Below are 230686 nucleotides of genomic sequence, written 5' to 3'. Positions count from 1 at the left end.
GTCCGCGTGGCGCTCCAGCGGCGGCTCGGCACGCAGTACCAGTTCTGGCGCTCGGTGCGCTCGCTCTCGGCCCTCGACGCGGAGGCGATGGCGCTGCTCTCCGATGTCGGCCTCGCCGACTATGCGGAAACGAACGCGGCGGACCTGTCCTACGGCCGCAAGCGCACCCTGGAGATCGCGACGACGCTCGCCCTCAACCCGCCGATGCTGCTCCTCGACGAGCCGACGCAAGGCATGGCGATCGACGACGTGGACCGGATCAAGCGGCTGATCCGCCGGATCGCCAAGGGGCGGACGATCCTGATGGTCGAGCACAACATGTCGGTGGTGGCCGACCTCTGCGATGCGATCACGGTGCTTCAGCGGGGCGAAATCCTGGCCCAGGGCACCTACGCGCAGGTCTCGGCCGATCCTGCGGTGAAGGCCGCCTATCTCGGAGGCGGTCATGCCTGAGGCGGCCACCGTTCTGGACATCCGCGGCCTGGAAGCATGGTACGGCGAGAGCCACGTGCTGCACGGGATCGACCTCACCGTCCGCGAGGGCGAGTGCGTCACCCTGCTGGGGCGTAACGGCGCCGGGCGTAGCACGACGCTGAAGGCGATCCTCGGCCTCACCGACCGGCGCGCCGGATCGGTGAAGGTCCAGGGTCAGGAGACGATCCGGCTCAGCACGCACAAGGTCGCCCGGCTCGGCCTCGGCTACTGCCCGGAGGAGCGCGGCATCTACCGCACCCTCACCACGCAGGAGAACCTGACCCTGCTGCCCCGGCTCGGGCCGGGCGGGATGAGCGTGGACGAGGTGCTGGCGATGTTCCCGAACCTCGCCGAGCGGGCCGACAGCTACGGCGGGCGCCTCTCCGGCGGCGAGCAGCAGATGCTGGCGCTCGGCCGCATCCTGACGACGGGGGCCCGCATCCTGCTCCTCGACGAGATCACGGAAGGGCTCGCCCCGGTGATCGTCGAGGCCCTGGGCCGGGCGGTGGCGCTCCTCAAGAGCCGGGGCTTCACCATCGTGCTCGTCGAACAGAACTTCCACTTCGCCCGGCATCTCGCCGACCGCCATTACGTGATCGAGCACGGCCATGTCGCCGCCGAGATCGCGGCGGCCGAGGTCGATGCCCGCGAGGCGGAGGTCGGGCGCCTGCTGGGCGTCTGACGCAACCAACCGCCGCGCTCCCCTGCGGGGGGCCGGCATAGGATCCACGCGGGGCCCGCGCAGCGGGGCGAAGGGGAGAAGGACCATGCGGTCGCGGTTCATCGGTTCACTGCTCGGCGCGTCGCTCGCGTCCCTGACCCTCCCGGCGCTCGCTGCCGACAAGGTCAGCGACGGCGTCGTCAAGATCGGCATCCTCAACGACCTGTCGGGCATCTATTCCGATTTCACCGGGCGCGGCTCGGCGGTGGCGGCCCAGATCGCCATCGACGAGATGGGCGGCAAGGTGCTGGGCGCGCCGGTCGAACTCGTCGCGGCCGACCACCAGAACAAGCCGGACATCGCGGCCAACCTGGCCCGGGAATGGTTCGACCAGGGCAAGGTCGACATGATCGCCGACTTCCCGACCTCCTCGACGGCGCTCGCCGTGATGGAGATCGCCAAGCAGAAGAACCGGGTGACGATGCTCTCGGCGGGCGTCGCCATGGCGGCGATCAACGAAAAATGCTCGCCCCTCAACGCGCAGTGGATGGTCAATACCTACGCGCTCGCCGCGGGCACCGCGAAGGCGCTCCTGAAGACCGGGCGCAAGAGCTGGTACTTCGTCACCGCCGACTACACCTTCGGGCATTCGCTGGAGAAGGACGCCTCCGCGGTCGTCGAGGCCGAGGGCGGCAAGGTGCTCGGCGTTTCCCGCCACCCCTTCCCCGGCGGCGACTTCTCGTCCTTCATGCTCAAGGCCCAGGCGAGCGGCGCCCAGGTGATCGCGCTCGCCAATGCGGGCAGCGACACGATCAACGCCGTGAAGCAGGCCGCCGAATACGGCATCGGCCGCAGCGACAAGCAGGTCATCGCCCCGCTCCTCACCTACATCACCGACGTGAAGAGCCTCGGCCTCGCCAAGGCCCAGGACATGTACCTGACGGAAGCCTTCTATTGGGATTACGATGACCGCTCCCGCGCCTTCGCGGAGAAGTACTTCGCCAAGATGAAGCGGATGCCGAGCGCGTCGCAGGCGGCGGTGTACTCGGCGGCGCTGAACTACCTCAATGCGATCGAAGCGGCGGGCACCGACGAGGCGGGCGCCGTGATGGCCAAGCTGCGCACGATGACGATCGACGATGCGGTGATCCGCAACGGCCACCTGCGCGCCGACGGCGCCCTGGTGCACGACATGCTGCTCCTGCAGGTGAAGAAGCCCGCCGAGTCCAAGCGCGACTGGGACTTCTACAACGTCCGCGCCGTGCTGAAGGGCGAGGACGTGTTCCCCAAGCCGTCCGACGCCTGTCCGCTCAACGCGAAGGGCTGAGCCCGCCCGTCCCTCCCCCCTCCGTGGGGGAGGGACGGCGCTTCAGCCGCGCAGCCCGCCCCGCTCTCCCGCCGGTGACCCCACAATGGACATCACCCTTCAGGCCTTCATGGCCCAGCTCACCATCGGCCTCATCGGCGGCTGCTTCTACGCCATGCTGAGCATGGGCCTCGCCATCATCTTCGGCCTGCTGAACATCATCAACTTCACCCACGGGGCGCAGTTCATGATGGCGGCGTTCCTGGCCTGGATCGGGATGACGCAGATCGGCCCCTGGCTCGGCTACCCGGATTTTCAGGTGAACTTCTGGTTCGCGCTGGTGCTGGCACCGGTCCTCGTCGCGATCTTCGGGATGGCGATCGAGCGGACGCTCCTGCGGCGGCTCTACCATCTCGACCACCTCTACGGCCTGCTCCTCACCTTCGGCGTCGCCCTCGTGATGGAAGGCGGCTTCCGCTACGCCTTCGGCGTGTCCGGCCAGGGCTACGAGCCGCCGGAGATCCTTCAGGGACCGGTCGATGTCGGCTTCATGCTGCTCCCGAAATACCGCGTCTTCGTGGTCGTCGCCTCGCTGCTGATCTGCTTCGGCACGTGGTACCTGTTCGAGCGCACCAAACTCGGCGCCTATCTCCGTGCGGGCACCGAGAATCCCCGCCTGCTCCAATCCTTCGGCATCAACGTGCCGGTGATGATCACCCTGACCTACGGGTTCGGCGTGGCACTCGCCGGGATCGCCGGGGTGCTCGCCGCGCCGATCATGCAGGTGACGCCGCTGATGGGCGGCAACCTCCTCAACATCGTCTTCGCCGTGGTGGTGATCGGCGGCCTCGGCTCGATCCTCGGCTCGATGATGACCGGGCTCGCCCTCGGCCTGATCGAGGGCCTGACCAAGGTGATCTACCCGGAGGCCTCGACGGTGGTGGTCTTCGTCATCATGGCGCTCGCCCTGCTGGTGCGCCCCGCCGGCCTGTTCGGCCGCGAAGTCTGAGGGGGACAGCGCCATGTCGACGACCTTCAAGATTGTCCTGGTGCTGCTGGCAGCGGCGCTCGTGGTCCCCTTCGTACCCGGGCTCATCTATCCGGTCTTCGTGATGAAGGTGATGTGCTACGGCCTGTTCGCCTGCGCCTTCAATCTGCTGCTCGGCTTTACCGGCCTCGTCTCCTTCGCCCATGCCGCCTTCCTGGGTAGCGCGGGCTACGTGACCGGCGCCCTGATGATCCGCTTCGGCGCCCACCCGCTCGGGATGCCCGTGGCCTTCGTGGCCGGGGTCGCGGCGGCGGCTCTGGTCGGCCTCGCCATCGGCGGCCTCGCGATCCGGCGGAAGGGCATCTATTTCGCGATGATCACCCTCGCCCTGTCGCAGATCGTCTACTTCCTCGCGGTGCAGTTCCGCTGGACCGGCGGCGAGGACGGGCTCCAGGGCATCCCGCGCGGCAGCCTGTTCGGGCTCGACCTGACCTCCGACACGACGATGTACTACGTGACGCTGGCGCTGTTCGCGGCGGGCTTCCTGTTCATCGACCGGGTGGTGCACTCGCCCTTCGGTCAGTTGCTTCAGGCGGTGCGCGACAACGAGCCGAGGGCGATCTCGCTCGGCTACGATTCCGGGCGCTTCAAGCTCCTGGCCTTCGTGCTCTCGGCGGCGGTGGCGGGCTATGCGGGCTCCATGAAGGCCCTGGTGTTCCAGTTGGTCTCCCTCAACGACGTCTCGCTTCACACCTCGACCGAGGTGGTGCTGATGACGCTGCTCGGCGGCGTCGGCACGATCTTCGGCCCCCTGGTCGGGGCGGCTCTGGTCGTCGGCCTCCAGAACTACCTCGCCACCATCGGTGATCTCGTCACCGTGGTGATCGGGCTGATCTTCATCGTCTGCGTCTCCTTCTTCCGGCGGGGCGTGGTGGGCGAGTTCCTCCACCTGCGCCGCCGCCGGTCCGAGCGGGAGCGCCGCCGCCCGGCCTCCCGCCCGGAGCCGGAGGGAGCCCCGGCCGCCGAGGCGGCCTGACGCCATCACGAATTCCCGCGCCCGATCACCGGGCCCGGGGAAATTCGCCGCCACGCCGCCGACCGGCCGCGTGCGCGAAGCGGAGTCGCGCGTCCCAGACGGACGCAAGGTTCAAGCAACCGGAAGGACGATTAGCCATGTGGACCGGAGTCATCCCCGCCGTCACGACCAAGTTCAAGGAAGACGGCAGCCTCGATCACGCCGAGATGGAGCGCTGCTTCGGCCTGCAGATGGATGCGGGCTGTGACGGCATCATCGTGTGCGGTTCACTGGGCGAGGGGCCGATGCTCTCTCAGGACGAGCGCATCGAGGTGCTGAAGCGCGCGCAGTCGGTCACGAAGGGCAAGCCGACCCTCATGACCGTCTCCGAAGCCGGCACCCGCGAGGCCTGCGAGTTGGCCGCCAAGGCCGCGAAGGCCGGCGCCACCGGCCTGATGGTCGTGCCCAGCCCGATCTACCACACCAACCCGGCCGAGACGGTCGAGACGCTGCGCGCCGTCGCCGCCGCCGGCGATCTGCCGGTGATGATCTACTCCAACCGCATCGCCTACCGCGTCGACGTCACTCCCGAGATCATGGAGGAGCTCGCCCCGGACAGCCGCTTCGTGGCGATCAAGGAATCGTCCGACGACATCCGCCGCACCACTGAGATCATCAACCGTCTCGGCGACCGCTACGCGGTGCTGACCGGCGTCGACAACCTTGCCTTCGAGGCGCTGACCGTCGGCGCCTGCGGCTGGGTCGCGGGCCTTGTCGTCGCCTTCCCCGAGGAGACGGTGGCGATCTACCGGCTGGTGAAGGCAGGTCGCTACGACGAGGCGCTGAAGATCTACCGCTGGTTCCGCCCGCTCCTCGACCTCGATGTCTCGACCTACCTCGTGCAGAACATCAAGCTCGCCGAGGCCCTTGCCATCGGTTCGACCGAGCATGTGCGCGCCCCACGCAAGCCGCTCTCCGGCGCTCGCCGGGCGGAGGTCGAGGCCATCGTGCGCAAGGCGATCGAAGCCCGCGCGGCCCTTCCGCTCGCAGCCTAAGCCCCCAGCATCCGGCTCGCCCGCGAGAGATCGCGGGCGAGCCGCCTTCAGACACGTGACTAAATTTAGTGCATTCGCCGGATAAGCAACCAATAGTCTTTTGTTGAAAGCAACTTGCTGTCTTTCGCAAGCACGCCGTGCGCCGCAACATGTGGATACATGGTTTCCACGGAACTATCCGGCACTATGTAAACTGCGTAGGCTCCTCGCTCTGGAAGCGGGCGCAGGCCGGGGACGCGGATGTGATTTTCATTGTTGTTGCCGTGATGGGACTGATCGCAGCACGCTGGCTCGGCTGGTTCAGCCTCGTCATCGTCTCAACCGCGCTCGCGGTCGCAGTCGGAATCGAAGGGGCCGTCGAGTCCCGATCCTTCTTCAAGGTTCTCAAGCGCGGCTTCGAGATCAACGCGACGTTCCAAGGCGCCTTCCTCGCACAGTCCCTTTTGCCGCTCTGGCCCCTCGATTTTCTGGGACGATCCGACAGGTAGCAACGTCCCCATCGCGAGACGCTATGCAACTTAAGCGATCATTAATGTTGAAGATCGTCCAGAGGGTGAGTTTACCGCACTGCGAAACAGTCTGTTCATCAAGACGCCAGATATCTTGGCTGTAAAACACTCAATCCCTGAAACTGTTGCGACGCACAGAGCTTGGCGTTAACTAATCGTTAACGAATGTTTCATAGCGTTGCTTCGTGGATGATCGGGACGGCCTGATCCCATGGATCGGGCGGGGCTCCGATGATCGTCTTAGTGGCAACGGCACTCGGTAGCGGCATCGTCACAGCTGTCACCCTCGCCCCGATGAGCAAGCTCGCCGCCTTGATCGTCACGCCGCTGGTGGCCAGCCTTGCCACTGTGCTGGCAGGCGCCGCGCTCGCCTATCGCCGCACCGCGTACGACGACTCGCTCCTGGCGCTGGATGCCCAGACCGACGCGATGGTGGCGACCCTGAAGTCCGTCTCGGGCCAAGCCCCCTCCTCTGCCCCTGCACGCAGGACCGAGGCGGCCTGAAGCCGTCAGGCCAGATACGGCTCTAGGAATCCTGGACGAGCCGGTCCAGGCGCATCCGCGTGATGGCGGTGATCTCGTCGAGGGCCGTCGCTTCTTCCGCGTCGCGCTCGTTCTGGAGCCGTTGCTTGAACAGCACGAGGATCTCCCGGAGATCGCGACCGCGCACGGCGACGATGAAGGGAAAGCCGAAGCGGTCTCGGTAGGCGGCGTTCAACTGGTCGAAAGCCTCGGCGTCCGCGTCGGACAGGCGGTCGAGACCCGCGCTGCCCTGCTCCTGCGATGAATCCGCCGTCATCGCCTTGGCCCTGGCCTCGGGGCCTGCCAATTCCGGGTGCCCGTTGAGGAAGGCGATACGCGTCTCGGCCGGGGCTTCGCGGACGGCGGCCATCATGGCGGCGTGCAGGTCGTGCACCGTTCCGAAGGGCTTCTTGGCATAGGCCGCCTCCGCCACCCAGGCGGCGTGCTCGAACACGCCTCCGAGAAGGGTCACGAAGGCGTCCCGATCGAGGCCGTTGATCTGATGGAGATCGGGCATTCCGCGTCAGCTTCCGCGATAGGTGGTGAAGCTCGACGGGGCGCAGAGCATGGGCACATGGTAGTGCTGCTTGGCGTCGAAGACCGAGAAGCGGACCACCGGGTTGTCGATGAAGATGTCGGCCTCGTTGGTGCCAGGGCGTGCCTTGAAATACGGCTCGACGTGGAATTCCAGCTGATACTGGCCCGTGGCCGCCTTGTCGGCGGGCAGGATCGGCCCGTCAGTGCGCCCATCGGCATTGGTGACGACACTCTTCACGAGGCGCCACTGATCATTCTCCCACACCGAGAAATCGATGCGGACTCCCGCGGCGGGGCGCCCGCGGTCGGTGTCGAGGACGTGTGTCGTGATGCCGGCCATGTCGGATCTCCTGATTGTAGGGTGCGAAGACCGGCGCGTCAGCTGCCGCGATAGTAGGAATAGCCCCAGGGCGTGAACAGCACCGGCAGATGGTAGCGCTGGCTGGCATCGCGGATCTGGAAGCGGATCGGCACGAGGCTGAGGAAGTTCGGCTTCGGCAGAGTGACGCCGAGTTTCGCGAAGTAATCCTCGAAATGCATCACCAGCTCGTAGCGGCCGGGCTTGAAGGCCTCATCGACGAGGAGCGGTTCGGCGGTGCGCCCGGTGGGGGCCGTGGTGACGGTCTTGATCGGCTTGTAGCCCTGCCCGTCATGCACGGAGAGGTCACAGACCATGCCCGCGCCGGGCGTGCCGTGGAAGTTGTCGATGGCGTGGAGCGTCAGGCGCGGCGAGAGACCGGCCTGGGAGACCGGCGCCGTGGTCAGGGTTCCGGGCTTCGTCGGCGCCTCCGCCGGTTTGGGCGTGCCCTGCGCCCATGCGCGGCCAGTGGAACCGGCCGCAACGGCGCCGACGCCGGTCCCGACGAGGCACCGCCGCGTGAGGGCAAATCGATCGGAGGGGTCCAAGGCACGTATCTCCGCAAAGAGGGGGGATCGGTGAGAATGCCGGTGCAAATCGGATGCCCGGATCAGGCCGGCTCATGCGCCGCGCGGGCCCGCGCGCGATGCTCCATGGCGGCGTTGGCCCGCGGGACGAAGGCGAGGATCAGCACGAGCGCCAGAGCCTCGACCCCCGCCACGAGCCACAGGCCGGTGGCAGGCGATCCGGTGTGCTCGCGCAGGTAGCCCATCACCGTCGGGGCGCCGAACCCCGCGAGGTTGGCCACCGAGTTGATGAGCGCGATGCCCGCCGCCGCCGCCGAGCCCGCGAGGAAGCGGCCGGGGATCTGCCAGAAGACCGGGATCGCGCTCATGGTCCCCACGATCGCCACCGCGAGGGTGACCATGGCGAGCAGCGGTGCGCTCGCAATGAGGAAGCCGGTGAGCGCGATGGCGAGCGCTCCCACGAAGGCCGACGCACCGCAATGCAGCCGGGCCTCGCCCGTGCGGTCCGAGTGACGCCCGTTGAAGATCATTCCCGCGCCGCCGCACAGATAGGCCGCCGACATGATCCAGCCGACCGTGAGTGGATCGGTGAAGCCCGCATCGCGCACCACGCTCGGGCCGTAGAAGGTCAGGGCCGAGTTCGCCGTGATGATGCAGAAGAAGATCGCGATGCATTGCCAGACGCGGGCATCCTTCAGCGAAGCGAGGATGCGATGCTCGCGGTGGCCGAGAGCCGCCGCGTCGCGGGCGAGGTCGGCCGCCACCAGCGCCTTCTGCTCCGCCGTCAGCCAGCCCGCCTTGGACGGGCGGTCGGTGAGGTAGAAGAGCGTGACGAGGCCCGCGAGGATCGAGGGGATGCCCTCCAGCAGGAACACCCATTGCCAGCCGGACCAGCCGTTCACCCCGTGCATCCCGGACATGATCGCCCCGGCCAGCGGGCCGCCGATGACGCCCGCGAGCGCCGAGGCCGACATGAACAGGCCGAACACCTTGGCGCGCCGCTCGCTCGGGTACCAATAGGTCAAAAACAGGATGACGCCGGGATAGAAGCCGGCCTCGAACACGCCGAGCAGGAAGCGCAAGACGTAGAAGAACAAAGGCGTTGTGACGAACATCATCGCCACGCAGCAGATGCCCCAGAGGAACGTGATCCGCGCGATGGTCTTGCGGGCGCCGATATATTCCAGAAGCAGATTGCTCGGCACTTCGCACAAGAAATAGCCGATGAAGAAGATGCCCGCGCCGATTCCGTAGACGGTCTCACTGAACCGTAGCTCGGAGAGCATCTGAAGTTTGGCGAAACCGATATTCACCCTGTCGATCCAGGACAGGACCCAAAGGAACATCAGGAACGGCAGCAATCGCCACGTGATGCGCCGGTACGTCTCGTCGAGAGCCGTCGAGCCTATCGTACCCGATGACTGCGCAGCGCCTTGACCCTCGCTCGTCATGACTGGCCTCGATGCTCGCGACCGGCTCATCCGTGGCCGACATCGGCACGAACGGGACGGATGCATTGAATCACCCGTGTCCCGATGCAGATCGTATGCCTATCCCGAGCGCTCTGGCTATCGGCCGTCACGCTGTCCCCAGCGTCGGGACAGCGGGAATGTCATCAGGGGTTCCGGGCCGGATCGGCCGAGAGCGAGGCCAGGATGTCGGCGCGACCGCCGTCGAGAACCGGCGGCTTCGCGCGGACCGGCAGGCGCGCGCCATCGAAGCGATAGGGCGGGGCGAGGACGTGGATGCCCGGCCCCTCCTGCCCGGCCTCGTCCGGGGGGACGACCAGCCCTGCCGACCGGGACCTTTCCGAGGTCAGGGCCTCGTGGAGCCCCAACACCTCGCCGCAGGGAATTCCGGCCGCGGCGAGACGGACGAGGAGGTCGGCCCGGGTCCACTTGGCCAGTTCCGCTTCCAGCACCGGCACGAAGGCGGCGCGGTTGCGGGACCTGTCGAGATTGGTGGTGAAGCGCGGGTCGGTGCAGAGGTCGGGGCGCTCCAGCACCTGCTCGCAGAGGCGCCGGTACTGGCCGTTGTTTCCCACCGTGAGGACAATCGGCCCGTCCCCGGCCTGAAACACGCCGTAGGGGACGATGGACGGATGGGCATTGCCGTAACGGACGGGATCGCAGCCCTGCGCCATCGCCTCCAGCCCGTAATAGGAGGTCAGCGCCACGCCGCAATCGTAGAGGGCAAGTTCCACGAGACGCCCGCGCCCGGTCCGCTCGCGCTGGAACAGGGCGGCGAGCACGGCCTGCGCCGCGAACTGGCCGGTGAACAGATCGACGGCGGCGAGGCCGAACTTGAGTGGAGGCCGCCCGGCCTCGCCGTTCAGGGCCATCAGACCCGCTTCGCCCTGGATGACGAGATCGTAGCCCGGCCGGGTCGCCTCGGGCCCGTCCGAGGCATAGCCGGAGACCGAGCAATAGATCAGGCGGGGGTTCTCGGCCGAGAGCGCCGCGTAGCCGAGGCCGAGCTTGTCGGCGCCGCCCGTCTTGAAGTTCTGCACCACTACATCGCTCTGGCGGGCGAGCTCCCGGACCCGCGCCAGCCCCTCCGGATCGGTGAGGTCGATCCCGATGGACCGCTTGTTGCGGTTGACGCTGTCGAAATACGAGGTGTTGCTCGGCCCGGTCCGCAGCCCCCAATCGCGGGTGTCGTCGCCGCGCTCGGGATGCTCGACCTTGATCACGTCGGCGCCGAGATCGCCCAGCACCTGGGCGCACCATGGGCCTGCGAGCACGCGCGAGAGGTCCAGCACGCGGATGCCGGCGAGCGGCAGGTCGTCGGGATCGAACAGCATCGGGCTTGTCTCCTCAAGCGCTCGCCGACGATGTGGTCGGCGTTGTCTTTTCCCATCCGCCCCCCTCATCCTGAGGCGCCCGCCTCGGCGGGCCTCGAAGGAGGGCTCCGGGGATCGCGCGCGAACCGGAAGTCTCCTTCGAGGCGGCTTCGCCGCACCTCAGGATGAGGGCGTTGATGGGACGGATTGGCGTCTGCGCGACACTCTCAGGTGCCCATCACGCCCTCAAGGCCGCGCACGGCCTCGATGAGCTTGGGCCGGGCCACATCCATCAGGAAGCGACCGTCGGTGATGACGGTGGGGGCGCCGCAATTGATCGACATCGGCGGAAGCCCACCGCCCGGATGGAAGCCGACCGCGATGGCCGACACCGTGGTCTGCCACTCGCCGAAGGAGGTGCAGCAGCCGATCTCCCGGTGCTCCTCCACCGCCCGGTCCAGCCCGGTGCGCAGGGCGGGCCACGCGAGCGGATCGTAAGCCTTCAGTTCCTCGTAGAGCGCGGCGCGCTCCCGGTCCGAGCAGACGGCAATGTAGGCCCGGCCCATGGCCGAGCGGGCCAGCGAAATCCGCGAGCCGATATCGAGGTTGAGCGAAATCGCGGCCGGGCCGCGCTGGCAATCGACGTAGCGCATGCTCAGCCGGTCGCGGACACCGAGGCCGACCGAGGCGTTCGCAGCCTGGGCCACGGCCCGCAGCGCGGGCCGCGCGATGTGGCGGACGTCGAGCCCGCCGAGCGCCATCGAGCCCAGCGCGATGGTCTGGGCGCCGAGGGCGTATTTCCCGGATTCCTCGACGAATTGCAGGTATCCGAGCTTGGTCAGCGTGTAGGTCAGCCGCGACACGGTGGAGCGCGGCAGACCGCAGGCCTCGGCGATGTCGTGGTTGGCGAGCATCCGCCGTCCGCGGCCGAAACAGGCGAGCACGGCCAAGCCCCGGGCGAGCGCCGTGACGAAGTGCCGGTCCTCCTTCGGGCCGCCTTCCTCGGGCTCAACCTCGGTCGTCAGCTCGGCCATGTCGCTCATCGTCCCGCACTCCGTGCGAAGAAGGCCGCGAAGGCGGCCTGGGCCTCGGGGCCACGGCGGAGCGCGTGGAAAGTCTCGGCCTCGCTCGCGAGCGTCCGCGCCACGATCTCCGCGTGGCCAGCCCGCAACGCACGCTTGGTGGCGGCGATCGAGACCGGAGGCAGCGCCGCAAGCGCCGTGGCCCGCGCCAGGGCCGTGTCGAGGGCTTGGCCCGTCGCCACCACCGCGTTGACGAGACCCGCTTCCGCCGCGACCGCGGGTCCGAACACCTCGCCCAGCATCAGGAGTTCGGCAGCGCGCTTCGGGCCCGCGACGAGGGGGAGGAGATAGCTCGAGGCTCCCTCGGGGCTGAGCCCGAGATTGACGAAGGGCAGGCGGAAGCGCGCGCCCTCCCCGGCATAGGCGAGGTCGCAGTGCAGGAGCAGCGTCGTGCCGATGCCGACCGCGTGACCCTCTACCGCCGCCACCAGCGGCTTCGGACAGGCTGCGAGCACCTTCAGGAGGGCGAGTCCGGGGCTGTCCTCCCCGGTCTCGTCGGTCTCGCGGAAGTCCGCGAGGTCGTTGCCGGCGGTGAAGCAACCGTCCGCACCCGTAAGGACGATGGCGCGCACGGCCCCCTCGTCCCCGGCCCGGAGGATCGCCTCCCGCAGGGCCCCGTAGGTCGCCCGGTCGAGGGCGTTGCGGCGGGTCGGCCGGTCGAGGGTGAGGAGACGCACGCCCTCGGCGGGGTCGGAGATTCGCAGGGTCCCGGTCATGCGCTCTGCGCCTCCCGCGCGAAGTAGAGATCGTGCAGGCGGTCGAGGTCGATCTCGCCCGCGGGGGCGCTGAGCCGCACCTGCCCGCCGCGCAGGAGATGCACATCGTCGGCCACGGAGAGGGCGACGCGGGTGTTCTGCTCGACCAGCAGGATCGTCGTCCCGGCCTCCTTCAGGCGGGCGATGATGTCGAACACCTCGTTGACGATGACCGGGGCGAGGCCGAGGCTCGGCTCGTCGATCAGCAAAATCTTGGGCTGGGACATCAACCCCCGGCCCATCGCGACCATCTGCGCCTCACCGCCCGAGAGCGACCCCGCCGCCTGGTTGCGCCGCTCGCGCAGGCGGGGGAACAGCGCGTAGACGCGGTCGAGCCCGGCGGAGAGGTTGCCCCGGCACCGCTTCGGATAAGCCCCGAGGCAGAGGTTTTCCTCCACGCTCATGTCGCGGAAGACGAGGCGCCCTTCCGGCACCATCACGAGGCCCTGGGCCGCCAGATCCCAGGTCTTGCCAGCGAGCGGCTGGCCGCCGAGGCGGATCTCGCCCTCGTAGGGAATCAACCCGGTCAGGGCGCGCAGCAGCGTGGTCTTCCCCGCCCCGTTCGGGCCGACGATGGCGGTGAGCGCCCCTTCCCGGAAGGTCAGGGAAAGGTCCCACAGGACGGTGATATGGCCGTAGCCGGCCTTGAGGTTCCGGGTCTCAAGCATGAGCGGTCCCCGTGTAGCTCTCGATGACGCGGGGGTCGCGGAACACCTGCGCCGGGGTGCCGTCGGCGATGATCTCACCGAAGTTCAGCACCACCGCCCGCGAGCAGAGGCCCGAGATCGTCTCGATGTCGTGCTCGACGATGACGATGGTCAGCCCGAAGCGCTGGTGCAGTTCCTTCAGCTTGGCGGCGAACTGGCGCTTGGCCTGGCTCTCCAGCCCTGCCAGGACCTCATCGAGCAGGAGGAGGCGCGGCTCGGTGGCGAGCGCCTTGGCGATCTCCAGCCGCTTCAGTTCCTGCAGGGCCAGCGCGCTCTCGGCCGGGCGGTCGCCCTGGGCCTGCAACTCCATGACGGAGAGGATCTCCTCGATCCGCTCCGGATTGTGGCGACCCGCGCCGAAGACCTGCGCGACGGCGAGGTTCTCCCGCACGGTGAGGTGCTGCATCGGCTGCGGGATCTGGAAGGTCCGGCCGATCCCGAGCCGGGCCCGCCGGTAGAGCGGCAGCTTCGTGACGTCGCGGCCTTCGAAGCGGATGCGCCCGCGCACCCGGGTCAGCCCGGAAATGCCGTTGAACAGGGTGGTCTTGCCCGCCCCGTTGGGACCGACCAGCCCCAGAATCTCCCCCGGCTTCACCGAGAAGGTGACGTCGCGGAGCGCCACCAGCCCGCCGAAGCGGACGGTGACGGCATCGAGCTCAAGCATGGCGGGCCCTCTTCCTGACGAGACCGAGCAGCCCGTTCGGCGCGGCCAGCACCATGCCGACGAGGACGAAGCCGAGGATGATCTGGTGGCCGACCGCGATCAGCCCCTTCGCGACGATCTGGTCGAACAGGTAGATGATCACCGCGCCGCCGATCGGCCCGGCGATGGTGCGGTAGCCGCCGAAGATCGCGGCGATGATCGGCATCAGGCTCCAGATGCCGGAGAAGGCGTAATCCGGCTCGAGGAAGCCGATGATGTGGGCGTTCAGCGCGCCGAACACGCCGGTGATGAAGGCCGAGAGCATCAGCATCAGGCACTTCAGGAAGGTGCTGTTGACGCCCACCACCCGCGTCGCGTCCTCGCTGTCGGCGATGGCACGGAGCGCCAGCCCGACATGGCTGCGCCGTACGGCGTGGTAGGCCAGCGCGCAGAGCGCCACGCAGGCCACGAGCAGAAGGTAGCTGCCGGTGCGGCTCGCGAGGTCGAACCCGAACACGGTGGGCAGGCCGGGATAACGCTGGTAGCCCGCGCCGCCGCCGGTCAGCCAGGAGGCTTCCGTCGCGAGGATGCGGAAGATCTGCGCGTAGGCAAGGATGGCGAGCGCGAAATAGGCTCCCGACAGGCGCAAAGCCGGCAGCATGGCGAGCGAGGACACGACGGCCACGACCCCGCCGAGGGGCACGGTGAGCAGCACCGGCAGGCCGAGCTTGCCCGCGAGCAGGGCCGAGGCATAGGCGCCGACCCCGAAGAAGGCGGCGTGGCCGAAGGAGACCATGCCGCCGAGATTGCCGAGCAGCGCCCAGGCGAGGGCGACGCCCGACAGGATCAGGGCCGAGATCAGCAGGCCCAGCATGTAGTTGCTGGCACCGAGCAGCACCGGCAAAGCCGCCAGGACGAGAAGGCCGAGGCCGATCAGGGCGCCGACGGGCACGCGGGCTTTCGCGGGTGCCGCCTTCAACGGTACGGCGGAGGCGGAATCGAGGGAGGCCATGGGTTTCTCCTCAGCCGCGCCGGGCGCGCGCGCCGAACAGCCCGTTCGGCAGCAGGAAGAGGACGAGGAGGAACAGCACCATCCCGGCGAGTTCCTGAAGCGCGGAGCTCGCCAGCGTGACGGTGAGCGCCTCGGTGACGCCGAGGAGGATCGCGGCCAGGAACACGCCGGGGATCGAGCCGACGCCCGCGAGCACCGTGACGATGAACGCCTTCACGGTCAGCGCATGGCCCACCGCGGGCTGCACCACGCTCATCGTGTAGAGCGCCACGCCCGCGAAGCTCGCGAGCGCGCCCGCGACGAGGAACGAGACCAGCTCGGTCCGCACCGGGCTGATGCCCATGAGCTTGGCCGCCGCCCGGTTCGACGAGACGGCGCGCACGGCCCGCCCGTACCAGCTCTTCTTGAGCCACCACCACAGGGCGACCATCAGCGCGAGGCTGACGCCAAAGGCGACGATCTCGCCGTTCATGGCATAGACCGGGCCGACCGAGGTCGCGTCCTGCAACACCGGCGAGGAGGTGGTGCGCACGTCGCTGGCGAAGGCCAGGAGGATCGCGTTCGTCAGGATGATGCCGATCCCGAAGGTCAGGATCAGCGAGTTCAACTCCCGGTGCTCGCGGATGCGGTCGATCATCAGGAACAGCACGGCGCAGACCGCCGTGACCACGAGCAGCGCCAGAGGGATGGCGTAGTAGGGATCGAGCCCCGCACGGGCCTCGACCACGTAGGCGCAGTAGGCGGCGAGCAGGACGAGCTCGCCGTGGGCGAGGTTGATGATCCGCATCGCCCCGAAGGAGAGGGCGAGGCCGAGCGCCACGAGGGCGTAGACGCTGCCGACGAGGAGCCCGGAAAATAGGGCCTGGAGGATGAGATCGGTCATCCTCGCCTCACCAGGGTAGGCCGGGGAAGACGATCTCGCCCGTCGCGGCAGCCGCCGGGGAAACCAGCACGACCTTGCCCGCGCGGTGCTGGCCCATCGCCACAGAGAAGCGCGGGTTGTCGCCGGTGGCGTCGAACTGGACAGGGCCGAGCAGCGTCTCGCGGTCGGTCTTGCGCATGGCGTCGGGCAGGCCGCCGGACTTCAGCGTGCCCGCATCGGCCGCGCGGGCGATGGCTTCCGCGAGGATCGTGGTCTCCACGAAGCTCAGGGTCGAGAGGTACTCGATCTCCTTGTTGTAGGTCTTCTTGTAGACCTCCGCGAAGCGCTTGCCCTCCTCGTCCTTCATCTCGACCGGGAAGGGCAGGAAGGACGTGCCGACCACGTTGTTCATCAGGTCGGGGAACTCGGCATACATCTTCGGGGTGGCGAGCGACCACGCACCGACGACGAGCTTGACCGGCGGCTTCAGTACCTTGGCGGCGCGGATGATGCCGACATAGTCGTTCTCGTAGGCCGACATCATCAGGATGTCCGAGCGGTCCTGCAGCTTCACCTTGTTGATGATCGGCTTGAAGTCGGTGATCGCCGGGTCGAACTCGTGGACCGTGACCTTCACGCCCTTGGCGGTGAGGTCCTTCTGCAGGCCCTTGGCGAGCAGCGCCGGGGCCTCCTTGGTCGAGGCCAGGATCGACACGGAAGTCGGCTTCAGGGTCTCGAGCAGGGTGCCGATGCCGCGCTGGTAGCCCGCGTTGTTGTTGATGCGGAAGAACGTCTTCAGGCCCCGCGCCGTCAGTTCGTCGCTGACCGCACCCGCCGTGATGTAGGTGGTGTTGAGCCGGTTCGAGGCGTCCGAGGCCGGGCCGATGATGTTCGAGCCGTAGCCGCCGATCACCGCCACCGCGCCATCCGAGACGAGCTTCTCCACCGCCGACACCGCCTTGGCGGGCGTGCTCTCGTCGTCGATCACCTGGAGGCGGATCTTGTGCTTCTCGGAGCGGGCGTTGAACATCTGGATCGCCACGCGCATGCCTTCATCGAAGGCCTGACCCGAGCGGGCCAGCGAGCCGGTCAGCGGCATGTGGGCCCCGACGAGGATCTCGTCGGCACGGGCCCCCGCCCCCAGCATGGTGGCGATGGCGATCGACGCGGCCGCGGCGGCTCTGCGAAGCATGCGGATTCCTCCCTGGGCGCGGCCCGCGATGACGGCGGCGCGCGTGTTTCGTCCCGTGCGTGGGTTCTGACGACCCGCGTCCACAGCGAGACCGCATGGCAGCCCCGGCGGATGCGCCTTCGCATGCCCACTCCGAATTTGTCAATCAAGAGCGGTTCGATGTTCTGCATGACAGAACAGATCTGTCGCTCAACCCAGGAATTTGCCCTTCAGACTTGACAAACGGGGCATGCCGCTCCGACATGCGGCCACAAATGCAAACCGATATTCTGCATTGCAGAACGATGGGAGGGATCGTGGTTCGTCAGGAGATCCAGGGCGGCGTCGCCGTGCTCACGCTGTCGAACCCCCCGGTGAACGCGCTGGGCCATGGCCTGCGCTCGGCCATCGACGGCGCGCTTGAGACAGCCCTCGCGGATGACTCCGTGCGCGCCGTGGTGCTGGCGGCGGAGGGCAAGGTGTTCGTCGGCGGGGCCGACATTTCCGAATTCGGCACGCCTCCGCGTGCGCCGCTGCTGCCGGACGTGCTCGACCGTCTCGACGGCGCGGGCAAGCCGGTCGTCGCCGCGATCCACGGGGCGGCCCTCGGCGGCGGCCTCGAACTCGCCCTCGCCTGTCACGCCAGGGTGGTCGGTCCCAAGGCCAAGCTCGGCCTGCCGGAGGTGAAGCTCGGGCTGATCCCCGGCGCGGGCGGTACGCAGCGCCTGCCACGGCTCGTCGGCCCCGAGACCGCCTTCGCGATGATGCTGAGCGGCGAGCCGGTCGATGCCAAGAAGGCGGTGGCGATGGGTCTCGCCGAAGCCCTCGAGACGGGCGACCTCGTGGAAGCGGCCCGCACGCATGCGCTCAAGCTCGCCGAGGGTGGTGCACCGGTTCGGGTCCGCGACCGCGGCGCGCGGTTGGACCCGGAAACACGCGCAGGCTTCGAGGCCAAGGCGACGGAGGCGGTGAAGAAGGCCTCCGGCCAGCCGAACATCGCCGCACTGGCCGACGTGGTCCGGGCCGGGTTCGACCTGCCCTTCGAGGACGCCGTGAAGACGGAGCGCGCCCGCTTCCTCGCGCTGGTGGACGATCCGCGCTCGAAGGCTCTGCGCTACGCCTTCTTCGCCGAGCGCGAGACCGCGAGGGTGCCGGGCTTGTCCAAGGAGACCCCGCGGCGGGAGATCGCGTCGGCGGCGGTGATCGGCGCGGGCACGATGGGTGGCGGCATCGCCCTGTGCTTCGCCAACGCGGGCATTCCCGTCACCGTGATCGAGACCGAGCAGGAGGCCCTGGACCGCGGCTTGGCGCGGATGCGCGCCACCTATGCCTCGTCCGTCAAGCGCGGCTCGCTCAGCCAGGCGGCGATGGACGAGCGGCTGGGCCGCATCACGGGCGCGGTCGGCCTGGACAACGCGGCACAGGCCGACATCGTCGTCGAGGCGGCCTTCGAGGAGATGGGTATCAAGGAGACGATCTTCTCCGCCCTGTCGCGGATCGCCAAGCCCGGCGCGATTCTCGCCACCAACACCTCCTACCTCGACATCGACCGGATCGCCGACGCCACGGACCGGCCGGGCGACGTGCTCGGCCTGCACTTCTTCAGCCCCGCCAACGTCATGCGCCTCGTGGAGGTGGTGCGGGCGGCACGCACGGCGCCGGATGCCCTGGCCACGGGCAACGACCTCGCCCGGCGGCTCGGCAAGCTGCCGGTGACGGTCGGCGTCTGCTTCGGCTTCGTCGGCAACCGCATGCTGGCCCGGCGCAGCGCGGCGGGCGAGCGCCTGCTGCTCGCGGGCGCCCTGCCGCACGAGGTCGATGCGGCGGTGACGGAGTTCGGCTTCCGCATGGGACCCTTCGCCATGAGCGACCTCGCCGGGCTCGATATCGGCTGGCGCACCCGGAAGGCCACCGGCGGCAAGGCTCCGGTCGCCGATGCGCTCTGCGAGGCGGGGCGCCTCGGCCAGAAGACGGGCAAGGGCTTCTATCTCTACCCCGAGGGCGCCCGGACGGGCTCGCGCGATCCCGAGGTCGAGGCGCTGATCGAGCGAACCTCCGCCGCGCACGGCATCACCCGACGCAGCTTCACGCCGGATGAGATCGTCGCCCGGCTGATGCTGCCGATGGTCAACGAGGGTGCGCGCATCCTCGAAGAGGGCATCGCGGCCCGCCCCGGCGACATCGATACGATCTGGCTCAATGGCTACAACTGGCCCGCGTGGCGCGGTGGGCCGATGCATTGGGCCGACAGCCTCGGCCTCGCTGCCGTGGCGGCCGATCTCGAACGCTTCGCTGAGGAGAGCGGCGACGAGACCCTGCGCCCCGCGCCGCTGCTCACCCGCCTCGCCCAGGAGGGCAAGCGCTTTTCCGATTGGGGGAGCCGGTGAACCCTGCTTCCGCCCGCACCGCCACTTCGCCCACGAGATCCCGATGACAGACGCCGTGATCGTCGCTACCGCCCGCACGCCCATCGGCAAGGCACATCGCGGGGCGCTGAACCTGACCGGCGGGGCCGACCTCGCCGCCCACGCCATCCGCCACGCCCTCGGCAAGGCTGGTGTCGAGCCGGAGGCCGTCGAGGAGGTCGTGATGGGCTGCGGCTACCCGGAAGCCGCGACCGGCGGCAACGTCGCCCGGCATGCGAGCCTCGTCGCGGGCATCCCTGTCCAGTCGGCCGGGGTCACGGTCTCGCGTTTCTGCGCCTCGGGCCTCCAGGCCATCGCGGATGCCGCCAAGCGCATCCGCCTTGAGGGCGTGCCGGTGGCGGTGGCGGGCGGCGTCGAATCGATCAGCCTCGTCCAGCCGCAGGTGCGGCGTGAACTTACCCGCAACGCGTGGCTCGAGCAGAATCTGCCCGAGATCTACATGCCGATGATCGAGACCGCCGACATCGTGGCGGAGCGGTACGGCATCTCGCGCGAGGCGCAGGATGAATTCGCCCTGATGAGCCAGCAGCACACCGCCGCCGCTCAAGCAGCCGGGCTGTTCGATGACGAGATCGTGCCGATCACCGCCACCATGGCTGTGACCGACAAGGCGACCGGCGAGACGACGCATGTCGAAACCCGCCTCGCCAAGGACGAGGGCAACCGGCCCGAGACCACTTACGAAGGCCTCGCCAAGCTCAAGCCCGTGCGCGGCGAGGGCGCCTTCATCACGGCCGGCAATGCCAGCCAGCTCTCCGACGGCGCTTCGGCCTCGGTGCTGATGTCGTCCGAGGAGGCCGCGCGCCGCAACCTCAAGCCGCTGGGGATCGTCCGCGGCTTCGCAGCCGCCGGATGTGGGCCGGAGGAGATGGGCATCGGCCCGGTCTTCGCGGTGCCGCGTCTCCTCGAGCGCAACGGGCTCACCGTGGACGATATCGGCCTGTGGGAGTTGAACGAGGCCTTCGCCTCGCAGTCGATCTACTGCCGCGACAAGCTCGGGATCGACCCGGCCAAGGTCAACGTCAACGGCGGCGCGATCAGCGTCGGCCATCCGTTCGGCATGTCGGGCGCCCGGCTGGTGGGCCATGCCCTTCTGGAAGGCCGCCGCCGCCGCGTGCGCTACGCGGTCGTCACCATGTGCGTGGCCGGCGGCCAGGGCTGCGCCGGCCTGTTCGAGATCGAGGGGGAGTAAGACCCATGGATCTACGCTTCACACAGGAAGAGGCCGATTTCCGACAGGAGGTCCGCACCTTCTTCCGCACCGAGATTCCCGCCGAGATCCGCCGCAAGATCTCCGAGGGGCGCTCCCTCGCGCGGGAGGATTACGTCACCTCGCAGCGGATCCTGAACGCCAAGGGCTGGGCCGTACCCCATTGGCCGAAGGAGTGGGGCGGCCAGGATTGGGATCCGATCCGCCGTTACATCTTCATGGAGGAACTGATGCAGGCGGCGGTGCCCCTGCCTCTCCAATTCAACTGTTTCATGGTCGGGCCCGTCATCGCCGCCTTCGGCAACGAGGAGCAGAAGAAGCGCTTCCTGCCGCGCATCGCCAACCTCGACGATTGGTGGTGCCAGGGCTTTTCCGAGCCCGGCGCGGGCTCCGACCTCGCCTCGCTCAAGACCAAGGCGGTGCGCGACGGCGACCATTATATCGTCGATGGCCAGAAGACCTGGACCACGCTCGGCCAGTATGCCGACTGGATCTTCTGCCTCGTCCGCACCGATCCGGCGGCGAAGAAGCAGGCGGGCATCTCCTTCCTGCTCATCGACATGAAGACCCCCGGCATTTCCGTGCGCCCGATCATCACGATCGACGGGCGGCACGAGGTCAACGAGGTGTTCTTCGATTCCGTGCGCGTGCCGGTCGAGAACCTCGTCGGCGAGGAGAACAAGGGCTGGGACTATGCCAAGTTCCTGCTCGCCAACGAGCGCACCGGCATCGCCCGCATCGGCCTCACCAAGGAGCGCGTTGCCCGGGTGAAGCGGCTGGCCAAGGAAACGCCCGCCGGCGCCGGGACGATGTGGGACGAGCCCGATTTCCGCAGCCGGGTGGCGAGCCTGGAGGTGGAGCTGAAGGCGCTGGAAATCACCCAGATGCGGGTGGTTTCGGCGCAGGGACGCCGCGACGCCTCGAAGCCCGATCCGGCCTCCTCGATCCTGAAGATCAAGGGCTCGGAACTGCAGCAGATGGCGACCGAGCTGCTGGTCGAACTCGCGGGTCCGTTGAGCCTGCCCGCGCCCGTGGCGAACGACGTCGATGCGCTGGGCTGGGAGGCCTTCGCCGCGCCGACCTACCTCAACACCCGCAAGGTCTCGATCTACGGCGGCTCGAACGAGATCCAGCGCAACGTGATCGCCAAGGCGATCCTGGGGCTCTGAAGGAGTTTTCGCGATGGATTTCGACTTCACCGACGAACAGAGCCTGCTGAAGGACAGCGTGACCCGCTGGGCCGCGGACCGTTACGGCAGCCTCGAACAGGTCGAGGCCGCCCGCCGCAAGCCGCTGGGCTTCGATGACGGTGCGTGGGCGCAACTCGCCGAACTCGGCCTGCTCGGCCTGCCCTTCTCGGAGGAGGATGGCGGCTTCGGCGGCGGGCCGGTCGAGACCATGATCGCCGTCGAGGCGCTCGGCCGACACCTCGCCCCCGAGCCCTATCTCGCGAGCGTCGTGCTCGGCGGCGGCGCCCTGCGACTCGCAGGCACCGCCGCGCAGCGGGAAGCCCTGGTCCCCGGCCTCGTGGAGGGGAGCCATCGCCTCGCCTTCGCCCATGGCGAGCGTCAGGCTCGCTACGACCGCGCGGACGTGGCGACCACAGCCCGCCGCGAGGGCGACGGCTTCCGGCTCGATGGGGCCAAGGCCGTGGTGCTCAATGCCGACGCGGCGCAGACCCTCGTGGTCAGCGCGCGCACGGCGGGCGGGCAGCGGGACGAGGCGGGCATCAGCCTGTTCCTCGTGCCCGCCGATGCCCCCGGCCTCACGATCAAGCCCTACCCGACGCAGGATGGCGGCCGGGCGGCCGATCTGGTGCTGGACGGTGTGACCCTTGCCCCCGACGCGCTGCTCGGCGAGGCCGACGCGGGGTTGCCCGTGATCGAGCGGGTTCTGGACGAGGGGATCGCGGCTCTGTGCGCCGAGGCCGTCGGCGTGATGGAGGCGCTGCACGCGCTGACCGTCGATTACCTGAAGACCCGCAAGCAATTCGGCAGCGCGATCGGCGGCTTCCAAGTTCTGCAGCATCGCGCCGTCGATATGCTGATGTCGCTGGAACAGGCTCGCTCGATGGCCCTTTACGCCACCATGATGGCGGGGTCCGATGACGCGGCCGAGCGCGCTCCGGCGGTCTCCGCCGCGAAGGTGCAGATCAACCGCTCGGCCCGCTATGTCGGGCAGGAGGCGGTGCAGCTTCACGGAGGCATCGGCATGACGCTCGAATATCTCGGCGCCCACCTGTTCCGCCGTCTCGCCACGATCGAATACCTGCTCGGCGATACGCCGTACCATCTGCGCCGGGTGAGTGCCGCTGGCGGCCTCCTCGGCGCCGCCTGAACCGAACGAACCGGGAGATCCGCCCATGAACGCTCCGATCCGCCCGCCGGGCTCCGCAGCCCCCGACGCCCCGCCCTCCGCGCGCTTCGTCTGGGACGACCCGTTCCTCCTCGAAGAGCAGCTGACCGAGGACGAGCGCGCCATCCGCGACGCCGCGCAGGACTTCGCCCGCGAGCGCCTGCTGCCCGGCATCGTGGACGCCTATGCGAACGAGAAGACCGATCCCGGCCTGTTCCGGGAGATGGGCGAGCGGGGCCTCCTCGGCGTCACCCTGCCGGAGCAATATGGCTGCGCAGGCGCGTCCTACGTCGCCTACGGGCTGGTGGCGCGGGCGGTGGAATCCGTCGATTCCGGCTACCGCTCGATGATGAGCGTGCAATCCTCCCTGGTGATGTATCCGATCTACGCCTACGGCTCGGAGGACCAGCGCCGGAAGTACTTGCCGAAGCTCGCCTCGGGCGAATGGATCGGCTGTTTCGGTCTCACCGAGCCGGATGCGGGCTCGGACCCGGCGGGAATGAAGACCAAGGCAGTCAAGACGCCAGGAGGCTACCGCCTGACGGGCGCCAAGATGTGGATCTCGAACGCGCCCTTCGCCGACGTGTTCGTCGTCTGGGCCAAGTCGGAGGCGCATGACAATGCGATCCGCGGCTTCGTCCTGGAGAAGGGCATGAAGGGCCTTTCCGCGCCGACCATCAAGGGCAAGCTCAGCTTGCGCGCCTCGACCACGGGCGAGATCGTGATGGAGGATGTCGAGGTCGGGCAGGACGCGCTGCTGCCGAACGTCTCCGGGCTCAAGGGTCCGTTCGGCTGCCTCAACCGGGCGCGCTACGGCATTTCCTGGGGCGTCATGGGCGCGGCCGAGGATTGCTGGCGCCGGGCGCGGGACTACACGATGGATCGCAAGCAATTCGGCCGACCGCTGGCGCAGACCCAGCTCGTCCAGAAGAAGCTCGCCGACATGCAGACCGAAATCGCGCTGGGCCTTCAGGCCTCGCTGCGGGTCGGGCGCCTGATGGACGAGCACAAGATGGCGCCGGAGATGATCAGCCTGGTCAAGCGCAACAATTGCGGCAAGGCCCTCGACATCGCCCGCGTCGCCCGGGACATGCACGGCGGCAACGGCATCATGGGCGAGTACCACGTGATGCGCCACGCCCAGAACCTCGAGACGGTCAACACCTACGAGGGCACGCACGACGTCCACGCCCTGATCCTCGGCCGGGCGCAGACCGGTTTGCAGGCGTTCTTCTGAAGCGACATCCCCCGCCTGTCTCGGCACCGCGCCGGGCAGGCGGGGACGGCAAGGTCCGCAAGGTCGGCTACGATTTGCCCTGGATCTTCCACGTGGCCTTGTGCGGCACGAGCACCATCGGGCGTGCACCTTCGGGTACCTTCATGGCCTGGAAAGTATAATCGGCAGAACCGGTGATGCCCTGGTACTTGCCCGTGCCGCCGACGAACACGTGCTTCCCGCTCTTGGAATTGGCTTCGAAGGTCGAGAAGACCTGATCGCCGTCCTTGTCGATATCGATGCAGCTCCCGCGATTGACCACATCGCTGCCGGTGATCTCACGCATCCCGAGGCACCGTGTGCCCATGTCGTTGAACGGCGCATCGCCCGCATCGTTGCGCGTGATGCCGGCACTTTCATACACTGAGACGGTACGATCACCCATCTTCATCGGCGTCGCCGAGATATTGACATAACTGGTCGTATAAGCCGCACTTCCCTCTTTAGGGAACTCTTCGGCATAGGCGGCAGAGCAATAGAAAACCACAACGACAGACGCTAGAAATCTGCTCATCATCGCTTCCTCCACTGACGTATCATATTTCTTCGATACTACACCTCATGCAGAATCGACTGCATTTCAGCATCGAGAATGATGCACAGGGCGAAACATTCCATCAAGATTTGAAATCGTGCATTTTCGGTGCGCATTTACAATATGCGGCAAGTCTTATCGGGAACTGGACTCAGCCCTGGCCCATGTCCGGCGTGTCGCGGCGCACCAGCGCGACGCCGCAGCTGGCCAGCGCGGCGCGCAGATCCTCCACGCAATCCTCGGCCTCGGCGAGCGTGAGCATCCCGCCCCGCCAATATTGGGCGCCGGAAGCCGCCACCACGGCCACCGCGAACCGGCCGTCGATGCAATCGACGATGCTGTAAATGACCCGGCGCGCCATCCGCCCCTCTGTTGGCCTGCGGGCTCCATGAAACGCCACCGGCCGAGGGATCGATCCGCGGATCACGCGAGTTAGAGTTTCACTGTACACCGGATGGGCTGGCTGGGGCGACGCGCCCTCCCGGCCCGTGAGGAGAGGGGCGTCGGTTGGGCCAGATGCTGCTAGACAGTGGACTCGATGAGGTTCGCCCGAAACGAAGGATCGCGGCCAAGCGCGCGATGCTCCCCCTTTCCGTGCGGCAGCAGCTCGGGGTTCAGTTGCAGGCGGCCTATCAGGCGCTCGTCCCGCTGGATCCGCCGGACCACTTCCTCGGCCTCATCGCGAATCTCGACGTGGTCCTGACCGCAAAGGCCGATGCGTGCAGCGCGGCTTTTCGCGACGGATTGATGGCGGCCGTTCCGGCTCTTCAGACCTACGCCCAATCCCTCGTGGGGAATGCGTCGCGGGCTGACGACCTGGTGCAGGAGGCGCTGCTCAAGGCCTGGGCCAACCAGGACCGCTTCGTGCCAGGTACCAAGCTGAAGGCGTGGCTGTTCACGATCCTGCGCAACCAGTTCTACAGCGAATGCCGACGGGCCAGACGCGAAGTCGAGGATATCGACGGCGTGATCGCGGGCCAGATCGCCACGCCCGCGCCCCAGGAACACGGCTCGGACCTCCAGGTGGTCCTCTCGCGCATGGCGCAGCTTCCAGCGGCACAGCGCGAAGCCCTGCTGCTCGTCGGCGCGCAGGGGATGACTTACGAGGCCGCGGCGGAAGTCCTGGGCTGCCAGACGGGCACGGTGAAGAGCCGGGTTAGCCGAGCCCGCGCCTATCTCTGCCAGCATCTAGCGCCCTCTTCGATGCCGGCTTCGCCCTGAGCCTGGTAGGGAAGAAGGGATCGGGGCGATCGATCGGACACACGCCCGGACATTTTTCGCCTCAACCTATGATAAGGCATCCTACAAACTGGCAGGCGCCGAGAAAATCCGGCCCCGATATCCACCCCATCGCCGATGTAAAGACGCCTATACAGCGAAATCCATAGCTTGAACTCCAGCTTTAGACCTCGCATGACAGGAGCTGTCTTCGGTTCGACCGCTAATTCCCCTCCCTGCTGATGGCTCGCCGCGCATCCTATCGGATCACAGAATGCCCCGACGGACGTTTCACCATCACGGTGACACTGGCCGGAGGCGGCACGCATACGCGTGACGGGCTCACGAGCCCGGCGGCAGTCGAAGAGGCGCTGGCGCTCCTGCGCGACCTCATGACGGCCTGCGGAGCTTGCCTCGTCGAGGAACCGACGCTCGGCCTCGCGGCGGAATGACCCGAAGCGTGCTTATTCGCCGAACAGGATCTCGTAGGTCTGCGGATCGTAGAAGCGCATCAGACTCGTAACGAAATCTCGCACATCGACGCCCAGCGCATCGGCCCAGACGCGGTATCGGTCCGGGGGAACGCGGCCGCGCCCGGTCTCCAACTGCGAGATGAACGTGTAGTACTCGGCGCCGACTTGCACGGCGAGTTGCCGTTGCGACAAGCCCCGCTTCTCGCGCAGATCCTTCAGGAACCGCCCCCCTTCCCGGCGCAGCTCCTGCACCTCCTCCGAGCCGAGGCGTTGCTGGTGGACGTACAAGCGTTGGATCTCCCGCCACCGCGCGATCAAGACCGCCACCGGAGTGTACAGTAATGTCTATATGTGTCGGCGGAGGGGAACGTCCAGACGGATGGCGCCGATACAACCTTGGAATGGAAAATCTCTGCTCTAAGATGCATGAGCGCGCGGAGCGGATCGGGCGTGTAGCCGGACGCGGCTCAATCGGCCCTTTGGGTTCGAGCTCGCGCGCAGGGAGACGCCATGAGCGATGGTGCGACCGGGTCTGTCTTGAGGGATAGTCTGGGCGCGATCCGGCCCGTCCTGTCGACGGTGTTCGTCTTCGCCTTCTTCACGAACCTGCTCTTGTTCGCCGCGCCCCTGTACATGCTTCAGGTGTACGACCGCGTCCTGCTGAGCCGGAATGAGGCGACGCTCCTCGGTATCACCGCGATCGCGGCCCTGGCGCTCGCCATCTATGCCCTTCTCGAAATGCTGCGATCGCGTCTGCTGGTCCGGGGCGGGGTGATCTTCGATCGTGCGGTCGCCGGGCCCGTCTTCGCCCTCATCCACCGGGCGAGCCTGCTGCGTCAGCAGGCGGGACAGGAGACGATCCTGCGGGACGTCAACGTGCTGCGCGAATTCCTGACGGGCGGGGCGCTGCTGGCTCTCTGCGATCTGCCCTGGGCCTCGCTGTTCCTCGTTGCCTGCTTCATCCTGCATCCCTGGTTCGGCTGGATGGCGCTGATCGGCGGCGGGACGCTCCTTGGGCTCACGCTCCTCACCGACCTCACCACGCGGCGCCCCCTCGACGCAGCGGGCCATGCCGCCCGCGAGGCCGGGGACCGGGCGCGCGCGACCTTCCGCAGCGGCGAGGTGTTGCGGGCGATGGGGATGCTGGGCGCCCTGCAGGCCCGCTGGCACCGGCGGCACGAGGACGCGATCCTCCTGCAGGCCCAGGCGAGCGACCGGGCCGGGCTCCTCGCGGCGGCGACGAAGTTCGCCCGGATGTTCCTTCAGACGATGGTGCTGGGGCTGGGCGCCTATCTCGCGATCCATCGCGAGATCTCTGCCGGATCGATGATCGCGGCGTCGATCATCATGGGCCGGACCCTGGCTCCGATCGAGGCCGTGGTCGGCCATTGGAAGTCATTCACGTCCGCCCGCAGCAGCTACGCGCGGCTCACCGATCTGGTGTCACGCGTCGGTTCGGAGCCGGAGCGCGTGGCGCTGCCGCGTCCGCGCGGACTCATCGAAACGGACAACCTCGTCGTGACGGCGCCGGGCTCGGCAAAGACCATCCTGCACGATGTCAGCATACGTCTGCCGCCCGGCAGCCTCGTCGGCCTCATCGGCCCGAGCGCAGCGGGCAAATCGACCCTGGTCCGGGCGATCACCGGCATCTGGCCCGCCGCCTCCGGCACGGTGCGCATCGACGGCTCGGACCTGCGCCACTGGGATCCGCAGGCGCTCGGCCAGCATGTCGGCTACCTGCCACAGGATGTCGAGTTGTTCGACGGAACGGTCGCACAGAACATCGCGCGGTTCGGCCCCCAGGACGATGCCGCGATCGTATCGGTCGCGCGGCGGGCGGGATGCCACGATCTGATCCAGGCCCTGCCGGACGGGTACAACACCCATCTCGGGACCGGCGGGCACGGGCTGTCCGGCGGCCAGCGGCAGCGCATCGCACTGGCCCGCGCCATGTATGGCGAGCCGAGCCTGATCGTCCTCGACGAGCCGAATGCCAGCCTCGACCAGACCGGTGAGGCCGCCCTGATGGAGGCGATGGCCGACCTCCGGGAGCGCGGAACGACGGTCCTCGTCGTGACGCACAAGGTCGGCCTGCTGGCGGGAGCCGATCTCATCCTGATGCTGGAGGCCGGAATCCTGCGCGCTGCGGGTCCGCCGGAACAGGTCCTGGGACAGCTCGCCGGCCACCGTCCGGTTCCGGCGCTGGTCAAGGCCGGCCCTGCGGTGTCTCCCGAGGATCGGCGCATGGCCGAGCCCCAACGAAGCGCGGGCTGAGCCGTGAGGACGCAAGCCGCCTCAACTCTCGTGATCGCTCCGGTGCCGGGCGTGGGCGGTGCGATGGCCGATTGGCGGCGCTACGCCATCGCGGGTTACGCCCTCATCGCCGCGTTCTTCGGCATCGTGGGCCTCTGGGCGGCCTTCATCCGCCTGGACCGCGCCGTCATCAGCCCCGGCGTCGTCGTCACGGAAAGCAGCCGCAAGGTCGTCCAGCATTTCGAGGGCGGCATGGTTCAGGCGATTCTCGTGAAGGATGGGCAGCTCGTCCGGTCCGGGGACGTGCTCCTGCGGATCGATCCCCTCCAGTCCCAGGCGAGCGCGGACCTGTTCCGGAACCAGCTCGACGCGGCCCTGGTGCTGGAGGCGCGCCTCCAGGCCGAGCAGGACCAAGCCGACGCCCTACGCCTGCCCGCAGAGTTGACCGCGCGCCGCAACGAGCCCGCCCTCGCCCGCATGATCGCCGACCAGACCGGCGAGATGGCGGAGCGGCGCAAGACGCTCAAGGGGCAACTCGGCCTCATCGACGCCAAGGTGACCCAGCTCAGAACGGAGATCTCCGGCCTCGCCGTCGAGAAGGCCTCGGTCGAAGCGCAGGTGGGATTCATCCGCCAGGAACTCGAAGGCCTCCGCAGCCTGCACCAGAAGAACCTGATCCCCCTGTCGCGCCTCCTCGTCATGGAGCGGGAGCGGACCCGGCTCGAAGGCGTGATCGGGCGCTCGGTGGCGGAGCGGGCGAAGGCCGAGAACGCCATCAATGAAGCGGGGCTTCAGACCACCCAATTGAAGCAGAAGCTCCAGGAGGCCGTCACGGCACAGCTTCTGGAGACGCGGCAGAAGATCGGCGAATTGCGCGAGAAGCTCGTCGTCGCGCAGGACGTGTTCCGCCGCCACGAGATCCGCGCCACGCATGAGGGGGTGATCCAGGGGCTCAAGGTCTACGCGATCGGGCAGGTCATCCGGTCGGGCGAGCCCCTGATGGAGATCGTTCCGACCACGGATCGCCTCGTCATCACCGTGCAGTTCTCGCCCAACGATCTCGAAACCGTCCGGGCGGGGATGCGGGCGGAAATCAAGTTCCCGAGCTTCCAGGCCCGCCGGACGCCGACCTTGTTCGGAACGCTCGCGACGGTCTCGCGGGACCGGCTCGTCGATGACGGCACGAAGCAGCCCTACTTCGCCGGCACGGTCGAGATCGACGAAAACGCGCTTCCGGCCGAGGTCAGGCATCGCCTGCTCGCGGGCCTCCCCGCCGAGGTGGTGATCTCGGCCGGGGAGCGGACGGCGCTCGAATACCTCTTCGCCCCCTTCTTCGATGCGATGGGACGCGCCTTCCATGAACGCTAGAACGCCCTCCGACGCGATGGCCATCGGATGGGCGCCGGGCCCCGCTCGCGCGCGCGCGCGACGCATGACGAGAGCGAGCGGACGATGAGCGCGGTCATTCCCTTCGTTCGCCCGACGTCACGTTTGGCCGATTGGTCGCAACAGGAGCTGGCCGAATTCTACCGGGTCGAGGCCGCCCTCATTCGCGCCGGAATCGGCATCGCCAGCGACCACGGCATCAGCGACGAGGGAGAGCCCTGGTTCGTCTTCTGCCGTCCGGACGGCGATGCGATCATGCATTTCGCCCGGATCGACGGCAGCTATCTGATCGCCTCGGACGTGCTGGACCACCCCGTGCGCGGCGTCGATTTCCGCGCGCTGATCGACCAGATCGCCCGGCTTCATCCCCATCTGCTGCCCATCCCCGCGCCGGTCGCGGGAACGAAGCTGGTGGTGCACCCGGCGGCCCTGCTGGCCGCGCTGGTGGCCGCAGCCGCCCTGATCCTGTCCTCCGAGGACGCCCATGCGGGGGAGATCGAGCCGGGGCTCGCCCCCGTCCCGCCGGACACCGCGTCCGATGGCGGCGGAACCGCGCCCGACCAGCCGCAGCCCACCCGGGCGAAGGGCACGTCGGGGCTGGGTGAGCAAGGCAACTCCCGGACACAGTTCGAGGCGATCATCCTCTCCACGATGCTCTTCGCGGCGGAGGCCCTGGCGAGCGACCATGGCCACGCAAGCGCCGATCTCGGTCAAATTCTATCGGATCTAGCGAGCGGCACCGCGCAGGCCGTGGCCCAGGGCGATCTGGCGTCGGGAATGGGCAGCGGCGCTGCGGCCGGGACCGGCGCCACCGCCCCGCTCCAGCCGACGATCCTGACCGCACAGAGCAGCGGCGTCAGTCAGGACACGGCCTCACCGGCGGGCAGCACCGATCCGGTCCCGTCGCTCCGCATCGATCTTCCTGGCGACAGGCCAGCCTCCACGGTCCGCGAGGCGACACATACCCAGCCGGGCGCCGGTCGCGAGGCCGGGCTCACGCGGGTCGCCGCCGAGACCGGAACGGTGGGAACGAGCGGTCAACAGAGCACGGCGACCGGCCCTGCCGAGGCCACCGTGGCATCGTCGGCCGGATCCGTCGCGGATGGCAGCGACCCGCGCAGCAACGCTCCCCAACCGTCAGCGTCAGAGACGACCACGCTGTCGCGGCTCGCGGAGGCCGCCCCGCCCGATGCCGGATCGGGAGCGGCTTCTCAGGCATGGGTCCTAGCCCCGGGACAGGCCGAGACAGGCCGCGTCCCGGCCCTGTCGATGCTGCGTGAGGGGAATGATCGGGGCGGCGATCACGGTCGTGGCCCACAGGCCGAGGCCGCCTCGGCCGAGGGTCCGAAGGCCGAGCGAGCGGATGACGGCCCCAAACACGGGCCGGGCCGCTCCGGGCAGAGCGATCTCCAGGGGCCGGACTCTGCATCGTCCTCCGCGAAGAGCCCATTGATGGCGCCGGGCCAGGGCTCGGACAAGGCCGCAGGTGGTCCGGACAAGGGCCCTGGTAACGGGCCCGCCGAGCACGGGCCGGGGGCTTCCTCCGCGGAAGGGGCCGCGCATGCGGCGTCGACATCGTCCGGCCCATCGCGCGGACATTCGGACGAGGCGACTTCGCAGAATGCGGCGCCGGAAAACGCCCCAGCGCCCGCGCCCGTCACCTCCCATGCCTCGCTCAGGGCGAATGCGGCGGATTCCGAGGGCGGGCCGACCTCTCACGGGCCGAATTCCAACGCGGCCGATCAGGCGTCGTCGAGCCGTCAGGGGGGTGAGCCCGCACGGGCGCAGGATCACTCCGGCCCGGATCGTTCAACCGGTTCAGCGAACGAGACCGGGCCGGGCAAGCAAGAGGTGTCCCACGCGGACCAGAACAAGTCCGAACACGGCTTGTCCTCATCGGGCAGCCGCCACGACACGATGGACCACGACGCCGCGACGCAGAGCGGTTCGGCCCCGCAGGACGCTCCGCCGTCCCAGGCGAGGGGGGCCGCGACGGCGTCCGGTGCGGGCCCGGATAAAGTCGTAGGGGGGCCGGAACAGAGCCAGGGGCACGGTCCCTCGTCCGATCAAGGCCCGCCGGGCCAGAAGGGGGGCGAGCAGGACCATTCCGGGCCCAGGGCCTCAGTCAGCTCGGCGGACCAGCCCGGGACGGGCAAGCACGACGCTTCCCACCCGGGTCAGACCCAGCCCGAACAGGACAAGCCCTCCCCCGCCGCAAGCCACGACGCGACGGACCATGCAGCCGCAGGCGGCCCGTCCGCCGCGCATGGCAATTCGGCTCCGTCGGCCGAGACCGGCCCCGAGAACGCTGGCGCCACCAAGTCCGTCCCGCAACACGCCGATCACGGAGCGAAGGGGCCTCCCGGCCAAGCGTCCGGCGCGGAGGCTCAGCCTGCCCCCGATGACGGCACGGCTGTCCACACCACGGCCGCTCCCTCTCACGATCAGGCCAGCCCGGCGGGCACGGGCAAGCCCGCCCCATCCGATCCGGCCGAGGCGAGCCCGCCACAGCCCGCCCTCCATCGGGCGGCCATCGATGCGCACGGAAACCTCGTCTTCCACGGCGACACCCCGCCGGACGCACCGCCCGCGTCCCATGGACCCCAGGTCGGCTCAGCCGTTGGCCCCGAGCCCCCGCCGGAGCATCCGCATGTCAGCCTCGTGGGCCTGCCGGATCATGGGCCCGCCGTCCACGATCTGTATCATCACGGCTGAGAAGCGACGCGGCTAGAGCCGTCTTCGACCACGTTGGCTCACGTGCCTCCGTCTTTGCGAGCGTCAGCGGAGCAAAGACGGCCGGGTATCCATCGGCGGGAGCGCCTCAATTCGTCGGATACGGATTTCGCTCAAAGCCCCCAAGCCTTGCCGAGCCCGGTCAGGCTGCCTGTCTGGCTCGCCCAGCCGCACTCGCCCGGAATTGAGCGTTGACGGTCGCACCGGCACGATGGCGGGTTTCACACTCGAAGCGGCGCCCGTCCTCGAGGGCCAGAACGAACCGGTCCGGGATCTGGTCCGGGTGTGTGACGTGCAGGCGCGCGCCACCCTCGGTCAGATCGCGGACCGAGCAACTCACCCTCTGGTCGTCCCACAGGATCTCGGCGGACAGGAAAACGCGCGCGCGGCGCTCGGAACGGCGCTCCTCCATGCCGTCCGTCCAGTCGTCGAGGCTTGTGCCGATGCTGGACACGCCGCTGGCGGCCTGCCGCATCCTCGCGAGGATATCGCCGGTGGCGCGCTGCTGCTCGCCCGTCGCGGTGCTGACGCCCTCGACATGCGTGCTGATCGTGCCGATGGCCGAGGTGATCGAGGCCAGGGTGTTCGCGACCTCGGCGGACACCGCCTGCATGCCGACGACCTCTCCGCCGATCCGTGCCGTCGCGGCGGCGGCTTGCCCGGCGAGTTCCTTCACCTCCGTCGCGACGACGGCGAAGCCCCTTCCGGCCTCGCCCGCCCGCGCGGCTTCGATCGTCGCGTTCAACGCCAGCAAGTTGATCTGCTGCGCGATGCCCGCGATCATCGACGCGACCCCACCCATGGCCCCAGCTGCGGATTTCAGCCGTTCGGTCGCGGCGTCCGCCACGTCGGCGCGACGGTGGATGTCGTCCACCGCGTCCTTGGATTGGGCCATGGCGTGGGAGATCCCGGCCGCCGCGGCGTTCATCGCTTCGACCGAGGCCGTGATGGCCTGGACATGTTCGAGGGTCTGCTCCGCCGCGTTGATCGCCACGGACCGCGCCGCCATGTTGGCCGTGACGTCGGTGGCATACTTGACGATCTTCGTCAGGCGTCCGTTCGGATCGAAGATCGGGTTGTAGCTGGCCTGGATCCAGATGGGGCGCCCGCCCTTGGCGATGCGCTGGAACATGCCGGTTGCGAACTCTCCCCTGCGCAGCCGCTCCCAGAACGCCGCGTAATCCGGGGATTGCGCGTAGTGGGCGTCCACGAACATCGCGTGCGGCTGACCCCGCACCTCCTCGGTCCCGTAACCGATTGTCGCCAGGAAGTTCTCGTTCGCGCTCAGCACCGTGGCATCGGGGGCGAACTCGATCACGGCCTGGGACCGGTTCACGGCAGCGAGCTGGCCGGTCGCATCGGCGGAATGGAGCTTCTGCCGGGTGATGTCGCTCGCAAACTTCACCACCTTCACCGGCACGCCATCCCGGTCGCGGATCGGGTTGTAGGTCGCCTGGATCCAGATCTCGCGGCCGCCCTTCGCGATGCGCCGGAACTCGCCCGACGCGAACTCGCCCCGGCCGAGGCGCTCCCAGAAGCCGCGATACGCCGCCCCAGCCTGCTCGGCGGAGTCCACGAACAGGCTGTGGTGGCGCCCCCGGATCTCCTCGATCCGGTAGCCGACCGCATCGAGGAAGTTCGCGTTGGCGGTCAGGATCGTGCCGTCGAGGGCGAACTCGATGACCGCTTGGGAACGGTGAAGGGCGTCCAGCTGCCCGTCATGATCGAGGGTGCACAGGACCTGGGCGGTGACATCGGAGGCGAACTTGACCACGCGGGTGACGCGTCCCGCCCTGTCGAGGACCGGATCGTACGTCGCCTGGATCCAGACCGCCCGTCCATCCTTGGCGATGCGCTTGAACTCGCGCGTCTGCGCCTCGCCGCGCCGGAGCGACTCCCAGAAGAGCCGGTACGCGTCGCTGTCGCGTTCGGCCTCGGCCACGAACATCGTGTGACGCCGCCCCACGACCTCGGCCAGCGTGTAGCCCATGAGATCGAGGAAATTGGCATTGGCGACCTGGACGGTGCCGTCCGGGGAAAACTCGACCCGCGCACGCGATCGATCGAGTGCGGCCATGAGCGCACGAAGATCGGCATCGAAAAGCGGCACGTGGCGTTTCCCCGTTCGGGTCTTGGTCCCTTCTTTTTCAATTACAGGGTGATCCTTAAAATACGATCAAAGCAAGAGGTGGGCGATATTCGACGTGTGGTTGTATACCTAGGCTAAAAGATGCGAATCTGTCGCGTAGACAGGAACCGCTGCACACCGGCACGAAGCCGGTTCATCGCATCATGCCATGTTTTTAAGGGACGCTTGATTTCGGACCGCGGCACTCCGGCTTCCGGTCATTCCTAGGCGGATCGTACACAGCCCGTCTCGTTCGTCTCGCGGATCAAATTGAGGTGAAGTACGTCTGTAAGGGGGGATCCAACCCCGGCGAGGAGAGACTGCGTGAGCGTCGGATTGATTGCGCTGCTCGACGATGTCGCGTTCATGGTCAGGACGGCGGCGGCCTCCCTGGATGACGTGGCAGGGCAGGCCGCGCGAGCGGGGACGAAGGCAGCGGGCGTCGTCATCGACGATGCCGCCGTGACGCCGCGCTACGTCGTCGGGTTCGCGGCCGAGCGCGAATTGCCAATCGTGGGCAAGATCGCCCTGGGGTCGCTGCGCAACAAGCTGCTGTTCCTGCTGCCGGGCGCCCTGGCGCTCAGCGCCTTCGCACCCTGGGCAATCACGCCGCTTCTGATGCTGGGCGGCGCCTATCTCTGCTACGAAGGGGCCGAGAAGGTGTTCGAGGCGCTCGCGCCCCACCACGCCCCTCCCGACGAGGCCGAGGAACAGGGCGCCGCCGGGGGCGACCAGGCACGGGAGGACCGGCGGGTGGCGAGCGCCATCAAGACCGACTTCATCCTCTCGGCCGAGATTATGGCGATCACCCTGGCCGCCCTGCCGGAGGGCAGCTTCTGGATGCGCGCGACCGTGCTCGCCATCGTCGCCGTGGGGATCACCGTAGGCGTCTACGGTGTGGTCGCGCTGATCGTGAAGGCCGACGATGCGGGCCTTGCCCTCGCCCGAAGCCGGGCGACAGGCGCGCTCGGAAACCTGATCCGTGGGCTCGGACGGGGAATCGTCAGAAGCATGCCGGTGTTGCTCAACATCCTGTCGATCATCGGCACGGCCGCGATGATCTGGGTCGGCGGCGGCATCCTGATGCACGGGCTCGAAGGCTATGGCCTTCCGCAGCCCGCCCATGCCGCCCACGAGGCGGCCGTCGCGGTGTCCTCATCCGTGCCCTTCGCCAAGGCCTTCGTCGAATGGCTGATCACGGCGGCGGTGTCGGGCGTGATCGGGCTGGTCGTCGGCGGCCTGCTGATCCCGCTGACGAGCTTCGTTCTCGCGCCGACCTGGAAACGGCTCCAAGGCCTGCGCCCGCGTCCGGCATGACGCCGCGCCGCGTTCTCGTTCTGGGGGCGCCCGGCACGATCGGCCGGGCGACCGTGCGTGAGCTGGTCTCGCGTGGCCATGAGGTCGTTTGCCTCGTGAGGCACCGTTCCGATGCTGCCCAACCTCGCGTTCCCGCAGGCGCCTCCGAGCGGTTCGTGGACCTGGGCGATCCGGCCTCGCTGGCGCGGGAGGGCCTGCGCGGCGAACCGTTCGACGTCCTGGTGTCGTGCCTCGCCTCGCGCACCGGATTGCCCGGCGACGCCTGGGCGATCGATTACCGCGCGCATGTCCATGCCCTGCACGCGAGCCGGGCGGTGGGCGTCGGGCATGTCGTGCTCCTGTCGGCGATCTGCGTCCAGAAGCCGATCCTCGCCTTTCAACACGCCAAGCTTGCCTTCGAGCGCGACCTGATCGCCTCGGGGCTCGACTATTCGATCGTGCGGCCAACGGCCTTCTTCAAGTCGCTGTCGGGCCAGATCGAGCGCGTGAGGCGCGGCAAGCCGTTCCTCGTCTTCGGAGACGGAACCCTGACCGCTTGCAAGCCGATCAGCGACGACGATCTGGGCCGCTACCTCGCGGATTGCCTCGATGACGAGGGGCGGCGCAATCGCGTCCTGCCCATCGGAGGACCGGGCGAGGCGATCACCCCGAAGGACCAGGGCGAGCGGCTCTTCGCCCTGCTAGGGCGCGAGCCGCGCTTCAAGCACGTTCCCGTCGCGCTGCTGGATGGGATCGTCGCCACCCTGGCGACGGTCGGGCGATGGGTTCCGGCGCTGGCGGCCAAGGCCGAACTCGCGCGGATCGGCCGCTACTACGCGACCGAATCCATGCTCGTGCTGGACCCCGCGACCGGGCGATACGATGCGCAGGCCACCCCATCGACGGGGTCGGAGACGTTGTTCGACTATTATGCGCGCGTGATCCGTGGCGAAGCCTTCGCCGAGCGCGGCGACCACGCCGTGTTCTGACGGTCTTCGAGAAGAGCCGCGGATCGACGGTTTCGGGAGGGTATCGTGAAGGTTCAAGGGATCGCTGCGGTCGTCACCGGCGCCGCCTCGGGCTTGGGGGCGGCCACGGCGCGGGCGCTGGCGGCGGCGGGGGCCAGGGTCGCGCTGCTCGACCTGAACGCGGATGCCGCCGAAGCCACCGCGCGCGACATCGGCGGTCTCGCCCTTCCCTGCGATGTCGCCGATGGGGCGAGCGCGGAGGCGGCGATCGCCCGCGCCGCGTCGGAGCACGGCGTCGCCCGCATCCTCGTCAACTGCGCCGGCATCTGCCCCGCCGCGAAAGTCGTCGGGCGCCAGGGACCGGCCTCCCTCGATGCCTTCTCGAAGGTCATCCAGATCAACCTCGTCGGCACGTTCAACATGATGCGTCTGGTGGCGGCGGGCGCGGCCGGTCTCGACCCCCTGGAGGACGGGGAACGGGGCGTCCTCATCTCCACCGCCTCCATCGCGGCCTACGAGGGACAGATCGGGCAGGCGGGCTACGCCGCGTCCAAGGCCGGGGTCGTCGGCCTGACGCTGCCCGTCGCCCGGGAGCTGGCGCCGCTGGGTATCCGCGTCTGCGCGATCGCACCGGGCCTATTCGAGACGCCGATGGTCCAGGGTCTGCCGGAGGAGGTCCAGGCGAGCCTCGGTGCGGCCGTGCCTTTCCCCTCCCGCTTCGGCCGCCCCGACGAATACGCTCGACTCGTCATGGCGATCGTGGCGAACCCGATGCTCAACGGCGAGACCATCCGTCTCGACGGCGCGCTGCGCATGCAAGCGCGGTAGGACGTCCCTGAACGGCCATCGACCAGCAGGCCGGGGCGATCAGTGCGTGATCCGCACAGCGATGTCGTTGAGGGCGTTCACGATGTCGTCCGGGGAGTAGGGCTTGGGGAAGAACAGCCCGTTCTCGGGCAGGTCCTCCTTCGCCACCTTCCGCCGTCCGGACGTGACGAGGATGGCCACCGGCGGCCAGCGATCCCTGACCGCGTGGGACAGTGTCAGCCCGTCCATCGAGCCTTCCATCTCGATGTCGGTGAACAGCACGTGGATCTCGGAGTGGCGCTCGAGACAGTGGATCGCCTGGTCCGCGTTCCTGGCCTCGTAGGCTGTGAATCCCGCTTCGATGCAGAGGTCGACCGCCTCGGCACGCAGCAGGGCATCGTCTTCCACGACGAGAACAGCGATGCGGTTCGGGTGCAAGGCCTGGCCCATCCTACGCGACTCGCACCCCTACGCCTCACTCGCCACGCCGCCGGGTAGACCCGTGAGCCTGAACCTGATGCCCGCTGGGTCGAAGGTCAGGCGGCCCTCGCCTTCGAAGTAGGACGCGACGATCCGCTCGATCAACTTCGAGCCGAACCCACGGGTCCCGGGCGGGGCCACGGGTGGCCCTCCGGCCTCGACCCAATCGAAGGCGAACGCCCCGTCCACGATCTTCCACGCCATGACAACGTGGCCGGCCTCGTTCGACAGGGCGCCGTACTTCGCCGCGTTGGTCGCCAGTTCGTGGATCGCGAGCGAGAGCCCCAGCGCCTGCTGCGATGTGAGGACGAAGTGCGGGCCTGACCACGCGATGCGATCCTCCACGATGCGATGCGGCTCGATGGCGGTCGCGACGACGTCGTGGATGTCGGCTTCGGTGAAGTTCGAACGGGTGAGGATGTCCTGAGCCCGGCCGAGGGCGGACAGGCGCTGGCTCACAGCCGCGCGTCCCTCTTCCATCGACTTCGCTTGGCGCAGCGTCTGCGTGACGATGGCCTGCACCATGGCGAACGCGTTCTTCATGCGGTGGGCCAGTTCCTGCGCCAGCACCGCGCGGGCCTCCTCCGCAGCCTTGAGCTCGGTGACGTCGCGGGAGATCGACAGGATCCGCTCCGGCGTCCCGTCGGCCCCGACGATGGGCGAGACCTGGACGTCCCAGTAGCGTCGGCTGCCCTTCATCGTGTCGGCATAGCCCTGGAAGGCCGAGGCCACCCCCGCCCGGGCCGAGGCGATGGCCTCGTTCGCGGCGAGGTTGCCCGCGCCCTCCCAGAAATCCGGCCAGGGGCATCCGGCGATGGCGCCGAAGTCCGAGACCTCCATGACGCGCTTGCCCCCCTCGCTCATGAAGACGAGCTTGGCGTCGAGGTCGAGCACCTTGATGCAATCGTTGGACGCGACGAGCACATCGCGCATGAAGGCCTCGCTCTCGCGCAGCTGTTCCAGGGCGCGATGCCGGGCCGTGCAATCCGAGGTGACGTTGAGCAGCCCCATGACCTCGCCGTGCTCGTCGCGCAGGGGCGAGTAGGCGAAGTCGTACCAGACCTGCTCCTCGAAGCCGTTGCGCGTCATCGTGAAGGACTGGTCGTGGAAGGCGAGGCTCTCGCCACGGAAGGTCCGGTCGATCAGCGGGGCGATCTCGGCCCACAATTCCGGCCAGACATCCTCGGTCGGCAGACCCAACGCACGCGGGTGCCGCGCCCCGAGGATCTCCGCGTACCCGTCATTGTAGAGGACGATGCGCTGAGGCCCCCACAGCACGCACATCGGGTGCAGCGACGCGAGCATCATGTCGACCGTTGTGCGCAGGACCGACGACCAGCCGTCGCGGTCGCCCAAGGCGGTCGCGCTCCAATCGTGCAGGCGGAACAGATCCACCATCCGCAGTGAACCGGCCCGCCCGCCACTCGCGCCGAGCTTGGCGTGCAGCGTCATACCTCGTCTCGCCCGTGCCCCCGTCCGGCGAGCCCCCTCGCCTGCATGCCTCTCTAATCGGTCGTCCATCCGGCTGGAAGAGAGTGACGCTGACCTCTTCGTGACCGGTCCGTCCGGCGACACGGGGATGGGGCTATCTTTACCCGGTCCTTCGGCGCAAAATGATCGCATCGCCGGATGAGCTCTCCTCAGGCCCCGGCGGCTGAGGGTTCTCGTGCCCCCGCCTGTGACCCGACAGGCACCATGGCCACCCCACCCCGCTCCCGACCCAGCCCCCCGCCTCGGGGCCGTTGCGAGCCCCGACCCGAAGAGCATGGTGCGCGCCCAGGACCGGTCGCGGCGAGCGCATCGTCTTCGCCGCATGCTCTTCGACGGAAGATACCCTCAGGAGATTGAAGTGCCTCGCCCCGAACTCGGTAACAAGCTGACCTGTCCGACCACGGGCCGGAAGTTCTACGACCTCGGCAGGAGCCCGGTCGTCTCGCCCTATAGCGGCGAGATCGTCCCGATCGCTGCCGCCGTGACGTCACGCGGCCGGTATGCCGCTCCGGTGGCCGCGCGCCGCGAGGAGCCGGCGGACGAGGAAGACGAGCAGGAGGGCCCGGAGCTCGTCTCCCTGGATGAGGTCGAGGACGACGGCAAGGACGGGGATGCCGATGCGGAGGGCGATGACGCCCTTGTCATCGAGGACGATGGCGACGAAGACACCGCGACCGACGACGAGCGTTTCGTGGTCGATGACGAAGACGAAGAGAGCCCCACCGGCCTCGTCGACGTCGATGAGGACGAGGAATCCTGAGCCTGGAGACCGAGACCCGTTCCTGCGGCACGTGCACGGTCTGCTGCCGGGTGCTGGACATCGCAGCGCTCGAGAAGCCGGCCGGAGTCACGTGCCGGCACTGCACCGGGACGGCGTGCGGGATCTACCCGGAGCGCCCTTCCGCCTGTGCGCAGTGGGAATGCCTGTGGCTCAAGATTCCCGCCCTACCGGACCGGCTGCGACCGGACCGGTCGGGCGTGCTGTTCTCGCTCGACCTGCGCGCGCCCGAGGCGGGGAGCGTCGAGGGAGCCTGCATCGTGGGACGCGTGGTGGGCCGCACACGGCCCGAGCAGGAACGGTCCATCGCGGCCGCGTTCGCGATGTTCGTCCGTGAGGGTTCACTGCCGGTCTGGCAGGTGGACGGCCGCTACGCGACGCGGCTGCATCCCGGGGTTGAAGGCACGGACCGGGGTTAGACCTCCTCGCAGAGTGTCCCGGCTCCGCGCCAGCGATCGAGCTCACGGTCGATGGCTGTCTCGGTCCCACGCAGGAACTCGGCGGTCGGCAGACCGGGCGCGATGGCGGAGAGGTAGCTGACGACGACGGTGCCCGGCCGGGCCGTGGCCCCGCCCGGCCAGAACAGGCCGGAATTGACGGCAACCGGAACCACCGTCAGGCCGAGCTTGCCGTAGAGCAGTTCGACCCCGCGCTTGAAGCGCACCGACTCGGCCATCTCGCCGCGCGTCCCCTCCGGGAAGATCAGCACCGACCGGCCCGCCGCGACGGCCTCCTGGCATCCCTCGATCATCGTGCGCAGGGCTTGCGTCCCGTTGGCGCGATCGATGACGATCATCGGCGAGCGGCGCAGGAACCACCCGACCACCGGAATCGCCAGCAATTCGCGCTTGGCGATGATGGCCACGTCCGGGACGAGCACGAGGAAGGCCAGCGTCTCCCACGCCGATTGGTGGTTGGCCACGATGAGGCACGGCGTGGAGGGGATGTGCTCGCGCCCCTCCTCGACATAGTCCAACCCGATGAAGCGCCGCAGCCCGAACAGAATACCGCGTGCCCAGAGACGGGTCGCCGCGCGAATGGGACGCGTCGGCGCCCCGGCGACGGCGAAGACGGCCAGCGGCGCCAGGAACAGGGCTGTCCAGCACATCCAGTAGAAGGCGAACAGATAAAAGCGGACGCGTGCCAAGTAAGGGCCTCACGATAGGGCCCGAGCCAGGGCAGGCGGTGTGAATAGCGCCTCTTGCGCTTCAACGCACGGCGTTTTGCGGATCGGTCATGGGCGCTGCCGGAGCGCGCGCCGGGAACCAGTTGCCGTGGAAGCCCGGTGGGATCCGGTGCCCGAGACGGACCCGCGCCAGGGGTGGCGATCCGAAGGTGCGGGCATCGAGCACGGTGAAATCCGTCGTCTCGTTCGCGGTGTCGATGACGAGGCCGATCAGCCAGCCCGCGTCCTCCTCCGCTCCGGCATGGGCGGGCACGAAGACGAACTCCCCGGGGATCCGATCGGGACCGAACTCCTGCACGTGGCGTTCGCCGGTCTGGAGATCGTGCTTGTAGAGTTGCGTCGCCCCTGCGAGCTGCGTGTTGCCGTCGGCGGGAACGCTGACGGTGTAGAGGTAACGGTGGGGTTGCCCGAAACGCCGCTCATCGATGCGGGGGAATTCCTGCGCCGAAGCGTCGAGCAGCCGCCGCTCCACCCTTCGCGTCGTTGGATCGATCGTCCACCGTTCGAGCCGCCCCGGCGCGTCGAGACCGCCCCCGGCGGCCGTGAAGACCGATGCGTAGGCGATGACATCGAGAGTCACCGTCCCGTCCGCCTCGTCATAGGCGTTGGCGACGTGGAACACGAAACAGGGCTCGACATCGCACCAGAGGATGTCGGCGCCCTCCCCCCGGCGAGGCAGGAGACCGACGCGGGCCCGGTGTGCGGGGTTCCAGCGGAACGGGAAGCGGTAACCGGCGAGCAGGGCCCGGAACGAGAAGGTGACGGGCAGATCCAGCACGATCACGAAGCGCGTCGTGAAGGCGCAATCGTGGATGCAGGGTCCGTGTTCGACGGCGATCGGGCTGTCCCGCACGACTCGGCCCGTCGGTGCGACCACGACATGGCGGACGCTGTCCCAGATGCGGCCATCGTAGGCGATGGCATGGGTCTCGCCGGTGACGGGGTCGTGGTGCGGATGCCCGGTGAAGGCGCCGGCCAGCGTCCCGTCGAGCGGGTTGTAACGCTGCTCCTCGAGCGTCCGCGAGAGTTCGACCGGGATGCTGCCCGCTTCCACCACGGCGAAGATCCGGCCGCCGATCTCGACCACGTTGGTGTTGACGGTGTCGTTACCGCCCCGTCGCGGCCCTGGCGCGGCAGGCCGCCCGAGCGCCGCAGCGGCCGAGCGCGAGCCGATCCAGCGGTTGCGATACCACAGCGCCCTGCCGCCCTCGATCGCGAGACCGTGCACCATGCCGTCACCGAGGAACCAGTCATGACCCCGCGTGACCGGGCGGACGGGATTGGCGCCCATCTTCAGGTAAAGGCCGTCGAGGCCGGGCGGGATGGCGCCGGTGACCGGCAGATCCACCACCGTCAATTCCTCGCGCATCGGTTCGTGGACCCCGACCACGAAAGGGTTTGCCGTTCCGGGCAGGCGCAGGCGATTGCAGGCCGCCCACAGGCCGACGCCGACCTCGGCGGCGGCGCGAAGGGCAGACTGGACGCGGTTCGACATGGGCGGCGTTTCCCCGGATCAGGTGGCGGGCACGTCCGCTCCGGCGCCTACCATACCCAAAGCCCGTCCGGATGCGGCATCCCACATACGCACCGTCCCAGTGAGGTCCGCGTCCTTGCCATCCCAAGACGGATCGCTCATCGGCGTTGCGGTGTCGTCGAACGGTGATCAAGCTGTGGCGTCGCTTGTTCTTTCCACCCGGGCCGGAGGTCGAGGTGCGTTCCGCCTGCCGCACCATCCTCTGTAGTCTCGCCGCGTTCGGCCTCTGGCTTCAGCCCCATCTCGCCGGGGCACAGAGCGAGGCCGAGCGTGTCGCGGCCGAAGCCATCGCCATCGGCTCGCCCGGTGGCGCGGGCGGCGACCCGCAGACCTCGGTGGCCCAGCCGGTCTTCTCGGCGGGCCGCGCGGCCGAGGTGACGACCTCGTTCCAGCCGCTCCTGGGACCGGCGGGCGACCCCGGCGGGTATCGCGCCTTCCTGGAGAGACACGGCATCACCTTCGGGCTGATCTCGGTGGCCGAAACCTACCGCAACCTGCGCGGTGGCTTGCGACGGGGCTCGACCGGCCTGACGCTCCTCGATCTCGACGTGGATGTCGATCTCGATACCTTCATCGGCTGGAAGGGTGCCACAGCCCACGCGACGGTCTACCAGATCCAGGGCAGCGGGACCTCGCGCAGCCGGGTCGGCAACCTCATGACGATCAGCGAGATCGAGGCCCTGCCCGCCTCGCGCCTGTCGGAACTCTGGCTGGAGCAGAGCCTGTTCGACGACCGGCTGTTCCTGCGGGTCGGCCAGCTCTCCGCCGATACCGAATACATGGTGAGCCAGACCAGTATCCTGTTCGCCAACGGCACCTTCGGTTGGCCCGAAATCTTCGCGGCGAACATGGTGGATGGCGGTCCGGCCTACCCACTCTCAGCGCCGACCGTTCGCCTGAAATACGTGCCGACGCCGGACCTCTCGTTTCAGGCGAGCCTGATCGACGGCACGCCGGGCGGCGGCGACCCACGCTCCGGGATCGACCCGCAGCGGCGCAACCCGAACGGGATCCGTTTTCCCGTCTCCGACCCGCCGCTCGTCATCGGGGAGGTGTCCTACGCCTACAACACCCGCCCCGGCGCGGAAGGCCGACCGGGCACCGTGACGCTCGGAGGCTGGCACCGGTTCGGCCGCGTCGATGCGATCACGCCCGATCCGGTGAGCGGCCTCGCCCGCCGGGTGTCGGGCGATTCCGGCCTCTACGGGCTGATCGACCAGACGATCTACCAGGAGCCGGACGACCCGAACGACGGCGCCAGCGTCTTCCTGCGCGCGTCCGCCTCACCTAGCGACCGCAACCTCGTGGACGTTTATGTGGACACCGGCATCGCCTATCGCGGCTTGTTCCCCGTTCGTTCCGATGACACGCTGGGCCTCGCCCTCGGCTTCACCCACATTTCCCGCGCGGCCCGGCGCCTCGATACGATCGCCGCCGTGCAGGGCGACACGCCGACCCCTCGCCGCAGCGCCGAGACGCTGGTGGAGGCGACCTATCAGGCCGTGCTCGCCCCCGGCATCGCCCTGCAACCGACCGTTCAATACATCGTCCATCCAGGGGGCGGGATCGCCAACCCGCGCGATCCGGACGGCAAGCGGGTGCGCAATTCCACCGTGCTCGGCCTGCGCTTCATCACCCGCTACTGAACGGGCGCCGATCACCCGACAGCGAACAGGATGGGGCGGGTGACGCTCAAGGGACGCCCTCGAGCGTCGAGCCGCGCGCGATCGTCCGCGACGCCGTTTCCCTGAGTTGCGTCTCGATGGCCGCGTTGGCACGGCCACGCAAGGTTTTCGTCGCCTCCACCTCATCGAACGTGTCGGGGAAGCGCCGGGCGAGCCAGAGATAGGCGGCGGCGAGCTTGACCGTGCGTTCGAGGTCATCGAGTTCGCCATCGACCCGGGCGCGCAAGGCGGGGACGAAAGCGCCCGCCGCGCGGGCCTGGACCCAGCGGTCGAGCACGGCCTTCGACGCCACGTCGCGGCGGTCGATCGGGGCGACCGCGAAGACGAAAGCCTCCCGGATCGGCAATCCTGCCCTGTCGACCGCACGCGCGGCCTCCAGCGCCTCCTCCATCTCGGAGGGCTGGAACGGCGAGCCGTCATAGAAGGTCGCGCGTGAGAAATGGACCAGCACGTCGGCGAGCGATGCGGTGTTGAGCTCCATGGCCGCCGCCTCGATCGCGATGAGGTCCGGCCTGACATAGAACCGGGTGTCGGCGGCGGGCGCCGTCGGAGCCCCGGCAAGCGCATCGCGGATCGGGCCGAGGCTCACATCGTCCGTCGCCGAGACGTGACCCTCGTCTTGATGGCCGAACCGTCCGGCTCGCCCGGCGATCTGCCGGATTTCCGGGTTGGTGAGCGGACGGGTCGCCGTGCCGTCCCATTTCGTGACCGCCGAGAAGATCACGCGCTTGAGTGGCCCGAGGTTGAGGCCCATCCCGATCGCATCGGTGGTGACCAGCACTTCGGCCTCGCCGTCGCGGAACCGCCGCGCTTCGGCGCGCCGCACCTCCGGCGACAGGGCGCCGTAGATCGTCGCGACGCTCCGCCCGGCCACCACGAGGGTCTCGCGGATCTCGTGCACGGCCCGGCGCGAGAAGGCGACGACGGAATCACCGGGCTGCACGTCCTCGAGGGGGACGGGCTCTTCCAGAGCCACCAGCGGCGTCTTGCGCTCGAAGGTCACGACGTCGAGGGACTCGTTGGCCGCCTCCGCCGCGCGGCGGACATGCGACAGGGCGTCGTCCGAGCCACAGACGATGACGGTCTTCGCCGGGATCCCGAACAGCGCATTGGTCCAGGCCCAGCCACGGTCGGGATCGGACAGCATCTGGATCTCGTCGATCACCGCGATGTCGACGGGGCGGCGAAGATCCGCCGTTTCGATGGTGCGTGCGGTATGGCTGGGATCGGGCTCGCCCAGAACCTCCTCGCCGGTGACCATGCCGGCGCGGAGCCCGCGTTCCAGCAGATTTTCGTAATTCTCCAGCGCGAGCAGCCGCAGCGGCGCGAGATAGGTCCCGGTCGGCGCCTTCGCCAGCGCTTGAAGCGCCGCGTAGGTCTTGCCGGAATTGGTCGGTCCCATGTGGAACACGATCCGCCGGTTCAGCCGACGGGCGGGTACGAACTTGTCGATATAGCTGCCGAAGCCGACCCGGTCGCGCAGGCGCCGCCGACCGGATTCCTCGCGGGCCACCACCTTCGCCCGGGTGCGGACGGTCTTGAGCGTGTCGCCGATGACGTGCGCGAGGTTCGGCGCGGGTGTGAAGACCCGCGAGCGGAGCGACCGGTCGAGATGGGCGATGTAGGTCGGCGCGTCGGCACCGGTTTCGTGCAGGTCGTCACGGATCTGGTCCCGCAGCCGGGCGACCGCCCGGCATAAGGTGCCTTCGAGTTGCGTGGCGGTCGCGGCGAGGGCCGCGCGCAGGCCATCCAGCTGTCGCGCCGGGTCGTTGCCCAACGCCATCTCCTCCAGGATATGCGCAGCCGTCTCGTTCGGTGGAACGTCGATGCGAAGATCGAGGCGGCCATCGTCGAGGAGCGGGATCTTCACCCGCAGCCGCCACACGAGGTCGTCGTCGCGCCCCGGTTCGGATCGCAGCGCCGGTACCGTCGAACGAAGGGCGGCGACGCCCGTTTCGGCGAAGGCGCGCCGCGCACCACCGTCCCGGAGAGCGGCGGCGACCGCCTCGTCCTCGACGAAGCCATTGTACTCGGGCAAGCCCAGGCGGAGGCGCAGGGCCTCGCGGTCCACCGCAGCGGCACCGATACCGAGCCGATGCAGGGCATCGGCCATCAGGTCGGTCGTCAGGTGATTGCGCTTGCGAGCCATGCTCCACCATTCCGGTCGCGCGCCACCAGATCAAGCGCCCGGTCTGCATCGAATGAGGGAGCGAGGGACCTGCGGCATCGCGCCCGCATCAAGGCGTTCTGAAGCGAAGCCGACCGGCACCGGAATGGTGGTTCGCGTTCGCAGTGAATTCAGGAGTGTTCCGGAGCCGTTCACTCGCTCGTGGGCATCGCCTCGCTCGTGGGCCTAGCATTGCGAAGTCGGTCCGCGATCGATGATCGATGGAGCCGAGACACCGGCGGGCTGGATTACCAGGATGATCTCAACGTACGGCGCCGAACTGCGGGCAACGGCCACCGAGTCCGGTGCGACGACTATACGACGCGCCGGAGGAACCTTCACCCCTCCGGATCTTCGACATGTCGATTTGTATAAATTAGTACGCCTTGCATCTATACCGGTACAGGAATCGAAACATTTTTGTTTAAGAAATTTGATGATACTTCAGGTAGTAAGATTGAGCTTGAAGTACCGGCTCATTCCGATATTCCCGCTTACAGGCGGGGTCGGCGTCACAACCTTGGAAGGGGGCAGGCGGCGATGGGGGCACCTGAACTCGACGACATGAATCCAGTTCGAGATTCCGGCAGCCAGAATGCCAACGCCGATCACGTCATCCGTGGTCGGGCGATGCTCGCCGGGGGGACGGAGTTTCCATGCCGTGCGGAGCAGATCAGCCTGCAATCGGCCGTGATCATTGCCAAGATCCGCGTCGAGATTGGGCAGGTCGTGGTGTGCTCGCTCGATTACATCGGCATCTTGCCCGGCAGGGTCAAAAGTATCACCAAACAGGGATTCGTCCTCAGTCTGCGGATCCCGGAAGATCATCGCGGCCGTGTCGCCGCCCGGCTCGACTGGCATGCGAAACGGTGCGTGCAAAGCGCCGAGTTGCGCGGCGCCCCCCGCATCGTGCCCAAACATCGTGAGGTCGAAGTCCGGCTCGGCGAGACCATCGTGCTGCCCGGCATGATCCAGGACATCTCCCTCTCCGGCGCTGCGATCGATCTGAACACCGATGCGCTGCCGTTCATCGGCACTCGCGTGCGGGTCGGCGCGCGCTACGCGACGGTGGTGCGGCTGATTCCGAAGGGTATCGCCGTCCAATTCATCGAACCGTTCACGTCCGATACTTTTGCCGACTGCGTGCGCCCCTGACCGCTGCATCGGCGGCAGCGATCCCGTGTCGCAGGAAGGTCAGGAGCGCTGCGGGCCATCGAAGGACAGCGCGACCATCATACTGTTTACGACCGCCTCATCAGCAAGGTGTATTCTGCGGCGACGTGGTTCGGCTCGGGTCGTCAGGCGCCGAGCGGGGGCGACGTGCGAGAGGCAGGACGGCCGGGAGCGGTGAGGCGTACGGTGAGTGCTGACCACGACTTTGCAGCGCGGCGCTTGGAGTACGGCCGCAGGACGCGTGTCAGGCGGATCGCCGGCTCGCTGCAGGTTGCGACGGGCATCCTCGCCGTCTTCCTCCTGTTCGCGGTCGTGGGCGTGCTCGGCAGTGAACGGGTCGACAATGTGACGGTCCTCGCTGCGTCCGTCCTGCTCCTGTGGTTCGCGGGAAGCGGCCCTGCCGTTTGGCTCGCCGAGCAGATCGAGGCGTGGCTCTCGAGCCCGCTCTGATGCATCGACGAGAAACGAGGGCACGCACGCGGTCACAGGGTCGGTGAGCGCACCTCCGGATCGGGGCTCGCCACGGGCGCGATGGCGGTAAAGACGAGGCCTTCGGGGCGGAAATCGACATCGACCCGCCCACCGATTTCCGTGGCCAGGACGCGCTTGAGCAGTTGCGTGCCGAAGCTCGTCTGACGCGGTGGACTGACCGGGGGACCTCCGCGCTCCCGCCAGACCACATGCAGGAGCGGATGCCCGGCCTCGCCCGTGATGCTCCACGTGATTTCGACGACGCCGGTGGCGTTGGACAGCGCCCCGTACTTGCTCGCGTTGGTGGCCAGTTCGTGCAGGGCCAGGGCATAGGCGACGACGACCTGCGGAGGCAGGCGCAGGTCCGGTCCCGCAAGATCGAACCGGGCGGCGTCCTCGACGCCGAAGGGTGCGAGCGAGCGCCTGACCAGATCCTGCATCGAAACGCTGCCGAAATCCTCGGTGATGAGGAGGGTGTTGGCAGCCGCCATGGCTTGGATGCGCGCCGTCAACGTCGCGGCAGCGTCCTCGACCGAGGCGGCGCGCCGCATGGTCTGTGAAACGATGGCGCTGAGCGAAGCCAGCGTGTTCTGCACGCGATGATGCAGTTCGCGAGTCAGGAGCGCGCGCTGGCTCTGCACGGCCCTGCGCTCGGTGATGTCCTGCGAGGTCCCCGTGATCAGGAGCGGCGTCCCGTCCGCACGGTAATGCGCTTTCCCTCTGATCTGGACCCACCGCTCCTGACCGGCGGGGGTCGTCAGACGGTACTCAGCGTCGAGGAGCGACCGGTTCGCGATCGCCTGCGCGATGGCATCCCGCTGGATCGCCCGGTCCTCCGGATGGATCGAAGCCTGCAATTCCTCGAGGCTCAGCGGATCACCGGGCTGGCGTCCGCAGATCGCCTTGCAGCTGTCGGAGACCGTCAGGTGTCCCGTGTCGAGGTCGATGCTCCAGCTCCCGAGTTGCCCCGCTTCCAGCGCGAAACGCAGCCGCTCCTCGCTGGCCAGCAAATCGGCGTTGCGCCGCCCAACCTCGGCTTCCAGGACATCCCGGTCACGCTGGAGGCGAACGAGGCGCTCGCGCTCCAGCGTGACGTCGAACTGCGAGGCGAAGAAATACGTGAGTTGGCCGTCATCCCCGAACACAGGCGAGACGAGGAGGCGATTCCAGAAGGTCGAGCCGTCCTTCTTGTAGTTCAGAAGGTCGAGTTCGATCGGCGTCCGGCTCTCGATCGCCTCCCTCAGGCGCGCGACGTCGAGGCAGTCGGTCTCCGGCCCCTGCAGGAATCGGCAGTTCCGGCCGAGGATCTCCTCCCGGCCGTAGCCCGTGAGCCGAGCGAAGGCCGCATTCGCGAACACGATCGGATTGTCGTCCCGGCGCGGATCGGTGATCAGCATCGGCATGCGCGTGGCGCGAACGGCCGATGAGAAGGGGTCCGGCCCAGCGCCCGCTCGCGTCAATTCGCGAATGATACGGGCCTCTTCCTTGAAGTCCGGCACCTCGAATGTCCTAGCCTAAGGGGTCTTCCGGTCGCGCCGATATATCCCGGGAGAGGCCGGCCAAGAAAGGCACGACGTCCGAACGCGTGTTGAGACCGTCGCCCGTGTTGAGCAGATCTCATGTGTGGGACCGCCTTTCGACGGCCCCACAGCCTGATCAGGCCGTACCGATCAAGCCGGGAGCGACCACTTCTCGGCGTCGGCAGGCTTCTGCTTGTAGATGGCGCCTGCGAAGTCGATATGGAGTTCGCTCCATGCGCCTTGTCCTTGGCGCGCCAGCACCTCGAAGTGCTTGGGCTTGCGGCGCGGCTCGCCGTGGGACTCCCAACCTGCTTTTCGCGCCGCCGCGAGAACGACGTTTGCGTCGGCCGGGGCGTCCGCATGCCGATGGCCTGGGGCGTGGTTCGGCTTCTTGTGCTCGACCTCTACGGGCTCGCGCCCGGCGGTCTCGATCCTCGTGACCTTGATTTCGGAGGGCCGACGTTCGCCTTCCAGACTCACGGCCAAGCCCGGTGAGAGCGGGAAGGCCTGTGCCCCCTTCGGACCGAGATCGGCCAGATGGGTCTGCCCCTCGGCCTCCAAGGTGAAGCGGTGCGCGAAGACGTGCTTGATGATGCCCGAGAGGGCCGTGGTGTCGTGGTGCGGCATGATCTTCTCCGTAGAGCGCCCAACCGCAGGCGCAGTCCGGAGATCGGAAGGGAAGCCATCGTTTTCAAGACGATCCGGCACCCGCTCACAACACGATCGATTGAACGGCCATGGCATCGCCGCGCGGCAAGAAACTGTACAAGCCGTTCTCGTCGCGAATGGCCATATCGAGTTCCGCCCCCGCCAGGACGAGGACGATGGAGACCCACAGCCAGGGCAGGAACGCCGCGACGGGTGGCCTAGACGACGGTGGTCGAGCCGTCCCATGTCATGGGTGGCGCTCCGAAGGGGCGGATCGGAGAAGGGTGACGACGCCGGTTGACGGCGTCAGGCGGCGTCCTGCTCGGGCAGATCCTTGAGCGTGCGGCGCGCCACGATGCCCAGTGTCGAGCCCAGGACGAGCCGTCCGCGGAGAGCGACGGGACGTCACCCCGCCGCAGAAGCGCGTGTCGATCAGCGGCGCATGTCTTTGGGCAGGTGCTCGATCGGGTCGGTCCTTCCGCCCTGGTCCTTGCTTTGAACCGCACCCTCCGACTGCATCACGTCCGTCGAGGATTGGATCGCGCTAGGCGGAGCGACCTGTCCGGTCGACTGGTCTCGCGGCGCGGCGCCGCTGCCCTTCACGGTCGACGTCCCGGGCGGGAGGGTGCCGGCCGTGGGCTGGTCGATGGCGCTGCCCGCCGACTGAGCGGCGGCCGGGCCTGTCAGGGTGATGGCCCCCGGAAAGAGGGCGATGAGGCCGGTGAACAGGATGGCCTTGGTACGACCGGAGCCGAAACGACGATGCGTGGTCACCAAGATACTTCGCTCCCTCTCCTCCGGGCACGGGATGGTCGTGCGGTGTTGGAAGTCATCCCCGAGCGGCTTGGTTCCTGGCTCGGCGACGGGCGATCCCCCGGCTGGCGACGTTCGAACGGTCGGAGGCCGCGACGTGGTCAAACCCCGAGCCGCTCCCGTCGATGGATTCCCGGCCGTCTTTGCGAGCGCAGCGAAGCAACCCAAGGAGGCGCACCGTTCTGAAGCGTCCCGCTGCCCTGGATGGCTTCGCTAACGCTCGCAAAGACGGAGGCACGTGAGCATCATCACTTTACTGTCGACCAGCAAGGTCGCGAAGGACCTTCCGGTTGACCTTGCCAACGGCATTCAGCGGCAGTGTCTCCACGGGACGAATCCGGGCGGGGATGTAGATGCGGGCGAGCGAGGCCCGCACGAAATCCTGCAGGCCGGGCTCGTCGAGGCCCGCCCCGTCGCGCAGCACCACGAAGGCCACGGGCACCTCGCCGAGATCGGCATCGGGGGCGCCCACCACGCAGCAATCGCGGATGGTGGGATGGATGGCGAGGTGCCGCTCGATCAGAGCCGGCGAGATGTTCTCGCCGCCCCGGATGATCACGTCCTTGATCCGGCCGGTAATGGCGAGATAGCCGTCCGCGTCGAAACTGCCGAGATCGCCGGTGTGCAGCCAACCGTTCTTGACCGGCTTCTCGTCGCTGCCGAGATAGCCCGCCATCAGGGCGGGGCCGGCGATGCGAATCTCGCCTTCGCGCCCCGGCGATCATGGACGGAGGCTCGCTTCACAGTCTTGCGCCAGATCGAAACTTTAGACGACCTGACGTTATGACGTGATCCTTCTAGAATATTGCTGTTTTATGATAATCTGCAGGAACCGGACAGACAGAATGACTTGCCCGGTTCTCGCTCGTCCAAACCTCTCTCTACCCTCGTGCGCTTCCGCCGATACTGATCAGAAGGCGTAGCGCACCCCGCCGCGCACGGCCTGGATCGTGTCGGTGGAGGCAAGCTCTGCGTCGTAAGCGATAAAGCCTTGAAGGCGCGGAGCGAACTCCATGCCGAGACCCGCCGAGACGAGGGCGCGGTCCCGGTCGAGCCGACGTCCGGTGACGAGGAACGGCACGGTCGGCGCGAGGGTGAAGCTCGTGCTGATCGTCCGGTTCACATCCGCGAAGTCGTGGACGTAGGCCGCCTTCACCCAGAGCGAAACGGGCTTGCCTGCGACGGCCGTGGCCGTCTCGATCCGTCCGCCGACCAGCGTCCGCGCGGACAGGAAGTCCTTGCCCGCGACAGTCAGGTCGAACAGGCCGCCGCCGGTTTCGCGCACCCGATCCTGGCTGAAGGTGTTCACCTGATAGCCGACGAGGGGGACGATCTGCGTCGCGGTGGCGACGGGCACCCGGTAGCCGAGTTCACCTGCCGCGATGAACTGGTCGCCGCCGATATCACCCTGGGCGCCGCCGGGCTGGAGTTGCTGCAGGCCGAGGGAGCGGTTCACGCGGCCCTCGGCGCGGGCATAGCCCAGAGCGCCGTTGGCGTAGAACGCGCCGTCCGTGTAGCCGCCGTAGACACCGACCTGCGCATTGTCGACATGCGCCCGCTCGCCGGTGCGCCGGAGCGAGACGTCGACGGAGCCGTAGCCCACCGCGACGCCGACCACCGTGCTCGTGGTCGGATGCATGTCGATGCCCGCCGCCATGCCCGCGACGGTCTCGCTACGCCCCGCCGCGTTGGCGGTGGAGTCGACATGCCCGAACTGGCCATAGCCCGTCGCCCACACGCCGTAGCCGCGGTTCACTTCGACGAAGCGCGGCGCAGGCACCGGCCCACGGGCGGGCAAGTCGGCAGCGTAGACCGCCGGAGGCAGGACGAAGCCGGTCGATCCCGCCTCGCTCCCCGCCGCGTAGGCGCGGGCCATCATCTGGCTGCCGAAGGCGCGGCCGGAGCGGAGCACGGGATCCGCCACGGAGGCGTAGCCCTGGCCCGAGAGCCGGTCGAGGGTCGCGGCATTCTGTGCGTCGCTCTGATTGTCGAGCACCGTGAGCGCGGCTCGGTTGCCGGCAAGCAGCGTATCGACGCCGCGTGCCACGCTGCGCTGGTTGTCGGTACGGGCGACGAGGGCAAAGCTCTGCTGCGCGAGGGTGACCGTCGTGGCGTTGCCATTCGAGGCCAGGGCCGCGGCGAGGAGCGTCGGAATCCCCGTCGCGGACACCGAGGTGAAGGCCCCCGTCGTCGAACCGGCGGATAGGACGGTGTAGGTGGTGCCCGGCGCGTAGGTGCCTGCGGCTCCGTTCAGGACGAGGGCACCGTTGAGCTGCGCCTGACCGGTCACGGCCACCTTTGCGTTGGCGCCCGGCGCCACTGCGATGGCAAGGGTGCCGCCCGGCGCTTGCGTGTAGTTGCCCGCGACGGTCAGCGTTCCGTAGGGCGCAGCGGCGCTCCCCGGCGCAACGGTGCCCGCGTTGGTCACTGCGCCGGTGATCGTGCCCGTTCCGCCGAGCGTCGCGCCCGCCGCGACCTGCGTCGCCGCGTTCAGCGCGGAGTTCACGGTGAGGGTGCCGCCGGCCACGGTCGCGCCGCCGGAGACGTTCTGGGTCGTGCCCGAGGCCAGGGTCCAGGCGCCGTCGGTCTGCGTGAAGGTGGAGAAGCCGACCACGTTGCTCGCGAGCGTCCCAGTCCCCGTGAGAAGAAGGGCGTTCGTGCCGCGCCCCGTCGCCGTGATCGCGCCGCCGACCACCGATCCGGTGCCGAGGGTGACGCTGTTGCGGCTGGTGGCGATGTCGGCGAAGGTGATCGCCCCGCTGATCGTGCCGGTATTGGTCAGGGTCTGGTTGCCCATCCCGTAGATGAGGTTGCCGTTGATCGTGCCGCTGTTGACGGTGGTGGAGTTGCGCCGGTTGGCGGTGGTGGTGCTCTGCGGATCCGCGTCCGTGAAGCGGACATCGCCGGTGATGGTCCCGCTATTGGTCAGGGAGGCGTTACCCGCGCCATAGACGACGATGGCCTGCGCGCCCGAAGAGGCCGCGATCGTCCCGGCATTGGTGATCGTGAAGCTCTTCGCCCGGCCCTGGATCGCCCGGACATTGGTGCCCGCGGCGGTGATGCGCCCACCCGCTTGGTTGGTGACGGTGAGCGCGGCGACGTCGTCGTCGGAATCGATCGCCGCCACGGCGGCCGTGCCGGTACTGCCTGCCGCGCGTGTGGCGGAGAGGGTGCCCGCGTTGGTGACGCTTAGGGAGGCGATGTTTTCGCCCGCATAGACGCCGCGCGAGATGCCGATACCGTTCTCGGTCACCGCGATGGTGCCGTTGTTCACGACCGCCACGTTGGCGAAATCCGCCCCCGTCGAATTGGACAGGACGCCGTAGACGCGGTTGGCCGCCGTGTTGGCACGACCCGCCGCACCGGTTCCGGTGATGGTGCCGTTGTTCACCAGGGTCGTGTTCGAGCCGGAGAGGTTCACCGTCTTGGCGAGGGTGTTGTTCACCGTCAGCTGCGCGCCGGAACCCGTCACTTGGATCACGCCGCCGATTGTCTGCTGCGAGCCCGCCGCGAGGGTCAGATTGCCACCGGCGACGGTCAGGTTGCCGGACAGGGCCACGACCGAGTTCGACCCCAGCGTCCAGGCGGTGCCTGCTCCGGTCTGTGTGAGGCTGGTGAAGCCGGAAAGGCTGTTGGCGAAGGTGCCGGTGCCCGAGAGGTTCAGCGCGTTGGTCCCGAGGCCTTGCGCCGTGATCGCCCCACCGACCGTCGAGCCGGTGCCGAGGTTCACGGTGTTGACCGTCGTGGCGACGTCGAGGAAGCTGATGCCCCCCGAAATGGTGCCGGTGTTGGTGACGGTCTGGTTGCCGCCACCGAAGGACACGTTGCCGTTGATGATGCCGGCATTGGTGAGCGTGCCGGATCGGCGCAGGTTCACGACCGTCGCCGCGGTCTGAAGGTCCTGATCCGTATTGCGGACATCACCGTTGATGACGCCCGTCGCCGTGTTGGTGATGACCGTATTGTAGGCGCGCGGTGTCGTCGCATCTCCCGCATTGCCGGCATTGAGCGCGAAGGTCGCTATCGCGGCACCGCCCGCAGTGGTGTTGCTGATCGTACCGCTGTTGTTGATCTCATACTGGGCGGCTCGCCCGCTAAAGGCTCGGCTGTTCGTACCGCTGGCGGAGATACGTCCGTTGGCCGCGTTGTTCACGACGAGCCGGTCGGTGTCGTCGTCGGAATCGACTGCCGCCACGGCGTTCGTGCTCGCGGTCGCAGTGCTGCCGCGTGCCGCAGAGATCAGCCCCGTGTTGTTGATGGTGAACAGCGTCGTGTTCTCGCCGGAATAGATGCCGCGCGCGATACCGTTGCCGTTCTGCGTGACCGAGATGGATCCGCTATTGGTGACGGTGGTGCTTGCGTACTGGCTTCCGTTCGGCGCGCTGGAATAAACGCCGTAGACCCGGGTCGCCGTGTTGCCGGCAGGGGCAGTGAGAGTGATCGACCCGCTATTGTTGAGGGTCGAGAGATCACCCGCGATGTTCACGCCATAATTATCGCGGTTCTGCGACGCGGGATTGGTAATCGTACCCGCATTGTTGATGGTGCTCGACCCGTTCACGCGAACATTGGTGAAGCTCGGGTTGTTACCGGCGCTGGTCTGCGTCGCCGCAACGGTGGCGTCGGGGGTGATGGCGACGGTCAGGGCATTCACACCAGCCGGAGCGATGAAGGCCGCCGATGGGCCCGAGCAGGTCACCGTCTGACCGGCTGTGGGCGTCCCTGGGGCGCAGGCCGCTTCAGCGCTTGTCACGTGCGCTCCGGCGACGAAGGCAGCCCAGGCCGGCACGCCGGCAAGAAGCGAGCGGCGCAATCCGCCGATGCCCGAACTGATCACGATGCGTCCCCCGATTTATCAGTTGGCCGCTTATGACGCGGCAGCGCGTCCTTGCGCGCAATCGATTGCTAAATTGCCAAGCAGATCCCGGTCAAACTGTTGTTGCAATGATTCCCGATGCTTCACTCACGGTCCGGGAACATGTTGCAATATAGATACTTTTAGATGACGTGGCGCCAAAACTACCCAATGTCGATCGGGATTTTAAAGAAAATACAAGCCTGACCATTCGGCAAGTCTGGCCGGGAGTTTCAGGCATGAGCCGGATGGGGTGTCGAACCGGGTCGGCTCTGTCGGCGAGACGGCGCTCAGTCTGGGCGAACTCTGAGCTGCAACGACGATGCGTATGGAGACGCAGCGGTCTCGCGCGCCGATTTTCTGGACAGGGGGCGCGGCAGCTTTCGATGGCAACGCCTCCTGCGAGCCTTCTGAGGCCCAAAGCAGATCAGCGCCCTCTTTATGAGATTTTTAAAGAGGACAATCGGAAGCTTTGCTTGGCAATGTACCGCACTCGAAATTGTCGGTTGTCATAAGCAAAATTTCAGCGCCGCAATCCTTGACGTCATGTGCCTGATCAAGGGACGTTGAACGGTAGATCAGGCGTACGATGGATCGATGGGCTCCAACACGAGCAAGGCAGACTTTCTCCTCGAACAGTCTTCCTGAGCTTCGGTGTGGTCCGGCCATTCAGGATCCACCGACCAAAACGTCGGCGCGATCGGCGCCACGTCCTTCATTCACGGGCAGGCAGTCGCGATGATAAGGCTCTCGTTCGCTCTCGTCTTCTGCTGGGCCATGGGGTCCGCGCCCGCTTGGGCGCGCTTGACGATGGACGACCTCGCCTCGCTCTGGCCGCGGGCCTCGATGTCCGACAAGATCGACTTCACCAACCGCATGGGCAAGGCGATGGTCGCGCTCTCGCCGGACCTCACCCGCGAGTATTTCATGCGCTGCCTGGAGGAGACGGCCAATATCGGCGACACCAGGAACCTGACCCTGAGCGATATGGTCCGCACCTGCATCTCGCTGCACGCCCAGCCTTCCAGCGAAGAGCCGTGATGGCGCCTTGCGGCGGAGATCGGCGATGAGGTGGGCGGTGTTCCTCCTCGCCCCCGCGGCGTTTCTGATCGCCCGACACGCGCTGGCGAACGACGCCGCCCTCGCAACTCCCGATCCCGAGATCGTGCGTAGCGCCACCGCCGCGATCGGGAGGCAGCTCGGCAGCGCCGATGCCAGGGTGAGCGGCTTGCGGACGGGCCGGGGCGGTGTCCTGTGCGGGAGCGTCGATGTCCGCAACCGGATGGGCACCTATACCGGCCCGCGGCCCTTCGTCTTCGACCCCGCGACGGGCGTAGCCGGGCGGCTTCCGGAAGGCCCGGAGCTGCGTCATCCGTCCAGCATGGCCGAATACCAGGCCTTGGACCAGGCAAGGGCTCACTTCGTTGCCCATTGTACCGGTCTGTAATTCAGAGAAAGATCATCCCATGCGGTTTCACGCTCTGCTTCTGGCGACGGCTTGGCTCGTCGCGGCCTCACCGATCGCGCAGGGCCAGGAGGCTGGCGATATCCCAGCGGAGAAGCGCAACGCCGCCAAGCTCGCCGGCCTCGTCGGCTTCGTGAACGTCCATTGCAGCGCTCTCAAATCGGACGCGGAACGCTTCAAGAGCGCGATCCGGTCGATGGGAGTCGATCCTGCGGAGATCGATCGTGACGCGCTGATGCTGCAGGCCCGCGCCTACCTCGCCGCCTACGAGAAGGATGTCCCGGCAAACTGCGAAAAGGCCGTTGAGCTGTTCGGCCAGAAGGGCCGGATCATTCCGGGAATCTTCCTCCCACGGTGACGTTCAGCCTGTTCGTGCGCCGGACTGGTCCAGGGCGATGTGGATGAGCTCGGCGAGGCTGCCCGCGCCGAGCTTGACCCGCATGACGGCGGCCGTGCTGACGACGCTGCGGTAATTCAGGGTCAGGATCCGGGCGATCTCCGTATAGGTTTTGCCCTTGCCGAGCAGCGACAGGATCTGAAGCTCCCTTGCGTTGAGGCGCGCGAGCGGCGAGCGGTCGGGCGCGAGATCGAGCATCGCGATGCCGGTCGCGATGGTGTGCGGCAGGTATCCCCGGCCCGTCCGGACGGCCTCGAGGGCTTCGAGGAAGACCTCGACGGAAGAGTCCTTCATCACGAAGCCCAGCGCTCCGGCTTGAACGGTGCGGGCGGCGATGACGGGGTCATCATACATGCTGAAGGCCAGGATGCGGGTTGCCGGTTCCAGAGCCTTGATCCGCCGGATCAGCGAAAGGCCGGACAGCCCATCCTCCCCCAGCGACAAGTCCGCTATGACGAGGCCCGGCCGATGCCGGTGGAAGATCCTATAGGCGGAGACGACATCGCCCGCCTCGTACACCTGCCCGATCTCGTCCATTTCGGCGAGTTGCCGGAATCCCTGGAGCACGACCGGATGATCGTCGACCATCAGGATGCCCTCGCGCGAACGGGAGGCGGTCCGGGGTGGGGCGATGTCGAAGCCGACGCTCACGGCGTGCTCCGTGTCAGAGGCCGCACCTCGTTCGCGGAGAGTTCGGCAAGCGCCGCCGCGTGCTCCACGCCGCGTGTGCGAATGTTGAAATAATGCTGGCACATCTCGCCGTAGAGGCTCTTGTGGCGACCCCGGGCGGCAGCGACGCGGCCGAGCCCGTCGAGGATCGTGCCGTAGGCCTCGCCCTTGCCGACCTCACTCAGCATCTGGCCGAGTTGCACGGTGCGGTTGGCGATCATCCGGCGGTCCTCGACGAAACCCTCTGCGGCTCGGGCGAGGCTCGCGCGCATCGCCTGAACCTGCGGCGTGTCGAGGGCCAGAGGGCGCCCCGCCTCGCGGCCCGCGAGCCAGCGGCCGGGATCGGTGCCGTCGCTGTGCGTGAGCCAGGCGGGCAGATCCGTCTCCGAGGTTCGGGCCACTACCGCCTGATCGGCATTTGCCTCCTCGTCGCGGCGGTTGCAGGCGGTGAGCGGGACCAAGAGCGCGAGGGTCGACAGCAGGAGAGACCTCATCGTGCCGCCTCCGGGGATGCGATCCGCGCTACGGCGACGGTTCGCGGACCCTCGGCCACCGGGAGTCGGCGCGTTTCCTTCAACGCGGCGAGGTCGATGACGGAGACATCATCGGAAAACCAGTTGGCGACGTAGGCGAAGCCGCCGAGGATCGCCACCCCTTCCGGATACCGGCCAACGGGAACCGTGGCGGCGACGGCGAGCGCCCCGGTATCGATCACCGAGACGGTCGCGGCGTGCTGGTTGGTGACGAGCACCTGTCCCCCGCCGGGGGCGATGGCGACGCCGTAGGGGGCTGTGCCCACGGGGATCGTCGTCAGCACCCGCCCCCCCGCCGTGTCGATGACCGTGACGTCGTTGCTGCGGACGTTCGCGACGTAGAGCCGGGCAAGACTGGGATCGTAGGCCAGGGCGAAGGGGCCGTCGCCCACCGGCAGGTCGGCGACGCGTCGCTGCGTGCGCGTGTCGATCACCCCGACCGAGCGTCCCTCCCGTTCGGCGACGTAGAGGCGCCCGGGCTCACCGAGAACGAGGGCGGCGGGGTCCGGTCCGACCGGGATCGTGCCCTCGACGGCCCCGGTCGCAGGGGAGAGGCACAGCACCCGGTTGCCCGACCAGTCGCCGACATAGAGACGGCTTCCATCCGGCTCGACGGCGAGGCCAAAGGCTTGGGCCTGCACGGGCAGCCGGTGGACTGTGCCGTCCGGCTCGATCATCGAGATCGAGCGTCCGTCCGGGTGGCTGGCGTAGAGCCTCCCTCGCCCATCTGCGGCCACGACCGCCGGCGAGGCGGGGACGGTGAAAGACCCGGCGACGGCCTCGCCCTCGATCCGCGTGAGCCGCGCGCCCTGCTGGCTCGCTACGACCACGATCTGCCCGGTTGCAGGCCCTGCCATCAGCAGGATCAGGGAGGTGAGGATGGACCGACAGGCGGTCATGGCGTGCCCTTGCCCTCCAGCTTCGCCTTCAGGCCCTTCAGTCCGTCGCCGAAGTAGCGGTTCATCGCTTCGCGCCCGGCCTCGTCGCTGAGGGTGTCCGGCGGCTCGTTACCCGTGTCGCCGCGGTAGAAGCGACCCATCCACTCGACCTTGGATCCGTCGCCATCCGGGGTCACGGTCAGGGTAGCCGAGTAGGAGGAGACCGGCAGGGCCGTAAGGTCTGGGTCGGACATCCGGTAGGAATAGGTCCGCTCCGGCCCCTTCCACTCGTCGAGACCCTCGGTGAGCGTCCCGCCGGACTTGAGCGTCACCTTGCGCGTCGCGCCCTCGGCGTTGCCGCCGGTCGCCTCGGCCTTGGCCACGTCCGGATGCCAGGAGCCGATCCCGCCGAAATCGCCGACGACCTTCCACACGGCGTCGGGCGACGCCTTGATCGTCACCGTCTGAGCAATCTTTTGAGGCGTCGGGCCGTGCGCCAAGGCGGGACCTGTGGCGCAGGCCAGGAACAATGCTGCAAGGACGCGACGCGACAACCGGACCATCAAAGACTCTCCGAGGGGGACAGACGACGCGGAAGGCGGCGGCGCAGGTCGGCCGCCTTGCCGGCGCCCAGGGTGACGAGCACCAGGGCAAGGGCTACGCCCCCCAGGAAGGGGCGCGGATCGAGGGAGCCCGGCAACGGCCGGGGCGTTGCGGCAGCGCGCACCGGTCCTTCGAGATCGCCGGGACCATCGAGATGGGCGTAGGCGAGGCCGGTCGCCGCTGCGAGGCGCTTCAGGTAGGGCTCGCGGACCGAGGAGAGGTGCTCGGTGCCCTGCGCGGCAGCCGAGCCGAAGGGGGCGTTGCGCGGGTTATAGCCTTCCCGCGTTTCCGCGTCGGCGGGGGGCGGGCCGAAGCGATTCTCCTGAGGCACGTCGGCCTCACCGTAGAAGCCCTTTTCCCGCCCGCGATCATCGTAGCGGGGGATCGGCGAGAGGGCGTATCCACCCGCGCCGACGATAAGGCCGCGCACCGCCCCCGGCTTACCTTCGAACACGGGCGGCTCTCCGCCGGGCAAGGGCGGCGATTCCTGGCCATCGGTGACGAAGACGAGATCGGTGCCGAGCCCGGAGGCCATGTCGATCGCCCGGTAGAGCCCGGCCGCGACGCGGCTGTCGCCCTCCCAGGCCATGCGCCAGTCGAGGGAGGCCAGGGCGCCGTCGAGGGGGGCGAAGTCCCCGCAGGTCTCGATGGGCTCGAACAGGAGGAACGGTCGCCGCTCGGTGAACAGGCCGAGGGCCACCCGCGAACCGCAGGGCAGCCCGGCCACGAGTTGCCGCAGCGCGATCTTCGCCCGATCGAGCCGACTTTCGGGAAGGCCGTCGCGGGCATAGTCGCGGACATTCATCGAGCCGGTGATGTCGATCACCGCCAGGATCTTGGCCCCCGTCCGCGTGAAGGGCAGGGTCGGCACGACCAGGGCGGTGCAAACGAGCGCCAGCGCCAGAACACGCGTTAGAAAGCGCCATGAGCGAAGGTTGCGGGCGAGTGGCAGGGCGGCGGTCACGGGCCGCCCTTCGGTTGTCCGGGGATGTCGGTCCAGATCTTCTTGGGCTCGACGCGCAACTCATCGCCTTCACCCCGGCTCAATTCCGGGTAGTCGCGGATCAGGCGGGACGCGACGTCGAGGTTGAACTTCGCGTCCCAGAATTCCGGCATGGCAGACAGGGCTCGACGGTAATCCTGGCGGGCCAGCGTCACCTGCGGCCCGGCCTTGTCCAGTTCGCCCCGGGAGAGCAGGCCGAAGGCCGCTCGCATCCGGGCGTTGGCGATCTGGTAGCGGGCGCGGGCGATCACCCCGGACTCGCCGATGGCATCAAGGGCGGAGAGCAGCGGCTCGGCCTCCTCCCAGCGTCCGCGCGCGGCCAAAAATCCCACCCGCGCTGCGAGGACCAAAGCCGGGGCATCGGCCGTCACGGCCACGTCCCGCCCGCCTTCGAGGGCGGCGATGGTGCCGTTCGCCTGTTCCTGGCGCCACGCCTGGAGACCGAAGACCGCAGCGAGCCCGAGAAGCAGGATGGGCAGCGCAACGATGATGTGCGGACGCAGGTGGCGCCACCCCCGTCCCGCTCGCGAGAAGGGGGAGAAAGAGAGCGCGGCCGAGCCGCTGTGCGTCTCCGAAAGGCCGATCATGCCGCCCTCCGCAGGCGCGCGTCCACCGCTGGGCGCCCGGCCCGGCGGCGTGCCGACATGTCCGCCTCGACGAGCGCCGCCAGGGCGAGCACGGCGAGGCTGAGAGCGGCGAGGCCGTACGCCCAGCCGGTGAGATCGCGGCGGGGGCGGACCTCCGTGTAGGGAATCGGATCACGCTCCAGAGCCTCGATCTGCGCGATGGCGTCGGCCACCGCCTGCGGCCCCTCGGCCTCGAAGGCCCGGTAGGGAATGCGGAGGCTCCTGAAGAACAGGTCGAGGTGGCGCTCCGGGGCGGCCTGGGGCGTATCCTCTCCCTCCGGCCGGTCCTGGATCGACGGGGAGCCCTTGGTCCGCAGGAATAGCCAGTACAGGTTCGGCCGGATCTTCGCGAAGTCGGCCCGGAGCTGGTCCTGTACCCGCGGGTCGATCACCGCCGCGCCGTCCGAGATGAACAGCAGCACCCGGGAGATGCCGCTATCCGTGCCGAACTGCGAGAGCGCCATGGCGAGGCCGCGGGCGACGTTGGTGTAGTCGAGCCCCGGCCGGTCGATCGCCGCGATCGCCGCCCGCACGGCCTCGTGCCGGTCGGTCATCGGCAGGACGAGCATGGGTGCCGTCGAGAAGGCCGTGACGGCGAACAGATCGTGCTCCCGTTCGCCGACAAAACCCGCGAGCAGGCGCCGGGAGGCCGCAGCCTTGGATTCCTCTGCCCCCGAGGGCTGCCGCCCGGCGAAGGTCTCGTTCATGCTGCCCGAGCGGTCGATCAGCATCGAGACCTGCGCGCCGATGCCGATCCGCGTCACCCGCTCGCCGACCCGGTAGGGCTCCGCCAACCCAAGCACCAGACCGGCGATGGTGAAGACCCCGGCGAGGGTGAGCGTGGTACCGATCCATCGGGATAGTGCATCCGGTGGGGCCGCCGCGATCGCGGGCACCGCATGCCTCCGCCGCCCCGTCGCAACGAAGGGCAGGAGGGCCAGCGGCAGGAGCCAGAGCGCGAGAGGCATGGCGAAGCCGAAGAGGGCGAGGCGCGCGCTCATCTCACGCCCTCCGCTCGGAGGCGGCGAGGCGGCGTGCGACCGCCTGTAGCGCAGCCCAGGGCCAGAGCTCCCGCGCCTCGTTGATCTCCCGCCCGAAGAAAGCCCGGCGCGACGCTTCGAAGAAGCGCGCCAGCGCCTCGCCCTCGCCCCGGAAGATGGGGTGCCTGTCGAGGAAACCTGGGAGGTCGTCTGCGAGCAGCCGCCGCCCGTCGGTCTCGTCCAGGCCGCGATGGATCAGGCGCAGGGCCTCGCGGTAGCTGTCCTCCCCTGCCCCGGAAAGCTTGCGCAGGCGCCGGACGGCTTGAGCAAACGGACGGCTCCGGCGGCGGCCGAGCCAGGCCCGGTCCCAGGCCAGCAGCGCAAGAGCGGGCAGCGCGAGCCCGGCGAAACCGAGGGCCGCCATTGCGGCGGGCTCCGGGTCGACGCGGCGGGCTCGGCCGTCCGGCTGGAGATAGTCGGCCGGGTCGTCGCGCTTCTCCGGTTGCACCTCCCTCAAAGGGGAGACGCCGAAGGTCCAGGCGGGAATCTCGGCCTGCGCCGTCGTGGTGCCGCCGGGGGTCTCATCGGCGAGCGCTACGGCAAATCCCGGCACTTCGAGCCGCCGCGCATCGAGGGCGGCGTAGAAGCTCTGATAGGTCAGGCGTAGGCTCAAGCCCCCCGCGATCCGCTCGACGACGACGTCGCGCAGATCGAGCCAGTAGGTTACGGGGCCGGGGCGCGGCAGCGAGGCCTGCTGAACGGTGGTGCCGGGTTCGAGGGCGATATCGACCCGAGCATGCAGGAGGTCGCCGAGGACATATCCGAAGCCACGGGGCACCCGCACTTCGACGGAGCGCACCTGAGCCATGGCCACGCCGGTCTGGAGCACGAGAAGCAGGACCGAGAGGACGCGCATCTCAGTTTGCCAACAGGTGGCGGCTGAGCGCCTGGGCGTCGAACCGGTCGACCAGGGCGAAAGGCCGGCGTGCTCCGGACGCGGTCGCTGCGGCGGTCAGCGCCTCGCGACGCTCCCGCTCCCGGGCGATCCAGCGGCGTCTCAAGGAAGGCCGCAGGAACACGAGCCGTCGGCCAGCGCCTTCGAGATCCTCCAGTTCGGCGAGTCCCCATTCGGGCAGTCCCTCGTCCTCGGCGCTGTCGGCCAGGAGGACCGGCACCACGTCATGGAGCGCCAGCGCCTCGAGGACCCGGCGGATCAGGTCCGGAGGCCAGCGGAAATCCGAGACGAGGAAGACAATCCGGGGCCGCCCGAACAGCAAGCGGGTTGCCTCGATGAGCCCTTCGGGACTGCCCGCCGCGCAGCGAGCTCCGGACACCTTGCCGGCCATGGCCAGGGCGGCGCTGCGGTGGCGGGTCGCCATCAGCGTCAGGTCGGCGCGGATGGTCGCGTCGCAGCCGATCAGCCCGAACCCGTCGCCGATGCGGGTCGCGGAGGCGGCGAGCCCCGCGCAGAGTTCGCCCGCCAAAGCCATCCGGTCGGCTACACCGCGGTAGCGCATCGAGGCGGAGAGATCGACCAGCGCCCAGATCTCGATCGGCACCCGTGCCTCGAAGCGGCGGACATGCACGCCTTCGAACGGGTCTCGCAGGGTCGCGCGCAGGTCGATCCGCCTCGCGTCCGGCAGGGTGAGGAAAGGGACTTGATCCCGGAACGTGCCGAGACCGCCGCCATCCCGTCCGCGATGCGCGCCTGGACGGCTTCCCCGGGGTCGCCAGCGCGGCAGGTAGAGGATGTCGGCCGAGGGGGGCTCGCTCATGGGGCGGGCACCGTGTCGAACACCGCCCGGCAAAGGGCCGGCACGATCTCGGCTCGGCGCAACTCATGCACCGGCTCCAGGAAGATGCGGTGGGCCATGATCTCGGGGAAGATCGCCCGGATATCCTCGGGCACGAGCCAAGCTCGACCTTCCAGCCACGCGCGGACCCGGGCGGCCCGGACCAGGAAGGCGAGACCCCGGGGTGAGGCGCCTCCTTGGACGAGGCGCCCCATATCGAGATCCGCCAAGCGGATGCCAGCCTCGGCCGGGCGCAAAAGCGCGTCCCACAGGGCGACGACATAGGCTTCGATTTCCGGCGCGGCCTCGACCGCATGCTGGATTGCCCCCGCGATCCCGCCGATCCCGGCATGGTCGAGAACGCCCGGCGCAACCTCCGCGATCAGCCGGTCGGTGTCGTGGAAGCGTGGATCGAAGGCCAGCGCCCGCCGGGCTTCGGCCTCTCGCGGCGCCTCCATCCCGATCTCCATCAGGAAGCGGTCCCGGGCGGCGGCGGGGAGTTCGAAGGTCTCCTCCCGCTCGACCCGGTTGCGGTCGGCGAAGACCTGGAGGTGGGGGAAGCGCCATTCCCGCTCGAAAGCCGTCACGGTGCGCTCGGCCATCAGGCGCAGCAGAAGGGCGTGGACCTGAGGTCTGGCGCGGTTGATCTCGTTGAAGAAGAAGATCGAAAGGTCTTCGGCCTGCCGCAAGACCGGGCCCGGCTCGATCCGCGGCCGTCCGTCCTCACCGAGGAAGGTGTGGTAGATCAGGTCGGTCGGCATCATGTCGACCGTGCCCTCGACGCGCTCGTAGGCGCCTCCGAGCGCCCGGGCGACGGCTCGCAGCAGGGTGGTCTTGCCGACGCCGACATCGCCTTCCAGCATCACGTGGCCACGGGCGAAGATCGCAATGGTCACGAGGCGGATCGCGCGGGCTTGGCCCACCACCGCCTTGGCGACCTCGGCCTCGAAGCGTCCGGCCGCCTCCCGCCAGTCTGTCAGCATCGCGTCGCCGGGGCGCGGAAGGTTCATGGGGGGCTCGAAGGATTTCGGACGGATTCATCAAGCACCGCCGTCATCGTGAACGGGGTGAAGCAATGACAACGCGGGTTCGCGGGGATGCCGGGGCGATGCACTCCGGCATCCCATGACACTCAGTTCACAGAGATCTTGGCTACGTCGTATTCGAACTTGCCGGTTTTCTTGGCGTTCTCGATGCGCTTCTTGTTGCGCTCTTCCATCGCCTTGATGGAATCGGCCTGCTTCGAGAGTTCCTTGGGGTCGTGCTTCGGGTCGTACTTCGAACCCGCGACCTTCTCGGGGAAGCCGGGCTTCGGCTCCCAGCAATTGCCGGGTGCCTTGCACTTCTGCCCGTCATAGGCCGAGGCCGGGCCCGCGAGCAGGGCCGCACCGGCGACCAGCGCCGCCATCATCACCGTCTTGCGCATCTCAGGTCTCCTCGTTTTCTCCCCAGGGCGGCCTTGAGGGCCGTTCGCTCGCCCCTTGCCGGGACGTCGCTCCGCGCGGACGCTCACTCCAGCGGCTTGCACTGGCCGGGGGCGCCCTTGGCGAAGGTCTCGCCTTCCTTGAATGGCGTGTAGTTCTTCTTCTGCTCATCGGTGAGCCACGCCGCATCCTTGACCGGACCGGTGTAGAGATGCCGGATCCAGGCAATGACCTGCAGCATTTCGTCGGGGTTCAGGTCCTCATTGTGGGGGCCCATCATGCCGTTGGCACCGCCCCACAGGGTCGAGAACAAGCCGACATCTTCCGTATTGGCCGGATAGGTCCAATAATTGTCGTTGAGGCCGGGGCCGACCTTGCCTTCGGCAAGGTGTCCGTGACAGCCCGAGCAGGAGGTCAGGAACAGGCTCTCGCCGTTACGCAAGCAGGACTTGTCATCGATGTAGATGTTCTGACCCGTTTGGAAAAATGTCTTCACCGCTTGGGTGTCGCGGCCGCCGGGTTTGCCTTCGTGGGTGTCCATTGCCTCGCCAGTGATGACGTTGCGGAAGACGATGCCGCTTTGGACGCCCGCCTGGGGCTGCGCCAGCACCGCCCCCGCCAGCACGGCCGTGCCGAGGCCGAGGGCGGCCGTGATTGTCAGAAGTCGCGTCGATCCGGTCATCCGAAGATTTCGCATTTTTGGTGTGTTGAGGAATGGAGGCGCAGTTCAGTTGGTCGCGATGACCGGCACGCCGTCCTGCTTCAGGATGGCGTCGACCTGCGGTTTCGCCTTGGCGATCGCGGTGTCGAGAGCCTCGCGGAGCGCAGTGTCGTCCTTGCGCACGCCCATGGCTTGGTCGAAGGCCTGGGGCATCTTGCGGCCGTCGCTGCTCACCGTGTCGTTCGGCACGGGGTTCATCCGCAGAGGGACCGTCGAGTCCTTGACGTAGCGGGCGATATCCGGGCCGAAGGCGACACCGACGGCAGCCTTGCCGTTGGCCACCTCGCTGACGAGGCGTGCGGGATCGATCTGCGTGTATTGATTGCGCGGCGCGCGGAAGTTCACCAGCGAGTAGAGGTAGGCCATATCCTCTTCGTAGCGGCCGATATCCTTGAGCATCGCCTCACCGGGAGAGCCGAACGGTACGACCATGTGGTCGATCGTCTTCAGGCGTGGGTCGGACCAGGACTTGATGTCGAGGTCGCCATCGGCGCGGGTGAGGAAGACATAGCCGCTGCGGTAATAGGGCTTCGTCGTCAGCACCCGTGGGTCGTCGCTGTCGAGGCCGACGACCACGTCGCACAGCTTCTTCTCCAGGCCATCACGGACGAGGTAGATCGCGGGCTTGGCGATCCAGACGAAGACCGGCTTCCGGCCCATCGCCTCGGCGACGGCGGTGGCGATACGGTTCTCCAGGCCCGAGCCGTCCCGCATGGACAGGGGCGGTTGCTTCTCGGACGCGCAGATCCGCAGCGTCGAGGGGTCCGCCGGGGGCGCCGCTGGGAGCTTGGGCGCGTCACTCCGGTCGGCCTGCGCCTCGGATTCCTGCGCGAATGAAACGGTGCTGAGCGGCATGGCCGCCAGTGTTAGGAGGGCGGCGGCACAGGTCGCCGCGCGCAAGGGCCCGCTGAGGAACAGCATGAGTTCCGATCCCTGATGTCGTGTTTTGAGTGTCGGCGCGTCGGGAAGGGGTCCCGCCGGCCCGGAGGCCGACGGGGACGTCGCGTGGCCTACTTCGCGGCTGCCTGCTGGTACTCGCCGACATTCGGGTCGTCGTAGGGACCCTTGCCGTCGAGGGAGAACACGATCACCCCGCCGCCCATTTGGGTGTAGTTGGCGAGCTTCTTGAACGCGCCGACCGCGCCGAGACCGGCCGTCGGATCCTGCAGGTCGAACACCAGGCCTACGCCCGGCCAGCCGCCGACGCCGTAGTTGATGGCGACGTACTGAGTGCCTTTGTGCGTGTAGGTGATCGGGTAACCGATCGCGCCCGAGGGAAGCTTGAACTTCCAGAGCAGATCGCCGTTGTCCGAGTCACGGGCCTTGATGAAGCCGTCGAGGGTTCCGTAGAGCACGATATTACCGGCTGTCGCCGTCGTGCCGCCCCAGACCGCGAAGCGCTCCATCTTCTCCCAGTTGAACTTGCCGGTGATGGCGTTGTAGCTCTTGATCTGGCCGAGACCTTCGTAGTTCTGCCGATCACCCTTCGGGCCTGGATACATGTTCAGCGTTGCGCCGACGAAGAACTGACCCGCACGGTAGGGCAGCATGAAGGGCTCCCAATCCATGCAGATGTGGTTGATGCCCATGAAGAAGGCTTCACGCTTCGGATCATAGGAATCGTGACCCTGGTTGTGATAGCCCATCGCGGAGGGACAGATGTCCTTGGCGAGGTGGTCCATCCGGGTGCCGTATTCCGGGTCGCGTACCGGCGTGCCGGTCTTCAGATCCACCGACTTGAACACGTTGACCGTGTCGTCGATCTTGTTGGCCGAGACGAGCGAGCCGTCCGTCCGGTCGAGGGTGTAGACGATGCCGTTGCGGTCCGGATGGGTGAGGAGCTTCCTCATCTTCCCATCCTTGTCCTTCTGCTCGGACAGCATCATCACGTTGACGCCGGCATAGTCCCACTCGTCGTGAGGCGTCTTCTGGTAGCCGAAATGGGCCTGACCGGTATCGGCATCGCGGCCGAAGATCGTCATGGTCCACTTGTTGTCGCCCGGACGCATGGTCTCGTTCCACGGCGCCGGGTTGCCGGTGCCGAAGTAGATCATGTTCGTCCCGGGATCGTAGGCATACCAACCCCAGTTGGTGCCGCCGCCGATCTTCCAGGCATCACCTTCCCAGGTCGTCGTGCCGAGGTTCTTCTGGCCGTAATGGGCGTTCTTGATGTTGAAGTCGTCGGCGAGCAACAGATCCTGGTCCGGACCCGTCGCGTAGGCGCGCCACACCTGGGCACCGGTCTTGACGTCGTAGGCCGTCAGGTAGCCGCGCACGCCGAGCTCGGCGCCCGAGGAGCCGATGATCACCTTGTCCTTCACGACGTAGGGGGCGATCGTCAGCGTCGAGCCGACCTTGATGTCGGAGTTCTCGACCTTCCACACGGTCTCGCCGGTATTGGCGTTCAGCGCCGCCACGTTGCCATCGAGCAGCGTCTTGAGGATCAACGGAGGAGTCTTGCCGTCACCGGGCCAGTAGGCCAACCCACGGTTGACGAGATCACAGCAGGCGACCGAACGCGCGGCCGGGTTCTGCTTCGGCTTGTCCTGCCAGAGGATATGGCCCGGATCGTTCAGATCGAGGGCGAAGGTGTAGTTCGGGAACGAAGTGTGGATGTACATCTTGCCATCCACGACCAAGGGGGCCCCCTCGTGGCCGTTGAGCAGGCCGGTCGAGAACGTCCAGGCCGGCTTCAGTTGCTTGACGTTGGTCTTGTTGACCTGCGTCAGGTCGCTGAAATTGTTCGAGTCGTAGTTCTTGCCGGGCATCACCCAGTTGTCGTCGCTCTTCGACATCTCGACGAGCTTGTCGTTGGCGCTGGCGCCTCCCGCCAGACCGGCCGGTGTGGCCAGGGCCAAGGCCAGGATCGACACCGACCGTGAAAGCCTTCCCAATCTCATTGTGCATCTCCTCGCCGAGCCGCCGCGCCTTCAGGCCTCGCGGCAGATGTTTGTGCGATGCGAGACAAACACAAAGTCCATCTCATCGGTTATTCGTCGAATGCAAGAACTTGCCCGCGCAAGTTTCTTATAAAAGACTTATTACAACCGCGATCGCTTGTTATTTTTACAGAGAGACTTCAGGAATTGTCTCTAGGATGTCGGTTATTTGTTGGCGGGATAAATCGGCAATAGAGGGCAGATAGGATGGAATGCACCAGAACTGCTTGACGGCGGCGGGGCGCATGCCCAACCATTGATCCCTTCACCGGCAGCGCGGTCGTGGCGGGGGCGAGATGGGACACGGGCAAGCTTGGCACCGGTGGACCCGAACCCTCCCCTTTCTGGGTGTCGCCCTGCTCGGACTCTCCGGTGTCTCGAAAAGCGAGCCGCGGCTGGCCGCTCTCTATCCAAAGGACGGACGACGCGATCTCACCGGCGCCGATCTCGACCGCTACAAGGGCGCGGGCGTCCTGTGGTGCCGCCGGCCGGACGGGGTGCCACGGCGGGCGGCCGCGGCGTGGCTGATCGCCGAGCCCACGATCGTCGTTCTCAACGCTCACAACTTCCGTAGCCGTCGCCTGGAGACGACGCGGCAGGTGTCGGACTGTTACTTTCAGATCGCGGGCCGCAACTATGAGTTCGTGCCCGACAGCCTCCAACTCGGGACAGCCCCGGGTGCGACTGCCCTGCACATCACCGACGACTGGGCGATCCTGCGCCTGGCGACTCCAACGGATGTCACCCCCCAGCCGCTGCCGCCGCCCCCCGGCCTCCCGACGGGAGACGTGTCCCTTTCGGTGACCATGGTGTCTCCCGCTGGCCACGAGAACTACCGGGGCGAGAGCAGCCTGGAGCACTGCACCGTCCGTCGCATCGATCCCCCGGGCGAGGACGGCATCCGTCGCATCCGTCACGACTGCAACGACGGTTATGGCGGATCTGGATCGGGGCTGTTCGACGAAGGCGGCCGGCTGATCGCCATGCAGAGCGCGTCCTCCGTGATGAACGCCAAGCACGCGTTCGATCCCGAATTCCACTATGGCTCCGCTTTACTGTTCGAAGGGCAGCTCGTTGACGCGCTGAAGTCTCTCACACAGCACCGGCGAGAGTGAGGGGGCCTTTCAGAGTAATGCTCCGGGCGCATTCCCAACTCATCGTCACGCGATGACGGACGATTCCCCGGCGACGCGCCGCATGTCCTCCAGAATCCGCTCGGCGGCTGCCGCTGCGGACAGGTGAGAGGTGTCGATGAGCGGAAGACCGAGTTCATCCGCCAAGCGCCGGTATGTCTGAACACGTTCGGCACTCATGCGCTCGCGTGCGTGGACATCCCCGCGTGCGATCATGCGCGCCACGGTCGTCGGCCGATCCGCCCAGCACATGACCGTGTACGGGTATGGCGCCCAGCCGGCGCGGTAGGTGGGCGAGAGAAGTTGGGACGCGGTGAACCAGTGGCGATCGAAGACCACGGGGCCGTCGGGAGCGTGTCGCAGGGCAAGCGCCACGGCCGCATGTGCGACGGCATCGGCCAGGGCGTGCTCGCCCCGCTCGGCCAGCAGAACCATGAGGCCGCCGATCTGACCACCGAAGGGGTTGAGGACCGTCGCCCCAATGCGCTGCGCGACCTCGCGGGCGATGCTGGACTTGCCGGAACCATCGAGCCCATCGAGGACGAGCGCGATGCGCGGGGCCTGCTCGGCCTTCTCCTGCGCCCGACTTCGCGTCGAGGGATAGGGGCGCCCCTCGCGGCGTCCATGTTCGAGGTAGTGCAGGATGCCCTGCCACGGGCGCCCGAACAGAGCCGCGAGATCCGCGTGGAGATGGATGTATCCGAGAGGATCGAAGTCCCCCGGAGCGGGCCCGTGCTCGACCGCGAGGTCTCCGATGCGTTTGGTTGCCCAGGCCGGACCGGTCCCGTCGGCGAGCCCGTCGCGGATCGCTGCCAGGAGATCGGCCGTGTAGGCCTCCCAGGTGAAGCTGCGGATGCGGGCGCGCCCGGCGCGTGCGCATCGGGCGGCTCGTTCGGGATCGGCGCGCAAGCTTCGGACGGCCGCTGCGATGGCCGGGCCCGTGGCCGTAGCGAGGACCTGCGCGGTAACATCGTGCTCGGCGAAGGCCAGGGTGCCGTGCAGGGTGGTGACGAGGGGCGTTCCACTGGCCATGGCTTCTGCGGCGGGGTTGCACCAGCCCGCCTGAGGCTCGGCGCTGCAGAACACGTCGAGGCCGGCGTAGAAGGCGGCAAGGTCCTCTCCGAACAGGGGGCCGTGCCGAACGATCCGCCCCGATGCCAGGAGGTCGTCCGGCGGCGCCGGCTCGCGGGGGTCGGGTCGGCCGAACCAGTGGAGCTCCCAATCGTCACCGAGGGCGCGCAGGGCACCGATCAAGGCGACCGGATTCTTATTCGCGATGGCGCCGAGGCGGTTTCGCCCGGTGTTGGGAGGCCGGACCACGGGAGGCGCGAACAGAGTCGCGTCGACACCGCCCAAGACTCGGCGGAACGGACGGCCGAACGCTTCGAGATCCGCCTCCGGCCAATGCGCATTGTTGACGAGGATCAGATCGGGCTCGAAAGCCTGCGTCACGCGCTCATAAGCGTCACGACGGCCGGGGCCGTTCAGAAAATGCTGGACGCGTAGGCCCAGGCGTGGATGGCGCAGGGTCGCGAAGCGCGCCACGACGGCGTCGGGAAAGCCGCCACCCGGGACCATGACGGCATCCCAGTTCTCGTTCAGTGCGGCTTCGCGAGACAAGGACCGGAGCGCACTCGCGAAGCCGGCTGGCCGGTCCTCGCCCCCCTCGCCGAGCATCAGGAAAGCGAGTTCGCCGCCCCAGCGTGCCAGGACCTGCCCGACGCGCTCGAACCGCATCAATCCCCCTGTCAGGGCCAGATGATCGCAGGCAACCAACAGGCGCATCACGCTAGGTCCGCTTGGAGGAAATCAAGTGCCGGAATGCCCGGCCCAGGCGGATGGCCGGGCGCGGTGGCTCCGGCGGGGGGAGCGCGAGGCGGGCTTCGATCTCTGCCAGCTCGGCTTCAAGGCGCTCCACTGCGCGGTCGCGTTCCGCCGCATAGGCGATGACGCGGTCGGTCTGTGCCCGCGCGTCGTCGATGGCAGCGACGAGGTTGGACCGTTCGGTCCGCAGCGCTTTGACCTCGCTAGCGAGGCCCCTCGCGCGCATCAGCAACTGCGCGCGGGGTACGGGGTGCGTGGAGGCGAGCCACGCGAAGTTGCGGTTCGTCTCACGCCCGCTCACGATTTGCTGGAAGCGGGCTTCGCGGTCGAGGCGCTCGGCGATGGCGGCGTCAGAGAGGGGGGCGCCGAGGCAAGCGGTGGCTGCACGTAGCAAGGTCAGGTAGGTCGGGTCGCTCTCGGGGGCGGGCCAACCGGCGATGGGGGTGGTCAGGACGGTATCGACGAGCCCGCGCACGAGCAGGTGCCCGAAATCCAAGGGTGCATCGAGCTCCCATTCCAGGTCAATGAAGGTAGCCCGGTCGCCGTGGACGAGTAGGTTGCGCGGGACGGCGTCGAAGGCATGACCGGGGAGGTGCGTGTCGATATCGGGCAACGGATCACTCGGACCGGCGCCCAGGAACTCGGCGCGGAGAGCTGTGATCCAACGATCCGCCCATGGTGCGAGATCGGCCTCGGTCCAGCCGTCGTGGGCCAGGATCTCCTCCAGTGCCTCGGGCCAGGGCCGACCGGGCGCGAGGGGTTCGGCTGGAAATCGATTGGTGATGCCGGCCGCATGACGGGCCAGCCCGGGATGGCGCGGTGAACGCAGGACCATCGGAGGTCCTTCCGACCGAGCCAGGATGGTGGCGACCTTATTGAACTCCGGCCGCCGTTCATGGCCGATGTGCAGGGCAAGACGATGATCCGCCGGGAGAGGGGCGGCGGAGGCCAAGACGAGTGCGGCGGGGGCACGATCCGCAAGGTCTCCTGCCTCCGCAATGCGCCGCCAAGCTTTGCGCGCGGCGACTGCCTCGCCCGCCAACGCTCCGGCATCGAGCCCCGAATGCGGTGACAGGCCGTGTTCGGACAGGATGGTGCGCGCCTCGCGATGGCTGGGAAACGGAAACCACCAGTGCTGATGCGCGAGGCCGACCGCCGTCAGCGTTTGACGGAGGTGGGTCCAGGCGCTCGCCCGGTGGCCCGGATGCCATAAGGAGCCCTGCGCAGCAGCGGCCCGGTCTTGCTCCGCCGCCCCATGGTCCAGGGCCAGGATCAGTCGGCCGTCCGGCCTGAGGTTTTGCCGGATCGCGCGCAACCGGGTCAGAACGGAACCGTCCGTCGGGACTGAACCGTGCCGGCCGTCGACCGTCGTCCCGGCGAGGATATCGAAGGCCACGATCGTGTCGTAGCCGCGGTACGCGTCAGGGGGCTCCACCTCGGAGGGCATTCGGCTGCGGACGGTCAATGTGGCCGCGAGTTCCGATGTGCGACTGCGAATGCCCGGTGCGACCGATCCGAGCAAGAGCACGTCCCCGGACAAAAAATCTTCGATGGGCAGGAGGATGTTGGCCGCGGTCAGGGCGCCCGGGCCCTCTGGCTCGGATGCCGGCTCGGTGTGAGCCGGCTCGGTGTGAGCCGGCTCGGCCACGCGCTCCTTGGTGCTGATTGCCATTTTGTCCCGATTATATTGCCGAAACCTAATTACTATGATGCTTATATTGCCCTTTAACAGAACTAATAGGATGTTTTATGGACAACTCTGAGAGTTGCGTTTACTGCTACTTGAAGAGAAAATCCAACGCTCGCAACGCCAGCCGCCGACAGGCGAAACGAATGAATATTGCGCAGCATATCGATACTGATGCACTACAGGTTTTTGTAACAAGCACGAGCACTGACGCGCTAAACGTCAATTCAGCAATCAGATCTTATCTTGTCGAAGGTTTGAGGGAGCGTGTCGGGCAGAATGCTGTCGCTCAGGCGCCGCTGGAGTTGGCGTGCGAGCGGGTCCAGCGCCTGCGCCCCAAGCTGGTGATCGCAGTCGGCAGTCTCGTGCCCGATGCCGCGGGTCTCGGCGCGCTACGGCGAGCTGCCGATGCCGTGGGGGCTCAACTCGCGTTCTGGCTCACCGAGGATCCCTACGAATTCGATTATGCCTTCAAGGCGGAGATCCTGGCCGACGTCGTCTTCTCCAACGATGGCTGGGCTACCCATCACTACAGGCACGGATCGGTGCACCATCTTCCGTTGGCGGCATCCCCGACGCGCCATCTCCGTCGCATCCGCCCGGATCTGTCGCGCGACATCACGGTCTTCTTCTGCGGCGTGGCCTATCCGAACCGCATTTCTCTGCTTCGACAGGCGGACGAGCTTCTGTCCCGGCACCCGGTGGAAATTCTTGGATCCGACTGGCCGACCGATGTGCGGTGCGCGAGCAACCGACGCCTCACCGCGGACGAGATGGCGGACCATGCCGCCGCCGCTTGGCTGACGTTGAACATCGGCCGCGAGCTCGACATCGCGAACCGACGCTTCGCCCTGCCGCAGGCGACCCCGGGGCCGCGCACCTTCGAGGTCGCGCTCTCGGGCTCGACGCAACTCTTCTTCACCACCGGCCTGGAGATCTGCGACGTCTTCGAACCAGAGCGGGAAATCCTCCTCATCGATGGCCCCCGGGACATCGCGCGGGCCATCGAACGGGCACAGGATGAGCCGGCGGCGATCCTCGCGATCGCCGAGAGGGCGCAACGACGGGCCCTGCGGGACCACACGTACGCATGCCGCGCCCAGCGTATGCTGGATCTCTGTGGATTTCGCCCCGACATCACTGCTGTCGACTTCAGAGACCTGTTCGCGGGAGATCATGTGACGCCGCAGGTGTCGGTCCGCGTATGACGGGCCTTTCGATCCTACTCCTCGACACCGAGCCACGGACCCACAACCATTACATCGTCCTCGCCATCGCGGACGCCTTGCGGCGTCATCCCGATGTGGCGCGGGTGGTCGTCGCGCACCATGGGGATGCGCTCGCGACCTTCGTGGCGGAAGGCCTCGACACCTTCCTGGCCTTCGGCGGGGCCAAGATGCACGCGCCGCTGCTCGGCCGGCTCGCGCGCCTGGCCCGGCTCAGCATTCTGTGGACCACCGAGGACCCTTACGAGCGCTCATCGAACGTCCGCTTTTCCGACTGTTTCGACATCGTCTTCACCAACGATCGGAGCAGCGTCGCCGCCTACGAGGGCCGCGCCGTTCACCTGCCTCTGGCCGCGAGCCGGCTCTTCCAAGACTTCGATGTCGGTTCAGACGACCGCCATTTCCTCTACGACCTGCTCTTCATCGGAACCGCTTGGCCCAACCGTGTCGCCAGCCTGAACACGATCCTGGGGCTCCTGCCCGCCGACCTGCGGGTCAAGATCGCTTTGCCCTGGAACGTTCATCTGGGGCCGCCCGACCTGCATGACCGCTCGCTCGCTACGGAATGGCGCTGCGGCAACGTCGATTTCGCACGCTTGGCGAACCGAAGTCGCGTCGTGCTCACTCTACCGCGCGTCTTCACGGGCAACGCCGACGAGCAGGCGGCCGGATCGACGCCGCCGCCGCGCCTTTTTGAGACCGCCCTGGCGGGCGGCTTTCAAGTCATGGTGTCGCCCGAGCCGGAGGTGCGGGACTACTACACCGCCGGCGCGGAATTCCTGCTCTGTACGGGTGACGCGGAGGCGGCCGAGGCCATCGCCAGCATGTTGGCGGCGCCCGAAAAGCGTCTGGCCCAGGCCCGTGCCGCGCGTGCGCGAACGTTGGCCGAACACCTCTACGACCATCGGATCGTGACGTTGCTGGAGCGGGCGGCTTCCTGTCGGCGGCGTGAGTCTCCCCTCGGCCGGAGGTTGCCGACGACGCTCCCGCGCAGGACCGTACTCATCCTCACCCACAACCGCATGGGCCAGCGTGAGGGCGGCGGAGTCGAGGTGTATCAGGAGGCGCTCGCGGGCCTCGCCGATCGTTATGATCTGCTGTTCCTCTTCCCGGTATTCCGGGGTGAGGAATGGGAGATGCGGCTGGAGGGGCCCGGCGTCGCGTTGAGTCTGCCGGGTGGATCCGTCGGCCTGCCCCGGCTCACCGACCCGCTCGTGGAAGGACAATTCGCCCGCATCCTGTTCGAGTATCGGGTGGACCTCGTTCACATCCACCACCTGCTGCACTGGCCCCTGAGCCTGCCGCTCATCGCCCGTGCCTGCGGCGTGCCGGTGGTCTATCACCTCCACGACCATTACCTGATCTGCGAGCGGTGGCTCCTCCTCGATCACAACGGGCGTTTCTGCGACGTGGCCCACCGCGGGCGCGAGCAGTGTGATGCCTGCCTCGCCGCCAGCCACAATTATCCCGCCGGTGCCAAGGCGCGGCGCGACGCGTTCATGGAGCATGTGGTCGGTGCGGTGGACGCCTTCGTGACCAGCACCACCACGACAGGCGCCTACCTGCGCGCCGCTTATCCGCAGATCACGCCGGACCGCGTCGTCGAGATCGCGATGCTGACCCCGACGCCGTCCCACGTCGTGCCCGTTGAGCGAAACGAGGCCGATGCGCCGAAGCCGCTCGTCGTCGCGGTGATCGGCAACTTCACCCACCACAAGGGTGGGGACGACATCATCGAATTGATCCGGACCTGCGAGGCCTATCCTCTTCATTTCCGGATCTACGGTCAGGTCAGCGCCCATCATGCTGGCCGCTTGAGCGGCCTGCCGGCGGAGTGTGTGACTGTTCACGGCGCCTACGATCAGCGCGGTATCGTTGCGCTCCTGCAGGGCTGCGACGTCTCTCTTCATCTCTCGATCTGGCCCGAGACCTACCTGATCGCGCTGACGGAGGCGTGGCAGGCCGGCCTCGTCCCCATCGTCACGGACCTCGGTGCGCCCTCCGAACGGGTCAGTGATGGGATCGATGGCTTCCGCGTACCGCCGCACGATCCCGGCGCGGTCCGGGCCAAGCTTCTGACCCTCCTTTTCGACCGGGAACGGCTCGCGGATCTTCGCGCCGCCATTCGGCGCAAGGTCTTTCCCTCGGTGGATTCCCATCTGGACGCCCTGCACACGCTGTATGCCGACCTCATGGAACGGCGGCCCTGTCCGCACGACCGCATCCCGAACCGACGCCCCGGCAGCTACGACCTGTGCCTCGATGACCTGGCCCTCCAGCTGAACGCGCCCTCCTGGGTGAGCGGCGACATCCTCTGGGACCGAAACCGCGTCCCGAATGGCAACAGCGTTCCGGACACCTTTGCGGCGGTCAACCGCATCGACGCCCTCCCGGAGGAAGACGCAGCCAAGCCCGCTCTTGAACGACCGTTGAGCCATCCCAGTCTTGCATGGGCGCTCGACGGTCTTTGGACCGATCAGCGCCGCCGCCTGGATCGGAGCGGACACGCCGTCGTCTTTCGCAGCCTGTCCTTGCGCGGCTGGATGCATCTGTCGGAGAGCCAGGGTCCCTACCGGACCTACCTCCGTTTCAGCGACGGCGTGAGCACCTCCTACGCTCCCCTTCGAATGGAGAGCCGACAGGACGTGGTAGACCACCTGCAAGCGTCTGCAGCCCGGGATGCCGGGTTCGCCGGGCAGGTGGACTTGGACGGCCTAAGCTTCGGAAGCCACGCGGTGGACCTGATCCACGTGACGGCGACCCACCGCGTCGTCATCCGCGGGTTGCTGCGGATCTTCGTCGCAAGCGGTCTCGACGTTGCGCGGGCTGGCCATTTCCGCGCCGTGCAGAAGTCCGGCGAAGTCCCGGCAACGACGCCGCGCAGGGCCTTGCCCACACGCACACGGCAAAGCCTACCCGCCTGCGATGGGGTGCTCCTCGGCTCGACCGCAGAGCTCTGGGCCTTCGAGGCCCGGATGCCCGATACACCGGCAGAGGCGGTCGAAGTCTGGCTTCAGGGTCACGACGGCACGAAGTTGCGGCTCGATGCGGAAGCGCACGCCGCGCTGGACGGGACGCTCCGCTTCGTAGCGGCCTTGGACGGATTGCAGCCAACCCCCTACCAGATCGTCCTGCGTACCGGGCGCGGCGGAGGGCCGGCGATCACGCTGCCCGACCGGCTCCAGGTGCGCGAAGAGCCAGGCCTCTGTCGGGATACAGAGACCCTCCCTGCCACCTTCCGGCGCCGCTTCATCAAGGTGATCCGCCGTGCGCCGAACCTCAACGCGGTCACGCTCTCAACCGACAAAGACGTTCGCCGTATCCGGTGCCAGGGCTGGGCCTTCCTGAGAGGGCTAGGTCCCGCCCTCTGCGTCGTGGCCCGCTGGGAAGAGAATGGGCGAAGCCGGATCTGTATCGGGGCCCCCCTCGAGCGGCCGGATATCGAAGCGCACCTGAATACTCCTGCCGCCCGCACTCCCGGTTTCGACCTTGTGATCCCGGTCCAAGCGATCACCAGCGGGCGCGTCCGCTTCTATCAATGTTACCGCTGGCGGACGGTCGAGTTTGAGGGGTTCCGTGAAGCTTTGATCATGTCCCTCGACATGACATGAGGCGCGATAAATCGCTCTCATCGTCCTGTTATAGAATAAACTTATTATGTATTTACTTATTATTCCGACGATAAGTAATTTTTCTAACGTAAATCCGCGCATAAGTACGCCCGTGACAACGACGGCGCACTATTAAACGTATTATTATACCGCCACTTGAGCGCAGCGCGCCCTGGTACCAATGATGAGATGGGGCAGTATAAGCTTACCCGCTTTTGCGGCGGCCCGGCTACAAAGCGAACCCACGGCTTTCGGCTTGATCCTGCCGGACGTCGAATGTCCGCACGGTGGGGCCAGCCGAGACTGTTACCCAACGCACTTCGATCTCGCGGACCGCTTCGACAAAGCGAGTGCGAGCTACCGCGGGATCCTTCGTGCGTAGGCTGAGCTTCTCGATCGCTCGTCCGACGAGCGGCTGCAGTGCAGCCGGGACGGCCTTACGGACATAGTCGATGGCGCTATCGGGATGCTTCCAGGGACGTGCCATCGGTAAGGGCATATGTACCCCCCCGAATATACCAGTCGGGCCGTACGAACACGGCGCGTAACAGCAACTTCCCGTGACAATTGAGCTTTTAGCACGACTGGCGGAGAGGGGGGGATTCGAACCCCCGATGGGCTTGCACCCATGCCGCATTTCGAGTGCGGTGCATTCAACCGCTCTGCCACCTCTCCTGCCCGGCCTGAGCCGCGCACCGTAAAGCACTCCGGACGCGCGCGGGGCACGACCTTCGATCTCTGCGGATAGGGGCTCATAATCGGCCGGAGCGCCGAGGGCAAGGGCTTGTTGCCGGGCTCTTGGGCCGACGCGATCCGAAGGGGGTCTTGGCGCCGCAGGGACAATGATCGCGGGAGCCCCGCATGCCGGTCGCCGGTTGGTGGTTCTACCGGGAGAGCGGGAGACCGTCATGGGTGCAGTGCTGGGCCGGGACCACGTCCGGATCGAGGGGGCGGCCAAGGTCACCGGGGCAGCCCTCTACTCGTCGGACGGGCCCGGGACGGAGGAAGCAGGGAGGCTCGCCCACGCGGCCCTCGTCACCAGTGCTTTCGCGAAGGGGAGGATCATCGGCTTCGATCGACGCGCGGCCGAGGCTGTGCCCAGGCTGCTCGGCATCTTCACCCATCGCGATTTCGCCGGTTCCGTCGCGCCCGTGGCGCATCTGATGGCGGGCGGGTACGCGAATTCCTCGCACCGGCCGCTCGAATCCGAGGCGGTTGCCTATGCCGGGCAGATCGTCGCTCTCGTCGTCGCCGAGACCGTGGAGGCCGCCGCCGCGGCGGCAGCGTCCTTGCGTGTCGCCTATGAGGAAGAGCCCGCCTCAGCCGGGTTCGACGCGCCGGGCGCCGAGACCGTTCGGCTGGCCGACCTCAAACCTCATCACGAGGATATCGGCACGGGCGATGCCGCCGCCGCCTTCGCCGCCTCGCTCCACCGGATCGAGGCGCGCTACGAGACGCCGACGCAGCACCACAACCCGATCGAGATGTTCACCACCCGCTGCGCCTGGGAAGGCGACACGCTCACCGTGCATGAGCCGACCCGCTTCGTCGGCGCCGTGCAGCACGGGCTCGCGGCGCAGTTGGGGCTCGATCCGGCACAAGTGCGCGTGGTCTCGGGGCTGATCGGCGGGCATTTCGGCTCGAAATTCGCCCTGTCGCAGCACACCGCGCTCGTCGCACTGGCGGCGAAGCGGCTCGGACGCCCGGTCTCCCTGGTCCCGACCCGGCGACAATGCTTCACCATCGCCAATTACCGGCCCGAGACGCGCCACGACATCCGCCTGGGCGCCGATGCGGAGGGCCGCCTCACCGCCCTCGTCCATGAGGCCGAGGTCGTGACCTCGCGGTTCGATCCCTTCGCCATGGAGGGCGCGGACGTCACCGGCAGCCTCTATGCCTGCCCGGCGATCCGAACGGAGGAGCGGGCCACGCGCGTCGATCGCAACACGCCGGGCCCGATGCGGGCGCCGCCCGAGGTGCCGTATCTCTTCGCTCTGGAGAGCGCCATGGACGAGATGGCGTGGCAGCTCGGGCTCGATCCGATCGAACTCCGGCGCCGGAACGACACGGCGACGGACCCGGTGAGCGGCAAGCCCTTCACGTCGCGCCCGCTCATCGCCTGTTTCGAGGCCGGGGCGCGGGCCTTCGGCTGGGAGCGGCGCCTGCCGCGACCGGGTGCCCTACGGGACGGCCCATGGCGGATCGGCCTCGGCTGCGCCGCCTCGGTGCGTCCGGTGAAGATCGCCGCCGCGACCATCCGGGTTCGCCTCGCCGCCGACGGATCGGTCGAGGTGGCGGCCGCTCACCACGAGATCGGCAACGGCATCACCACGCTCCTCGCCATGGGCGCGGCCGAATGGCTCGGCGTGCCGGTCGAACGGGTGATCGTCCATCTCGGTGACACCGATCTGCCGCCGGCGGGCATCTCGGGCGGGTCGAGCACGACGACGAGCCTCATGAGCGCCCTGTCTCTCGCCTGCACGCAGGTTCGCGACCAGCACGCCGTCGCGAAGGCCGGAGAGCCGGTGGAGGTCGTGGCCGAATTCGTGCCCAAGGGGGGCAAGCCGGATGCTCTGAAGGCCCTGCGCGCAGGCCATATCGGGCTCACGCTGCCGGAGGATGCGCTGTCCTGGGCGTTCGGCGCGCAATTCGCCGAAGTGCATGTGCATGCCGAGACCGGTGAGATCCGGGTGCCCCGGCTCACCGGCGCCTTCGCAGCGGGGCGTGTGCTGAACCCGCTCACCGCCCTCAGCCAGTTGAAGGGCGGGATGATCTGGGGCCTCGGCTCGGCGCTCCTGGAGGAGACGGTGCTGGACGGCGCGGCCTATCGCAATCCGGATCTCGCGGAATACCTCGTGCCCACCAGCGCCGATGTCGAAACGGTGGAAGCGCTGATCGTGCCGGACCCCGACGAGCGGGTGAATCCCCTCGGGGTGAAGGGTCTCGGGGAGCTCGGGATCATCGGCGTGAATGCGGCGATCGCCAACGCCGTCTACCATGCCACCGGCCGCCGGCAGCGCCGTCTGCCGATCCGCATCGAGGACATGCTGGCCTGAAACGGCCCTCCGCGTCGGAAAATCCCGCCCGAACGGCAGCTTGCGCCGCCGTTCTGTCGATATTCATGCCGATACCACTACTCAAAGTTTGACCGGCCGCCCGGTGCGAGGCATCGCACGCACCGCGGTGGCGGCATGGGGGGATCGATCGGTCGGCCTCCGGCGGTGCCGGGGGTGCGGGGTCTTTGTCCTCGCGCCGACTGTTCCGTCCCATGGCGCCCGCCCGGTTGGTGCGCCGTTCGTCCGCCTCGGTCGAGTTCCCGCGCCCATGGTTCACAGCGCCCCTCCTCACCGCGATCCGCCCGCTCCGTCGACGCTCCCAGAAGCGTGGCACGGGAGCCGACGCGCCCTGACGGCCCGGCGCCTCGCCCTGGCCCTTCCGAGCCTCGCCACCGCCGGAGCCATCGCGTGGCTCGCGGCCTCGGCCTACCCGGCGGGCGATGCCCTCGCCTGGGCGCTGCTCGCCACCTTCTCCCTGGTGATGGGCTGGCAGGCCTTCACCGCCTGGCAGTACCTCTACGGCTTCGTCGCGGGCCTGCTCGGGGATCGGGCGGCCTCCGCCCTGGAGCGGGCGGCGGAATCCGCCGTCCCCATGCCCCAGGGCGAAGGGCGCACGGCGGCCATCGTCGCCATCCACGCCGAGGATGCCGTGGCGGTCTTCGCCCGGCTGCGGGTGATGGCCCGCTCCCTGGCGCGCGAGGGCACGGACGACATCGACATCTTCGTCCTGTCGGACACCCGCGACGGCGCCATCGCCGCCGTCGAGGAGCATGAATACGCGCGCATCCAGGCCTGGGCCTCGGCCGATCCCGATCTGCCGCGCATCCGCTACCGCCGCCGCCGGGAGAATGTCGGGCGCAAGGCGGGCAACGTCGCGGAGTTCTGTGCGAGCCACGGCCACGAATACGCGTTCATGATCGTGCTCGACGCCGACAGCCTCATGACCGGCGCGGCGATGACCCGCCTCGCGCGGCTGATGCAGGCGAGCCCGAAGGTCGGCCTGATCCAGACCGTGTCCTATGCTGCCGGTCGCGACACCCTGTTCGCCCGGGTGCAGCAATTCGCGGTGCGGCTCTACGCGCCGCTGGCTCTGCGCTGCCTGGAGACGTGGCAGGGGCCTGAAGGCAGCTACTGGGGCCACAACGCGATCCTGCGGATCGAGGCCTTTGCCGCCCATGCCGGACTACCGGTTCTCCCCGGCCGGGCGCCGCTCGGCGGCGAAATCCTGTGCCACGATATCGTGGAAGGCGCGCTCATGGTGCGGGCCGGCTGGGAGGTGCGCCTCCTGCCGGAATTCCGGGGCACCTGGGAGGAAATGCCCACCAATCTGATCGACCTGCTCGGCCGCGAGCGCCGCTGGTGCCAAGGCAATCTTCAGCACCTGCGCGTGCTGCCCTGGGCGGGGCTGACCGGGGCGAGCCGCTGGCATATCGGCGTCGGTATCCTCTCCTACTTCGTGCTTCCGCTCTGGATCGCCTTCCTCGGCCTCGGCGCGTGGCAGGCGGCCCGCAGCGGTGATCTCGGCCTCCTGGCCTACGGGCTCGGCGGGACGGGCGCGGCAGCCCATGCGCTGGCGGCGCTCACCGTCGCGGTTCTGGCAGCGCCGAAGCTCCTGAGCCTCACCCATGTCCTCGCCTCGCGCGAGCGCCGGGCCTCCTTCGGCGGCACGGGGCGGCTCCTCGTCAGCGCGGCGCTGGAACAGGCCGTGTGGGTGATCCTGTGGCCGGTCATGACCCTGTTCACCGCAGGCGCCGTCTGCGCGACCTTCCTCGGCAAGGTGGTGCGCTGGGAAACGCAGGAGCGCGACGACCGGCAGGTCTCGTGGGCCGAAGCGTTCCGGCTCCAGGCCGACGCGGTGGTGGTGGGCGCGATGATGCTCCTGGGGCTCGCCTTTGCGGGCAACCTCTGGCTCGGTCTCTGGCTCGCTCCGGTGGCGCTGGCTCTGCTGACCAGCCCGGCACAGAGCGTCTGGACGAGCCGCTCCGATCTTGGCCGCGCCGCGCGGGCGCGGGGCCTGTTCCTGACGGCGGACGACACCGCCATGGCGCCCGAACTCGCGGAACTCGCCCAAATCCGCGGCGTGCCCGCCTCCCCGGCCCGCCCGGCGCAGCGCGAGCCCGCCGTGTGGATCCCCGCCGCCGACGAGGTGTGAGGGACGGAACCCGATCGGCTCGAATCGGAGGCGGGCCCTCCTTCTGGCCTGCTAGGAATCCCAGCGTCGTGGAGAAGCGCTCACAAAGCGTTCATCGCCACACTTGCATCGATTTTATGGCCACGCTGCCACAGTGTGGCCATGAGACAACGGCTGCGGCGGAACGAAGGTTTGCCGGGCATTCAGGCTTGGCTTTGGGGCCGGAGCGTTTAGGCGTTGGTGAGGATCGGCACGGCATCGTGCCCCACCAGCGTTTCTGCGTTCTCCGCCATTTCCGCGCCTGCCCTCGTGAGGCTTCGATGCGTCGTTTTCTTCCCGCCCTCGCCGGTTTGGCCGGCGCGGCCGTTCTCGCCGCGCCTGCCTTCGCCTACGAGATCGACCCGCTGACCCGTCAGCCCATCGACAACGTGCTGTCGGTGCGCGTCCGCCCCCAAGCGGTCGAGCCCGCCGCCGTGCCGGTGGTCAACACCGCGCTCACCACTGCCGACCCGCTGCAGCAGAGCGCGGCCGTGCCGCAGATGTCGGCCATTGCCCGTGAGACCGTGCCCTATAGCGGCCCCTACGGTGCGGGCACGATCGTCGTCTCCACCGCCGAGCGTCGGCTCTATTACGTCCTCGGCGGCGGCCAAGCCCTGCGCTACGGCGTCGGCGTCGGCCGTCCGGGCTTCACGTGGAGCGGTATGCAGACCATCACCATGAAGCGTGAATGGCCGGATTGGCGTCCCCCGGCCGAGATGCTGCGCCGCCGTCCCGACCTGCCGCGCTATATGAAGGGCGGTGTCGAGAACCCGCTCGGCGCCCGCGCCATGTATCTCGGCGGCACCATGTACCGCATCCACGGCTCCAACGAGCCGGAGACGATCGGCACCGCCGTGTCGTCGGGCTGCATCCGCATGACCAACGAGGACGTGATGGACCTCTACACCCACGCCAAGGTGGGCACGAAGGTCATCGTCCAGCGCTGATCCGCGCCACGCGGACGGGGTTCAGGGGCCGGCGGCGACGCCGGCCCTTCGCCGTTCGATACGACCACCCCGTCTGCGTCAGCCGACCCGCTCGATGATCGCCGGGCGTTCCGGCAGGGCCTCGCCCATCCGATAGGCCGCGCGCAGGGCGGCCTCGGCTCGTTCGGCGCTCGCCGCATCGGCGGCGTGGACGATGCCGATGAGGCCGCTGGCCTGGCCCGGTCGCGCCAGATCCGTGAAGCCGACCGCAGGGTCGATGCCGTCCTGCGGGCGGGTGCGCCCGCCGCCGAGGCCGATCACCGCGAGCCCGATCTCCCGCGTCGCCACCGAGGCGACCGTGCCCTCGGCCCTCACCTCGCGGCGGACGGGCGCGACGGGCAGATGTGTCTCGTGCCGCTCGATCAAATCCGACGGGCCACCCAGGGCGGCGACCATCCGGGCGAATGTCTCCGCCGCCCGGCCCGAGACTAGGGCCTCCTCGAGCGTGGCCGAGGCTTCCCCACGGCTCGCCGACAGACCGCCGAGCACCAGCATCTCGGCGCCGAGCGCCAGGGTGACGGCGTGGAAATGCGGCTCCCGCCGCGCCCCGGTGAGATAATCGAGTGCGTAGGCGACCTCGACGGCGTTACCCGCGGCGGAGGCCAGCGGCGCATCCATGTCGGTGATGAGCGCGGTGGTGGGCAGGCCCGCCCCCACGGCCACGGAGACGATGCTCTCGCCCAGGGCGCGTGCGTCCGGCAGCTCTTGCATGAAGGCGCCCGAGCCCTGCTTCACATCCATGACGAGCCCGCCGAGCCCGGCCGCGAGCTTCTTCGACAGGATGGAGGCGGTGATCAGGTCGAGGGATTCGACCGTGCCGGTCACGTCGCGGATGGCGTAGAGGCGCTTGTCGGCCGGGACCATGCGCTCGGTCTGGCCGATGATGGCGCAGCCGACCTCACACACCACCCGCCGGAACAGGTCGGGTTCGGGTGCCACCTCGTAGCCGGGGATGCTGGCGAGCTTGTCGAGGGTGCCGCCGGTATGGCCGAGGCCCCGGCCCGAGATCATCGGCACGTAGCCGCCGCAGGCCGCCACCATCGGCGCCAGGGGCAGGCTCACCGTATCGCCCACGCCCCCGGTGGAGTGCTTATCCAAGACGGGGCCGGGGAGATCCCAGGCCAGCACGTCACCCGAGCGCATCATCGCCCGCGTCAGGGCGACCCGCTCGGGAACGGAAAGCCCACGGAAGAACACCGCCATGGCGAAGGCCGCCGCCTGCCCCTCCGTCACCGCCCCCTCGGTGAGGCCGGTGATGAATTCCGCGATCTCCTCGTCCGAGAGACGGCCTCCATCGCGCTTGGTGCGGATGGTCTCCTGCGGCAGGCGCACCTTTCAGCCCTCCCGAGCCTGCATCAGAACGCCGAACAGACTGCTCGCCCCGAGCCGGAAGGTGGCGGGCCGAGCCCAGGCCGGGCCCATCGCCCGGTCGGCGAGGGCCAGATAGGTGGCGGCATCCGCGACGCTGCGCAGGCCGCCGGAGATTTTCACCCCCGCGGGGCGTCCCGAGGCCAGGACCGCATCGAGCAGGATGCGCGCGGCCTCTGGCGTCGCCGAGACGGGGCTCTTACCGGTGGAGGTCTTCAGGAAGTCGGCGCCCGCCGCCAGCGCGAGATCGGCCGCAGCGCGGATGGCGGTGGGCGAGCGCAACTCGCCGGTCTCCAGGATCACCTTGAGCAGGGCATCGGGACAGGTCTCGCGCACGGCCTCGACGCAATCGCGGGCCACGGCCTCCTCGCCGCGCAGAAAGGCGCGATAGGGCAGGACGAGATCGATCTCCCCCGCCCCATCGCGACACGCCTCGGCGGCATCGTCGGCGGCGCGGGCCGCATCCTCGCCGCCCTCGGGAAAGTTGATCACCGTGGCGATGCGGATGCCGCTGCCGGAGAGCGCCCGCTCGCCCTGCGCGACGAAGGAAGGCCAGACGCAGATCGCCGCCACGTGCCCGGCGCGGGCATCCCGGCACAGGGCGTCGACCTTCGTCTGCGTGCAGGTGTCGCTGAGATCAGTCAGGTCGAGAAGGGCGAGCGCCCGTTCGGCGACGGCGCGGGATTCGTCGGTCGTCATGGGGCTTCTCCCGGCTCGGGAAGGGCGGCGGCGAAGGCGCGCACCAGCCGGGCGAGGTCGCCCGACGCAGCGGCGGCCACCGCCTTGGTCTCGGCGTGATGGGGGGCCCCGCCCGCGATCCCGGCGGCCAGGTTCGTCACCGCCGAGATCGCGGCGACCGGCAGGCCGAGAAAGCGGGCGAGAATGGTCTCGGGCACCGTCGACATGCCCACGAGGTCGGCGCCGAGGATGCCCGCCATCCGGACCTCGGCGGGCGTCTCGAAGCTGGGGCCGGAGAACCACGCATAGATGCCCTCGGCGAGCGGGATCCCTTCCGCCCGCGCCGCCGCCGCGAGGGCGACGCGCAGGGCCGGATCGTAGGCATCGGTCATCGGGACGAAGCGGGCGTCGCTCGCCTCGCCGATCAGCGGGTTCATGCCCGAGAGATTGATGTGGTCGGCGAGCAGAGCGAGGCGGCCCGGCCCCACCTCCGGCCGCAGCGACCCGGCGGCGTTGGTCAGCAGCAGCGCGCGCGCACCCAGCTCGCGGGCGCAGGTGAGCGGAACACGCATCACGGCGGGGTCACCCGCCTCATAGGCATGGGCGCGTCCCTCGAAGATCAGGACCGGCCGCCCGGCGATCAGACCCCGGTGGAGCCGTCCGCGATGGCCGCTGACCCCCGCCCCCGGGAAGCCGGGGATCGCAGCGTAGTCGAGGCTCAGCGGTTCATCGAGCCCGGCAGCCAGCGCGCCGAGGCCGGTGCCGCAGACGATGGCGCAGGCATAGGGCCCGTCGAAACCCGCCTGCCGCAGGGTGGCGAGGGCGGCCTCGCTCACGGCAAGGTCTCCGGGCCGAAGGAGGCCGGAAGCAGGACGTCGAGGGTGTAGCGGGCCAACGGACCGTCCGGCCCGGCGGCATGGATCGCGACGTCCGGCCCGGCGAATTCACGGATGCGCTGGCGGCAGGCCCCGCAGGGTGTCACGGGTACGGTCCCGTCGGCGCAGACGAGGATCTCCATGATCCGGCGCCCGCCGCCCGCGACCATCGCGGCGATGGCCCCGGCCTCGGCGCAGGTGCCGACCGGATAGGCCGCGTTCTCGACGTTGCAGCCGGAATGGAGGGTGCCGGTCTCGTCGCGCAGGGCCGCGCCGACGCTGAACCGGGAATAGGGCGCATAGGCCCGCTCACGGGCGGACAGGGCCGCCTCGAACAGGGCCCGAAGCCCCTCGCCGTCTTCCGATGCCGCCCGCATGGCTCGTGTTTCGCACCAAGCGGGCCGCCCTGTCGAGGGTGCTCAGCCCCCGAGCAGGCTCGCCGCGCGCTGGAGAACGGCGTCCCGCTCGGGGCCGCTGACCGCGTAGGCATTGCCCCCCGCCGTCCAGGCGAAGACCCGGCCCCCGGCCGTGTCGCCGAGCATGGACGGGCCGGAGCGGCCATCGGCGCGGGTGGCGAAGAGGGAGACCTCGCCGAGGGATTCGGCCTCGAAGGAGACTTCGATGCCGGTGCCATGGCGGGAGGGGAAGACCTGAAGGTCACGCACGCGCCAACCCTCGGGCAGGGGCGGCAGCTCGACGCCGGTCGCCGCGCGGAGACGGTCGCGGTCGTAGGCGGCGGCATCGGCCGCCGTCGTTGCGCGCAGCAGGGCGACGGCGCGGGCCTGCCGCGCATCCTCCACGAGGCTGGCGTCGACCGTGGAAGCCAGCGTATCGGGCACGCCGAAGCGACCGATCTCGTCATGGGCGAGCCAACCGGCGCCGACCAGCACGACGATGGCCGCCGCCCGCTTCATGCGCGAGGCGACGCGGCCCCAGCGGAGCGACCGGTCGAGGCGCCGCGCCAGGGTGACGTTGCGGTCGGGCCCCGGCCCCATCCGCTCGCGAAAGCTGGCGCGCAGGGCGTCGCGATCGTGAAAATCGGCCATGACGCGGGCAGCAGCTTCGGGATGGGCCGCCAGATGCGCTTCCACCTCAAGGCGGCGCATCGGGTCGAGCTGCCCGTCGACGAAGGCGATGAGATCGCTGTCTGTGATCGGATCGATCATCGGTGGCTTCCTTACGGTATCCGGCGACTCGTCCTGGATGACGGGCTTCCGGGAATGGGGCGGCGGAGCGCCCCCAGATCACGAATCGCCTGCGGCACGCCGGGGCGTGCCATTGCCGGACACGAGGCGCAGAGGCGGCCGGGGAGTCCGGGCTGCGCTCGGCGCATCATCGGTCTCGCGCCCGGGCCGCGCGCCCTCCTCGAAGGCGCGCAGGGCGGCACGACCGCGGCCGAGCCGCGACATCAGCGTCCCGATGGGAATGCCGAGGACCGCCGCCGCATCGGCATAGGCCATGCCCTCAATGGTCACGAGGTGGAGCGCGGCGCGCTGCTCTTCGGGCAAGGTGGCGAAGGCTTCGCGGATCTGCGCGAGCCGCACCTGGCCCTCCTGGGCAGGCGGGCTCGTCTCGTCATGCATCCGCACGAGGGCGTCGGCATGGCGCACCTCGACCTGACGGCGGCGCTGCTCGTCGATGAAGACGTTGTGCAGCACCGTCATCATCCAGGTGCGCAGGTTGGTGTTGGGGCGCAACGTCCCCTTCGCCTCGAGCGCACGCACCAGGGTGTCATGGACGAGGTCGTCGGCCCGCAAGGCATCCCGTGTCAGGGCACGGGCATAGCGCCGGAGCGGCACCAGCAGATCGACGATGTCCGGAAGGGCATTCTCATCGCGCATGGACAGTGAACGCCCGGGGCGGCCGGATTAATCCCGGCCGGGTCGTCGCCAGACTATTGATAGGCCTGCTGCAGGTCGATGGTGCAGCGATGCCCGACCTGGTCCAGATGCTCGCCGAGCCAGGCCTGGGCGGCCGCGCGGCCCTTGTCGCGCAGGCGGCAGAAGACCTTCCAGCGGGCATCGAGCTTGGAGGCGGCGTTGTAATCCTCCAGCGCGTCGGTGCCGTCGATCCGGTGGATCAGCACGCGCTCGTAGCCGTTGCGGGCGAGCGTGCCTTCCTCGATCAGGCCGTCGATGAAGTCGATGGCGCGCAATTCGCGCATCAGGTTGGCGTTGAAGGTGATCTCGTTCAGGCGGTCGCGAATCTCGGCTTCGGTGCGCGGCGTCTCCCGCCGCTCGACGGGATTGATCTGCACGAGCAGGATGTCCCGTGTCTGCGCTCCCCGGTAGAGCGGATAGAGCGGCGGATTGCCGAGATAGCCGCCGTCCCAATAGGGCACGCCGTCGATCTCCACGGCCTGGAACACGGTGGGCAGGCAGGCCGAGGCCATCAGGTGATCGACCGTGAGCGCGTCGCGCTCGAACACGGCGAGCTTGCCCGTCCAGACATTGGTGGCGGACACGAACACGCCCGCCGTCTGCGAGTCGCGCAGTCGCTCGAAATCCACCTGTGCCGCCAGCGCCTTGCGCAGCGGATTGATGTTGAGCGGGTTGGTGACGTAGGGGCTCGGCGTCAGCGCCTTGGCCCAGAACTCTGCGATGGGGTTGCCCTTCCACAGGCTCAGCAGGCCCGAGACGAACTGGCGCTGCGTCGGCCCGAGATCGCCGTCGAGGCTCACCTCACGCCAGAACTGCTCGAGCCCCTCGCGGGCGCCATCCGGCCCGCCCTTCAACCAACCGTCCACCATGACGACGGCATTCATCGCCCCGGCGCTTGCGCCCGTCAGCGCCTCGAAGCCGAGCCGCCCATCCTCGATCAGCGCGTCGAGCACGCCCCAGGTGAAGGAGCCATGCGCGCCGCCACCCTGAAGGGCCAGCGCCACGGTCTTCTCCGTTTTGGGCCCGGCCAGCACTTGGCCCGCGAACCGGGCGGTCGCGGGTCCGGCCGCGTCCGAGGAATGCTCGGGCACCGCAGTCGCGGGGTTATGGGACTCTGATCCGTGGGGATGCTCGCTCATGTCGGCCTCCTGTCTTGAAAAAGGAAGATCGGGAGTACGCGGACCCGTCACAACGCTTGTTTTTGCAATGCAGCAATCCGGCTTCGAACGCGCGGCGGTGGAAGCGGTTCAGCCGACGGCGTGCGCAAGGACACAGGCGAAGCTCTCAACCTGTCAGCCTTCCCGGTTCCGTCCGGCCTACCGGACGCCTATGGAAACAGGTGGATGGACCCGCTCAAGCGGGCCGCATGGAGGATCCCATGGTCGCCTCGATCGCCCTGCCCCGGCTCATGCGCATCGGCGCCGGCGCCTCCCGGCTGCTGCCGGAGGTGCTCGGCCAACTCGGCCTCTCGCGCCCCTTCGTCGTCACCGATCCGTTCCTCGCCGGCAACGGCGCGGCGGCGACCCTGACGGAGCGGCTGGCCGCGGCCGGGATGAAGGCGCGGATCTTCTCCGAGACGGTGCCGGATCCGACGGTGACCTCGGTCGATGCGGCCCTCGCGGCCTTGCAGGCGGGAGACCACGACTGCGTCGTCGGCTTCGGCGGCGGCTCGCCCATGGACACGGCAAAGGCCGTGGCGGTGCTCGCCCGCCACGGCGGTCCGATGCGCCGCTACAAGGCACCTCACCTGCAGGACGAGGCAGGCCTGCCCATCGTCGCCATCCCGACCACGGCGGGCACGGGCTCCGAAGCGACGCGCTTCACCATCGTCACCGACGAGTCGAGCGATGAGAAGATGCTCTGCATCGGCCTCGCCTACCTGCCGGTGGCGGCCCTGGTCGATTACGAACTGACCCTCACCAAGCCGAAGCGGCTGACGGCGGATACGGGCATCGACGCCCTCACCCATGCCATCGAAGCCTATGTCTCGCGCCGGTCGAACATCTTCTCGGACGGGCTCGCCCTTCAAGCCATGGGGCTGATCGCCCCGAACCTGCGCCGGGTCTGGACCGATCCCGGCGATCGCGCCGCCCGCGAGGCGATGATGCTCGGCGCGACGCAGGCCGGCATCGCCTTTTCGAACGCCTCCGTCGCCCTGGTCCATGGGATGAGCCGCCCGATCGGCGCGCATTTCCATGTGGCCCACGGCCTGTCGAACGCGATGCTGCTGCCCGCCGTCACGGCCTTCTCGGCGCCGGGGGCGGTCGCCCGCTACGCCGCCTGCGCCCGTGCGATGGGCGTGAAATGCGGCGCAAGCGACGAGGCCGCGGTGGAAGCCCTGGTGAACGAGCTGCGCGCCCTGAACGACGACCTCGACGTGCCGAGCCCGCAGGAATACGGCCTCGACGCCGCGAAGTGGGAGAAGCTGATCCCGACCATGGCCGAACAGGCTCTCGCCTCCGGCTCGCCGGGCAACAACCCGCGTGTGCCGGACGCGGAAGAGATCGCGGTGCTGTACCGGGAGGTTTGGGCCGGGTAGGCGTTCGGTCCGGTCGGCTGCCGTTCCGGCACCGCGACGCGCAAACCCGAAACGAGGACGTGAGAGGGCCAGTGTGGGACTGGCCCTCTGAAGACCTTCTACTTCCCCGTCACAAGCGGGCACCCGCTTTCGGCCTCGGACGCGTAGGCTTCCTTGCCGGGGATGGTGGAGACGAGCTTGTAGAGATCCCACTCGCCCTTGGAATCGGCGGGCTTCTTGATCTCGAACAGGTACATGTCGTGCACCATCAGGCCCGTCTGCTGGACGTGGCCGTTACGGGTGAACACGTCGTCCACCGGCAGCGACTTCAACTTGGCGTTGACTGCATCGGTCTCGTCCGTGCCCGCCGCCTTCACCGCCTTGAGGTAGGACAACACGGCGGAGTAGGTACCGGTCTGGATCATGTTCGGCATCCGGTTGGTGCGCTTCATGAAGCGCTGGCCGAAGGCGCGGGTCTCGTCGTTGAGGTCCCAGTACCAGCCCTCGGTGAGGGTCAGGCCCTGGGCCGCCTTGATCCCGAGGCCGTGGACCTCGGACAGGGTGAAGAGCAGGGCGGCGAGCTTCTGGCCGCCATCGGTGATGCCGTATTCCGCCGCCTGCTTGATCGAGTTCGACGTGTCGAGGCCGGCATTGGCGAGCCCGATCACCTGCGCCTTCGACCCTTGAGCCTGGAGCAGGAAGGACGAGAAGTCCTGGCCCGACAGGGGATGGCGCACGGAGCCCACCACCTTGCCGCCATTGGCCTTCACCACGGCGGTGGTGTCATTCTCGAGCGCAGTGCCGAACGCGTAGTCGGCGGTGAGGAAGAACCACGTCTTGCCGCCCGCCCGCGTCAGCGCCCCGCCCGTGCCGACGGCGAGCGCATGGGTGTCGTAGGCCCAATGGTAGCCGTAGGGCGTGCAGGCCTTGCCGGTGAGGTCGCTGGAGGCGGCCCCGGTGGTGATGGTGATCTTCTTCTTTTCCTTGGAAAGGCCCTGCACCGCCAGCGCCACCGAAGAGGTCGTCAGTTCCATGATCGCATCGACGCCGTCGCGGTCGTACCATTGCCGTGCGATGGCCGAAGCGATGTCGGGCTTGTTCTGGTGGTCGGCGGAAACGATCTCGATCGGCACGCCGCCGATCTTTCCGCCCATATCCTCGACGGCCATCTTCGCGGCCTCGACGGAGCCCGCGCCGCCGAACTCGGCGTAGAGGCCGGACTGATCGTTGAGGATGCCGATCTTCACGACGTTGCCCGAATAGGCTTCCTGCGCCGGAGCCTGTGCCGCGGCGGGGCCCGAACCGAGCACCGAACCCGCAAGGGCGGCCGCGAAAGTCGCGCCGCCGATACCCTTCACCATGCGTCTCATCCCATTGTCCTGATCGCCCCGGCCTGCTGACGGGCCGGGTAGAGCGAAAGGATAGGCCAAGCCTCGGGAGGGCGCCACGGCGGCGAACGCGCATGTGTGACGGTTTGCGACACCTCTCGCGCGGTATTCGGAGGCCTCGGTCAATAAGACTTAACCATGTTTACACCAATCCGGCGCAACTCTCGGTCATGTTCGCCGACCCGGCGTCCCCTCGATTCCAGGTTCGACCGGAAGCCCGATGAAACCCGCCCGCCTCGCCGTCCTCGGCATCGCCCTCCTCGCGGGCAGCGGGGCCGCCTACCTGATGGGAGGCAGCCCCCCGCCGCCGCCCCCGCCGCCGGAGAAGGTGGTCCAGGCGCCCCCGCCGCCGGTCAGCGATGTGCTCGTGGCCGCCGCCGACGAGCCGATGGGGCAGGTGCTCCAGGCTGCCGACCTGCGCTGGCAACCCTGGCCGGACTCGGCCCTCTCGCCCGGCTTCGTCACGCGGAAAGACCATCCCAACGCCCTCGAAACGACCATCGGCGCCACGGTGCGCTCGGCCTTTCTGGCGGGTGAGCCGATCCGGGCCCAGAAGCTGGTCCGCCCCGAGAGCGGCTTCATGGCCGCGATCCTGCCTGCCGGGATGCGGGCGGTGGCCATCGTCACCGACAGCCGTGGCACCAACTCGGCGGGCGGCTTCATCCTGCCCAACGACCGGGTGGACGTGATCCGCACCTATCGCGACGACGCGGCGTCCAAGAATTCGGGAACGGATGTCCAGCTCTCGCAGACGATCCTGCGGGACATCCGGGTGCTGGCCGTGGGTCAGCTCATCCAGGAAAAGAACGGCACCAACGTCGTCACGGGCGAGACGGCGACCCTCGCCCTCACCCCCGCCCAGGCGGAGACGGTGACCCTCGCCCAAAAGATCGGCTCGCTCTCCCTGGCCCTGCGCAGCCTCGCCGATGCCGGGCATGGCCAGGACACCGCTTCGGCCGCGCCCGAGGAACAGCCCGCCGTCGATCCGGGCCTGACCGTGGTGCGCTTCGGCATCGCCCGCCAGCACACGCCGTGAGCGCCATGAAAGCCAGCCTCATGCCCTCTCGCCTCGCCCAACGCCGCCTCGGCGCCCTGGCCCTCGCCGCCCTCGCCGCCGTGCCCGGCCCGGCCAGCGCGCAATTGCGCGGCTCGCAGGATCGCGGAACCGTGGGCCCCGCCCCGGTCGTCACCGTGGGCGTGGCGGAGGCCAACACCAGCCGACGGGTCGAACTGACCGCTGGCCGCTCGATCATCGTCGACCTGCCGCGGGACGCCAAGGAGGTGTTCGTCGCCAACCCCGCCGTGGCCAACGCGGTGGTGCGCTCGACCCGCAAGGTGTTCGTGATCGGCATGGCCGATGGCGCCACCACGATCTTCATCATGGATGCGGAGGGCCGCCAGATCGCCGCCCTCGACGTGACGGTCGCCCGCGACCTGAATCTCTCCACCCTGCGCGATCTGCTGATGCAGAGCATCCCGAACGGCAAGTTCGACGTGCGCTCGTCCGGCGCCTCGGTGCTGCTCTCGGGTTCGGTCGGCTCCTCGGCGGAGGCGCAGCAGGCCATCGACATCGCCAACGCCTTCGTCGGGCTCGGCAGCGGCGGGGCCTCGGGCGGGGGGTCCACCGGCGGCGTCGCGGCGGGCGCGCGCGGCGCGGTGATCAACAACCTCACGATCCGCAACAAGGATCAGGTGATGCTGCGCGTCACCGTGATGGAGGTGTCGCGCAACGTCCTGAAGCAGTTCGGGATCAACATGACCGGCAACTGGTCGGCGCTGAACCCGCTCGGCTCGGCCACCGCCCCCGGCTTCGTCAACGCGCTGCCCTTCCCGATCACCGGCGGGACGACGCCGGCCGGCAACCAGATCCAGGCCTCGATCCAGGGCGGCGGCTTCTCACTGCAGGCGACCCTCAAGGCGTTCGAGCAGGCGGGCGTCTCCCGCGTGCTGGCCGAGCCGACCCTGACGGCGATCTCGGGCGAAGCCGCCAAGTTCCTGGCAGGCGGCGAATTCCCCGTGCCGTCCAACGCGGCGGCCTGCGTCGGTGGCCTGTGTCCGCCGCCCGGCATCGCCTTCAAGCCCTACGGCGTCGCGCTGAACTTCACCCCCGTGGTTTTGGCCGACAACCGCATCTCGATCCGCGTCGGCACCGACGTGACCGAGATCGATCCGCAGACCAGCTTCAACTACACCAACCCCAACGGCACCACGACCGCCATCCCCGGCACCCGCGTGCGCCGCTCGGAGACGACGGTGGAGCTGCCCTCCGGCGGCGTGATGATGACGGCGGGCCTGATCCAGCAGGTCAACAAGCAGGCGCTCAGCGGCCTGCCGGGCCTGATCAACCTGCCGATCCTCGGCGCCCTGTTCCGCTCCCGCGACTACCAGCGGCAGGAGACGGAGCTGATGATCATGGTCACGCCCTTCATCGCCAAGCCGGTGGAGCCGCGCCAGGTGAGCCGCCCCGACGACAACTTCGTCGACACGCCCGATACCCAGGCCGTGCTGCTCGGCCAGTTCAACCGCCTCTACGGCAAGGTCGGCGCCGCGCCGATCGCCCCCACCTACCGTGGCCGCGTCGGCTTCATCGTCGAGTAGTGCAATGACCGCCTCGCACAGCCCCACCCGGATGCGGCTCTCCCTGCTCTGCGCCTGCGCCCTCGCGGCGCTCGCCGGAGCCTGCAAGGCCGAACCCCCGATCACCACGGGGGCGATCGGCGCGTCCGATTATCGCGCGCGCCACCCCATCGTGCTGACGGACGGCGCCCGTAGCCTCGACGTGTTCCCCACCGGCCCCGGCCATCTCGACCCGCGCCAAGCCGACGACGTGGACGCCTTCATGCTCGAATACCGGCGCTACGGCCGGGGCGGGATGCTGATGGAGGTACCACGCGGCCTGCCTCCGGCCCGCGCGACCGCGACCGAGCGCACCGCCTCCCTGCTGCTACGCCGGGCGGCGGAGGACGGCGTGCCCCGCGGCACCGTCTCCACCTCAGTCTACGCCGCCGCCGCCCCCGACCTCGCGGCGCCGATCCGCCTGACCTTCACGCGCATGCAGGCCAAGGTGGCCGATGCCTGCGGAACCTGGCCCCAGGATCTCGGCGCCAGCAACTTCTCCTTCGACAACAGCAACCGCCCGGTCTGGAACCTCGGCTGCTCCACACAGGCGATGGTGGCGGCCCAGGTCGCAGACCCGATCGACCTCGTGCGCGGCCGCCCGGAGGGCCGGATCGACAGCGTGCGGCGTATCCGCGACGTCGGCCAGCTGCGCGAAGGCAAGGATCCGTCAACCCAGTGGCGTCAGGATGGTCAGGCATCCGTGAAGTCCCAGGTCGGCAACTGAGTTCTCCCGCCGGGGCGGCACGGTTCCGGCGCCACCTTGCGTTCCAACCCCGAGAGTCCCGTGATGGCGGAGCAGAGCGAGACGGCCGAACGGGTGATCGCCCCGGTTCCCCGGATCACGATCCAGGCCTTCTGCGAATTGTCGGAGACGGCGGCCATGATCGAGGCCGCCGCCGAGGACCGGCGGCTGCAGCGCGCCCGCGTGAAGGTTCGCATGGGCGGCGGCGCGGCGGCGATCGAGGCTTTCCGGCACGCGCCGACCCCGAACGTCATCATCATCGAGGTGCAGGGCGCCCGCTCGAAGCCGCTGGAATGCCTCGATGCCCTGGCCGAGGTCTGCGACGAGGGCACCCGCGTCGTCGTCATCGGCCATCTCAACGACGTGACGCTCTACCGGCAGCTGCTGCAGCGGGGCGTGTCCGACTATCTGATGGCGCCGGTCGATCCCCTGACGCTGATCGCCTCCATCTCGGAGATGTTCACCGCCTCCGGTGTGAAGCCCATCGGGCGCACGATTTCCGTGTTCGGCGTGCGCGGAGGCATCGGCGCCTCGACCGTGGCGCACAATCTGGCGTGGTCCGTCGCGCGCAGCCAGGGCGTGCCGACCGTGATCGCCGATCTCGACATCGCCTTCGGCACCGCCTCCCTGAACTTCAACCAGGATCCGCCCCAGGGCATCGCGGAGGCCGTCTTCGCCCCCGAGCGCCTCGACGCCGCCCTGGTGGAGCGGCTGCTCTCGAAGTGCAGCGACAACCTCAGCTTGCTCTCGGCCCCCGCGAGCCTGGACCGGACCATCGACCTCACCGAGCCCGCCTTCGACACGCTGATCGAGCACCTGCGGGCGACGGTGCCCTGCCTCGTCCTCGACGTTCCACATCAGTGGAACGCCTGGACGAAGCGCGTGCTGGCGGCCTCCGATGAGATCCTCGTCGTCGCCGGGCCGGATCTCGCCTCCCTGCGGAACGCCAAGAACCTGCTCGGCGCCCTCAAGCACGGCCGTCCCAACGACGCGCCGCCGCGCGTGCTGCTGAACGGCAGCGGCATGGCCAAGCGGCCGGAGATCGGCGCCACCGAGTTCGCCAAGGCCCTCGACGTGCCGCTGGCGGCGACCATTCCCTTCGATCCGGCCCTGTTCGGCACCGCCGCCAACAACGGCCAGATGATCGCGGAGGTACAGCCCGGCTCGAAGGTGGCCGAGCTGTTCAACGATCTCGCTGCCGCCGCCATCGGCCGGGTGGAGACGCGGCGCAAGAGCGGGGGCGCGAGCCTGCTCGAGCCGTTGCTCGCCAAGCTCGCCGCCCGCCGCAAGGCCTCGTGATGCGGGTCCGCAACGATCATGTTCGGTAGACGGCAATCCGGTTCGACGCCCACGCCTCCGCCCATCCCCCAGGCGCGGACGCTGCAGCAGCCCGCCCCCGCGCCATCGCCCGCGCGAGAGGCGCCCCCACAGGCGCGCGCTCCGGCTCCGATCGTGGTCGAGGCCCCGCGTTCGGACGAATACTACCGTACCAAGAGCCTGATCTTCGGCGCCCTCATCGAGGCGATCGACCTCACGCAGCTCGCCCATCTCGACGCGGAGACCGCGCGCGAGGAAATTCGCGACATCGTCACGGAGATCATCGGGCTCAAGAACATCGTCCTGTCGATTTCCGAGCAGGAGGAGCTGCTCGACGACATCTGCAACGACGTGCTCGGCTACGGCCCGCTGGAGCCTCTGCTGGCGCGGGACGACATCGCCGACATCATGGTCAACGGCGCGGGCCGGACGTTCATCGAAGTTGCGGGCAAGATCCAGCTCACCAGCGTGCGGTTCCGCGACAACCAGCAGTTGATGAACATCTGCCAGCGTATCGTGAGTCAGGTGGGAAGGCGCGTGGACGACGCCTCGCCGATCTGTGACGCGCGCCTGCCCGACGGCTCCCGCGTCAACGTCATCGCCCCGCCGCTGGCCATCGACGGACCGGCCCTGACGATCCGTAAGTTCAAGAAGGACAAGCTGACCCTCGACCAGCTCGTCCGCTTCGGCGCGATCTCGCCCGAGGGGGCCGAGGTCCTGAAGATCATCGGCCAGTCGCGCTGCAACGTCGTCATCTCCGGCGGCACCGGCTCCGGCAAGACGACGCTGCTGAACTGCCTGACCGCCTATATCGAGCACGACGAGCGCGTCATCACCTGCGAGGACGCGGCAGAGCTGCAATTGCAGCAGCCGCACGTGGTGCGCCTGGAAACCCGCCCGCCCAACATGGAGGGTCAGGGGCAGGTGACGATGCGCGACCTCGTCAAGAACTGCCTGCGTATGCGGCCCGAGCGGATCATCGTCGGCGAGGTGCGCGGCCCGGAGGCGTTCGATCTCCTCCAGGCCATGAATACCGGCCACGACGGCTCGATGGGCACGCTGCACGCCAACAGCCCGCGCGAGTGCCTGTCGCGTATCGAATCGATGATCTCCATGGGCGGGTTCACCCTGCCCTCACGGACTCTGCGCGAGATGATCTGCGGCTCGATCGACGTGATCGTTCAGGCGACCCGCCTGCGCGACGGCTCGCGCCGCATCACCCACATCACCGAGGTGCTGGGGATGGAGGGGGAGGTCATCACCACCCAGGATATCTTCCTCTACGATATCCTCGGCGAAGACGCGAACGGCAAGATCATCGGCCGCCATCGCTCCACGGGCGTGGGCCGCCCACGCTTCTGGGAGCGCGCCCGCTATTACGGCCTCGAAGGCCGCCTCGGCGCGGCGCTCGACGCCTCCGAAGTCGTCGAAGGGGCATGAGGCCATGCCCGATCTCGATTCGCTCTTTCCTGGACTGCCCGTTGCCGCAGGGCTCGCAGGGCTCGCCATCGCCCTCCTGACCTATGCCGCGATCATCGCCCTGATGCCGGGGCAGCGGCGGGCGGGTAAGCGCCTGAAGGTCATCGCCGTCGCCCCCGTGACGGCAGCGGGCCGGTCCGTGAACGTCAACCGGCGCGATCAGGTCGCCAAGACGCTGGGCGAGATCGAGGCGAAGGCCAAGGGCGCGACCAAGGTCACGCTGGACCTGAAGCTCGCCCGCGCGGGGCTCGACTGGACCCCGAAGACCTACTGGACCTATTCCGGCGTCTTCGGCGTGATCGTCGGCTTCCTGCTGTTCCTGCTGACGGATAGCCCGTTCGCGGCGTTGGGCGGCGTGTTCTTCGGCGCGTTCGGCCTGCCGCCTTTCCTGCTGCGTCACCTGCGCCTGCGCCGGATCGCGAAGTTCAACAAGGAACTGCCCAACGCCGTCGACGTGGTGGTGCGCGGCATCAAGACCGGCATCCCGGTCGGCGATTGCTTCCGCATGGTCTCCCGCGAGGCGGAGGAACCCCTGCGCGGCGAGTTCCGCACCGTGGTTGAGACGCAGGCCCTCGGCCTGTCCCTCGGCGACGCGGTGTCCCGCCTGCACGAGCGGGTGCCGACGGCCGAGGTGAACTTCTTCTCGATCGTCATCAACATCCAGCAGCAATCGGGCGGCAACCTCTCCGAGGCGCTGAACAACCTGTCGCGAGTGCTGCGCGACCGGGCCAAGATGCGCGGCAAGATCCAGGCGATGAGCATGGAGGCCAAGGCCTCCGCCTCGATCATCGCCGCCCTGCCCTTCGGCGTGGCGGGCATCACCACGCTGACGAGCCCGGACTACATCTCGCTGCTCTGGACGACCGACGCCGGCAAGATCGCCCTGGTGGGCTCGGCGATCTGGATGACCATGGGCATTCTGGTCATCAAGAAGATGATCGCCTTCGAAATCTGACGGGGACGGCATGGTCGAGGAGATCGCCGCAAAGCTGTTCGATCCGCGCTTCGTGGGCAGCGCGCTGGCGGCCATCGCCGCCGCGGCCACGGCCTTCGCCGTGGCACAGCCCTTTCTGGAGCCGGACAAGCTCGGCAAGCGGATGAAGCTCGTGAGCGACGAGCGCGAGATCATCCGCCGCCGCGAGCGCGAGAAGCTGACGACCAAGGGCAGCCTGCGCACCGAGCCCAAGGCGTACATGAAGGAGATCGTGGAGCGGTACAATCTGCGCCGATGGCTCGGCACGGACACCGCCAAGCGCAAGCTCCTGATGGCGGGCTATCGCGGCCAGGGCGCGGAAACCGCCTTCCTGTTCTTCCGCCTCGTGACGCCGGTGGGCGCCAGCATCCTGGCGATCTTCTACCTGTTCATCCTGGAGGCGGTCGACGTCACGTTCCTGACCCGCGTCGCCATGACGATCGGCGCGGCGTTCATGGGCATCAAGGCGCCGGAACTGTTCCTCGTGAATGCCGCCAAGAAGCGCCAGACCGAGATCCGCAAGGCGTGGCCCGACGCCCTCGACCTGACGCTGATCTGCGTCGAATCGGGTATGGCCATCGAGAACGCCTTCCGGAAGGTGAGCACCGAGATCGCGGTCTCGTCCGTCGTCCTCGCCGAGGAGCTGGCGGTGATGGTGGCCGAGATGTCGTTCCTGCCGGACCGCCGCCAAGCTTACGAGAACCTCGTGATGCGCACCGGCCTGGAGCCGGTGAAGTCGGTGGCCATCGCCCTCAGCCAGGCGGAGCGCTACGGCACGCCCGTGGGTCAGGCGCTGCGTGTGCTCGCGCAGGAAAGCCGCGACGCGCGCATGATCGAAGCCGAGAAGAAGGCCGCCGCCCTGCCGCCCAAGCTGACGGTGCCGATGATCCTGTTCTTCCTGCCGGTGCTGTTCGTGGTGATCATCACCCCGGCGGTGATCCAGATCATGCGCACGCAGTAGAGGTTCAGGTCGCTTCCGCGATGTCCTCGTCCCGCCGGAAGCGCGCGAAGCGCCTGGCGAGGATCGGCAGGATCGTCAGGTTGAGCACGGTCGAGGTGACGAGGCCGCCGAGGATCACGGCCGCCATCGGGCCCTCGATCTCGCGGCCGGGCTCCCCGGCGCCGAGCGCGAGGGGCAGGAGCCCCAGGCCGGTGACGAGGGAGGTCATCAGGATCGGCACCATCCGGTCGGCGGCGCCCTCCGCGACGGTGGCCGCGTTCCAGGGACGGCCGTCGCGGGTGACCATCTGCTCGTAATGGGCGATCATCATCACGCTGTTGCGCAGCGAGATGCCCGCCAGCGTGACGAAACCCACGATGGAGCCGAGGGACAGGGTGCCCCCGGTCATCACGACGGCCGCGACCCCGCCGACGAAGGCGAAGGGGAGGTTGGCGAGCACCAGAGTGAGGTTCGCCCCAGAGCCCGTGACGACGGCCAGCAGCACCACGATGCCGAACCCGGCAAGGGCCGTGTGGAACAGGAGATCGCGCCGCGCCCGCGCTTGGGCTTCGGCCGCCCCCGCGAAGGTGACGTAGACGCCTGCGGGCAGCCGCACCTCCTTCGCGATCTTGCGCTTGGCCGCCGCGACGAACCCCGCCACGTCCCGCCCGACGACGTTGGCGGTGACCGCCTGCACCCGCTGCGCGCCCTGGTGCTGCACCTGATAGCGCCCGGTGCTCTCGTACACGTCCGCCACCTGCGACAGCCGGAGATAGCGCCCGCCGGGGGTCCGCAGGGGCAGGTCCCCAACGAGGCTCAGCCGGTCGCGGGAGCGCCCGTCGAGCAGGACGATGACGTTGAACACGGCATTGCCCCGGTAGGTCTGGCCGACGACGTCGCCCTGGTAGGCGGTGCGGACGGTCTCCAGCACGTCCACGGCGTCGAGGCCCCAATGGCGCAGATCGACCTGCCGCAGGGCGACCGTCAGCTGCGGCAGCCCGGCCGGGGCGGCCTGCTGCACGTCGCGGGCGCCCCGCACCTCCGCGAGTTCCCGCGCGACGGCACGGGCAGCGGCCTCGATCCGGTCGAGATCGTTGCCGACGACGTTGACGACGACCGGAGCGGTGAAGCCCGAGATCACCTCCTCGATGCGCTCGGTGAGGAAGGATTTCAGCGAGAAGGCGGGCCCCGGAAACCCGGCGATCAATTCGCGGATCCGCCCCTCGATACCCCGCTGCGCCGCACCGTCGAGTCCGTGTTCGAGGTCGATATGGATCTCGCTGTAATGCGGGCCGGCCGTATCCTCGCCCGCCTCGGCCCGGCCGATCTGGGAGGCGACGGCGCGCACGCCGGGAATGCCCTTCAGTTCGGCGGTGATGAGCGTGCCGAGCCGTTGCGATTCCGTCAGCGAGGTGCCCGGGGCGGCGACCATGTGCAGGATCAGGTGCCCCTCCCGCAGGTCGGGGAGGAAGGACAGGCCGAGCCCCGGCACCAGCGCCGCCCCGGCGAGTGTCGCCGCGAGTCCCGCAGCCATCACGAGACGCGGCGCCCGGCCCGCGCGGTCGAGCAGCCGCAGGTAGAGCCCTCGCGTCCAGCGCACGGCGGGCGGGTCGGCGACGGGGCCGGTCCGCCCGGCCTTGCCGCCGAGCAGGAGAAGGGACAGGGCCGGCGTCACCGTGAGGGCGACGACGAGCGAGGCCACGACGGCGGCGACATAGGCCAGGGCCAGCGGTCCGAACAGGCGCCCGGCGACGCCGGTGAGCGCCAGGACCGGCAGGAACATCAGCAGCACGGCGAGCGTCGCGTAGGCGACGGAAGACCGGACCTCGAGGATGGCGTCGAGCACCAGCCGCGCCCGCCCGCCTCGTGTCGTCCGCCCGGCCTCGCGCAGGCGGCGGGTGACGTTCTCGACCCCGATCACCGCATCGTCCACCACCTCTCCGATCGCCAGCGCGAGGCCGCCGAGCGTCATGGTGTTGAGGCTCTCGCCCAAGGCCTGGAGCACCAGGGCTGCCGAGACCAGCGACAGGGGAATCGCCGCCGCGCTGATGAGCGCCGTGCGCCAATCCGCCAGGAAAACGAGGAGCACGATCACCACCAGCCCACCGCCGAGGCCTAAGGCGAACAGCACGTTGCCGGTGGCGACCCCGACGAAGTCGGCCGGGCGGAACAGGTCGGGGCGCAAGGACACGCCCTCGCGCTCCAGGGCGGGGCGCAACTCGTCGAGGGCGGCTTCGAGCCGGGCGGTGACGGCGAGGGTATCCACGCCGACCTGCGCGCCGACCATCAGGAGCACGCCGGGCTTGCCGTCCACCAGGGCGGCGCTGATCGCGGGTTCCGGCGCGGCGGTGACGGTGGCCACATCCGCCAGGATCACGCTGGCCCCGCCCTCGTTCGCCAACACCGTCCGTCCCAGGGCCTCCGGGGTCAGGGCCTGCCCCTCGGTGCGCAGCACGATCCGTTGGTTCGCGGTCTCCACGAAGCCTGCCCCGCGCACGCCCGTTGCCTTGCGCGCGGCGGCGAGCACGTCGTTGAGGCCGATCTGGTGGCGGATCAGATCATCGGGACGCACCTGCACCTGCAGGGAGCGCACGGCCCCGCCATAGATCGAGACCTGGGCGATGCCCGGCACCGCCTGAAGGCGCGGGCGCACGGTCCAGTCGGCCAGGGTGCGCAGGTCCATGGCATCCCGCCGCTCGGAGGTGAGGCCGACGAGGAGCACCGTGAGGGTCGAGGAGGTGAGCGGCGTCATGGCGGGCGCCGACACGCCCTGCGGCAGGCGCCCCGGCAGGGCGGCGATGCGCTCGTTCACCCGCTGCCGCAGTTGATCGACGCTGCTGCCGGGGCGGAAGGTGGCCGTGACCACCGAGAGGCCCTGGATGGAGGAGGAGCGTAGGGTTTGCAGGCCGGGCAGGCCCGCCACCGCCCCCTCCACGATCTGCGTCACCAGGACCTCGACCTGTTCCGGGTCGAGGCCCGGCGCCTCGGTCTGGATCGTGGCCGTGGGCGGGGTGAATTCCGGGAACACGTCGTAGCGCGCGCCGGCCAGGGCATAGAGCCCGAAGACGAGGAGCGCGCAGGCGAGCGCCAGCACCACGCGCGGCAGCCGGACCGAGGCATCGATCAGGGCGGCCTGCAAGCCGGAGGGACGCTCAGTCATCGTCGTCGCCGACCACGCGAACCCGGCTGCGCATCTCCTCGGACAGGAGCGCCTGCGCCCCCGACAGGACGATCTCGCCCTCTTCGGGCAGGTCGGCCACGACGAACCCGTCCGCCGACATCGGCGCGTCGGTCCGCACCGGGTGGCGGACATAGGTGTCGTTCCCGAGGCCGCGGTAGACCCAGGTGCCGCCCTCGGCATGGACCAGGGCGTCCTCCGGCACGAGCACACCGGTCGTCGTCCTGCCCGTGGGCAGGAAGGCCATGACGCTCATGCCCGGCAACAGGCCGCTCTCACCGGACACGAGGTAGTAGAAGCTCTGCCCCTGGATGCGCGGGTCGGTTCGCGTCGCGGGGGAGACGAGGCGCAGGCTCACCCGCACGCTCTGCGGCGGCACCTCGGCGAAGGCGGTGTGAGGCGCCTGCGTCAGGTTTTCCCCCGGCGGCAGGGTGACCTGCATGAGGAAGTCCTCGCGCTCGATCAGGCGGGTCACCAGGGAGCCGCGCTCGATGATCGCCTTGCCGATCACCGAGCCCCATTCCTGCCGGGCCGTGGCGGCGAGCGTCCGCACCTGCGAATCCGCCGCCGTCACCGCCGCCTGGTCGGTCAGCGCCGTGCCTTCGGCGGTCTCGATCTGCGCGGTGGCGATCGCCGCCGCGCCGAGACTCTTGAGCCGCCGTGCGGCGCTCACCGAAACCTCGGCGCGGGCGCGGGCGGTTTGAAGGGCGGCGACCGCGCCGGCATAGCTGTTCGCCAGTTCCGTGACGCGGGCGAGGTCGAGGATGGTGCCGTAGCCGGTGGATTCCCGCGGATGCGGCCGGGCGTGCAGCACCTGCGTGACGATGCCGACCCGCGCCCGCTCGGCGGGCGTGAGATGCACGATCGTCCGCCCGTCTTCGATGGCGGTGCGCGGGGCAGGCAACCGCACGGCGGGGGCCGTTGCGCGGTCGGGCAGCAGCGCCTCCAGGGTTTCCCGCCATCCTGCCAGGGCCGCCGGGACCTCGGGCCGCGTCACGGCGAGCGCCCCGCCCGCGACGAGGACGAGAAGCGTTCCGGCGAGCAGGACCCTGCGTGCCTGACCCACGGCGGCCCCCTCCCTCACAATTGCCGAATCATCCCGGTTTCGAGCCGGGATACACGCTGCGACCGGCATCGCATACCCGCGCGGAGCACATCCACAGGAGATCCCTGCGATACGGCGTCGATGAGGCCGGGATCGGCGCGGCGGCGCGTGACCTCCCGGGGCCTGCGGAAACTTGAGCGCTCCTCCAGGGGTAGCCAACCCGAGCGGCCCCGCGATCCGGGGCGTCCCGGAGACGAGCGACCATGCGGCACAAATCCCTGGCGGACCAGACCATCGTGATCACGGGCGCGTCGTCCGGCATCGGGCTCGCCACCGCGCGGATGGCCGCCGCCAAAGGCGCGCGGGTCGTGCTCGCGGCCCGCAGCGGCGCGGCCCTCGACGCCATCGTCGCCGACATCACGCGTGAGGGCGGGCAGGCCGTCGCCGTGGGCGCGGATGTCGGCGAGCGGGCGGAGGTGGAGGAGATCGCCGCGCGGGCAGTGGCCGAGTTCGGCGGCGTCGACACCTGGGTGAACAACGCCGGGCTGACGATCTACGGCGCCCTGGGCGACGTTTCCGAGGAGGACCACGAGCGCCTGCTGCGCACGAATTTCTGGGGCACCGTGAACGGGTCGCTCGTTGCCGTCGATCTGATGCGGCGGCGGGGCGGCGCGCTGATCAACATGGGCTCCGTCGCCTCCGATCTCGCCTTCCCCTACCAGGGCATGTACTCGGCCTCGAAGCACGCGGTGAAGGGCTTTACCGACGCCCTGCGCATGGAACTGCGCCTCGCCGACGCACCGATCTCGGTGACGCTGATCAAGCCCACCTCCATCGACACCCCCCTGCCCCGCCGGGCACGCAACTACATGGACCGCGAGCCGTCCCTGCCGCCGCCGGTCTACAGGGCCGAGGAGGTGTCGCGGGCGATCCTGCACGCGGCCGTCCGTCCGCAGCGGGACATCGTGGTCGGCGGGGCGGGCAAGCTGTTCATCGCGGGCAAGGAATTCGCACCGGGGGCCTACGACCACCTCGCCGGGCAGATCGCCACCTTCCAGAAGCGGACGATGGCGCCGCGTCGGCCTGCAGGCGCGCTCCACGCGCCGCAACAGGACGATACCGGCCATGTCCACGGCGACCAGCCCTTCCCGGTGCTGCGCCGGAGCGCCTACACGCGGGCGAGCCTGCATCCCCTCGCCACCGCCTCGGCGGTTGTCGGCCTCGGCCTCGCCGCCGCGACTCTTCTTCGTCCCGGGCGGCGCTCCTGAGCATGGACGCGGAAACCAGTGAGGTCGCGCGGCGCTTCGTGCCGCTCGGCGAGGGCGGCAGCATCGCCTATGCCGAGACCGGCGAGGGCGAGGCGATCGTGCTCATCCACGGCACCCTCATGGCCCTGGAGGATCTGTGGTTGCCGCTGGCCCCGCGCCTCGCGGCCCGGCACCGGGTGATCGCCCTCGACCGGCCCGGCCACGGCCTCAGCACCCGGCGGCGCCTCGTGGATGCCTCGCCCTGGCGGCAGGCGGCGGCAATCCGCGAGGCTCTGGACCGGCTCGGCCTCCACCGGCCGGTTCTGGTCGGCCATTCCTTCGGGGCGACGGTGGCGCTCTGCCTCGCCCTGTCCGATCCGGACGCGGTGGCTGGCGTGGTCGCGATGGCGCCGCTCTGCTTTCCCGAGCCACGCCTCGAACAGATCCTGTTCGGGCCGCGCGCCCTGCCAGGGCTGGGCGACGGGCTCGCGCAGGTGCTGGCAGGAAGCCTCGACCGGGCGATGCTGCCGCTCCTGTGGCGGGCGATCTTCCTGCCCCAGACGGTCCCGCCGGATTTCGCCGTCCGCTTTCCCTGGGCCCGCGCCTGCGGCCCGGCACGGATGATCGCGGAGGGCGAGGACGCGATGAGCACCTGGACCGCCCTCGGCCGGGCAGCGGCGGCCTATCCGACCTGCCGGGTGCCCGTGCGCTTCTTCGGCGGCACCGCCGATCTGGTGGTCAACAATGCCCTGCACGGCGCCCTGGCCGCCACCCTGATGCGAAGCGCACGCTTCACGTGGCTCCCCGGCACCGGCCACATGCTGCACCATTTCCACCAGGACCGCGTCGTGGCGGAGGTGGAGGCGCTCACGCAGGCCGCCGCGACGACCTGACGGCGCAGAGCACGGCGAGCGAAAGAAGCGACGCACCTCGCACTCACGAGCCCCTGAGGGCGCGTCAGCGCAGGGCCGAGAAGTCCGTCGGGGCGAGGAAGGTGTTCTCGATCCGCGCCACGATGGGCTTGTCCTTCTCGATCTCGGCGCGCTTGGCGATCCATTCGGGATCGGCCTGGAAAGCGTTCCACTTGGCTTCGCGATCGGCGAGGCTGTCCCACTTCAGGAAGTAAGTCAGGGCATGGTTGTCCGGCCCGACCAGTGTCGTGAAGAAGCCGACCTGCTCGATCCCGTATTTCTCGAAGAAGCCCATCGTGATGGTGCGGAAACGATCGAGCAGGGCGGGAAGCCGGGTCGGGGCGCAATGATAGACGCGCATTTCGACGATCATCGCTCGGTCCTTCGCGAGGCGGGCTGGAAGCCCCGGGCGTAGGCTCGGCCCGCGCCCGCGTCAATTTCCCCGGCCCGTCCGTCAGGCAGCGAGAACACTCCCCTTCGGCGGGTGGGTGAGATGGGCGAAGCCGGAAATATCGCCGGGGCGACCCATCAGGAAGCCCTGTGCCGCCGCGCAGTTCTCGCCCAGGAGGAAATCCAGTTCCTCCGCCGTCTCGACGCCCTCCGCGAGGACCGGCATCCCGAGTCCCCGCCCGAGGCCGAGCACCGAGCGGACGATGGCCGCCGTCTGCTCGTTCGTGTCGACGGTGCGGATGAACGAACCATCGATCTTGATCTTGTCGAACGGATAGGCGCGCAGGTTCGACAGGGACGAATAGCCCGTGCCGAAATCGTCCATGGCGATGCGCACGCCGAGGGTCTTCAATTGGCGTAGCGTCACCTGGGCGCGGGCGGGCTCGCGGATCAGGGCCGTCTCCGTCACCTCGATCTCCAGGCGCTCGGGCGCCAAGCCGGTCTCGCGCAGGATCTCCTGGATGAGCGGCACGAGGTTCGGCGCGTGGATCTGCACGCCCGATACGTTGACCGCGACGGTCAGCGGGCTGGTCCAGCTCGCGGCCTCGCGACAGGCTTCGCGCAGCACCCATTCGCCGATGGGCAGGATGAGGCCGCTCTCCTCCGCGATGGGGATGAAGATCGCGGGCGACACCGGTCCGCGCAGGGGATGCCGCCAGCGCAGCAGTACCTCGAAGCCGAAGACCTCACCGGAGGCAACGTCGCTCTGCGGCTGATAGACCAGATGCAGTTCGCCCCGCGCCACGGCATGGCGCAGGTCATGTTCGAGGAGCCGCCGGTCGCGCACCTGCGCGCCCATCGTGGCCTCGAAGAAGCGATACCGGCCGCGACCCTCCGACTTCGCCCGGTAGAGGGCGGTGTCGGCGTAGCTCAAGAGGAGCGTGCGCTCGTCGGCATTGTCCGGATAGACCGCGATGCCGATGCTGGTGCCGATGGTGGGCCCGGCCATGTCGAGGTTCTCGGCCCGCAGGGCGTCGAGCACCGCCTCCGCGAGGCGGCCCGCCGCCACGGCATGGTCGCAGGGCATGAGGATCGCGAACTCGTCGCCGCCGAGACGAGCCATCAACTGGTTCTCGCCGAGGAGCGCGGTGACCGTGCGGGCCACGGTGACGAGGAGCGCGTCGCCCGCCGCATGGCCGAACAGGTCGTTGACCTCCTTGAAGCGGTCGAGGTCGAGGCACAGGACCGCGAGCCTGCTCCCGGTCGCCGCCGCGAGCTTCATTTCCCGTTCCAGCCGCAGGGTGAAGCTCGCACGGTTGGCGAGGCCGGTGAGGGCGTCGTGGTGGGCGAGGAAGTGGATCTGCCCCTCCGCCTTGCGCCGGGCGCGAAGGTCGCGCACCGCGACGGCGTAATGGGGTTTCTGGCCATAGGTGACCGGGCGGACGATCAGTTCCACGGGGATCGTCTCGCCCTCCGCCCCCCGCAGCTCGGCCTCGATGGGCTGTTCCGGTTGCCCGGCCAGGGCAAGCCGCGCCTCGGCGCCCGGCAGGAAGCGCGCCAGCGGCACTCCGCCGAGATCCGACGCGGACAGGCCGACGAGGGACCCGAAGCTGTCATTGCCGTTGACGATGGTCTCCCCCCGGCACACCAGCAAGCCTTCGACGGCGGCGTTGGCGAGGCTGTTCAGGCGCTCCCGCGCCAGGGAGGCTTGGCGGCGCTCGCGCAGATCGAGCATCAGCGCCGCGCCGGCCATGAGCAGGATCGCGACGCTGGCGAGCGCGACGCCGACGCCGATCCAGCGCGTCGGCAGGGCGCTGTCGGTGATGGCGACGGACGGGTCCGGCACGATGGTGACCGCGCCCATGGCCGTGAAATGGTGGCTGCAGATCGCAACCAGGATCAGCAGCGCCCCGACGACCCGCCCGGCCAACCCTTCGCGCGCGAGCCCGATCTGGAGGCCCGCAGCGGCGAGCACCCCGCCGAGGACGAGGGAGGCCGCCACGAGGGTGGGGTCCCATTTGAGATGGCCCGGCACCTCGAAGGCCGCCATCCCGGTGTAATGCATCGCCGCGATGCCGCCGCCCAAAATCAGGCCACCGACCACGGGCGCCGCCGGCAGCGCCCGCCATAGGGCGACCGCCAGTCCGGCCCCGGTGAGGGCGATCGCATAGGCGAGGGACAGGATCGTCAGGCGGATCGCGTAGCCCGTCGGCAGGCCTGGCTCGAACGCCAGCATGGCGATGAAGTGCGTCGCCCAGATCCCGGATCCGCCCGCCACCGCAGCGACGGCGATCCAGATCCATTGCCACGCCTCCGGGCTACGACGGGCGTGATGGAGCAGGGCCATGCACGCAGCGGAGGCCAGTGTGCAGATGATGGCGGCAAGCGCGACCAACCAAAGGTCGTGCTCACCAAGGAAACATCCCACCACCGTCAACATAGTTCAACCAAAAGTTGTAAGTTGAGCTCTAGATTAGGGTAGTAGGCTCACCTTAAGATCGTCTTTCGGTTGACTCGATTCTCCGCTTTTCAGGTCCGTTCGACCTGGCACGTTTTGTCGCGATGACACGTTCGACGATCGCACGACGACGCTGGCCGACGAAGCGGTCGCCGGGTCATTGCAAGAAGGCGCGCCGCAGACAGGATCGAGAGCCGCCGACCCGAAGCCGTTGAGCTTGAGACAGCCGCTCTCGTGTCGTCTCAGGCCGGAACGGCTTGGATGACGTTGCGGAGGGTGCCGAGGCCGACGATCTCGGTCTCCATCACGTCGCCGGGCTTCAGGAATTCCGGTGGCTTGCGGGCGAACCCGACGCCGGGGGGCGTGCCGGTGGCGATGATGTCGCCCGGCACCAGCGTGAGGCCGCGCGACAATTCCGAAATGATCCGCGCGACCTTGAAGTACATCTGCTTGGTGGAGGCATCCTGCTTCACCACGCCGTTGACCCGCAGCAACAGGCGCAGATCGGAAGGGTCGATATCCGAGGCCGGGACGATCCAGGGGCCGAATGGCCCATGCCCGTCGAGGCTTTTGCCCTTGAACCACTGGCCACCGTGCAGGGTGCGCTGCATGTCGCGGGCCGTGGTGTCGTTCATGACGCTGTAGCCGAACACATGGTCGAGGGCGTCGGCTTCCTTGATGTTGCGGCCCCCCTTGCCGACGACAACCGCGAGTTCCGCTTCCCAATCGATCTGCGTCGAGACCGCGGTGTCATAGGGGATCGGGTCGTAGGGGCCGTTGATCGTGTTCACCCCCTTGGTGAAGAACACCGGGTGGGCCGGGTATTCGGTCTTGGCGAGACTCGTCGCCTGACCTTCGGCGAAATGTTCGAGGTAGTTCCAGCCCACCGCGTAGATGTTGCGCGTCGGCGCCGGGATCGGCGCCAGAAGATGCACCGTCTCGACTTGGGGTCCATCGCCCGAGGCAGCGGCGCGCCGCGCGGCGTCGAGGGCTTTCGGTCCTGCCGCGATGAGCGAGACCATTCCCGTCGCATCGACACCCGGCAGATCGGTCTTCGAAAGGTCGACCACGCGTCCATCCGACCGCACCGCGCCGAGGCGAGGGGTGCCGGCTTTGTCCGGCGCGAAGGTGACGAGGCGCAGCGTCTCGCTCCCCTTGGCGTCACCCTTGGGCGGGATGGGCGTTCCGGGATCGGTGGCGGGCGTCTGCGCTGCGGCGGGCAAGGCGCCGAGCGCCGTGGCGGCTGCGGTGAGGTGCAGGAAATCGCGCCGTGTGCTCATGGATACCGTCTCCTCCGGCCCGCTCTTCGGTGGAGCGATGCCGGGGGAGCTTCCGCCTTGCGAATTCAAAATGCAATGCGCCAGGGTTTCAGGCCGATCCCATCATCGCGAGCGCCTCACGCCCTCGCTTCCTTCAACTCTGGCTCGGCCTCGTTCTTTGCCTTGTCCTTGCTGCCGAGCAGCCGCTCGAAGGCGACGTAGAAGGTCGGCGTGACGAACAGGGTGATGAAGGTCGCGACCACGAGACCGCCGATCACCACCGTTCCCATGGACACGCGGGCGTTGGCACCCGCTCCCGTTGCGATGGCGAGCGGGATCGAGCCCGTGATGAAGGCGAAGGAGGTCATCAGGATCGGGCGCATGCGCAGCCGCGCCGCATCCTGCGCCGCCTTGAGCACGTCCTCGCCCTGACGCCGCAGGTCTTCCGCGAACGAGACGAGGAGGATCGAGTTCTTGGCGGCGAGCCCGACGAGGAGCAGGAGCCCGATCTGCCCGAAGATGTCGAGTTCGAGCCCTCGCAGAGCCAGCGAGCCGACCGCGCCGAAGATCGCGACCGGCGTCGCGAGCAGGATCACGAAGGGCAGACGCAGGGATTCGTACTGCCCGGCGAGCAGCAGGAAGATCATCAGCACGCCGAGGCCGAAGATCAGTGGCGCGTAGCCACCCGCGACCTTCTCCTGATAGGCGACATCGGTCCATTCCACCGCGTAATCCGAGGGCAGCTTGCTCTTGGCCAGCGCCTCGACCTCCTTGAGCACCGTGCCGGAACTGGCGCTCGCGGCCACCTCGATGGCGATCTCGATGGCGGGATACGTGTTGTAGGACAGGACGGCCGTCGGCCCGCTGGTGAACTCCGCCCGCACCAGGGAGCCGATGCGCACCGGCTCGCCGCGGGAATTCAGGACCGGCAGGGCCTCCAGATCCTGGATCGTCCGGCGGCCCGCCGCCTCGCTCTGCACGTAGACCTGATAGACGAAGCCGAACCGGTTGAAGAGGTTCACGAAGCTCGATCCGACATAGGTGCCAAGCGCGTCGAACAGGTTCTGGAGCGGCACGCCGAGTTGTTCGGCCTTGGCCCGGTCGATCTCCAGCTTGATCTGCGGCACGCCGTAGCTCGTCGTCGGGATGGCCTGGGCGATGTTCCCGCTCTTCGTCATCTCCGCGATGAAGCTCTGGGCCGCCTCGGCCAGCTTCAGGCCGCCCGTACCGCTCCGGTCCTGCAATTCGAGGGTCAGGCCGCTGCGCGTGCCGAGCCCCGGCAGCGGCGACGGGTTGACCACCCGCACCTTCCCGTCCGGATCGTGCTTGAACGCCTGCTGCACCCGCGCGATCACGTCGTCAGCCGAGGCCGACCGCTCGTTCCAGGGTTTCAGGATCGGGATCTGGAAGCCGTAGAACGGCGCCACCGCATCCGCGAGGATGCTGCGGCCGGTCACGCCGATCCCGTGCTCGACCTCCGGCATGTCCCGCAGAACCTTGCCGAGGCGTTCCACCATCTTGTCGGTGCGCGCCACCGACGCGCCCTTGGGCATGGCCACGTCGGCGAAGAAATAGCCCTGGTCCTCGTTCGGCACGAAGCCGGTCGGACGCTGCATCACCAGCACCACTGTCAGGGCGGCGAAGGCCGCGAAGGCGAGCCCGACGAGGATGAGATGGCGGCAGAGCCAGCCGATCATCGCCGTCAGTCCGTTGGCCGCCTTTTCGAGGGCGCGGTTGAACCAGCGCAGGGGCGCGGTCCAGCGGCTTCCCCGTTTCTCCTCTCCCGCCGGACGGTGCTTCAGGATCATCCCGCACAGGGCCGGCGTCAGGGTCAGCGAAACCACGGCCGAGATCATCACCGAGAAGGCGATGGTGAGGGCAAACTGGTTGTAGAGCTGCCCCGTGAGGCCGGGAATGAAGGCCACGGGCACGAAGAGGGCGGCCAGCACCAGCGTCGTGGCGATGACCGGTCCCGCGACCTCGTTCACCGCCTCGCGGGAGGCTTGGCGGGGTTCCATCCCCTCGTCCATCAGACGCTCGGTGTTCTCGACCACGATGATCGCATCATCGACCACGAGGCCCACCGCCAGCACGAGGCCGAGCAGACTGAGGGTGTTGAACGAGAAGCCGAGCAGCGCCATCGGCCCGAACGTGCCCACCAGCGCCACCGGCACGGCGATGGAGGGGATGAGCGTCGCCCGCCAGTTCTGCAGGAACAGGAAGGTGACGACGACGACGAGGATCAGCGCCTCGAACAGGGTGTGCACCACCTCGCTGATCGCCTCGCGCACGAATTCCGTGCGGTCGAGGGCGATCTTGTATTTCAGCCCCGGCGGGAAGCGTCGGGCGAGGTCCTCCATCGTGGACTTTACCCCCGCCATCACCTGCACGGCGTTGGCGCCGGGGGTCTGGTAGAGGCCGAGCGTCGCGGAGGGCTGCCCGTCGAAGCTGGAGCGTACGCCGTACTGCTCCGAGCCGAGTTCCACCCGCGCCACATCGCGCACCCGCACGACGGAGCCGTCCGGGTTGGCGCGCAGCAGGATGTTGGCGAATTCCTGCGGCTGGCTGAGGCGGCCTTGTGTGACCACCTGCAACTCGAAGGGCGTCGGCTTCCCGTCCGTGGGCGGCTTGCCGAGGGAGCCGGTGGTGATCTGCTCGTTCTGCTGGCTCACCGCGCGGATCACGGTGTCGGGGCTGATCGCCAGGGCCTCCATCTTCACCGGATCGAGCCACAGCCGCATGGCGTAGCGCTTCTGCGAGAAGTTCTGGATGCGGCCCATGCCAGAGACCCGGCGCAGGGGCTTGATGACCTGCGTCTCGGCCCAGTTCGCCAGGAACAGCTCGTCGTAGGGCGAGCCGGGCTCGGCATAGAGCACGATGTTGCCGAGCTGCTGACGCGTGCTCTTCTGGATCTCCAACCCTTGCGACCGCACCGAGGCGGGCAGCTTCGCCTCCGCCCGGTTGGCGCGGGTCAACACCTCGGCGGCGGCGGCATCGAGGTCCGAGCCGATCTCGAACGTGGCGTCGAGGTTGACGCTGCCATCGGCGTTGCTGGTGGAGGCGATGTAGAGCAGGTGCTGTGCGCCGTTGATCTCCTGCTCCAGCGGCGTCGTCACCGCGTCATAGGCCTGCTGCGCGCTGGCACCGGGATAGGTCGCCTGGACGTTGATGATCGGCGGGGCGATCTCCGGAAACTGCGCGATCGGCAGGGTCAGCCCCGCCACCGCGCCGATCAGGGTGATGAGGACCGAGATCACCCCCGCGAGAATGGGGCGGTCGACAAAGCGCGCGAACATCCGACCTCGTCGGGGGGAGGTGTGGCCGATGCGACCGGCCGCTGGCCCGCATGCAACGCGATTGAATTTTGCGTGTTCCCCGTGCTGTTCGGCGCCGGGGGCGCCCGGCGCGAGGGAGCGTGGCGTGCGCAGGGGGGTCAAGGTCGGGCTGGTCGGCGGGGGGCTCGCCCTTGCCCTGGCGGGAGGCGGCTGGGTCGTGGCGGGGAAGCCTTCCCCCTCGGCGATGATGGCGATGCTGCCGGGCCTGGGCCCGACGCAGGACAAGAAGCCCGCCGAGCCGCCGATCACCGTGACGGTGGTGCAGGCCCGCACCGAGGCGGTGCCGATCAGCTTCACCTACACCGGCACCATCATCTCACAGCAGGACGCGGCTCTTCAGGCGCGGGTGACCGGAGAGGTGACCGACCGGCCCTTCGAGCCCGGCAGCCACGTGAAGAAGGGGCAGTTGCTCTTCCGCATCGACAAGCGGCCTTTCGAGGTCGCCCTCGCCCAGGCCAAGGCGCAGGAGGGTCAGGCCAAGGCGCAGCTGCAATTCGCGCAGGCCGAGGTGGTCCGCACCGACACCCTCGCCGACAAGGGCTACGCCTCCGAGCAGCGCCTTCAGCAATTGCAATCGAACGCCGCTTCGGCTGCCGCGCAGGTCCAGGGCGCGGAGGCAGCCATCGCCCGGCAGAGCCTGAACCTCGACTATGCGGAGGTGAACGCGCCGTTCGACGGGCGGGCCAGCCTCTCCATCATCAATCCCGGCGACCTCGTCATCGAGAACCAGACGCAGCTCGTCACCGTGGTTCAGGTCGATCCGATCGACGTGCAGATGGCCCTGTCCTCGGAGGATTCCGAGGCCCTGCGTGAGGCGATGCAGACGGGCGAGGTCACCGTCGAGGTGCTGGACGATGCCGGCAAGCCGGTTCGCACGGCGAAGATCTACCAGCTCGACAACCGTTTCGACCCCCGCACGGCCCGCCGCCTCGTGCGCGCCCTGATGCAGAACGAGGACGAGCGGTTCCTGCCCGGCCAGTTCGTCCGCGCCCGCGTCACCCTCGGGCGTGAGGACAAGCTCCTCGTCCCCACCATCGCGCTCTCGGCCCGCCTCGCGCAGCAGATCGTCTATGCGGTCGATGACCAGGGAATCGTACGCCAGAAGCCGGTGACCACGGGCGACAGCTATGGCGAGAACACATCGATCCTCGCCGGGCTCAAACCCGGCGAGCGGATCGTGACCGACCACCTGGAAGACATGCGCCAGGACATGAAGGTCGAGGTCCGCAGCCCCCAGAAAGAAGCCAGCAACGGCATGGCGCAGGACGGAGGCGGATCACGTGACGACCGCTAGGACGCTCGCCGCCGCGCTCCTCGTGGCCCTGCCATGCCTTCCTGCCGGGGCCGCCACGGCATCCTGCCGGGTGGACAGGACCCATTACGCCGCCCTCCACAAGGGGATGACCTATCAGTCCATCGCCGCGCGGCTCGGTTGCCCAGGACGGCGCATCTCGCACCTGACCATCGGCGACACCCACCGTGCGACCTATAGCTGGTCCGCGCGTGGTACCTACGGCGCCAACGTCACCCTGACGTTCCGAAACGGCCGCCTGACCGACAAGAGCCAGCTCGGCCTGCACTGATGGGCTCGGGCCCCTCCCGGAAAGCGAGACCGAAGGGGCCGCCCCCCGAGGCGGGAGCCTGATGGTCGTTCGCCGCAGGCTCACACCGTCTCGGCTGGTGCCATTTCCGGCAGACGCGTCGCGAGGATCTTGTCGACGCGACGGCCATCCATATCGACCACTTCCAGACGCCAGCCTTCCGCCGCGATGGCGTCTCCCGTCGCGGGAATGCGCCCCAGGCGGAAGATGATGAACCCGGCCAGCGTCGCGTAGTCGTCCATGGGCGGCGGATCGGCGAAGGCCAAGCGCTCGAAGGCTTCCTCGGCCGGCATCATGCCGTCGATCAGCAGCGAACCGTCCTCCCGCTCGACCACGGCCGGGTCTTCCCCAGGCTCGGGGATGTCGCCCGCGATCGCCTCGAGCAGATCCGTCTGGGTGACGAGGCCTTCCAGGCTGCCATACTCGTCCACGATCACCGCCAGCTGCACCGGATTCCGCTGAAAGTTTTCCAGCGCGGCGAGGACCGTCAACGCCTCGTGGATCACATTCGGCGGCTGCATGGCCATCTCGATATCGGGCTCCCGCCCATCGAGGATCTGGTGGAGCAGATCCTGCTTACGCAGCACGCCGACGACCTCGTCGATGCCGCCCCGGCTCACGACGACATGGGCGTGGCTGCACGCGCGAACGGCCTTCAACATGACGTCCTGCGGCTCATCGAGATCGATCCATTCGACCTCGTGGCGCGGTGTCATGATTTCGCGGACTCGGCGGTCGCTCAGCTTGAAGATGCGCTCGACAGCCTCCTGCTGAGCCTCTCGGATGAGGCCCGCCTCGCGGCTCGCCTCGACCAGGAGGTTCAGTTCCGCCGTCGAATGGTGGCCGCCTTCGCCATGGCCGGGCTGGAGGCCGCAGAGACGCAGGACGCCGTTGCCGAGGCCGTTGAGGAACGAGATGGCCGGGCGAAACACCAGCAGGAACAGGCTGAGCGGCCGGATGACGGCGAGAGCCGTTCGTTCGCTGCGCTGGAGTGCGAGACTCTTAGGGGCCAGCTCGCCCAGCACGATGTGCAGGGCGGTGATGATCATGAAGGAGAACACCACCGCGACCGAATGCGCCGCCGCAGCCGAGATCGTATCGGGCAGCCAAGCCATGACAGGCTCGATCAGCCGGGCCAGGGCGGGCTCGCCGATCCAGCCCAGGGCCAGGGACGAGATGGTGATACCCAGCTGGGTCGCGGCGAGGTGAGCATCGAGGTGGTCGGTCGCCCAGAGCAGGGCCTTCGCATTGACGCGCCGCTCGGAAACGAGTTCGGCGACACGACTCCTGCGGATCGCCACCAGAGCGAACTCGGCGGCCACGAAGAAGCCGTTGGCGAGAACGAGAACAAGGACGCTCAACAACCCGAGGACCGTTGCCCAACCGTCGTCCGAAATCTCCGCCTCCCGTCGAGCCTGCGTCCTGCAGGTCCTTACATCAGAGAGAGGGCTCAGCCTACGGATGTCCGCGACAGCTTCGGGGAGAAGCAGACTCCATTCACCGCACGCGGTCAGACGATCAGGCGGATGGCCATCCCCAGCAGCACCGCGCTCCCAAGGCAGCGCCGCCATGGATTGACCCCGCGGAGCACCTCGTCGCCTGCCCAGACGGCGAGGGCGATCCAGGAGGCAACGGCCGCCCATCGCCCGATCGCGTTCGCCTCCCCGGCAATCCAGGCGACGGCCTGCAGCAGGCCGAAGAGCCAGAGCGGCGGGTTCGGCCACTGGCCGATGACGACGCGTCCGCTGGTGCGATCGCGGAAGAACCAGTCGAAGGCCGCGCGCAACATATCAGGATGGGGGAGAAGGTTTGGGAGATTGGGAGCCGGGATCGCCAACCCGACACCTGCAGGCTCCCGGAAGACACATCGCATCCTGGTGAGTGGCGATCTCGCCGGTCAGGAGGCCCCGCAGCAGATGCTCCAGCGGCTCGGCCTGATACGGCTTCTGAAGCACCGGCACGCCGCGGTAGGCCGTCTCCAGTCCCTTCAAGCCGTATCCGGTCGCGAACAGGAACGGCGTGCACCGCTCGAACAGGATGTCGGCGATCGGATAGCTGCGTCCCTCGCCGAGATTCACGTCGAGCACGGCGAGGTCGAAGGTCTCGGTCCGGGCGAGCGCCACCGCCTTGTCGAGGCGCATCGCCATGACGACCTCGCAGCCGAGGTCGAGCAGCATGTCCTCGACCATCATGGCGACGAGGCTCTCGTCCTCGACGAGCAAAACCCGGCATCCTTCGAGTACGCTCATCAGGCGGCAGGACCCTTCAGGATTGCCTGACCAACCCAGCCGAGTGGAGTCATGGGGACTTGCAACGTGCACACTACACCTGAGGCGGCGTAGTCGATCTCCGCTCGGCCGTCGAACTCCATCGGCAGCTGGCGCTCGATCAGTCGGGAGCCGAACCCCTTGCGGGTTGGAGGGCTCACCGGCGGGCCGTCCTGCTCCTGCCACGTCAGATCCAACTGCTGTCGCCCGTCCTTGAGGTCGCGGAGCGCCCAGTTGACGGCGACACGCCCTTCGGGAACCGAGAGTGCCCCGTACTTGGCAGCGTTGGTCATCAGTTCGTGCAGCGCCATGGCCAGCGTTACCGCGACTTTCGGATGCAACCGCGCGTCCGGTCCCTGCAGCCGAAAGCGGTGACCATCGACCTCCGCCAGGACGTGGGGGGCGAGCGCCCGCTCGATCACGCTGTGCAGGCTGGCGCTCTCCCAATTATCCTCGACCAGAACGTTGTGGGCGTTCGACAGGGCGACCATGCGGGCGTCGAACACGGTGCGCATGGCCTTGTCCGTCGTCCCGCGGAAGGTCTGTGCGGCGATGGATTGCACCGTCGCGAGCGTATTCTTCACCCGGTGGTTCAACTCGTCGATCAGGAGGCGCTGACGCTCGGCGGCGGCCTTCTCCTCGCTGATATCACGCACCTCGATGATGGTGCCGATGACGTTGGTGGCGTCGTCCCGGATCGGGCTGGCGGTGAAGCCGACCGGGAAGAAGCTTCCGTCGCGATGGACGAACACTTCTTCGCCGCGCTCCTGGTTGTTCTCAGGAAACGCGCGGTCGATGGCACACTCCTCCAGCGGGAAAGGACGCCCGTCGGGATAGGTGTGGTGGACGATGTCGTGCAGCGGACAGTCCCGTGCGAGCACCTCATCGAGCGTCCATCCGGTCAACTGCTCGGCGGCGCGGTTCATGTAGATGCAGTGCTGGCGGTCATCCATGAGGAAGATGGAGACGGACGCGTTGTTCAGCACGGCGTTGAGACGCCGTTCGGTCTCGAACAGCTGTTCGACGCCCCGGCGCAGGGTTGTCGGCGGTGACGCGGCGGCGTGGTCGGATTGCAGCGGCTGCCGCGACTGTGACAAAGGCAGAACCCTTTCACGAGGCGTGGGAAGCCCCGACGGCCCCCTGATAGCGGAAAGTGGCGCGAAGCCCCAGGATTGGTAGCCTTCCCGCTGAGGACTTTGACCGCGCGGACACGCACCTCGGTCGGTCCCCGGCTCAGACTTCGGGCGCTCAGATCGAGATATCACGCGAAGAGATCGAGTACAGGCTGATTTCGTTTCAAGCGATAACTTATGCTGCCTGATCCGACCCACGATGGTCGCGTGGGGCCAGGCCATCGTGCCATCGCTCACGCGCACCCAGAGCAGGAAGGGGCTCAGTCGGCCGACCGACCTTCACTGTGACGCATTGTCCAGAAGCGCGATGGGAATGATGCCGCGTCCGGTCTGAACGCACGAGATTTCGGACCTAGATGCACAATCCGTCAGCGCCGCCCGACGCTGGATCATTCGTATTCCACGGCTTCCTATGGTTCATACCGGCTACAATCCGGGCCTCGTCGCGCTGTCCGTCGTCATTGCGGTGTTCGCCTCTTATGCCGCCCTCGACCTCGGCGCCCGTTTGCGCAGGCCGGATTCCGGACCGTCCTGGGCCTGGGGCACGGGCGCGGCGCTCGCCATGGGGGGCGGCATCTGGGCGATGCACTTCGTCGGCATGCTCGCCTTCGAAATGGGATTGCCCGCGGCCTACGACCTCGGTCTCACGACCCTCTCGCTGGTGATCGCCATCGCGTCGACCGGAGGCGCTTTCGCCTGGGTCGCCCTGCGCGGGACCGATTGGCGCTCGTTGCTGGTGGCGGGCCCCCTCATGGGCCTCGGCGTCGCGGGCATGCACTACACCGGGATGGCCGCGATGCGGGTGCCCGGAAATTTGGCCTACGATCGCCGTATCGTCATCGTGTCGGTCGCCATCGCCGTCACAGCGGCCACTGCTGCCCTCTGGCTGACGTTCCGCCGCAATCGGGCCTGGGAGAAACTGGCCGCAGCCTGTGTCATGGGCCTCGCCGTGGCGGGGATGCATTACACCGGTATGGCCGCCGCGACGTTCACCGCCGAAGCCTCCGGGGCCCATGAGGCTCACGCGACCGCCCTGGGCACCAACCAGCAGAACCTCGCCCTCGCAGTCGCCGGCATCACCTTCGCGATCCTGTTCCTCGCCATGATGGCCGGCTCGCTCGACCAGAGGCGGACGCAGAGGCGCCTGCACGGCAGCGAGGAGCGGTTCCGCGCGGCGGTGAAGGCGGTCGACGGCGTGATGTGGACGGCGGACCCGGCGGGCGACTTCATCGACGAGCAGCCGGGATGGGAGCAGATCACCGGCCAGACCTTCGCCGAGTATCGCGGCGGCGGTTGGTCGACCGTCCTCCACCCCGACGATGCACCGGGGACGGTGCGAGCCTGGACGGAGGCGGTCCGCGTGGGGGGCCATTTCGCGGTGGAGCATCGCCTGCGCGCCCCGGATGGTGGATGGCGGCACTACTCCGTGCGGGCCGTCCCGGTCCGGGACCGCGACGGCCCGATCCGTGAGTGGGTCGGCGTCCATGTCGATGTCACCGCTCGCCATCACTACGAGCTGGCCCTGCGCGACGCCCGTGACGCAGCCGAAGACGCCAACCGCGCGAAGAGCCGCTTCCTCGCCAACATGAGCCACGAGCTGCGGACGCCCCTCTCGGCGGTCATCGGCTATGCCGAGATGCTGGAGGAGGAGGCCGAGGATCTCGGACATGACACGTTCACGGCTGACCTCGGCAAGATCCGCGCGAATGCCCAGCATCTGCTCGGCCTGATCAACGACGTCCTCGACCTGTCGAAAGTCGAGGCCGACAAGATGGATGTCTATCCGGAAGACTTCGCCGTGGAGGCGTTCATGCGGGACGCCGCGGCGACCGTCGAATCGCTGGTGGCCAAGAAAGGCAATCGCCTCGTCCTGGAATTGGCACCGAACCTGGGTCAGGCCCGCACGGACGCGGTCAAACTGCGTCAGTGCCTGTTCAACCTCCTGAGCAACGCCGCCAAGTTCACACAGGACGGCACCATCACGCTGAAGGTGACGCGTGAACCCACCTCGACTGGCGACAGCCTCGTCTTCGCCGTGGCCGATACCGGCATCGGCATGACGGGCGAACAGATGGCTGGACTGTTCCAGCGCTTTGCCCAGGCCGACGAGACGACAACCCGCAAGTATGGCGGCACCGGACTTGGCCTCGCCCTGACAAAGGCCTTCGCGCAACTCATGGGCGGCGACGTCGATGTGAAGAGCGCGGTCGGCGCCGGGACGGTCTTCACCCTGGCGGTGCCGGCGGCGCTGCCGAACGAGACAGAGGCGGCTTCCGAGATCGAACCGGACACCGCCGGTCCGGCCGACGGGACGGCGCGACTGGTCCTCGTGATCGACGACGAGGTGAGCCAGCGCGACCTGATGGTGCGCTTCCTGACCCGCCAAGGTTTCGAGGCTCAAGCTGCGCCAGACGGGCCAACGGGGCTCGACCTCGCACGGCGGCTCCGTCCCATGGCGGTCCTGCTCGATGTGATGATGCCGGAGATGGATGGCTGGGCCGTCCTCGGCCAGCTGAAGGCCGATCCCGCGACACGGGAGATCCCGGTCATCATGGTCAGCTTCGTCGCGGATGCGGCGCTCGGGGCCACGCTCGGGGCATCGGCCTCGATCCCGAAACCCGTCGATTGGGCCCGTTTGCGCGGAGTGCTGGACCGGATCGACGCATCGGGCGACGTGCTTATCGTGGATGACGACGCCGAGATGCGCCGACGACTTCGGACAACACTCGGCAAGCACGGGTTTGTCGTCCGGGAAGCCGGTGACGGCAAAGAAGCCCTGGCGCGGGTGCGGGAGGGCCGCCCCGGGCTCGTGCTCCTCGACCTGACGATGCCGGTGATGGACGGCTTTACGTTCCTGCGCGAGTTCCGCGCCATGTCAGGCTGCGCGGACGTCCCGGTGGTGGTGCTCAGTGCCCGGGACATGTCGGCCGACGAGCGGCGGCAACTCTCCGGTGCCGAGAGTGTGCTGCGCAAGGGCAGCACCAGCCTGCACGATGTCGCCGCCACGATTGGCCGTCTGCACGTCCCTTCTGCAGACGCGTCGCCGCAGGGTCATGCCACCGTGGGCCAGACATGAGCGCGTCGTTGCTGATCGCGTCTTTCCCCCTCGAGGGCGTCCGCTGCCATTGCCGGACAGACTGGCGGTTGCGGCTCGTAAGGCGGCCCGGAGAGCCTGGACGCCGCACGCGAAGATGCGTCCAGCTTGTCCGGCCGGTCGAGACTTACGCCTCGGCCGTCACGATGTGCGCGCCGACGTCGATGAGGGCCTGCCGTTGCTCCCGAGAGACGGCCGCGTCCGTCACCAATGTCCACCGGGGAGGAAGCGGAGCCCAGGACATCTGCTCCGCGCGGCCGAGCTTGCTTGCGGTGGCGAGGACGATCGTGGCTTGCGCCTGCGCCATCATCGCGGATTTGAGGGCGACCTGATCCAGGCTGGCCTCGCACAGGCCGCGGCCTGCGACGACACCGTCCGCGCTCGTCACCATGCGATCGGCCGTCAGCCAGCGCAGCGCCTCGACCGCCAGGGGGCCGACGGTGCTCATGCTCGTCGCCCGCAAGCCGCCGCCGAGGACGATGAGGTCGATCTCCGGTGCGCGCGCCAGACAGGGGAGCAGCGCGAGGTTGTTCGTGATGATGCGCAACCGGCGATTCACCAGGAGGCGGCCGAAGGCCGTCACGGTCGAGCCGGCATCCAGGATGAGCGTTTCGCCATCCGCGATGAGGGCGAGGGCGGCCCGCGCGATGGCCTGCTTCTCGGCGCCATTGATCGCGAGCCTCTGGTCCAAGGTGGTCTCGGGCGACCCTCCGGCGAGGATCGCGCCGCCATAGGTCCGGCGCACGGCCTTCGTGTCCGAGAGATGCTGCAGGTCCCGCCGGACGGTCGAGGCCGAGACGCCGAACCGCCGGGCGAGATCGTCCACGTCAATCTCCCCGAGCTCGAGCGCGGCCAGCAGCCGCGCCCGGCGTTCCGTCCCCCGCATCCCCCGGCCCCCCTCCATCGGATCGCGGATTCATGCCGGGGAAGGCGTCAGGCCGCCAGCGATTTCGGCGCCAGATCCACCGCCTGTCGCAGCGCCTCGATCAGGCTCCGCTCGTCCGCCACGCCCGTGCCGGCGATGTCGAAGGCGGTTCCGTGATCGACCGAGGTGCGGATCACCGGCAGGCCGACGGTGATGTTCACTCCGGCTTCCAGGCCGAGCACCTTGATCGGGCCATGGCCCTGATCGTGGTACATGGCGACGACCATGTCGTAATCGCCGCGGCCCGCAAGGAAGAACAGCGTGTCGGCCGGAAGCGGCCCCCGGACGTCCCAGCCCTTGGCGATGCAGGCCTCCACCGCCGGGGTGATCTTCTCGGCTTCCTCGCCGTGACCGAACAAGCCGTTTTCGCCCGCATGGGGATTGATGGCGCAGACGCCGATCTTCGGATTGGCGATCCCCGCCTTGACCAGGACGGCGTGCCCGCGTGCGATGACCCGTTCGACGAGACCGGGCTCGATCCGCGCGATCGCATCGATCAGGCCGATATGGGTCGTGACGTGGATCACGCGCAGTTTGGGCGAGACCAGCATCATCGAGACCTCCGGCGTGCCGGTGAGGTGTGCGAGCATCTCGGTGTGACCGGGGAACTTGTGGCCTGCGGCGTGCAGCGCCTCCTTCGACAGGGGCGCCGTGCAGATACCCTGCGCTTGGCCCGCCTGCACGACCTTCACCGCCGTGGCGATGCACCGGTAGGCAGTCTCGCCAGCGACCGGTGACACGCGTCCGAAGGGCAGATCGTCGGGCACGCATTTCAGGTCCACGCATTGGACGGTGCCCGTGCCGAACCTCGCCTCGCTCGCATCGGCGAGGGAGTCGACCGCGATTCCGGCCCCGACGATGTCTCCCGCCTGCCGAAGGCGCGCGGCATCGCCGATCACGAGGGGCCGGCAGAGGTCGTGCACCTCGGGATGCGACAGCGCCTTCATGATGATCTCCGGTCCGATGCCGGCGGGATCGCCCATGGTGATCGCGATGGTCGGACGGGTCATGTCACACTTCCTTCGGTTCGCGCCGTGCGCAGACGGTTACGGATGCGGACGAGGCTGTCGGCATCGCCGAACGCGCCCGCCTTGGTCGCGATGGGGATCGAGAGCCGCCCCAGCGTGAGCCCCAGGGACACGCCGGGCTCGATCTCGTCGGCGAGATGGATGCCCCCGATCCCGAGGTGTGTCAGCAGGGCAGCGGCGGTCTCGCCCCCCGTGGCAGCGAGGGCGCCGATCCGCATGGCCTCGCTGCCCAGCGCGTCGGCCAGAGCCTGGGCGAGCCGAGGTCCGAGGCTCATGTCGGGCTCGCCGTCGAGAACGATCTCCACCAGGACGTCTCCCCCGGCGGAGAGGCGCTCCCCGACGCGGGCCGCGAGGACCATCCGCGCGTTCGCGTCCGTCAGCAGGGTCTCCGGCGTGACGGGCAGGTGCATCACGGCGTCGTCGGCCACCAGCCGCCGGGCCGCCGCGCGGGAAATCTCGGCCATGGAGCCGACGACGAAGAGCGCGCCGCGCCCCTCCAGCCCCATGCGGACCGAATCCAGCACCCGTGCCGGCATGCAGGCGGCAAGGGCATGCGCCAGCCCGGCACTGCCGACGAAGAAGGGAGAGACATTCATCGCCAGCCCCGCTTGCGCGATCCGGCGCAAGTCCTCGTCGGCTTCGGCATCGCAGATCGCGATTCCGTCGGGGATGGCGGCGACCTCCGCCAGCGCCTCGGCCAGCCCGTCGCCGCGAACGGTCTCCAGGGTCAGCGTCCGCGACACGAGTCCCGCCGTGGCGAGGACCGCGCCCAGCTCCGCGCTCTCGTAGCGATGGTCACGCCGCCAGACCTCAGTGTCTTCAAGCGGACGACCGGCCACTCGCACCCGGCCCCCGAGGGTGATCCGGCCGGTGGCGGGGAAGGCCGGCGCCAGAATGCCGAAGGCTTGGCCGTGGACGGCCCGATACGGGGCCAACGTCGCCGCGATCTCGGCGGCGGGCTGCCCCCGCAGGGTCGAATCGATCTTCTTGAACAGGCGGCGCCCGGCGCCGTGGAACCGCGTCAGCAGCGCCGCATGGCGCTGCGCGGCGTCCTCCTCGGACAGTCCACGGCTGTCGGCGTCGTAGGACAGGATCGACATCTCCTCGTCCCACGCCGTTTCGCCCCAGATCACCGCGGCGGCACGCCCACGCCGACGAAACGCGATCGCGCAATCGGCGGCCCCGGTCAGATCGTCGGCGAGGATGAGCCAGCGCGCGTCCATCTCAGGCGCGTTCCGCCTGAACCGCGTCGGCCAAGGGCTCCTCCGGCTCGTCGTCGCCCGCGCGGACGACCTTCGCCGTCCAGGCTGTGGCGACCGGGACCAGGATGGCCGTGACGACGACGCAGGCCGCGACCAGGATCGTCGCGGGGCCGGCGGCATCGGCATAGGCCGGGTTCGCGGCGGCGACGATGGCGGGGACGGCCGCCGCGTTCCCAGCTGTCGATGCAGCGGCGACACCCGCGACGCCGTTGCCGCCGGTGAGGCGATCGGCCAGGAACAGGGGAATGCCCGTCAGCACCACCACGGCGACACCCATCGCCAGCCCCAGCAGACCCGCCTGCCAGACCTTGGTGAGGTCAAGGCCCGCGCCGAGAGCGAAGGCGAAGAACGGAATCATGACCGGGATCGCCCGGCTCAGGAACGCCCGCATCTCCCGGTCGAGATTCCCGATGATCATGCCGACGAGGAGCGGCAGGATCGCCCCCACCAGGGTCTGCCAGGGAAAGGCCGAGAGGCCGGCGACGCCCAGCGTCACCATGGTCAGAAACGGGCCGCTCTCCAACGACATGATCGTGTAGGCGCCGACATCGCGCGGGCGGCCGTACTGACCCATCAGCGCCATGTAGAGGCCGCCGTTCGTGTCGTTCATGCTGGCGACGACGGCCAAGGTCGACAGACCGGCGAACATGCCCGCCGCGACCGGCGCCTCACCGAGCACGTGCCCGAAGATCAGGCCCAGGATCAGCGCGATCCCGATCTTCACGATCAGCAGCGTGCCACCCTTTTTCACAATGTACGGCGTTGCCCTGAAATCGATGCTCGCCCCCATGCACACATAGAAGACGGCCAGAATTGTCAGTGCGCCCGAGAACAGGGCCCCGGTGAAGGACCCGAAGAACTTCGGCGTGCCCGGGAAGAAAGTCGCGATGAGCGCACCCGCCAGCAGGGGCACCACCATCATGCCCCCCGGAACGCGGTCTATCATCCGCTTGATCGGCACTTGCATCGCGATGTCCTCCCTGCGCGTTTCGAGCAGATCTTTTCGAGCTCACGCTCATAGTCCGCATTCTGCCGCGTCATTTCGCGCAAATTGCGCAATTCGTCAACAACGCTGCGCAATCTGCGCAAATACGGCCGTTGACAGGCTGGCGACCATGAAGAGCATGGCGCGGGGCCCACAGATCAACGGCGCACGCGTCTGCTCGGACTGATGTGGACAACTGAGCCTGAGATTAAAACAGTAAAACGATAATTTACAGCATGTTTACCAATCATGATTGGCACAAGCTGGACGTTTTGAGCAAACAGTCATTCCAGAATTTTCAAGCCATCACGTCGAACATAATGCCGACGAAGTCTCTTGGAGAAATGTTTCTTTTCGAGGACAAAGCAACCCAGGCCTATCCAATGGTCTGAGGCGACTGCAGAACGCTCGCGAAAATGAGCAGTCTCGACCTTGGCCTTAAACAAAATCGGATTATTCGGGCAGTGCGCGAAACTGGGGCTTCGATATAGAGTGGCCGGCGCCGTCGGTTCAGTGCCGCCGATCACTTTGAACGAAGCACTTAGGCTTCCGGTAAGCGCCTGAGACTACCGTCGAGGCCGCTCGGCGGCGCGATGTCCATTTCGGCGCGCCGGTCCCTGGAGTTCGGGGTTCCCGATGGTACCTGTGCATCCGCGCGAAGCCGCCCGCCTCGCCGCCCTTCATGATCTCGATCTGCTTGATAGCGAGCCGGAAGAGCCGTTTACGGCGCTTTGCGAAACGGCACGCGACCTCTTCCAGGCGCCGATAGCCCTGGTGTCTCTCGTCGGCGAAACCGACCAGTGGTTCAAAGCACGATGTGGCTTCGATCTGACGGGCACTGCGCGAAGCGAGTCGTTCTGCACCCACACCGTCATGTCGAGTGATCTCCTCGTCGTCGAGGATGCTGAACGTGACCCACGGTTCCGCGACAGCTTTCTTGTGACGTCTGAGCACGGCATCCGCTTCTATGCCGGCGCTCCGCTCGAAGTGGCCTCCGGCCTTCAGGTCGGCAGCCTCTGCGTGATGGATCGCGTGCCGCGCGTGTTCACGGACCAGCAGCGTGGGCAACTGCAGAACCTCGCCAGGATCGTCACCGCTCAGTTGAGGCTTCACAAGACGGAACGGCTCTTGCGGGAGCGCGAGGCGAGCTACCGGTTGCTCGCCGACAACACGACCGACATGGTGGTGCGCGCTGATCTCGATGGAACGCGGCGCTACGTGTCTCCGGGATGCCGAGTGATCCTCGGCTACGAGCCGCAGGCGCTGATCGGGACCCGTCCCCTCGACTTCATCCACCCCGACGAAGCCGACGCATTCGGTGTTCTGCTCGAACAGATCGCGAGCGGCCGGATCGAGACCGCGACGACACAGCAGCGCTATCGGCACCGCGACGGCCACTGGGTCTGGATCGAGGTGACGTTCGGTCTCTATCGAGACGACGGTTGCGGCGCGCCGTTGGGTTACGTCGCCTCTGTGCGTGACATCTCCATACGCAAGAAGGCTGAGGCGCAGCTGGCCCACCTCGCTCGGCACGATCCGTTGACGGGCCTGCCGAACCGCATGCAGTTCCAGGAAAGCCTGCAGAGAGAGGTTGCCCGCGCGAGGCGCAACCGCAAAGGTTTCGCGCTTCACTGCCTCGATCTCGATCGCTTCAAGGCGATCAACGATACCTTCGGCCACTTGGTGGGTGATCGCCTCCTCCGCGCTGTTGCGGACCGCCTGCGCGCCGCGGTTCGAACCGAGGATACAGTCGCGAGGATCGGCGGCGACGAATTCGTCATCATCCAGACCGGGACCGATCGACCGGGTGCCGTCACGATGGCGGAGCGATTGATCGCCTCCCTCTCGTCACCGTTCGATCTCGGCAAGCATCAGGGGCAGATCGGCGTCAGCATCGGCATCGTGCTGGCTGAGGGGAGCGCCATCCATGGCGAGACCCTGCATTCCGCCGCCGACAGCGCGCTCTACGAGGCGAAGTCGGCAGGGCGTTGCACATTCAGATTCTACGATCCGTCGACATCGAAGACGCATTGCCGCGTCGCGTGACGTATAGCTCCGCTCCCCCAAAGCAGTGCAGCACCTTTAATTGAATCTGTAACTTTACTTTCAAGCGTGAATTGAGCGCCTCCACAAAAGCGCCATCAGCGAACAAATAGTCTGTAACGGAGTCGCAGACTGACGCGAATGAGCGGCATCGATCCAACGTCGATGGAAACCGCATGATGCCCCTCCCTTCTGTTCGCGCGCTTTGCGTTATGGCGCTCGGTCTTGCATCACTCCCTGCGCAGGCCCGGCCCCTCGTCCTTGAGCTCTTCACGTCACAGAGTTGCTCGTCATGTCCCCCGGCCGAGGAGCTGCTCGCGGAGCTGGCCGAGCAGCCCGATCTTCTGCCCCTCGGTTTCCACGTGACCTACTGGAACAGGCTGGGGTGGAAGGATGCCTTCTCGTTCGAAGGCGCCACGAATCGACAGGCTGCCTACGCTGACCAATTCGGAAGCGTCAGCTTCACGCCGCAACTCGTCGTCGATGGCGTACGAAGTTTCGTCGGCTCTCGTCGTGATGAGGCGAATGCCGCTATTGCAGAGGCAAGAGCCCATGCATCAACTGCGGCGAATATCTCTCTTGTCAGCACGGGGAACGAGATCGGCATTACGATTGGCGAAGGGAAGGGAACGGCCCGGATTCTTCTGGTCGGCTTCGACCGGAGGCATCGCAGCTCCATCGCGCGTGGCGAGAACGGTGGACGTACGATCGTTCAAGCGAATGTGGTGCGCTCCCTGCGCGACCTTGGTTCCTGGGAAGGCAAGCCGGTGAAGCTCCGTGCCGAGCGGCCAGCCGGTGAAGATTTCGCCTTGATCCTGCAGGAACCAGCTGGCCGGATCGTGGGCGCCGCACGCCTGCAAGCTGGAACCTGACCCATTCGTCGCAAGCCCGGTGTGTGCGCTGGAGGCGACAAAGAAGGGCGCCATGAACAAGGACAACCTCCTGATCGTCTCCGGCCGTTGGGAGATGTCCGGCCCCGCCGAAGGCGATGCCAAAAGGAAGTTCGCGGGAAACCGGGTCACCGTGCTGGAAAGGCAGGGAGGCGGCTGGCGCACGGTCCTCCACCCCTGGAACTAGGCTGATCCACGCAATGGACTGCCGGGCGGAAGGCGGCGCGCGTGGCCGAGACCGCCCGGTGGGCCGTTTCTTCGATGTGCACCTGCGCCCGAACCGGGGAATGATCGGGCCGGCGCTGCGTGTCCGCCATTGGCTGCATGCCGCGGATGAGCCACCTCGGTCCGTGGCCCCACGGTCCATTCACCGGTCGGCGAGCTCTCCCTGGAGCCAACCCTGGAGGATCGCGAACTGGACGACCTGCGCCCGGCTGCCGATGCCGAGCCGGCCGCATGCCCGCGCCTTCTGTGCCTCCACGGCCTTGGGCGTCGTCGCGAGGCGGCTGGCGATCTCCTTGCTGGTGAACCCATACGCCACGAAGCGGAGAATCTCCTTTTCCCGCTCCGCCAAGGGTGCCGAAGCCTCGCGGGCTGATGGATCGGGGTGGACCCGTCCGATGCCGGCGGCTTGCCCCGGTAAGGATGGATCGACGTAGATGCCTCCGGCCCGGACGGCCCGAACCGCCTGGGCGATGTTGTTGAAGGCGGAGCGCTTCAGGACGTACCCGCGGGCGCCGGCCTCGAACGCCTGCTCGACGTAGACGCGGCTTTCGTAGACGCTGAGGATGAGCGACCGGGTCGTGCACTGGCCCTCGGCGAGCCTCCGGATCACCGTCGCCCCGTTCAGGTCCGGCATCGCGAGGTCGAGGATGGCGACATCCGGGACGAGCTCCGTCACGGCCCGGATCGCGGCGGCGCCGCTGTCGACCGAGGCGACGACGTCGAACTCGCCGGTGCTCTTGAGCAGGTCCGCGACGCCGTGGCGGAAGACCGGATGGTCGTCCGCGAGCACGACGCGGACCGCGGTGTCGTCAGCCATCGGATGGGGTATCCCTCTCAAGCCGGACCCTTGCCGTCACCGAGGTGCCGGTGCCGGGGGTCGAATCGATGTCAAGCGTGCCGCCCACCAGGGAGATGCGCTCCCGCATCCCCACCAAGCCGAGCTTGCCCTGGCTCACCAGATCATGGACCGACTCCTCGCCGGCCTCGAAGCCGTTGCCGTCGTCCTCGACGGACAAGGTCAGGTGGCTTTCGCCGAAGATGAGCACGACGGAGACGGTGCTCGGCTGGCCGGCATGCTTCGCCACGTTGGTCAGCGCCTCCTGCACCACGCGGAACAGCGTGATGGCGTGATCCGGCGGCAGTTGTACCTCGACGTTGCCGACCTGGAACTCGACGTGAAGTCCCGTGACCCGGCCCCATTCCTCGACGAGGTACCGAAGTGCCGTGACGAAGCCGAACTCCTCCAAGGCCGCAGGGCGAAGCGCAAGGGTCACGCGCCTCAGGGCGTCGCTGACGTTCTGCGCCTGCATCAACAACCGTCCGAGCTCACTTTTGGCATCCGAGGTCGTCAGGTGGGGCTCGAGCCGTCTAAGCTGAAGCTTCAAGGCCATAAGATGCTGGCCGGCATGGTCGTGCAGGTCGCGGGCGAGCCGCCTCCGTTCGTCCTGCCCGGCCCTGTAGAGTTGGGCCAGCACCTCGTCGCGCTCGCTCTCGGCCTCGGCGCGGGCAGCCGCATCCCGCTCAAGCTGGCCCAGCAGGCACTCGCGCTCCTCCATCAGCGATTGCAGCCGCTGCGCCTGCAGTCGCCGCTCCCGCATCACGCGGCGGGCGTCGTGAAGCTTCGCGGTGAGGGCCTTGAACCGGCGGTCGAAGGCGACCCCGTCGAATTGTAGGAGGACCAGCGGCTTCTCGCCGAAGGCCGAGAATTGCGCACGGACGCCACGGCATGGATGCCGTTCAAGCCGACCGTCGACATGCCACAGGAACAGGGAGCCGGGGATCGGGGACGCAGTGGAGAGGCAGCGGTCGAGATAGCGCTCGAAACCGGCGCGGGCCGCATCCGGGAACGGCAGATGGCAATCGGTCCCGAGGCCTCCGAAGGTTTCATGGGCGGCAGCGTTCGCGGCCACGACGCCGCCACGGCTGTCGGTCAGTACCGTCGGGCTCGACACGAGATCGAGCAGGATCTCGAAGTCGGGCTTAACGGCCGCCTTTGGCATAGTAGGACTGTCCCCCGCCGTCGCAGGCATCGGGTTCGAGGTCGATGACGATGCGGCATCCGCCTGAGCCGCGCGATGCCCGGTCGGCGAGGGTGACGCGCCCATAACCCTGGCTCTCCGCAACCATGTGCCCGACCACGTGAGCGGTCATCCTGCACATCGTGCGCGAGTCGAGGCCGAAACCGAGGAACGGGCAGCGCCTATCATCCAGGACCACCTTCTTTTCCGACCTCTCGGAGATCGCGATATCCCCGCCCAGGTCCCTGTTCCAATCGAGCAACGCGTCCAGGGTCGCTGAGAGATCGAGACGCGATGTACCGGCGGCCGCCAGGTAACGGGCGAGGATCTGTTCCGCGACGGCCATTCCGACAAGGTTGACGAAGCCTTCGACTTCCCTGGGCCCTACCGTATCGCCCAGTACATCGTTCAAGGATCCCACCACCATGGCGAGAAATCGCTCCCGGCCGATAGAGACTTCGGCCGTCCTATTACTGCGCTCCCCAGTCGCCTCGACCATCACCGATTCCTCGTCGGTAGATAGTCTCAGTATGCCAAGAAAAACTCAAGCGCAATAATATTTCTCGCAAAATGAATTATGACGCAGCATTCTTGCGTACTTATCGTTATCGAAGCAGAGACATGACAGATTTTGATTTATCGCTCCCTGAACGTTCGACTGAACTGATCCTGCAGCGGTTTCACGAGATAGGACAGGGCCGTCCGCTCTTCGGTCGCGACATGGACCTCCACGGGCATGCCGGGGACGAGACGCTTCCCCTGGCCGAGGCGCTCCCACTCCCCCTCATCGAGCTCGACATGGCCGACGAAGTAGGCATCGTCCCGGGCGCCTTTCGTCGTCGACGGCGAAACGTAAGATAGGCGCCCCTTCAACTCGGGCGTCGTCCGCTGGTTGAACGCCGTGAACCTGACCTTCGCCGGTCGCCCGACCACGACTTGGTCGATGCTCGACGGCGCGATGTGGATCTCGATCTTGAGCCGGGCATCGTGCGGGACGACGGTCGCCAGGACGTCGGCCGGCGTGATAACCCCGCCCACCGTAAAGGTTTTCAGCTCGTGCAGTATGCCCGTGGCGGGCGCCTTGATATCCGTGCGGGTCAGCCGATCCTCCAACGCGATGCGGCGGTTGGACAGTTCGGACAGCTTGGCATCGACGGTCGCGAGTTCGCGCTGCGCTTCGGTGCGGGCGGTGTCCGCGATGGCGAGCACTTGCACCCGGATCTCGCTCGCCCGCACCTTGGCACGGGCAATCGACGCTTCGAGCGACCCCTGTTCGCCCGCGAGCCGATGGCGGTCGCGATTGATGGGAAGGAAGCGTGACCCTTCGAAGAGCTGCTTGTCCACGAGGCCCTGCAGCTTCAGGTGCTCGCTCGTGAGGATCGTGAGCTCCTCGCGCTTGGCGTCCCTCTGCTTGACCAACCCGGCAACCTCCTCGTTCACCTGACCGATCTGAAGTTCCAGCTGCTGACGCTGGCTGTCGCGGCTGGCGAGGTTGCCTTGGAACAAGCGCATCTCGCCCTCGACGACCGAACGCGCCTCCGGCCCGTCACCGAGCGGCAGGGGCGGGAACACGAGAACCCTCAGCCCGTCGCGTTCCGCGAGCAGCCTGGCTTTCCTGGCGGACATCTCCACGATCTGCCCCTTCACGATGGCGAGTTCCGCGCGGGTCTGCGCATCATCGATGCGGATGAGGACCTGATCCGCCGCCACGGCCTGCCCGTCCTGGACAAGGATCGCCCCGACGACCCCGCCGTCCCGGTGCTGAACCGCCTTCGCGCGGTGCTCGACGGCGACCGTGCCAGGGGCCATCACGGCCCCGTTGAGGCTCGTCGTCGCGGCCCATCCCCCCAGGCCGCCCAACAAGGCGGCCGAGAGGACGAGGCTCATCGCGACGCGCGGAAAGACCGAGAAGGTGGGTGCTTCCACATGGTCGATCTCCGCAAGATGCCTGTGACTTCGATTGCGGGCCGGGAGCGCGGACATGTTCGAGCCTTCCGTCGATCGTCAGGTGAGGGTCGTGACCGGGGTCGTGGCCGCCGCAGGTGCGGCCGCCAGGAACAGAAGAGTGTGCTGTCCGTCGAGCACGATGGTCGTCTCGAAGAGGTCGTCGTGGTCGAGGTCCGCGGTGATGATGGTGACGTCGCCGTCGTCGAGGTGGGCGGACTTGTACCGGATGCCGGACACCGTGCCGTCTTTGCGCTCCATCGCCTCGGCGAGCGACTCGCCCTTCGACCCGGGCGCATCCTCGAAGAACGTCCATTTCAGGAGGTCGATATGGTCGCCGACCGAGAAGTCGGTGATCTGGACGGCGCGGGTCGGCTCCCGGTCCCCGCCATGCGAGGCGAATTCGTAGCGGTCGTCCCCGTCGCCTCCCGTCAGGACGACGTCGTCGTCGCCGATGACGAAGTGGTCCCGTCCCGCGCCGGCCACGATCCGCTCGACGGCCTCGATCTGGTCGTCCCCGAGTTCGGTCCCCGACACGACATGGCGGACGAGGTCGACGAGCAGGTCGCCCTTCGCGTCGCCGAGGTCCAGCGTGTCGGAGCCTTCGCCGCCGTCCACGCGGTCGTCGTCTCCGTCCATTGCCAGGACGATCAGGTCGTCACCGCCGCCCCCGCGGACGACGTCGCGCCCGGAGCCGTCGCGGATCTCGTCGCGGCCCGAGCCGCCTTCAAGGACGTCGTCCCCCTGCAGGCCGGCGAGATGGTCGTCCCCGTCGCCGCCGTGGAGCTTGTCCGACCCCGTGCTTCCGACGAGGCGGTCCTCGCCAGAGCCGGCCAGCACAACCTCGATGGCTCTCAAGGCGTCGCGGCCCGTCTCCACGCCGGTCGCGGTGCCGCCGCCCAGATCGACGGAGACGCCGAGTCGAGTACCCGTCAGGTCGAGGGTGTCCACTCCGGACCCGCCGTCGAAGACGTCGTCCTCTCCATCCGTGGCCACCAGCATGAGGTCGTTGCCGTCGCCGCCGAGAACGGCGTCGGTGCCCGTACCGTCCGCGAGGGTGTCGCCGCCTGCACCGCCGTCGATCAGGTCGTCTCCGGCCCCTCCGGCGAGGTGGTCCCGTCCGTCGCCGCCATGCAGGGCATTGGAACCGGTGTCGCCGATGAGCGTGTCATCGCCAGACCCGCCCTTCACAACCTCAACCGAGGCCACCCGGTCCAGACCGGTCTCGACGCCGTGGGCGGTGCCGGCCGTCAGATCGACCACCACGCCCGCCGTCGAAGCGGAGAGGTCGAGCGTGTCCACGCCTGCCCCGCCCTCGAAGGCATCGCCCTCGCCGTCCAACGAGGCGACGAGCACGTCGTCGCCTTCCTGTCCAAACACGACGTCGCGCCCGGTCCCGTCCGCGAGCAGATCGTCGCCCTCTCCGCCCTCCAGCCGGTCGTCGCCCGCGCCGCCGGACACCACGTCCCGTCCCGAACCGGCGAGCGCCAAGTCGCTGCCGTCGCCGCCGTCGATGCGGTCGTCGCCGTCACCGCCGTCGATTGTATCGTCGCCGGTGCCGCCGGCGAGGATGTCGGAACCCGCTCCGCCGTCCAACAGGTCGTCGCCCTCGTCGCCGAAGAGGGTGTCGTCCCCGTCCTCTCCGAAGATGCGGTCGTTTCCGGCGCCGCCCGACACCACGTCCCGTCCGGCGCCGGCGAAGATCACGTCATGTCCCAGGCCGCCGACGATCGTGTCGTTTCCGGCGCCGCCGATGATGTGGTCGTCGCCCGGTCCACCGTCGATCAGGTCGTCGCCGCCACGGGCATCGATGTTGTCGTTCCCGCTGCCGCCATCGATCCGGTCAGGAAACGGTGTGCCCAGGATCAGGTCGTCGCCGTTCGTGCCGGTGGTCCCACCCTGGATGCCGCCGTCGCCGCCCGGGCCGGGGTCCCGCGCACGGTCGAGCACGTTCACTCTTGCCGTCTGCGTGATGGCGAACTCGCCATCCGTGACCTCATAGGTGAGTGTGACGAGTCCGACGGCGTCGGCTTCGAAGAGCCATCCGTCGCCGTCGCGGACGAGCGTTCCGGATGAGGTGGTCACGCCCCGGATGGACAGCGCGTCGCCGTCGGGGTCGGACACGCCGCGCAGGAGGTCGAGTGCCGCGATGGCGAGGGACGCGCATCGCGTGGTGTCCGCCAGTTGCACGGTTCCGGTCGAGACCGGGGCGCGGTTGCGGCGCCCCCCCGTCGTCTCGCCCGGCCCCGCCGGGTCGGTGCGCGTCGAGCCGCCGCCGCCGTCCCCATCCTCGGTCCGGCCGTCCGGCTTCGCCCCACCCCCATCACCCCTGGGGTCTGCCGGGCTTTCCCCAGCGCCGGGCCGACCGCCCGGCTTCCCCCCGTCCCCGGCTAGCCCGTCGGGATCGAGCGGGCCTTCGCCTGTCTTGTCCTGGGTCGGCGCGAGCTCGCCGCCTTGGGGGTGCGGACGCGAACCGACATCCTCAAGGGACGGAGTCCCGCGTCCGCCACCGCCATGTCCACCGCCGCCGCCGCCGCCGCCGGCGGGGGCCACGCCCCGGTTGTCGTTGATCGGGTTCGGGATGACCGGTGACGGCTTGAAGTCGCCGAGATCCGGCCTGGCCTCAGGAGCCGCGAAGCGCAGGGAATGCACGCGGACGAACTCCTGAGCCTCGAACTCCTGGGCCTCGAATTCCGACGCCGCGGCGACGACCTTCGCCTCTTCGACGAAGGCCGAGGATCCCCTCGCGCGAGGATCGGGAAGCTCCTCGTCCTGGCGGTTGTCGGAAACGAGCAGCAGGGGCGGCTTGGGAGACGACGCTTCCGGCGGCTCTCCTCCGGCGCCCTCGCTTTCGGGCTCGGCCCGGGCCGGCTCGTGGAAGAGGGACTTGAGGTAGGCGGCCACCGACGCGACGGCGAGAGCGAGGTAGTACGGGAGGCGGGACTTTACTTCGGAGGGGTGCCGGGACTGTCCCTGCCCCTCGTCCTGCGCGGCTTCGTCGGTCTTGGTGCCTTTCGTCGTGATGATCATGCCATAGCCCGCTCCTCCGGGGAGCGCTCCCTGGTGACCTTGGCCGGTACGGTGCCTTGAGCGACCTCGCGGTTCGCCTTGCCGAGAATGGCCTCCTTCGGCCCGAAGGCCGTGAGCTTCCCGTCCTGGATCACGGCAACGGTGTCGACCGCGGCAAGGACGCTCGGGCGGTGGGCGATGACGACGGCGATGCCGCCGCGGGCACGGACGTCGAGGATGGCCTTGGCGAGCGCCGCCTCGCCCTCGCCGTCGAGGTTGGAGTTCGGTTCATCGAGCACGAGCAGGAAGGGGTCGCCGTAGAGCGCCCGTGCGAGCGCGATCCGCTGGCGCTGCCCTCCCGACAGGGCGGTCCCGAACGGACCCAGCTCGGTCCGGTACCCGTCCGGCATGCGCAGGATCATCTCGTGGACCCCGGCCGCGCGTGCCGCCGCGACGACCAGGGCAGGGTCGGCGTCGCCGGCGAGGCGCGAGATATTCTCCTCGACCGTCGCGTCCATCAGGCAGACCTCCTGCGGCAGGTAGCCGATGTTGCGGCCCAGGCTCTCCTCGTCCCATTGCGGCAGGTCGGCGCCGTCGAGGCGGATACCGCCCCGCAGGAGGGGCCACACGCCGGTCAGCGCACGGCCCAGCGTGGTCTTCCCGCCACCGCTCGGACCGATGACGCCCACGGCCTGCCCGGCCTTGAGCTCGAAGTTGATGTCCGACAGAAGCACCCGCCCCGAGCCGGGTGCAGCAACGGTCACCGAATTGACCCGCAAGGACGTCTGCGGCGGCGGGAGCGGCATGGGCTCCTCGACGTTGGCGAGGACCGTCACGGTCTCCTTCAGCCGGGTGTACGCCCGACGGGCCGCGGCGATGCCTTTCCAGTTGCCGACCGTCTGATCGATGGGAGCGAGCGCACGCGCCGAGGTGATGGACGCCGCGATGATTGCGCCTGCAGAGAGTTCGCCTCCGATGACGAGGTAGGCGCCGAGCCCCAGCACCGCGGATTGCAGGATCATGCGCAGGATGCGGGACAGGGCGCTGAACGTCCCGGTCACGTCCGCCGTCCGGGTCTGGAGGGCGAGGTGTTCGTCGTTGGCCGCGCGGTACCGGTCCACCGCCCGCCCGGCGAACCCCATGGCCTTCAGGACGTCCGCGTTCCGCGCGTTGGTGTCGGCGACCGCGTTGCGGACGATCATCGCCTCCTGCGTCGCGCCTGCCCAGCGCCGCGTGAACAGCTCGGTCAGGATGGTGATGAACGTCAGTAGGACGGCGCCGCCGACAGTGAGCGCCCCGAGCCAGGGATGGAGCGTGTAGACGAAGACGAGGAAGATCGGCGTCCACGGCAAGTCGAGGAGCGCCACCAGCCCGGGGCTGCCGAGGAATCCCCGGAGGGTGTCGACGTCGCGCCCGCGTTCCATCGCCTCCGACGCCGAGTAGCCGAAGCGGGGCATGTCGATGGCGACGCGATGGGCCAACGGGGCGGCGCGCCGGTCGAGTTGCGCCCCGACCCGGACCAGGATCTGCAGCCTCAGAACCTCGAACATCCCCTGCGCGACGTACAGTCCGATGGCGAGCGTGGAGAGGCCGACGAGCGTCGGCAGGCTGCCGCTCGGCAGGGCGCGGTCGTAGACTTGGAGCATGTAGAACGAGCCCGTGAGGGCCAGGACGTTGATGATGCCCGACATCCCGCCCAGGAACACGAACGGCATCGCGAGGCGCCGCGTGAGCCGTTCGGTGGATCGGGCCTTGGCGAGGTGTTTACGGTCCCTGGGTCGCATGGTGATGGCCCCCCTGCGGACGGATGGGAGGGTCGGGCCCCGTCCGGGGCCCGACCGCCGTCAGAGCGTGAAGTCCGCGGCGGTGGCGGCCGGGGCGCCCTTGATGGAGAACTTGAACTCCGGCGTTGCGTCGCCCGCGGTATTCCCCGCCACGACGGTGTAGTCGCCGTCCGCGCGGTGCTCCTGGGTGATGAGCAACTGCCCCACACCCGTGAAGGCGGCCCCCGTCGCCAGGGTGAAGGCTTGGTCGCCGGCCACACCCTGGTTCGCGTCGATGCCACTGAGGTCGATCTTGTCGCCCGGCTCGAAGCTCGCGATGGTGTCGCCGTTGGCTGCTGCGGCCGAACCGAAATGGTAGGTGTCCGCCCCGGAGCCCCCGTCCATCACGTTCACAGCGTCGCTGGCGGTGATGTGGTCGTTACCCGATCCCGTCACCACGTTCTCGATGCCCCAGAGGACGTCGCTTCCGCTCTGGCTGCTGGCGGCGCTGCCGCGTCCGCCCAGCCCGGTCCCGAGGTTCACCGCGATGTTGTCCATGATGGCGGACATGTCGAGCGTGTCGTTCCCGACGCCGCCGCCGACCTCGTCCCCCCAGTAGGTGTCGTTGCCGTCGCCGGTCTCCGCGACGAACAGGTCGTCACCCCCACCGCCGATGAGTTGGTCGTCCCCGGCGCCCCCCGTCACGAGGTCGTTGCCGTCGCCAGCGAGGATGCGGTCCGCGCCCGCATCGCCGTAGACCATGTCCGCGCCGTCGCCGGCGAGGATGTCGTCGTTGCCGGCGCCGCCGAACACGACGTCGCGGCCCGCCCCAGCATCGACGAAATCATCGCCCGCCCCGGCCCTGACCACGTCCGCCCCGTCGCCGGTGAGGATGTTATCGTCGCCCGCGAGGCCGAGGACCGTGTCGGCGCCGGAGGTGCCGACCAGGACGTCGTCGGCGGCCGTGCCGGTCACGAGATGCGGATCGGTCGAGGACGGCGGCGGCGTGCCTGTGCCGCCGGACTGCTGCCCGCCGGTCGTGCCGTCGCCTGCCTGGCTTCCGGCACCACCGTGGTCGTCGTGGCCGCCCGTACCTTCCGACCCTCCGGCACCCGAGCCCGACGTGCCGCCGCTGCCGGCGTGGACGCCGCCGCCGTGCCCATCCGAGGTCCCACCGGTGGTACCCGTTCCGGTGCCACCGGCAGTGCCGCCATTGCCGGCCGAATGGTCGTCACCGCCTCCCTGTCCGGCGGAGGTGCCCCCACCGGAACCGGAACCGGCCCCGGTCCCGGTCCCCTCGCCCTCGGTTCCGGTCCCATGGCCGGACGTTCCGCCTGCACCGGCGCCATCCCCGCCGGCGGCCTGACCGTCCCCGGTTCCGGCGACGAAGATATCTTCCTGCAGTCCCGTCAGGCCGGTGTTGCGGGCGACGATGTCGGAGAAGCTCTGGCCGTCGACGATGTTCTGATAGAAGTCGAAATTGTCGAACCGCTCCAGGTAGTAGAACCGGTCGCCCTCCTGCAGGCGGTCGAACTGCTCCTGCAGCACGACCCAGAAGGTCTGTCCGACCATCCCGCCGTTGATGTGCTTCTCGGCGAGGCCGCCGACCCAGAGGTCGACCCGGTCGATGCCGGAGACGATCTTGGTCCCGTTCGGCCCGTCATGCAGCGTGATGTCCGGGTTCACCGCCGCGAAGGAGGCTCGCTCGTCCGCCGTGGCGAGGACGAGATCGGGATAGGCCTGCTTGAACTGCGCGATGACCGCATCGCTCAGCCCGTTGCGGGCCTGGAAGTCCTCCCAGGATGTGTAGGGGTCGAGGTTGCCGGCATAGCCGACGGCCTCGTGCACGTAGGGGTCGCTCGAAGCCTTCAGGTCGGCCCTGACCTGGTTCAGGGTGCCGAGCCCGACGTCGCGCCCACGGGCCACGTTGAAGGCGAAGAGGTCGGCGTTGATGCGCACGAGGTCGTTGCGCACCGCGTCCACGATGTTGAAATCCACTTCCTCGGCCGGCTGCGTCGCCACCCCGGCGAGGATGGCGCCCGCCCCGAGCTGGGCGTAGCCCGGCTGCGGCACGTAACCGGGAGGCAGGGGGGCCGTGAAGGCGCCCGTCTCGTTGGTCGGATTGAGGAAAGCGTCGACGAGCGCGACCTGATGAGGCTGTCCGTCCGCTCCCATGACGGTGAGAGTCTGCCCGATCAACGAATGGCCCACGCGGTAGACCGCCGACGCGAACTCCTCCGAGATGCGGGCATCGACGGAGGGGTTGTACCCGGCGTCGCCATGGCTGCCGCTGCCCTTGATGCCGCCGATGAGGTGGTCCGCGAACTCCGTGAAGACGACGCGCTGGTATTCCGCCTCGTTGATCATCTTGGCGGCCTGGAAGACCTCCTCGTCCGTGCCCTGGAAGCCCGACTGCAGCAGGTTCTCGACGTGGAAGTTGTGGTTGCGCGCCCAGACCGTGTGCATGGCCGTGAGCGACACGTTCTCGTTCGCACGACCATCACCGGCCACGTAATGGTCGAGGAGGTTGACGAAGGGATTGGCGTCCAGGAGGAGCGCATGGCCGCTGCCCATGAAGTCGGCGGCCATGGCCTTGACGATCCCAGCGTTGAAGGTGCCGGTCGCCGGGTCGACGAGGGATGCGGCCGGCTGACCCGCCGCGACGTAGTTCGAGTAGTAATCGCGAAAACTGACCGAGCCGCCGGGCAGCGACGGGTCGTGGAAGACTGTGTTCGCGTCCCAGTGGTGCTGGATCAGGGCGCGCAGCGTCGGCAGCAGGCTGAAGGCGGGATTGGACGGGTCCGGCGCCCCGGCCAGCAGGTGGGCTCCCACGCCCTGGTGTCCGTCGCTCTCCCGCAGGAACTGACCCACGAGTTCGTGCGATCCGTAGGCTTGGTTCTGGTCGACGAAGGGCGAGGTCTTGTTGAGGTGCTGCGGCACCCCGTCCGCATCGAGCGAGGCGACCGCGCCCCGGGTCAGGTCGACCGGGTTGTCGCTGGTCGGGCTGCGGAGCGAGCCCGGCCCGCCGATCTCGATGACGCCGTTGGTCGCGGACTTCGGGAGGAAGTCGAGACCGTGGTCGAAATACTGGCCGAACGCCATGAAGAAGATGTTCGCGCCGTCGGCCTGTTTGGGTAGGTCGGCCTCCTGGGTGCCGAGGATGTTGCTGATGGCGCGCGGGTCGAGGCCGGCGAAGATCGGGTTGACCGCACCGTTGTTGGTGGCCGGATCGTAGTCGCCGTAATGCGCCTGCGTAAGCCGGATGAATGGCTGGTCGGCCGACCCGTACTCCGGATGAGCGGTGTTGTTGCCTGCCCCGGAGAGGTGGCGCACGCCCGCCGCACCCTCGGCATCGTCGCCCCCGCCGACCGGCTGCCCGGTGACGAGACCCTTGAGGCCGGCGAGATCCGTGGCCGTCAGCGTGAACCCGGCGGCCGCGCCGGTCCCGCCTCCGGTTCCGCCGCCTCCGCCGCCTCCGCCGCCAGCGGCGGGCGTCGTGCCGAAGGTCGGCGTCCCCGTGCTCGCGAAGGTGATGCTGTGCGTGCCGTGGGTCAGCGTCGTCATGCCGTTGGCATGGCTCTCGGTGTAGTCGGCCCGTGTCGTGCCCGGCGCGAGTTCGATCACGTCCTGCGGCCGCAGCGTACCCACGATGGTGTCGGCCCCGCCGCTGGAACGGACCACGATGCGGTGGGCGGAGGTCAGGCCGGAGATGTCGACGGTGTCGTCGCCCTCGGTGCCCTCGATGGTGACGGTGTTGAGGTTCAGGCTGGTCGCCGTGAAGTCGCCGATGAGGAAGACGCTGTCGCCGGCCCCGGCATTGGTCGGCGGGTTCGGCACCGATACGGTCGCCGTCCCGACCCTGATCTCCTCGATCTCCTGCAGTTCGGCGATGACGGTGGTGGCGGCTCCGACGGTGCGCGTCACGACGATCTCGGTGCCGGGGCTCAACGTGGCGACGTTGTTGCCGGGGACCGCGCCCCAGGCGGCGGTCGTGTAGATCCGGAAGGTCTCGGCCTGCCCGAGGGTGCCGTTGACGACCATCGTGTCACCGACGGCGCCCTCGGTGCCGCCCCTCACGACATCGCGCCCGTCGTTGGCCACGAGCGTGATCGGACCCAGCACGGCCCCGCCGTTCCAGGTGATGGTGTCGTCGCCCGAGCCGGCGTCGATGATGTCGTTGCCGGTGCCTCCCTGAAGGGTGTCGTTGCCGGCCGCGCCGTTGATGGTGTCGTTCCCGGCCCCGCCGTCGACCACATCGTCCCCGGCCCCGGCATTGACGATGTCGTTGCCGCCGTTGGCGAGGATGCGGTCGGCGCCCGCCGTGCCGTTGATCGTGTTGCCGAGCCCATTGTCGACGATGTTGTCGCCCACCACGTCGGTCGCGGCCGAGACCACCCGCTCGGCGTAGCCGCCCTGATCGGTGAAGGTCACCACCACGCGGACGGGAGACCCGACCTGCGCCTGTTGCGGCGTGAAGGCCTGGGCCGTGGCGCCGGGGATGTTCGTCCAGGTGACCCCGTCGGCGCCGAGGGACTGCCACTGGAACGCGAAGGTCGTCGGCAGGCCGTTCAGGTCGGCGATGCCGGCGACGTTGGCCCGGATCGTCGCCAGTTCGGTCGGCGTGGTGTCATCGATGGTCGGCGCGCCGGTGGCCGGGACGTTGGTGAGGAAGACCGCACGGTCGGCGAACTGCGCCCGCTCGATATTGTGGAGCGTGTCCGTCCCGTCCGACAAGCGGCCGGCGGCGCCGGCTACGAAGCCGGTGTGGTCGACGCGGAAGCTGCCGTCACCGAGGTTCGTGATGGTGTAGTTGGCGCGCACGTCGGAGAAGACGGCCGTGTCGACGTCGGTCCCCTGTCCGGCGTCGACGATCTCGCGGACGATGTTGAGTTGCCCCGGATTGACGGCCCTGGTCATCAGGGCCTCCTGCAAGGTCATCCCGCCCAGGTAGAGGGGGCCGTTGCCGCTCGCGAGCCCGGCGGGCGTCGTGAACATCTTGCCCGCGAGGCTGTCCGCCGTCGCGATCTCGGTGCCGGCGGCGTCGCGGATGCTGATCCGCACGTTGAGCCACCGGTCGCCGTCGATGATGTCGTTGCCGGCCTTGCCGGTGAATGTGTCGCTGCCGGCACCGCCGAGGAGGATGTCGTTGCCGGTCTGCGGGTCGAACACGGTCGTATCCGCCGGGAGGTCGGCGAACGGCGTCGCGTCGCCGCCTACCGTCTGGCCCCGGAGCGCGGCAGGCGTCAGCTTCAGGAGCGCCTCCAGCCCGTCGATCAGGGCGACGTTCTGGGACAGCAGCATGCTGTCGGTGGGCGGGGCATTGATGATGCCGGCCAGGCCAGGGCCGTTGGCCCCCGTGGGTCTGTCCGTCCCGATGAGGGTGTCGTTGTGCTTCCAGCCGGAGGCGGCCTCGACGGAGTCGTTCCGGTCGCGCAGGATCAGGGCAGGCTGCGTCGCGAATTGCGAGATGCCGAGGTCGATCACCCCATCGTTCGGGTCGCCCTTCTGGATGACCCAGTCGAAACCGAGCATCCCGTTGTTGCGCTGGATGCCGGGGCCCTGGACCATGATGTCGTCGCCGGACTCGCCGTCGTAGTCGGTGTCGTTGCCCTGCCCGTTCAGGACGTCATGGCCGATGATGATGCTGTTGAAGAAGAGCTGCGAGTTCTCGCCCGAGAGACTGTCGAAGCCTTCGCCGCCCTCGATCCAGTCGTCGCCCTCGTTGCCCATCAGGGCGTCGCCGGCGCTGCCGCCGAGGACGAAGTCGTCGCCGCGCCCGGCGAACACCTCGACCGGGTCCGTCGAGTGCGTGATGAAGTCCTTGCCGCCACCGCCGAACAGGATGTCGAGCCCCGGCCCGCTGGAGATGGCGTCGTTGCCTTCGCCGCCGCGGATGAACTCGTCGCCAAACGGGTCCTCGATGACGTCATCGCCGTCCCCGCCGAAGATCTGATCGGACTCCATCCCGCCGTTGAGGTAATCATCCCCCCCGTCGCCCCAGAGGGTGTCGATGCCCTTGTCGCCGATCAGGCGGTCGTTGCCTTCGGTGCCGCCCAGGACGACGTGCTCGCCGCCGCTGAACTTGAGCATGCCGCCGTCGGCATGGCCGTCGCCGTCGACGTCGGCCCCGGGCGCCACGCGCACGACCTTCGGGTCGATGATCTGGAGAAGGGCGTCGTCCTGCGTCGGATCGTCCCCGATCTGCTTGGACTGGTTGAGTTCCAGGATGTGGTCCGCGCGGCCGAACAGCGAACCGTTCAGGTGCGAGGCCCCCTCGGAGCCCAGGTCGGTGTTGCGCTGGACGAGCGCCGAGAACGTGTTGGCCTCCAGTTCGTTCAGGAGGTTCATGCCCTGCGTGCGGCTGAGGTAGTAGAAGCGATCCCCGTTCTGCAAGTTCTCCATCTGCGTCTCGAAGACGAAGTTGAAGGTGTTGCCCAGCATCCCGCCGAACTCCATCTTCTCCTCGGCGAGGCCGCCGATCCAGAAGTCGACCTTGTTCAGGCCGGAGTTGGCGGCGTTCCACGCGCCCGTGCCGTTGAGGAAGTCGAGGCGGTCGGCAGCCGGCTGGATGGTGTGGGCCTCGTTGACATTGGGGGTCGACGGGTCGTCCGGCACGTCGACCGGGGTTCCGAAGATCAGGGCGGTTGCCGCCGCCCGCTTGCCCGCGAGCGTCGTCTCTTGCGTGACGAGGTCGTGCTGGCCGTAGGCCGCGATGAAGTTGATGACAGAGGCCGGGTTCTTGATGTTCTGCGCGAAGTCGACCCAGCTCGTGTACGGCTTGAGCTTCACGTCCGAGGTCATCGCGTAGAATTCGGCGCGGGCCTCATTGAGGGACGGCACCCCCTGTTCACGCGCCCGCGCCATGTTGAGGACGGCGAGGTCGAGGGGGAGCCCGAGCAGGTTGTTGCGCAGGGAGTCGACCACGAACTCGTCGATCTCGTTGCCGATCTGGCGTGTCATGCCACGGATGATGGCGCCGGCCGCAGCGTCGGTGTCGATGCCGCTGGCGGTGAAGGCGAGCGGGTTCAGGAACGCCTCGATCAGGCCGAGTTCCTGGTTGCCCGGCGCGTTCGGGTCGGCGTCGACCGGTTGCATATCGAAACCGAGGCGGTCGATGGTGTCGCCGAGCATCGAGTGCCCGAACCGGTAGACGACGTGCGCGAACTCGGCGGTGATGGCCGGGTTGAGGTCGGCGCTGTTGGTGAAGACGAACGGGTCGACGTTCGGCTGCACCGTCCGGGCGAACTCCTCGAACACGAGGTGCTGGTACTGCATCTCGGTCACGAACTTCGCCGCCTGGAACAGGCGCTCGCCGTCCCATTGCAGGGCGGCGACCTGCTCCGGCGTGGTGGGAAGAGAGGTGACGTCGACCCGCAGCCACTCGTTGATGAAGGCGAGATCGCCCGAGGCCAGGATCGTCGCCTTGTTGGCCTCGACGAGCCGGTTGTGCTCCGAGTGGAAGATGGTGTGGACGGCCGTGAGGCCGATATTCTCGTTGCCGCGCCCGTCGCCGGTGATGAAGTGACGGTCGAGCAGTTCGTTATCGTAGGTCGCGCGGGTTCCGTCGGTGCCGACCGGGATGGCGTTGCCGATGTCGGTATCGGCATCGGCCGCCACGACCCGCCCGCGCACCACGGGATCCGCAGTGTTGGCGATGTCGTCGAGGAAGGCGTGGCCCGTCATGACGGCGCCGGTGGTGCGGATGCCCTCGGCGGTGCCCTCCTTGAACCACGTTGTCGGGTGGGTCGCGTCCGGCTGCATCAGCATCTGCGCGTAGCCGTTCGGCCCGGGGATGAACTTGCCGTAGGGGTCGGTCTTCAGGACGGGGACGTTGTGGATGTCCGTGTCGACGAGTTCGATACCGAGCATCGCCTTGGCCTGCGCCTTGACCTCGGCCCAGTTGGCGATGGCCCTGCCGTCCGCGCCGCCGTTGAGGAGGTGCCCGGTCGCGAGCGTCACGGGGTTGGCGACGCCGTCGCCCGGTGTCGTGTCGATTCGCACGTACTCGCGCAGGAAGACCTGGTGCGAGGGGTGCGAGGTGTAGGTCTGGTTCTGGTCGATCCACGGGGTCGTGGTGTTCACGGACTCGCGGGTGTCGTCGGCCGTGCCGATGACGCCGTCGGCACCTGGCCCGGGCACCGGGGTCGCCCGCGTCAGCGTCATGAAGCGTTGGGCCTCCGGCAGGTCGTCCGCCGTGCCGAAGGTGCCGTCGGCGCCTGCGATCAGTGGGTCGTCCGGCATGAGCGGCACGTAGACCGAACCGTTGCCGCCCTTGGTGACGAGGTCGAGCCCGTGGTCGAAGAACTGTCCGAACAGGGTCATCCAGCCGTTGAAGGGTGGTGAGAGGCCGATGTCAGGCGACTGGTTCGGTATGAAGGCGAGCTCGGTCGCGGTCGGGATGTAGTTCTGGGGCGGTGCCTCGCCGTTGTGGGCGTCGGCATACGCCTGTTGCGCGATGGGGTTGGCGTACCACGCGGCGACGGCAGCCGGGTTGTGCGGGCTCATGTCCGAGATGAGGTTGCTGGCCGTCCGGATGCTGGTGTCGACGACTGAGCCGGTCTTGGAATAGTCGTTGTTCGTGACGACGCCGCCTGGCGTCTGCGGGCCGTTGGTGTCGAACGAGCCGCTGCCGGTCGTGTACTGCGCCGGCAGGAGGCGGGGGAACGGCTGGTCCGCCGCCCCGAGGAGGCTCTGGCCCGGCAAGAGGTTGTTGTTGCTGCCGTCCACCGCCCGCAGCCCGAACGGCAACAGGGCGGCGGACTGACCGATGATGTCCTGCAGGGTCCGGGTGTTCCCGGGGGCCGCGAACTCCTCGGCGATCTGGATCTGCTTGAGGATGTGGCGGAGGTCGTAGGTGTCGACCGTGAACGTGACGGACATGATCGTCTCCATTGCCCATGGCTGTGGGGCGGGACGCCGCGTCTGCGCGCCCCGGGGAACGGAAAAATCTTGGATCGAGCGTCGACGCTCGGCGTGCTGGGTCGACTTGCCGGTATCTCTAGGACGGTGGCGGCTTACCGCGCCGAAGCAGGGCACGGCCCTCGGATCGATCCGGCACGATGGCCGGGCTTGGCGAAGGCCTGCGCGAGCGGGGCGTCGGCCGCGGCGAATTCCCTGATCGATTGCCCATCGGACGCATCCCGCAAGATGAGACTGGGGTTCGACTGTGCTCGGCCGGATGAACTATGGCCGTTCAGGGCATCATGCACATTGGCACGCGCAAGTAAGGAAAAATTAACCCCCGTCGAACGGGAAAAAACATGCGGATGTAGGTTTTTCCCTCACCGAGCTGCTGGTTAGGACAAGCCGAAACCACGCCGCCGCGTCGGTCTCAGAGTAGGCTGATGTTGGCAGTGGCCACGCATGGAAGCGGACGTTTGCCCGAGGGAATGCATGACCTCACGGCACTCTGTGTTCGGCGCCATCGACGTTTGATCCACAACCCCAGTGATGGACAACGTTGCTACTCGGCGGGGACGAGGGGGTGCTTTGCTGCCGCGCGAATCAGCACGAAGAACCCAAAAGCCGAGGCGAAGATGACCGCGCCGAAGCTCGCCGCAATGCCGAGTACAAGACCGAAACCGCCGCGGTCGTGCAGGACCGCGATCATCGGCACGACGAAGCCACTCACGGTGAAACCCAGGAAGTAGCGCACGCTGTAGGCTCTCGTGCGGTAGGCCGCCGGCACGTAGCGCGCCACCATCGCGTCGTTGATGACCACCTGCCCGTAGAGCGCCGCCATCGTCAGCACCAAGCCGGCCAGCATCGGCAGGCCCGTGCTTATGGCGGCGATGCCGAGGCCGACCGGTTGCAGGATCGACAGGCCGAGAAAGAGCGTCGGCAGGCTGTAGCGGTCGATCAGCCGCCCCATCGCCAGCTGGGTCAGGGCACCGAAAGCGAAGACGAGGGTCGCGACCGAGCCGATCAGGGCGAGGGGAAGGGCCGCGCCGACGCGCTCGTCCACGACCTTCGGGAGGGCGATCGTGGTGATGTTGAAGGTCATCCCGCCCGCGATGATGGCGAAGGCGAAGACGATCAGAAGGGGGATCGGACGCGCCACGGCGATGACCGGAGCGCCACCCGCCTTGCCACGGTTGCCCTCACCGTCGCCAGGCACCAAGGCGACAAAGGCCGTGCCGCAGGCGAGGCAGATCAGGCCCGGCACGATGAAGGCCGCCTGCCAGCCGAGACCCGAAGCAAGCAGGGCTGTCACGCCGGAGGCGGTGGCCGCGCCGGCATTGCCCCAGACCCCGTTCACGCCGAGATCCCGGCCGAGGCGGGTCGCATGGGTGACCAGCATCGCCGAGCCAACCGGGTGGTAGATCGCCGAGGCGAGCCCCAGCACGCAGAGCCAGACCGCGAAGGCGGTCGGGCTGCCCGCGCTCGCCACCCCAAGGCAGGACAGGCCGTAGCCGAAGAAGAAGATCGCCAGCATCGTGCGCCGGCCAAACCGGTCGGCGAGCCAGCCCATGGGCAGCGAGCAGAGCCCGAAGGCGACGAAAGCGCCGGTCGCAAGCCCGATCAGTTCACCGTAGCCGAGGCCCGTCTGCGCCGCGATGGCGATGACGGCGGTCGGGTAGATGAGGAGCACGAAATGGTCGAGGGCATGCGCGACGTTGACGAAGCGCAGGGTCCGTCGGGAGAGAAGTTCGGCGTCCATGGGTCGGGCATCTCGGTGAGCCTGCCCTCCTATATCTGACCCGTTGCAAGCGGTCGGGCCGAAGTTGTACGCCAGCGGGCCAAAATGGATGGGGCTCAGCACCATGCGGTCGATCCGGGCGGAGGATTACCAGGATGTCCCCCGCGCCGTTGCGGTGATGCCCAAGACCTACGCCGCCAGCAGCCGCATCGATCCCCACTCCCACACGCGGGCGCAACTGCTCTACGCCACCGCCGGACTGATGATGGCCAGCGCCGAGGACGGGACTTGGGTCGTCCCCGAGGGCCATGCCCTTTGGATCCCCCCACAACTGACGCATTCGGTGGCCATGCATGGGGCGGTCTCGATGTGCTCGGCCTATCTCGCCGTGGAAGCCGTGCAGGGTTTTCCCACCCGAGCCCGCGTCATCGAGGTCTCGTCCTTGCTCGCCGCCGCTCTCGCGTCCCTCGGGGCGGAACCGATCCTGTACGATGAAGCGGGTCGCGGCGGACATCTCGCCGCCCTTGTGCTCGACGAGATCCATCGGGCACCAGAGACGCAGTTGACCTTACCCCTGCCGAGAGATGGCCGCCTGCGCCGGATCTGCCTCGGCCTCATCGAGGCTCCTGCGACGGATCTCGACCTCGATGCCTGGGCCGACCGTTGCGGCCTCAGCCGCCGCACTCTGACGAGGAGGTTCCGCAGCGAGACGGGCCTGACCTTCGATCAATGGCGAGCCAGGGCCAGGGTCGTGCGGGCGTTGGCTCTCGCCGCCGACGGATGGTCACCGCGCCAAGTGGCGGCTTCAGTCGGCTACCGCAGCATTCAAGCCCTGCGGGGCCGGACGGAGGCTTTACTGCCGAAGCAGTCGACCGATTGACGACCGCTTCCCAGTGTCTCGTTCTCCGATCCCCGGCCCTGAGGCGGGTTGAACATGGAATGGTTGCTGAGGGTGAGTTTGCGACCGTCAGCTTCCAGTCGGCGGACGCGTCAGTTCAGACATCTGACTTTCGATGGCTGGTCTGTGCCAGGAAGAACCGCACCATCTCTCGGCTTGCGTCCGGGCCGCGGGCGTCGGTGAACGATCCCGCGGGATCGCCGCCCGACCACGCATGGCCGGTCCCACGCAGCACCCACTGTTCCAGCATCGCGCGGCCCAACGTGTCCGTGCGAACCGTGCGAGTGTAGGCAACTCCATCCGGCGTCCGCCCCTCGCTCACCGCCTCGGTGAGGCCCGGACCGGACGGCCCCTGCGCGGCCACGCGATCGCCATTGGCGACGTTCACGGTCCGATCGCCGTCGCCGTGGAAGACGATCATCGGAACGGCGTGGCGCTTGCTCGCGGACGTGCCGACGCCGTCCCCCCGCATCGCCGCGAAAGCCGATGGCATGTCGCGGGCCGCACCGCATGCCAGGCCGGAATGCACCCCCACCGCCGCGAACAGGTCCGGGTAGGTCACGGCCAGGATCGCGGCCGCAGCCCCGCCCGCCGAAAGGCCGGCAGCATAGACCCGGTTCGCGTCGGCCGAAAATTCCGCGATCACCTGTCGGACGATACCAGCGATCAACGCCGGCTCCCCGCCTTCGCGCTGCTGGTCGCCCGGCTCGTACCAATTCCAGCAGCGCTGCATGTTCGCCGAGCGCGGCTGTTCCGGATATACCACCAGGAACGATTGCTCTTCAGCCAGCCCGTTCATTCGGGTGCCAAGGGCGAAATCGTCCGGGTTCTGGGTACAGCCGTGGAGCATCACGACGACCGGGAGCGACTGGCCGGTGTAGGTGCTCGGCACATAGATCTTGTAGTTCCGGCTGCCGGTGGAGCCGGTGAACGTGCAAGTCTCGAAGCGCGCGCCGTTCGGGAGCGGGGCTTTGGGCGTTGCGCCCGCAGGATTGTTGCCGACACCCGCCCCCAAGCCGGTCCCGACGCCGCTTCTCGCCAACGCGTCTTGGATCGTGCGCATCACCTCCCCAGCGATGTCGCCGCCGGAAGTGGTGAAAGCCGGCTTGTCCGCAGCGCCACCGGGGGCGGTATGCGGCACCGTCCACGCTCCGTCGGGGGTCAAGGGCGCGACCATGTCGATGGTCCCGCCGCCCGGTGCCTCCGCCGCGGCGGCCGCGCCTTGTCGAGCCTCGGCCCATCGGGTGTAAGCGGCAGCCTGTCGCCGCTGCATCGTGGCCATCGACTCCATCATCCGCGCGGTGCGGGCCGGGTCGAGCTTCGGCATCGCGAACTTGGAGAAGTTCATTTTTGGAAACGCGTTCATGGGGTTGATCCTGGTGCGCGAGGCGGTCGGCGCGGGATGCCCAACCTCCTCCGCAGGAGCGTCGTGCTCGGCGGTGTGTCAGGTGATGCGGTCGGCCAGGGCGGCCTTGACCGCCGGGCTGGCCTGGAAGGCGCCGAGCACCTCGACCGAGGCGATCGCGGCACGGGCGAGGTCCGGCGTCACGTCCAGAGCGATGCTGGCCAAGCCGAGCACCTGGATGTCGATGGGCATCCCGGCATCCCGGGCGGCTTCGAGCGTCTGTCTCGAATAATACGACAGGCCCAGCTGCAGCCGCTTGCGGCTGACGGACTGCTTTACGGCCTCGCCCTGACGCTCGATCTGATTGCGAACGGCGGTGCGGATGAAATCAGCCCGATTGGCGTAGAAGCCGTCGCGGACCATCAGGTCGATATGACCAAGATCGACGAAGCCGAGATTGATCGTCAGCTTCTCGCTGTCCGGCAGCTTCGGACGCAACACTCGAACGTTATCTTCCATCAAGACCATCCCAGAACCATCCCGTTGGATGGTAAGGAGATGGGATTTCTCATTCTCGATGCAAGGGCCGATGTGAGTGGTCAGTTCGCTTGCGCGGTGGACGCACCTAAACCTGCCGGTCTGATTCCCACCAACCCCGGCAAAAAACTCGTTGCAACTGAATGGCTTAGTGGGGTGTCTTCATACCCGACCGCTTCCGCGCCAGAACTGACCGAAGCAGACGTTGCCGTCGGGCCCGGAGGCGCTCGTTCATCGACGCAAGGGGGAATGAGTTCGCGCGGCGGTCGTTTGAGCGGCGGCACCAACGTGGCGATGCCCCCGATCTTGGTTCGGATCCGGCCTGAACGATCCCCCGAACGCCGGCTTCACCCGCGCTCATCGCGCCGCGTGCACACCCTCGACGAAATGCTTGATGTCGGCGACGACCGGCGCCCGGCCGGCAAAGGGAGTGCCGATCGACAGCAGCGTCCCATCGTGCCCCAGCCCCGGATAGATGCGCACTTCTGGGTTGTCCCCCGCCGTCTTCAGCCGGTCCGCGAGGGCAACCGTACCGGTTGGCTTGACGTCCTGATCGTCCGCGCCGGTGATGAGCATCATGGCCGGATGCGACCCCGCAGCATGATTGATCGGCTGCAGGGTAGGATCGCTCCCAGAGAAAACCTCTTTGTCCACGGTCTCAGTCAGGGACGACACCGTGTAGGGTCCCGACAGCCCGATCACACCTGCCAGAGCCGCCGGGCTCGAACCCGCATGCTCAAGCCACGTGCCATCCAGTCCCATCATCGCGGCGGCCCAGGCGCCGGAGGAATGTCCGGCCACTACGACGCGCTTCGGATCCCCGCCAAACGTTTCCGCATGGGCGATGGTCCAGGCGACGGCATTGGCGTTGTCGGTCAGAATGTCGGGCAGGCTCCCGTTCGGGAAATGGTGGAATTCAGGGATCACGGTGAGGAAACCTTGCCGCGCCAAGGCGGCACCGAGGAAGGCAACCCGATTCTTGGAGCCGGATCGCCAGCCACCGCCGTAGAAAAACACGACGACAGGGTGCGGACCATCGGTGTTCGGCTGATAGACGTCCGCGACTTGCTGAGTTCCGCCAGCATAGGGAAGGTCCTTGTGGACGCGGACCTCGGCGGGCGCGAGGAGGTTCAGGAGCATCAGGGCCCCGCCGATGAACTTGCCTGTCAGATAGCTAAGCATCAGCCGCGCATCCTTGGTCGAGATTGGGCGGTGGAGATCGCAATGGACGCTCGACCTCGTGATAGGCAGAGTAAGATCGATTAAAGAATTTCAAACGCAAGAACTGGTGACACCGAGTGCTGTAACTACCGAGATCGAAGGCGAGCATCGACCGGCGCCGGCCTTGGTGCGCCCGGCCTCTTGGACTTCGGCTGCCTTCTGAGCTCGGGCGCTCACGTTATGGTGCTGCTGACCATCCCCGGACTGGCCCTTGGCTGGGTTCGACATCGTGATCCTTTCCATCGTGGTCACGCGCCAACCCTCTTCATCGACGGCGGTTCGAGCGAAGCCGTCGCGTGCGACGAAAGGCCGATCTTGCTCGCCCGGCCCGACTCGCCCGCCCTGAGCCTGTGTCCACGCGGGAGCTTCCGAGGCCTTGGGGAGTTGGCCGGCATATCCCTCTGAGAGTGCCGACCATGAAGCTTCCAGCGAGCGCCCGTATCGGGCTGGCCACAGCCCTGATGTCTAGCGCCGCGACGCTAGCGCTTCCCGCCACAGCCCAGAACATGGCTCCCGGTGCGGGCAACCTCACCCAGGTGGCGAGCTTCGCGCATCAGGTCACGGGCATCACGGTAAGCCGCGACGGACGCATCTTCGTCAACTTCCCGCGGTGGAGCGAGGACGCGCCGGTCTCGGTCGCCGAGTTGAAGGACGGCAAGCCGGTTGCCTATCCGAACGACGACTGGAACAGCTGGCGCAATGCCAGGAAGGACGAGGTCGATCCCAAGACCCACTTCGTCTGCGTCCAGAGCGTCGTCGCCGATGCCCAGGATCGCCTCTGGGTGGTCGATGCCGCCGCGCCGGCCATGGCACATGTGGTCAAGGACGGAGCCAAGCTCGTCGGGATCGATCTGAAGACCAATCAGGTCGTGAAGACGATCCCGTTCGACACCAGCACGGTGCTGCAAGCCTCCTACATCAACGACGTGCGGATCTCGCCGGATGGAAAGACCGCCTACCTGACGGATTCCGGGGCCGAGGGCGCGCTGATCGTCGTCGACCTCGACAGCGGTTCGGCCAAGCGCGTCTTGTCCGGCCACCCCTCCACCATGCCCGACAAGAGCGTAACCGTGCAGTACGATGGCAAGCCCTTGCGCCGTCCCGACGGCCGCGGGGTCGAGTTTTCGGCTGATGGCATTGCGCTCTCGCCGGATGGCAAGACGCTCTACTGGCAGGCGATCAAGGGCAAGACGCTCTATAGCCTCCCGACCGACGCGCTGACCGGCTGGGCCACGGCGTCCTTCGTGCCCGAGATGCTGAGCGACAGGACTCTCAGCGGAAAGATCGCCACGGTCGGGGAGAACGGCCCAGCCGACGGACTGTTGATCTCACGCAAAGACGGGCGGATGTACGTGACCTCTCCCCAGGACAACGCGGTGAAGGTGCGCGATCTATCCAAGGCGAACAGCGGCCTGACGACGTTGGTACAGGACGACAGGCTCCGCTGGCCAGACACGTTCAGTGAAGGACCCGACGGCACGATCTATGTGACGACGTCCCACATCCAGGATTCGGCCGACTACAAGCCCGGCGCCCCTATCAGCCTGCCGACCGAGCTCTGGGCCATCAAGCCCACCCAGGGGGAGGTGACCGGCTCGACCGGTTCAGCCACCTCTCGCTAAGGACTAACCGGTCTCTCGCGGCTCACGAGAGCGCAGTCCGACGAAGTGGATCCAGGCTCATCGCAAGAATGCGCGTCAAAACTAAAAGTTAGAGCCCTCTCGGATCCTACCGCGAGAGACTTCGCGTTTCGGGACATGCCGACACATTCGGCATGTCCCTGCCTTCAATCACCAATGGTGCATCATCGTCTAGCGAGCCGCGGCGCGTCTCGGCTCTCACTGGTGAGATCGGGCGCTCCCTCATCCTGTGATTGCATCGGGGCGGAGCCAAGTGACCCATCTGCCGCTTCGTTGACGTGGCGGCGCCCTCAGCATCTTGCACTCACAATCCCGGACAGCCGCCCCGGATACGTCCTGGTCGAGGTTCGCTAAGCCGCCTTGGATATTTCGGCCGCAGATGGGGCATCCATTGCGCGCATGTAAACGTCCAGCAGGGTCTCGTGCTCGTCGCGCTCGTTTTTATCCTGCTTACGGATCTTGAGGATCTCCTTCAGGACCTTGACGTCGAGGCCCTCTCCCTTGGCTTCGGCGAAGACTTCTTTCTTGGCTTCCATGAGATCCTTGATCTCTTCCTCGATCCGCTCGATGCGCTCGATGATCGAACGGATGCGGTCGCCAGCCACGGCTACCGTGTCGGTCATATCGGTCATGCGGTCCTCATGCTTAGCCGAGGCGGCAATCTGCTCCGGTTGAGTAAGTGAGCGGTTAAGCCCAACAGCCGAAGAAGGACCGCTTTCGGCCAGCTCCCGTCGCATCAGCGGGTGCCGCTGAATGGCTATGTTGGATGGAAAGCGGATGAACCGCATTTGAGAAGGAAATAGCCGAAAGCTGCCCTCTACAAAACGGCGATGGCGCCGCTGCGAACGGTGGTTGATCGGACATTGCAGCTACGGGATCGATGGCGTAGCGTCATCGCGTTCTTGGGGGTTTTCGAAATGATCCAGCGTCACCGCTAAGCGGGAAGGCACACGCCAGCGGAGCAATCCGCCGACTGGGCTCTGTTTTCGAGAACATCATGCAAAAATTGAAGAACAAGACCTGCGTCGTCACGGGCGCAGCGCGAGGCATTGGCCGTGCCATTGCGGCTCGTTTTCATGACGAAGGTGCTTCCGTCATCGTCACCGACATCGACGAAGCGACAGGATCGGCAACCGCCGCCAAGATCGGTTGTCGGTTCGAACGGCTCGACGTACGCGAGGAAGCCGACTGGTCTCGGTTGACCAGTGTCGTCCCGGTGGCGGACGTGGTCGTCAACAATGCCGGCGTCACCGGCTTCGAGGCGGGCCTGGTGCACCATGATCCAGAACACGCTAGCCTTGCGGATTGGCGCGAGGTCCACCGGGTCAATCTCGACGGCACGTTCCTCGGCTGTCGCTACGCGATCGGCGCAATGAAGGGTGCGGGAACGGGCTCGATCATCAACATATCATCGCGGTCGGGACTGGTCGGCATCCCGGGCGCTGCGGCCTATGCTTCGTCCAAGGCTGCAATCCGTAATCACAGCAAGACGGTCGCGCTCTACTGCGCGCAGCGGGGTTGGCGGATACGCTGCAACTCGATTCACCCGGCCGCGATCCTGACTCCGATCTGGGAATCGATGCTGGGCGACGGTCCGGATCGGGATGCCAGAATGCAGGCGCTTGTCGCGGACACGCCGTTGAAGCGTTTTGGATTGCCTGAAGAAGTCGCGGCCATTGCGGCAATGCTCGCTTCGGACGAAGCGACCTATGTCACCGGGACGGAAGTGAATATCGACGGCGGGCTGCTTGCGGGCTCCGCTGCTTCACCCGGCTGATGGGCGTTCTGATGCGGTCGATTCCGCTGACCGCCTTTCCCTGGAATCGCCGATTGCGCGCAGTGAGGAGGGAAGCTCCCCAGCGTTCGATGGCCGCTTCTGGGAAGACGTTCGACACCTTGGACCGGCAACGAAGGATCGCAAGCAGGAGGACCGCTCAGGGTGGATTTCTGCCTGACTGCTTTCGAGCGGATAAGCGAAGAAGCAGACATCGCCGTCGCACCCGATCCTGATCTTTACAGCAACTGCAACGTCAAAATGTCGCTTCAGGGCACCGCGCTGGGCCCGGGCAGCGGTGGGATCGCTCTCGGAACTCGGCCGAACGCCTGGAGGGGGCGTGGCGGGAGAGAGCGAGTCGATGGCCCCGACACCGCCTGAGTGGCTAAAACTCGATTGTGCGCTAGCTGGTCATCGAGTCTGTCGCGGACGGGGGAACGATCCATGACTAAACGCCTTCGGACCATCGCCACCGGTCTCGCGGTCTTGATCGCCAGCACGGGCGCAGGCCTCGCGCAGGACCATGGAACGCACGGCGCGGTGACCCTGCCGGATGCCGCGAGTGCGATCTATCAACCGGGACCGCCGAACCTACCGAAGGGCACGCAAATCAGCATGGTCTCGGGTGATCCGAGCAAGCCGGGCCCCTTTGTCCTGCGGGTGAAGTTTCCCGCCAACACGGTGATCGCGCCCCATACCCATTCCGAAGCCGAGACGCTGACGATCCTTTCGGGCTCGATCTATCATGAGCACGGCACGACCATCGACAGGGCGAAAGGCAAGGAGTTGCGCACGGGCGGTTTCGTGTTCCTGCCCAAGGATATGCCGCATTCGCTCTGGACCACCGAGCAGCCGGTAGAGCTTCAGGTGAATGGCTCTGGGCCCTTCGAGTTGAATTACATCAACCCCGCCGACGACCCGAGCAAGTCGGCTCAGTAGATCTGATCCGTCGTGGGGATGGCTCCTGCATGAGCGTGGCTGCTGCTTCGACAGCGACCACATCTTGGCACCGAGATGCCGTCAGTCGGAGCGGGAGCCATCCACCCCATCTGCTTTGGGAAAGGCAGTGTCTAGAAACGGAGGTTTTCGTCACGCCGACTTCCGATTTAGAAGGAATGCATGACTATCATAGCTTTGAGCGTCTGAAGCGCACTAGCTACTTCAGCCAAAATTGGGCAGCGAATGGTTCCAGAAAGCCAAGAAAAAGACCACTCGTTCCTCGCTTACAGCGCCGTTATGTTCTGCTTTTGCGGCCTTCTATTCGGTGGAATTGCCATTCGATCATACCGTGAAGAGATCATGATGCGCACTTTGCCGGCGATAGAGGCTACCGTGATGTCGATTAGGCCGACCAAGCGGGGTTTCGCTGCAGAGGTCTCGTTCACAAGGCTTGAGAATGACCGACGCATCGCGTGTAGAGATGAGGTTGGGCTGGACCGTGCGGATGAAAGGGCACGTATCGGCGCTGTCGTCCGCCTCATTCCGCGGGCAGACTCCTGTAGCGAGGCGGTTGTCGTCGGAGAGCGCAATACGACACCCTTGATAGCGATAAGCGTTGTGGCGTTTCTCGGTTCTCTCGTCTCAGGCTTCATGGCTGCGCGGAGCATGCTTCGCAGCCGGTCAGCCATCTGACTGAGGTTGTCATTGCCCAGCATCCGATCAATGCCGGATTTGCTGGACTGCCAATGAATGGCTGCTTCCGGGAAACGCCAACGGTGTTCTAGGCGACCGCAGCGGGTCGGTAGGAGACCATCGGCTCTTCCGAGTGGATGGCCCATGTGAACCGGTCATTCCGCTTACGGGCACCCAGCTCACATAGGACGGTCAGATGGCGGGCAAGCGGACGCCTTGGACGCAAGCGATGTCGAGCCGTTGATGGAAGCCGCAAATCGCTCTAACGGCGGTGGCGATGCCCGGCCGATCATATCGCATAATCGGATCTCACAGCCTCTTTGACGAGGTCTGCGCGCGGCTCCCGTTCTTCGAGGGCCTGCCTCCCAGCACGCTCCAGTGTCTCTCGGCCTCGGGATTTGGCCGTGGTTTCCTCACGGTCTCGCTGCGAGCCCGTCTGCGGAAGGCTGGATATCGCGATCTCGGCTATCTGGCCCAGACGTCACCGGCGGCGATCGCCAGCATCAGAAAATTCGGACCAGTCCGCGTCGAACTCGTTCGAACTTTCATCCTGACAGAGGTCGCACGTTGGCTGCCAGGTGCACGCGAGGTGCACACCGATGGAGCCACCAGAGAGCGGAGGCTCGGACGACTGCGGGATTTGCCAGTCGAGCGTCTACCTCTGACCGCCGACCAAATCGCCACGCTTGGCTGGACGGGATGGTCCTGCGCGGATGTGGCCGGCCATTCAAGCCTCGAACTCCTCGACACAGGAGCCGTAACATCCAGCGACGTGGATCGCATCGTCACGACGCTCACCGGTTTCCTTGGAGGGGGCAGGTCAACCCCTTCTCTCTCTGCTCAGATCACTGAAGACATGGCGGCGTCTGAGATGGAGACAACCGCGGCCCGTCGTGCCGCCATGCTCGCGAAGCAGGATCGCGAGTGGGAGGAAGCTGCTCCGTCCAAAGTATAGCCTCGCGGTAGCTCGCCCTGGATCAGAGGCTTCCGACGAACTTGCATCGGCTGTTCGCGTCGAGAGTTTCCGTTGGCAGTGGACAACAGCACGAAGATCGGCACCGTCCCGGCCCTCTCGCACATTCGACTGGACTGCCGGTGCGGATGGAGCGTGTGTCGTCGCCGGAACGACGCAGCCGCCAGCTCTTCGGCAGAGCCGCGCCGCTTAGCCTCCCGCCCGCGCAGCGTGGGCGGGTCATCGCCTATCGTTTGCAGGCCCTCGCCGACCTCGCCCGCGACACCGCGCGGGCCCTCGATCGGCTCGCCCGGGCGCGGGAGCAGGCGAGCCTTCATCCCGATCAGCACGGTTCCTCAGTACCGCCGCCACGGGTTGACCCCACACAGCCCCTCATCGCTCGACCAGACCGCGAGGGCGATCCAGGATGCGAGCTCCGCCTCCCGCCCGATGGCGGCGCCCTCCCCTGCGATCCGAGCGATGGACTGCATGAGGTCGAAGAGCCACAGCGGCGGGTTCGGACCATTGGCCAAAGACGATCCGCCCCTGGAGGCGCCCAAGAGACGCGTCCGGCGCGAGAAACTCGCCCTAACTCATTGACCTGTCGGGAACATCGACGACCACCAGGATCGCGCGATTAGCGCGAAAAACCTTGGTGGAGCTGAGGGGATTCGAACCCCTGACCTCCGCAGTGCGATTGCGGCGCTCTCCCATCTGAGCTACAGCCCCGTCGAGGCGCCGACCTTCTAGGCGCGGCGGCCTCGGCCTGTCAATTCCCGTCTCGCATGTCCGTCTCGCTTTCTGCGGCGACGGCGCGCGGAACCTGCTCTTCGAGGACATCGCGCGGCCCGCATGAACGCCCTGATCTGGCTCTTCGATACCGTCGTCCAGCTTTTCATCTACGTGCTCATCGCGAGCGCGGTCCTGAGTTGGCTGGTGGCCTTCAACGTGGTGAACGTGCGCAATCCCGTGGTCGCGCAGATCGGCGAGGTCCTTTACCGGATCACCGAACCCGCCCTGAGGCCGATCCGCAACCTCCTGCCCAACCTCGGCGGCGTCGACATCTCGCCCATCATCCTCATCCTGCTGCTGCTGTTCATCAGCCGCCTGCTGCATGAGTTCGCCGTCCCGGCCACCTACGTCTACACCCGGTAAGGAGCGGCTTTCCGTGAAGACCAATCCCGGCCGCTTCTTCGAGGATTTCCGTCTCGGCGAGACGATCCGCCATGCCACGCCGCGCACGGTGACCACCGGCGACGTGGCCCTCTACACGGGCCTCTACGGACCGCGCTTCGCCGTGCAGTCGTCGGATGCCTTCGCCCGCGCGCTGGGCTATCCGAAGAGCCCGCTCGACGATCTGCTCACCTTCCACGTCGTGTTCGGCAAGACCGTGCCCGACGTGTCGCTGAACGCCCTCGCCAATCTCGGCTATGCCGAAGGCGGGTTCCGGCGGCCGGTCTATCCCGGTGAGACGCTCTCCACCGTCTCCGAGGTCATCGGCCTCAAGGAAAGCTCCAACCGGCAGACGGGCGTCGTCTATGTGCGCTCGGTCGGCTCGGACGAGCATGGCGAGACCGTGCTGAGCTATTGCCGCTGGGTGCTCGTGCGTAAGCGCGACCCGGAGGCCGTCATCGCCGAGGAACACGTCCCGACGCTGGCCAAGGCGGTCGATCCGAAGGACCTGGCGGGTGCCCTGCCCCCGCTGAACCCCTCGGCCTACGACGTCGCGCTCGCGGGCAGCCCGCACCGCTTCGGCGACTATCAGGCGGGCGAGCGCATCGACCACGTCGACGGCATGACCGTCGAGGAGGCCGAGCACCAGATCGCCACGCGCCTGTTCCAGAACACGGCCAAGGTGCATTTCGACGGGCTTGCCGCGAAGGACACCCGGTTCGGCCGCCGCCTGATCTATGGCGGGCACGTCATCTCGCTGGCTCGCGCGCTCAGCTACAACGGGCTGGGCAACGCCTTCGCCATCGCGGGCATCAATGCCGGGCGGCATGTCGGGCCGCTGTTCGCGGGCGACACGGTCTATGCCTGGAGCGAGGTAGTCGAGACCGCCGATGTGGGCCGAGACGATGTCGGCCTGCTGCGCCTGCGCACGGTGGCCACGAAGAACCAGCCCTGCGCCAACTTCCCCGACAAGTTCAACGACGGCTACGACCCGGCGGTGATCCTCGATCTCGACTACTGGGCCTTCGTCCCGAAGTAGAAAACAGGGATCCCAAAGGATCTGGTCCTTTGGGATCCCCCTGTTGTCAGTCCCTGACGACGACCTTGGTGCCGACCTTCACGCGGTCATAGAGATCGACCACGTCCTTGTTGGTCATGCGGATGCAGCCCGACGAGACGGCCGCGCCCATCGTCTCCGGCTCGTTCGAGCCGTGGATGCGGTAGAGCGACGAGCCGAGATACATGGCACGGGCGCCGAGCGGGTTGTCCTGCCCGCCGGCCATGTAGCGGGGCAGGTCGGGGCGGCGGGCCAGCATCTGCTGCGGCGGGCGCCAATCCGGCCATTCCTTCTTCATGCTGACGGTCTTCACCCCCGACCACGAGAAGCCCTCGCGGCCGACGCCGACGCCGTAGCGAACCGCTGCGCCGCCGCCGAGCACATAATAGAGTCGCCGCTGGCGGGTGGAGACCACCACGGTGCCGGGCTTCTCCTTGCCCGTCCAAGCCACCGTCTCACGCGGAATGGCCTGTGTGCGGAATCCGTTGAGGAAGTCGGCGATCGGCCCCCGGTCGAAGAAATCGGCTCGGGCCGGAACGGCCCCGAGCATCAATCCGGCGATCGCCAGCGTCGCGATGCGTCCCGACATGCGTATCCTTGCATCCATCGATAGGCGGACCCTTGGGCCCTCAATCGGACCGGGCATCGCCATCGCGGCAGGGATGAGGCCGCGCGTGCGTCACGCGCGGCGTTTGCAGTGCGGTGTGGGTTTTGCGCCACAGACATGCGTCACCTGTCGCGATTGCATCCGCGACCGGCCGTGCTTATCTCAGAAACGTGATCAGCCTGCCCGCCCTTTCGGCCCGCCTTCCCGCGGACCCTATGGCCTCTCAGACCGATCGGCGGCTCGCGGCCGTCGTCGCGGGGCAAGGCCTTGTGGTGTTCGGTTTGATGGCGCTCGGATTCGTCGCCCTCTTCGTCCTGGCGCTCTGGCCCACCTCTCCAGAAATGCGCTCACCCGGCGCGGCGTTCCGCCCCTCCCTGACGGTCATGGCCCCGCATACCGCCCCGGTCGAGGCGCCGAGGCTGGTCCGGGCCGATTGGAACGGCACCGCCATCGCGGCCGCCGATGGCGAGATCGCTCCCGACCCGGCCTTGCCCATGCCGACCGTGCAAACCGTGCCGGTTCCGGGCTCCGTGCCGGCCCCCTTCCGCGAGGCGCGCATGGTGCTGCCTACCTCGGCGCCCTCTGCCTCCCCCTTGCGTCCTCCCCGCACAGCCTGACGTCCCGCACGCACCGGAATTTGGCCACGCCCCGGAGGCACGATGCCCCGAAGCCTGGCCGAACCGGTGGCGTTGCCTTGAGCCGCCTAGGTCTGCCCACACGACTTCCGTCCGCGCCGCGGACGCCAGTCAGGAGCGTCGCAACCCGTGATCCGCCTGTCCCGTCTTTCGTCCCGCGCCCTCGCGCTCCTGCCGGTCGCCGCCCTCGGCCTGTCGCTGGCTGCCTGCAACAAACGCGAGGCCGCCGCGCCGACGCCACCCGTGCCGGAGGTCGGGTTCGTCACCGTCCACGCCCAGGCGATCCCCTATGTCCGCGACCTTCCGGGGCGCGTCGCCCCCATGCGCATCGCGGAAGTGCGCTCCCGCGTCTCCGGCCTCGTGATCAAGCGGCTGTTCGAGCAGGGCAGCCAGGTCAAGGAAGGGGACATCCTCTACAAGATCGATCCGGCCCCGTACGTGGTCGAGCTCGCCAGCGCCGAGGCGGCCCTCGCCCGTCAGGAGGCGGCGCTCGTGCTGGCGCGCCAGCAGGCGGACCGGCTGGAGCAACTCCTGGCTCGGGCCACGGCGAGCCAAGCCCAGTACGATGCCGCCTTCGCCGCGCGGAAGCAGGCCGAGGCGGAAGTCGCGGGCGCCAAGGCGACCCGCGATCGGGCGCAGCTCAACCTGTCGTGGACGGATGTGCGCGCGCCAATCACCGGACGGATCGGCCGGGCGCTCCTCACCGAGGGCACGCTCATCGAGCCGGGCTCGACGGGGGCGCTCGCAACGATCCAGCAGCTCGATCCGATCTATGTCGACATCACCCAGTCGGTAGGCGAACTGAACCGCCTGCGCCGGGACCTCGCGAGCGGCGAGCTCGCGCGCCTGGAGGACAACGCCGCCAACGTCCACCTGATCATGGATGACGGCAGCCTCTATCCGCTGGCGGGCCGCCTGCTCTTCTCCGAGGTGACCGCCGATCCGAGCACGGGCCAGGTGACGCTGCGCGTCCAGTTCCCGAACCCGCACGACGAATTGTTCCCCGGTATGTATGTCCGCGCCCGCATCAAGCAGGGCATCGATTCGGACGCCATCGCCGTGCCGCAGCAGGCGATCCAGCGCACCGACGACGGCCGCGCCGAGGTATGGGTGATCCGCGACGATCAGACCGTCATGCGCCAGCCGGTAGAGGTCGGCCCGGTGGTCGGCGGCGATTGGTTGATCCGCAACGGCCTTAAGGCGGGCGAGCGGGTCATCGTGGACGGGTTCCAGAAGGTCACCGTCGGGATGACGGTGAAGCCCATCGATCAGACCCCGCCTCATGCCGAGGCCGCGCCGCAGACCGACGCGGACGAGGCGTCCGAGAAGGCCGACACGCAGCAGCGCGCGCAAGCCGCCGCGCAGCGTCGCTGACGGAGGCGCCCCATGGCACGCTTCTTCATCGACCGCCCGGTCTTCGCCTGGGTCGTCGCGCTGTTCATCATCCTGGGCGGCGCGCTGGCGATCCCGAACCTGCCCGTGGCGCAGTATCCGGTGATCGCGCCACCCTCCATCGCCCTCTCGACCGCCTTCCCCGGCGCCTCGGTGGAGAGCCTCTATACCGGCACGACCCGGCTCATCGAGGATGAGCTGAATGGCGCGGCCAACATCATGAGCTTCGAGTCGACCACCGACTCGTTCGGTTCCGTGAACATCACCGCCACCTTCCGACCGGGCACCGACCCGTCTCTCGCCTCGGTGGAGGTGCAGAACCGGCTCAAGCGCGTGGAAGCGCGTCTGCCGATCGAGGTCCGGCAGAACGGCATCCTCGTGGAGGAAGCCTCGGCCGCGACGCTCAACATCATCACCCTCGTCTCGACCGACGGAGGGATGGACGAGGTGGGCCTCGGCGACTTCCTGATCCGCAACGTCATCAACGAGATCCGCCGCATCCCCGGCGTCGGCCGCGCGACGCTCTACTCGACGGAGCGCTCCCTCCGGGTCTGGGTGGATCCCGACAAGCTGCGTGGCCTGTCGCTCACCCCCGGCGACGTCAGCGACGCCATCCGCAACCAGAACATCCAGATCGCTTCCGGCGCGGTCGGCGCGCAGCCGAGCCCCTCGGCCAACGCGCTCACCGCGCCGATCGTCGTGAAGGGCCAGCTCTCCACGGTGGAGGATTTCGGGGCCATCGTCCTGCGAGCGAACCCGGACGGTTCGAACGTGCGCCTGCGCGACGTCGCCCGCATCGAACTCGGCGGCGACGCCTACCAGTTCTCGACCCGCCTCAATGGCGGGCAGGCGGCGGGCATCTCGGTGACGCTGGCACCCGACGGCAACGCCCTGGAAACCGCCAAGGCGATCCGCGCCAAGATGGTGGAGCTGTCGCAGTTCTTCCCGCCGGGGCTGAAGTGGGACATCCCCTACGACATCACCCCGGCCGTGAAGGCCTCCATCGAAAAGGTGATGCACACCCTGGTCGAGGCGGTGATCCTCGTCTTTCTCGTGATGTTCCTGTTCCTGCAGAACATCCGCTACACGCTCATCCCGACCATCGTCGTGCCGATCGCCCTGGCGGGCACGGTGACGGTGATGTGGCTCACGGGCTTCTCCGTGAACGTGCTCACCATGTTCGGCATGGTGCTGGCCATCGGCATTCTCGTCGACGACGCCATCGTCGTGGTCGAGAACGTCGAGCGCATCATGAACGAGGAGGGCCTGCCGCCGAAGGAAGCCACCCGCAAGGCCATGGACCAGATCACCGGGGCGATCATCGGCATCACCCTGGTGCTGATGGCCGTGTTCGTGCCGATGGCGTTCTTCCCCGGCTCGGTCGGCATCATCTACCGGCAGTTCTCCATCGCGATGGTTACATCCATCGCCTTCTCCGCCCTGCTGGCGCTGTCGCTGACCCCGGCGCTGTGCGCCACCTTCCTCAAGCCCATCGAGAAGGGTCACGGCCACGCCAAGGGCGGCGTGTTCGGCATGTTCAACCGGTTCGTGGACCGGGAGACCGCCCGCTACGGACGGGGCACGGCGTGGTTCATCGCCAAGGCCGGCCGGGTGATGCTGGTCTATGTCGCGCTGGTGGCAGGCACGGCCTACGCCTTCGTGCAGCTGCCGGAGGGCTTCCTGCCGGTGGAGGACCAGGGCTTCTTCACCGTGGACGTGCAGACGCCTCCCGGCGCCTCGTTCAACCGGACCATGACGGCCGTGCGCAAGGTCGAGGAGCATCTCCTCGCCCAACCCGGGGTCGCCACGGTGACGATCCTCAACGGCTTCTCCTTCTCGGGCCAGGGGCCGAACACCAGCCAGGCCTTCGTGACCCTGAAGCCCTGGAGCGAGCGCGACGCGGCCAATTCCGCCGCCGCGCTGGTGAAGGGGACCAACGACGCCCTGGGCAATTACCGCGACGCGGTGATCGACGCCCAGGAGCCGCCGCCGGTCGACAACCTCGGCAACGCGTCGGGCTTCTCCTTCCGCCTGCAGGACCGGGCGCAGCGGGGTTACGCGGCGCTCACGGCCGCGCAGGCGCAATTGCTGTCGATCGCCCGTCGCAGCCCCATCCTGAAGAACGTGAAGATCGAGGGCCTGCCCGCGACGCCTCAGGCAGAGCTGGTCATCGACCGTGAGAAGGCGGCGGCGCTCGGCGTTAAGTTCGAGGACATCAACGACGTCATCCAGGTGAACCTCGGTTCGGTCTATACCAACGACTTCCCGAACCGGGGCAAGATGCAGCGCGTCTACGTCCAGGCCGAGCAATTGCAGCGCCTGAACGCGTCGGACATCCTCAACTACGCGGTGAAGAACAGTACCGGCACGATGGTGCCCATGTCTTCCTTCGCCGAGCTGAAATGGGGGATGGGTCCGAGTCAGATCGTCGGCTTCAACGGCTACCAGTCGGTGCGCTTCACCGGCGAGCCGCGCGCCGGCTTCACCACCGGCGACGCCATCGCCGAGATGGAGCAGCTGATGCTGCAACTGCCCAAGGGCTTCGGCTATGCCTGGACCGGTCAGTCCGAGCAGGAGAAGCTGGCGGGCAGCCAAGCGACGCTGCTGCTCGCTCTCTCGGTGCTGATCGTCTTCCTGTTGCTCGCCGCGCTCTACGAAAGCTGGGCGATCCCCGTCTCGGTGCTGCTCGTCATCCCGCTGGGGGTGATCGGATCCGTGGCGGCAGTGATGCTGCGGGGCATGCCGAACGACGTGTATTTCAAGATCGGACTCATCACGATCATCGGCCTCTCGGCCAAGAACGCGATCCTGATCGTGGAATTCGCCCGCGACCTGTGGAAGCCCGGCACCTCCGTGGCGAAGGCCGCCATCGACGCGGCGACCTTGCGCTTCCGGCCCATCGTGATGACGTCGCTCGCCTTCATCTTCGGCGTGGTTCCGCTCGCCATCGCGACCGGCGCCGCCTCGAAGAGCCAGCAGGCCATCGGCACGGGCGTGATGGGAGGCATGATCACGGCCACCGTGCTCGCGGTGTTCTTCGTACCGGTCTTCTTCGTCGTGGTGATGCGCCTCTTCCGCCGGAAGGCGGTGTTGGAGGGTGAGCGCGCCGCCGAGCAGGCGACGTCCGCACCCCGCCTCCATGCGAGCGCCGCCGAGTGAGGCGGCGCTCCCCTCCCCTCGGGCGACGAAAAAAGCCGCCCCGAGGGGCGGCTGAGCGAGTCATCAGGGAGGCATCAAACAGAGTGGACGAAACCTGAGTCGCACTCGACATCCAGAAACCTGGATGCCTCCTTTATGAAGCAGAAACCTTAATGGGCTGTTAAGTAAAGTACGGCGCGGCGGCCTGCCGAGCGTCAAAACAGTACAAATCCGTCGTTGCCCGCGCAGAGAAGCAATCCACAACAGCGGAACCCTTCCAAATGTGGCGGATCCCTGGATTGCTTCGCTGCGCTCGCAACGACGGCGAGATGGCCTCAGGCCGCCAGGCTCTCGAACAGGCCGCGCCCGTCCGTGCCGCCGATCAGGCCTTCGACGAAATTCTCCGGGTGGGGCATCATCCCGAGGACGTTGGCCTTCTCCGAGTAGATCCCGGCGATGCTGTTCAATGAGCCGTTGCGGTTGGCCGCGACGGTGATGTTGCCCGCCTCGTCGCAGTAGCGGAACGCCACCCGGCCATCGCCCTCAAGACGGGCGATGGTGTCGGGGTCGGCGAAGTAATTGCCCTCGCCATGGGCGACGCAGACGTCGATCACCTGCCCCTGCGTGTAGGCGCGGGCGAAACGGGTATCGGTGCGCTCGACCCGCAGGGTCTGCCGGTGGCAGATGAAGCGGCGATCGGCGTTGCGCATCAGCGCGCCGGGCAGGAGGCCCGATTCGCACAGGATCTGAAAACCGTTGCAGATGCCCAGAACGAGACCACCCCTGGCCGCATGGGCGCGCACCGCATCCATGGCCGCCGCGCGGCCCGCGATGGCGCCACAGCGCAGGTAATCGCCATAGGAGAAGCCGCCGGGCAGCACGGCGAGATCCGTCCCTTGGGGAAGCGCCGTGTCGGCGTGCCAGACCATCGAGACCTTCGCTCCCGATAGACGCAACGCCCGCGCGACATCCGCCTCGCGGTTCGAACCCGGGAAGACGACGATGGCGGCGTGCATCAGGCGATCTCGATGGCGTAGTTCTCGACGACGGTGTTGGCGAGCAGCTTCTCGCAGGCCGCCTTCAGCGTCTCCTGGGCCGTGGCCTGATCGGCAGCGGACACTTCGAGGTCGAAGACCTTGCCCTGGCGGACGCCCTCAATCCCGGGGATGCCGAGGGACTTCAGAGCCGCCTCGATCGCCTTGCCCTGGGGATCCAGCACGCCGGTCTTCAGGGTGACGGTGATACGGGCTTTCATCGCTGTTCAACTCACCGGTTGCCGGTCGCCCGCCGCGTCGGCGACATCGACTCTGTGACGCGGATCCTTAGATCAGGCCAGAGGGCTTGTCGAACGATCCGACGCGGCAAGACCGTCCGCTTGGTCAGGTTCGCTTGGATACGGCTGTGCCGCTGCGGGCGGTGATGGGTTCGATGCTCGTGGCGCGGCGCCAGAGTTGGAGCATGATCCAGGCGGCGAACAGGCTGAACACGCCCATCAGGACATGACCGACGCGGTCGCCCAGATCGAACAGGCCCGCGAGCGCCCAACCGGCGGCGATCGCCACGGCGAACACCTCCGTGCCGACCAGAACCATCATGCTCAGGATGGTGACCGCATTGCGTGCGTTCACTGCTCACGCCCTTCCTGCCCGACGACCGGGCTCGTGAGCGCCCTGCTACCCCAGGGCGGGCGGGCGGCGCAAGCAGCGCCGCCCGTCAGCCGCTCAGCGCGGCGCGCGCTTGGCCAGGATCCGCTGGAGCGTCCGGCGGTGCATGTTGAGCCGACGTGCCGTCTCGCTGACGTTGCGGCCGCACAGCTCGTAGACCCGCTGGATGTGCTCCCAGCGTACCCGGTCGGCGGACATCGGGTTCTCCGGCGGGTCCGCCCGCTCGCCCGGCTGGGCCATGAGCGTGCCGTGGATCTCGTCCGCGTCGGCGGGCTTGGCGAGGTAGTCGAACGCGCCGAGCTTCACCGCCGTCACCGCCGTGGCGATGTTGCCGTAACCCGTGAGGATCACCCCACGCGCCTCCGGACGGCGCTCCTTGAGGCGGGCGATCACGTCGAGGCCGTTGCCGTCGCCGAGGCGCATGTCGATCACGGCGAAGGCGGGGGCGTGGGCTTCCACCGCCGATACGCCCTCGGCAACGCTCTCGGCCACCTGCACATGATAGCCGCGGCTCTCCATGGCCCGTGCCAGACGGGTGGAGAAGGGCTTGTCGTCATCGACGATCAACAGGCTACGATCGGTGAAGGCAGCCAGCGGATCAGTCTCGCTGAGGATTGCGGCCTCGGCGGCCGAGTTGGTCCCGGACTGCGTGAGCATCGGGAAAATCCTTTCGAAGATGTCTTCGTTCAGACCACTATATAGGCACGATGTCTCGCGACGGCAGGGGCGTGGAACCGCTTATGTCCGGTGAAAGCCGGGGTGCGGCACCTCGTTCGAAAATATGTCGCGCCCAGGAAACGCGGACGATGGCCCCGCGGGTATGGGCGCCCGCCGCGTTCGACAGACCGATCTGCGCGCCCGACCGCTCGATCAGCGTCTTGGCGATGAACAGGCCGAGGCCGAGACCCACCGTCTCGCCGCCGTCCGGCGGCGATTGTCCGACGCTGCGGGTCGTCACGTAGGGCTCGCCCGCCCGCAGCAGAACCTCGGGCGAGAAGCCCGGCCCGTCGTCGCGGATCTCGATCCAGACCCGTTCCTGGTTCCAGTGGCCCTGGATGGAGACCCGCGTCGTGGCGAAGTCGACCGCGTTGTCGAGGATGTTGCCGAGGCCGAACATCACGCCGGGGTTGCGGCGGCAGGAGGGCTCCGGCCCATCCCCCTGGCAGGAGGCGTCGATGACGACACCGAGCGCCCGCTGCGGCGCCACCAGCTCCTCGATGAGATGGCTGAACGTCACGGTGGTGAGGAAGTCGCCCTCCCCCTCTCCGTCCAGCGAGGTGAGCTTGCCGAGGATGCTGCGGCAGCGATCCACCTGCTCGCGGAGCAGGGCCAGATCGTCCGCCACCGCGGGAGAGGCGTTGGGCCCGAGTTGGCGGATCAGCTCCTTCGACACGACCATGATCGTGCCGAGCGGCGTGCCCAGTTCATGCGCCGCCGCCGCCGCGAGCCCATCGAGCTGCGACAGGTGCTGCTCGCGCGACAGGACGAGTTCGGTGGCGGCCAGCGCCTGGGCGAGCTGGCGCGCCTCCTCCGCGACGCGCCACGCATAGACGCCGGTGAAGGCCGTGCCGAGGAGGATCGCCGTCCAGACCCCCGAGACGTAGAGGAACGGCAATTCGATCCGCCCGTCCGCGAACCACGGCAGAGGCCGGTGGACCAGGGCGAGCAGGGTCGCGAGGCCGATGGCGAGGAGGCCCAAGGCCAACGTGCGCTCCGGCGGCAACGCTGTCGCCGAGATCAGCACGGGGGCGAGAAACAGGAGCGAGAACGGGTTCTGCAACCCGCCCGTCAGGAACAGCAGGGCGGCCAGCTGCACGATATCGAAGGCCAGCAGCAGAGCGGCCGAGTCGGCGTTCAGCCGGTAGCTTGCCGGAAAGCGGATGCGCAGGGCGAGGTTCAGCCAGGACGAGGCCGCGATGACGAGGAAGCACCAGCCGAAGGGCAGGTTGAGTCCCAATCCGAATTGCGCCCCGACGACCGCCGCGCTCTGTCCGGTGATGGCGAGCCAGCGCAACCTGACGAACGTGTCGAGGCGTAGCTGCCGCGCCCTTCCGTCGAGTCCGGCCAGTCGCTCCTGAATCGTATGCATCCCTGGAACTTAAGGCCCTGGTACGAGAACGGGAATCGGTATGCTCCACAAGCGCCTATGATAGGCTTCGCCGCCCGGTGGGCGCGTGGGACGAGCGGCCGCGCCGTTACGGCCCCGTTCAGACGGAACCATCATCCTGACCGTGAAGTTGCCGCGTTCCGGATGGGCCGCGCCCCGCCGCGAAGGAGACGACCATGTTGCTGGCCTACGGATTGTTCGAAGGCGCGCGGATGATGATGGCTCCGGCGCGCCTCGCCGCCGACCTCACCCGCCACAGCGTCCAGAGCCCAGCCAACCCGTTGTCCTACTCGCCCTATGCCCGCTCCATCGCGGCGGGCTGCGAGATGTTCGAGCGTGTGACCCGGCGCTACGGCAAACCCGCTTTCGGCTTCACCGAGACCGTGGTGGAAGGGCGCCGCGTCCCCGTCACCGAGCGCGTCGTCTCGGAGCGGCCGTTCTGCCGTCTCGTCGCCTTCGACCGCGCCTTCGACACTCCGCCCGCCGAGCCGCAGCCGAAGCTGCTCATCGTCGCGCCGATGTCGGGCCATTACGCGACGCTGCTGCGTGGCACCGTCGAGGCGATGCTGCCGAATCACCGGGTCTTCATCACGGACTGGACCGATGCGCGGATGGTGCCGCTGCTGGCCGGCCCTTTCGACCTCGACACCTACATCGACTACCTGCGCGACATCTTCGCCGAACTCGGCCCCGACCTCCACGTCATGGCCGTGTGCCAGCCCGCCGTGCCGGTGATGGCCGCCGTGGCGCTCATGGAGGCCGAGGGCGAGCCGCACGTCCCGGTGTCCATGACGCTGATAGGCGGTCCGATCGACACCCGCCGCTCACCCACCGCCGTGAATTGCCTCGCCCAGGAGCGCGGGCAGGATTGGTTCGAGCAGAACACGATCAGCCTCGTGCCGCCGATCTATCCTGGCGCCTTCCGGCGGGTCTATCCGGGCTTCCTGCAATTGTCGGGCTTCATGGCGATGAACCTCGACCGCCACGTCACCGCCCATACCGACATGTTCGAGCATCTGGTGAAGGGCGACGGCGATTCGGCCGAGAAGCACCGCGAGTTCTACGACGAGTACCTCGCGGTGATGGACCTGACCGCCGAGTATTACCTTCAGACCGTGCAGACGGTGTTCGTGAATCACGCGCTGCCGAAGGGCGAGATGACCTGTCACGGCGTGAAGGTGGATACGGCGGCGATCCGCCGTTGCGCCATCCTCGCGGTGGAGGGCGAAAACGACGACATCTCCGGCGTCGGCCAGACCAAGGCCGCCCTCGACATGACGCCGAACCTGCCGGAAGCGCGCAAGGCGTATCACCTCCAGCCGGGCGTCGGCCATTACGGCGTGTTCAACGGCTCGCGCTACCGGTCGATCATCGCGCCGCGCATCGCCAGCTTCATCCGCGACATGGCCGTCGAGGCCACGAAGCGGCCGGTCTACCTGCGCAGCGTCGGCTGAGACCGGCCGGTCAGGCCGCCTTCGCCGCCGGCTGCGCGGCAGGGCGGGGGCCGAACAGGGTCCGGTAGAGGGCGCCCGGCGTCACGGAGTGCCCGTCGCCGTCGATGATCGCCACCTCCGACAGGCCCGCGGCGGACAGGCTCATCGCCTGATCCAGCGCCGCGAGCAGCGAGGCATGGCGATGGTCGCGGCGGCCGACGGCGCAGCGGGCGGTGACGGTATAGTTCACGGGGCGGGATTCCTGGGGGGGGAGGACGCCCGCGTCTCTCGCGGTCGCCGTCGCCTCAGTCACGCGCAATAACGGCAAGACCTTGCCGTAAAGTTGTCCCGCCCGCGTTACTGTAAAAAATTGCGCAAATTTGTATTGGGCGGGATCAGCCGTTGTGGCCGCGCAGGGCCGGCAGGCCGATGCCGGTTGCCTCGAAGCCGCCATCCACGGCCAGCACCTGCCCGGTGACGTAGGAGGCGCGGGACGAGCACAGGAACACGATGGCCTGCGCCAGCTCGCTCTCTAGACCGTAGCGGGCGAGCGGCACGGCGTCGTGATAGGCGGCGCGGATTTCCGGGCTGTGCACCGCCTTGGCCATGGCGGTATCCACCGGGCCGGGGGCGACGGCGTTCACGCGGATGCCATACTGGGCGAGTTCGATGGCCTGCTGCTTGGTGAGCTGGGCGAGCCCGGCCTTGCTGGTCCCGTAGGCGACGCGGAGCGTCGAGGCGCGCAGGCCCGAGATCGAGGTGATGTTCACGATCGCCCCGCCGCCGCCCGCCTCCATCAGGGGCGCGGCCGCCTGGGTGCAGAGGAACGGGCCGGACAGATTCACCGCCAGCACCTTCGACCACTCCTCGAAGGTGGTTTCGAGCAGCGGCTTGAAGATGGCGATGCCCGCATTGTTCACGAGCGCGTCGAGGCGGCCGAACCGCTCTTTCACCTGCTGCACGGCGGCCTTCACCTGGGCCGGATCGGACACGTCCGCCACGATGGCGAGCGTCGCCTCGGGCGCACCGAGACGGCCCATCGTGGCCTCAAGGTTGCCCCCCTCGATGTCGAGCAGGGCGACCTTCCAGCCTTCCTGCAAAAGGAGCTCCGTCGTGGCGAGGCCGATGCCCCGCGCCGCGCCCGTCACGAGGGCAACGCGACCTTTGTCAGACCCTTGGGTGTCCTGCACGATGCGATCTCCGTCGCGGGGCGGGCCTCTCGAAGGCCCTTCATGGCAATGGGGCGGGCCTCGAAGGCCCTCATGGCAATGGGGTGGGCCTCGAAGGCCCTCATGGCAATGGGTTGGGCCTCGACGGCCCTCATGGCAATCAGGGGATGCGGACGCTCGCCTGCACCCGTTCCTCGGCGGCGCGGATCGCCTCCGGTGTCCCGACATGGAGCCACTGCCCGTCGAGGCGCATGCCGTAGAGGCGTTGCGCGGCGATGGCCCTGTCGAACAGCAGGTTGAGGGAGAAGGCCCCCTCCGGCGTGTCGGCGAAGAGAGCGGGCTTCAGGACTGCCACGCCCGCATAGATGAACGGCGCGACCTTGCGCTCGCCCCGCCGTTCCAGGCGCCCGTCCGTATCCATCGCGAAGTCGCCCGCGCCCTCGTAGCCGAGGCTCGTGGTGGTGGGGGCGACGAGGAGGAGCGCGTCCATCCGTGCCCCGTCCCAGGCGGCGACGAGCCGCGAGAGGTTCGGAGCCGGGCCTTCGAGCCAGAAGGAATCGGAGTTCAGCACCACGAAGGGCGCGTCACCCATCAGCGGCAGCGCCTTGCGGATGCCGCCGCCGGTCTCGAGCAGGGCCTCACGCTCGTCCGAGACGGTGATGCGGGGCGGACCGCTCCGCGCGGCGACATGTGCCTCGATCTGCTCCGCGAGCCAGTGGACGTTGACCACCGCGTCCGTCAGCCCGGCCTCGGCGGCCCGGTCGAGGGCGTGGTCGAGGAGCGATTTGCCCGCCACCTTCACCAGGGGCTTGGGCAGGGTGTCCGTCACCGGCCGCATGCGGGTGCCGAGCCCCGCAGCGAGGACGAAGGCGCGGGTGATGGGGGTTTCGGAGGCGTCGCTCATGGATACACGTCCTGGCCGTCGCGCGGGGTCAGGCTTCGGGGCTGTCGGCGACGGTGCCGGGCAGGTGCCGCAGGTGCCAGTCCCGCACAGCCGCCAGCGCCGGGTGGGCAAGATTGCGGGCGAGATAGCCCTCGATCCGCGGGAGGTGGGCAAGATAGGCGGGCTTGCCGTCACGCCGGTCGAGGCGCGCGAAAATGCCGAGGATCTTCGTCGCCCGCTGCGCCGCCAGCAGGGCGTAGGCGGTGGCGAAGGCGCTCATGTCGAAATTCGCATCGCGGGCGCGGCGCTCGCGGACATAGAGGCCGAGCAGCCGCAATTCGAAATCGGCGCTGGCATCGACGCGGGCGTCCTGCAGCAGGGAGGCGACATCGTAGGCCGGATGGCCCATCACCGCGTCCTGAAAGTCGATGACGCCGACCCGCTCCAACCCCTCGCGGTTCGGTAGCCAGATCAGGTTGGGCGAATGGTAGTCGCGCAGCGTCCAGGTCGGGCGCTCGGGAATCGCGCCGTCCAGGGCCTCGCGCCACAGGGCGACGAATTCGTCCCTCGCCTCCTGCGGCAGCGTCACGCCACGGATGGCCGGGGCATACCATTCGGGCAGCAGTTCCGCCTCGAACAGCAGCGCCTCCTTGTCGTAGGGCGGCAGGACGTGGTCGATCCCCTCGGCCACGGGGAGCGTGGCAGGCAGGTCGGTGGCGTGGAGCTTGGCGAGCAGGCGCACGGCCTCCGCGTAGCGCTCCGGCCGCGGGGCACCGTTCTCGACCACCGGCTCGTTGCCGAGATCCTCGAGGATGAGGAGCCCTTCGTTCAGATCCTCGCCGTAGACCTTGGGGGCCGAGAAGCCGAGCGCCCGCAGGCCCCGGTCCAGGGCCACGAAGGCGTGGACGCTTTCCGCCAGATGGACGATGGCCGAGTAGGGCTTGCCGTCGCGCACCGCAGGGCCGTCGGGCCGCGCCGGGGAGATCATCAGCACCGCCGTGGTGCCGTCGGGCTTGCGCAGGCGCTCGTAGGCGCGGGACGAGGCGTCCCCCTGCATCAGGATGCGCTCGGCCTCGTCCCAGCCCGCGCGGGCCAGGAGCTTGCGCACCGCCCGCGCCCGGTCGATGCGGGCGCGCATGCCGCCCAGGCCCTCGATCCGGGCGAAGCGCGAACCCTCGCCGAATTCCGGCCGCAGCGACAGGGAAATGGACAGGACCGGCCCGTCATGCGGCGGCATCTTCTCCGGCCACTCGACCAGGGTGATCGCCCCCTCGGCCATCTCCTCGAAGCCGAGTTCGACCAGTTCATCCGGATCGCGCAGCCGGTAGAGGTCGGCATGGACGATCGGGCGCCCGTCGCGCGAGGTGTAGGGCTGGATCAGCGTAAAGGTCGGGCTCGGGACTTCCAGGGCCGGGTCGCCCGCCAATTCGCGGATGATCGCGCGGGCGAGAGTCGTCTTGCCGTCCCCGAGGCTGCCCGTGAGCAGCACACGGTCCCCCGGGAGCAGGACCTCGCACAGGAACAGGCCGAGATCCTCCGTCGCCGCCTCGTCGGGCAGCACGAATTCCCAGGCGGATGCGGTTCCGCTCGTTCCCTCGCGTCCGTCCTGATCGTCGCCGCCCAAAACCACCTCCGCGAGCCTGCCGCGCATCGTCCGTAAAGCAGAACCCGATGCAAGCCCAATCCCACCGCCGCGCCCGGAAGGCCGCACGGCGGTGCAGGGAAAGCACGCGCCCGGACCGGCCTATAGCAGAGGATGGCAGAGCCCCAATGCTACAACCGGCGCGCGAGGGCGCAACCTGACGAAGGGATGACGCGCGGTGTCAGCGGGCGGCGGTGACGCTGAGCATCGGCAGCGTGACCGACAAGGCCGCGTCCGAGCCCCGCGCGGTGCCGAAGCTCGCCAGCGCCGCGAGACCGAGGCAGAGCGTCACGCCGAGAAGCGACGTCTCGAAGCCGCGATAGACCCATTCCATCGTCACCTCCCGCAGTAAGAGGCGACGATGAGCGGAAAAGATTACGATCAGGCTTACCAGCCCGACGCGACGAGGGCGGCTCCGGCGGCGATCAGCGCGACACCCGCCCAGGCCGTTACGCTCAAGCTTTCTCCCAGCAGGCTGGCCCCGAGGATCGCCACCAGCACGACGCTGAGCTTGTCGAGGGGGGCAACGCGGGCCGCATCACCGAGAGACAGAGCCCGGAAGTAGCACAGCCACGACGCGCCGGTGGCGAGGCCGGACAGGATCAGGAACAGCAGGCTCCGGCCCGAGATCTGCCCGAGCGCCGCCCCTTGCCCCGTCGCCGCGACGAGCGCGGCGGCGAAGAGCACGATGACGATCGTGCGTACCAGGGTCGCCACGTCGGACGCGACACCGGAGACCCCGACCTTCGCCAGGATCGCGGTCATCGCCGCGAAGACCGCCGAGAGGATCGCCCAGAAGCGCCAGGATTGTAGCAGCACGGTCTCTCCCCCTCCTCGTCGTTGCCAACGCAAGTGAAGCAACCCAGGGCAGCGGAACGCCTCACGACGGAGCGCCGACCCTGGATTGCTTCGCGTTCGCTCGCAATGACGAGGGAGAAGCCCGCCCTACAGGAGCTTCTCGATGGTGATCGGCAGGTCGCGGACGCGCTTGCCGGTGGCGTGATGCACCGCGTTGGCGATGGCCGCCGCCGTGCCGACGATGCCGATCTCGCCGACGCCCTTCACGCCCAGCGGATTGGCCTTGTCCTCCTCGTCCACGAAGATCACGTCGAGATCGTGAATGTCGGCATTCGCGGGCACGTGGTACTCGCCGAGGTTCCGGTTCATCCACCGGCCGAGGGTGTGATCGAGCATCGACTCCTCGTGCAGCGCCGAGCCGATCCCCATCACGGTGGCGCCGATGATCTGGCTCCGGGCCGTCTTGGGGTTGAGGATCTTGCCCGCCGCAATGGCCGAGACCACGCGCGTCACGCGCACCTGGCCGAGTTCCTCATCGACTTTCACCTCCACGAACACCGCTTGGTGGGTGAAGCACTCGAACTCCTTGGCGAAGTCCGAATCCGGCCCGGCCTCACCCGTCACCTCGATCCGGTCGTGGCCACCCGCCTTCATCGCATCGATGATGGCGACCGAGCGGGACGGGTCATCGGCGAGCGCGATGCGCCCGTTCGTGAACACCACCCGATCGAAATCGGCATTGGCGAGGGGGGAATTGTCCATCCGGCGGGCGAGCACGAAGACCTGAGACGCGATCTCGCGGCAGGCCTTCATCGCCGCCGTGCCGGAGGAGGCCGCCGTCCACGAACCGCCCGCGACGGGGGCCTCGGCGAGGGAGGTGTCGCCGAGCTTCGTGGTCACGTCCTCCATCGGCAGGCCGAGCGTGTCGGCGCCGATCTGGGTAAGGATCGTGTAGGTGCCCGTGCCGATATCGCCGGTGGCGTTGCCGAGTTCGAGCTTACCGTCGGCCGTCAGGACCGCGCGCACCTTGGAGGGCATCATCAGGGCCTCCCAGATACCCGAGGCGACGCCCCACCCGACGAGTTCGCGTCCGTCGCGCATGGAGCGGGGCTCGGGGTTGCGTTGGGCCCAGCCGAAGCGCGCGGCACCCTGCTCGAAGCAGGATTTCAGCGCCTTCGAGCCGAAGGGCTTGTCCTCGATCGGCTCCCGGTCGGTGTAGTTGATCAGCCGCAGCTCGATCGGGTCCTTGCCCGTCGCCTGGGCCAGTTCGTCGATCGCGCTTTCCAGGGCGAACAGGCCGGAGACGGCGCCGGGGGCGCGCATGTCACCGGGCGTGGCCGTATCGAGCTTGGCGAGCTTGTAGGTGAGCTTGACGTTGTCGCAGGCGTAGAGCGTGCCCGCCCAGTTGACGATGTTCTCCTGGTAATCCTCGTAGGTCGAGGTGCCGTGCACGGCATCGTGCCGCAGAGCCTGCAGCGCGCCGTCCTGGCCCGCCCCCAGCGAGACGGTCTGCACCGCCTCGGCCCGGTAGGTGAAGCTCCACATCTGCTCGCGGGTGAGCACGATCCGCACGGAGCGGTTCAGGTCGCGAGCGGCCAGCATCGCCAGGAAGGCCTGGAATTGCGGGCGCAGGCCCGAGCCGAAGCCGCCGCCGAGATAGGGGTTGAGCACCCGCACCTGCTCCGGCTTCAGACCGAAGGCGCCGGTCAGGTAGCCCTGCGTGTTCACCACGCCCTGGACCTTGTCGTAGACGGTGTAGCTGTCGTCGCCCTCGACCACGACGGTCGTGGCATGCGGCTCCATCGGGTTATGGTGCTCGTTCGCCATCCGGTACTGCTGGCGGACCTTGATCGGTGCCTTGTCGAAGGCGCCGTCGGCATCGCCCCACGGATCCGGCGGCGGCTTGATGCCGTCGCGCTTGGTCGGCGGGTCGTAGGCCTCGGCGACGAGGGCATCGATGTCGGTCTTCGGTGCCTCGGCCTTGTAGCTGACCTTCACCAGCGAGGCGGCGTAGCGGGCCGTCTCGAAATCCTCCGCCAGGACCACCGCCACCGGCTGGCCGGAGAACAGGACATTCGCATCCAGCAGCGGCCGGAAGGGCACGCCGGGGGGCGCCACCGCATCCTGGTAGGCCTTCGCATCTTCGGACATGTCCGGACGGTTCTCGTGGGTGAGAACCTTGATCACGCCGGGCACCGCTTCGGCGGCACTGCTGTCGAAGCCGGTGATCCGGCCGCGGGCGATGGTGCTGGTGACGACGTAGCCGTGGGTGAGGCCCGGCGCCGAGAACTCGGCGGCGTATTTGGCGAGGCCGGTCACCTTGGCGGGGCCGTCGACGCGGCTGCGGGGGCTGCCGACATGCCGGTCGGTGCCGGCGGCGGGGCTGATCTGAATGGTCATGTCCGTGACCTCACTGGATGCGCTTGTCGCTGAGCGACTGGGGCGTGCCCGCGGCGGCCTGTTCGAGGCCGCGCACGATGGCACGCCGGGCGAGTTCGACCTTGAAGCCGTTGCCGGATTGGGGCTTCGCCTCGGCCACGATCAGGTCGGCGACCTTCGCGAAGGTCTCACGCGTCGCAGGCTTACCGGCGAGTTCGGCCTCGGCCTGACGGTTGCGCCAGGGCTTGTGGGCGACGCCGCCCAGCGCCAGTCGCGCGGTCTTGATCGTGTCGCCCTCGAGTTCGAGGGCAGCGGCCACCGAGACCAGGGCGAAGGCGTAGGACAGCCGGTCGCGCAGCTTCAGGTAGGTGTAGTTCTTCGCGAAGCCGTTCTCCGGCAGATCGACCGCGACGACGATCTCGCCGTCCTTGAGCGTCGTGTCCTTCTCCGGCTCGTTGCCGGGCAGGCGGTGGAATTCGGCGAATGGGATCGCGCGCGCTCCGTTCGGCCCATCGACCTGCACCGTCGCCTCCAGGGCGGCGAGCGCCACGCACATGTCGGACGGGTGCGTCGCGATGCAGGTGTCGCTGGTGCCGAAGATGGCGTGAATGCGATTCACCCCGCCGATCGCCGGACAGCCCGAGCCGGGCTCGCGCTTATTGCAGGGCGTGCCTGCATCGTAGAAATAGTAGCAGCGGGTGCGCTGGAGCAGGTTGCCGCCGGTCGTCGCCGCGTTGCGCAGCTGCGCCGAGGCACCGGCCAGGATCGCGTTGCGCAAGAGCGGGTAGCGCTCGGCGACGCGGGAATCGTAGGCGACGGTGGCATTGGTGGCGAGCGCCCCGAGGCTCAGGCCGCCCTCCTTCTCCTCGATGCCCTTGAGGGGCAGGTTGGTGATGTCGATGAGGCGGCCCGGCTTCTCGACCTCGTACTTCATCAGATCGATGAGGTTGGTACCCCCGGCGATGAAGCGGGCACCCGCTCCGAAGGCGCCGACCGCCTCCGCCACCGTACCCGCACGGACGTAATCGAAGCGGTTCATCGGGCACCCCCGTGCTGCATGACGTCTTCGATGGCGTCGACGATGTTGGTGTAGGCGCCGCAGCGGCAGATGTTGCCGCTCATGGCTTCGCGGATCTCGTCGCGGCTCTGGGCATGGCCCTCGTTCATCATGCCGACCGCCGAACAGAGCTGTCCCGGCGTGCAGTAGCCGCACTGGAAGGCATCGTGCTCGATGAAGGCTTCCTGGATCGGGTGCAGGGCGTTGCTGCCCTTGCGCTCGCCGAGGCTCGCCAAGCCCTCGACGGTGGTGATCTCGGCGCCGTCCTTCATCACCGCCAGGGTGAGGCAGGCATTCACGCGGATGCCGTCCACCAGCACGGTGCAGGCGCCGCACTGGCCATGATCGCAGCCCTTCTTAGTACCGGTGAGGTCCAGGCGCTCGCGCAGCAGGTCGAGGAGAGTCGTCCAGGGGGCGACCTTCAGCTCCCGGCGCTGACCGTTGATGGTGAGTGTGATGCCGATGGGCGTATCCGCCGAAACCGGCGGACTTTTCTCGAGGAGCATGGCGTCGTCCGCGCGAAGGGCCGGCCAAGGCCGGCGGGAAAGGAACGGGTTCCGGCGGGCCTGCCACGCGAGGGGCCGCCCATGGCCGGGTTCGTCGATAACTATTCCAAACTGCAGCTGTTCCGGGGATGGATGGTCTCAGGGGACGCAGGCCCCGCTCCGCTTGTCCTTCGCATCCCTGCCGTCTTTGCGGGCGCGGCGAAGCAAAGACGGCAGGGGTGGGGGAAACCGTGTGATCGTCACCCCATTGCCGCCCGGCGCTCCCCTCGGCTAACCCTGCGCCAGTCCCCGACACGGCGGAGAGAGCGATGGCCGGACTCGACGCGATCCTGAACGACATCGACGCGGATCTCGACAACGCGCTCGAACGGCTCTTCGCCTTCCTGCGCATTCCCTCGATCTCGACGGACCCGGCCTATGCCGGCCAGTGCCGCGAGGCCGCCGCGTGGCTCGCCCAGGATCTGACGGCCCTGGGCTTCGCGACTTCGGTGGAGGAGACCTCGCTCCATCCCGTGGTGCTCGCCCACAAGCCCAAGCCGGGGGCACCGCACGTTCTGTTCTACGGCCATTACGACGTGCAGCCGGTCGATCCACTGGATCTCTGGACGCATCCGCCCTTCGAGCCGCGGATCTCGGATGACGGGCGGGGTGGCAAAAAAATCGTCGCGCGCGGCGCCTCGGACGACAAGGGTCAGGTGATGACCTTCGTGGAGGCCTGCCGGGCGCATCTCGCCATGAATGGCGAACTGCCCTGCGGCGTGACGATCCTGATCGAGGGCGCCGAGGAGAGCGGCTCACAGGGCCTTCCCGAATGGGTGACGCAGAACAAGGACCGGCTCGGCTGCGACGTGGTCCTCGTCTGCGACACCGGGATGTGGGACCCCAAGACCCCGCAGATCACCTCGTCGCTGCGCGGCCTGTGCTATTTCGAGGTGAAGGTCACCTGTGCCGACCGCGACCTGCATTCGGGGTTCTTCGGCGGCGCGGCGCGCAACCCGATCCACGTCCTGTCGCGCATCGTCGCCGACCTGCACGACGCGGACGGCAAGGTGACGATCCCCGGCTTCTATGAGGGCGTGCACGAGCGCCCGGCGGAGGTGATCGAGCAATGGCGCGGGCTGGGCATGACGCCCGAGACGCTGCTCGGCCCCATCGGCCTCAAGGAGCCGGCGGGCGAGAAGGGGCGCCTGCCCCTGGAACTCGTGCAGTCGCGCCCGGCTTGCGACGTCAACGGCATCTGGGGCGGCTACACCGCCGAGGGCACCAAGACGGTGATCGCCTCGACCGCCTCGGCCAAGGTCTCGTTCCGCCTCGTGGACGACCAGGACCCGGCGGCGCTCGCCAGGAGCTTCGAGGCCTTCGTCCGCGAGCGCGTGCCCGCCGACTGCACGGTGGAGGTGATCACCTACAAGGGCTCGCGGGCGATCAGCCTGCCCTTCGACATGCCCGAACTCGCCACCGCCAAGGCGGCGTTGCAGGAGGAATGGGGCGTGCCCGCCGTGACGGTGGGCGCGGGTGGTTCGATCCCGATCGTCGGCGACTTCAAGCGCATCCTCGGCAAGGACACGCTGCTCATCGGCTTCGGCCTCGATGACGACCGCATCCATTCGCCGAACGAGAAGTACGACCTGACGAGCTTCCACAAGGGCACCCGCTCCTGGGCGCGGATCCTGTCCGCATTGGGCGCGCGGGCCTGACCGCGCCTGTGCCTTAGGACACGCGGCCCGCCTCCGTCCCGAACCGGCAGGGATGAGGTGCCGAAGCTGAGCCGTCTCATCGACTGGGACGGCGAGCACAGGCGGAGCGGAATGCGGAATGTCGTGAAGCGGGGCGCGGCCCTCGGCCTGGGGCTGAGCGCGGCCTTGGCGGGAGGTGCCGCGCAGGCGGGCTCGGCGGCCCAGCCGGGCCAGACCATCGGTCTTCCGACCGGCGCGCAATTGCCGGTCGGCATCTACTTCGTGAACCTGTCGAGCTTCGGCGTGCGCGATACCTCGCCCGCCTCCTCGGAATCGAACGTCAACCTGCCGACGCTTGCCATCTCGACCCCCTGGACCGTGCTCGGCGCGCGGCTCCAGTTCTTCTTCACGCAGCCCGTGGTGGCCTCGAGCCCTCGCGGAGGGCCGTACCAGAGCGGCATCGGCCAGCAATTGCTCGCCGGACAGCTCGCCTGGGACCTCGGCAACGATTTCGGCGTGAGCTACCTGTTCGGCGGTTACCTGCCGATCGACACCCGCTTCCTCACCCAGGAAGCCTCGCTCTCGCACCGTTTCGCGGCGAGCTACACCGGCAACGGCTTCAACCTGACAGCGAACCTGCTCTACGGCACGTTCCTCAACGAGCGCTCGCCCTTCGGCGTGCTCTACCCGGACTATTTGAACCTCGACATCACGGCGACGAAGAAGTTCGGCAAGTTCGAGATCGGCCCGGTGGCCTTCGGTTCGACCGATCTGCCGACCCGCGTGACGGGCTACCAGCGGCAGGGACAGATCGCGGTGGGGGGACTGGTCGGGTACAATTTCGGCCCGGTGAACCTCCAGGCCTATGTCACCCGCGACCTGATCGAGCGCAATTACGGGGGCTACGAGACTCGCGGCTGGCTGCGCGCCATCGTGCCGCTCTACCAGGACAAGAAGGACGTCGCTCCGAACCGCACCCTCGTGACCCGCGAACAGGGGGGCTGAACGCCCCCTCCCTTCAGCGCGCGACGCGTCGCAAGAAAAAGCCCCCGCGATCCTCGGATCACGGGGGCTTTTCGTACTCACACCGTCTCAGAGACGCTCAGAAAACTCCCCCTGAGCCGTCGAGGCCAGGGGGAGAACTCCCGGTGAACGGGAGTTGTGTGAGAAGCTCTTAGCGGCGGGGCGCGAAGCCCGAGGCCCAGTGGGGGGCGACGATGTCGCCGCGGCGGACCGTGGCCCGGGCGCCGTCATGGAACATCGGCGCACCGGCAATCTGGCCCGAACCCATCCGCTGGGAGTGGAGCGACTTCGGGTTGTGGTACGGATCGCTGATGTAGCTGCTCATATGGCCGCCGCCCGCCGACTGGCGGCTGCCGTCACCGCCTTCGGCATGGGCGAGGCCCGGCATGGCGAGAGCAGCGGTGGCGAGGCCGAGGATCAGGAAGCGCTTCATCTCTACAATCCCTTGAGAAAGACTTGCGCTGGACCCTTTGTCCTGCGCCGATGAGAGGAATGTAGATCAGAACTTCGACGATAGAAGTGCGCACACGCACAGTATATCTCGCTGTATTTTAATCCGAATACTATTACCGCCCGGTGCGTCCACGCACACGCCCGCCCATCATCGCGAACGGCGCGGGATGAAAGGTTGGGAAGGAAAGTGGCGCGTCAGCGCCGCACGATCCGCCGGTCGATCCAGGACCAGAGGCTGCGAATCTCGGATGCCGCGTAGCCGCCGGGGGCGTGTTCGGTGACGCCCAGGCCCAGGGCGATGGCGTCCTGGTGATCGACCCGCTGGAGGATGGCGGGCTCAGCCATCATCCCGAGTCCCGCGAGCTGCCGCGCATAGAGCCCGGTGCGCGGCGAGGGCGGCGGCGGGCATTGGTTGAGGACGAGGGCAAGGCGCTCGCCCATGCCCTGGCACGCCAACAATTCGATGGTCGGCAAGGCGGCCATGAGATCGAGGCGCGAGGGGCGAATCGGAATGAGGACGAGATCCGCAAGCCGCAGGATCGCGGCGATGCCGCCGATGGACGCGCCAGGCGTGTCGATGATGGCGAGCGTGCGCGCCTGCTCGGCCTGCTGGTCGAGGATCGGCTGAAATTGCGCGAATTCCCAGGGGCGCAGCAGGTCGACCGCCGGTTCGGGTTGCGTCCGCAGCTTACCCCAGGCGGCGAGGGACCCTTGTGGGTCCGAATCGAACACGGTGACCCGCTCGCCCGCCTGGGCCGCCGCGACGGCCAGGGAGGCGGCGAGCGTGGTCTTGCCGGTGCCGCCCTTCTGGACGGCGATCGCGACCACGCGGGGCCGAGGGGCGGGGCTCACGCTCGGCCGTTCTTCGGTTCGGGGCGTGTACGCCGGGAGTCCATCGTGCGGTTCCGTCACCCGGGGCGGACGGAGGAGCCGCCTTGAGTCCGGGCGGCTCTGCCTTTAAGCCACGCGCGGCCTGCGGGAAACCGCAGGCCGCGCTTCGCCCACAATCTGCGCGAACGAACCGGCGATCAGTGAATCGCGTCGATGATCTTCGCCTTGGCGCTGGCGTCGGGGGCGGGCGAGGAGCCCGCGACCAGGGTGCTGCCGGGCTTGGCGATGGTCAGTACGATGGCGATCAGGGCGAGGATCGCCGCGAGACCGGCGGGGAACAGGAAGGCCAGCTCGCCGAAGCGATAATCGAGCAGGCCGCCGATCACCGCGCCGGTGCTGAGGCCCGCCCAGAGTGGCGCCTGAATCCAGAACGAGGGCGCCACCGTGCCCATGAGCAGGTTGGCGCAGCCCGTGCCGAAGCGGACCACAGCGCCGGTCACGTAGGTGAGCGCCAGGGAGCGTCCGGCCTCGTCCTGAAGGGTCGCGTTCTGCAGGCCGAGCGCCAGCACGATCGGGTAGGCGTGGAGCGGATAGGCGAAGGTGCCCCAGGGCATCAGAAGGCCGACGGACATCAGCGCCGCCTGCAACGTCAGCAGCACCGAGAGCCGCCAGCGTCCCACCGCCGCCGCGATGAGCGTGCCGAGGAAGGCGCCGAAGCAGAACACCGCGATGGTGCTGGCGACGCGGGTGACGTTCTCCCAGTCGCCGTTGGCCACCGCCACGCCGAAGCGGGTGGTATTGCCCGACATGAACGACATGAAGAGCTGCGAGAATTCGAGGAAGCCGATGGAATCGGCGGTACCTGCGAGCATGGCCAGGGCGATGGCGAAGAAGAGCCTCGTCCGCGGATCGGCAGGAAACGACTTGTCGACCGGTGCGCCGGATTTATCCTTATCGATCCGCTCGTTGACCATCCATCACCCCCCGCGACCTTGGCCGCAAAGGTGCGGCCGACCATTAATGGACGGCGCCACCGGAGGTTTCATCCAACCCCCGATTGCAATGCGGCAATGCGGCCCGGCACGGGGCGACCGCCTTCGAAGCGGACGGCGGCCTCCCGCAACACCCGGACCGACAATCCTGCCGCCAGCGCCATGTGGAGCAGGTAGGCATCCCCATGAGCGTAGCGTCCGTCCGTGCCGAGGCGCACGGACGGGCCCTCCCCGTCCGGCGATTGGATCGTGAAGACCGCCCATCCGCCCGGTCGGAGCACGCGGGCGATGCCGGTGAGGACCGGCGCGAGATCGGCGCAGTAGATGAACACGTCCGCTGCGACGCAGAGGTCGGCCGAGGCTTCGGGTTCATCGCGCAGGAAGCCCACGAGGTCGCCCGTCACCAGCCGGTCGTAGCAGCCCTTGGTCCGCGCTTGGGCGAGCATGGCGGGGGACAGGTCCACCCCCGTCAGGTGCCCCGCGCGGTGGGCGATGGCCGCGCCCGCGAGGCCGGTGCCGCAGCCGAGGTCGAGCACCACCGGGAACCGGGCGGGCTCCTCGGGCAGCACCTCCGCCACCAGGGCCGGGCCGACATAATGCAGCCCCTCCACGAGGTGCCGCTCGAAGCGCGGGGCATAGCCGTCGAACAGGGCCCGGACATAGGCGGGCGTCAGGGTGGCATCCGCTCCTGCCCCGAGCCGGGCGAGGTGCAGCCCGGCGCCGATCGCATCCTCCGGGTCGAGGCCCCGCGCGGTCTGGTAGGCCACCCTCGCGGCCTCCCGCTCCGCCGGATCACCGGAAGCCGAGAACAGCGCCTCCCGCGCCCGGCCGAGCAGCAGCCATGCGGGCGCGAAGCGCGGGGCGATCTCCACGGTCTGGGCGGCGAGGTCGGCGCAGGCCGCCGCGTCACCCTCGGCCAGGTAGGCTTCGGCATAGCGATAGCGGCGGTCGGCGAGGAGGTCGCCGGAACTGCGAGGGGTGTCCATGCGTCGATCACGGTTTCAAAAGGGCGAGCCCTTTTGCGGGTGCAGGGTGGAACCTTGCAGAGCGTCGGGGCGCTGCCCCGACACCCCGCCGAAGGGCTCTGCCCTTAGGGAACCCCATTTGGCCGAGGGTCAATGTCCACACGTGCGAGCGAGCTGCTCACCCTCACCCGCGAGGGGCTCTACTGCCCCCTCGGGGATTTCCACGTCGATCCGACCTGGCCGGTGAAGCGGGCGCTGATCACCCACGGTCATGCCGACCATGCCCGCGCCGGACACACACAGGTCATGGCGACTCCCGAGACCCTGCGCATCATGGCCGTGCGCTACGGCGAGGACTTCTGCACCACCTCGCAGGACGCCGCGCTGGGCGAGGCGATCCGCATCGGCGACGTCACCGTGCGCTTCGTCCCCGCCGGGCACGTGCTCGGCTCGGCGCAGATCGTCATCGAGCACGAGGGCATGCGCGTCGTCGTCTCGGGCGACTACAAGCGTGCCCCGGACCCGACTTGCCTGCCCTTCGAGGTCGTGCCCTGCGACGTGTTCATCACCGAGGCGACGTTCGGCCTACCGGTCTTCACCCATCCCGACACGCGCGGCGAGGTCCGCAAGCTCCTCGATTCGCAGAGGCTGTTCCCGGAGCGCACCCACATCGTCGGCGCCTATGCGCTGGGCAAGGCACAACGGGTGATGGCGCTGCTGCGCGAGGAGGGCTGGGACGGGCCGATCCATCTCCACGGGGCGATGGAGAAGCTGACCGAACTGTACAAGCGCGAGGGCATCCCGCTCGGCGAGACGCGCAAGGTGGTGGCCGCCGAGCGCAAGGACCTCGCGGGCGCCATCGTGATCTGCCCGCCCTCTTCCATTCAGGACCTGTGGTCGCGCAAGTTCCCCGATCCGGTGACCTGCTTCGCGTCCGGCTGGATGCGGGTGCGCGCCCGCGCCCGGCAGAAGGGCGTGGAACTGCCCCTCGTGATCTCCGACCACGCCGACTGGCCGGACCTGTGCCGCACCATCCGCGAGACCGGCGCGGGCGAGGTCTGGGTGACCCACGGACAGGAGGACGCCTTGGTCCATTGGTGCGGGACGGAAGGGATCCGGGCCAAGCCCCTGCATCTCCTCGGCTATGGCGATGACGGCGAGGCCGAGCCCGCCCCAGCGGAGGAGGCGGCGTGAACGACTTCGCCCATCTGCTCGACCGCCTCGGCTACGAGCCTCGCCGCAACGCCAAGCTGCGTCTGCTTCAGGATTACTTCGCCAGGACGCCTGATCCGGAGCGGGGCTACGCGCTCGGCGCCATGACCGGCACCCTGAGTTTTCGCGAAGCCAAGCCCGCGCTGATCCGGGGGCTGGTGGAGGAACGCATCGACCCCGTGCTGTACCGGCTGTCGCACAATTACGTCGGCGACCTCGCCGAGACCACGGCGCTGATCTGGCCGGGGCCGCCCCCGGTGGAGGCGGGTATCGGCCACAACAACCCGCCGCCGCCGAGCCTCGCCGAGGTGGTCGAGACCCTGGCTTCGACGGCGAAGAAAGACCTGCCGCAGCATCTCGCCACCTGGCTCGATGCCCTCGACGAGACCGGACGCTGGGCGCTTCTGAAGCTCGTGACCGGCAATCTGCGCGTCGGCGTCTCGGCGCGGCTGGCCAAGACCGCCGTCGGGGCGCTCGGCGGCCACGAGGCCGACGCCGTCGAGGAAGTCTGGCACGGGCTGGAGCCGCCCTTCGAGACCCTGTTCGCCTGGGTCGAGGGCCGGGCCGAGCGCCCCGAGACCCTGAACCCTGCTCCCTTCCGGCCGCCCATGCTCTCCCACCCGATCGAGGAGCGCGACGACCTCGACAAGCTCGAGCCGGAGGCCTTTTCCGCCGAGTGGAAATGGGACGGCATCCGCGTCCAGCTCGTCGGGGGGCGCGACCGCGCGGGGGTCCAGGTCGGTAAGGTCTATTCCCGCACGGGCGAGGACATCACCGGCGCCTTCCCCGACCTCGCCGAGGCGATCACCTTCGAGGGGGCGCTCGATGGCGAGTTGCTGATCCTGCGCGAGGGCCGCGTGCAGAGCTTCAACGTGCTCCAGCAACGGCTGAACCGGAAGACCGTGACTGCGAAACTCCTCGATGAGTTTCCGGCCCATGTCCGCGCCTACGACCTGCTGGCGAGCGAGGGCGAGGACCTGCGGCCGGAGCCGTTCTCGGATCGCCGGACGCGGCTGGAAGAGGTGATCCGCCGCCTCGACCATGCCCGCATCGACATCTCGCCCCTCGTGCCCTTCGCGGATTGGGACGCGCTCGCCGCCGCCCGGGCCGACCCGGCTTCCGTCGGCGCGGGGGAGGATGCGGACGCGATCGAGGGCGTGATGCTCAAGCGCCGCAACAGCACCTATCTGCCGGGGCGCCCCAAGGGCCCGTGGTGGAAGTGGAAGCGCGAGCCGCACATCGTCGACGCCGTGATGATGTATGCCCAGCGCGGGCACGGGAAGCGCTCGTCCTTCTATTCGGACTACACGTTCGGCGTGTGGCGCGAGGCGCCGGAGGGCGGCGACGAGCTGGTGCCGGTGGGCAAGGCCTATCACGGCTTCACCGACGCCGAACTCGCCAAGCTCGACCGCTACGTCCGCAACAACACCACCAAGCGCTTCGGCCCGGTGCGGGAGGTCGCCTACGGGCGCGAGGCCGGTTTGGTGCTGGAAATCGCCTTCGAGGGCGTGCAACGCTCCACCCGCCACAAATCGGGGGTGGCGATGCGCTTCCCCCGGGTCAGCCGCATCCGCTGGGACAAGCCCCCGGCGGAGGCCGACCGGATCGACGTGCTGGAGCGCATCCTCGCCCGGGGCGAGAAGGAGATCGCCCCCGGCGCTAGCCTGGAGCAGGACGCATGAGACGAGGCCAGATCGGACGCGTCGAGACCCTGGCCTCGGGCCCTGTGACGCGGCAGGCGAGCGGGCGGCTGACCGTTGCCACCGCCGGCCAGGGCTTTACGGATTTCACCGATGCGGTAGCGGGTTTCGTGCGCGAGAGCGGCATCACGAACGGCCTCGCAAGCGTGTTCTGCCGCCACACCTCGGCCTCGCTCACGATCCAGGAAAATGCCGACCCGGACGTGCAGACCGACCTTCTCACCGCCCTGGACGGCCTCGCCCCCCGGCACGATGCCTATGTCCATGGCGCGGAGGGACCCGACGACATGCCCGCCCACATCCGCACGATGCTGTCCGATTCGGGCCTCGTCGTCCCCATCGTGGGCGGCCGCCTCGGCCTCGGAACATGGCAGGGGATCTACCTGATCGAGCATCGCGACCGGCCGCACCGGCGGGAGATTCTGCTGAACGTCGTCGGCGAATAACGGTCCTGCAGCTTTCGCGAAACATTCAGGAACACACCTGCGCTTAACGATTTCGAAACCATAAGATCTGGCCGGATGATCCCGGCCAGGACGACGCCCATGAGCCTCCTCGACGCGGTTTCGAACTCCACCAGCGGCCTCTCGGCCCAGTCTTTTGCCCTCAACACCATCTCCGGCAACATCGCCAATTCCTCGACGGCGGGCTTCAAGAGCACGGACACCCACTTCGCCGACCTGCTGGCCGAGACCGGGCCCAGTCCGCAACAGGCGGGCGGCGTCTCCCTGAGCACCCGCTCCAGCCTGCAATTGCAGGGCACGATCGCCTCGACGGATGTGGCGACGAACCTCGCCATCTCGGGCGACGGCTATTTCATCGTGAAGCCGAATACCGGCTCGGCCAATGCTCCGAGCTTCGGCGGCGAGACGGGCTATACCCGCCGCGGCGACTTCGCGCCGGATGCCAACGGCTACCTCGTGAACGGGGCGGGCTACTACCTGTTCGCAGGCCCCTCCGCGAGCACGCCCGTGCAGGTCTCGACCGGCAGCGCCTCACCCACGAGCCTCACCGTCTCGCCGACCGGCGCCCTCACCGTGTCCAACGCCGACGGCAGCACCAAGAGCCTCGGCACGATGACCCTCGCCCAGTTCGACGGGGCGGAGAACCTCGCCCCCCTCGACGGCGGCACCTACCTCGCGACCGATGCTTCGGGCGCGCCGAGCTACGGCTTCTCGGGATCGAGCATCGCCACCGGCTCGATCGAGCAATCGAACGCCAACATCTCGGACCAGTTCGCCAAGATGATCGAGACGCAGCAGGCCTACAGCGCCAACACCAAGGTGCTGAACGCCGCCAACGAGATGCTGCAGGACGCCCTCACGATGTACGTGTGAGGCGGGTCACAGGAACTTCAGCGGGTCCGTCTCGGGCGGGGCCGGGGCGACGTCGTTGCGGTTCCACCAGCCGCCGCCGAGGGCGACGAACAGGGCCGCCGTGTCGGCATATTGCGTGGCGCGCGCGCCCGCCGAGGTGATCAGCGCCGAGAGATAGCCCTGCTGCGCGATCAGCACCTGCGTCGAGTTCACCGCGCCCGCCGTGTACTGCTTGCGGATCAGTTCCAGGCTCTTGCCCGTCGCCTGCTCGGCGGCCTCGGCGGCGGCCACGGCCTTGGCATCGGCCTGGAGGGCGCGCAGCGCGTCGGCCACGTTCTGGAAGGCCGTGATCACCACCGCCTTGTACTGGGCCTGGGCCTGGGTCAGCGTCTCCTCCGCCGCCCGCTGCCGCCGGAACAGCGTGCCCGCGTCGAAGATCGGCGCCGTCGTCTGGCCGATGATCGTGAAGAAGGATGCCCCCGGATTCACCACCTGCGCGAGACGCACGGCGCTCGATCCGCCGGTGACGGAGATGTTGAACTGCGGCAGGCGGTTGGCCACGGCCACGCCGACATTCGCGCTCGCCTGCTGCACCAGGGCCTCGGCCGCCTTCACATCCGGCCGTTGCTGCACGAGGCGCGAGGGCAAGCTCACCGGCAGCCGGGTCGGCAGGCGCAGGGCCGAGAGGGTGAAGGTCTCGGACACCTCGTTGGACGGCAGGCGCCCGGCGAGCGCGGTGAGCAGGTCGCGCTGGATCGCGAGTTGCTTCTCCAGCGGCGGCAGCAGTTGCTGCGACAGGGCGAGCGCCGCCTGCTGCTGCACCACATCGGCCCCGGCGATCTGCCCGAGGGACAATTGCTTGTTGTAGAGGCCGAGCACCTCGGTCTGGGCCTGGATCACCCTCTTGGTGGCGTCGATCTGCGCCCGCAGGGAGGCCTCCTGAATGGCGGCGGCCACGACGTTCGCGGTGAGGCTGAGATAGGCGGCTTCCAGCTGGAAGCGCTGGTTCTCGGTCGTCGCCTCCAGGGATTCGATCTGGCGGCGGTTCCCGCCGAACACATCGGGGCTGTAGGAAACCACCGCCTGCGGTGTGAAGAGCGAGTAGAGATATTGGCTCTGGTTGTTCAGCGGCGATTGCAGGTTCAAGCCGGGCGCCTGGGCCTCTTGCGCCTGCGGCGTGGCGGTGAGCGTCGGGTAGAGGGTGCCCTTCTGCGCCAGCACGTTCTGCTGCGCGATCCGCAGGCCCGCCTGGGCCGCCTCGAGATTCGGGTTGTTGGCGAGCGCCTGCTCCACGAGACGATTCAGCGCCTTCGAATGGAACAGGGTCCACCACTGACCGGGAATGTCGCCACCGGACACGAAGCTCTGGTCGGCCGAGCCGCCCTGGCGGGTGCGCACCGAGTCGGCGGCCGAAGGGTTCGCCAGGGTCTCCTTGGTGTAGCGCGTGACCGGGGGTGCCTCCGGCGGCACGAAGTTCGGCCCGACGGCACAGGCCGACAGCCACGCCGCCGCGACGGATCCGGCGACGACGCCGCGCGTCGTCCGGGCCGCCGCGATCCACGCGGCTCCGTTCCGGCCCCTCCTGGTCATCATGCCCCCGCCGCGGTCGAACACCCGCTCAGATCCTCGCGAGAAGCGCCGCCGGGGCGACGCAAGTCAATGCGACGCGTCCCGCCGGAGCCCGGCGACGCCACACCTGTGTCCAGTGCGCCACGGCGATGACCATCACGCCGCCATCCGGTGTTCGCGGAGCGCCCGCGCGTCGGGGTTGGTCTTCCGCCGGGAGAACAGGGAGATCAGGATCGGCACGATCACGAGGATCAGGTTCGGGGCGAGGATGATGCCGCCCACCACCACCAGCGCCAGGGGCTTCTGCACCTGCGATCCGATGCCGGTGGAGATCGCGGCGGGCAGCAGGCCGACGCAGGCCGCGACGCAGGTCATCATCACCGGGCGCATGCGCACCACGGCCGCGTTCCAGATCGCCTCGGACCGCTCCCAACCCTCCTCAAGGAGCTGGTTGTAATAGGCGAGCAGGATCACGCCCTCCATGGTCGAGATCCCGAACAGGGCGATGAAGCCGATCGCCGCCGAGATCGAGAAGGGCGTGCCCGTCGCGAACAGGGCGAAGATGCCCCCGATCATCGCCATCGGGATCACCGAGAGCGTCAGCAGCATGTCGGTGACGGAGGAGAAGTTCACGAACAGCAGCAGTGCGATCAGCAGCAGCGTGATCGGCACGACGAGGCTCAGCCGCGCCGCCGCCTCGGTGAGGTTGGTGAACTGGCCGACCCATTCCGCGTGGTAGCCGGAGGGCATGTCGACCTCCTGCTCCACCCGGCGCTGGGCTTCGAGCACGGTCGAGCCGAGGTCGCGCCCGCGCACCGAGAACTTCACCGGGATGTAGCGCTCCTGATCCTCCCGGTAGATGAAGGAGGCGCCGGAGACGAGGTCCACGTCGGCGATCTCGGAAAGGGGCACCGGCACCACGCCGCCATTGGGGTTCTGGGCGCCCACCGAGATGTTGCGGATGGTGGCGAGCGACGAGCGGTACTCCTTGGCCAGCCGCACCCGCATGGGGAAGTGCCGGTCCGAGCCGTATTCGTAGAGGTCGCCGACGATCTGGCCGCCGATGGCCGCCTGGATCGTCGTGTTCACGTCGCTGATCGACAGGCCGTAGCGGGCGGCCTTGTGCCGGTCCACGTCGATGCGCACCGTCGGCTGGCCGAGGCTCTCGAACACCGACAGGTCTGTGATGCCGGGCACGGTGGAGAGCACGGCCTTCACTTGGTTCGCGGTCTTGGTGAGCTGCGCGAGATCGGTGCCGTAGATCTTCACCGAGTTCTCACCCTTCACGCCCGAGGCCGCCTCCTGGACGTTGTCCTCGATATACTGGGAGAAGTTGAACTCGATGCCGGGGAATTCCTCCGCGAGCTTGGCGCTGAGGTCGCGGATCAGGGTGTCCTTGTCGAGGCCCTTGCGCCATTGATCGATGGGCTTGAGCGGCGCCAGAATCTCCACGTTGAAGAAGCCGGTGGCGTCGGTGCCGTCGTTCGGCCGCCCCTGGTGCGAGATGACCGTGATCACCTCCGGCACGTCCTGAAAGATCTTCCGCAGGCGCTGCACATAGGCGTTGCCCGCCTCCAGGGAGATCGAGGACGGCATGGTGCCACGCACGTAGAGGTTGCCCTCTTCCAGCTTCGGCAGGAATTCCAGGCCGAGATGGCGGGCGGCGAGGCCCGAGCCGAGCAGCACCGCGATCGTCACGGCCACGGTGATCACCCGGTTGCGCAGGCCGAAGCGCAGGGCGGCCTCGTGGGCGACGCGCAGCACCCGCACGATCAGCGTGTCGCGCTCCTCGACCTTCTTCGGCAGCATGAGCGCCGAGAGGGCGGGCGAAACCGTGAAGGTGGCGATGAGGCCGCCGACCAGGGCGTAGGCGTAGGTCTTGGCCATCGGCCCGAAGATGTGGCCCTCGACGCCGGTCATCGTGAAGAGCGGCAGGAAGCCGACGATGATGATGGTGGCCGAGAAGAAGATCGCCCGGTTCACCTCGGCGCCCGCGATGGCGATGGTGCCGAGCCGCCCCTTCAGGCCTCCCGGTGCCGCCTGCCCCTCGGAATGCTCGGGTTCCGCGAGGTGACGGAACACGTTCTCGACCATGATCACCGTCGCGTCGACGATGAGGCCGAAATCGATGGCGCCGAGGGAGAGGAGGTTCGCGGAATCGCCGCGCACCACGAGGATGAGAATGGCGAAGCCGAGCGCGAAGGGGATCGTCGCCGCTACGATGATCGCACTCGTGAGCGAGCCGAGGAACAGCCACTGCACCACGAAGACCAGCACTACGCCGAAGACGAGGTTGTGCATCACGGTGTGCGTGGTGGTGTGGATCAGCCCCGAGCGGTCGTAGATGCGCTCGATCTTCACGTCCGGCGGCAGGACGGTGGAATTGTTGATCCGGTCGATCTCGGCCTCGACCCGCTCCAGGGTCGGCAGGCTCTCGCCGCCGCGGGTCATGAGCACGATGCCCTCGACCACGTCCGGCTGGTTGTCGTGGCCGACGATGCCGAGGCGCGGCGCGTTCGAGACGCGCACATCGGCCACGTCCCGCACCAGCACCGGCACGCCGTTGACGAGGCTGATCAGCGTATCCCGGATGTCGTCCATGTCGCGGATCAGGCCGACGCCGCGCACCACGGCCGATTGCTGGCCGACATTGAGCGTCTGGCCGCCGACGTTGATGGACGCGTTGTTCAGGGCGTTCGTCAGCTGCACCAGGGTCAGGCCCTGGGCCTGGAGCCGGTTCAGGTCGACGGCGACCTCGTATTCCTTGGCCTTGCCACCGAAGGCGGTCACGTCGACCACGCCGGGGATCGCCTTGAAGCGGCGCTGCAGCACCCAATCCTGCAAGGTCTTCATGTCGGTGGGCGAGTAGCCCTTCGGCCCGACGAGCTTGTAGCGCATGATCTCGCCGACGGGGCTCGTCGGGGAGATCGAGGGCTGGGCGCCGTTGGGCAGTGTCGGGGCCTGCGACAGGCGGTTGAGCACCCGCTGAAGCGCTTCCTCGTAAGTGTAATTGTAGTTGAACTGCACCTTCACGTCGGACAGGCCGAACAACGAGATGGTGCGCACCACCTGCGCGTTGGGGATGCCCGCCAGCGCGACTTCCAAGGGAATGGTGATGTAGCGCTCGATCTCGTCCGCCGACTGGCCGGGGTTCTGGGTGATGACGTCGACGAGCGGCGGCACCGGATCCGGATAGGCCTCGATGTTGAGCTTCGTATAGGCGGCGTAGCCGATGCCGAGCATCAGCACGAACAGCAGGCAGACGAGGACGCGCTGCCGGAGCGCGAAGACGATCAGAGCGTTCATCGCGCCCGCCTCACGAGGCCTTGTCGCCCGAGGCCGCCCTGTCGATGAACAGGGCGCCGCGGGTCACGATCTGCTCCCCGGCCGCGAGACCCGAGACGACCTGGGCGTTGTCGCCGTTGATCAGCCCGAGTTGCAGGTCGCGGGCCTCCACCGCCCCGTCCGGCCTCGCCACCCAGACATGGGTGCGCCCGCCCTCGTAGACGACCGCGCTGAGGGGGACGCTGGGCGAGGGCTCGCCCTTGCCGGTGACGATCGTGTAGGTGGCGAACATCTCCGGCCGGAGCACCCGGTCGGGGTTGTCGACTTCGCTGCGCACGGAGAGCCGCCGCGTCGCCGGATCGAGGCTCGCGGCCATGTAGTTCACCCGCGCCTTGAACACCCGGTTGCCGAAACCCGCGACCTTCGCCTCGACCTCCTGGCCGATTTTGATCTTCGGGATCTCGCTCTCGCGCACGTTGGCGACGAGCCAGACGGTGGAGAGGTCGCCGATCACGAATTGCGGATCGCCCGAGGCGCTGATGTACTGGCCGATGCCGACCTTGCGCTGGACGATGGTACCCGCGATCGGCGCCCGGATCTGCGTTTCGGGGGACAGCGTGCCGTTCTTCTCGTAGGCGGCGATCTCCGCATCGGTCTTGCCGAGGAGGCGCAGCCGGTTCTTCACCGCGTCGAGGGTGGATTGAGCGGTCTTCAGATCGCTCTGCGCGGCGATCACGTCGTTCTGCGCGGATTGGTAATCCTTCAACGCCACCGCCTTGGCCTGGAACAGCTCCTGTTGGCGAGCGGCGATGGTCTGGTCGAGCTTCAGCAGCGCCTGCTGCTTCTGGAGATTGTTGAGCGCGGCCTGATAGTCGTTCTGCGCCTGGACCATGTCCGACGCCTCGACGACGAACAGCACGTCCCCGGCCTTCACGGTGTCGCCCGCCCGCACCAGAACCTTGGTGACGCGGCCCGAATAGGGCGAGACCACGGGCACGTTGTCGTCTTCGTTGAGGGCGATGCGCCCCTCGGCCGATCCTTCCGGCCGGAAGACCTGCGTCGCCACGGGCAGGATTTCGAACGAGGCGCGCTGCTCCTTGCTCGGGCGGAACACCCGCTCGACCGGGGCGGCCTTGGTCACCTCGATCCCGTCATCCTTGTCGTTCGAGGCGACCAGGGTCTTGGCCGCCGCCACGATCCGCTCGCCCCATTCGTGTGCCTCGTGCGGGCGCAGGGCTGCGAAGGCGCCGAGCCCACCGAGGACGAGGAGAATGACGAGCAGGACGAGGCCGCGCCGCCGCCGGGCGGGTTGCCCGTGCGAGGAGCCTGCCTGATCCTGATGAAGGGGGTTCCGGGCGTCCATAGGCGTCGTTTCAGCCGGGCGAAGTGACGTCAGCCGCGATTCGCGCCTGCCTTGCAAGCAAGCGTTGAACCGACGGTTGGCGCTTTTCCAAGGCAATGCCGCGAAAGCGCTCGCGTCACCGTCTCGGCACGGGGGTTAGAACCTCGGCTGCCGCGCGGCAAACGACGGTTTCGTGAGGGGCAGTCCCCGTCTGTGATCGAGCCGCATGACGCACCTGTGACGCTGCCCCCGCCGTGCTGGGTACAGGGGGCCTTCCGTTGGCGGGGTCTCGTGACAATGTTACAGGCCCGACCCTACGAACTCCGCAAACTGGCAGGCCGACATGGCGAATTCCCCGGCGACCCTTCCCCAGACGGACGGCAAGATCCCGGTCACGGTGCTCACCGGCTATCTCGGGGCGGGCAAGACCACGCTGCTCAACCGCATCCTCACCGAGAATCACGGTCGGCGCTACGCCGTCATCGTCAACGAGTTCGGCGAGATCGGCATCGACAACGACCTCGTCGTGGGCGCGGACGAGGAAGTGTTCGAAATGAACAATGGCTGCGTCTGCTGCACCGTGCGCGGCGACCTGATCCGCATCATGGACGGACTGGTGAAGCGCCGGGGCAAGTTCGACGCGATCATCGTGGAGACCACCGGGCTGGCCGACCCGGCCCCCGTCGCGCAGACCTTCTTCGTCGATCAGGATGTCGGCGAGGCGGCGCGCCTCGATGCGGTGGTGACGGTGGCCGACGCCAAGTGGCTGACCGAGCGCCTGAAGGACGCTCCGGAGGCGAAGAACCAGATTGCCTTCGCGGATGTGATCCTGCTCAACAAGTCCGACCTCGTCTCGCCCGCCGACCTCGACCGCGTGGAGAGCGAGATCCGCACGATCAACCCGCTGGCGAAGCTCCATCGGACCACGAACTGCGCGGTGCCCCTCGACGCGGTGCTGGAGCGCAACGCCTTCGATCTCGACCGCATCCTCGATATCGAGCCCGACTTCCTGGAGGAGGGCCACCACCATCACCACGATTCGGACATCCGCTCGATCTCGGCCAAGATCGAGGGCGAGGTCGATCCCGAGAAGTTCATGCCGTGGATCTCGAACCTCACGCAGGTCCAGGGCGCGGACATCCTGCGCTGCAAGGGCATCGTCGCCTTCCCGAACGAGCCGAAGCGCTTCGTCTTCCAGGGCGTGCACATGATCCTCGACGGGGACGTGCAGGGCGATTGGGGGAAGGACGAGACGCGCGTCAGCCGCGTGGTCTTCATCGGCCGCAACCTCGACGCGGATGCCATTCGCGAGGGGTTCGAGGCGACGCGGGTGTGATGCTCCCCGTCATTGCGAGGCACGAAGCAATCCAAGGGTAGCGCCACGCTCGGAAGCGGCCCTCCCGTCCCTGGATTGCTTCGCTTCCCTCGCAATGACGATGGGAATGCGGGAAACCCCGCTCACACCACCACCGTGATCGCCTGCGCCGCACGGGTCAGGCCGGTATAGAGCCACCGGGCCCGGTGCTCGCGGAAGGCGTAGGACTCGTCGAACAACGTCACCCTGTCCCATTGCGAGCCCTGCGCCTTGTGCACGGTGAGCGCGTAGCCGTAGGTGAACTCGTCGGTCTCACGACGCTGGTAGAGCGGGATCTCCTCGTCGGAGCCGCTGATCATCGCCCTCAGCACCTTGATGTCGGTGGGGCGACGGCGCAGCGCCGGATCGTCCTCCGGCACGATGTCGAGGCGGATCATGTCGGGGCGGGGCGGAGCGCGCAGCGCATGCACCGTCCAGGTCGAGCCGTTGAGCAGGCCCTTCACCCGGTCGTTGCGCAGGCAGACCAGCTTCTCCCCCACCGCCGGCATCGGGTCGGTGTGACCCGCGATCTCCCGCAGGCGGTTGTTGTACAGGCGCCGCGTCTTGTTCAGCCCGACCAGAACCTGGTCACACTCCATCACCTGCGCCGGATCGAGGTCCCGCCGGGAGACCACCCGGCTCTCCCCGAACTCACCCCGTTCCAGCCGTCCGCCCTCGCGCACGGTCATGGCCATGCGCACGATCGGGTCGTCCTTGGCCTGCCTGTGGACCTCGGTGAGCATCACGTCGGGCTCGGCCTCGGTGAAGAAACCGCCGCCCCGCACGGGGGGTAATTGCGCCGGGTCGCCCAGCACCAGCACCGGCTTGTCGAAGGACAGGAGGTCGTTGCCGAGGTCGGAATCGACCATCGAGCATTCGTCGATGACGATGAGGTCGGCCTTGGCCACGGGGCCGGAGCGGTTGAGCGTGAAGGTCGGCCCGCCTTCCTCCGCCTCCTTGGTGCGGTAGATCAGCGAATGGATCGTCGCCGCGTCAAAGCAGCCCTTCTGGCGCATCACCGAAGCGGCCTTGCCGGTGAAGGCACCGAACACCACCGTCCCGTCGACATCCTCCGCGATGCGCCGGGCGAGAGTCGTCTTGCCGGTGCCGGCATAGCCGAACAGGCGGAACACCTGGGACCCGCCCTCGCGCCGCCACCGGTCGATGGCCTTCAGTGCCTCATCCTGCTGTGGGGCGTAGGCGTGGGGCGTGGCGGCGCTCATGCCCAACCCCCGTCCTTGCGGGCGACGCGAAGCAATCCAGGGATGCGCCCTCTCCGCGAGCGACCCGCTGCCCTGGGTCGCTTCACTGCGTTCGCGATGACGGAGAGGATCACGGCCACCGCACGGTCGGCGGCATGGAGGACAGGATGGAGGCGACGTTGCCGCCGGTCTTGAGACCGAAGATCGTGCCGCGGTCGTAGAGCAGGTTGAACTCCACGTAGCGCCCGCGGCGCACCTGCTGTTCGTGCCGGTCCGCCTCCGTCCAGGGCGTGCGGATGTTCCGGCGCATGATCGGCGGATAGGCGTCGAGGAAGGACAGCCCGACCGTCTTGGTGAAGGCGAGGTCGGCCTGCGGCTCCTCGCTCCAGCGGTAATCGTAGAAGATGCCGCCGATGCCGCGCGGCTCGTTCCGGTGCTTGAGGTGGAAATACTCGTCGCACCACGCCTTGTAGGCGGCGTAATCCGCCTGGTGGGCCTCGCAGGCCCGGCGCAGGCACTCGTGGAAGTGCAGGGTGTCCGGGTCGTCCTGGGTGCGGCGGCGGTCGAGCACGGGGGTCAGGTCGGCGCCGCCGCCGAACCACGCCTTGGTCGTCGCCACGAACCGGGTGTTCATGTGCACGGTCGGCGCGTGCGGGTTCCAGGGATGGGCGATCAGCGAGATGCCGGTCGCGAAGAAGCGCGGATCCTCCGAGGCGCCGGGGATCTGCCCCCGGAACTCCGGGGCGAACTCGCCATGCACCGTCGAGATGTGGACGCCCGCCTTCTCGAAGACGCGGCCCTTCAGCATCGCCATCGTGCCGCCGCCGCCCGGCGCGCCGCTATGGTCGGTGCGCTCCCAGGGTGTCAGGACGAAGCGGCCGGGCTCGCGCGGCGCATCCGGATGGAGCGGCAGGTCCGCCTCGTCCTCCAGCGCCTCGAAGGCGGCCACGATCCGGTCGCGCAGGGAGGCGAACCACGTCGCCGCCTCGGCCTTCATGGCGGCGACATCGGCCTCCCGGACCGGCAGACCGAGGGCGGCGCGAGGATCGGCGGGCATGCTCATACGTAATGGCTTTCCCACCCCGCCGAGCGGCCGTCAATCGGGAGCGGGCTCCCGGCGCGGCGTGTATAAGGGTAGCGACCGCGCGTCCTTCGCGCCCCCCGAACCCCGATCTCCATGACCGCCCGTCAGGCCGTCTTCACCGTCACGCGTGGCGTCCCGTTTCTCCCGGCCCTGGCCGATGCCCTGCTCGACGGGCGTCTCGTCGGGCCGGTGGCCCAGGATCCGCTCGCACTGGCGGCCGTGTCCGTCTACCTCCCGACCCGGCGTGCGGCCCGCGCGCTGTCGGCGATCCTGGCGGCGCGCCTGGGGGATGCGGCCTTGCTTCCGCGCACCGTGCCGCTGGGCGAAGCGGACGAGGCCGAACTCGATCTCGCCGCCGATCCGCTGCTCGGCGCCACCCCGGCCCATCCGCCGATTCCCCCTCTGGAACGGCGGCTGATCCTGGCTCGCCTCGTCAGGGCCTGGGCGCAGAACGTGGACCGCTCCCTCCTGCCCCTGCAGGACGAGGTGCCGTTCCTCGTGCCCTCCTCCCCCGCCGATGCCGTGGGGCTGGCGGCCGACCTCGAAGGGTTGATGGATGCGCTGACGGTGGAGGGCCTGCCCTGGTCCGAGATCGCCGGGGCGGTGGAGGCCGAGTATTCCCGCTATTTCGGCCTGACCCTGGATTTCGTGAAGATCGCCGCCGAGAACTGGCCGAAGCTCCTCGAGGCCCGCGACCTCGCCGACCCGGTCGCCCGCGCCCGCAGCCTGATCCTGGCGGAGGGCGAGCGCCTCGCCAAGGCGCCGAGCGATCCGGTGATCGTGGCGGGCTCCCTCGGCTCGGTGCCGGCCACCGCCAAGCTCATCGCCGCCGTGGCGAAGCTGCCGCGCGGGGCGGTGGTGCTGCCGGGCCTCGACCTCGACCTCGACGAATCCGGCTGGGACGGGATCGAGACCGGCGAGGGGTTCAACCGCACCATCGCCCATGGCCATCCGCAGGCGATCCTGCACCGACTGCTCGGGCCGGGGGGCCTCGCCATGAAGCGGGCGGACATCGTCGCCCTCGGCACCCCCAGTGACGGGGGGGCAGCCCGCGGAAAGCTGCTCTCACAGGCGTTGCGGCCCGCCGACACCACGGATGCGTGGTCGATGGTCGATCCGGCCGAGCGCGAGGCCACGGCCCGTCTCGGCCTCGACGGCCTCGCCCTGGTGGAGGCCGCCGACGAGCGCGAGGAGGCGCTGATCGCCGCGCTCGCCCTGCGCGAGACCCTGGAGACGCCCGGCGCGACGGCCTTTCTTGTCACCCCGGACCGGGCGCTCGCGGGCCGGGTCGCCGTCGAGTTGCTGCGTTGGGGCATCGTGGCGGAGGATTCCGCCGGGCTCGCGCTCGCCGCCTCCCCGGCCGGCCGCCTCGCCCGGCTCGCGGCGGAATTCGCCGCCGACCTGTCGCGGGAGCAGGCAGATTCGCTGCCTGCGCGGTTGGTCGCCCTGTTGTCGCACCCGATGGTGCGCCTCGGCCTCAGCCGCTCGGATCTCGTGCGCGGCGCCGCTGCCTTGGAGATCGGTCTGCTGCGCGGCCCCGCCCCGGCTCCGACGCTCGCGGGCCTGCGCCGGGCGCTCGCAAGCCGCCGCGCGGGGGAGGATCCTGATCGGCGTCCGCCCCGGGCCGAGCGCCGCCTGACGGAGATCGATTGGGAGCTCGCCGCCCTGGTCCTCGATCGGCTGGAGATGGCCTTTTCCGCCTTCCCCGGCCCGGATGGTGCGGGAGACTGCGACCTCGTCGCGGTGGCCGCCGGGCACCGGCTCGCCTGCGAGGGTCTGCTCGCCGGGCCGGAGGGCGACGAGGGACCGGAGGCGGAGGCCTCACTCTCCTGCCTCGACGCCCTGTTCGACGATCTGGACATGGCCGAGCCCGGCGGGATGGAGGGCACCTTCGCCGATTACCCGAGCTTCTTCACGGCGCTCACGCGGGAGCGGAAGGTCGCCTGCGCGGGTCCCTCGCCCCATCCGCGCCTGCGCATCCTCGGGCTGATCGAATCGCGCCTGCTGCAAGCCGACCGCATCGTGATCGGCGGCCTCGACGAGGGCGTCTGGCCGGTTCGCACGGTCACCGACGCCTTCCTCAACCGCCCGATGCGCGAGCGGATCGGCCTCGATCCGCCCGAGCGGCGGATCGGCCAGATGGCGCACGATTTCACCGAGGCCCTGGGGTGCCGCGACGCGGTGATCACCCGTGCCCTCAAGCGCGACGGCGCGCCGACCGTGCCCTCACGGCTGATCCAGCGGATGCGCGCCTTCGCGGGCGAGGAGGCGTGGAGCACATCGCTCGCCGCCGGACGCCGCCTCGCAGCGCTCGCCGCCGCCCTCGACGCCGCCCCGCCGCAGCCACGGCTGAAACGGCCCGCGCCCAAGCCCGATCCGGCCCTGTTCCCGCGCACGCTCAGCGTCACCGAGATCGAAACTCTGGTGCGCGACCCCTATTCCATCTTCGCCCGGCACGTGCTCGGCCTCGATCCGCTGGAACCGCTCGCGGCACAGCCGGGGGCGGGCGAACGCGGCACGCTGGTCCACCGAATCTTTTCGGAGTTCACGATCGCCCATCCGCAGGCGCTGCCACCGCAGGCCGACCAGCGCCTCGCGCAGATCGCCGCCGATGCGTTCGGGCCGATCAACGACGCCTATCCGAGCCTCTATGCCGAATGGTGGCCGCGTTACGCCCGGATGGCGCAATCCTACCTGCCCTGGGAGGCGGCCCGGCGACCGGATTTGACCCAGATCCACGCCGAGAAATTCGGTCGCTGGACCATCCCCCTCGGCCGCGAGACCTTCACCTTGCGCGCCCGCGCCGACCGGATCGAACTCCGGCCGGACGGCACCGCCTGCATCGTGGATTTCAAGACCGGCCGGGTGCCGAGCGCGAAGGAGATCTTCACGGGCTTCTCGCCGCAGCTGACATTGGAGGCGGCGATGCTGATGCACGGCGCCTTCAAGGACCTGCCGCGCACGGCGACGACGCCGGACCTGCTCTACGTCCATGCCTCGGGCGGCCGGAAGGCCTTCGTGCCGATGCCGGTGAAGCCGCCGCGCGGCGAGGAGCGCAGCGTCGAGGCCATCGTCGCCGAGCACGCCCAGCGCCTACGCGGGCTGATCGCCCGCTTCCTCACGGGCGAAGCCGCCTATACTGCCCGCCCCTACCCGCAATACGCCAAGGGCACGGGGCCCTACGACCATCTCGCACGGGTGAAGGAATGGTCCCTCGGCGGTGAGGGGGACGAGGAGGAGTAGCCCTCCTCCCTCACCCGCAGCCGCACGAACCGGACCCGCATCCGCCCGACTTGGCCGGGGCGGCCGTGTCGCGGTCGAGCCCCCGCTCGGCGAGTTCGCCGAGATAGGTCTCCCAGCGGCGCACGTAGTTGCGGCCGAGCTCGTGCAGATAGCCCCAGCCATAGATGCCGGTATCGTGCATATCGTCGAAAGTGAGCTTCACCGCATAATTGCCGATCGGCTCGACGCCGAGGATCGCGACGTTGCGCTTGCCGCCGAGCACCTTCCGCTCGGCGGGGGAATGGCCCTGTACCTCTGCCGAGGGGCTGGAAACCCGCAGGTATTCGGCGGGCAGGGCGAAGCGCGTGCCGTCCTCGAAGGCGACGTTGAGAAGGCGTTTGTCCGGCGACAGGCGAAGCTCGGTCGGCCAGAAATCCTGGTCCAGGGCAGGGTTCAAGGGTCACACCTCGTGGCCAATCGGGGGTTGCGCTCACAGGGCGCGCTTGCCCAGGGGCTCATCCCCCATCATATCCAGAAGCAATGGCCGATGACATCTCCTTCCAGCCGGCGCCACTGATCGACCCGTTCCAGCGGGCGATCACGTATCTGCGCATCTCGGTGACGGATCGCTGCGACCTCCGCTGTGCCTATTGCATGTCGGAGACCATGCAGTTCCTGCCCAAGCGCGACCTCCTGAGCCTGGAGGAATTGGACAGGCTGTGCAGCGTGTTCATTGCGCGGGGGGTGCGAAAGCTGCGCATCACCGGCGGCGAGCCGCTGGTGCGGCGCGACATCATGCACCTGTTCCGGCGCCTCTCCCGGCATCTCGATTCGGGCGCGCTGAAGGAACTGACTCTCACCACCAACGGCACGCAACTCGCCCGTTTCGCGCCGGAACTGGCAGCGCTCGGCGTGAAGCGCGTCAACGTGTCCCTCGATACCCTCGATGCGGTGAAGTTCCGCGAAGTGACCCGCCGGGGCGATCTGCCGGTGGTGCTCGACGGGATCGAGGCCGCGCGTAAGGCCGGGATGCAGGTGAAGATCAACGCCGTGGCGCTGCGCGATGTCAACGGCGACGAGATCCCGGACATGATCGCCTGGGCGCATGGCCTCGGCATGGACATGACGCTGATCGAGGTGATGCCGCTCGGCGAGATCGAGGCGGACCGCACCGACCAGTTCCTGCCGCTCTCCGTGGTGCGCCAGCGCCTGGAGGGCCGCTACACCCTCACGCCACTGCCCGACCGCACGGGCGGCCCGGCGCGCTACGTACGCGTGGAGGAGACCGGTGGGCGCCTCGGCTTCATCACGCCGCTGACCCACAATTTCTGCGAAAGCTGCAACCGGGTGCGTCTGACCTGCACCGGCCAGCTCTACCTCTGCCTCGGCCAGGAGGATTCGGCGGATCTACGCGCCGTGCTCCGCGCCACGAGCGATGATGCCGTCCTCGCCCGCGCGGTGGAAGAGGCGATCACTCGCAAGCCCAAGGGCCACGACTTCGTCATCGAGCGCCAGCGCCCGGCAGCCGTGCCGCGTCACATGAGCGTAACGGGGGGCTGACCACCCCCCGTCCGGATCGAGGCCCTAGAACGGGATGTCGTCGTCCAGATCGTAGCCGCCGCGACCGCCGCCGCCGCTGCTGGGCGAGGAGGACGGAGCCGGGCGACGCTCGCCACCCTGGGCGCGACCACCGCCGAAATCGCCACCCCGGCCGCCGCCGCCGAAATCGCCGCCACGGCTGATCTGGCCGCCACCTTCGTCGTCGCCGCCGAACTCGCCGCCACCGCCGCCGCGCCCGTCGAGGATCGTCAGCTCACCGCGGAAGCGCTGGAGCACCACCTCGGTCGTGTACTTCTCGACGCCGGACTGGTCGGTCCATTTCCGGGTCTGGAGCTGGCCCTCGACATAGACCTTCGAGCCTTTGCGCAGGTACTGCTCGGCCACGCGTGAGAGGTTGTCGTTGTAGATCACGACCGAGTGCCACTCGGTCTTCTCCTTGCGCTCGCCGGAGGCCTTGTCCTTCCACGATTCGGACGTGGCGATCCGCAGGTTGCAGACCGGGTCGCCCGAGCCGAGGCGACGGATCTCGGGATCGCGCCCGAGATTGCCCACCAGAATTACCTTGTTGACGCTGCCCGCCATCGATCTCTCCTCGCGTTCCGCATCTCACGGGGCTGCTGTGACCGCCTACACATGCGCCCCTCGCCGGCCCTCGGCAATGGCGGCGGGTCGGGTGCCCACAGGCACGAACGGCCTGTGGATGTTCTAATTTTGTTCTCGATATCGCGCAAGCAAGACGGAGAGGGGGGCCATCTATCCCTCCTCCAGAATCCGCAGTCGGCGCACGGTCAACTCGTCGATCTCCAGGGAGCCGATCCGCGCCCGGCCGATCGATAGGCGGCCCACGGCGAAGGCGCCGAACACCACGACGCCGAGGGCGAAGGCCCCCAGCGCATAGGCCCCTGCCGCCCCCGCGCCGAGGGTGTGGGCCCCCGTCGCACGGGTGCCTTGAAGGGGGGGCCGCTCCTTCGGGAAGGGGGCGTCTCGTGTCGAACGGGTCATGGCGGGGACTCCTGTGCCCTGTTCATATAGCGTGCCGGGAGGCGGGCTGCGTCCGGGGGGCGCCTGGACAAGCGTCCCGAACTTCGCTTGAGAACGGGGACACTCTCCTTCGAACGGGCCGCCATGCTCCTCCTCATCCTCGGCCTCGCGCTGTTCCTCGGCACACACGCCTTCACCATGCTGCGGGCCAAGCGCGCGGCGGTCGTCGGCGAGGTCGGTGAGAACCGCTACAAGCTCGGCTACACCGCCCTGTCCCTGCTCGGGCTGGTGCTGATCGGAGTGGGCTTCCACGATTACCGGCTGTCGGGAATGATCCCGGTCTGGGATCCGCCGATCTGGACGCGCCACCTCGCGCTGCTCCTCGTGCTGTTTGCCTTCATCAGCCTCGCGGCGGCCTACGTGCCGAGCCATATCCGCGCCAAGGCGAAGCACCCGATGCTGCTCGCCGTGAAGATCTGGGCCACGGCCCACCTTCTCGCCAACGGCGATCTCGGCTCGATCCTGCTGTTCGGCGGCTTCCTGGCCTGGGCGGTCTCGGCCCGGATCAGCCTGAAGCGCCGGGAGAGGGCAGCAGGCGTGCCGCCGGGCGGTCGCGCCGCCGTCGCCGTGCCCGCAGGCTACCGCAACGACATCCTCGTGGTGCTGGTGGGCACGCTCGCGTGGTTCGTGTTCGCGCGCTACCTGCACTACCCGGTGATCGGCGTCCCGGTCTGGCCGGGGAGCATGTAGCCCCGGGGCCGGAGCCGGGCCGGCGTACCGGCGGCATGTCGTCGGGCCACAGCAAGGTCGCCAAGTCGGCGGCCCTGTGTTAGGCGCACCACCTTCGAGGATCGCGAGGTGGTCCGGCGCTCGCCGCCGGCCGGGATACGATGGCCGAGAACAACGAATTCATCCGCGAGGTCGATGAGGATTATCGCCGGGAGCAGATCCTCAAGATCTGGCGCCGCTACAGCGGCGTGATCATCGCGCTGGCGGTACTGCTCGTGGTGGGCGTCGCCGGGTGGCGCTACTGGCAGACGCAGCAACTCGCAGCGGCCGAGGCGGCCTCCGTGCGCTTCGATGCGGCCAACCGCCTCGCCCGCGACGGCAAGGCCGAGGAGGCCGACAAGGCCTTCACGGCGCTGGAGCAGGACGGCACGACGGGCTACCGCCTTCTGGCCCGCTTCCGCGCGGCGGCCGAGACCGCGAAGACCGACACGGCCAAGGCGGCGGGCGAGTATGACGCCCTGGCCAACGATTCGAGCCTCGGCGGCGGCCTGCGCGACCTCGCTCGCCTGCGCGCGGCCCTGATCCGCATGGACGGCCCGAACCCGGATCCGGCGCTGGCCAACCTCCAGAGCCTCGCTGCCGGCAGCCCCTATCGCCACACGGCACGGGAGATGCTGGGCCTCGCCTCGCTCAAGAAGGGCGATTACGAGGAGGCGAGCCGGTGGTTCGACCAGATCGTCGCCGATCCCGACACGCCGCGCTCCCTGCGCGACCGCATCGAGGTCTACGCCGCCATCGTGGCGGGCGGCCCCGTCACCGTGACGGAAGCCAAGCCCGAGCCCGCCGCTCCCCCGCCCCCGATCACCCGCTGACGGACACCGTCGCGCACCGTAGGAACTGACCCGATGGACATGCCGACCGTCGCGATCGTCGGCCGGCCGAATGTCGGCAAGTCGACCCTGTTCAACCGCCTCGTGGGCCGGAAGCTCGCCCTGGTGGACGACCGTCCCGGCGTGACCCGCGACAGGCGCGAGGGCGACGTCGCCTTCGGCGGCCTGCATTTCCGGGTCATCGACACAGCCGGCTTGGAAGAGGCGGACGACGACACCCTCACCGGCCGGATGCGGATGCAGACCGAGGCCGCGATCCTCGCCGCCGACGTGGTGCTGTTCGTCATCGACGCCCGCGCCGGCGTGCTGCCGGCCGACCACTCCTTCGCCGAACTGACCCGCCGGGCGGGCTGCCCGGTCATCCTCATCGCCAACAAAGCCGAGGGCGGGGCCGGCATGAGCGGGGCCTACGAGGCGTTCTCCCTCGGCCTCGGGGATCCGATCCCGTTCTCGGCCGAGCACGGCGAGGGTGTGGGCGAATTGCACACCGCCCTCATGGAGGCCCTGCCGAAGCCCGATTCCGATGAGGATGACGACGAGGACGGCCCCGGCGGCAAGGCCCTGCGCGTCGCCATCGTCGGGCGGCCCAATGCGGGCAAGTCGACGCTGATCAACAACATGCTCGGCGAGGAGCGGCTGCTCGTCGGCCCCGAGGCGGGCATCACCCGCGATTCGATCTCCCTCGACTGGGAGTGGAGGGGCCGCCGGATCAAGCTCCACGACACGGCCGGGATGCGCCGCCGCGCCCGCATCGACGACAAGCTCGAAAAGCTCGCCGTCTCGGACGGCTTGCGTGCCGTGCGCTTCGCCGAGGTGGTGGTGGTGCTCCTCGATGCCACGATCCCGTTCGAGAAGCAGGATCTCACCATCGTCGACCTCGTGGAGAGCGAGGGCCGGGCGCTGGTGATCGGCCTCAACAAGTGGGACCTCGTGGCCGACCAGCCGGGCCTGCTGAAGCAACTGCGCGAGGATTGCACCCGCCTGCTGCCGCAGGTGCGCGGTGTCTCGGTGGTGCCGCTCTCCGGCCTCGCGGGCGAGGGCATCGACAAGCTCATGCAGGCGGTGGTCGGTGCGTCCGAGGTCTGGGACCGCCGCGTCTCGACCTCGCGGATCAACGATTGGCTGGGCGACGCCCTGTCGCGCAATCCGCCCCCGGCCGTGTCGGGCCGCCGGATCAAGATCCGCTACGCCACGCAGGTGAAGAGCCGTCCGCCGCATTTCGCCCTGTTCGGCAACCAGCTCGACGCGCTGCCGAAATCGTACACCCGCTACCTCGTCAACGGTCTGCGTGAGGCGTTCGACCTGCCCGGCACGCCGATCCGCTTGAGCTTGCGCACCTCGCAGAACCCGTTCGACAAGGGCTGAACGCGGCGGGAGCGGCCCGCCGCGTCACGTTTCGTTACCCGACGATACGAAGCCGCCATCGTGCGGATGCGTCGGGGGCGTCTCATGCCGGTCCCGGCCCGCGAGAGGGCCGCTTCAGGAGCCGCGCATGAGATCCTTCCTCCGTTCGTCCCTCGCCCTCGCCCTGCTCGCCGGTCTCTCCGGCGCGGCGCTCGCGCAGGAGACATCGGCTCCCACGCCGCAGGCGGACCAAGCGACATCGGCGCGGGCGCAGTGCAAGGCGCAGATCGACAGCCGCAGCCTGACGGGTCCAGAGCGCAAGGCGGCGATGCGCGATTGCATGAAGCCCCAGCGCGATGCCTGTCGAGAACAGGCCGTGGCCAAGGCGCTGCCCAAGGGCCCGGACCGCAAGGCGTTCATGCACCAGTGCCTGCACGGCGCCGTGGCAGAGACGCACTGAGTTCCACCTGGATCGGGTTTCCGCCTCTTCTTCGTTGGTTCCTGTCGTCCTTGCGAGCGCCAGCGAAGCAATCCAGTCGGCACTGCCTTGTCCGGCAAGGTCGCGCCCTGAATTGCTTCGGCTCCGCGTCGCAATGACGGTGGCGGGCCTTCACCCCTCGATCAGGCTGCGGATGCGCACCGCGAGCGTATCGAGGGAGAAGGGCTTGGTGAGCACCTGCGTACCGGGGGCGAGATGGCCGTGGTTGAGGGCCGCGTTCTCGGCATAGCCGGTGATGAACAGTACCTTGAGGTCCGGGCGGCTCGCGCGGGCGGCATCCACCATCTGCCGTCCGTTCATGCCGCCCGGCAATCCGACATCCGTGACGAGGAGGTCGATCCGCGCCTCCGATTGCAGCAGCTTCAGGCCTGCGGGGCCATCCGCCGCCTCCAGCGCAGCGTAGCCGAGATCGCCCAGAACCTCCGCGACCAGCATCCGCACGGTCGGCTCGTCATCGACCACCAGCACCGTCTCGCCCGCGCGGGCCGGAACCGCTTCGGCAGGCGCGGAGACTTCCTCCGGCTCCTCGGCCTCGCCGAGATGACGCGGCAGGTAGAGGCAGACCATGGTGCCCTGCCCGACCTCGGAGTAGATCCGCGCCTGCCCGCCCGACTGGCGCACGAAGCCGTAGATCATCGACAGCCCGAGCCCAGTCCCCTCACCGAGCGGCTTGGTGGTGAAGAACGGGTCGAACGCCTTGACCTTCACCTCGGGTAGCATGCCGGTGCCGTTGTCCGAGACGCAGAGCGACACGTATTGGCCGGGCGCCACGTCGCGCTCGGCGGCGGCGCGGTGATCGAGCCAGCGGTTGCACGTCTCGATCACGATGCGCCCGCCCTCCGGCATCGCATCGCGGGCGTTGATGCAAAGGTTGAGGAGGGCGTTCTCCAGCTGGCTCGGATCGACCAGGGTCGGCCACAGCCCCCCGGCGGCCACCACCTCGACCGAGACCGAGGGGCCGACCGTGCGGCGGACCAGATCCTCCATCCCCACCACCAGCCGGTTCACGTCTGTGGGCTTGGGATCGAGGGTCTGGCGGCGGGAAAAGGCAAGGAGCCGGTGCGTCAGCGCCGCCGCGCGCTTGGCCGCCCCCTGCGCCGCGCCGATATAGCGCTCGAGGTCGCCGGTACGGCCCTGGAGCAGGCGGGTCTGCATCATTTCCAGGGAGCCGACGATGCCCGCCAGCATGTTGTTGAAGTCGTGGGCGAGCCCACCCGTGAGCTGGCCCACCGCCTCCATCTTCTGCGCCTGCCGCAGGGCCTCTTCCGTGCGTGCCAGGGCCTCGGCCCGTTCGCGCTCGGCGGTGATGTCGCGCCCGACGGCGTTGATCAGTCCCTCGCTCGGCCGCGTCGACCACGCGATCCAGCGGTAGCCCCCGTCGCGGGTCCGGTAGCGGTTGTCGAACCGGGCATGGGATTGGCCACGCGAGAGTTCGGAGGCGGCTTCCAGGGTGCTGTCCAGGTCGTCAGGGTGAACGAGGTCGAAGAGCGGGCGGCCGATCAGTTCGTCCTCGCGCCAGCCCAGCATCTCCGTCCAGGCGGGGTTCACGGCAGTGACGAGGCCCTCGAATGTGCAGCGGAGCATGAGGTCGCGAGAGAGCTGCCACAGGGCGTTGCGGTCGGCGGTCCGCTCAGCCACCAGCCTTTCCAGGGCGACCGCCCGGCGCTTGCCCTCGTCGATATCGACATTGGTGCCGACCCAGCGGGTGATCGCCCCCTCCGCATTGCGGACCGGCTCGGCCCGGACGAGGAACCAGCGGTCCTCGCCGTTGGCCCGGCGCAGGCGCACCTCGCGCTGGTAGACGCTGCCCGTAGCCAGCGCTTGCGCCCAGTCCGCGCTGGTGGCCTCGGCATCGTCGGGATGCGTGATCGCGCGCCACACCTCGCCGCCCGCAAAGCCACCCGGCGCGAGCCCGGCAAAGGCGTACATCTGTGCATTGAACCACGTGACGGTGCCGTCCGGCCGCGCCGACCAGACATGGTTCGGGATCGCTTCCGCGAGGATGCGGAATTGCTCCTCGCTCTCGCGCTGCCGCGACTCGGCACGCTTGCGCTCCGTGATGTCGCGGAACAGCACCGAGACCTGCCGACGGCTCGCGGGTTCGACCCGCGCCGCCGAGACCTCGATATGCCGACCGGCGGCGACGAAGGCCCGTTCGAACCGGATCGGCCTGCCGTTGCGCAGCACCCCGCCATAGAGATCGAGCCAGCCCTCCGCCTCGTCCGGGGCGATCTCGCGCAGGCGCTTGCCGACGATGTCGGGGATGCCCGTGTGCCGCCGGTAGCCGGAATTGGCGACCACGTGGACGTAGTCGCTCAGGGGGCCGTCCGGCCCGTCGATGAACTCGATGATGCAGAAGCCGTCATCGACCGCCTCGAACAGCGCCCGGTAGCGTTGCTCGCTCTCGGCGAGGGCGCCGCGCACGGACCGCTCCTCCGTGACGTCTCGCGCCACCCCCTGGAACCGCACCGGGACGCCTTGCGCGTCGCGTTCGATCTCGCCCTTTCGGGCGATCCAGCGGATCTCGTCCGTGTCGGGGCGGCGGATGCGATATTCGACGTCGCGGGGCGGCTCGCCGCGTCGGCGACTCTCGGCCGTCGAGACGAGGTGGGAATCCTCCGGCAGCACCAGGGCCTCGAATGCCTTGGCCGGGTAGCTCTCGCCCTCGGGCATGCCGTAAAGACGGCAGAAATGCGGAGTCGGGCGCAGGATCTCGTCCTCGATCCCCACGGAGAACAGGCCGATGCCGCCTGCCTCCTGCGCCCGCAGCAGACGGGCCTCGGCGACGCGGAGAGCATCCCCCGCCTCGCCCGCCACCGCACGAAGCCGGGCCGCCTCCGCTTCGAGAGCGTCGGCGCGATGCAGGAGCGTCTCGGGGTTTGGCCTGTCCATGAGGTTATGCTGAAGAAACCCTTGTGCCCGTCCTACACGACAAGCCTTACCGAAACCGGCGCGGTCGAGACGTGTTGTTGCGCAGAACGCGGGACGGCAAAGGTCGTTGCCAACGCTCCCCTTTGCACGGATTTTCGCCTCTGAGTTGTATCTTCGGTCGTTTCATCGCTTTTCCGCCGGGCATTTCCGGGGTGCCTTTGATCCATGTGATTGTTGCACTCCGCGCCCTCGCCCATCGTGCAGGCGTCGGATCCGTCCGACCGGCCCCGCCGACTTTGGCATCCCCCCGTTCATGGTTGGTGGGGCCGCTCCTCGCTTGTTTGGGCGTTTTCCTATCAGGCAAATCTATTTAAAGTTGCATATCTGATAACTGCCTCCTCTCTCACTCTCAGTATTGGGAATTAGAAGTAGAGCTTAGTTAGGATTTCCCGTGCCAATATCTGTCCCGTTCCGGCGAGGGATCGGGAAGATGTTATCCTACGGACGGCGGGGCGGCGGCTTTCATGTCTGAGGTCCTGCTGATCAGCGACGATCTGCGTCATGCCGAACGGCTGGCCCGGGGTCTCGACGATCCGCATTCCTGCCTGATCCACGACCTTTACGACGCGGGCGTTCCGGCCGTGCGTCCTTCGCTCGTCGTCAGCGATGTGAAGGACCTCACTTCGGATGCGTTCTCGCGCCTGCGCCGTTGCATCGACGGCATCCACGGGGCGAACCTGCCGCACATCCTTCTCGTCCATGGCCACGCCGCACGCGCCGAGATGCATGCGAGGCTGATCGGGGCCGAGCCGGTCGCTGCCACCGCCGCGTTGCGCCTCTTGCAGATGCGGATCAAGAGCCAGCCCGCTCCGCCACCCCTGCCCCCCGCCACCGTGGCGGCACGGCGCCATGCGGGCGAGGCCAAGCGATTCCTCGACGAGGTGTTCTTCTCGGACGCGGCGATGACGCCCGACCTCGCCGACACCGGCTCGGAGCTGGTGGCCCAGGCGATTCTCGAAACGGGCATTGCGGACTGGGTCCGGGCGGTGCAGCGATTCGATGACGTGACGCACCAGCACATCCTGCTGGTCGCGGGGCTCTCGGCCGCCTTCGCCTGCAGCCTCGGCTTCAACGCGACCGACCGGCATCACCTCGCCAAGGCGGCTCTGCTGCACGATGTCGGCAAGACGAAGATCCCCGCCGTCATCCTGAACAAGCCCGGTCGGCTCGATCCGGAGGAGCTGAAGGTCATGCGCACCCATGCGGCGCTCGGCCACGCGATGCTCCTCAATTCGGGTTTCGACGCCTCAACCCTGACCGTGGTCCGGTCCCACCATGAAATGCTGGACGGGTCCGGCTATCCGGACGGTCTGCGCGCCGCTGAAATCCCCGACCTCGTGCGCTTGGTGACCATCAGCGACATCTACGCCGCCCTCATCGAGCGGCGGCCCTACAAATCTCCCATGAGCGGCACGGCGGCTCTGGCGATCATCGACGATATGGCGGGCCGGCTCGATCCGGTCCTGGTACGCGCCTTCCGGCCCGTGGCCGACGCCTTCGATACGGCTTCCCTAGGGGCAACGGCATGATGGAAGCCAACGAGGCCGACCTGCTCTTCCGGGACATGCGCAGCGAGGAGCGCAAGGAAACGAACTGGATCGCCAAGATCCGCATGTTCGACGGTCGTGAGATCGCGACATCGGTCAAGGACATCTCGCCCTCCGGCGCCCGGCTCGCCGTGCCCGAAGGGATGGAGTTGCCCGAACGCTTCATGTTCCGGGTCATCGGCCGCGACTTCGTCTGCGCGGTGAAGGTGGCATGGCGGCGCGGCTCCTATGTTGGCGTCAAGATCGAGAAGGTCGGCAAGCTGGAGCCCAAGCCGGTGAAGCCGATCGAGGAGCCGGTCCACGTCGAGGACACGCAGGGCGGCGACGCGATGCGTCGGCGAAGCCGGATCATGCAGGTCTGACGGCACTCATCGAATCCGTCCCCTTCGCGAACGGATCGAGGCCATCCAGGGACGCGCGTCGCTTTTGGACGTGGCCTGCCCCCATGGATGGCTTTTCCGTGGCCGCAAAGGCGGGGGTGGATGCGACATCTCCCATCCGATACGGAGATGCCCGCGTGGAGAGACCCTCATGACCCTGCCGACGTCGCGGAGCGAAGACGACGGCGCGGCTCGGGCGCGGCTCTCGATTCGCATTGATCTCGGCCCCGGCCACCGGATCGGGCCGGGCAAGATCGCTCTCCTCGAAGCCATCGCCGAGCAGGGCTCGATCTCGGGAGCCGGACGCGCGCTCGGCATGTCCTATCGCCGGGCATGGCTTCTGGTGGAAGCGATGAATACCGGCTTCGGAAGACCGGTGGTGGAGGCCCAGACCGGCGGTCGCGCCGGTGGCGGCGCTCGCCTCTCGGCCTTCGGCGCCGACCTCGTCACCCGCTACCGGGCCATCGCGCACGCGGCAGAGGAGGCCGCAGCGCCCTTCCTCGACGGACTGGTCTAGAGCCGTATCCGGCCTGATTGCATCAGGCCAGCGGCTCTCGCTCTTTGTTGTGACGCGCATTCTTGCGACGAACCGGTATCCACTTCGTCGGAATGCGCTCTAGACCACGGCCCCGGCGATCCAATCCACCGCCGCCGCGAGGGCGGCCCGCTCGTCCCGTCCCACGGCGCGGGCCGCGTCGGCAGCGGCGATCTGCCGGTCGGCGCTGGTACCCTCCGCCACGATGGCGCGGGCGCGGGCGACGTCCCGCTCGCAGCCCAGGGCCTGCGCATCCTCGGCGATGAGGTTGAGCACCGAATCGAGGGCCTGCGCGAAGGGCACGGCGTTCCCGAGTGCTTCGTCGATCAGTTCGGCCCGCACCCCGTCGCGTTGGGCGCGCCACAGGTTCTCGGAGGCCAATGCCCGAGAGACGCCGTCGAGTCCGGCATTGAGATCCGGCCGCCGCACGCAGAGCCGGACGAGGCAGCGGAACAAGGCCGCGAGGCACAGGGAATCGTCGAGCCGGGTGCAGGCATCGGCGATGCGCAGTTCCAGCGTCGGGAACTTGATCGAGGGCCGCAGGGACCACCAGAGATAACTCGCATCCGCGATGGCGCCCGCGCGCGTCATGATGGTGACGAGCCGGTCATGGGCGGCGGCATCCGCGAAGAGTTCGGGGAAGCCGGTGCGGGGCATCTCCCCGAAGATGCAGAGCCGGTAGGCCCGCATCCCCGTCGCCTCGCCCTGCCAGAACGGAGAGGAGGCCGAGAGGGCGAGCAGCATCGGCTGGAACGGCAGCAGCCGGTTCATCAGGTCGATCCGCGCATCGGGATCCGGCACCTCGACATGGACATGCATGCCGGAGATCAACGCGCGGCGGGCAGCCATGCCGAGATCGGACAGGATGTCCTGATAGCGCTCGCCGTCCGAAGCGGTCTGGCTCCGGCGCCGGGCCAGGGGCTGCGTGCCGCAGGACAGGAGCATGAGCCCGTGGTTCCGGGCGATGTCCGCGAGCCGGGCGCGCTGGCCACCGAGATTGTCCCGCGCCTCGTCCATCACCGTGAGCGGTGGGGTGCAGACCTCGATCTGCGCCGCGACCAGCTCGCGCCCGGTCTCGGGCAGGCTCTCCTTCGCCTGAGCATGGAAGGCGGCGAGATCACCTTGAGGCGTGTCGCGGGTCTCGGCATCCGCGAGGAAGTATTCCTCTTCGATGCCGAAGCTGTAGGGATGCGTGCTCATGCCGTCCGCAGCGCGCCGCCGACGAGCCAAGCCGGATCGAACCAGCGGTCGGCTTCGCCGTCATAGGGAAGGCGGGTGATGTCCCATTGCTGGATGAACGGCGCGTAGACGTTCCACACGGCGATCCCACCCCCGACGAAGATCCGTCGCCCCGGATAACGGGCCAGAACCGTCTGAGGATCCTCGTGCGAGCGGATCACGTCGATGGTGCGGTCCTTGAAGGCGAATTCCGGCACGGCCTCGATCGTCTTCGGGCCGGCGATGAGGACATGGCCCTGCGTCTCGGCGAAGAACCGCGTCACGTCCTCGATGAAGAGCGGATCGGTGTTGCCCTCCCAGGGCAGCCGCCCATGCAGGCCGAGCTGGCCCCGCTGCCCAATGGCGCACATCGCCCGCACGTCGATCATGGCGCGTCTTCTCCCCTCAGACCGTGGTGGTGTGGTGAACCATCAATCCGGGCGGCGCGGAGTCAGTACCCGGTCCTGGGTGAAATCGTAGATCAGGCCCGTGTCGGTCCAGTCCGGGGAGGCCAGACGCACGAAATGGGGCGCCAGATCCTCCGGCGTGCGGAGCGTCTGCGGATCCTCACCGGGCATGGCCGAGCGGCGCATGCGGGTGCGCAGGGCGCCGGGGCTCACCAGCATGGCGCGGATCGCGGTCGATTCGGTCTCGGCGGCGTAGGTGCGCACCAACGCCTCCAACGCTGCCTTGGTGACCGCGTAAGGTCCCCAGTAGGCCCGGCAGGAATGGGCCGCGCCGGAGGTGACGAAGATCGCCCGGCCTGCATCGGACATCCGCAACAGCGGATCGAGCGAGCGGATCAGCCGCCAGTTGGCGGTGACGTTGATGTCCAGCGCGCTCGCCCAGATCTTCGGGTCGATATGCCCGAGCGGCATCAGCACGCCGAGGATGCCGGCATTGCCGACGAGAATGTCGAGCTTGCCCCAACGTTCGTGGATCGCCCCGCCGAGGCGGTCGATGGCCTCGAAATCCTTGAGGTCGAGGGGGACCAGGGTGGCGCTGCCGCCGATCCGGCGGATCTCGTCGTCCAGTTCCTCGAGGGCTCCCTGGGTACGGGCCACCGCCACGACATGCGCCCCCGCTTCCGCGAGGGCCAGGGCGGCGGCACGGCCGATGCCGCGCGAGGCACCGGTGACGACGGCGACGCGGCCATCGAGGGGCAGATCGGCCATAGGGTCAGCCTTCCGGATTCGGCCTCGATAGGCCTTGCTCGATGAGCCTTGGGCGATCAGTCGGCTTCGGCGAGCATCGCCATCTGGCGGGGGCTGGCGATGGACAGGTCCGTCAGCCCGGTGGGGTAATCGCCGGTGAAGCAGTGATCGGTGTATTGCGGGCAGGTGCCGTTGCGCTCCTCCTCGCCCATCGCCCGGTAGAGGCCCGGGATCGAGAGGAAGGCCAGGGAATCGGCGCCGATATACTGGCGCATCCCTTCGAGGTCGTGGGTGGCGGCCAGCAGCTTCTCCCGCTCCGGCGTGTCGATGCCGTAATAGTCCGGATGGGTGATCGGCGGCGAGGCAATGCGGAAATGCACCTCCGCCGCGCCTGCTTCGCGCATCATGCGCACGATCTTCACCGACGTCGTGCCGCGCACGAGGCTGTCATCCACCAGCACGATGCGCTTGCCCGCGATGGCCGCGCGGTTGGCCGAGTGCTTCATGCGCACGCCGAGCTCGCGCACCGACTGGGTCGGCTGGATGAAGGTGCGCCCGACATAGTGGTTGCGGATGATCCCCATCTCGAAGGGGATGCCGGTTTCCTGCGCATAGCCGAGCGCCGCCGGCACGCCGGAATCCGGCACCGGCACCACCACGTCGGCCTCGGCCCGCGACTCGCGGGCGAGTTCATGGCCGATCGCCTTGCGCACGGCATAGACGCTCTTGCCGTTCACCACCGAATCCGGACGGGCGAAGTAGATGTACTCGAAGATGCAGGGGCGCATCGGCTGCGCGTCGGCGAAGCGGATCGACTCGACGCCCTCCTCCGAGATGACGACGATCTCGCCATTCTCGATGTCGCGGACGTAGCGGGCGCCGATGATGTCGAGAGCGCAGGTCTCTGAGGCGAGCATGTAGCACCCGTCGAGCTCGCCCAGGACGAGCGGACGGATGCCGAGCGGGTCGCGAGCGCCGATGAGCTTCTTGTTGGTCAGCGCCACCAGGGCGTAGGCGCCCTGGATCGCCTGCAGCGCATCGATGAAGCGCTCGATGATGCGGGGCTTCCGCGAGCGGGCAGCGAGGTGGAGGATCACCTCCGTGTCCGAGGTGGATTGGGTGATCGCCCCATCGCGCACGAGGTCGCGACGGATGGAGAGGGCGTTGGTCAGGTTGCCGTTATGGGCCACCGCGAGGCCGCCGCCCGCCAGCTCGGCGAAGAGCGGCTGGACGTTGCGCAGGATGGTGCCGCCCGTGGTGGAGTACCGGACGTGGCCGATGGCCGAGCGGCCCTTCAGGCGCTCGATGGTCGCCGCATCCGAGAACGAATCGCCGACCAGGCCGGGCCGTCGCTCGGAATGGAAGACCTTGCCGTCGAAGGAAACGATACCCGCCGCTTCCTGGCCGCGGTGCTGCAGGGCGTGGAGCCCCAGCGCCACGATGGCCGAGGCGTCCGGGTGGCCGAAGATGCCGAAGATCCCGCATTCCTCGCGCAGGGTGTCTCCGTCGAGGTCAAGATTTGCGAGGTCAAGATTTGCGAGGTCGAAACTCGCGGTATCGAAATGCTCGGACGCGTCGACGGGGGCTCGCGACATGATCGGGCTCGGTCACTTCCTGGGGGCGACGGGCATGAGGCGCGCGCGTCACGCCGCCGTCATGTAACCGCTCTGGCATTCCAGGCCAACGGCGTTGGCCGCAGGGCAGCATTTCCCATCGCCATCCTTGCGGACGAGTCGGGCGCCCCACCCTGTCTTACCGCTTCGGCGCCTCGGTCCGGCGCTGGGTCGCGGTGTCGTCGGCGGGGGCATCGGCCGCCTCGTTCGGCGGGCTGACGGGCTTGGCCTTCTTGAATTGCTTCAGGAAGCCTTCCGGGTTCTCGGGAAGCTGAGCCACCAGGGCGTCGCCGGACTTCTCCAGCATCGGCCGCGAGCGGGCCTGCGCCGCCCAATCCGGCACCTTGCCCTGGACCAGCCACGACAGGAACACCCAGCCGATCACGCAGATCAGGAAGCCCCGCGCAGCGCCGAACAGGAAACCGAGCGAGCGATCGACCGCGCCGATGCGCGAATCGAGCACCACATCCGAGATCTTCACGGTGATGATCGAGACGATGATCAGCGTGACGAGGAAGATTGCCGCGATGGAGCCCACGAGCGCGACCGTGTCGCTGCTGACGTGCTGCTTCACCGTGGGGAGGAGCATCGGAAAGAACGACCACGCGGCTGCCGCTGCGACGACCCAGGCGACGATCGCCAGGACCTCACGCGTCACGCCACGGACGGCCGCCAAGAGCGCGGACACGGCTACGATGCCGAGGACCACGAGATCGAGGACTGTGAACGGCATGGCCTCACTTCAGGAACGCACGGGAAGCGCCGACGAGGCCCGTGCGGCTCTCCCGACCACGACCTCAGTATATCTTGCCGAACCTCGGCCGTCACCCTCACCCCGCCGACGGCGCGCCTTCTGTATCACCGATGCATCAGCGGATGGCTAGAACACGCCCCCGCTGCCCATGCAGGCGCCTGCCATCGTGGTGGCGCAGGGGTCGTTCGCTGCGCTGGCCGGAGCACCGGAGATGCCCGCGCCGCCCCCGCCGCCCGAGGCGGCCGGAAGGGTCTGGCGCGCGGGATCGACCGTGACGCCGGTGGCGATGCCCGCCCCCGATCCGCCGCCTGCGCCTGCGCCGCCGGCACCGAGACCCGTGGTGGGGACGAGGCCCCGCGTCGTCGTCGAGCTGGTGAGGCCGAGGGTGCCGAGGCCGTTCGTGGTGCCCGAGCCCAGCCCGGTCGAGCCGGTAGCCCCGATCCCCGCCGAGGCTGTTCCGGTCGAGAGGCCCAGCCCGCCGCTGCTGCCCAGGGAGGAGGTCCCGAGCCCGCCGGAGAACGAGCCGACATTTCCCGTCGCCCCGATCGACAGGCCTGTGCCTGCGGGCGTCGGGAGCCGCCCGAGGGAGACGCCGGCGCCGAAGCTCAGGCCACCGGCATTGAGGATGCTGCCGGTCTGCGACGAGATGCTCGGAAACGCACCGGAGGCGCTGCTGCCGAGGCTCAAGCCGCCGGGATTGGAAATGGCCCGCTGCGGGACGGCTGAGGCCTGCTGATTCGTGAAGCCCGGCGCGGTGGGGGCGACGCTGACCGACCCGATGGCCGATCCGGAGGGGCCCAGCGGCGTGGTCTGCGCCAGCGCCGTGCCCGTCCAGGGCAGCAGCGCCGCGATGGCGAGAGCGATGCGCATGGCGGGCATCCTGTGGCGCGTTCTTGATAAGAGGGACCTACGCGGAAGTCGGAGGCGGAAGCGGGAGTTCCCTCGTTGCCGAGCGGTGGGGTGTGGCCCTACGTCCGGGATGTCGGTCTTGGGAGGAAAAGGCGTGGCGGGGTCGCAGCGGAGGGGAAGCGAGGTGCATGGCGGTCGACTGACGGTCGATCTCTGCGCGCTCGCCGCCAACTGGCGCCGCCTCGCCGACGCCGCGCGGGGCGCCGAATGCGGCGCCGTGATCAAGGCCGACGCCTACGGCACGGGCATCGGCCGCGCGGGCCCTGCCCTGCGGGCCGCCGGGTGTCGCACCTTCTTCGTCGCCCATCTCTCGGAAGGCCTGACCGCCCGCGCCGTGCTGCCGCAGGCCCGGATCTACGTGCTGAACGGCCTGCCGCCGGGCTCCGCGCCCGACTTCGCGGAAGCCGACCTGCGCCCGGTCCTCGGGAGCCTGGACGAAGTGTCGGACTGGGCGGCCTTCTCGCGAGGGCGCCATGCCGCCGCCCTCCATGTCGATACCGGCATGAACCGGCTCGGCTTGTCCGTGCCGGAAGCCCTCGCGCTGACGGGCGATTCGCGCCTCGACGGTGCGGGGATCGATCTCGTGATGAGCCACTTCGTCAGCGCCGAGCAGCCCGCCGATCCCGTGAACGCCCGCCAGATCGCGGATTTCGCGCGGGTGCGGGAGGCGCTGCCCACGCTGAAGGGCTCGCTCGCCAATTCCTCGGGCATCTTCCTCGACGGCGCCGGGCACGATCTGGTGCGGCCGGGCTATGCCCTGTTCGGTGGCAACCCGACGCCGGGGACGGAGAACCCCATGCGGCCGGTCGTGCGGCTGGAAGCGACCATCGTGCAGATGCGGCAGGTCGAGAAGGGGATGAGCGTCGGCTATAATGGTCGCTGGACCGCCCCCGGCCCGCGCCGCCTCGCGACCCTGTCGCTGGGCTACGCGGACGGCCTGCCCCGCGCCATCAGCGGGCGGGGCCATGCCCTCGTTGGCGGGGTGGCCTGCCCGATCCTGGGCCTCGTCTCCATGGACCTCATCATCCTCGACGTGACGGACGCCCCCGAAGCCAGACGGGGCGCCAGCGCGGTGCTGATCGGCGACGGCCTCGACATCGACACCGTGGGCCGCTCGGCCGGTACCATCGGCTACGAGATCCTGACGAGCCTTGGTTCTCGTTATGTTCGTGACTATGATGGGTAGGAGGGCGTATCCCCTCCGCCTCATCCTGTGGTGTCGCCGCAAAGCGGTGGCCTCGAAGGAGACCTCCAGCCGACCGCGCGATCCCTGGAGTTCTCCTTCGAGGCCGCTTCGTGGCACCTCAGGATGAGGGCAGCGGATGGGAAGAGGCAGGCGGAAGAAACCCGAAGACAATGGCCAAGATCCACCAGACCTTCGTCTGCCAGTCCTGCGGGGCGGTCTACAACCGCTGGCGCGGGCGCTGCGAGGCCTGCGACGGATGGAACACGATCCAGGAGGAGACGGCGGGCGGCCCCGGCCAGTCGGGCCCCGCCGCCACGAGGCCGAGCCGGTCCCGCGGCCGGGTCTTTCCCCTGGAAGGCCTGACCGGCGAGGCCAAGGAGGCGCCACGCACGGCGAGCGGCATCGGCGAGCTCGACCGGGTGACCGGCGGCGGCTTCGTCCGCGGCTCGGTCATCCTGCTCGGCGGTGATCCCGGCATCGGCAAATCGACCCTGCTGATGCAGGCCGCTGCCGCCATGGCCAAGCAAGGGGCGGGCGTCGCCTACATCTCAGGCGAGGAGGCGGTGGGGCAGGTGCGCCTGCGGGCCGAACGCCTCGGCCTCGCCCAGGCCAACGTGCAGCTGGCGGCGCAGACCAATGTCGAGGACATCGTCGAGACCCTGAGCCAGGGGAAGCCCCCGGCGCTGGCGGTGATCGATTCGATTCAGACCATGTGGACCGAGACCGTCGAATCGGCTCCCGGCACGGTTACGCAGGTGCGCTCCTCCGCCCAGGCGCTGATCCGCTTCGCCAAGACTACCGGCACGGCGGTGATCCTCGTCGGCCACGTCACCAAGGACGGGCAGATCGCGGGCCCCCGCGTCGTGGAGCACATGGTCGATGCGGTCGCCTCCTTCGAGGGCGACCAGGGGCATCATTTCCGCATTCTGCGCGCGGTGAAGAATCGCTTCGGACCCACCGACGAGATCGGCGTGTTCGAGATGACGGATGCCGGTCTCTCGGAGGTGCCGAACCCCTCCGCGCTGTTCCTCGCGGGCCGCGACCAGCAGGCGGCGGGCACGGCCGTCTTCGCGGGCATGGAGGGCACGCGGCCGCTGCTGGTGGAGATCCAGGCGCTCGTTGCTCCCTCCTCGCTCGGCATGCCCCGGCGAGCGGTGGTGGGCTGGGATCCGAACCGCCTGTCCATGGTGCTCGCGGTGCTCGAAGCCCATGCGGGCATCCGGCTGGGCTCGCACGATGTCTACCTCAACGTCGCGGGTGGTCTGCGGGTGGTGGAGCCTGCCGCCGACCTCGCGGTGGCCGCAGCACTGGTCTCGTCTCTCTCCGGCGCGGTGCTCCCGGCCGAGACGGTCTATTTCGGCGAGATCGGCCTGTCGGGGGCGATCCGCCCGGTCGCCCAGGCGGGCGCACGGCTGAAGGAGGCGCAGAAGCTCGGCTTCGCCAAGGCCCTCATCCCGCAAGGGCGGGGCGAGGGCGAGAAGGTGCTGTCCGTCGAGACGCTCCGCCACATCGCCGACCTCGTGGCCGGGATCGGCGCAGGCTCCGCCCGCAAGGGTGGGCGCGGAAGAGCACCCGCCCGCGAGTACGAGGACGAGTACTGACGTCCCCGTCTCACGCGCCGTCAGGCGACGTAGGGTGTGTGCTTGTCGCCGCCCGTGAGGTGGGTTCCGTCGTTGTGGCCGGAATTGGCCGCGTTGGTCTCGCTGCGCTGGTCGCGCGGCGGATCCGGGAACTGGGTAAGCGGACGCCAGGGTGTCGAGGGCGCCCCCATCCGCAGGGCGCTCGGCAGGCGGAACAGCCAGACCGCCAGCACCATCCACGGAACGACGAAGAACACGAAAGCGGCCAGACCCATTGCGATCCCCTGTGAAGTCCCCTCCACGCGTTAAATGCGGCCCTGGTTGTGCCGGATCCAGTCCCAAACGAGATAAGCTGGCACCGGAAGCATAATTGCGAAGAAGATCCAGTCGAACATCTGTGGCATGGGGGGCTCCTCGGCCTCGCAGGAGAGATACTGGGTCAAGTGCCTCACCCCTCCGCCCAGCTTCCCGATTGGTCCCACGCGGTGGACGCCCGGCCCCCGGCCTGCGTAAGAACCCAGGGGTGAGCGCGCGACAGCCCTCCCCCGGAACGACGGCCGAACCGGAGGCCGGCTCCATGGCCGCAAGGACCCGCGGGACGCGGGTGCATGGTCCCTTGGTCCAAGCACCGGGACGGCTGCGTGCCTTCGTCCGGCGCAGCGAGGGCGGCCTCATCCTGCTTGCGACCTTCGTCGGCGCCGTCTCGGGCCTCGCGGTCTCGGGGATGACGCTGCTCACGCAGACCCTGCGCGAGGTCCTCTACCGGCTTCCGGCCGGAAGCCGCCTGAGCGCCATGGGCGCGGTGGATCCCCTCCTGCTCCTCGTCGGCCCCTGCCTCGGCGGCATCACCCTGGGGCTCCTGATCCTGCTGGCCAACTACGTGCGCGGCCCGCGCAAGCGCCCGGCCATCGATCCGATCGAGGCCAACGCCCTGCACGGGGGGCGGATGTCGTTGCGCGACAGCCTCTATCTCGGCCTGCAGAACATCATCTCGAACGGGAGCGGCGCCTCGGTCGGGCTGGAGGCGGGCTACACGCAGATCTGCTCCGGCGTCGCCTCGCGGCTCGGCATCGCCTTCGAGGTGAGGCGCGGGGATCTGCGGACGTTGGTCGGCTGCGGCGCGGCGGCCGCCATCGCGGCGGCTTTCGGCGCGCCGCTCACGGGGGCGTTCTACGCCTTCGAGCTGATCATCGGCTTCTATTCCATCGCCATGCTGACGCCGGTCGTCGTAGCGGCCCTATGCGGCAGCCTGATCTCGCAGGCGATCCTCGGCACGCAGCCCCTCGTCGCCTTCGACAACATGCAGGCGGTGACGACCTCGCACGTCACCAGCCTGGAGATCGTTCCAAGCCTGATCCTCGGCCTGTTCTGCGCCCTGCTCGGCATCGCGGTGATGCGCGGCGTCACCCTCGTGGAGCAGGTGGTGCAGGCTTCGGGCCTGCCCCGCGTCGCCGGGCCGATGGTCGGCGGCCTCTGCGTCGGGGCGCTGGCGCTGGCGGGCACGCCGCAGGTTCTCTCGGGCGGGCATGGCGCCCTGCACATGCACTTCGCCGAGGGAGCGGAGGGTTATACCGGCCTCGCTCTCGCCGGGCTGTTTGCGGCCAAGGCCATCGCCTCGGCCATCTCCATCGGCTCCGGCTTCCGCGGCGGCCTGTTCTTCGCCTCGCTGTTCCTGGGCGCCATCGCGGGGAAGTTCTTTGCCGTCGCCGCGCCGCTCCTCGTGCCCGGCATGGCCGCCTTCGGCCTGACGCCCCTGGCCTACGCGGTGATCGGCATGAGCGCGTTGGCCGTCGCGGTGATCGGCGGACCGCTCACCATGACCTTCCTGGCCCTGGAGGCGACGGGGAGCCTACCGATCACCGGCCTCGTGCTCGCGGCGGTGATCGCTTCCTCGCTGACGGTGCGGAAGACCTTCGGCTATTCCTTCGCCACCTGGCGCTTCCACCTGCGCGGCGAGAGCATCCGCAGCGCCCACGATATCGGCTGGATCCGCTCGCTCACGGTCGGGCGTCTGATGCGGCGGGACGTGCGGGCCGTTCCCCTCGACACGCCGCTCCCGACCTTCCTGCGCGCCCATCCCCTCGGCTCGCCCTCGCGGGTGGTGGTGGTGGACGGGAAGGATCGCTACGCCGGCATCGTCTCGGTGCCGGAGGCCCACGCCCTCGCCCGCGAGGCGGCGTCCGGCGACCAGCCCGCCCTGGCCGACCTCCTGCGCTTCACCGACGCCTTCCTGACGCCGGAGATGAACGCCAAGGAGGCGGCCGCCGCCTTCGACCGGACGGAGAGCGAGGCGCTCGCCGTGCTCGATACCTCGCGCCTCGTGCTGGGTCTCCTCACCGAGAGCCACACCCTTAAGCGCTACAGCGAGGAACTCGACCGCCAGCGCCGGGCGATGGTGGGCGAATCGGTCTGAGCGTCAGGCCGGTGGATTGACCCGGTGGCCCTCGTCGTCACCTTGGGCCGCAGACGAGAACAGGCGGAGGAAACCATGACAGAGCGCAGCTACCGCATCGCGGTGATCCCCGGTGACGGTATCGGCAAGGAGGTCGTGCCCGAGGGCGTGCGCGTGCTGGAAAAGGCCGCCAAGCGCCACGGCTTCGCGCTGACGCTCGATTGGTTCGATTTCGCGAGCTGCGACTATTACGAGAAGCACGGCCGGATGATGCCGGAGGACTGGAAGGCGCAGATCTCCGGCCACGACGCGATCTATTTCGGCGCCGTCGGCATGCCCGACCGGGTGCCCGACCACATCTCCCTGTGGGGCTCGCTGATCCTGTTCCGGCGGGAATTCGACCAATATGCCAACCTGCGCCCGGTGCGGCTGATGCCGGGCGTGAAGTGTCCGCTGGCCGACCGGAAGCCCGGCGACATCGATTTCTGGGTGGTCCGCGAGAACACGGAAGGCGAATACTCGAACGCGGGGGGGCGGATGTTCGCGGGCACGGATCGCGAATTCGCGATGCAGGAGACGATCATGACGCGCCACGGCGTCGACCGGATCCTGAAATTCGCCTTCGAACTGGCCCAGACCCGGCCGCGCAAGCACCTGACCTCGGCCACGAAGTCCAACGGCATCTCGATCACCATGCCGTACTGGGACGAGCGGGTGCGGGAGATGGCCAAGTCCTATCCCGGCGTCACCTGGGACCAGTACCACATCGACATCCTCACCGCGCATTTCGTGCTGAACCCGGACCGGTTCGACGTGGTCGTCGCCTCGAACCTGTTCGGGGACATCCTGTCCGACCTCGGCCCCGCCTGCACCGGCACGATCGGCATCGCGCCCTCGGGCAACATCAACCCGGAGCGGGTGCATCCATCGGTCTTCGAGCCGGTCCATGGCTCGGCCCCCGACATCGCGGGCCAGGGCATCGCCAACCCGATCGGCCAGATCTGGTCCGGGGCGATGATGCTGGAGCATCTCGGCGAGCGCGAGGCCGCGGCCGAGATCGTCACCGGCATCGAGCGTGTCCTCGCCGAGCGGACTTTGCGCACCCGCGACCTCGGCGGCAACGCCGACACGCAGGCCTGCGGCAAGGCGGTGGAGGAGGCGCTGGGCTGAGGGGCCTCCCTTCAGCCCACACCGTCATTCCGAGCGTCAACGAAGTCATCCAGGGAATCGGGTCCTCCGGAGAAGGCCCGCTGCCCTGGATTGCTTCGCCTGCGGCTCGCAATGACGGAGCTGGTTACCGTGGCCTACGGCGGACGCTGACCACGTTGTCGGCGATATCGGCCTTCCCGGCCTTGTCGGAGGGCAGGGTATCGGTGACGACCTTGGCGATGCTGTTGGCGTCGAGGCCGGCCTCGGCGTACATCTTCTCCGGGCTGTCGTGGTCCTGGTACAGGTCCGGCAGCGTCATCGTCCGTACCCTCACCCGGCCCGCATCCAGCGCGCCGCGCTCGGCCAGCAGGTGCAGCACCATCGCCCCGAACCCGCCGCGCGAGCCCTCTTCCACCGTCACCAGAACCTCGTGCTTCGACGCGAGGTCGAGGATCAGCGCCTCGTCCAGCGGCTTGGCGAAGCGCGCAT

The 230686-nt window shown here is 68.2% G+C and carries 195 protein-coding genes and 2 tRNA genes (1 of these 197 cut by a window edge); 81 read left to right on the top strand and 116 right to left on the bottom strand.

From position 1 onward, the window contains the following. The 8 genes from J4O73_RS08305 to J4O73_RS08270 all read left to right on the top strand — a co-directional run. Positions 1-453: the 3' portion of an ABC transporter ATP-binding protein gene (locus J4O73_RS08305; RefSeq protein WP_426216339.1), read on the top strand. The gene continues 300 nt to the left of window position 1, outside the view; only the last 453 of its 753 coding nucleotides appear in the window; the start codon falls outside the window, past its left edge; the stop codon is at positions 451-453. Continuing rightward, entirely contained in the window at positions 446-1156 is a 711-nt protein-coding gene (locus tag J4O73_RS08300) for an ABC transporter ATP-binding protein (RefSeq protein WP_426216337.1), read from the top strand. The genes J4O73_RS08305 and J4O73_RS08300 overlap by 8 nt, the downstream gene beginning before the upstream one ends. An 85-nt stretch (positions 1157-1241) precedes the next feature. After that, complete coding sequence (locus J4O73_RS08295; RefSeq protein ID WP_426216336.1) at positions 1242-2462, top strand: ABC transporter substrate-binding protein; 1221 nt, start codon at positions 1242-1244, stop codon at positions 2460-2462. An 85-nt stretch (positions 2463-2547) separates the two neighbouring features. Continuing rightward, on the top strand, positions 2548-3450 hold the full coding sequence (locus tag J4O73_RS08290; protein WP_426216334.1) for a branched-chain amino acid ABC transporter permease: 903 nt from the start codon (positions 2548-2550) through the stop codon (positions 3448-3450). Between the two features lie 13 nt (positions 3451-3463). Beyond that, positions 3464-4465, top strand: a complete 1002-nt coding sequence (locus tag J4O73_RS08285; protein WP_426216332.1) for a branched-chain amino acid ABC transporter permease — start codon at positions 3464-3466, stop codon at positions 4463-4465. A 137-nt stretch (positions 4466-4602) separates the two neighbouring features. Continuing rightward, the gene (locus tag J4O73_RS08280; protein WP_426216330.1) at positions 4603-5499 is read left to right on the top strand and encodes a dihydrodipicolinate synthase family protein; all 897 of its coding nucleotides are present in this window, start codon (positions 4603-4605) and stop codon (positions 5497-5499) included. Between the two features lie 137 nt (positions 5500-5636). Further along, positions 5637-5987 carry a hypothetical protein gene (locus J4O73_RS08275; protein WP_426216329.1) on the top strand — a complete coding sequence of 117 codons (351 nt, stop codon included), beginning with the start codon at positions 5637-5639 and terminating at the stop codon, positions 5985-5987. Positions 5988-6239: 252 nt separating this feature from the next. Continuing rightward, complete coding sequence (locus J4O73_RS08270) at positions 6240-6512, top strand: hypothetical protein (protein ID WP_426216327.1); 273 nt, start codon at positions 6240-6242, stop codon at positions 6510-6512. 22 nt (positions 6513-6534) lie between these two features. Here the strand turns inward: J4O73_RS08270 and uraD are convergent, their stop codons facing one another. The 12 genes from uraD to J4O73_RS08210 form a co-directional block, all read right to left on the bottom strand. Next, positions 6535-7047, bottom strand: coding sequence for a 2-oxo-4-hydroxy-4-carboxy-5-ureidoimidazoline decarboxylase (gene uraD / locus J4O73_RS08265; protein WP_426216325.1), 513 nt, complete (start codon positions 7045-7047; stop codon positions 6535-6537). 6 nt (positions 7048-7053) lie between these two features. Next, positions 7054-7407, bottom strand: a complete 354-nt coding sequence (gene uraH, locus J4O73_RS08260; RefSeq protein ID WP_426216323.1) for a hydroxyisourate hydrolase — start codon at positions 7405-7407, stop codon at positions 7054-7056. Between the two features lie 38 nt (positions 7408-7445). Continuing rightward, positions 7446-7973, bottom strand: coding sequence for a hydroxyisourate hydrolase (gene uraH / locus J4O73_RS08255; protein ID WP_426216321.1), 528 nt, complete (start codon positions 7971-7973; stop codon positions 7446-7448). A 62-nt stretch (positions 7974-8035) separates the two neighbouring features. Then, on the bottom strand, positions 8036-9403 hold the full coding sequence (locus tag J4O73_RS08250) for an MFS transporter (protein ID WP_426216319.1): 1368 nt from the start codon (positions 9401-9403) through the stop codon (positions 8036-8038). 164 nt (positions 9404-9567) lie between these two features. Beyond that, positions 9568-10755, bottom strand: coding sequence for a CaiB/BaiF CoA transferase family protein (locus J4O73_RS08245; RefSeq protein WP_426216317.1), 1188 nt, complete (start codon positions 10753-10755; stop codon positions 9568-9570). A 206-nt stretch (positions 10756-10961) separates the two neighbouring features. Further along, on the bottom strand, positions 10962-11777 hold the full coding sequence (locus tag J4O73_RS08240; RefSeq protein WP_426216315.1) for an IclR family transcriptional regulator: 816 nt from the start codon (positions 11775-11777) through the stop codon (positions 10962-10964). Then, a complete protein-coding gene (locus tag J4O73_RS08235) occupies positions 11774-12532 on the bottom strand; it encodes an enoyl-CoA hydratase-related protein (RefSeq protein WP_426216313.1) in 759 nt (252 codons plus the stop codon). The genes J4O73_RS08240 and J4O73_RS08235 overlap by 4 nt, the downstream gene beginning before the upstream one ends. Next, a complete protein-coding gene (locus J4O73_RS08230; RefSeq protein WP_426216311.1) occupies positions 12529-13239 on the bottom strand; it encodes an ABC transporter ATP-binding protein in 711 nt (236 codons plus the stop codon). The genes J4O73_RS08235 and J4O73_RS08230 overlap by 4 nt, the downstream gene beginning before the upstream one ends. After that, positions 13232-13942 carry an ABC transporter ATP-binding protein gene (locus J4O73_RS08225; protein WP_426216309.1) on the bottom strand — a complete coding sequence of 237 codons (711 nt, stop codon included), beginning with the start codon at positions 13940-13942 and terminating at the stop codon, positions 13232-13234. The genes J4O73_RS08230 and J4O73_RS08225 overlap by 8 nt, the downstream gene beginning before the upstream one ends. Next, positions 13935-14933, bottom strand: a complete 999-nt coding sequence (locus tag J4O73_RS08220; protein ID WP_426216307.1) for a branched-chain amino acid ABC transporter permease — start codon at positions 14931-14933, stop codon at positions 13935-13937. Before J4O73_RS08220 ends, J4O73_RS08225 begins: the two co-directional genes overlap by 8 nt. Positions 14934-14943: 10 nt before the next feature. Then, positions 14944-15816, bottom strand: coding sequence for a branched-chain amino acid ABC transporter permease (locus J4O73_RS08215; protein WP_043074383.1), 873 nt, complete (start codon positions 15814-15816; stop codon positions 14944-14946). 7 nt (positions 15817-15823) lie between these two features. Beyond that, a complete protein-coding gene (locus tag J4O73_RS08210; RefSeq protein WP_426216305.1) occupies positions 15824-16987 on the bottom strand; it encodes an ABC transporter substrate-binding protein in 1164 nt (387 codons plus the stop codon). Positions 16988-17283: 296 nt separating this feature from the next. Here J4O73_RS08210 and J4O73_RS08205 point away from each other — a divergent pair, with 296 nt between their 5' ends. The 5 genes from J4O73_RS08205 to J4O73_RS08185 are packed head-to-tail and all read left to right on the top strand — an operon-like array spanning position 17284 to position 24194. Next, positions 17284-19353, top strand: coding sequence for a 3-hydroxyacyl-CoA dehydrogenase NAD-binding domain-containing protein (locus tag J4O73_RS08205; protein WP_426216303.1), 2070 nt, complete (start codon positions 17284-17286; stop codon positions 19351-19353). Between the two features lie 43 nt (positions 19354-19396). Continuing rightward, complete coding sequence (locus tag J4O73_RS08200) at positions 19397-20584, top strand: acetyl-CoA C-acyltransferase (protein WP_426216301.1); 1188 nt, start codon at positions 19397-19399, stop codon at positions 20582-20584. A 5-nt stretch (positions 20585-20589) separates the two neighbouring features. Next, positions 20590-21771, top strand: a complete 1182-nt coding sequence (locus J4O73_RS08195) for an acyl-CoA dehydrogenase family protein (RefSeq protein ID WP_043074385.1) — start codon at positions 20590-20592, stop codon at positions 21769-21771. Between the two features lie 13 nt (positions 21772-21784). Continuing rightward, the gene (locus J4O73_RS08190; protein ID WP_426216299.1) at positions 21785-22939 is read left to right on the top strand and encodes an acyl-CoA dehydrogenase family protein; all 1155 of its coding nucleotides are present in this window, start codon (positions 21785-21787) and stop codon (positions 22937-22939) included. Between the two features lie 25 nt (positions 22940-22964). Beyond that, a complete protein-coding gene (locus J4O73_RS08185) occupies positions 22965-24194 on the top strand; it encodes an acyl-CoA dehydrogenase (protein ID WP_426216297.1) in 1230 nt (409 codons plus the stop codon). A gap of 67 nt (positions 24195-24261) precedes the next feature. On the opposite strand, the gene J4O73_RS08180 is transcribed toward J4O73_RS08185, so the two are convergent. Together J4O73_RS08180 and J4O73_RS08175 are read right to left on the bottom strand one after the other, a co-directional pair. Continuing rightward, positions 24262-24750, bottom strand: coding sequence for a hypothetical protein (locus J4O73_RS08180; protein ID WP_426216295.1), 489 nt, complete (start codon positions 24748-24750; stop codon positions 24262-24264). 169 nt (positions 24751-24919) lie between these two features. After that, positions 24920-25129, bottom strand: a complete 210-nt coding sequence (locus J4O73_RS08175; protein ID WP_426216294.1) for a hypothetical protein — start codon at positions 25127-25129, stop codon at positions 24920-24922. Between the two features lie 155 nt (positions 25130-25284). Here J4O73_RS08175 and J4O73_RS08170 point away from each other — a divergent pair, with 155 nt between their 5' ends. Beyond that, the gene (locus tag J4O73_RS08170; RefSeq protein ID WP_426216292.1) at positions 25285-25989 is read left to right on the top strand and encodes a sigma-70 family RNA polymerase sigma factor; all 705 of its coding nucleotides are present in this window, start codon (positions 25285-25287) and stop codon (positions 25987-25989) included. A 299-nt stretch (positions 25990-26288) separates the two neighbouring features. Continuing rightward, on the top strand, positions 26289-26438 hold the full coding sequence (locus J4O73_RS08165) for a hypothetical protein (protein WP_426216290.1): 150 nt from the start codon (positions 26289-26291) through the stop codon (positions 26436-26438). A gap of 12 nt (positions 26439-26450) precedes the next feature. Here the strand turns inward: J4O73_RS08165 and J4O73_RS08160 are convergent, their stop codons facing one another. Continuing rightward, positions 26451-26747, bottom strand: coding sequence for a helix-turn-helix domain-containing protein (locus J4O73_RS08160; RefSeq protein WP_426216289.1), 297 nt, complete (start codon positions 26745-26747; stop codon positions 26451-26453). Between the two features lie 222 nt (positions 26748-26969). On the opposite strand from J4O73_RS08160, the gene J4O73_RS08155 reads away from it, so the two are divergent. The 3 genes from J4O73_RS08155 (at position 26970) to J4O73_RS08145 (ending at position 32813) form a co-directional block, all read left to right on the top strand. Next, positions 26970-28733 carry a type I secretion system permease/ATPase gene (locus J4O73_RS08155; RefSeq protein ID WP_426216287.1) on the top strand — a complete coding sequence of 588 codons (1764 nt, stop codon included), beginning with the start codon at positions 26970-26972 and terminating at the stop codon, positions 28731-28733. A 63-nt stretch (positions 28734-28796) separates the two neighbouring features. Beyond that, positions 28797-30080 (top strand): HlyD family type I secretion periplasmic adaptor subunit, encoded by a 1284-nt coding sequence (locus J4O73_RS08150; RefSeq protein WP_426216866.1) that lies wholly within the window; start codon positions 28797-28799, stop codon positions 30078-30080. 84 nt (positions 30081-30164) lie between these two features. Then, complete coding sequence (locus tag J4O73_RS08145) at positions 30165-32813, top strand: hypothetical protein (protein ID WP_426216285.1); 2649 nt, start codon at positions 30165-30167, stop codon at positions 32811-32813. A 160-nt stretch (positions 32814-32973) separates the two neighbouring features. Here J4O73_RS08145 and J4O73_RS08140 read toward each other — a convergent pair whose 3' ends face one another. Next, positions 32974-34908: a methyl-accepting chemotaxis protein gene (locus tag J4O73_RS08140; RefSeq protein ID WP_426216863.1), complete on the bottom strand. Its 1935-nt coding sequence runs from the start codon at positions 34906-34908 to the stop codon at positions 32974-32976. A gap of 375 nt (positions 34909-35283) precedes the next feature. Here J4O73_RS08140 and J4O73_RS08135 point away from each other — a divergent pair, with 375 nt between their 5' ends. From J4O73_RS08135 to J4O73_RS08125, 3 genes are read left to right on the top strand one after another with little or no spacing between them, the layout of a single operon-like run. Then, positions 35284-36276, top strand: a complete 993-nt coding sequence (locus J4O73_RS08135; RefSeq protein ID WP_426216283.1) for a DUF808 domain-containing protein — start codon at positions 35284-35286, stop codon at positions 36274-36276. Continuing rightward, a complete protein-coding gene (locus tag J4O73_RS08130; RefSeq protein WP_426216281.1) occupies positions 36273-37244 on the top strand; it encodes an NAD(P)H-binding protein in 972 nt (323 codons plus the stop codon). Before J4O73_RS08135 ends, J4O73_RS08130 begins: the two co-directional genes overlap by 4 nt. 45 nt (positions 37245-37289) lie before the next feature. Next, positions 37290-38051: an SDR family NAD(P)-dependent oxidoreductase gene (locus J4O73_RS08125; RefSeq protein ID WP_426216280.1), complete on the top strand. Its 762-nt coding sequence runs from the start codon at positions 37290-37292 to the stop codon at positions 38049-38051. 39 nt (positions 38052-38090) lie between these two features. Here J4O73_RS08125 and J4O73_RS08120 read toward each other — a convergent pair whose 3' ends face one another. Both J4O73_RS08120 and J4O73_RS08115 read right to left on the bottom strand, forming a co-directional pair. Further along, positions 38091-38480 (bottom strand): response regulator, encoded by a 390-nt coding sequence (locus tag J4O73_RS08120; RefSeq protein WP_426216278.1) that lies wholly within the window; start codon positions 38478-38480, stop codon positions 38091-38093. An 18-nt stretch (positions 38481-38498) separates the two neighbouring features. Then, the gene (locus J4O73_RS08115; protein WP_426216276.1) at positions 38499-39962 is read right to left on the bottom strand and encodes a sensor histidine kinase; all 1464 of its coding nucleotides are present in this window, start codon (positions 39960-39962) and stop codon (positions 38499-38501) included. A gap of 397 nt (positions 39963-40359) precedes the next feature. On the opposite strand from J4O73_RS08115, the gene J4O73_RS08110 reads away from it, so the two are divergent. Both J4O73_RS08110 and J4O73_RS08105 read left to right on the top strand, forming a co-directional pair. Next, positions 40360-40761, top strand: a complete 402-nt coding sequence (locus J4O73_RS08110; protein ID WP_426216274.1) for a TIGR02300 family protein — start codon at positions 40360-40362, stop codon at positions 40759-40761. A 50-nt stretch (positions 40762-40811) separates the two neighbouring features. Continuing rightward, the gene (locus J4O73_RS08105) at positions 40812-41198 is read left to right on the top strand and encodes a hypothetical protein (RefSeq protein WP_426216273.1); all 387 of its coding nucleotides are present in this window, start codon (positions 40812-40814) and stop codon (positions 41196-41198) included. Here the strand turns inward: J4O73_RS08105 and J4O73_RS08100 are convergent. Then, positions 41195-41887 carry a lysophospholipid acyltransferase family protein gene (locus tag J4O73_RS08100; protein ID WP_426216861.1) on the bottom strand — a complete coding sequence of 231 codons (693 nt, stop codon included), beginning with the start codon at positions 41885-41887 and terminating at the stop codon, positions 41195-41197. The two genes, J4O73_RS08105 and J4O73_RS08100, sit on opposite strands and share 4 nt — an antisense overlap. Before the next feature lie 100 nt (positions 41888-41987). Then, the gene (locus J4O73_RS08095) at positions 41988-43460 is read right to left on the bottom strand and encodes a carotenoid oxygenase family protein (protein ID WP_426216271.1); all 1473 of its coding nucleotides are present in this window, start codon (positions 43458-43460) and stop codon (positions 41988-41990) included. 215 nt (positions 43461-43675) lie between these two features. Between J4O73_RS08095 and J4O73_RS08090 the strand changes: the two genes are divergently transcribed. After that, positions 43676-45145 carry a carbohydrate porin gene (locus tag J4O73_RS08090; RefSeq protein WP_426216269.1) on the top strand — a complete coding sequence of 490 codons (1470 nt, stop codon included), beginning with the start codon at positions 43676-43678 and terminating at the stop codon, positions 45143-45145. A gap of 46 nt (positions 45146-45191) precedes the next feature. On the opposite strand, the gene J4O73_RS08085 is transcribed toward J4O73_RS08090, so the two are convergent. Continuing rightward, positions 45192-47333, bottom strand: a complete 2142-nt coding sequence (locus tag J4O73_RS08085) for a helicase-related protein (RefSeq protein WP_426216267.1) — start codon at positions 47331-47333, stop codon at positions 45192-45194. 558 nt (positions 47334-47891) lie between these two features. On the opposite strand from J4O73_RS08085, the gene J4O73_RS08080 reads away from it, so the two are divergent. Next, positions 47892-48506 (top strand): PilZ domain-containing protein, encoded by a 615-nt coding sequence (locus J4O73_RS08080; RefSeq protein ID WP_426216266.1) that lies wholly within the window; start codon positions 47892-47894, stop codon positions 48504-48506. 204 nt (positions 48507-48710) lie between these two features. Next, on the top strand, positions 48711-48974 hold the full coding sequence (locus tag J4O73_RS08075; protein WP_426216264.1) for a hypothetical protein: 264 nt from the start codon (positions 48711-48713) through the stop codon (positions 48972-48974). 32 nt (positions 48975-49006) lie between these two features. Here J4O73_RS08075 and J4O73_RS08070 read toward each other — a convergent pair whose 3' ends face one another. The 5 genes from J4O73_RS08070 to J4O73_RS08050 form a co-directional block, all read right to left on the bottom strand. Further along, positions 49007-50494 carry a PAS domain-containing protein gene (locus J4O73_RS08070; protein ID WP_426216262.1) on the bottom strand — a complete coding sequence of 496 codons (1488 nt, stop codon included), beginning with the start codon at positions 50492-50494 and terminating at the stop codon, positions 49007-49009. 171 nt (positions 50495-50665) lie between these two features. Further along, positions 50666-51142, bottom strand: a complete 477-nt coding sequence (locus tag J4O73_RS08065) for a hypothetical protein (RefSeq protein WP_426216260.1) — start codon at positions 51140-51142, stop codon at positions 50666-50668. 453 nt (positions 51143-51595) lie between these two features. Continuing rightward, complete coding sequence (locus J4O73_RS08060; protein WP_426216258.1) at positions 51596-51937, bottom strand: hypothetical protein; 342 nt, start codon at positions 51935-51937, stop codon at positions 51596-51598. A gap of 292 nt (positions 51938-52229) precedes the next feature. Then, positions 52230-52652 carry a class I adenylate-forming enzyme family protein gene (locus J4O73_RS08055; protein ID WP_426216257.1) on the bottom strand — a complete coding sequence of 141 codons (423 nt, stop codon included), beginning with the start codon at positions 52650-52652 and terminating at the stop codon, positions 52230-52232. Positions 52653-52886: 234 nt separating this feature from the next. Next, entirely contained in the window at positions 52887-56729 is a 3843-nt protein-coding gene (locus tag J4O73_RS08050) for an autotransporter outer membrane beta-barrel domain-containing protein (protein ID WP_426216255.1), read from the bottom strand. A 912-nt stretch (positions 56730-57641) separates the two neighbouring features. Between J4O73_RS08050 and J4O73_RS08045 the strand changes: the two genes are divergently transcribed. From J4O73_RS08045 to J4O73_RS08035, 3 genes are read left to right on the top strand one after another with little or no spacing between them, the layout of a single operon-like run. Beyond that, positions 57642-57872 (top strand): hypothetical protein, encoded by a 231-nt coding sequence (locus J4O73_RS08045; RefSeq protein WP_426216253.1) that lies wholly within the window; start codon positions 57642-57644, stop codon positions 57870-57872. A 25-nt stretch (positions 57873-57897) separates the two neighbouring features. Further along, positions 57898-58278 carry a hypothetical protein gene (locus tag J4O73_RS08040; protein ID WP_426216251.1) on the top strand — a complete coding sequence of 127 codons (381 nt, stop codon included), beginning with the start codon at positions 57898-57900 and terminating at the stop codon, positions 58276-58278. Positions 58279-58297: 19 nt separating this feature from the next. Beyond that, positions 58298-58654 carry a hypothetical protein gene (locus J4O73_RS08035; protein WP_426216249.1) on the top strand — a complete coding sequence of 119 codons (357 nt, stop codon included), beginning with the start codon at positions 58298-58300 and terminating at the stop codon, positions 58652-58654. Positions 58655-58657: 3 nt separating this feature from the next. Here the strand turns inward: J4O73_RS08035 and J4O73_RS08030 are convergent, their stop codons facing one another. The 14 genes from J4O73_RS08030 to J4O73_RS07965 all read right to left on the bottom strand — a co-directional run bounded on the left by J4O73_RS08030 (position 58658) and on the right by J4O73_RS07965 (position 70823). Next, on the bottom strand, positions 58658-59281 hold the full coding sequence (locus tag J4O73_RS08030; protein ID WP_426216860.1) for a response regulator: 624 nt from the start codon (positions 59279-59281) through the stop codon (positions 58658-58660). A gap of 59 nt (positions 59282-59340) precedes the next feature. Then, positions 59341-59856, bottom strand: a complete 516-nt coding sequence (locus J4O73_RS08025; protein ID WP_426216248.1) for an MxaH protein — start codon at positions 59854-59856, stop codon at positions 59341-59343. After that, a complete protein-coding gene (locus J4O73_RS08020) occupies positions 59853-60794 on the bottom strand; it encodes a YncE family protein (protein WP_426216247.1) in 942 nt (313 codons plus the stop codon). Before J4O73_RS08020 ends, J4O73_RS08025 begins: the two co-directional genes overlap by 4 nt. Next, entirely contained in the window at positions 60791-61336 is a 546-nt protein-coding gene (locus J4O73_RS08015; protein WP_426216245.1) for an SRPBCC family protein, read from the bottom strand. The genes J4O73_RS08020 and J4O73_RS08015 overlap by 4 nt, the downstream gene beginning before the upstream one ends. Then, a complete protein-coding gene (locus tag J4O73_RS08010; RefSeq protein ID WP_426216243.1) occupies positions 61336-62340 on the bottom strand; it encodes a vWA domain-containing protein in 1005 nt (334 codons plus the stop codon). The genes J4O73_RS08015 and J4O73_RS08010 overlap by 1 nt, the downstream gene beginning before the upstream one ends. After that, a complete protein-coding gene (locus J4O73_RS08005) occupies positions 62337-62966 on the bottom strand; it encodes an MxaK protein (protein WP_426216241.1) in 630 nt (209 codons plus the stop codon). The genes J4O73_RS08010 and J4O73_RS08005 overlap by 4 nt, the downstream gene beginning before the upstream one ends. Beyond that, positions 62963-64006 carry a vWA domain-containing protein gene (locus J4O73_RS08000; protein WP_426216240.1) on the bottom strand — a complete coding sequence of 348 codons (1044 nt, stop codon included), beginning with the start codon at positions 64004-64006 and terminating at the stop codon, positions 62963-62965. Before J4O73_RS08000 ends, J4O73_RS08005 begins: the two co-directional genes overlap by 4 nt. A 1-nt stretch (position 64007) precedes the next feature. Further along, positions 64008-64901: a nonribosomal peptide synthetase MxaA gene (locus J4O73_RS07995; RefSeq protein ID WP_426216238.1), complete on the bottom strand. Its 894-nt coding sequence runs from the start codon at positions 64899-64901 to the stop codon at positions 64008-64010. A 1-nt stretch (position 64902) separates the two neighbouring features. Further along, positions 64903-65760: a DUF58 domain-containing protein gene (locus J4O73_RS07990; protein ID WP_426216236.1), complete on the bottom strand. Its 858-nt coding sequence runs from the start codon at positions 65758-65760 to the stop codon at positions 64903-64905. Further along, on the bottom strand, positions 65757-66788 hold the full coding sequence (locus J4O73_RS07985; RefSeq protein ID WP_426216234.1) for an AAA family ATPase: 1032 nt from the start codon (positions 66786-66788) through the stop codon (positions 65757-65759). The genes J4O73_RS07990 and J4O73_RS07985 overlap by 4 nt, the downstream gene beginning before the upstream one ends. Before the next feature lie 122 nt (positions 66789-66910). Then, positions 66911-67204, bottom strand: a complete 294-nt coding sequence (locus J4O73_RS07980; RefSeq protein ID WP_426216232.1) for a methanol dehydrogenase [cytochrome c] subunit — start codon at positions 67202-67204, stop codon at positions 66911-66913. Between the two features lie 83 nt (positions 67205-67287). Then, positions 67288-67884, bottom strand: coding sequence for a cytochrome c(L), periplasmic (gene moxG / locus J4O73_RS07975; protein ID WP_426216230.1), 597 nt, complete (start codon positions 67882-67884; stop codon positions 67288-67290). Between the two features lie 45 nt (positions 67885-67929). Then, on the bottom strand, positions 67930-68844 hold the full coding sequence (gene moxJ, locus J4O73_RS07970) for a methanol oxidation system protein MoxJ (protein ID WP_426216228.1): 915 nt from the start codon (positions 68842-68844) through the stop codon (positions 67930-67932). A gap of 89 nt (positions 68845-68933) precedes the next feature. After that, positions 68934-70823, bottom strand: coding sequence for a methanol/ethanol family PQQ-dependent dehydrogenase (locus J4O73_RS07965; protein ID WP_426216226.1), 1890 nt, complete (start codon positions 70821-70823; stop codon positions 68934-68936). A 335-nt stretch (positions 70824-71158) separates the two neighbouring features. Here J4O73_RS07965 and J4O73_RS07960 point away from each other — a divergent pair, with 335 nt between their 5' ends. Continuing rightward, positions 71159-71977, top strand: coding sequence for a trypsin-like peptidase domain-containing protein (locus J4O73_RS07960; RefSeq protein ID WP_426216224.1), 819 nt, complete (start codon positions 71159-71161; stop codon positions 71975-71977). A gap of 45 nt (positions 71978-72022) precedes the next feature. Here the strand turns inward: J4O73_RS07960 and J4O73_RS07955 are convergent, their stop codons facing one another. Both J4O73_RS07955 and J4O73_RS07950 read right to left on the bottom strand, forming a co-directional pair. After that, entirely contained in the window at positions 72023-73780 is a 1758-nt protein-coding gene (locus J4O73_RS07955; protein ID WP_426216222.1) for a glycosyltransferase, read from the bottom strand. A gap of 4 nt (positions 73781-73784) precedes the next feature. Then, on the bottom strand, positions 73785-75491 hold the full coding sequence (locus J4O73_RS07950) for a hypothetical protein (protein ID WP_426216221.1): 1707 nt from the start codon (positions 75489-75491) through the stop codon (positions 73785-73787). A 161-nt stretch (positions 75492-75652) separates the two neighbouring features. Here J4O73_RS07950 and J4O73_RS07945 point away from each other — a divergent pair, with 161 nt between their 5' ends. After that, positions 75653-76714: a CgeB family protein gene (locus J4O73_RS07945; protein ID WP_426216219.1), complete on the top strand. Its 1062-nt coding sequence runs from the start codon at positions 75653-75655 to the stop codon at positions 76712-76714. Continuing rightward, positions 76711-80343, top strand: coding sequence for a glycosyltransferase family protein (locus J4O73_RS07940; RefSeq protein ID WP_426216217.1), 3633 nt, complete (start codon positions 76711-76713; stop codon positions 80341-80343). The genes J4O73_RS07945 and J4O73_RS07940 overlap by 4 nt, the downstream gene beginning before the upstream one ends. A 229-nt stretch (positions 80344-80572) precedes the next feature. Here J4O73_RS07940 and J4O73_RS07935 read toward each other — a convergent pair whose 3' ends face one another. Both J4O73_RS07935 and J4O73_RS07930 read right to left on the bottom strand, forming a co-directional pair. Beyond that, positions 80573-80830, bottom strand: coding sequence for a DUF6538 domain-containing protein (locus J4O73_RS07935; RefSeq protein ID WP_426216215.1), 258 nt, complete (start codon positions 80828-80830; stop codon positions 80573-80575). A 98-nt stretch (positions 80831-80928) separates the two neighbouring features. Continuing rightward, positions 80929-81018 (bottom strand) — tRNA-Ser (locus J4O73_RS07930). A 233-nt stretch (positions 81019-81251) separates the two neighbouring features. Here J4O73_RS07930 and J4O73_RS07925 point away from each other — a divergent pair. The 3 genes from J4O73_RS07925 (at position 81252) to J4O73_RS07915 (ending at position 86516) form a co-directional block, all read left to right on the top strand. Beyond that, positions 81252-83399: a xanthine dehydrogenase family protein molybdopterin-binding subunit gene (locus J4O73_RS07925; RefSeq protein ID WP_426216213.1), complete on the top strand. Its 2148-nt coding sequence runs from the start codon at positions 81252-81254 to the stop codon at positions 83397-83399. 268 nt (positions 83400-83667) lie between these two features. Continuing rightward, a complete protein-coding gene (gene mdoH, locus J4O73_RS07920) occupies positions 83668-85551 on the top strand; it encodes a glucans biosynthesis glucosyltransferase MdoH (protein ID WP_426216211.1) in 1884 nt (627 codons plus the stop codon). A gap of 299 nt (positions 85552-85850) precedes the next feature. Further along, positions 85851-86516: a L,D-transpeptidase gene (locus J4O73_RS07915; protein WP_426216209.1), complete on the top strand. Its 666-nt coding sequence runs from the start codon at positions 85851-85853 to the stop codon at positions 86514-86516. Positions 86517-86594: 78 nt separating this feature from the next. Here the strand turns inward: J4O73_RS07915 and deoA are convergent, their stop codons facing one another. From deoA to J4O73_RS07880, 7 genes are all read right to left on the bottom strand, one after another. Continuing rightward, a complete protein-coding gene (gene deoA / locus J4O73_RS07910; RefSeq protein WP_426216208.1) occupies positions 86595-87887 on the bottom strand; it encodes a thymidine phosphorylase in 1293 nt (430 codons plus the stop codon). A gap of 3 nt (positions 87888-87890) precedes the next feature. Next, complete coding sequence (deoC, locus tag J4O73_RS07905) at positions 87891-88622, bottom strand: deoxyribose-phosphate aldolase (RefSeq protein WP_426216206.1); 732 nt, start codon at positions 88620-88622, stop codon at positions 87891-87893. Then, positions 88619-89437, bottom strand: coding sequence for a purine-nucleoside phosphorylase (locus tag J4O73_RS07900; RefSeq protein WP_426216205.1), 819 nt, complete (start codon positions 89435-89437; stop codon positions 88619-88621). The genes deoC and J4O73_RS07900 overlap by 4 nt, the downstream gene beginning before the upstream one ends. Beyond that, positions 89434-89853 (bottom strand): cytidine deaminase, encoded by a 420-nt coding sequence (cdd, locus tag J4O73_RS07895; protein WP_426216203.1) that lies wholly within the window; start codon positions 89851-89853, stop codon positions 89434-89436. The genes J4O73_RS07900 and cdd overlap by 4 nt, the downstream gene beginning before the upstream one ends. A 42-nt stretch (positions 89854-89895) precedes the next feature. Next, entirely contained in the window at positions 89896-90642 is a 747-nt protein-coding gene (locus J4O73_RS07890; RefSeq protein WP_426216201.1) for an anti-sigma factor family protein, read from the bottom strand. 78 nt (positions 90643-90720) lie between these two features. Then, positions 90721-91317 (bottom strand): sigma-70 family RNA polymerase sigma factor, encoded by a 597-nt coding sequence (locus J4O73_RS07885; protein WP_426216200.1) that lies wholly within the window; start codon positions 91315-91317, stop codon positions 90721-90723. 53 nt (positions 91318-91370) lie between these two features. Continuing rightward, entirely contained in the window at positions 91371-92495 is a 1125-nt protein-coding gene (locus J4O73_RS07880) for a patatin-like phospholipase family protein (RefSeq protein WP_426216198.1), read from the bottom strand. A 239-nt stretch (positions 92496-92734) separates the two neighbouring features. Between J4O73_RS07880 and J4O73_RS07875 the strand changes: the two genes are divergently transcribed. Beyond that, positions 92735-93895 carry an iron-containing alcohol dehydrogenase gene (locus J4O73_RS07875; RefSeq protein WP_426216196.1) on the top strand — a complete coding sequence of 387 codons (1161 nt, stop codon included), beginning with the start codon at positions 92735-92737 and terminating at the stop codon, positions 93893-93895. Positions 93896-93993: 98 nt separating this feature from the next. Here J4O73_RS07875 and J4O73_RS07870 read toward each other — a convergent pair whose 3' ends face one another. Continuing rightward, positions 93994-95235, bottom strand: a complete 1242-nt coding sequence (locus J4O73_RS07870) for an ABC transporter substrate-binding protein (RefSeq protein ID WP_426216858.1) — start codon at positions 95233-95235, stop codon at positions 93994-93996. A 247-nt stretch (positions 95236-95482) separates the two neighbouring features. On the opposite strand from J4O73_RS07870, the gene cpaB reads away from it, so the two are divergent. The 7 genes from cpaB (at position 95483) to J4O73_RS07835 (ending at position 103353) form a co-directional block, all read left to right on the top strand. Then, complete coding sequence (gene cpaB, locus J4O73_RS07865; RefSeq protein ID WP_426216194.1) at positions 95483-96298, top strand: Flp pilus assembly protein CpaB; 816 nt, start codon at positions 95483-95485, stop codon at positions 96296-96298. Positions 96299-96318: 20 nt separating this feature from the next. Beyond that, on the top strand, positions 96319-97860 hold the full coding sequence (locus J4O73_RS07860; protein ID WP_426216857.1) for a type II and III secretion system protein family protein: 1542 nt from the start codon (positions 96319-96321) through the stop codon (positions 97858-97860). Between the two features lie 4 nt (positions 97861-97864). After that, positions 97865-98605, top strand: a complete 741-nt coding sequence (locus tag J4O73_RS07855) for a CpaD family pilus assembly protein (protein WP_426216192.1) — start codon at positions 97865-97867, stop codon at positions 98603-98605. A 63-nt stretch (positions 98606-98668) separates the two neighbouring features. Beyond that, complete coding sequence (locus J4O73_RS07850) at positions 98669-99922, top strand: AAA family ATPase (protein ID WP_426216190.1); 1254 nt, start codon at positions 98669-98671, stop codon at positions 99920-99922. An 18-nt stretch (positions 99923-99940) separates the two neighbouring features. Next, entirely contained in the window at positions 99941-101380 is a 1440-nt protein-coding gene (locus tag J4O73_RS07845) for a CpaF family protein (protein WP_426216189.1), read from the top strand. Between the two features lie 4 nt (positions 101381-101384). Next, positions 101385-102374 (top strand): type II secretion system F family protein, encoded by a 990-nt coding sequence (locus J4O73_RS07840; RefSeq protein ID WP_426216187.1) that lies wholly within the window; start codon positions 101385-101387, stop codon positions 102372-102374. Between the two features lie 10 nt (positions 102375-102384). Further along, positions 102385-103353 carry a type II secretion system F family protein gene (locus J4O73_RS07835; RefSeq protein WP_426216185.1) on the top strand — a complete coding sequence of 323 codons (969 nt, stop codon included), beginning with the start codon at positions 102385-102387 and terminating at the stop codon, positions 103351-103353. A gap of 4 nt (positions 103354-103357) precedes the next feature. On the opposite strand, the gene J4O73_RS07830 is transcribed toward J4O73_RS07835, so the two are convergent. Together J4O73_RS07830 and J4O73_RS07825 are read right to left on the bottom strand one after the other, a co-directional pair. Next, entirely contained in the window at positions 103358-106492 is a 3135-nt protein-coding gene (locus tag J4O73_RS07830; protein ID WP_426216183.1) for an efflux RND transporter permease subunit, read from the bottom strand. After that, on the bottom strand, positions 106485-107576 hold the full coding sequence (locus tag J4O73_RS07825; protein WP_426216181.1) for an efflux RND transporter periplasmic adaptor subunit: 1092 nt from the start codon (positions 107574-107576) through the stop codon (positions 106485-106487). Before J4O73_RS07825 ends, J4O73_RS07830 begins: the two co-directional genes overlap by 8 nt. Positions 107577-107818: 242 nt before the next feature. Between J4O73_RS07825 and J4O73_RS07820 the strand changes: the two genes are divergently transcribed. Both J4O73_RS07820 and J4O73_RS07815 read left to right on the top strand, forming a co-directional pair. Further along, positions 107819-108823 carry an SDR family oxidoreductase gene (locus tag J4O73_RS07820; protein WP_426216179.1) on the top strand — a complete coding sequence of 335 codons (1005 nt, stop codon included), beginning with the start codon at positions 107819-107821 and terminating at the stop codon, positions 108821-108823. A 2-nt stretch (positions 108824-108825) separates the two neighbouring features. Next, positions 108826-109695 carry an alpha/beta fold hydrolase gene (locus J4O73_RS07815; protein ID WP_426216177.1) on the top strand — a complete coding sequence of 290 codons (870 nt, stop codon included), beginning with the start codon at positions 108826-108828 and terminating at the stop codon, positions 109693-109695. Positions 109696-109759: 64 nt separating this feature from the next. On the opposite strand, the gene J4O73_RS07810 is transcribed toward J4O73_RS07815, so the two are convergent. The 4 genes from J4O73_RS07810 to J4O73_RS07795 all read right to left on the bottom strand — a co-directional run bounded on the left by J4O73_RS07810 (position 109760) and on the right by J4O73_RS07795 (position 117116). After that, positions 109760-110086, bottom strand: coding sequence for an NIPSNAP family protein (locus J4O73_RS07810; RefSeq protein ID WP_426216175.1), 327 nt, complete (start codon positions 110084-110086; stop codon positions 109760-109762). A gap of 81 nt (positions 110087-110167) precedes the next feature. After that, the gene (locus tag J4O73_RS07805) at positions 110168-112543 is read right to left on the bottom strand and encodes a bifunctional diguanylate cyclase/phosphodiesterase (RefSeq protein WP_426216174.1); all 2376 of its coding nucleotides are present in this window, start codon (positions 112541-112543) and stop codon (positions 110168-110170) included. A 260-nt stretch (positions 112544-112803) separates the two neighbouring features. Beyond that, positions 112804-113841, bottom strand: a complete 1038-nt coding sequence (locus tag J4O73_RS07800; protein WP_426216172.1) for a fumarylacetoacetate hydrolase family protein — start codon at positions 113839-113841, stop codon at positions 112804-112806. A 116-nt stretch (positions 113842-113957) separates the two neighbouring features. Next, on the bottom strand, positions 113958-117116 hold the full coding sequence (locus J4O73_RS07795) for an efflux RND transporter permease subunit (RefSeq protein WP_426216170.1): 3159 nt from the start codon (positions 117114-117116) through the stop codon (positions 113958-113960). Between the two features lie 124 nt (positions 117117-117240). Here J4O73_RS07795 and J4O73_RS07790 point away from each other — a divergent pair, with 124 nt between their 5' ends. Further along, a complete protein-coding gene (locus tag J4O73_RS07790) occupies positions 117241-118449 on the top strand; it encodes an efflux RND transporter periplasmic adaptor subunit (protein WP_426216169.1) in 1209 nt (402 codons plus the stop codon). Further along, positions 118436-118738 carry a DUF3862 domain-containing protein gene (locus tag J4O73_RS07785; protein WP_426216168.1) on the top strand — a complete coding sequence of 101 codons (303 nt, stop codon included), beginning with the start codon at positions 118436-118438 and terminating at the stop codon, positions 118736-118738. The genes J4O73_RS07790 and J4O73_RS07785 overlap by 14 nt, the downstream gene beginning before the upstream one ends. Before the next feature lie 80 nt (positions 118739-118818). Here J4O73_RS07785 and J4O73_RS07780 read toward each other — a convergent pair whose 3' ends face one another. From J4O73_RS07780 to J4O73_RS07765, 4 genes are all read right to left on the bottom strand, one after another. Then, positions 118819-120120: a hemolysin family protein gene (locus J4O73_RS07780; protein ID WP_426216167.1), complete on the bottom strand. Its 1302-nt coding sequence runs from the start codon at positions 120118-120120 to the stop codon at positions 118819-118821. Positions 120121-120266: 146 nt separating this feature from the next. Continuing rightward, positions 120267-120542 (bottom strand): hypothetical protein, encoded by a 276-nt coding sequence (locus J4O73_RS07775; protein ID WP_426216856.1) that lies wholly within the window; start codon positions 120540-120542, stop codon positions 120267-120269. Between the two features lie 4 nt (positions 120543-120546). Continuing rightward, positions 120547-121005 (bottom strand): response regulator, encoded by a 459-nt coding sequence (locus J4O73_RS07770; RefSeq protein WP_426216165.1) that lies wholly within the window; start codon positions 121003-121005, stop codon positions 120547-120549. Continuing rightward, the gene (locus tag J4O73_RS07765; protein WP_426216164.1) at positions 121005-122120 is read right to left on the bottom strand and encodes a sensor histidine kinase; all 1116 of its coding nucleotides are present in this window, start codon (positions 122118-122120) and stop codon (positions 121005-121007) included. Before J4O73_RS07765 ends, J4O73_RS07770 begins: the two co-directional genes overlap by 1 nt. Positions 122121-122568: 448 nt before the next feature. Here J4O73_RS07765 and J4O73_RS07760 point away from each other — a divergent pair, with 448 nt between their 5' ends. Continuing rightward, a complete protein-coding gene (locus J4O73_RS07760; RefSeq protein ID WP_426216163.1) occupies positions 122569-125232 on the top strand; it encodes an MHYT domain-containing protein in 2664 nt (887 codons plus the stop codon). A gap of 145 nt (positions 125233-125377) precedes the next feature. Here the strand turns inward: J4O73_RS07760 and J4O73_RS07755 are convergent, their stop codons facing one another. Genes J4O73_RS07755 through J4O73_RS07740 form a run of 4 tightly spaced genes read right to left on the bottom strand, consistent with a single transcriptional unit; the run spans position 125378 to position 129432 of the window. After that, entirely contained in the window at positions 125378-126136 is a 759-nt protein-coding gene (locus J4O73_RS07755; protein WP_426216161.1) for a DeoR/GlpR family DNA-binding transcription regulator, read from the bottom strand. A 47-nt stretch (positions 126137-126183) separates the two neighbouring features. Continuing rightward, positions 126184-127185: a 4-hydroxythreonine-4-phosphate dehydrogenase PdxA gene (gene pdxA, locus J4O73_RS07750; protein WP_426216159.1), complete on the bottom strand. Its 1002-nt coding sequence runs from the start codon at positions 127183-127185 to the stop codon at positions 126184-126186. Beyond that, entirely contained in the window at positions 127182-128426 is a 1245-nt protein-coding gene (locus J4O73_RS07745; protein ID WP_426216158.1) for a four-carbon acid sugar kinase family protein, read from the bottom strand. The genes pdxA and J4O73_RS07745 overlap by 4 nt, the downstream gene beginning before the upstream one ends. 1 nt (position 128427) lies before the next feature. After that, on the bottom strand, positions 128428-129432 hold the full coding sequence (locus J4O73_RS07740; RefSeq protein ID WP_426216156.1) for a 2-keto-3-deoxygluconate permease: 1005 nt from the start codon (positions 129430-129432) through the stop codon (positions 128428-128430). Positions 129433-130095: 663 nt separating this feature from the next. Between J4O73_RS07740 and J4O73_RS07735 the strand changes: the two genes are divergently transcribed. From J4O73_RS07735 to J4O73_RS07725, 3 genes are all read left to right on the top strand, one after another. Continuing rightward, positions 130096-131496 (top strand): diguanylate cyclase domain-containing protein, encoded by a 1401-nt coding sequence (locus J4O73_RS07735; RefSeq protein ID WP_426216154.1) that lies wholly within the window; start codon positions 130096-130098, stop codon positions 131494-131496. Between the two features lie 173 nt (positions 131497-131669). Further along, positions 131670-132365: a DUF1223 domain-containing protein gene (locus J4O73_RS07730; RefSeq protein ID WP_426216152.1), complete on the top strand. Its 696-nt coding sequence runs from the start codon at positions 131670-131672 to the stop codon at positions 132363-132365. A gap of 52 nt (positions 132366-132417) precedes the next feature. Further along, positions 132418-132570: a hypothetical protein gene (locus J4O73_RS07725; protein ID WP_426216150.1), complete on the top strand. Its 153-nt coding sequence runs from the start codon at positions 132418-132420 to the stop codon at positions 132568-132570. 180 nt (positions 132571-132750) lie between these two features. Here the strand turns inward: J4O73_RS07725 and J4O73_RS07720 are convergent, their stop codons facing one another. The 8 genes from J4O73_RS07720 to J4O73_RS07685 all read right to left on the bottom strand — a co-directional run bounded on the left by J4O73_RS07720 (position 132751) and on the right by J4O73_RS07685 (position 152002). Next, the gene (locus tag J4O73_RS07720; protein ID WP_426216149.1) at positions 132751-133425 is read right to left on the bottom strand and encodes a response regulator transcription factor; all 675 of its coding nucleotides are present in this window, start codon (positions 133423-133425) and stop codon (positions 132751-132753) included. Next, positions 133418-134608: a sensor histidine kinase gene (locus tag J4O73_RS07715; protein ID WP_426216147.1), complete on the bottom strand. Its 1191-nt coding sequence runs from the start codon at positions 134606-134608 to the stop codon at positions 133418-133420. The genes J4O73_RS07720 and J4O73_RS07715 overlap by 8 nt, the downstream gene beginning before the upstream one ends. After that, entirely contained in the window at positions 134589-135125 is a 537-nt protein-coding gene (locus tag J4O73_RS07710) for a methanogen output domain 1-containing protein (RefSeq protein ID WP_426216145.1), read from the bottom strand. Before J4O73_RS07710 ends, J4O73_RS07715 begins: the two co-directional genes overlap by 20 nt. A 137-nt stretch (positions 135126-135262) precedes the next feature. Further along, the gene (locus tag J4O73_RS07705) at positions 135263-136552 is read right to left on the bottom strand and encodes an HlyD family type I secretion periplasmic adaptor subunit (protein WP_426216143.1); all 1290 of its coding nucleotides are present in this window, start codon (positions 136550-136552) and stop codon (positions 135263-135265) included. Positions 136553-136630: 78 nt separating this feature from the next. Beyond that, the gene (locus tag J4O73_RS07700) at positions 136631-139600 is read right to left on the bottom strand and encodes a cadherin-like domain-containing protein (RefSeq protein ID WP_426216141.1); all 2970 of its coding nucleotides are present in this window, start codon (positions 139598-139600) and stop codon (positions 136631-136633) included. Next, entirely contained in the window at positions 139597-141363 is a 1767-nt protein-coding gene (locus J4O73_RS07695) for a type I secretion system permease/ATPase (protein WP_426216139.1), read from the bottom strand. Before J4O73_RS07695 ends, J4O73_RS07700 begins: the two co-directional genes overlap by 4 nt. A gap of 60 nt (positions 141364-141423) precedes the next feature. Continuing rightward, positions 141424-150222 carry a peroxidase family protein gene (locus J4O73_RS07690; RefSeq protein ID WP_426216137.1) on the bottom strand — a complete coding sequence of 2933 codons (8799 nt, stop codon included), beginning with the start codon at positions 150220-150222 and terminating at the stop codon, positions 141424-141426. Between the two features lie 583 nt (positions 150223-150805). Beyond that, positions 150806-152002: an MFS transporter gene (locus tag J4O73_RS07685; RefSeq protein ID WP_426216135.1), complete on the bottom strand. Its 1197-nt coding sequence runs from the start codon at positions 152000-152002 to the stop codon at positions 150806-150808. Positions 152003-152090: 88 nt separating this feature from the next. Between J4O73_RS07685 and J4O73_RS07680 the strand changes: the two genes are divergently transcribed. Further along, a complete protein-coding gene (locus J4O73_RS07680; protein ID WP_426216133.1) occupies positions 152091-152861 on the top strand; it encodes a helix-turn-helix domain-containing protein in 771 nt (256 codons plus the stop codon). Positions 152862-152976: 115 nt separating this feature from the next. On the opposite strand, the gene J4O73_RS07675 is transcribed toward J4O73_RS07680, so the two are convergent. From J4O73_RS07675 to J4O73_RS07665, 3 genes are all read right to left on the bottom strand, one after another. After that, on the bottom strand, positions 152977-154245 hold the full coding sequence (locus J4O73_RS07675) for an extracellular catalytic domain type 1 short-chain-length polyhydroxyalkanoate depolymerase (protein ID WP_426216131.1): 1269 nt from the start codon (positions 154243-154245) through the stop codon (positions 152977-152979). A 78-nt stretch (positions 154246-154323) separates the two neighbouring features. Further along, positions 154324-154743 carry a CopG family transcriptional regulator gene (locus J4O73_RS07670; protein WP_426216129.1) on the bottom strand — a complete coding sequence of 140 codons (420 nt, stop codon included), beginning with the start codon at positions 154741-154743 and terminating at the stop codon, positions 154324-154326. 375 nt (positions 154744-155118) lie between these two features. Continuing rightward, entirely contained in the window at positions 155119-155943 is an 825-nt protein-coding gene (locus J4O73_RS07665) for an alpha/beta hydrolase (protein ID WP_426216127.1), read from the bottom strand. A 455-nt stretch (positions 155944-156398) separates the two neighbouring features. On the opposite strand from J4O73_RS07665, the gene J4O73_RS07660 reads away from it, so the two are divergent. Beyond that, entirely contained in the window at positions 156399-157604 is a 1206-nt protein-coding gene (locus J4O73_RS07660; protein WP_426216125.1) for an L-dopachrome tautomerase-related protein, read from the top strand. A 368-nt stretch (positions 157605-157972) separates the two neighbouring features. Here the strand turns inward: J4O73_RS07660 and J4O73_RS07655 are convergent, their stop codons facing one another. After that, positions 157973-158254, bottom strand: coding sequence for a DUF2312 domain-containing protein (locus J4O73_RS07655; RefSeq protein WP_426216854.1), 282 nt, complete (start codon positions 158252-158254; stop codon positions 157973-157975). 365 nt (positions 158255-158619) lie between these two features. Between J4O73_RS07655 and J4O73_RS07650 the strand changes: the two genes are divergently transcribed. Both J4O73_RS07650 and J4O73_RS07645 read left to right on the top strand, forming a co-directional pair. Continuing rightward, positions 158620-159399: an SDR family oxidoreductase gene (locus J4O73_RS07650; RefSeq protein WP_426216123.1), complete on the top strand. Its 780-nt coding sequence runs from the start codon at positions 158620-158622 to the stop codon at positions 159397-159399. Between the two features lie 441 nt (positions 159400-159840). Further along, positions 159841-160335, top strand: a complete 495-nt coding sequence (locus J4O73_RS07645) for a cupin domain-containing protein (RefSeq protein ID WP_426216121.1) — start codon at positions 159841-159843, stop codon at positions 160333-160335. Positions 160336-162336: 2001 nt separating this feature from the next. Here the strand turns inward: J4O73_RS07645 and J4O73_RS07640 are convergent. Beyond that, entirely contained in the window at positions 162337-162513 is a 177-nt protein-coding gene (locus tag J4O73_RS07640) for a hypothetical protein (RefSeq protein WP_426216120.1), read from the bottom strand. Positions 162514-162633: 120 nt separating this feature from the next. After that, positions 162634-162709, bottom strand: a tRNA-Ala gene (locus tag J4O73_RS07635). A gap of 123 nt (positions 162710-162832) precedes the next feature. On the opposite strand from J4O73_RS07635, the gene J4O73_RS07630 reads away from it, so the two are divergent. Further along, on the top strand, positions 162833-163135 hold the full coding sequence (locus tag J4O73_RS07630) for a YggT family protein (RefSeq protein ID WP_378967848.1): 303 nt from the start codon (positions 162833-162835) through the stop codon (positions 163133-163135). Between the two features lie 13 nt (positions 163136-163148). After that, positions 163149-164192, top strand: coding sequence for a MaoC family dehydratase (locus J4O73_RS07625; RefSeq protein ID WP_426216118.1), 1044 nt, complete (start codon positions 163149-163151; stop codon positions 164190-164192). Positions 164193-164238: 46 nt separating this feature from the next. Here J4O73_RS07625 and J4O73_RS07620 read toward each other — a convergent pair whose 3' ends face one another. Continuing rightward, on the bottom strand, positions 164239-164799 hold the full coding sequence (locus tag J4O73_RS07620; RefSeq protein ID WP_426216117.1) for a L,D-transpeptidase: 561 nt from the start codon (positions 164797-164799) through the stop codon (positions 164239-164241). Positions 164800-165032: 233 nt separating this feature from the next. On the opposite strand from J4O73_RS07620, the gene J4O73_RS07615 reads away from it, so the two are divergent. The 3 genes from J4O73_RS07615 to J4O73_RS07605 all read left to right on the top strand — a co-directional run bounded on the left by J4O73_RS07615 (position 165033) and on the right by J4O73_RS07605 (position 170003). Beyond that, entirely contained in the window at positions 165033-165434 is a 402-nt protein-coding gene (locus J4O73_RS07615; RefSeq protein ID WP_426216115.1) for a hypothetical protein, read from the top strand. A 150-nt stretch (positions 165435-165584) separates the two neighbouring features. Further along, the gene (locus J4O73_RS07610) at positions 165585-166826 is read left to right on the top strand and encodes an efflux RND transporter periplasmic adaptor subunit (RefSeq protein WP_426216852.1); all 1242 of its coding nucleotides are present in this window, start codon (positions 165585-165587) and stop codon (positions 166824-166826) included. 12 nt (positions 166827-166838) lie between these two features. Next, on the top strand, positions 166839-170003 hold the full coding sequence (locus J4O73_RS07605) for a multidrug efflux RND transporter permease subunit (protein WP_426216113.1): 3165 nt from the start codon (positions 166839-166841) through the stop codon (positions 170001-170003). A gap of 314 nt (positions 170004-170317) precedes the next feature. Here J4O73_RS07605 and purQ read toward each other — a convergent pair whose 3' ends face one another. The 5 genes from purQ to J4O73_RS07580 all read right to left on the bottom strand — a co-directional run bounded on the left by purQ (position 170318) and on the right by J4O73_RS07580 (position 173735). After that, complete coding sequence (gene purQ / locus J4O73_RS07600; protein WP_426216111.1) at positions 170318-170998, bottom strand: phosphoribosylformylglycinamidine synthase subunit PurQ; 681 nt, start codon at positions 170996-170998, stop codon at positions 170318-170320. Then, positions 170998-171237: a phosphoribosylformylglycinamidine synthase subunit PurS gene (gene purS / locus J4O73_RS07595; protein WP_426216109.1), complete on the bottom strand. Its 240-nt coding sequence runs from the start codon at positions 171235-171237 to the stop codon at positions 170998-171000. The genes purQ and purS overlap by 1 nt, the downstream gene beginning before the upstream one ends. Before the next feature lie 124 nt (positions 171238-171361). Beyond that, complete coding sequence (locus J4O73_RS07590) at positions 171362-171610, bottom strand: hypothetical protein (protein WP_426216107.1); 249 nt, start codon at positions 171608-171610, stop codon at positions 171362-171364. 93 nt (positions 171611-171703) lie between these two features. Then, on the bottom strand, positions 171704-172303 hold the full coding sequence (locus tag J4O73_RS07585) for an ActR/PrrA/RegA family redox response regulator transcription factor (protein ID WP_378967862.1): 600 nt from the start codon (positions 172301-172303) through the stop codon (positions 171704-171706). 37 nt (positions 172304-172340) lie between these two features. Beyond that, entirely contained in the window at positions 172341-173735 is a 1395-nt protein-coding gene (locus J4O73_RS07580) for an ActS/PrrB/RegB family redox-sensitive histidine kinase (RefSeq protein ID WP_426216105.1), read from the bottom strand. A gap of 194 nt (positions 173736-173929) precedes the next feature. Between J4O73_RS07580 and J4O73_RS07575 the strand changes: the two genes are divergently transcribed. After that, positions 173930-175207, top strand: coding sequence for a polyhydroxyalkanoate depolymerase (locus J4O73_RS07575; protein WP_426216103.1), 1278 nt, complete (start codon positions 173930-173932; stop codon positions 175205-175207). Between the two features lie 10 nt (positions 175208-175217). Here J4O73_RS07575 and J4O73_RS07570 read toward each other — a convergent pair whose 3' ends face one another. From J4O73_RS07570 to J4O73_RS07530, 9 genes are all read right to left on the bottom strand, one after another. After that, a complete protein-coding gene (locus J4O73_RS07570) occupies positions 175218-175436 on the bottom strand; it encodes a hypothetical protein (protein ID WP_426216102.1) in 219 nt (72 codons plus the stop codon). Positions 175437-175581: 145 nt separating this feature from the next. Then, positions 175582-176376, bottom strand: coding sequence for an SDR family NAD(P)-dependent oxidoreductase (locus J4O73_RS07565; protein ID WP_426216100.1), 795 nt, complete (start codon positions 176374-176376; stop codon positions 175582-175584). Between the two features lie 139 nt (positions 176377-176515). Continuing rightward, entirely contained in the window at positions 176516-177259 is a 744-nt protein-coding gene (locus J4O73_RS07560; protein ID WP_426216098.1) for a nucleotidyltransferase family protein, read from the bottom strand. Between the two features lie 28 nt (positions 177260-177287). Continuing rightward, on the bottom strand, positions 177288-178862 hold the full coding sequence (gene tsaE, locus J4O73_RS07555; protein ID WP_426216096.1) for a tRNA (adenosine(37)-N6)-threonylcarbamoyltransferase complex ATPase subunit type 1 TsaE: 1575 nt from the start codon (positions 178860-178862) through the stop codon (positions 177288-177290). Positions 178863-179061: 199 nt separating this feature from the next. Then, positions 179062-179214 carry a hypothetical protein gene (locus J4O73_RS07550; RefSeq protein ID WP_426216094.1) on the bottom strand — a complete coding sequence of 51 codons (153 nt, stop codon included), beginning with the start codon at positions 179212-179214 and terminating at the stop codon, positions 179062-179064. 53 nt (positions 179215-179267) lie between these two features. Beyond that, positions 179268-179696 (bottom strand): EamA family transporter, encoded by a 429-nt coding sequence (locus tag J4O73_RS07545; protein WP_426216851.1) that lies wholly within the window; start codon positions 179694-179696, stop codon positions 179268-179270. A gap of 129 nt (positions 179697-179825) precedes the next feature. Beyond that, entirely contained in the window at positions 179826-182078 is a 2253-nt protein-coding gene (locus J4O73_RS07540; RefSeq protein ID WP_426216092.1) for a xanthine dehydrogenase family protein molybdopterin-binding subunit, read from the bottom strand. A 10-nt stretch (positions 182079-182088) separates the two neighbouring features. Beyond that, positions 182089-183096 carry an FAD binding domain-containing protein gene (locus J4O73_RS07535; RefSeq protein ID WP_426216090.1) on the bottom strand — a complete coding sequence of 336 codons (1008 nt, stop codon included), beginning with the start codon at positions 183094-183096 and terminating at the stop codon, positions 182089-182091. Next, positions 183093-183620: a (2Fe-2S)-binding protein gene (locus J4O73_RS07530; RefSeq protein WP_426216088.1), complete on the bottom strand. Its 528-nt coding sequence runs from the start codon at positions 183618-183620 to the stop codon at positions 183093-183095. The genes J4O73_RS07535 and J4O73_RS07530 overlap by 4 nt, the downstream gene beginning before the upstream one ends. 308 nt (positions 183621-183928) lie before the next feature. Between J4O73_RS07530 and J4O73_RS07525 the strand changes: the two genes are divergently transcribed. Both J4O73_RS07525 and J4O73_RS07520 read left to right on the top strand, forming a co-directional pair. After that, entirely contained in the window at positions 183929-185317 is a 1389-nt protein-coding gene (locus J4O73_RS07525) for a M20/M25/M40 family metallo-hydrolase (RefSeq protein ID WP_426216086.1), read from the top strand. 111 nt (positions 185318-185428) lie between these two features. Beyond that, positions 185429-186301, top strand: a complete 873-nt coding sequence (locus J4O73_RS07520) for a transporter (RefSeq protein WP_426216849.1) — start codon at positions 185429-185431, stop codon at positions 186299-186301. A gap of 169 nt (positions 186302-186470) precedes the next feature. Here J4O73_RS07520 and J4O73_RS07515 read toward each other — a convergent pair whose 3' ends face one another. The 4 genes from J4O73_RS07515 to J4O73_RS07500 form a co-directional block, all read right to left on the bottom strand. Beyond that, positions 186471-186752, bottom strand: a complete 282-nt coding sequence (locus tag J4O73_RS07515) for a hypothetical protein (RefSeq protein WP_426216084.1) — start codon at positions 186750-186752, stop codon at positions 186471-186473. Positions 186753-186967: 215 nt separating this feature from the next. After that, a complete protein-coding gene (locus tag J4O73_RS07510) occupies positions 186968-187624 on the bottom strand; it encodes an AAA family ATPase (protein ID WP_426216082.1) in 657 nt (218 codons plus the stop codon). A gap of 176 nt (positions 187625-187800) precedes the next feature. After that, complete coding sequence (locus J4O73_RS07505; protein ID WP_426216080.1) at positions 187801-188577, bottom strand: YoaK family protein; 777 nt, start codon at positions 188575-188577, stop codon at positions 187801-187803. Between the two features lie 68 nt (positions 188578-188645). After that, the gene (locus tag J4O73_RS07500) at positions 188646-189581 is read right to left on the bottom strand and encodes a class I SAM-dependent DNA methyltransferase (protein ID WP_426216079.1); all 936 of its coding nucleotides are present in this window, start codon (positions 189579-189581) and stop codon (positions 188646-188648) included. Positions 189582-189713: 132 nt separating this feature from the next. Between J4O73_RS07500 and J4O73_RS07495 the strand changes: the two genes are divergently transcribed. The 4 genes from J4O73_RS07495 to J4O73_RS07480 all read left to right on the top strand — a co-directional run bounded on the left by J4O73_RS07495 (position 189714) and on the right by J4O73_RS07480 (position 193809). Then, the gene (locus tag J4O73_RS07495; RefSeq protein ID WP_426216077.1) at positions 189714-190754 is read left to right on the top strand and encodes a ligase-associated DNA damage response exonuclease; all 1041 of its coding nucleotides are present in this window, start codon (positions 189714-189716) and stop codon (positions 190752-190754) included. After that, positions 190751-192454 (top strand): cisplatin damage response ATP-dependent DNA ligase, encoded by a 1704-nt coding sequence (locus J4O73_RS07490; protein WP_426216075.1) that lies wholly within the window; start codon positions 190751-190753, stop codon positions 192452-192454. The genes J4O73_RS07495 and J4O73_RS07490 overlap by 4 nt, the downstream gene beginning before the upstream one ends. Next, on the top strand, positions 192451-192918 hold the full coding sequence (locus J4O73_RS07485) for a secondary thiamine-phosphate synthase enzyme YjbQ (RefSeq protein WP_426216073.1): 468 nt from the start codon (positions 192451-192453) through the stop codon (positions 192916-192918). The genes J4O73_RS07490 and J4O73_RS07485 overlap by 4 nt, the downstream gene beginning before the upstream one ends. A gap of 99 nt (positions 192919-193017) precedes the next feature. Continuing rightward, positions 193018-193809, top strand: a complete 792-nt coding sequence (locus J4O73_RS07480; RefSeq protein ID WP_426216071.1) for a flagellar hook basal-body protein — start codon at positions 193018-193020, stop codon at positions 193807-193809. Between the two features lie 6 nt (positions 193810-193815). Here J4O73_RS07480 and J4O73_RS07475 read toward each other — a convergent pair whose 3' ends face one another. From J4O73_RS07475 to J4O73_RS07465, 3 genes are all read right to left on the bottom strand, one after another. Beyond that, positions 193816-195381 carry an efflux transporter outer membrane subunit gene (locus J4O73_RS07475; protein WP_426216069.1) on the bottom strand — a complete coding sequence of 522 codons (1566 nt, stop codon included), beginning with the start codon at positions 195379-195381 and terminating at the stop codon, positions 193816-193818. A gap of 132 nt (positions 195382-195513) precedes the next feature. Then, on the bottom strand, positions 195514-198663 hold the full coding sequence (locus tag J4O73_RS07470) for an efflux RND transporter permease subunit (RefSeq protein ID WP_426216067.1): 3150 nt from the start codon (positions 198661-198663) through the stop codon (positions 195514-195516). A gap of 10 nt (positions 198664-198673) precedes the next feature. Next, positions 198674-200005 (bottom strand): efflux RND transporter periplasmic adaptor subunit, encoded by a 1332-nt coding sequence (locus tag J4O73_RS07465; protein WP_426216065.1) that lies wholly within the window; start codon positions 200003-200005, stop codon positions 198674-198676. 322 nt (positions 200006-200327) lie between these two features. Between J4O73_RS07465 and J4O73_RS07460 the strand changes: the two genes are divergently transcribed. Then, positions 200328-201320, top strand: coding sequence for a CobW family GTP-binding protein (locus tag J4O73_RS07460; RefSeq protein WP_426216063.1), 993 nt, complete (start codon positions 200328-200330; stop codon positions 201318-201320). Positions 201321-201442: 122 nt separating this feature from the next. Here the strand turns inward: J4O73_RS07460 and J4O73_RS07455 are convergent, their stop codons facing one another. Together J4O73_RS07455 and hemF are read right to left on the bottom strand one after the other, a co-directional pair. Beyond that, on the bottom strand, positions 201443-202561 hold the full coding sequence (locus tag J4O73_RS07455) for an ATP-dependent DNA helicase (protein ID WP_426216061.1): 1119 nt from the start codon (positions 202559-202561) through the stop codon (positions 201443-201445). A gap of 109 nt (positions 202562-202670) precedes the next feature. Beyond that, entirely contained in the window at positions 202671-203603 is a 933-nt protein-coding gene (gene hemF / locus J4O73_RS07450) for an oxygen-dependent coproporphyrinogen oxidase (RefSeq protein ID WP_426216059.1), read from the bottom strand. A gap of 114 nt (positions 203604-203717) precedes the next feature. Between hemF and addB the strand changes: the two genes are divergently transcribed. Then, the gene (gene addB, locus J4O73_RS07445) at positions 203718-206867 is read left to right on the top strand and encodes a double-strand break repair protein AddB (RefSeq protein ID WP_426216057.1); all 3150 of its coding nucleotides are present in this window, start codon (positions 203718-203720) and stop codon (positions 206865-206867) included. Positions 206868-206877: 10 nt separating this feature from the next. Here addB and J4O73_RS07440 read toward each other — a convergent pair whose 3' ends face one another. Next, positions 206878-207291, bottom strand: a complete 414-nt coding sequence (locus J4O73_RS07440; protein ID WP_426216847.1) for a gamma-butyrobetaine hydroxylase-like domain-containing protein — start codon at positions 207289-207291, stop codon at positions 206878-206880. A gap of 95 nt (positions 207292-207386) precedes the next feature. On the opposite strand from J4O73_RS07440, the gene moaA reads away from it, so the two are divergent. Further along, entirely contained in the window at positions 207387-208406 is a 1020-nt protein-coding gene (gene moaA, locus J4O73_RS07435) for a GTP 3',8-cyclase MoaA (protein ID WP_426216056.1), read from the top strand. Between the two features lie 24 nt (positions 208407-208430). Here moaA and ssb read toward each other — a convergent pair whose 3' ends face one another. Continuing rightward, the gene (ssb, locus tag J4O73_RS07430) at positions 208431-208988 is read right to left on the bottom strand and encodes a single-stranded DNA-binding protein (RefSeq protein ID WP_426216055.1); all 558 of its coding nucleotides are present in this window, start codon (positions 208986-208988) and stop codon (positions 208431-208433) included. Between the two features lie 171 nt (positions 208989-209159). Beyond that, positions 209160-209408 carry a hypothetical protein gene (locus tag J4O73_RS07425; RefSeq protein WP_426216053.1) on the bottom strand — a complete coding sequence of 83 codons (249 nt, stop codon included), beginning with the start codon at positions 209406-209408 and terminating at the stop codon, positions 209160-209162. Between the two features lie 123 nt (positions 209409-209531). Between J4O73_RS07425 and J4O73_RS07420 the strand changes: the two genes are divergently transcribed. The 4 genes from J4O73_RS07420 (at position 209532) to J4O73_RS07405 (ending at position 212810) form a co-directional block, all read left to right on the top strand. After that, complete coding sequence (locus J4O73_RS07420; RefSeq protein ID WP_426216052.1) at positions 209532-210137, top strand: NnrU family protein; 606 nt, start codon at positions 209532-209534, stop codon at positions 210135-210137. A 140-nt stretch (positions 210138-210277) separates the two neighbouring features. Further along, positions 210278-210988 carry a tetratricopeptide repeat protein gene (locus J4O73_RS07415; protein ID WP_426216050.1) on the top strand — a complete coding sequence of 237 codons (711 nt, stop codon included), beginning with the start codon at positions 210278-210280 and terminating at the stop codon, positions 210986-210988. 33 nt (positions 210989-211021) lie between these two features. Continuing rightward, positions 211022-212371 (top strand): ribosome biogenesis GTPase Der, encoded by a 1350-nt coding sequence (gene der / locus J4O73_RS07410; RefSeq protein ID WP_426216048.1) that lies wholly within the window; start codon positions 211022-211024, stop codon positions 212369-212371. Positions 212372-212498: 127 nt separating this feature from the next. Further along, positions 212499-212810, top strand: a complete 312-nt coding sequence (locus J4O73_RS07405; RefSeq protein ID WP_426216046.1) for a PsiF family protein — start codon at positions 212499-212501, stop codon at positions 212808-212810. A 150-nt stretch (positions 212811-212960) separates the two neighbouring features. Here the strand turns inward: J4O73_RS07405 and J4O73_RS07400 are convergent, their stop codons facing one another. Next, on the bottom strand, positions 212961-215741 hold the full coding sequence (locus J4O73_RS07400; protein ID WP_426216044.1) for a PAS domain S-box protein: 2781 nt from the start codon (positions 215739-215741) through the stop codon (positions 212961-212963). A 503-nt stretch (positions 215742-216244) separates the two neighbouring features. On the opposite strand from J4O73_RS07400, the gene J4O73_RS07395 reads away from it, so the two are divergent. From J4O73_RS07395 to J4O73_RS07385, 3 genes are all read left to right on the top strand, one after another. After that, complete coding sequence (locus tag J4O73_RS07395; protein WP_426216042.1) at positions 216245-217309, top strand: HD-GYP domain-containing protein; 1065 nt, start codon at positions 216245-216247, stop codon at positions 217307-217309. Continuing rightward, a complete protein-coding gene (locus J4O73_RS07390) occupies positions 217306-217689 on the top strand; it encodes a PilZ domain-containing protein (RefSeq protein ID WP_426216040.1) in 384 nt (127 codons plus the stop codon). Before J4O73_RS07395 ends, J4O73_RS07390 begins: the two co-directional genes overlap by 4 nt. Positions 217690-217858: 169 nt before the next feature. Then, positions 217859-218224 carry a winged helix-turn-helix domain-containing protein gene (locus J4O73_RS07385; protein WP_426216038.1) on the top strand — a complete coding sequence of 122 codons (366 nt, stop codon included), beginning with the start codon at positions 217859-217861 and terminating at the stop codon, positions 218222-218224. A 99-nt stretch (positions 218225-218323) separates the two neighbouring features. On the opposite strand, the gene J4O73_RS07380 is transcribed toward J4O73_RS07385, so the two are convergent. The 6 genes from J4O73_RS07380 to J4O73_RS07355 form a co-directional block, all read right to left on the bottom strand. Further along, positions 218324-219442: a carboxylate-amine ligase gene (locus J4O73_RS07380; RefSeq protein ID WP_426216036.1), complete on the bottom strand. Its 1119-nt coding sequence runs from the start codon at positions 219440-219442 to the stop codon at positions 218324-218326. After that, positions 219439-219849: a dihydrofolate reductase gene (locus tag J4O73_RS07375; RefSeq protein WP_426216035.1), complete on the bottom strand. Its 411-nt coding sequence runs from the start codon at positions 219847-219849 to the stop codon at positions 219439-219441. Before J4O73_RS07375 ends, J4O73_RS07380 begins: the two co-directional genes overlap by 4 nt. A 42-nt stretch (positions 219850-219891) precedes the next feature. After that, positions 219892-220635, bottom strand: coding sequence for an SDR family NAD(P)-dependent oxidoreductase (locus J4O73_RS07370; RefSeq protein WP_378967948.1), 744 nt, complete (start codon positions 220633-220635; stop codon positions 219892-219894). Positions 220636-220691: 56 nt separating this feature from the next. After that, entirely contained in the window at positions 220692-222209 is a 1518-nt protein-coding gene (purF, locus tag J4O73_RS07365; protein WP_426216032.1) for an amidophosphoribosyltransferase, read from the bottom strand. Between the two features lie 157 nt (positions 222210-222366). Further along, positions 222367-222960 (bottom strand): CvpA family protein, encoded by a 594-nt coding sequence (locus J4O73_RS07360; RefSeq protein ID WP_426216031.1) that lies wholly within the window; start codon positions 222958-222960, stop codon positions 222367-222369. A gap of 147 nt (positions 222961-223107) precedes the next feature. After that, entirely contained in the window at positions 223108-223851 is a 744-nt protein-coding gene (locus J4O73_RS07355; RefSeq protein ID WP_426216029.1) for a hypothetical protein, read from the bottom strand. Between the two features lie 133 nt (positions 223852-223984). Here J4O73_RS07355 and alr point away from each other — a divergent pair, with 133 nt between their 5' ends. Next, complete coding sequence (gene alr / locus J4O73_RS07350) at positions 223985-225076, top strand: alanine racemase (protein WP_426216027.1); 1092 nt, start codon at positions 223985-223987, stop codon at positions 225074-225076. Between the two features lie 170 nt (positions 225077-225246). Then, positions 225247-226677, top strand: a complete 1431-nt coding sequence (gene radA / locus J4O73_RS07345; protein ID WP_426216026.1) for a DNA repair protein RadA — start codon at positions 225247-225249, stop codon at positions 226675-226677. Positions 226678-226697: 20 nt separating this feature from the next. Here the strand turns inward: radA and J4O73_RS07340 are convergent, their stop codons facing one another. Beyond that, a complete protein-coding gene (locus J4O73_RS07340; RefSeq protein ID WP_426216024.1) occupies positions 226698-226931 on the bottom strand; it encodes a hypothetical protein in 234 nt (77 codons plus the stop codon). Between the two features lie 302 nt (positions 226932-227233). Here J4O73_RS07340 and J4O73_RS07335 point away from each other — a divergent pair, with 302 nt between their 5' ends. Both J4O73_RS07335 and J4O73_RS07330 read left to right on the top strand, forming a co-directional pair. After that, a complete protein-coding gene (locus J4O73_RS07335) occupies positions 227234-229069 on the top strand; it encodes a chloride channel protein (protein WP_426216022.1) in 1836 nt (611 codons plus the stop codon). A 75-nt stretch (positions 229070-229144) separates the two neighbouring features. Next, on the top strand, positions 229145-230218 hold the full coding sequence (locus J4O73_RS07330; protein WP_426216020.1) for a tartrate dehydrogenase: 1074 nt from the start codon (positions 229145-229147) through the stop codon (positions 230216-230218). A 124-nt stretch (positions 230219-230342) separates the two neighbouring features. On the opposite strand, the gene J4O73_RS07325 is transcribed toward J4O73_RS07330, so the two are convergent. Beyond that, a partial coding sequence (locus J4O73_RS07325) for a transketolase C-terminal domain-containing protein (RefSeq protein WP_426216018.1) occupies positions 230343-230686 on the bottom strand: 344 nt, incomplete at its 5' end.

It is taken from the genome of Methylobacterium sp. NFXW15, assembly GCF_049887755.1.
Taxonomy (GTDB): domain Bacteria; phylum Pseudomonadota; class Alphaproteobacteria; order Rhizobiales; family Beijerinckiaceae; genus Methylobacterium.
Note: the sequence above shows the minus strand (reverse complement) of the source record. Positions and strands in the feature narration are given on the sequence as shown.

What these genes read in the sequence shown, in the direction of transcription:
- J4O73_RS08300 (WP_426216337.1), top strand. Translation starts at nt 446, where the DNA reads ATGCCTGAGGCGGCCACCGTTCTGGACATCCGCGGCCTGGAAGCATGG.
- J4O73_RS08295 (WP_426216336.1), top strand. Translation starts at nt 1,242, where the DNA reads ATGCGGTCGCGGTTCATCGGTTCACTGCTCGGCGCGTCGCTCGCGTCC.
- J4O73_RS08290 (WP_426216334.1), top strand. Translation starts at nt 2,548, where the DNA reads ATGGACATCACCCTTCAGGCCTTCATGGCCCAGCTCACCATCGGCCTC.
- J4O73_RS08285 (WP_426216332.1), top strand. Translation starts at nt 3,464, where the DNA reads ATGTCGACGACCTTCAAGATTGTCCTGGTGCTGCTGGCAGCGGCGCTC.
- J4O73_RS08280 (WP_426216330.1), top strand. Translation starts at nt 4,603, where the DNA reads ATGTGGACCGGAGTCATCCCCGCCGTCACGACCAAGTTCAAGGAAGAC.
- J4O73_RS08270 (WP_426216327.1), top strand. Translation starts at nt 6,240, where the DNA reads ATGATCGTCTTAGTGGCAACGGCACTCGGTAGCGGCATCGTCACAGCT.
- uraD (WP_426216325.1), bottom strand. Translation starts at nt 7,047, where the DNA reads ATGCCCGATCTCCATCAGATCAACGGCCTCGATCGGGACGCCTTCGTG.
- uraH (WP_426216323.1), bottom strand. Translation starts at nt 7,407, where the DNA reads ATGGCCGGCATCACGACACACGTCCTCGACACCGACCGCGGGCGCCCC.
- J4O73_RS08250 (WP_426216319.1), bottom strand. Translation starts at nt 9,403, where the DNA reads ATGACGAGCGAGGGTCAAGGCGCTGCGCAGTCATCGGGTACGATAGGC.
- J4O73_RS08245 (WP_426216317.1), bottom strand. Translation starts at nt 10,755, where the DNA reads ATGCTGTTCGATCCCGACGACCTGCCGCTCGCCGGCATCCGCGTGCTG.
- J4O73_RS08240 (WP_426216315.1), bottom strand. Translation starts at nt 11,777, where the DNA reads ATGAGCGACATGGCCGAGCTGACGACCGAGGTTGAGCCCGAGGAAGGC.
- J4O73_RS08235 (WP_426216313.1), bottom strand. Translation starts at nt 12,532, where the DNA reads ATGACCGGGACCCTGCGAATCTCCGACCCCGCCGAGGGCGTGCGTCTC.
- J4O73_RS08230 (WP_426216311.1), bottom strand. Translation starts at nt 13,239, where the DNA reads ATGCTTGAGACCCGGAACCTCAAGGCCGGCTACGGCCATATCACCGTC.
- J4O73_RS08225 (WP_426216309.1), bottom strand. Translation starts at nt 13,942, where the DNA reads ATGCTTGAGCTCGATGCCGTCACCGTCCGCTTCGGCGGGCTGGTGGCG.
- J4O73_RS08220 (WP_426216307.1), bottom strand. Translation starts at nt 14,933, where the DNA reads ATGGCCTCCCTCGATTCCGCCTCCGCCGTACCGTTGAAGGCGGCACCC.
- J4O73_RS08215 (WP_043074383.1), bottom strand. Translation starts at nt 15,816, where the DNA reads ATGACCGATCTCATCCTCCAGGCCCTATTTTCCGGGCTCCTCGTCGGC.
- J4O73_RS08210 (WP_426216305.1), bottom strand. Translation starts at nt 16,987, where the DNA reads ATGCTTCGCAGAGCCGCCGCGGCCGCGTCGATCGCCATCGCCACCATG.
- J4O73_RS08200 (WP_426216301.1), top strand. Translation starts at nt 19,397, where the DNA reads ATGACAGACGCCGTGATCGTCGCTACCGCCCGCACGCCCATCGGCAAG.
- J4O73_RS08195 (WP_043074385.1), top strand. Translation starts at nt 20,590, where the DNA reads ATGGATCTACGCTTCACACAGGAAGAGGCCGATTTCCGACAGGAGGTC.
- J4O73_RS08190 (WP_426216299.1), top strand. Translation starts at nt 21,785, where the DNA reads ATGGATTTCGACTTCACCGACGAACAGAGCCTGCTGAAGGACAGCGTG.
- J4O73_RS08185 (WP_426216297.1), top strand. Translation starts at nt 22,965, where the DNA reads ATGAACGCTCCGATCCGCCCGCCGGGCTCCGCAGCCCCCGACGCCCCG.
- J4O73_RS08180 (WP_426216295.1), bottom strand. Translation starts at nt 24,750, where the DNA reads ATGATGAGCAGATTTCTAGCGTCTGTCGTTGTGGTTTTCTATTGCTCT.
- J4O73_RS08175 (WP_426216294.1), bottom strand. Translation starts at nt 25,129, where the DNA reads ATGGCGCGCCGGGTCATTTACAGCATCGTCGATTGCATCGACGGCCGG.
- J4O73_RS08170 (WP_426216292.1), top strand. Translation starts at nt 25,285, where the DNA reads ATGCTGCTAGACAGTGGACTCGATGAGGTTCGCCCGAAACGAAGGATC.
- J4O73_RS08155 (WP_426216287.1), top strand. Translation starts at nt 26,970, where the DNA reads ATGAGCGATGGTGCGACCGGGTCTGTCTTGAGGGATAGTCTGGGCGCG.
- J4O73_RS08150 (WP_426216866.1), top strand. Translation starts at nt 28,797, where the DNA reads ATGGCCGATTGGCGGCGCTACGCCATCGCGGGTTACGCCCTCATCGCC.
- J4O73_RS08145 (WP_426216285.1), top strand. Translation starts at nt 30,165, where the DNA reads ATGAGCGCGGTCATTCCCTTCGTTCGCCCGACGTCACGTTTGGCCGAT.
- J4O73_RS08140 (WP_426216863.1), bottom strand. Translation starts at nt 34,908, where the DNA reads ATGGCCGCACTCGATCGATCGCGTGCGCGGGTCGAGTTTTCCCCGGAC.
- J4O73_RS08130 (WP_426216281.1), top strand. Translation starts at nt 36,273, where the DNA reads ATGACGCCGCGCCGCGTTCTCGTTCTGGGGGCGCCCGGCACGATCGGC.
- J4O73_RS08120 (WP_426216278.1), bottom strand. Translation starts at nt 38,480, where the DNA reads ATGGGCCAGGCCTTGCACCCGAACCGCATCGCTGTTCTCGTCGTGGAA.
- J4O73_RS08115 (WP_426216276.1), bottom strand. Translation starts at nt 39,962, where the DNA reads ATGACGCTGCACGCCAAGCTCGGCGCGAGTGGCGGGCGGGCCGGTTCA.
- J4O73_RS08100 (WP_426216861.1), bottom strand. Translation starts at nt 41,887, where the DNA reads ATGTGCTGGACAGCCCTGTTCCTGGCGCCGCTGGCCGTCTTCGCCGTC.
- J4O73_RS08095 (WP_426216271.1), bottom strand. Translation starts at nt 43,460, where the DNA reads ATGTCGAACCGCGTCCAGTCTGCCCTTCGCGCCGCCGCCGAGGTCGGC.
- J4O73_RS08085 (WP_426216267.1), bottom strand. Translation starts at nt 47,333, where the DNA reads ATGGCTCGCAAGCGCAATCACCTGACGACCGACCTGATGGCCGATGCC.
- J4O73_RS08080 (WP_426216266.1), top strand. Translation starts at nt 47,892, where the DNA reads ATGGGGGCACCTGAACTCGACGACATGAATCCAGTTCGAGATTCCGGC.
- J4O73_RS08065 (WP_426216260.1), bottom strand. Translation starts at nt 51,142, where the DNA reads ATGCCGCACCACGACACCACGGCCCTCTCGGGCATCATCAAGCACGTC.
- J4O73_RS08055 (WP_426216257.1), bottom strand. Translation starts at nt 52,652, where the DNA reads ATGGCGGGCTATCTCGGCAGCGACGAGAAGCCGGTCAAGAACGGTTGG.
- J4O73_RS08045 (WP_426216253.1), top strand. Translation starts at nt 57,642, where the DNA reads ATGGACGACCTCGCCTCGCTCTGGCCGCGGGCCTCGATGTCCGACAAG.
- J4O73_RS08040 (WP_426216251.1), top strand. Translation starts at nt 57,898, where the DNA reads ATGAGGTGGGCGGTGTTCCTCCTCGCCCCCGCGGCGTTTCTGATCGCC.
- J4O73_RS08035 (WP_426216249.1), top strand. Translation starts at nt 58,298, where the DNA reads ATGCGGTTTCACGCTCTGCTTCTGGCGACGGCTTGGCTCGTCGCGGCC.
- J4O73_RS08030 (WP_426216860.1), bottom strand. Translation starts at nt 59,281, where the DNA reads ATGGTCGACGATCATCCGGTCGTGCTCCAGGGATTCCGGCAACTCGCC.
- J4O73_RS08025 (WP_426216248.1), bottom strand. Translation starts at nt 59,856, where the DNA reads ATGAGGTCTCTCCTGCTGTCGACCCTCGCGCTCTTGGTCCCGCTCACC.
- J4O73_RS08020 (WP_426216247.1), bottom strand. Translation starts at nt 60,794, where the DNA reads ATGACCGCCTGTCGGTCCATCCTCACCTCCCTGATCCTGCTGATGGCA.
- J4O73_RS08015 (WP_426216245.1), bottom strand. Translation starts at nt 61,336, where the DNA reads ATGGTCCGGTTGTCGCGTCGCGTCCTTGCAGCATTGTTCCTGGCCTGC.
- J4O73_RS08005 (WP_426216241.1), bottom strand. Translation starts at nt 62,966, where the DNA reads ATGATCGGCCTTTCGGAGACGCACAGCGGCTCGGCCGCGCTCTCTTTC.
- J4O73_RS08000 (WP_426216240.1), bottom strand. Translation starts at nt 64,006, where the DNA reads ATGAGCGCGCGCCTCGCCCTCTTCGGCTTCGCCATGCCTCTCGCGCTC.
- J4O73_RS07995 (WP_426216238.1), bottom strand. Translation starts at nt 64,901, where the DNA reads ATGCGCGTCCTCTCGGTCCTGCTTCTCGTGCTCCAGACCGGCGTGGCC.
- J4O73_RS07990 (WP_426216236.1), bottom strand. Translation starts at nt 65,760, where the DNA reads ATGAGCGAGCCCCCCTCGGCCGACATCCTCTACCTGCCGCGCTGGCGA.
- J4O73_RS07985 (WP_426216234.1), bottom strand. Translation starts at nt 66,788, where the DNA reads ATGAACCTTCCGCGCCCCGGCGACGCGATGCTGACAGACTGGCGGGAG.
- J4O73_RS07980 (WP_426216232.1), bottom strand. Translation starts at nt 67,204, where the DNA reads ATGCGCAAGACGGTGATGATGGCGGCGCTGGTCGCCGGTGCGGCCCTG.
- moxG (WP_426216230.1), bottom strand. Translation starts at nt 67,884, where the DNA reads ATGACCGGATCGACGCGACTTCTGACAATCACGGCCGCCCTCGGCCTC.
- moxJ (WP_426216228.1), bottom strand. Translation starts at nt 68,844, where the DNA reads ATGCTGTTCCTCAGCGGGCCCTTGCGCGCGGCGACCTGTGCCGCCGCC.
- J4O73_RS07965 (WP_426216226.1), bottom strand. Translation starts at nt 70,823, where the DNA reads ATGAGATTGGGAAGGCTTTCACGGTCGGTGTCGATCCTGGCCTTGGCC.
- J4O73_RS07960 (WP_426216224.1), top strand. Translation starts at nt 71,159, where the DNA reads ATGGGACACGGGCAAGCTTGGCACCGGTGGACCCGAACCCTCCCCTTT.
- J4O73_RS07955 (WP_426216222.1), bottom strand. Translation starts at nt 73,780, where the DNA reads ATGCGCCTGTTGGTTGCCTGCGATCATCTGGCCCTGACAGGGGGATTG.
- J4O73_RS07950 (WP_426216221.1), bottom strand. Translation starts at nt 75,491, where the DNA reads ATGGCAATCAGCACCAAGGAGCGCGTGGCCGAGCCGGCTCACACCGAG.
- J4O73_RS07945 (WP_426216219.1), top strand. Translation starts at nt 75,653, where the DNA reads ATGAATATTGCGCAGCATATCGATACTGATGCACTACAGGTTTTTGTA.
- J4O73_RS07940 (WP_426216217.1), top strand. Translation starts at nt 76,711, where the DNA reads ATGACGGGCCTTTCGATCCTACTCCTCGACACCGAGCCACGGACCCAC.
- J4O73_RS07935 (WP_426216215.1), bottom strand. Translation starts at nt 80,830, where the DNA reads ATGGCACGTCCCTGGAAGCATCCCGATAGCGCCATCGACTATGTCCGT.
- J4O73_RS07925 (WP_426216213.1), top strand. Translation starts at nt 81,252, where the DNA reads ATGGGTGCAGTGCTGGGCCGGGACCACGTCCGGATCGAGGGGGCGGCC.
- mdoH (WP_426216211.1), top strand. Translation starts at nt 83,668, where the DNA reads ATGGTTCACAGCGCCCCTCCTCACCGCGATCCGCCCGCTCCGTCGACG.
- J4O73_RS07915 (WP_426216209.1), top strand. Translation starts at nt 85,851, where the DNA reads ATGCGTCGTTTTCTTCCCGCCCTCGCCGGTTTGGCCGGCGCGGCCGTT.
- deoC (WP_426216206.1), bottom strand. Translation starts at nt 88,622, where the DNA reads ATGACGACCGACGAATCCCGCGCCGTCGCCGAACGGGCGCTCGCCCTT.
- cdd (WP_426216203.1), bottom strand. Translation starts at nt 89,853, where the DNA reads ATGCGGGCGGCATCGGAAGACGGCGAGGGGCTTCGGGCCCTGTTCGAG.
- J4O73_RS07890 (WP_426216201.1), bottom strand. Translation starts at nt 90,642, where the DNA reads ATGATCGATCCGATCACAGACAGCGATCTCATCGCCTTCGTCGACGGG.
- J4O73_RS07885 (WP_426216200.1), bottom strand. Translation starts at nt 91,317, where the DNA reads ATGCGCGATGAGAATGCCCTTCCGGACATCGTCGATCTGCTGGTGCCG.
- J4O73_RS07880 (WP_426216198.1), bottom strand. Translation starts at nt 92,495, where the DNA reads ATGAGCGAGCATCCCCACGGATCAGAGTCCCATAACCCCGCGACTGCG.
- J4O73_RS07875 (WP_426216196.1), top strand. Translation starts at nt 92,735, where the DNA reads ATGGTCGCCTCGATCGCCCTGCCCCGGCTCATGCGCATCGGCGCCGGC.
- J4O73_RS07870 (WP_426216858.1), bottom strand. Translation starts at nt 95,235, where the DNA reads ATGGTGAAGGGTATCGGCGGCGCGACTTTCGCGGCCGCCCTTGCGGGT.
- cpaB (WP_426216194.1), top strand. Translation starts at nt 95,483, where the DNA reads ATGAAACCCGCCCGCCTCGCCGTCCTCGGCATCGCCCTCCTCGCGGGC.
- J4O73_RS07860 (WP_426216857.1), top strand. Translation starts at nt 96,319, where the DNA reads ATGCCCTCTCGCCTCGCCCAACGCCGCCTCGGCGCCCTGGCCCTCGCC.
- J4O73_RS07855 (WP_426216192.1), top strand. Translation starts at nt 97,865, where the DNA reads ATGACCGCCTCGCACAGCCCCACCCGGATGCGGCTCTCCCTGCTCTGC.
- J4O73_RS07850 (WP_426216190.1), top strand. Translation starts at nt 98,669, where the DNA reads ATGGCGGAGCAGAGCGAGACGGCCGAACGGGTGATCGCCCCGGTTCCC.
- J4O73_RS07845 (WP_426216189.1), top strand. Translation starts at nt 99,941, where the DNA reads ATGTTCGGTAGACGGCAATCCGGTTCGACGCCCACGCCTCCGCCCATC.
- J4O73_RS07840 (WP_426216187.1), top strand. Translation starts at nt 101,385, where the DNA reads ATGCCCGATCTCGATTCGCTCTTTCCTGGACTGCCCGTTGCCGCAGGG.
- J4O73_RS07835 (WP_426216185.1), top strand. Translation starts at nt 102,385, where the DNA reads ATGGTCGAGGAGATCGCCGCAAAGCTGTTCGATCCGCGCTTCGTGGGC.
- J4O73_RS07830 (WP_426216183.1), bottom strand. Translation starts at nt 106,492, where the DNA reads ATGACTGAGCGTCCCTCCGGCTTGCAGGCCGCCCTGATCGATGCCTCG.
- J4O73_RS07820 (WP_426216179.1), top strand. Translation starts at nt 107,819, where the DNA reads ATGCGGCACAAATCCCTGGCGGACCAGACCATCGTGATCACGGGCGCG.
- J4O73_RS07815 (WP_426216177.1), top strand. Translation starts at nt 108,826, where the DNA reads ATGGACGCGGAAACCAGTGAGGTCGCGCGGCGCTTCGTGCCGCTCGGC.
- J4O73_RS07810 (WP_426216175.1), bottom strand. Translation starts at nt 110,086, where the DNA reads ATGATCGTCGAAATGCGCGTCTATCATTGCGCCCCGACCCGGCTTCCC.
- J4O73_RS07805 (WP_426216174.1), bottom strand. Translation starts at nt 112,543, where the DNA reads ATGTTGACGGTGGTGGGATGTTTCCTTGGTGAGCACGACCTTTGGTTG.
- J4O73_RS07800 (WP_426216172.1), bottom strand. Translation starts at nt 113,841, where the DNA reads ATGAGCACACGGCGCGATTTCCTGCACCTCACCGCAGCCGCCACGGCG.
- J4O73_RS07795 (WP_426216170.1), bottom strand. Translation starts at nt 117,116, where the DNA reads ATGTTCGCGCGCTTTGTCGACCGCCCCATTCTCGCGGGGGTGATCTCG.
- J4O73_RS07770 (WP_426216165.1), bottom strand. Translation starts at nt 121,005, where the DNA reads ATGAGCGTACTCGAAGGATGCCGGGTTTTGCTCGTCGAGGACGAGAGC.
- J4O73_RS07760 (WP_426216163.1), top strand. Translation starts at nt 122,569, where the DNA reads ATGGTTCATACCGGCTACAATCCGGGCCTCGTCGCGCTGTCCGTCGTC.
- J4O73_RS07755 (WP_426216161.1), bottom strand. Translation starts at nt 126,136, where the DNA reads ATGCGGGGGACGGAACGCCGGGCGCGGCTGCTGGCCGCGCTCGAGCTC.
- pdxA (WP_426216159.1), bottom strand. Translation starts at nt 127,185, where the DNA reads ATGACCCGTCCGACCATCGCGATCACCATGGGCGATCCCGCCGGCATC.
- J4O73_RS07745 (WP_426216158.1), bottom strand. Translation starts at nt 128,426, where the DNA reads ATGGACGCGCGCTGGCTCATCCTCGCCGACGATCTGACCGGGGCCGCC.
- J4O73_RS07740 (WP_426216156.1), bottom strand. Translation starts at nt 129,432, where the DNA reads ATGCAAGTGCCGATCAAGCGGATGATAGACCGCGTTCCGGGGGGCATG.
- J4O73_RS07730 (WP_426216152.1), top strand. Translation starts at nt 131,670, where the DNA reads ATGATGCCCCTCCCTTCTGTTCGCGCGCTTTGCGTTATGGCGCTCGGT.
- J4O73_RS07725 (WP_426216150.1), top strand. Translation starts at nt 132,418, where the DNA reads ATGAACAAGGACAACCTCCTGATCGTCTCCGGCCGTTGGGAGATGTCC.
- J4O73_RS07720 (WP_426216149.1), bottom strand. Translation starts at nt 133,425, where the DNA reads ATGGCTGACGACACCGCGGTCCGCGTCGTGCTCGCGGACGACCATCCG.
- J4O73_RS07715 (WP_426216147.1), bottom strand. Translation starts at nt 134,608, where the DNA reads ATGCCAAAGGCGGCCGTTAAGCCCGACTTCGAGATCCTGCTCGATCTC.
- J4O73_RS07710 (WP_426216145.1), bottom strand. Translation starts at nt 135,125, where the DNA reads ATGGTCGAGGCGACTGGGGAGCGCAGTAATAGGACGGCCGAAGTCTCT.
- J4O73_RS07700 (WP_426216141.1), bottom strand. Translation starts at nt 139,600, where the DNA reads ATGATCATCACGACGAAAGGCACCAAGACCGACGAAGCCGCGCAGGAC.
- J4O73_RS07695 (WP_426216139.1), bottom strand. Translation starts at nt 141,363, where the DNA reads ATGCGACCCAGGGACCGTAAACACCTCGCCAAGGCCCGATCCACCGAA.
- J4O73_RS07690 (WP_426216137.1), bottom strand. Translation starts at nt 150,222, where the DNA reads ATGTCCGTCACGTTCACGGTCGACACCTACGACCTCCGCCACATCCTC.
- J4O73_RS07685 (WP_426216135.1), bottom strand. Translation starts at nt 152,002, where the DNA reads ATGGACGCCGAACTTCTCTCCCGACGGACCCTGCGCTTCGTCAACGTC.
- J4O73_RS07680 (WP_426216133.1), top strand. Translation starts at nt 152,091, where the DNA reads ATGGGGCTCAGCACCATGCGGTCGATCCGGGCGGAGGATTACCAGGAT.
- J4O73_RS07675 (WP_426216131.1), bottom strand. Translation starts at nt 154,245, where the DNA reads ATGAACGCGTTTCCAAAAATGAACTTCTCCAAGTTCGCGATGCCGAAG.
- J4O73_RS07670 (WP_426216129.1), bottom strand. Translation starts at nt 154,743, where the DNA reads ATGGAAGATAACGTTCGAGTGTTGCGTCCGAAGCTGCCGGACAGCGAG.
- J4O73_RS07665 (WP_426216127.1), bottom strand. Translation starts at nt 155,943, where the DNA reads ATGCTTAGCTATCTGACAGGCAAGTTCATCGGCGGGGCCCTGATGCTC.
- J4O73_RS07660 (WP_426216125.1), top strand. Translation starts at nt 156,399, where the DNA reads ATGAAGCTTCCAGCGAGCGCCCGTATCGGGCTGGCCACAGCCCTGATG.
- J4O73_RS07655 (WP_426216854.1), bottom strand. Translation starts at nt 158,254, where the DNA reads ATGACCGATATGACCGACACGGTAGCCGTGGCTGGCGACCGCATCCGT.
- J4O73_RS07650 (WP_426216123.1), top strand. Translation starts at nt 158,620, where the DNA reads ATGCAAAAATTGAAGAACAAGACCTGCGTCGTCACGGGCGCAGCGCGA.
- J4O73_RS07645 (WP_426216121.1), top strand. Translation starts at nt 159,841, where the DNA reads ATGACTAAACGCCTTCGGACCATCGCCACCGGTCTCGCGGTCTTGATC.
- J4O73_RS07630 (WP_378967848.1), top strand. Translation starts at nt 162,833, where the DNA reads ATGAACGCCCTGATCTGGCTCTTCGATACCGTCGTCCAGCTTTTCATC.
- J4O73_RS07620 (WP_426216117.1), bottom strand. Translation starts at nt 164,799, where the DNA reads ATGTCGGGACGCATCGCGACGCTGGCGATCGCCGGATTGATGCTCGGG.
- J4O73_RS07615 (WP_426216115.1), top strand. Translation starts at nt 165,033, where the DNA reads ATGGCCTCTCAGACCGATCGGCGGCTCGCGGCCGTCGTCGCGGGGCAA.
- J4O73_RS07605 (WP_426216113.1), top strand. Translation starts at nt 166,839, where the DNA reads ATGGCACGCTTCTTCATCGACCGCCCGGTCTTCGCCTGGGTCGTCGCG.
- purQ (WP_426216111.1), bottom strand. Translation starts at nt 170,998, where the DNA reads ATGCACGCCGCCATCGTCGTCTTCCCGGGTTCGAACCGCGAGGCGGAT.
- purS (WP_426216109.1), bottom strand. Translation starts at nt 171,237, where the DNA reads ATGAAAGCCCGTATCACCGTCACCCTGAAGACCGGCGTGCTGGATCCC.
- J4O73_RS07585 (WP_378967862.1), bottom strand. Translation starts at nt 172,303, where the DNA reads ATGCTCACGCAGTCCGGGACCAACTCGGCCGCCGAGGCCGCAATCCTC.
- J4O73_RS07580 (WP_426216105.1), bottom strand. Translation starts at nt 173,735, where the DNA reads ATGCATACGATTCAGGAGCGACTGGCCGGACTCGACGGAAGGGCGCGG.
- J4O73_RS07575 (WP_426216103.1), top strand. Translation starts at nt 173,930, where the DNA reads ATGTTGCTGGCCTACGGATTGTTCGAAGGCGCGCGGATGATGATGGCT.
- J4O73_RS07560 (WP_426216098.1), bottom strand. Translation starts at nt 177,259, where the DNA reads ATGAGCGACGCCTCCGAAACCCCCATCACCCGCGCCTTCGTCCTCGCT.
- J4O73_RS07550 (WP_426216094.1), bottom strand. Translation starts at nt 179,214, where the DNA reads ATGGAATGGGTCTATCGCGGCTTCGAGACGTCGCTTCTCGGCGTGACG.
- J4O73_RS07540 (WP_426216092.1), bottom strand. Translation starts at nt 182,078, where the DNA reads ATGACCATTCAGATCAGCCCCGCCGCCGGCACCGACCGGCATGTCGGC.
- J4O73_RS07535 (WP_426216090.1), bottom strand. Translation starts at nt 183,096, where the DNA reads ATGAACCGCTTCGATTACGTCCGTGCGGGTACGGTGGCGGAGGCGGTC.
- J4O73_RS07530 (WP_426216088.1), bottom strand. Translation starts at nt 183,620, where the DNA reads ATGCTCCTCGAGAAAAGTCCGCCGGTTTCGGCGGATACGCCCATCGGC.
- J4O73_RS07525 (WP_426216086.1), top strand. Translation starts at nt 183,929, where the DNA reads ATGGCCGGACTCGACGCGATCCTGAACGACATCGACGCGGATCTCGAC.
- J4O73_RS07520 (WP_426216849.1), top strand. Translation starts at nt 185,429, where the DNA reads ATGCGGAATGTCGTGAAGCGGGGCGCGGCCCTCGGCCTGGGGCTGAGC.
- J4O73_RS07515 (WP_426216084.1), bottom strand. Translation starts at nt 186,752, where the DNA reads ATGAAGCGCTTCCTGATCCTCGGCCTCGCCACCGCTGCTCTCGCCATG.
- J4O73_RS07505 (WP_426216080.1), bottom strand. Translation starts at nt 188,577, where the DNA reads ATGGTCAACGAGCGGATCGATAAGGATAAATCCGGCGCACCGGTCGAC.
- J4O73_RS07500 (WP_426216079.1), bottom strand. Translation starts at nt 189,581, where the DNA reads ATGGACACCCCTCGCAGTTCCGGCGACCTCCTCGCCGACCGCCGCTAT.
- J4O73_RS07495 (WP_426216077.1), top strand. Translation starts at nt 189,714, where the DNA reads ATGTCCACACGTGCGAGCGAGCTGCTCACCCTCACCCGCGAGGGGCTC.
- J4O73_RS07485 (WP_426216073.1), top strand. Translation starts at nt 192,451, where the DNA reads ATGAGACGAGGCCAGATCGGACGCGTCGAGACCCTGGCCTCGGGCCCT.
- J4O73_RS07480 (WP_426216071.1), top strand. Translation starts at nt 193,018, where the DNA reads ATGAGCCTCCTCGACGCGGTTTCGAACTCCACCAGCGGCCTCTCGGCC.
- J4O73_RS07475 (WP_426216069.1), bottom strand. Translation starts at nt 195,381, where the DNA reads ATGATGACCAGGAGGGGCCGGAACGGAGCCGCGTGGATCGCGGCGGCC.
- J4O73_RS07470 (WP_426216067.1), bottom strand. Translation starts at nt 198,663, where the DNA reads ATGAACGCTCTGATCGTCTTCGCGCTCCGGCAGCGCGTCCTCGTCTGC.
- J4O73_RS07465 (WP_426216065.1), bottom strand. Translation starts at nt 200,005, where the DNA reads ATGGACGCCCGGAACCCCCTTCATCAGGATCAGGCAGGCTCCTCGCAC.
- J4O73_RS07460 (WP_426216063.1), top strand. Translation starts at nt 200,328, where the DNA reads ATGGCGAATTCCCCGGCGACCCTTCCCCAGACGGACGGCAAGATCCCG.
- J4O73_RS07455 (WP_426216061.1), bottom strand. Translation starts at nt 202,561, where the DNA reads ATGAGCGCCGCCACGCCCCACGCCTACGCCCCACAGCAGGATGAGGCA.
- hemF (WP_426216059.1), bottom strand. Translation starts at nt 203,603, where the DNA reads ATGAGCATGCCCGCCGATCCTCGCGCCGCCCTCGGTCTGCCGGTCCGG.
- addB (WP_426216057.1), top strand. Translation starts at nt 203,718, where the DNA reads ATGACCGCCCGTCAGGCCGTCTTCACCGTCACGCGTGGCGTCCCGTTT.
- moaA (WP_426216056.1), top strand. Translation starts at nt 207,387, where the DNA reads ATGGCCGATGACATCTCCTTCCAGCCGGCGCCACTGATCGACCCGTTC.
- ssb (WP_426216055.1), bottom strand. Translation starts at nt 208,988, where the DNA reads ATGGCGGGCAGCGTCAACAAGGTAATTCTGGTGGGCAATCTCGGGCGC.
- J4O73_RS07425 (WP_426216053.1), bottom strand. Translation starts at nt 209,408, where the DNA reads ATGACCCGTTCGACACGAGACGCCCCCTTCCCGAAGGAGCGGCCCCCC.
- J4O73_RS07420 (WP_426216052.1), top strand. Translation starts at nt 209,532, where the DNA reads ATGCTCCTCCTCATCCTCGGCCTCGCGCTGTTCCTCGGCACACACGCC.
- J4O73_RS07415 (WP_426216050.1), top strand. Translation starts at nt 210,278, where the DNA reads ATGGCCGAGAACAACGAATTCATCCGCGAGGTCGATGAGGATTATCGC.
- der (WP_426216048.1), top strand. Translation starts at nt 211,022, where the DNA reads ATGGACATGCCGACCGTCGCGATCGTCGGCCGGCCGAATGTCGGCAAG.
- J4O73_RS07405 (WP_426216046.1), top strand. Translation starts at nt 212,499, where the DNA reads ATGAGATCCTTCCTCCGTTCGTCCCTCGCCCTCGCCCTGCTCGCCGGT.
- J4O73_RS07400 (WP_426216044.1), bottom strand. Translation starts at nt 215,741, where the DNA reads ATGGACAGGCCAAACCCCGAGACGCTCCTGCATCGCGCCGACGCTCTC.
- J4O73_RS07395 (WP_426216042.1), top strand. Translation starts at nt 216,245, where the DNA reads ATGTCTGAGGTCCTGCTGATCAGCGACGATCTGCGTCATGCCGAACGG.
- J4O73_RS07390 (WP_426216040.1), top strand. Translation starts at nt 217,306, where the DNA reads ATGATGGAAGCCAACGAGGCCGACCTGCTCTTCCGGGACATGCGCAGC.
- J4O73_RS07385 (WP_426216038.1), top strand. Translation starts at nt 217,859, where the DNA reads ATGACCCTGCCGACGTCGCGGAGCGAAGACGACGGCGCGGCTCGGGCG.
- J4O73_RS07380 (WP_426216036.1), bottom strand. Translation starts at nt 219,442, where the DNA reads ATGAGCACGCATCCCTACAGCTTCGGCATCGAAGAGGAATACTTCCTC.
- J4O73_RS07375 (WP_426216035.1), bottom strand. Translation starts at nt 219,849, where the DNA reads ATGATCGACGTGCGGGCGATGTGCGCCATTGGGCAGCGGGGCCAGCTC.
- J4O73_RS07370 (WP_378967948.1), bottom strand. Translation starts at nt 220,635, where the DNA reads ATGGCCGATCTGCCCCTCGATGGCCGCGTCGCCGTCGTCACCGGTGCC.
- purF (WP_426216032.1), bottom strand. Translation starts at nt 222,209, where the DNA reads ATGTCGCGAGCCCCCGTCGACGCGTCCGAGCATTTCGATACCGCGAGT.
- J4O73_RS07360 (WP_426216031.1), bottom strand. Translation starts at nt 222,960, where the DNA reads ATGCCGTTCACAGTCCTCGATCTCGTGGTCCTCGGCATCGTAGCCGTG.
- J4O73_RS07355 (WP_426216029.1), bottom strand. Translation starts at nt 223,851, where the DNA reads ATGCGCATCGCTCTCGCCATCGCGGCGCTGCTGCCCTGGACGGGCACG.
- radA (WP_426216026.1), top strand. Translation starts at nt 225,247, where the DNA reads ATGGCCAAGATCCACCAGACCTTCGTCTGCCAGTCCTGCGGGGCGGTC.
- J4O73_RS07340 (WP_426216024.1), bottom strand. Translation starts at nt 226,931, where the DNA reads ATGGGTCTGGCCGCTTTCGTGTTCTTCGTCGTTCCGTGGATGGTGCTG.
- J4O73_RS07335 (WP_426216022.1), top strand. Translation starts at nt 227,234, where the DNA reads ATGGCCGCAAGGACCCGCGGGACGCGGGTGCATGGTCCCTTGGTCCAA.
- J4O73_RS07330 (WP_426216020.1), top strand. Translation starts at nt 229,145, where the DNA reads ATGACAGAGCGCAGCTACCGCATCGCGGTGATCCCCGGTGACGGTATC.